Source organism: Ruegeria sp. CDSA020, assembly GCF_059612345.1.
The window spans coordinates 115,344-346,029 of sequence record NZ_JBXWQK010000004.1 but is presented as its reverse complement, the minus strand read 5'-3'; the positions used below and the strand labels follow the sequence as shown (position 1 = coordinate 346,029).

Here is a 230,686-nt window from a genome sequence, read left to right as displayed (position 1 = left end):
AACCGCTGATTCTTCAGCTCGGCTCAGAGCTTCATAAAGATCCAGAACAATATTTTTCTCGGCTTCGTAAGGCATATTCTTTTCTTTCAGTGCTTTACCAGGAATTGAGCACAGGTTTTCAGTATAGTGAAACGTAGATTTGCAAACGCATGCAAAAAAAGCTTGCCTGATGTTCCATCAGATGTCTATGCTCTTGCAAACGTATGCACGAAAAGTGCACATGGGAGGACAGAATGGCCGAAATTCAACTTCGCAGTGTTGGGAAACGTTGGGGATCGTTTGTGGGGGTGGATAATTTCGACCTGACTATTGCCGACAAAGAGTTCCTGGTTCTTCTTGGCCCATCAGGCTGTGGCAAGACGACGACCATGCGCATGATTGCGGGTTTGGAGGACGCCAGCGAGGGCGACATTCTGATAGATGGCGAGCGTGTCAATGACATGGAGCCCAAGGACCGCGATGTCGCCATGGTGTTTCAGTCCTACGCGCTCTATCCGAACATGAATGTTTATGAGAATATCCGGTTCCCGCTGAAAGTGCGCGGCATCGACCCTTCCACGCATGACGAAAAAGTGCGCCGCGCTTCTGCCATGGTCGAACTGGATGACTTTCTGCATCGCAAACCGGCAGAGCTGTCGGGCGGCCAGCGTCAGCGCGTCGCTTTGGCCCGCGCCATTGTTCGCGAGCCAAATGTCTTTCTGATGGACGAACCGCTGTCAAACCTTGACGCCAAGCTGCGTGTTTCGACGCGCGCGCAGATCAAGAACCTCAGCCACGAGCTTGCCGTGACCACGATCTACGTGACTCATGACCAGATCGAAGCGATGACCCTTGCCGATCGTGTGGTGATCATGAAGCAGGGTATCGTGCAGCAGGTTGGCTCTCCGACCGATATTTACGATGCACCCGCAAACACTTTTGTGGCCAGCTTTATTGGCAACCCTGCAATGAACCTTATCGATGGTCAGGTTCAGAATGGGGTGTTTAGGGCTCAGAACACTGAGGTGCATGGGCTGAATGCGTCGGACGGCCCGATTACGCTGGGCTTTCGTGCCGAGGACGCCAATGTCGTGGAAAGCGGCGGCGAGATTAACGGGCCCATCTACACGCAGGAGCTTTTGGGCGACAGCACGATGGTCTCGGTTCGGATCGGTGGCGCGCTGGTTTCGGTCAAAGCCGACAAAACCTATCGCGCTGAAATCGATGATCAGGTTTCAATCCATATCCACACCGATCACTGCCACTTGTTTGATGCGCAAACCGGAACGCGTTTGGAGCGCTGAACAGAAAATCCAAACCCGCATTGCCGGGTTTAATGCAGGTGCAGACTTCGAAGATGCACCCATCTACCTAGGGAGGAATACAAATGTTTCTGAAGAAAATAGCATTGGCTGGGTCCTTGGCCGCCTTTGCCGCCAGCGCAGGTTATGCCTGTGAAATTAGCGGGCGCGTGAATATCGTTGGTAACGAATTTGCGGCCATTCAGGCCGTCGCAACCGGCGCGAAAGAATGCACAGGCGCATCGGTCGATTCAAACCTGACCTCCGAGCACCAGACCATCAACGTGGCTGGTCTGTCCGGAAACCCGTCTGAATACACCAGTGCCATCATCGCCAACAGCTCGATCGTGGCGTTGATGAACGAAGATGTTATTCGGCCGCTCAACGATCTGGTGGAACAGCATGGTCAGGACCTGCAGCCAGGTCAGTTGATCAAGATTGGTGATGACATTATGGCCGTGGCGTTCATGGCGAATGCTCAGCACCTGATGTATCGCAAGGACGTGTTGGAACAGGCCGGTGTCGAAGTGCCGACAACCTATGAAGAATTGCTCGAAGCGGCCAAAGCCATTCGCGAGCAGGGCATCATGCAAAACCCGGTTGGCGGCGCCTATGCGTCGGGTTGGAATCTGGCACAGGAATTCAACAACATTTTTCTTGGCTATGGCGGCAGCCACTTCAAAGCCGGAACAGCCGAGCCCAACGTGAATTCTGAGGCTGGTGTCAATGCGCTGAACATGATGAAGGCTTTGTCGGAATACATGAACCCCGACTTCCTGACCCACGATTCCAATGCCACTAATGCCGAATACCGTGCTGGTAACGTTGCAATCATGAATATGTGGGGTTCACGCGCATCGCAGCAAACCACGACCGAAGGTGTGCTTCAGGAAGTGATCGACGGTCATGCGATCGGCGCACCACTGACAGTCGGCGGCGGGTCGACGCCGGCATCGACCCTGTGGTGGGACGGCTGGACCGTCGGCAAGAACATCTCGGATGAAGAAGCCGAAGCTACGTTCATCGCGATGAAACACGGTATCCGTCCTGACATGCTGAACGATGAAACCACGCCGCTGGCGGTATGGTTGATCGAAGGCTACGAGCCTGGTGCGGACGCCGAAGGCGTGTTTGAGGCTGCCAAAATGGGCACACCGCCTTATCCGATGTTGCCTTACATGGGCCTGATGCACAGCGCGCTAGGCAATGAACTTTCAGACTTCATGCAAGGCAAGGAAAGCGCTGAGCAGGCGCTGGCCGATGTCGAAGCCGCATATCGCGCCGCTGCCATCGAACAAGGTTTCCTCCAGTAGGGCCTGACTCGTGCGGGCGTCTGTAAGGGCCGCCCGCACAAACCAATTCACGTGGGGATTGCGACATGCGCCATAAGACCTTCCTGTGGTTCTTCCTGCCCACCGGGCTTGCGATGCTGCTGTTCATCGCGATGCCGATAGTCTCGGTGGTGACCCAATCCATTTTCGCGCCTCATCCGGCCGTTTTGTTAGAGGTCGAAAGCTGCACCCCCCTGATTGGCTGCACGACAGAGACCACGATTGATCAAGAGGCAACAGCCGCCCTTCGCGCCGAGAAACCACTGGGCCGATTTGTCGGATTGGATATTTACCTGGACCGTGGCCACCTGGCGATCCAGGAAATTGGCCAGATCTGGGCTGTGAATGAGACCTGGGGCGGTTTCTTCTCAAAGATCGGTAATTTGCCCTTTTACAGGGCAATGGCTTTTACGCTGACATTCACGTTTGTTGTGACGCCGCTCACAATCATTTTGGGGCTGGTGATTGCGCTGGCAATCAACTCCCTGCACCGAAATCTCAAAGGGCTGCTGATCTTCTTTTCGCTTCTGCCGATGATCGTCACTCCGTTGATTGGCTCGCTTATCCTGTTCTGGATGATTGACAGCCGCGGGGTCATCGGCAACGCCCTAGTATATCTGGCCGGGGATCCGGATTTTAGCCTGAAGGCCTCAACCGGGCTGATGTGGGTGGCGCTGATGGTTTATGGAGTTTGGCACGCCGCTCCATTTGCATTTGTCGTGTTCTATGCGGGGCTGCAAACATTGCCCCAGGATCAAATCGAGGCCGCCCAGATAGACGGGGCAACCCGCTGGCAACAGGTTAAGTTCGTGGTCGTTCCTCATCTCATGCCACTGGTCACATTTGTTGCGTTGATTCAGTTGATGGACAACTTCAAGGTGTTTGAACCGATAATCGGGTTCAGCGCAGGTGCGCACGCACAATCCCTTAGTACATTCATCTTCAACGACTTAGGCGGTGAAACCCGGCAGCTTTCTTCCGCGGCCGCGACCTCTGTGATCACGATAATCGGAGTCGCCATTCTGCTGTCACCCGTGCTTGTCCGCACCTGGCGCGACTTCAAAGGAGCAAGATAATATGGCCAGCCGCGCACAAAGAATGCCTAGAAGTCTCCGGATCGCCTCGTCCTTATTTGTGATCCTATGGTTCGTTCTGGCCGCTTTCCCGTTCCTCTGGACGGTCTGGGGTTCGTTCAAAGTAGAGTTGGATTTCTTTTCGATCGCCGACTGGACCAATGCCATCACCGGAGCACGGACCGAAGCCGTCTATGGCTCGCCCTTCACAACCACAGGGTACGAGGGTGCCTGGATACAGGAAGAATTTTGGCGGAATGTTCTCAACACGGGGATCATCTGTTTCTTTGTTGTCACCATCTCGCTCACAATCGGAACGCTGGGGGGCTATGCCCTGTCTCGGTCGACCTACAACTATACGTTCTGGCTATTGATTACGGCACTTATCTTCCGGGCTATGCCACCGATTACGTTGGTCTCGGGATATTTGCTGCCTTTCTTCGAATGGAACATCTGGGGGATCCTTCCAACCACGATCATCGTGCTTGTGGCGATCAACCAGCCGTTCACTCTGTGGATGCTGCATTCTTTCTTTAAGAATATCCCAAGCGAGCTGGATGAAAGTGCCAAGGTCGACGGATGCAACCAGTTCCAGGCATTTCGTCGCGTGATCATTCCGGTGATGTGGCCAGGGGTGATCACCACCGGGCTGTTCTCGTTCCTTCTGGCCTATAACGATTTTGCCGTCGGGGCGATGCTGCTGTCCGAAAGCAACCGCACGATGGTGCCTGCCATTGCCGCGTTTCTTGGTACAACGCAGACCGAAGGTAACGTGATGTTCGCGGTTGCGGCTGTGGTTTCAGCCACAGTTCCACTGTTCATTCTGGTCATGTTCTTCCAGCGACAGATTGTGGGCGGTCTGACGGCCGGGGCTGTGAAAGGCTAACTCTGATGGGACGCACTCATCCTCAGTCCGTATCTGCCCATGCGCATACAGCCAGACTGAATGTGGCTGCGCGCAGGACCCGGCGGCCGGGACGAATTCCATTTGCTTTGATGCGCGCGGGACCTTGCGGGGCGCTTCTCCGAACACGCCCCGAACAGACCCCATTGAGACAGAGAAGATGAAAAACCTCGACCGCAAACCCTTTCTGAGTTTCACCGAAGCACAACGCCATCCTGGCAACTTCCGGCCGGCATTTGACGCTTTCTTCGCCCCCAGTGCACATGTCAACGTGGTGCATCCCTTCAATGAGGTCGCGGGCGGCCTCGGGCTGCACGATCACGTCATCGCCCCGCTCGCCGCTGCCTTCGACGGGCTTTTTCGGCGCGATGACATTGTCATGGCCGGCGAATTTGACGGGCAGGACTGGATCAGCGCCACCGGCTATTTCGTTGGTCGGTTCTCGCGCGACTGGCTCGGCATCCGGGCCACAGGCGAGCTTGCCTATCTGCGCTTCGGCGAGTTCCACCGGATGAAGGACGGCAAGGCGGTGGAAAGCTATATCTTCCTCGATATTCCAGAGCTGATGCTGGCCGCTGGACAATGGCCGATCCCCGACAGCCCGGGCAAGACCCGCGGTTTCACCGGCATGATTCAGGGCCCTGCCAGCCATGATGGCATCTTGACCACTCCGCAGGATCCTGCCGAGGGTGCCAAGAGCTATCATATGGTCACAGAAATGCTGGCCGGGCTTGCTACCGAGAACGAGGCTTGGCGCCCCTACTGGCATGACAACATGGTCTGGTACGGCCCCGGCGCGTTCGGTTCTTTCGTCGGGGTCGAGAGTTTTGCCAGCTTCCAGGTGCCTTTCGAAGCCACCTTTGAAGGCTGGTCTGGCGGCACTGCGGGCAACGGTATGACGGCGCATTTCACCCGCTATGGCGAAGGTAACTACGTATGCTCGGGCGGTTGGCCCTCGTTAACTGGCGTCCAAGTGAAACCTTTCCTCGGCCAGTCCGCAAGTGGCAAACGCGTCTTCATGCGGGTCTGTGACTGGTGGCGCCGCGAGGACGATCTGCTGGTCGAAAACTGGGTTTTCGTCGATGTCCCGCATGTGCTGTTGCAACTGGGCTATGACCTCTTTGCTGAAATCGCCGAGCAGGCTGCATGAGCTGCTCTGCCAGACATAACGCCGTTGCGCGCCATCCGGCGCTCAACCGGATGCCAAGGGATTTTCTGACGGCGGATTAATCCTCGCCCTCCACACAGAAGATCCCTTGGTAACCATAAAAGGAAGAGAAACATGAAGGGCTCCCGCCCCGAACAAGCCGTGCTGACACGTGACACGGACATGAGCAAAACCGACGAGACCCGCGCCGTGATCGAGGGGATGGTCGATGGTTTGAACGACCACCGTATCGAAGACATCGGCGAATTCTTCGCCGAAGGGTTCCGCTGGCTTGGCAACCAGGGTTGCGGCACCAAGACGGGCCTGAAGGAATTCCAGGAAAACTGGCAACGCCCGTTCCAGGCTGCGTTTTCCGACAAGACCTGCATCGACGAGGCCCGGCTTTATATGGGCGAGTGGGCGGCAGCTTTTGGCCGCCAGGAAGCAACCCATTCTGGCGAATTTCTGGGGATTGCGCCCACCGGCAAGCGCGTCGAGATCCGTTACATGGATTTCTGGAAAGTTGTCGACGGCAAGATCGTCGACAACTGGGTGAATGTCGATTTTGCCCATGTCGCCTCGCAGCTTGGCGTCGATCTGTTCCAGGGCAAAGGGTGGGAAACATTTGACCGGGGAGAAGAAATTCCGCCCCGGCCCGAAAATTGAGGATTAGGACAATGGCTATCGAATATCTGAAAAGCGGCAAACCCGAGGCCGACCGAGCCGAAGATGACGCCAAAACCCGCGCTGTCGTTGAAGCGACGCTGAAAGACATCGAAACCCGCGGTGATGCGGCAGTGCGTGATCTGTCGGAAAAGTTTGACAATTACTCGCCGGAAAGCTTCCGCCTGAGCCAGGAACAGATCGACGAGCTGATCGCCTCATTGACCGAACGCGAGCTGGCCGACATCAAGTTCGCTCAGAAACAGGTGATAAACTTCGCCCAGGCGCAGCGTGACTCAATGCTGGATATCGAGGTTGAAACCTTGCCGGGGGTCATCCTCGGCCACAAGAACATCCCAGTGCAGTCTGTTGGCTGTTATGTTCCTGGCGGTAAATTCCCGATGGTTGCGTCGGCGCATATGTCGGTTGCGACCGCTAAAGTGGCCGGTGTGCCTCGCATCATCGCCTGTACGCCACCGTTTCAGGGCAAGCCCAATGCGGCCGTGATCGCTGCCATGTATCTGGGTGGGGCGCATGAGATCTATGTCATGGGTGGTATCCAAGCGATTGGTGCCATGGCGATCGGTACGGAAACCATTGATCCGGTCCACATGCTGGTCGGCCCCGGGAACGCCTTTGTGGCAGAAGCCAAACGGCAGCTCTTTGGTCGCGTTGGCATCGACCTTTTTGCGGGCCCGACCGAGACCATGGTCATTGCCGACGAAACCGCTGCCGATGCCGAACTTTGTGCGACCGACTTGTTGGGGCAGGCCGAGCATGGCTACAACAGCCCCTGTGTTCTGGTCACCAACTCGCGCAGGCTGGCCGAAGAAACGCTGAGCGAGATCGACCGTATCCTCGGCATCCTGCCTACCGCCGGAACCGCAAAAGTCAGCTGGGATGAGTATGGGGAAGTCATTGTCTGCGACACTTATGACGAAATGCTGCAAGTTGCCGATGATATCGCTTCTGAGCATGTGCAGGTGATGACCGACCGTGACGACTGGTTCCTGGAAAACATGACCAGCTATGGCGCGCTGTTTCTTGGGGCGCGGACCAATGTTGCAAACGGTGACAAGGTGATCGGCACGAACCACACGCTGCCGACCAAAAAGGCCGGACGTTATACCGGCGGTTTGTGGGTCGGCAAATTCATGAAAACTCATAGCTACCAGAAGGTTGTTACCGACGAGGCTGCGGCAATGATCGGCGAATTCGGCTCACGCCTGTGTATGCTGGAAGGCTTTGTCGGCCATGCCGAGCAATGCAATATTCGCGTCCGGCGTTATGGGGGTATCAACGTACCTTACGGCGAAGGTGCGGCTTATCGCGAGGCTGCAGACGCGTCCTCATAAGAGTGAGGTCATTGCTGCAGAACTTGCGCTTGGGGTTTGCCCGGGCACCACGGGTTTTGAAAGAAAAGCAGATAACACAATGCGAGATTTCGCAATGGACACACATTCTACCCATAAGGCCCTGATCGCGCCATTGCGCGAAGCCATGTATAACTTTGACGAAACCGGCGTCCGAGCTGCACTGCAGGCGGTGATTGCGCCCGATGCCGTCATCCACATGCCCCATCCATTCGGCGACCTGACCGGGCCGCAGGAACTCTATGATGCCTGCTACTCACCGCTTTTGAAATCCATGCCCGATCTGGAACGCCGGGATTGGATTGTGATGGGCGGGCCGACGCAACATGGTGATGATTGGGTCTGCTGTGGCGGCCACTACGTAGGCACCTTCGTCGCCCCTTGGTTGGACATCCCGCCGACCGGGCATCTGACCCATATGCGGTTCCACGAATTCTACCGCTTCGAAAATCGCAAAGTTGTCGAAATCCAGGCACTCTGGGACATTCCCGAAGTGATGATGCAGGCGAAGGCCTGGCCGATGGCCCCGTCTTTGGGGCAGGAGTTCTGTATTCCCGGCCCGGCGACGCTGGACGGTATCGTGCGGGGCCCCTGGGATGAGGCAAAATCGAAGGCCTCCTGCGACCATATCGTTTCCATGCTTGAACATCTGGAAAAGCATCCCAGTCAGGGTGGCCCCGAAGTGATGGAGATGGAAAGGTTCTGGCATCCGCGCATGAACTGGTACGGGCCCGCCGGGATCGGCACCGGGCGCGGCATTGCAGGGTTTCGCAACTGGCACCAGATCCCTTTCCTGAGTGGTATGCCGGACCGAGGCAAATACGCCGACGAGATCACCTTTCATTTCTTTGGTGACGGTGATTATGCAGCTGTTACCGGTTGGCCGGACATGATCCAGACCATCACCCATGACGGCTGGATGGGTATTGCCCCTTCTGGCCAGCGCATCACTATGAGATCGTTGGATTTCTGGCGATTGGAAGATGGCCTGATCCGGGAGAACTGGGTGTTGGTCGACCTTCTGGACGTGTACCGGCAACTGGGCGTAGATGTCTTTGCCCGCCTGCGCGAATTCAACAAAGCGCGTGTCGCAGGTGAAATTACATACCCAGTCGGCGAGGTCTGATATGCTCAATTTTCCCAGTACCCCCAGTTTCAGTCTAGGCGGCAAACGTGCGCTAGTCGCCGGGGCATCGTCGGGCTTAGGTCTGGCCTGCGCCGTAGCGCTGGCAGAGCATGGGGCCGAGGTCACATTGGCGGCGCGCCGCGCAAGTGCGTTACAAGAGATAGCCGATCAGATGACTGCCAAGGGATGGTCTGCCAAGGTGCTTGAGATGGATGTCACCGATGTAGCAGGAACTGCCGCGGCTGTCGCCGAAAACGGGCCGTTTGACATCCTTTTGAACTCGGCAGGGTTTGCACGTCATAGCAAGGCGGTCGAAACAGTGCCCGAAGATTTTGACTCGGTCATGAACGTCAATGTCCGGGGGGCCTATTTCCTAACCCAAGCCGTTGCCAAAGGGTTGCTTGAGGCCGGGCGTCCCGGATCGCTGATAAATATCTCAAGCCAGATGGGCCATGTCGGCGGGCAGGAACGCGCGGTCTATTGCGCCTCCAAGTTTGCGGTCGAGGGCTTTACCAAGGCGATGGCGCTGGAATTCGGGCCCGCAAAGATCCGTGTCAACACGATTTGCCCGACTTTCATCCTGACGGATTTGTCCCGGCCTACATTCGAAGACCCGACCAAACGGGCCTGGATTCTAGACAAGATCAAGCTGGGCCGCCCGGGAGAGATTGAGGATATTATGGGCGCGGTAGTGTACCTGGCATCAGAGGCGTCGGCTTTGGTTACAGGAACAGCAATGTTGGTGGACGGAGGCTGGACGGCAGACTGATGGTTACTCAGAAAGTTACATCGTTGGACGTTGCCCGGCTGGCCGGGGTCAGCCAATCCGCCGTTAGCCGGGTCTTTACGCCTGGTGCATCGGCCTCGCAAAAAACGGTCGCGAAAGTGCGCAAGGCAGCGGATGAACTGGGATATCGGCCAAATTTTCTGGCCCGTGCGGTGGTCTCGGGCAAAAGCCGGATCATTGGACTTGTGGTCGCCTATCTGAACAATCAGTTCTATCCTGAAGCGTTGGAAAAGCTGACAAACAAGTTGCAAGAGCGCGGCTACCACGTGCTGGTCTTCATGGCGTCGCATCAGGCCGGCAACATAGACAACGTGATCGAAGAAATACTGGATTTTCAGGTTGACGGGATTATCGCGGCTTCGGTGGCTTTGTCGTCGGATCTGTCGGATCGTTGTCTGGCTGCCGGTGTGCCGATGGTGCTGTTTAACCGGGTTCAGGACGACCCGGCCATGTCGGCGGTCACCTCGGACAATATCGCGGGTGGGCGCAAGGCTGCCGAATTCCTTTTGGCCGGGGGGCATAAAAAGATCGGGTACATCGCCGGGTGGGAAGGCGCGTCGACCCAGCGCGACCGCGAAGCAGGTTTCAGGGCCGCCTTGCATGATGCGGGGGCGGAACTGCATGCGCGCGGCGTTGGTAACTTCACCAGCGAACAGTCGCGGGCGGCAACGTTGGAGATGTTTGCCTCGGACCCGCCCGACGCCGTTTTTGTGGCCAATGACCACATGGCTATTGCAGTGATGGACACCCTCAGATTCGAGTTGGGCCTAAGGATTCCCGAAGATGTTTCGGTTGTCGGATACGACGACGTGGCTGTGGCCGCCTGGCCAACCTATAGCCTGACCACCGTACGACAGCCTGCTAACCGCATGGTTGCCGAAACCGTGGACATTTTGCTGAGCAAAATCGAAGGGCCCGATGTTGGTCCGCACCGATTGGAAATAGATGGACCGCTGATTGTTCGCGGTTCCGCACGTATACCTGAAGGATGGAAGACATGAAGGGATTTGACCCGAAATTCAAAGATTTTCCTGACTATATTATTGGGATCACAAAAGAAATCTGGGAAGATCGGGGCATTGCCACGCTGCACCATTACTATGCGCCCGATATCGTAGTTCGATCCCCGGGGTCAGTTGTCGTTGGCAATCAGGGCGTCATTGCCGCTACCATGGCAACGCTTGCCGAGTTCCCCGACCGCACATTGCTGGGTGAGGATGTGATTTGGTCCGGCACACCGGAAGATGGCATGCTGTCCTCGCACAGGCTTTTGTCGACTGCGACCCATCTGGGCAACGGTGCCTATGGGAAGGCTACCGGGAAAAAGCTGGTCTACCGTATCCTTGCTGACTGTCACGCCATCAACAACCAGATCAACGATGAATGGCTGATCCGCGACCAGGGTGCGATTGTCCAACAGATGGGTTGGGACCCAAAAGAATATGCCCGCGATCTGATCGCCCGCGAAGGCGGCCCAGAGGCTTGCGCCCAGCCTTACACGCCGGCGAATGATCAGCCTGGACCTTACAAAGGGCGTGGCAATGACAATGAATGGGGTCAGAAATACGCCGACATTCTGAACCGGGTCATGTCTGCAGACCTGAGCGTGATCAGCGCCGAGTATGACCGCGCCGTGCAATCGGAATATCCGCGCGGCACGACTGGTCACAGCTGGGCTCCGGTCGATCGCTTTTGGATGGGACTTCGCGCCTCTTTCCCGAATGCCGAGTTCAAAATTCAACATCAGATCGGTCGCGATGACCCAATGATGCCGCCCCGCGCCGCGATCCGCTGGTCGCTGCATGGCAAGCATGATGGATGGGGTGTGTTCGGCACGCCGACGGGGGCCGAGGTCTTTGTGCTGGGTATTAGCCACGCCGAATTCGGCCCCTGGGGCCTGCGCCGTGAGTACACTCTGTTTGATGAAACGTCGGTCTGGAAACAGATCCTTTTGAAAACCGGTGATCTGTAAATGTCGCATCGTCTCTCAAATCTGGAGGCTGGGCAGGCGCTGCGGCGTTTTCACGCCCACCGGGCCAGCCTGCGTGCCCGGCGACTGAACAACCGCCCGCCTGGTTTCGGAGTTTGACCGCAGCGAACTCCAACCAAAAGGAAGACAGAAATGAGTACCATCCAAAGCCGCATCGTCCGTTATGGCGAATTGAAACCCTGTAAAACCGCGTTCATCGACGCCCATACCCCGGGGTCAGATCAAAAGGAAAACTTCACCATCGTCGGCGGGGGCGTATCCGAAAGCCCCGATCAACACGTCCACATCACCGATAAGATCGGTTTCAACATCGGTGCTGCGGGCCAACCGCCGAGATGCCGGAACTCTCTGCATAGCCACACCACGGCCGAAGTGTTCTTTGTTGCCAAAGGCCGTTGGCGGTTCTTCTGGGGCAGATACGGATCGGCTGGCGAGTTCATTGCCGAAGAAGGAGACATCTTCAACATCCCGACCGGTATCTTCCGCGGGTTTGAAAATGTGGGGCAGGACTATGGGATGATCATGGCGGTCCTTGGTGGTGACGATGCCGGGGGCGGGGTCACCTGGGCGCCACAGGTTATTCAGGATGCGCAGGCCCATGGCTTGATGCTGGGAAACAATGGGGTTCTTTACGACAGCAAAAAAGGGGAAACGCTGCCGCATAACGTACAGCCCATGCCCTTGCTGACTGAAGAGCAGTTGAAAGCCTATCCCGAGGTCCCCGTCGAAAATGTGATTGGCAATTACGTGGCCCGCTATTGGGATTTGATGGCGCTGTCATCAAACAGGCCTGCCGTTGTGATCGGTGAAAACGGCCTGATCAAGGACAAGCCGGGTTTCGAGGTTGATTTCCTTGGTCGCGGCTCGTGCGTGTCTGATCCGGTTAAAGCCGAAAAGCCTGTGGTCTTGATGCCGGCCAGTGGCCACTGGCGGATTACGATTGAGGATGTTGAAACAACCCTGACAAATGGGGATACCGCACTGGTTCTGCCCGGCGAAAGCTATGGCGTCACGCCTTCGATGACCGGTGACGCGGGGCTCTATCGCGTTACCGCAACCGAAGATCCGGCCGGTACAACTTGGACAGGTGCATGAAACAAACTGCGCTGCCTTCCGGGCGGCGCAGATTAGACTTGCAGAGGGAGAAGAAGGAATGACCCGCATTTCAACCACACATGTAGGGAGCCTTCCGCGTAGTCAGGAGGTCGTGGATTTCATCTTTGCGCGCGAGCGTGCAGAGCCATTTGACGCGGCTGCGTTTGATGCCTGCATGACCTCGGCCGTGTCCGAGACAGTGCGCAAACAGGTCGAAGCCGGGGTCGATATCGTATCAGATGGCGAGACGTCGAAGATCTCATACGCCACCTATGTCAAAGACCGCTATACCGGCTTTGACGGGGACAGCCCGCGCAACGCGCCAGCGGATCTGAAGATGTTTCCCGGCTTCCTGAAACGCTTGGCTGATGATGGCGGTACGCCACAATATGCGCGCCCTATGTGTGTGGGTGAGGTGCGGTCAAAAGGGCAAGGTGAACTGCAAAAAGACATCGACAACCTCAAGGCCGCCATGGCCGCGCATGGTGTCGAGCGTGGTTTTATGAACGCGGCCAGCCCGGGTGTCATCTCGCTGTTTCTGCAAAATGATTTCTACCCCACACGTGAAGCCTATCTGGCTGCACTCGCCGATGCGATGAAGCAAGAGTACGAAACCATTGTGGGGGCCGGTCTGGACCTACAGCTGGATTGCCCCGACCTGGCCTTGTCTCGCCATATGCTGTTCTCTGACCTTTCGGACGAAGAATTTGTCAAAGTCGCCAATTTGCATGTTGAGGCCCTGAACCACGCATTGCAGGACGTTCCCGCTGACAAGGTGCGCGTCCATATTTGCTGGGGCAATTACGAAGGACCGCATTGTTGCGACATTGGAATGGACAAAGTGTTCGGCACGCTGATGTCGACCAAATCCCGCTATGTCCTGTTCGAAACCTCGAACCCCCGTCATGCGCATGAATGGACGGTGTTCCGTGACCGCAAAGCCGAAATACCTGAGGACAAAGTGCTTGTACCTGGCGTTGTCGACACCACGACAAATTTTGTCGAACATCCGGAACTGGTCGCCCAACGTATTGAACGGTTTTCGAATATTGTCGGCCGCGAAAGAGTGATCGCGGGCTCGGATTGCGGATTTGGCACTTTTGCCGGATTTGGTGCGGTTGATCCCGATATCGCCTTTGCCAAGCTTGGATCTCTGGCCGACGGGGCTGCATTGGTCGCATGAAACCACTTGTTATGTTGCCCGGCATGATGTGCGATGCCCGGCTTTTTGCCCCGCAGATCGCGACGCTTTCGAGCAGCAATCCTGTCCTCTACGCGCCGATTGGGGGGCATGACACGGTGCAGGCTTTGGCCGCCGAAGTGTTGTCTTATGCGCCCCCGCGCTTTGTCCTTGCGGGTCTGTCCATGGGTGGCATCGTTGCGATGGAAATAATCCGGCAGCAACCGCAGCGCGTCGTCAGCGTGGCGCTGATGGATACCAACCACTTGGCCGAACGGGATGACGTCAAAGCCAGGCGTGGTCCACAAATCGCTTCTGTGTCCAGTGGGGGCTTGGGCCGGGTCATGGCCGAGGAGATGAAACCAAACTACCTGACCGATGGCCCGAACCGCGAGGCAATTCTGAACCTGTGCATGGATATGGCCTTGGGTCTTGGACCGGATGTTTTTATCAACCAGTCCAAAGCATTGCGAGATCGCCCCGACCAAAGCGATACCTTGCGCGGTTATCCCGGACAGGCCCTGATCCTGTGCGGGAAAGATGATGCTCTGTGCCCGGTTTCGCGACACGCCTTGATGCATGAACTTCTCACGAATAGCCGTTTCGAGGTCATCGAGCAGGCGGGGCATTTGCCAACACTTGAACAACCCGAACTGACGACAGCGGCTCTGTGCCGTTGGCTGGAGGCACTATGAAAAAACCCTTGCTGGATCTTTTGAAATCCGTCGACACCCCCACCGTTTGCAATGCGATCGAAGTGGCGCAAGGCAAGCGTGGGTTCGACAATTTCACGCGGGGCACAATGCTGTGCTCGGATCCCAATGCGGGGGCAATGGTCGGTTATGCCAGAACGGCAAAGATCGCGGCGGTGAACCCTCCCGAAGACCCTCCCGAAGTGATCCGTCAGCGCCGGATGGATTACTACCGGCACATGGCAACGGGCACAGGCCCGGCTGTCACGGTTGTCGAAGATTTGGATTTCCCGGACTGCATCGGTGCTTACTGGGGTGAGATCAATACCACGGTCCACAAAGGGTTTGGCATCAGCGGTGCGTTGACCAACGGCGTGATGCGGGATCTGGGCGACTTGCCGGTTGGGTTTCCGGTTGTGGCGGGCTCGGTCGGTCCAAGCCACGGGTTCGTGCACGTCAAAGAGGTGGGCACCCCGGTGACCATCTTCAGCCTCTCGATCAAGGACGGGGACCTGGTGCATGCGGACCGGCACGGCGCTTTGGTGATTCCGCCCGAAGTGGTGGACAGCCTGGAACAGGCGATCCGCAAATTGCTTGAAACCGAAAAGCTTATTCTTGGCCCAGCACGCGCGCCTGAGTTTGATTTTGAGGCCTTTGAACAAGCATGGGCGGCGTTCGAAGCCTCGCGCACGTAAATGCGGCAACAACCGCGCGGCCCAGCCATAGACTAACCCGACAGCGAGCCGATGTGATCCTGAATAGACCCGTCACTAGCGATGGCGATCGTGTCAGAAATCGCGGCGGGGTCACACCCATCTCATGCCCAAATCCGACAGATGCCTTTGAACCCGTCCAGGATAGTCCGAGACGATGGCATCGACACCCAGATCAATCATCCTGCTGATATCCGCCGGTTCATTGACCGTCCATACGGCTACGCAAAGCCCAAGTTCTTTGGCAACCGCGACGTCCTCAGATATCACATCTGCGAAATACGGACACCAAAGCGCGCCGCCCGCTTGCTTGACCATTTGCGGGATTTTTTCGCTTTGGCTTCGAAAGTCCGGACAAACGGCCTTGGAGGAATCCTCGCCAACGTCATCGGCATTTTCGGGAAGCTGCGTCAGGTAAGATGACGGCATGTCAGGTGCCTGCCGCTGACAGACTTCCAACAGGGTCCAGTCAAAGCTGTGCAGCAACACGCGATCGGATAGGCCAGCGGCCCGAACCTGCTGTACCACGCGTTCGACAAAGCGGTCCAGATAGGCTGCGTCATGGGCCAGATCCGGATCAGATTTCAGTTCGAGCATCAGATTGGCTTCGCCGTATTCCGGCCGATTGATCAGATCCAGCAGATCCTGCAGCTTTGGTACGCGAACGCCGTCCAGTTGGGCCTGATCGGGGAACCGTCGACCATAATCCGAGTGTCCGTCCAAGCGCCCGATTTCGAACTGTTGAATCTGGTCGAAGGACAGGGACGAGACTTTGGGTTCTTTTCCGGTCAAAAACTGACCGCTGGCATCCCGAAAGGTCGGCGCATGTAGCCGATGGTTATGGGTTATGACGGGCACATCATCCACCGTCAGCACCACGTCAAACTCAAGAAGCGGAACCCCGATGGACAGCGTAAAATCGAAGCCGATCATGCTGTTTTCGGGCAGGACGCCGCGTGCCCCCCGGTGCCCTACTACACGGATCAGGTTTTTACCGCCGCGAAACGCCTCGACCTGAGGGAAAGGCATCAGCCCTCGAGCCTTATGCCAGAGGCCGGGTCAAACAGATGCATATGCTCTGGCGCAACAGAAAAACGCATATTGGGATGACGGCCTTCGATCGGATGAACACCCGGAAGGCTGATCGTGATTGCCGCGCCAGAGCCTGACACCTGACCGTGCAACAAAGTATTCGCCCCCAGCGGTTCGGCTATCTGAACTACGACATCAAAGGGCCCGTTTTCATCAAGGAACAGATGCTCTGGTCGTATGCCCAATTTGAACGGGCCATTGGGCCCGTCCGAGGGGCCAATCTCGGTATCGTTGATCCTGATCTTTCCGCCCTGGCGCTCTGCATCAAAGGTATTCATCGCCGGGCTGCCGATGAATTGCGCAGCGAACAGCGTCCGCGGCGTCTCATAGACCTCAAGCGGGGTGCCGATTTGCTCGGCAACACCACCGTTCATCACGATCATTCTGTCGGCCATGGTCATGGCCTCGACCTGATCATGGGTCACGTATAGCGAGGTGATCCCCAGCTTTTCTTGCAGTTCGCGGATTTCCAGGCGCATCTGGACACGTAGCTTTGCATCCAGGTTTGAGAGCGGTTCATCAAACAGGAACACGGCAGGTTCACGGACAATAGCGCGGCCCATGGCAACCCTTTGGCGTTGACCGCCTGAAAGCTGACGGGGCTTGCGGTCAAGCAGCGGCTCAAGCTGCAACAGCTTAGCGGCCTCGGTCACCTTCTGGTCAATCTGAGCCTTGGGCAATCCGGCGATTTTCAGACCATAGCCCATGTTCTGGCGTACCGACATATGGGGGTACAGAGCATAGTTCTGGAACACCATCGCAATGTCCCGGTCCATCGGCTCCTTGTCATTGGCGCGCTCTTCGCCAATCCGGATTTCGCCGGATGTCACAGTCTCAAGCCCGGCCACCATTCGCAGCAAAGTGGATTTGCCGCAGCCCGAGGGGCCCACGATCACGATAAACTCGCCATCCGCGATATCGACGTCGATGCCATGAATGACGTCCGTCGGGCCAAAGCTCTTTTTGACGTTCTCAAGAGATACTGTTGCCATTTCTTATTTCTCGCTATCGACAAGGCCGCGGACAAAAAGCTTTTGCATCGACACCACCACAAGGACCGGTGGGATCATTGCCAGGATCGAGGTTGCCATGATCGTCGGCCAATGGGCAAAATCATCGCCCGAGGGGAACATCTGTTTGATGCCCATCACGATGGTGTTCATCTCGGGGTCGGTCGTGATCAGCAGCGGCCAGAGATATTGATTCCACCCATAGATGAACAGGATCACGAACAGGGCCGCGATGTTGGTTCGGCTCATCGGGATCACGATATCAATAAAAAACCGCATGGGGCGGGCGCCATCCACCCGCGCGGCCTCGGCCAGTTCGTCCGGGATGGTCAGAAAGAACTGGCGGAACAGGAACGTGGCCGTGGCCGAGGCGATCAGCGGAAAGATCAGCCCTGAATAGCTGTTGAGCATACCAAACCCGGCCACCACCTCGAAGGTCGGGACAATCCGCACCTCAACCGGCAGCATCAGGGTCAGGAAGATCAGCCAGAAAAACGTGTTCCGCCCGGGAAAGCGGAAATAGACGATGGCAAAGGCTGACAGCAGCGAGATGACGATCTTGCCCACGGCAATGCCAATCGCCATCACCAGGCTGTTGAACAGCATCGTTGCGACCGGGACGTTCACGCCTGAGAACAGGGCCGCCTTGTAATTCAACCAGAACTGATCACCTGGCACAACCGGCATCGGGGGCGAAATGATATCGGCCTGCGTGACGGTCGAGGCCACAAAGGCCAGCCAGATCGGGAAGAAGATGACCAGAACGCCAAGGATCATAAACGCATGGGTCAGCCACAGGCCCGCACCACGTTTCTCGACCATTCCATGTTGTTGGGCCGCCATCAGTAATGCACCCTCTTCTCAACATATTTGAACTGGATCACTGTCAGCAGGCCGACAACCACCAGCAGGATGACCGACTGGGCCGAAGACGACCCCAGATCTTGGCCCACAAACCCATCGGAAAAGACTTTGTAGACCAGGATGGTTGTGGCTTGTTGCGGACCCCCTCCGGTGATCGTGTGGATCACGCCGAAAGTTTCAAAGAAGGCATAGACAATGTTCACGACCAGCAGGAAGAACGCGGTCGGCGACAAAAGCGGCAGTACGATGGTAAAGAACCGGCGCCAAAAATGGGCCCCATCAATCGCCGCCGCTTCGATGACCGAGCGGGGCACGGATTGCAGCGCCGCAAAGAAGAACAGAAAGTTATAGCTGATACGCCCCCAGGCCGAGGCGACAACGACCAGCCCCATGGCCTCGGCATCGTTCAGGACGTGGTTCCAGTCATAGCCGAGCTGGCCCAGATACCATGCGACCACACCAACGCGGGTGTTGAACATGAACAGCCACAGCACACCCGCCACCGCGGGGGCAACGGCGTAGGGCCAGATCAACAAGGTCCGATACACGCCCGAGCCCTTGATCAGTCGATCTGCGATGACTGCCAGGAACAAGGCCGGGATCATCGAGCACAGGGTCACAAGCGTAGAAAACACCGCCGTCGTCACGAATGAGGCGCGGTAGTATTTATCGCTCAGCAGGAATTCGAAATTGCCCAAGCCCACGAACTGAGAAGACAACCCGAACGGGTCGGGAATGAACAACGATTGCCAAACGGCCTGACCAGCAGGATAGAAAAAGAAGACGGCGGAAATGATGACCTGCGGGGCGATCAGCGCAAGCGGCAGCAGCCAGCCGCGAAAAATGACGCGTTTTTCCATTCTATTGGCCCACCAGAGTAGAATGCGGGCCCAACGAGGCCCGCATCAGATTACGACTTATTGATTGGCGGATTCGAACCGGCGCAGCAGCGCGTCGCCGCGTTCCTTCGCACTGTCCATCGCCTCTTGGGCGGTCTTTTCACCGGCCCAGATGGCCTCAAGCTCTTCGTCGATGATGCCACGGATCTGGTCGAAAGATCCCAGACGCAGACCTTTCGAGTTTGCCGTCGGCTCTTTCGCGGTCATCTGGATGACGGCGATGTCGGTGCCTGGGTTTTCGTCATAGAAACCAGACGCTCGGGTCGCTTCGCCCGCCTCGGTGGTGATGGGCAGATAGCCGGTGTTCTGGTGCCAGGCTGCCTGAACGTCAGACGAGGACAGGAAGCTGAGGAATTCGCCGACGCCTTTGTATTCATCGGCCTCATGACCTTCCATGACCCACAGTGAGGCACCACCGATGATGGTGTTCTGCGGCTCGGCCGTGACAGCTTCCCAATAGGGCAGCGGACGCACGTCGAAATCAAACTCGGCTTCGGCTTTGATCCCAGCGTATCCTGCCGAGCTTTCGGTGAACAGGGCGCATTCGCCGGACCGGAAGTTCGCGCCACCTTCGTTGCGGCGGCCCGTGTAGATGAATTTGCCGTCCTTGGCCCAGTCACCCATCGCGGTCAGGTGCGCAACCTGGGCCGGGCCGTTCAGCATCAGCTCGGTATCCAGACCGGCAAAGCCGTTATCCTGCGATGCGAAGGGGACGTCGTGATAGGCTGACAGGTTCTCAAGATGAATCCAGCTTTGCCATGCAGTGACCAACGGGCAATCTTCACCACCGGCCTTAAGCTGATCCAGCGTGTCCCCGACCTTTTCCCAGGTCGACAGATCGGTGTCGGGATCAACGCCCGCCGCTTCGAACGCGTTGCGGTTGACCCATAGAACCGGCGTGGACGAGTTGAAGGGCAGAGACAGCATGTCGCCATCCGTGGTCGTATAATACCCTTTGACAGAACCGATATAGGCGTCCGGATCAAATGACGCACCGCTTTCGGCCATTACCTCATAGACCGGTTTGATCGCGCCCTGGGCCGACATCATAGTTGCGGTGCCAACTTCGAATACCATCAGGATCTGCGGTTGTTCACCGGCGCGGAAGGCGGCGATGCCTGCATTCAGGGTTTCCGAATAGTTGCCCTTGTGGCTTTCAACCACGACATATTCATCCTGGCTGGCGTTGAATTCTTCAACCTGAGCTTTCACAAGCTCACCCAGGCGGCCGGTAAAGGCATGCCAGAACTGTACTTCGGTTTGCGCCATTGCCGCGATCGGGGACAAGGCTGTTGATACGGCAAGAGCGCCAAGCAATTTCGTTTTCATGATTCCTCCCATGCATCAAAGGCGATGCTTCGTTGAATACCGAGCGCTACGCGTAATCGGCACACATGACGATTTCACGACGTTAACGTTACAGAAATATAATTCAAGCCTGATTTTCTGGCAAAAAATATAATACGATGTTATGAACTGACCGAGGTTTGCAGCAAAAACAGGACGCTCCATGAGCCAAACCCTGAGAATTAGGCAGCTTGAGGCACTTATGGCGGTGACCGTCAATGGCTCGGTCACGGCTGCCGCATCCGATCTGGGGGTCAGCCAGCCTGCGGTCAGCAGGTTGCTTTCAGACTTGGAAAAATCGCTTGGGTTTCAACTGTTCGACCGCCGCGAAGGTCGATTGGTCCCAACGCAGGAAGTTCGCTATCTGCAACCCAGCGTAGAGCGCGTGCTGGAACTGATGCGGCAGATCTCGGATGTGAGTCAGGACATCACGCAACGCAAAGCCGGGCATATTCGCGTCGCCTGCCTTCCTGGCTTCGCCACCAGTCACTTACCAGATGTTGTTGCCGGATTTCTGAGCGACCGGCCTGGCGTCACCATGACGATAGAGCCGGATCGGCCCGAGCGCATCCTGGAGTGGATGATCGGCGAGCAATATGATTTCGGAATCACAGATGGGTTTAATGGCCACCCGGCTGTCGAAAGCACCCATATTGATATCCGCACAGTTTGCGTCTTTCCCGCAAGCCATGCGCTGGAAGACCTTTCGACCGTGACACCGGCAGATATTGCCGATCAGAAGATCATCCACACCCGGCGCGACAGCGACTTTTTCGCACGCCTGTCGCGTGCATTTCAAAACTCGAATGTCGAACTGAACTCGCATATCGAGGTTCGGCAATTCACGGCCGCTTGCGAATTGGTGGTGAAGGGCGTTGGGGTGTCTGTCGTTAGCGAACTGGACGCAGTACAATATCAGAACAGGGGGTTGAGCTATCGGTCTTTCAGGCCATTTCTGCCTCATACGCTGTCGCTGGTGCGACCGGTTTTGAAGCAACCATCGCTGGTCACGCTGGAATTCATAGAACAGTTCAGCGACAGCCTTGGACCTTTCATCGCCGATCCTTAGCTGGATACAGCCGAAAGCGTTGCCCGATTGATTGCCTGAACGCGGCTTTGGGCATTGGCAAAATTTTACAAAAATCGAATTGAGACCCCGGGATTGCTTTACGCGCCCTGAAACTTGTGGGCAAACTGACTTGGTTCATGCCCAGTTCGACGCGTGGCGGGACCTGCCAGCCAGTGTCACACCACTGTTTCGCAGGGCCTGCACAAGTCGCGTCGACAAACGAAAATGAAAGGTGTCACATGCCATTTTCCAACCCCAGCTTGATGTCCCGCCGTCAGTTCCTTGCGACCACCACCGCCAGCGCCGCGGCCATCACACTTCATCCTTTTTCTGCGGCGGCTGCCAATAATCAGGCGCATTTACGGATAATGGAGACGACGGACATTCATGTGCATGTCTTCCCTTATGATTATTACGCCGACAAGCCTCGCGACACGGTAGGCCTGTCCCGCACCGCTTCGATCATCAACGGCATCCGGTCCGAGGCGACGAATTCTCTGCTGGTTGATAACGGAGACTTTCTGCAGGGCAACCCAATGGGCGATTACATCGCCTATGAGCGCGGGATGAAAGAGGGCGACAGCCACCCGATTATCACCGCCTTCAACACAGTCGGTTATGACGCCGCCACATTGGGCAATCACGAATTCAATTACGGTTTGGACTTTTTGGAAAAGGCGCTTGCTGGCGCGGATTTCCCGGTTGTACTGGCCAACGTCGCAAAGGAACAGGGGGCAAACCCGCGTGAGGATAAAACGCTGGTCAAACCCTATGCGATTCTCGACCGCGAGATTGAAATGGGCGATGGCAGCAAACACCCGATCAAGGTCGGCGTCATTGGGTTTACACCGCCGCAGGTCATGAACTGGGACCGCAAGCATCTCGAAGGCAACGTGCAGGCCCGCGACATTGTCGAGACAGCGCAGGCCTATGTGCCCGAGATGCAAGAGCAGGGCTGCGACTTGATCATCGCGCTTTCGCATTCGGGGATTGGCGATGCCGACCATTCCGACGGTATGGAAAACGCCTCGGTCGTGCTGGCCGGTGTTGACGGGATTGACGCGCTGGTGACCGGTCACAACCACCTTGTTTTCCCGTCCGAGACATTTGCCGACCGTCCCGGTATTGACGTTGCAAAAGGGACGTTGATGGGCAAACCCGCCGTCATGGGCGGGTTCTGGGGATCACATCTTGGCCTTCTGGACCTGCTGCTGGAGCGCGATGGTAACGAGTGGCGTGTGGTGACCACAACGTCTGAGGCGCGCCCGATTTCGGTTCGCAACGAAGATCGCTCGATCACGGCGCTGGTCGAGGATGATCAGGCCGTGCTGGCCTCGGTCGCGAAAGATCACGACGAAACACTAGCCTATGTGCGCCGTGCGGTCGGCAAGACGTCGGCCCCGCTGCACAGCTATTTTGCGCTGGTAGCGGATGATCCATCTGTACAGATCGTGTCGATAGCGCAGAAATGGTACGTCGAAGAAATGATGAAGGGCACGGAACACGAAGGCCTGCCCATTCTGTCAGCCGCGGCACCATTCAAGGCCGGCGGTCGTGGTGGCCCGGAATATTACACCGATGTCCCGGTGGGTGACGTTGCCATCAAGAACGTGGCCGACCTTTACCTTTATCCCAACACCGTGCGCGCCGTACGGGTGAACGGAGCGCAGGTCCGAGGTTGGCTGGAGCGGTCTGCCGGAATGTTTAATCAGGTCGAACCGGGCGCAAGCGACGCGGTCCTGCTGAACCCAGAGTTTCCGTCTTATAATTTCGACGTGATGGACGGCGTCACCTATCAGATCGACCTGTCCCAGCCATCGCGGTTTGGACCCAAGGGTGAAGAGGTCAACCCTGGCGCGGCCCGGATCGTGGACCTTGCCTTCAATGGTTCTCCGGTCACGGATGACATGGAGTTCATTATCGCCACCAACAATTACCGAGCGTCCGGTGGCGGATCTTTCCCCGGCGCGATGGGCGACACGGTTGTGTTCGAGGCGCCGGACACCAACCGCGACGTGATTGTCCGCTATATTGTCGAACAGGGCACGATTGACCCCAAAGCAGATGCCAACTGGTCGTTTGCGCCGCTGGACGGCACCACGGTCCTGTTCGAAACAGGCCCGAAGGCGCGTGACTATATGAGTGACGTCAAAGGTGTTTTGATCGAGGATGCCGGTGAGGGCGCAGATGGCTTTGCGGCCTTCCGCATCCAGCTGTAACAGATCGAAAGCAGGCTTATCCCCCTATTTCTGACCCAATGGTATGGATCGGAATTGGGGGGTGAGCCAAAATTATTCTGTCAGGCAACTGTCCTGCGAAGCGGACCGTCTTGGGTCTAGAGTTTGCGTATTCCGTGAACGGTGAGCGTGCTGACCAGATCAGCGTAATCCTCACGTGCTTTGGTGCCTGCGCCGGTGTTCCACATGTAATACCAGTTCAGCATGCCAAAAACTGACATCGTCGCACCGCGCAGCTTGTCCTTGTCATCGCCAAACGAGTCCGGAGACAGGTCTTTCAGGATATCCCGGACGAAATTCACTAGATCCAGCTGATACCCTCGTAAGAGCTTTTGCTGATCGTCGCGCAGGGCGTTCATGCCGCTGATCTGCACTCGGTGTTCATCATCCGCACCCTGATAAGCGAACAGGATCTCACGAACGGTCTTTCGCAGCTTTTGCTCGGGTGTAAGACCCGTCAGATCAACCTCGCAGATGCGGTCGCGCAGCTCACGCAGATAGGTTTCGAGGATGTCATACAGGATGGCATCCTTACTGTCGTAATAGTGGTAGATGTTCGCCTTGGAGATTCCGCACTCATTGGCCAAAAGGGTCATCGAGGCGCGATCAAACCCCTGATCGGCAAACACTTTGGCTGCCGTTTTCAGGATTTGTTCCCGCTTTTGGTCGTGGTCTTTTGCGATTGTCCGGGCCAAGGCTTAATCCTTATCGCGGTTGTCGATGACGCGCTTCGCCTTGCCCTGAGAGCGTTCGACGTCGCCCGGCTCACCTACAACAATTTCAGTTGAAACTCCAACGATGTCCTTGATGCGTTTGGTCAGCATCCGGGCGGCCGCCGTCTTGGACATTTCATCGGTAGATCCCGGAGAGGCTTCGACAAAGACCCGCATGGCATCCATCCGGCCGGATTTATACAGTTCGACCTGGTAATAAGGCGCAAGGCCTCCGGTCGCCATGACCTGTTCCTCGATTTGGCTGGGAAAGACATTGACGCCGCGCAGGATCATCATGTCGTCGCTGCGGCCGGTGATCTTGGCCATGCGACGCATGGAACGGGCCGTTCCGGGCAGCAGGCAGGTAAGATCGCGCGTGCGATAGCGGATCATCGGCAGCCCTTCTTTGGTCAGGGTGGTAAAGACCAGCTCACCAGTTTCACCGTCGGGCAGTACTTCGCCGGTGGCGGGGTCGATGATTTCTGGCAGAAAGTGATCTTCCCAGATCACAGGGCCATCCTTGGTTTCGACGCATTCGCTGGCAACGCCGGGCCCCATGATCTCCGACAGGCCATAGATGTCGACCGCATGCATGTCGAATGCAGCCTCGATTTCCGAGCGCATCGCGTCGGTCCAGGGCTCCGCGCCGAAGATACCAACCTTCAGAGAGCTTTCGCGCGGATCAAGGCCCACCTTATGGAATTGTTCGAGGATGTTGAGCATGTAGGATGGGGTCACCATGATCCCATCGGGTTGAAAATCTGTGATCAAACCAACCTGTTTTTCGGTTTGCCCGCCACCCATCGGAACCACGGTCGCCTCTAGACGTTCGATGCCGTAATGCGCGCCCAGACCCCCGGTGAACAGGCCATAGCCATAAGCGTTATGCACGATATCGCCCTTGCGCAGACCTGCGGCCCGCAGCGACCGAGCACCCAGATCGGCCCAGTTGTCGATATCGCCTTTGGTATAGCCCACAACAGTTGGCTTGCCGGTTGTCCCGGATGAGGCATGCAGCCGAACCAGTTGGCTGCGCGGCACGGCGAACATGCCGAACGGGTAGTTGTCACGCAGGTCGTTCTTGTAGGTGAAGGGAAATTTCGAAAGGTCAGATAACTGTTGCAGGTCATCTGGATGCACGCCGGCATCGTCGAAGCGCTGGGTGTATATCGGCACGTTTTCGTAAGCGTGACGCAGGGACCATTTCAGACGCTCCAACTGGGTGGTGCGGATTTCGTCAACCGAGGCGATCTCGATCGGGTCCAGGTCAGCTTTGTTAGGGGACAGGTCCTCCATCGCGTTACTCCTTCGGTCGCGAAGCTATTCTTGAAAATTCGTGCCACCAATCGCGCGGGACATGCCGCGGAATTCGGCGACCACGTTGCTGTCTTGATTGGTGACGCGCACGTCATAGATGCCGCTGCGACCCGTAACCGAGACCTCGGTTGCGGTGGCCGTCAGGCGATCCCCCAGCTTGCCGGGGGCGAGATAGCTCATCATCGTGTGCTGGCCAACGGTCGCGTGATTACGGCTGTTGCAGGCAAAGGCGAATGCGCTGTCGGCCAGGGCATGGGTCACGCCGCCATGGCACATGCCGTGCCCATTACAGTGATGCGCAACGACAGTCAGCGCCAGAACTGCGCAGCCTTCGTCCACCTCGACAAGCTCCATGCCAAACCATTTGCTGGCTTCGTCACTCGCCCACATCGCAGCGGCTGATTTGCTGGCACGTTCCTTTGGTGTCATCGTCATTTACCCTGAAAATTGGGCGCGCGCTTTTCAAGAAAGCTGGACACGCCCTCGGCATAATCCGCGCTTTCGCCGCAGATTTTCATTGCATCAGCCTCGAGTTCCAGATGATCAGACAAAGAGGTCGTCGCCGCTGCTTGGATACAGTGTTTGGTCTTGCCCAACCCAAGGGTCGGGCCATTGGCCAGTTGATCAGCCAGCGTACGAGCCTCTGCCAATAGCTGATCGTCGGGTATGGCTTTCCAGATCAGGCCCCAGTCTTCGGCCTGTTTGGCGGGCAGCGGCTGTGCGGTAAAGGCCAGCCCTTTGGCGCGCGCCTCGCCCAAAAGGCGGGGCAGGTGCCAGCTGCCGCCAGTGTCTGGGATCAGGCCGACCTTGGAAAAGCTCTGGATGAATTTCGCGCTTTCCGCTGCCAGAACCATGTCGCAGGCCAGTGCCAGATTGGCCCCGGCGCCGGCAGCGACGCCATTCACGGCGCAGATGACAGGGCAGTCCAACGACCGGATCAGCCGCACGAGGGGGGCATAGAAACTGCGGACGGTTTTGCCCAGATCCGGCGGCCCGTCCATATTTGACGGATTGCGGTCGCCAAGGTCCTGGCCGGCACAAAAGCCACGCCCGGCGCCCGTCAGCAGCACTGCCCGCGCGCCTGTATCGCGCGCGGAATTCAAGGTAGCCTGAAGCGCATGATGCATGTCTTCGTTGAACGAATTCAGCTTGTCCGGACGGTTCAATGTAATCTCGACCCAGTTCCCGTGATTTTCTACAAGAATCGTATCGCTCATCACTGCCTCGGCCGGTATCGTTTCAACTTTATGATTGCATTAACCGAACGGTTGGTCAATATATAAACGCAAGCCGAATCTGAGCAAATCAAAGGGATGGGTTATGGCAAAATCGCCGGTGGTGAGCGTTGAGCGGAAGGGTGACGTTGCCTGGGTAACGATCAACAATCCGCCAGTGAACGCGACATCCGCTGCGGTGCGTCAGGGGTTGGCCGACGCGGTAGGTGCCATCAAAGGCGCGCGCGTGGCTGTCCTGCGATGTGCGGGCAAAACCTTTGTTGCCGGTGGCGATATGTCAGAGTTCGACGCCCCACCGGTTGAGCCACATCTGCCTGACGTAGTACAGATGATCGAAGACAGTGAAGTTCCCTTTATCGCCTGCATGCACGGTACTGTTCTGGGCGGCGGGTTCGAGATTGCCATGGCTTGCGCTTGGCGCATTGCCGCGCCGGGCACCAGATTTGGTCTGCCAGAGGTCAATGTGGGTCTTATCCCCGGGGCAGGGGGCACCCAGCGTATTCCCCGTCTTGTGGGGATGGAGGCAGCGATTGACATGGCCTGCCGGGGCAAAATCCTGACTGCAGAAACGTTACTAGGGCTGGGTGGCCTTGATCTTGTCACTGAACAGCCTGAGGCTGCCGTTCAGGCCTTTGTGGCCAACCTGCCGCAGCGACCAGTGCCAGTCAGTCAGCGTAGCCTCACCAGCTTTGCACCGGACCTGATAGAGGTTTCGCGCACGGAACTTTTGAAACGGTCAAAGGGTCAGCAGTCTCCGCTGGAAAATCTGACGGCATTGGGGTGGGCAACCGAACCCTTTGCCGAAGCCCTGTCAAAAGAGCGCGCCCGCCATTTGGCCCTGCGCCAAGGTGCCGAAAGCAGGGCCCTTCGCCATGCTTTCTTTGCCGAACGGAGCGTGTCCAAACCTTCTTTGATCAGAGGCGTAACCCCGCGCGACATCAGCCGTATCGCGGTGGTCGGCGGCGGTCTGATGGGGGCCGGGATTGCAACCGCCGCCCTGAATGGGGGGTTTTCTGTCACGTTGATTGAGCAGAACGCCGAAGCCGCTGCGGCGGCCTTGGGGCGTGTTAAGGGTCTGCTCGAAGGCGCTGCCAAACGGGGAAAGCTGACTGAGGCGCAGATGCAGAGCCGCCTGAGCGCCTTTCGCGCCGTTGACAGCTATGCCGACGCACGGGATGCGCAACTGGCCATTGAGGCGGTGTTCGAGGACATATCTGTCAAACAGCAGGTTTTCGCGGAACTCGCCCGGCATATGGACACAAACGCAATTCTTGCCACCAACACATCTTATCTGGATCCAAACCAGATTTTCGCCGGTATCGACAGTCCGGCCCGCTGTATAGGTCTACATTTCTTCAGCCCAGCCCATGTCATGAAACTGCTTGAAATCGTACATTCCGGGCATTCGGACCCAGAGGTCATCGCCACCGGATTTGCGTTTGGCAAAAAGCTGGGCAAAGTGGCGGTCCTATCGGGCATTTGCGATGGCTTTATCGGCAATCGCATGCTGGCCGCCTATCGGCGCGAGGCTGATTATCTTCTGGCAGATGGTGCGCTGCCTTATCAAGTGGATCAGGCCATGCGCGACTTTGGTATGCCCATGGGTCCGTACGAATTGCAGGATCTGACCGGTCTTCAGATTTCATGGGCCAATCGCAAGCGCAATGCTGCAACACGCCCACCGGATGAGCGCTATGTTTCTGTGGCCGACCAGCTTTGCGAGATGGAGCGTTTCGGGCAGCGGTCCAGAAAAGGCTGGTATCGTTATGATGACGGCGACCGTACGCCGATCCGTGATACACAGGTCGAGGCTTTGATCGAAGCCAACTCGGCTGAACATGGCATCACCCGGCGCGCGTTTACGAGCACCGAGATTTCGTCCCGTTTGATGGCGGTACTTGCGAATGAGGGCGCATTGATCATCGAAGAGGGTATCGCCGAAAACGCGATGGCCGTGGATATGGTCCAGATCCATGGCTACGGATTCCCGCGCTGGCGCGGGGGGCCGATGAACTATCGGGATGAAATTGGGGCGCAGCTGTCGCGGGGAATAATGGAGACCGTCGCCTCTGAAAGCCCCGGGTCTTGGAGGATTGCGGGGCAGACCACATCACCATGACTATTGATGGTTACAAAACGGACTATTAACGCAGATTCAATGTATGTTTCAGAGGGAGGAGACAAAACCATGAAATTCAACAGTTTGAGCACGCTATTGGCCTCAGCCGCCTTGGCCGTTTCGGGCACCGTGGCGCTGGCCGCAGATTATACGCTGACCATATCCAGCTGGGCGCCGCCGACCCACGGTATCAACGCGAAGATGTGGCCAAAATTCGTGGAAATGGTTGAAGAGGCCACAGACGGTCAGGTCACCGCCGAACTGAAGTTGGGGATCGCGCCACCACCAGCACAGATGGACCTGATCATGGATGGCGCGGCGGATGCCTCGATCATTTTCCACGGCTACCAGCCGGGGCGCTTTGTCACCACAAAGATGATAGAACTGCCCGGATATGAAGGCTCGGCAGAGGCCGCATCGGTTGCATATTGGCGCACCTATGACGCGCATCTCAAGGCCGCGGACGAGCATCGCGGCGTGAAAGTGATCGCCCTGCATACGCATGGTCCGGCGCAGCTGCATTCCAGCAGCGCGGTGACCACGCTGGATGAAGTGTCGGGCCTCAAGGTCCGTATCCCGGGTGGGGTCGGCGGTGACGTCGGCACAGCGCTTGGCGCGACCGGCATCCAGGTGCCTGCACCGAAAGTCTATGAGACCCTTGCTTCGAAAGCAGCCGATGGCGTTGTCATGCCGTTTGAGTCCCGCAAGGGTTTTAAGCTGACCGAGGTTGCCCAGAACGTTTACGAGGTTCCGGGCGGTCTGTATCGCGGGTCGTTCGCCTTTATCATGAACGAAGAAACGTTTGCCGACCTGCCCCCTGAGCTGCAGCAGGCGCTGGAGGAGAATGTGTTCGGTGAACCGCTGAGCCGCGAAATCGGCAAGATCTGGGACGAGATCGACGGGATCGGCCGCGAGGCGACCGAAGCCACTGAGGGCAACGCAATCAACGCGGCCTCGGCGGAAGATCTGGAAAAGTTCAACGCGATCGCCGTTGATGTCCGCGCCAAGGTGATTGACGAGGTTAACGGCACCGGTGTTGACGCACAGGCGGCCTATGACATGATCGTAAATGAAATGGCTGCCCAATAACGCAGTCTGGCTGGCGGGGTCTCTTCGCCAGCCAAATTCACCAGCCGGGACCCAATCATGCAATCTCTCGTGACTTTTGCGCGTCGCGTCAGCATCGCTCCGACGCTGCTGGCCTGTATCGCGCTGTTCATCCTGATGGTGATGACCTTTTTTGACGTCATCCTGCGGTCTGTCTTCAACGCCCCGATTGAGGCGGCGACTGAGCTGACACGTATTCTCATGGCGATCATGGTGTTTTCGGTTCTGCCGATGATCTCAGCCGGAAAGGGTCAGATCGCCGTCGACCTTACGGACGGAGTATTTTCCCGCTTGCGGCTGAGCCGAGCGCGTGACGCTGTTGTATATATTGTGTCGGGCGTGATGCTCATCTGGCCGATCAAACGCGTCTGGATTCTTGCCGAGCGCGCACGGGACTATGGCGATGTGACTGAATACCTGTCGATCCCGGTATTCTATGTCGGCTGGTTCATCGCCGGGTTCACTGCGATCACGGCCATGGCGATGATTGTCACGGGCCTAATTACTATCTTCTCCCCCCAATCCTTGTCGGAGACCTCTCAATGACCGCCGCACTTATCGGTTTTGCCCTTGTTCTGGTGCTTGTACTGGTGCGTCTGCCTATCGTCTTCGCGATGGGTCTGGTTGGTACGCTTGGGTTCGCCTACGAACGTGGCGGCAGCATCTTTTCGGAGCGCGGCTTGAAGGCGGCGATGTCGATGGTGGGTCGGCAGATCACCGATACGGCACAGGATTACGGATTGTCGGTGGTGCCTCTGTTCATCCTGATGGGCCTGTTCGTGAACAAAGGCGGGCTCGCGCGCGAGCTCTATGCGGTATCCAACGCATTTCTTGGCCATTTCCGGGGCGGCATCGCCATGGCGACTGTCGCAGCCTGCGGCGGGTTCTCGGCAATTTGCGGGTCGTCTCTGGCGACTGCGGCCACCATGTCCAAGGTCGCGATGCCGGAAATGCGCCGGTATGGCTATGCGGATGAGCTTTCGACTGCGTCGATTGCAGCGGGTGGCACGCTTGGCATCCTGATCCCGCCCTCGGTGATCCTGGTCATATATGGCCTGCTGACGGAAACCTCGATTGGCAAACTGTTTGTTGCGGGCATTATCCCCGGTGTTCTTGGCATTCTGTTTTATCTTTTCGCGGTGCGCTGGACCGTCTGGCGCAAACCAGAGGCGGGACCGGCAGGCGAACGCCACGGTTGGGTCGAGCGCCTGAGGGCCTTGCGCTCGGTCTGGGCCGTGTTGCTGCTGTTCTTTCTGGTCATTGGCGGGCTTTATGGTGCCTTCGATTTTCAACCGCTGAACCTGACCTTCAGCCCGACCGAGGCGGCAGGGATGGGGGCCATGGGCGCCTTTTTGATTGCTTTGTCGCGTGGCGGGCTTAGCCTGGGTTCAACATTCGAGGTTTTGAAGGAAACCACCGCGACCGCTGCGGCCCTGTTCTCGGTCCTGATCGGGGCGCAGATATTTTCGAACTTCATCAACCTCGCCGGTTTGCCCGAAGCGCTGATCGCCATGGTTACAGCGTATGACGTTGCGCCCTTTGTGGTGATCCTGATGATCCTTGGCATCTACATCATTTTGGGGTGTGTTTTTGAATCCCTGTCGATGCTACTGCTGACCGTGCCGATCTTTTTCCCTCTGGTCACATCGCTGGGATATGACCCGATCTGGTTCGGCATTGTTGTGGTCGTCGTCACCGAAATCAGCCTGATCACCCCGCCCGTGGGGCTGAACGTGTTCATTCTGAAGGGTGTGGTCGGGGATGTGTCGACTGGGACGATCTTCAGAGGCGTCACGCCGTTTTGGATCGCCGATATCTTCCGGCTGGCCCTGATCGTTCTGGTGCCCTGGCTTGTGCTGGTTCTGCCGGAACAGATGGGGGCGATGGGCCACTGATGTTTGCGCTGAACAAGCTGCCTGACGGGTTCCACGATGATCCCTATCCAACCTATAGGGCGCTGCGTGAAGATACGCCCGTCTGCCTGCAACCCGATGGGTCGGTGATCCTGTCACGACATCAGGATCTGGACATCATCTATCGGGACACAACGCGGTTCATTTCGGACAAGAAGGCCGTGTTTGGCCCCAAATACGGGGTGGATAGCCCATTGTTTGAACATCACACCACCAGTCTTGTGTTCAATGATCCGCCCCTGCACTCGCGTGTCCGCAAGGTGATGGTGGGCGCGATGAACCCGCGCGCTTTGGCGCAGATGGAGCCGGGTCTGATTGAACTTGTCGACGGGCTGTTGGATCAAATGCAGGCCAAGGGCACAGTTGAGTTGATCGAGGATTTTGCCGGGGCGATCCCGATCGAGATCATCGGCAACCTGCTGGGCATCCCTCGGTCCGAGCGTGAGCCGTTGCGTGAGTGGTCCTTGGCCATTCTCGGGGCGTTGGAACCGCAGCTGACGCCCGAGCAGGAAGATTGGGGCAACCGCGCAGTCCGCGAGTTCAAAGCCTTTTTGCGCGATATCATCGACGACCGCAGGGCCAACCCGGGCAACCCGGAGACCGATGTTTTGACCAGGTTGATACAGGATGACACCGAGGGCGGCCTGACCGAGGTTGAACTGTACCAGAACTGCATCTTCATTCTGAATGCCGGGCATGAGACCACGACAAACCTGATAGGCAACGCTTTGGATCTGTTGGACCGCCACAGGGATAAGCGGACCGAGCTGTTGGTTAATCCAGACCTGATTTCCACGGCAGTTGACGAGTTTCTGCGTCTGGAAAGCCCGAACCAGTTCGGCAATCGCCTGACCACTGAAGAGGTGGAATTTCACGGACATGTCATTCCAGCAGGAACCGATCTGCATCTTTGCATCGGCGCGGCCAACCGCGATCCGCGACAGTTTGATTACCCCGATGACATGATGTTGGATCGCCGTCCCAACAAGCACCACGCGTTTGCGGGCGGACCGCATACTTGCGTTGGTTTGACCTTGGCCCGGATGGAAGGTCGAGTTGCCGTTAGCCGGTTTTTGAACCAGTTCCCTGATTACCAGATCACGGAAAGTGCTCAGCGTGGGGGGCGTATCCGGTTTCGGGGGTTCGCCCACCTGCCCGCGCAGGTTTGAACTAGCCGCGCTGCTTGTTCTGAAAATTATTGACCGACCGTACGGTTAATAATAAGATATCGCAAACGCCCCCGCGCGCTAGCCCTGCCGCGAGTAAGGAGAGACTTATGACGATCCAACAGATTTCCAGTTTTGCTGCGGGCGAGTGGATTGCGCCGGGGGCAGGTGCCCGCAACATCGCAAGCGCGGTGACGGGAGAGGTGATCGCAACAGCCGGAAACAACGCCTTGGACGTTCAGGGAATGCTGCATCATGCGCGCAATGTTGGTGGTCCTGCGCTGCGCAAGATGACGTTTCACAAGCGGGCCAAGATGCTCAAGGCGCTGTCTGTTCATCTGGGCAAGCACAAGCAGGCGATGTACGATCTGTCCTTCAATACCGGCGCAACCCAGGCGGATCATCTGATCGACATTGACGGCGGTATTGGCACGATGTTCGTCTTTGCCTCAAAAGGGCGGCGCGAGATGCCGGACGGGCATGTCTATCTCGACGGCGAGGTCGAGCAGCTTTCGCGCAATGGCACCTTTCTGGGGCAGCATATCTGCACCCCGTTGAAAGGTGTTGCGATCCATATCAACGCTTTCAACTTTCCGGTCTGGGGCATGCTGGAAAAGCTGGCTCCGACTCTTCTGGCGGGGGTTCCGGCCATCGTCAAACCGGCCACAAATTCCTGCTATGTGACTGAGCTGTGCGTTCGGCTGATGCTCGAGTCGGGCATATTGCCCAACGGTGCATTGCAACTGGTGTCAGGCGGGCTGGGCGACATGCTCGATCGCCTGACCATGCAGGATGTGGTCAGCTTTACCGGCTCGGCGGATACGGCGCTGAAGCTGCGCGCGAACCCCGTAATCCTGGAAAATTCGGTCCGGTTCGTGGCGGAACAGGACAGCTTGAACTGCTCGGTCCTGGGCCCTGATGCCGCGCCGGGAACGCCCGAATTCGATCTGTTCGTCAAAGAGGTTCAGCGCGAGATGACCACCAAGGCGGGTCAGAAATGCACTGCCATCCGCAGGATCATCGCGCCCGAGCCGCATGTGCAGGCCGTGATTGAGGCGCTGTCCGCGCGTTTGGCAAAGACCACCATCGGGGATCCGAAACTGGAAACCACACGAATGGGTGCGCTGGTCTCAGCCAGTCAGAAGCGCGATGTTTTGGAGAAGGCCGCGATTATAGGGCACGAGGCCGAGTGCGTCTTTGGCAATCCGGACGACTTCGTGGTCGATGGGGCCGATGCAGATAAGGGCGCCTTTCTGCCACCGATGCTGTTCCATTGCAGCGATCCCGATGCCGCGCAACGTGTGCATGATACCGAAGCCTTTGGGCCCGTCAGTACAATCATGGGCTATCGCGATACCGACCACGCGATTGAGCTGGCGAACCGAGGGCAGGGGTCTCTGGTGGCCTCAGTCATCACACATGATGCTGATGTTGCCCGCAAATTTGTTATGGGGGCAGGGGCCTATCATGGGCGGCTCTATTTCAACAACCGAGACTCGATGAAAGAATCCACAGGCCATGGCTCTCCTTTGCCGCATATGGTCCATGGCGGTCCCGGCCGTGCTGGCGGCGGCGAGGAAATGGGCGGTGTGCGCGGTGTGATGCATTATATGCAACGTACGGCGATTCAAGGATCGCCGGACATATTGACAGCTATTGGCGAGAAATGGGTGCCGGGTGCCGCCGAGGAGGTCAATACGCCAGCCCATCCATTTACACGCCGCTATCACGATCTGGCCATTGGTGAGACGATCCACACCGCACCGCGGACCGTGACCATGGAAGACATTGAACATTTCGCCGAATTCACCGGCGACACCTTCTATGCCCACATGGATCAGGCCGCAGCTGAGCGTAACCCGTTCTTTCCGGGCCGGGTCGCGCATGGTTATCTTTTGCTGTCTTTCGCGGCGGGTCTTTTTGTGGAACCGAACGAGGGGCCGGTCCTGGCCAATACTGGGCTCGATAACCTGCGCTTTATGAAACCGGTAGAGGCAGGCGACAGCATCAAGGTGCGCCTGACAGTCAAAAAGAAAACCCGCCGCAATGATGAATATGGCGAGGTGCGCTGGCATGTCACCCTGACCCAACAAGATGATGAGCCTGTGGCCGAATATGAGCTGCTGACCATGGTGGCCTACTAAGATTCTTGGGCCGGATGGTAATTCGATCTGGCCCGATTATACTTGCCGTATGAAAGATTCAGCCCCCGATTGGTTTGAAACCTGCGTTAGCCATCTGACCTCTGAGGGTACGCAACGAGTGTGGTCCGTGCTGGTGACAATATTCGGTGATCTGGCGCAGGAAGAAACAGATCAGATAAGTGGTGCGGTGATCACCGCACTGACTAGCCTTGCCGGGATCAAGGCCGAAGCCACGCGTGTTGCCCTGCATCGGCTGCGCAAGGATGGCTGGATCGAAAGCACCCGCAAAGGGCGCAGCAGCTTTCACCGCCTGACCGCGTTTGGCCGTCATCAGAGTGTGACCGCCGCACCGCGTATATATGCCAGGGAAACGCCGGAACCCGGCCTCTGGCATGTACTTATCGCCAGCAATTCGGATTCATCGCGCAAGGAATTGGCTGACCTGATGCTGACTGGGGACTACATCTCTCTCAATCCCGCAACGTCGATGGCTCCGGGTCAGGTTCCGGCGGGTCTTGAAGAACTGATGGGCGTGGAAAGCAGCGCTATCTCTGTTCCTGGCTGGCTTCGGGATCTCTGCGGGCCAGAGGCGTTGAAAACCGCCTATGATCATTTCTTGAGATCGACACAGATCATCGACCAAGAGATGCCGCCCGAGGGGGCGGGCGACCCGATGAAGACGGCCATTCTGCGTGTCCTGATCGTGCATAATTGGCGTCGTATTGTTCTGCGCCATCCCGCCTTTCCTGCAGCGTTTCTGCCCGCTGACTGGAAAGGCCCTGCATGCCGGGCGGCTGTATCTCAGTTGTTGGAAAAACTGCCGCGCCCGGATTTAACATCCTTGGAAGCCGAGCTGGACAGCTAGGTTTTCTATAACGTCACCTATCTGATCTGCCCGATGCTGGTCATTCGGCGATCAATGCGGGCGTTTCTCTCTCGCTTAATGTTACAGAAAAACTAAAAAATAAAAAGAACTCGTAACATAAAGCTTGCCTCGAATCGATGGACGCCCTAAAAACCGACCATGCGGTCAATGATACGGATCAGCACCTACAGGAGAACTAAGTGATGGACGCATTCATTTGCGACGCGACGCGCACTCCGATTGGGCGATATGGGGGGGCTTTGTCGTCAGTCAGGACAGATGATCTGGCCGCGATTCCATTGGCCGCCTTGAAAGAGCGCAACCCGCAGGTTGATTGGGCCAGCGTTGATGATGTGATCTATGGCGATGCAAATCAGGCGGGTGAAAGCAACCGCAATGTGGCGCGGATGGCGGCCTTGTTGGCTGGATTGCCGGTTGATGTGCCCGGAACAACAGTGAACCGATTGTGCGCCAGTGGAATGGATGCGGTTGGAATGGCGGCGCGGGGCATCAAGGCGGGCGATTATGATCTGGCTGTGGCCGGCGGTGTCGAAAGCATGTCGCGGGCGCCCTTTGTGATGCCCAAGGCGACCTCTGCCTTTACCCGCAGCAATGCGGTCTATGATACGACGATCGGCTGGCGCTTTGTGAACCCGAAGATGAAACAGGCCTATGGCATCGACTCGATGCCGCAAACGGCCGACAATGTGGCCGAAGACTTTGGTATCAGCCGCGATGACCAAGATGCTTTTGCGGCGCGCAGTCAGGCCCGATGGGCCGCCGCGCACGAGGCAGGTCTGTTCCGGGATGAAATCACCCCGGTCACGATCCCGCAACGCAAGGGCGATCCGATCATTGTTGATACGGATGAACATCCGCGCCCGGATGTTACCGTGGACAAACTGTCTGGTCTCAAAGGTGTCAACGGGCCGGATAAGACGGTGACCGCTGGCAACGCCTCGGGCGTCAATGACGGCGCTGCGGCCATTTTGATGGCCAATGAGGCGGCAGCGTCAAAGAACGGCCTGACCCCGATGGCCCGGGTCGTGGGCATGTCTGTCGCCGGGGTTGAGCCGCGTGTCATGGGCATTGGCCCGGTTCCGGCTAGCCGCAAAGTTTTGGCTCGCGCCGGGCTGAGCATCGAGCAAATGGACGTGATAGAGTTGAATGAGGCCTTCGCGTCACAGGGTCTGGCGACACTGCGCGAACTGGGCCTGCCAGACGACGCGCCGCAGGTGAACCCGTATGGGGGCGCGATTGCCATTGGCCACCCGTTGGGCATGTCCGGCGCAAGGTTGGTTATGACTGCGGCCTATCAGTTGCGGCGCACGGGCGGGCGATACGCGCTGTGCACCATGTGTGTCGGCGTCGGTCAGGGCGCAGCGCTTATTCTTGAACGCGTATAGGGGAGATGACGGGACATGTATGCTCAGATGGTGAAGTCCGAGGCGACACAGGAAGATCCTGCAAAGCTTGCTGCCTTTCAGGCGCGCATCGACGCTGATGAAAAGATCGAACCCAAGGATTGGATGCCCGAGGGCTATCGCAAGACGCTGATCCGCCAGATCGGCCAGCACGCCCATTCCGAAATCGTTGGGCAGCTGCCCGAGGCGAACTGGATCACGCGGGCACCCACACTGGAACGCAAGGCGATCCTGTTGGCAAAAGTTCAGGACGAGGCCGGGCATGGTCTGTACCTTTACTGCGCCGCCGAAACACTGGGTGTCAGCCGGGATGAGATCACCGAAATGCTGCTGGACGGGCGCATGAAATACTCGTCCATCTTCAACTATCCCACCCTGAACTGGGCAGATGTTGGTGCCGTTGGCTGGCTGGTGGATGGCGCCGCGATCATGAATCAGGTGCCATTGCAGCGTACGTCCTACGGTCCGTATTCACGCGCCATGATCCGCATCTGCAAAGAAGAGAGCTTTCATCAGCGTCAGGGCTATGACGCCATTCGCAAGATGGCCGAAGGCACGCCGGACCAGAAACGAATGGCGCAGGACGCTTTGAACCGCTTTTGGTACCCATCGCTGATGATGTTTGGACCGTCCGACAAGGACTCGGTGCATTCGACGCAGTCGATGAAATGGAAGATCAAGATGAACACCAATGACGAGCTGCGTCAGAAATTCGTCGATCAGACTGTGCCACAGGCCGAGTATCTGGGCCTGACCATCCCTGACCCAAAGCTGAATTGGAACGACGATCGCGGCCATTATGATTTCTCAGAACCCGACTGGTCCGAGTTCTTCGATGTCATCAGTGGCAATGGCCCCTGCAACACCGACCGGCTGGCCGCCCGAAACCAAGCCTGGGACGACGGCAAATGGGTGCGCGACGGGCTGATGGCACATGCCGAAAAGAAACGCTCTGGCACAGTGGCTGCCGAATAAGTCGACCCTGAGGAGGAAACCCGATGAAAAACGAATGGCCCCTGTGGGAAGTCTTTATCCGCGGTCAGCATGGTATGAGCCACCGTCACGTCGGCTCGTTGCATGCCCCGGACGCGGAGATGGCCATCAAGAACGCGCGCGATGTCTATACCCGCCGCAACGAAGGTGTGTCGATCTGGGTGGTCGAGGCGAATAATATCTCGGCCTCCTCGCCCAGCGACAAGGGCCCATTATACGAGCCCAGCGAAAGCAAGGTCTATCGTCACCCGACCTTTTTCGACATCCCCGATGAAGTGGGGGCCATGTGATGGACCGGGACGCGGCATTTGTACAATTCCTTCTACGGATGGGTGATAATGACCTTGTCCTTGGCCATCGCGTCAGTGAATGGTGCGGCCATGCGCCGGTGCTGGAAGAGGATATCGCGCTGGCCAACACGGCCCTGGACCTGATCGGGCAAACCCAGATGTGGTTGGGTCTGGCGGGCGAGATCCAAGGCGGCAAAACTGCCGACGATCTGGCCTTTCTGCGCGACGCCTGGGATTTCCGCAATGTGCTGCTGGTCGAGGTTCCAAATGGGGATTTTGGCCGGACCCTGATGCGCCAGTTCCTGTTCGATGCGTGGCATTCCATCATGCTGGGACGCTTGCTCAACTCTACGGATGACCGTGTCGCGGCCATTGCCGCGAAAACCAGCAAAGAGGTGGCATATCACCTGGAACGCTCGGGCGACACGGTGATTGGTCTGGGGGACGGAACAGCGGAAAGCCACGCCCGGATGCAGTCGGCTCTGGACTACCTGTGGCCGTATGTCGGTGAGATGTTCACCAGCGACGAAGTTGACGCCGAGATGGTCGCGGCGGGCATTGCGCCGAACCCCGCGGATCTGCGCGCGGAGTTTGACACTTTGGTGCAGCGGATCCTGTCCGAGGCGACCTTGACGATCCCAGAAGGCGCGTTTGCCCATAAAGGTGGGCGTGACGGGCGGATGCATACGGAACATCTGGGTCATCTGTTGACACAGATGCAGTGGCTGCAACGCGCCTATCCCGAAGCAAGCTGGTAACGCCGATGGATCGGGCATCGACCAAACAAATCTGGGAATGGCTGGATGCTGTTCCTGACCCTGAAATTCCGGTGATTTCGGTAGTCGATCTTGGCATTGTGCGCGATGTGCAGTGGCAGGACGAGACGTTGAAGGTGACGGTCACTCCAACCTATTCCGGCTGTCCGGCAACATCCATTATCAGCCTGGATATCGAAACCGCCTTGCACGATCGCGGGATCAGTGACGTGCAGATCGAAACCAGCATCGCCCCGGCTTGGACCACCGACTGGCTCAGCGAAAAGGGCCGGGCACGGCTGGAAGACTTTGGCATTGCCCCACCACAACCGGCAGGCGGCCCGGATCGCTGCCCGCGCTGCGGCAGCAAAGCGGTCGAGAAGGTCAGCCAGTTCGGTTCGACCCCTTGCAAGGCGCATTGGCGATGCACCGACTGCCTGGAACCATTTGACTATTTCAAGTGCATCTGAGGAGGACCACCGGATGGCACGTTTCCACGACCTGAAAGTCACAGATATTCACAAAACCATTCGCGATGCGGTGGTGGTGACACTGGAACCTGTGAACGGCGCTGCAGATCAGTTCGATTTCACCGCCGGTCAATATCTGACATTTCGTCGCGAATTTGAGGGCGAAGAACTGCGCCGGTCCTACTCGATCTGCGCGGGCAAGGATGAAGGCGTGCTGCAGGTTGGCATCAAACGTGTTGAAGGCGGCGCCTTTTCCGGATGGGCGAATACTGAACTGAATGTCGGCGACATCGTCGAGGCCATGCCGCCGATGGGCAGCTTTCATACTCCGATAGATGCGGGTGCGGAAAAGCAATATCTGGGCTTTGCAGGGGGCTCGGGGATTACTCCGGTCCTGTCGATCCTCAAAACGACCCTCGCACAGGAACCGCAATCACGCTTTACCCTTATCTATGCCAATAAGGGCATCAACACGATCATGTTCCGCGAGGATCTCGAAGACCTCAAGAACCTTTATATGGGTCGCCTCAACGTGATCCACGTTCTTGAGACGGACTCTCAGGAGATCGAGCTGTTCACTGGTTTGGTGACCCAGGAAAAATGCGCAGAGTTGTTCAAACATTGGGTCGATATCGACCATGTCGACAGCGCATTTATCTGCGGCCCGGAACCGATGATGCTGGGCATTGCCGCCGCATTGCGCGAACACGGACTGGATGACAGCCAGATCAAGTTTGAATTGTTCGCCAGCGCCCAGCCCGGACGGGCCAGGGCTAAGCCGGTCTCGGCGGACGCAGCCACGCAGGGCAACCAAAGCAGCGCCTCGATCACGTTGGACGGATCCACCCAGACCGTGACCATACCCAAGGACCAGTCCATTCTTGAGGCGGCCCTGGCAAACGCCATGGATGCCCCGTTTGCCTGCAAGGCCGGTGTCTGTTCGACCTGCCGCTGCAGGGTGCTTGAGGGCGAGGTCGAGATGCTCGCCAATCACGCGCTGGAAGACTACGAAGTGGAAAAAGGTTATGTGCTAAGCTGCCAGGCCTATCCGGTAACAGACCGCGTGGTCGTCGATTACGACCGGTAGAAAGGGGGCAGTTATGTCCGATTCAATGACACTCGACAGCTATCTGGCCGCAGGCGGTGTTCTGACCAACCCATCGAATGTGCCGCCTCGCTATCGGGCCGAGCTGATGAAGCTGATGGCGACTTTTGTCGACAGCGAACTGGCCGGGGCCGCCGGGTTCGCCGACATCATCAATCAGGGGCCGGGGATCAAGGAACGGATCGCCGCCGCAAAGATCGTGCTGGAAAAGTCAGACCACGCAAATTGTGTTCTCAGCATCATGGGCGAATTTGGCGCAGATACCGAACGCTATGCCAATCACCATCCTTGGACCATGCGCTTGTCGCGGGATGCGGATATCGGGGCCACCCGGTCCGAGCATGACATGCGTCTGGCGGTGTTCAACTATCCGCTGTCCGGCTGGACAGACGCTGTGGTCATGAACCTGCTGATGAGCCGCGCGGTGGCCGAACAACTGGCCGAGTATTCCACCATCTCGTATCAGCCTCTGGCCGAAGCCTTCCGATCCATCGCCCCGGTCGAGGCGCATCATGGCGAGCTGGCATTGGAAGGGGCGGTCAAACTGATCGAGAACGGCGCGGCGGACGACATGCAGAACTCGGTCACTTACTGGTGGCCTCGGGTTGCGGTGTCCTTCGGCGGCGATGACCCGAAACGGTTCGAGCTGTTGAAATCAATGGGCCTGCGTCGCAATACAAACAGCGCATTGCAGGACCGTTGGGGCCAGACAATGGCTGCAACTCTGGCAACGCTTGGCCTCAAATCGCCTGCTTGAACGAAAGCGCCCTAGGCGGACACCCTTCTCGCTCTATCCAAAGAGCCGTCCGAACTGAGGGTTGAGGTCCTCAATGCCGGCCAATCGAAGCATATGCCAGGCAAGCGCCTGATTGCTGGAAATGACTGGAATCCCGATCTTTTCTTCTGCCTGAACAATGACGTCAAGGCATCGCAGGTTCGTGCAAGAGACAATGACAGCATCGCAGGGCGCTTGAGCCGCGACCTTTTCAATAGCGCCAAGGATCGACTCTTCTGTGATCCGCGCAACAACGCGGTCATTTCCTTCCTCGAACGACCCGAAACCTGCGATTTCGAAACCGGCCTGTTCCAGCTTTGTGCGCATCCCAGCGGAAACTTCGGGAATATAGGGGGTGACGAAGCCCAATCGCCTGACCCCAAGATGCTGACCGGCAGCGATGATTGCCGCCAACGGATCGGTCACACGTGCATCCGGGCAGACCGTCTTTATCACCTTGGCCACATTCTCGGACCCGATCACGGTTGAGGCCGAGGTGCAGCCAAATCCGATTGCATCAAAGCTGAGCGATGGTGGCAAAAGCCGTGCCGTCGCAGGCAGGTCCTGTTCCATCCGCGCCAGTGTGTCGGGTCGGATTTCGGGCACCATCGGAATCCGGCTGTGATAGAGCGCGACACCAGCTAGGCGCATGATCCGAGAGAATTCGTTTTCTAACGTCTCGTCAGTCTCAAGAACAATCACACCCAGATTGGCGCGGGTGCCAATGCCTTCGTCTGTTTTGAAATCAAGCTTCATGATTGGCCTCAGATGATTGGTAGTTCGGGCGCGGCGCGTTTGGTCATAAGCTCTGCCCCACTTGCACGTATGACGATGTTCTCTTCGTGCACCATGACCCGACCGTCTCCATAACCAAGCGATGGTTCAAGGGTCAGTACCATATTTTCGGTGATCTCAGTTGTATCCCAACTGGTGTGCGAGGGCCATTCGGTCAGCTGCATGCCAAGCCCATGACCCAGCCTGCCGACGTCACCACCCTGATCGTCGAGCTCAGCGATCACCTTCTGCATCGCTTGAAACAATTCTCGGCAAGTCGCTCCGGGGCGAGCTGCGGCGATCCCGGCCTCAGTCGCGCGCCAAAGAACATCATATGCACGGCGTGAGGCGTCATCGGCGCGGCCAATGGCCCAATTCCGATCGAAGTCGCAAAAATACCCGTCCCAGTTGGCCCCCGTGTCGAGCATCAGCACATCGCCGCGCGCCAGCGGGCGGCGCGACGGGGGCGAGATGACGTCGTGATAGCCACCCGTATCCGCACCGCCGACCAAATACGGGACGTCATCGGCCCCCTGCGCCAACCCCTCGCGCCGGAAAGCGCGGAACACATCTTCAAGCGGCTGTCCTTCGCGGGCGAAGTCAGGCACCTGCTCAAACGTCCGAGACCCGATGGAGCAGATGTAGGCGAGCTTTTCGATCTCGGCCTCGGATTTCACCATTCGCAAGCCCCGAACGATCTCGGTTGCGTCAGTGATCTTTAGCCCGTTCAGGCCCGCCAACAGCCGCTCATAATCGCCAAGCGGCATCCGCAAATGGGTTTCGTGCCCCTTCATCAATCCAACGGTTTCACCACGGCTGGCATGTGGCGCCAGTAGATCGGTCAACAGCCCGATACCGTCATCCTTTGGTGCAGGTGCGCCCCAGGTGCGGATATCTGTGACCCAGGTTCGCCGCATAAGGTCTGCGCCGATCTCAGGGATGATTGCGATGGGCTTGCCGGTTGCCGGGATGAACAGGAACCATGGGCGGGTCGGGCTTTGCCAAAACAGCGTGTGGAACCCGCTGAAATAGCGCACATCCGGTTCAGTTGTCAGCAATATGCCCGCCATACCGGTTTCGGCCATCTTTGTCTGCGCCGCTGCGGTACGCGTTGCGAATTCTTGTTGGTCAAAACCACGTCGTGGGGCGTTCATGACTTTTGATCCTTTCGCAGGGGCAACCGGTCCTGAACCAATCGGACCCAGAATTCAGCTCCGATCGGCAGCAGTTCATCATTGAAATCATAGTCAGAAGCATGAAGCGGTTGGCCATGTGGCCCGGTCTCGCCATTGCCCAGCAAAAGGAAACATCCTGGCACGGCGGCCGAAAACTGGGCGAAATCCTCTGAAAAACTCATCGGCTGCCGATCCTTGATCAGGTCACAACCGGCGGCTTCGGCTGCGCGATATACCGCAAGGGCCGGGGTGGGGGCGTTGATGGTCTCGACGAACTGCGTCTCAAAGCTGACCGATGCTTGAATGCCATGTGCTGCCGCAATCCCTTCGGTGATCTGGCGCATGAAACCTTCGATGGCGTTGCGGTCTTCGGGCGATCTGGCGCGAAAATCTCCTTTGAGAGTGGCGTTGCCCGGCAAGACGTTTCGCTGGCCGTCCGTCAGGAATTCGGTCACGGACACTACCGCGCCAGAGGCGGGCGCAAGCTTTCGTGCCACCACGGTCTGCAATGCCACCACAATCTCGGACCCTACGGTAATTGCATCAACGCCGGTTTGTGGCATCGAGGCATGACCGCCCTGGCCTTTAACCGTGATCTCGAACAGGGTTTCACTGTTACAGATAATACCGGCGCGGGTCGAAATCTGACCGGTTGGAGCGCCTGGCAAATTGTGGATTGCATAGATTTCTTCGGCCGGAAATTGCTCTAGCACACCGTCGTCGATCATCGCGCGCGCGCCCAGGCCGTGCTCTTCGTTTGGCTGGAATAGAAAAACAACCGTACCGTCAAAGGTAGGTTCTTTCGCCAGACGCTCTGCCGCCCCAAGCAGCATGGTTGTATGTCCATCGTGGCCACAAGCATGCATCACACCGGGTGAGGTAGAGACATAGTCATGGGACGAGGTTTCGGTGATTGGAAGCGCATCCATGTCAGCACGCAGGCCAATGGCTTTGTTGCCACCGCCGGATCGAAGCACACCGACAACGCCTGCGCCTTCGTGCACTTCGATCCCAAGGGCGCGCAGCCGTTCAGCGACAACCGACTTGGTTCGCGTCTCTTGAAAGCCCAGTTCCGGGTGCCTGTGCAAATCCCGCCGAAGCGCGATCATACGGTTTTCTAAATCGCTCATTTCTTCATCCGCGTGTGAGTTGCATCGGTTCTACAGGATAGGGCTGCGTGTTTCGCATCAAATTTCCGGCCCTAAAGCAGAAAAAATTGCACAAAAGCGCCAAGTTCAGATCGGAAGTTCCAGACCAATCTTTGTACGGTCCATCGCGACGGATGTGCGAAATCTGCGGACGTTCGAGTTATCGAAAAACAAGCGATGGGTCAGGTCCTCGAAATCCTCCATGTCCTGCGCGACGCAGATAAGAACAAAATCGGCATCACCGGTCACATAATAGCATTGCTGAACTTGCGGCTCGTTCCTGGCGCGTTTGCGGAACAGATCAAGTTGCTGAAGCGATTCCCGGTCAAGTTCGACCAGAACGATGAAGGTCATCTTATAGTCAAAGCGCGACGGGTTGAGCACCGCGACCTCTTTCAAGATCAGCCCGGAATCTCGCAACCGCTTGAGCCGCCGCTGCACCGAGGGAACTGAAAGACTGCATTCTTGCGCCAGCTGTTCCAGCCCGATTCGACAATCCCTTTGCAGGGTTCTGAGGATTATCGTGTCTGCATCATCAAGTTGTTGGTTCATGAAAAATCCTCGCGATGGAAGAGGCAGGTTTGAAACATATTATCGAGATTAGGGTCAAATACGATAAATAGAAATAGGTCGGTCATGCACAATCTCTGCACATGGAAAAAGCGGATGAAAAATACATGACAGCGACCGACGACCTAAGCTTCGCCCCGGATTTCGTCCGTGCGCAGGAGTTTTTTCAGGGGCAAGAGACCTATGCTGTATCGCCGCTGATTGAAATCACGGGGCCGGATGGTCAGAGAATTCTGGCCAAGAACGAGACAGAGCGTATGGGGCTTGGCGCCTTCAAAGCTTTGGGGGCACCCTATGCGGTTGCACGCCTTCTCGAGGATGCATGGCACGAGAATACCGGTGAAACGCTCTCCTTCACGCGGATGAAGGATGCCGATTTTCGAGAATTCGCATCTGGCCACACATTCGTCTGCGCAAGTGCAGGCAACCACGGAATGGGCGTTGCGGCTGGGGCGCGGGCGATGGGCGCAAAGGCGCGAATTTATCTGGCGCAGACCGTACCGCAAGGGTTCGGCGACCGTCTTAGAACCTTCGGTGCCGAGGTTGTCCGTTCGGGCGATGTTTATGACGAAAGCGTCGCCGCCGCTATTGCTGACGCCAAAACCACCGGTGCCACGCTTTTGGCCGACGGAACCTGGCCTGGTTACACCGAGATTCCGAAACTGGTGATGGAGGGCTATTGCGTCATCGCCGAAGAGTTGCGTCAGCAGTTTGAAGCCTCGGGGCAGTGGCCTACGCATGTCTATCTGCAGGCCGGTGTCGGTGGATTGGCCGCCGCAATGTCGCATATGATCCGTCTGAACTGGGCGGAACAGCCTGAACTGATTGTTGTCGAACCCGGCGCTGCGTCCTGTTTGCGGGCCAGTCACTTGGCCGGACGGGCCACCCGCAGCGATGGGCCGGATTCGAATATGGGTCGGCTTGACTGCAAGGCACCGTCGATCGTGGCCTGGGATGTGCTCGAGCGCTGCGGCGTGAGCTACGAAACCCTTTCCGAAGAAGAAGGCCAGGCAGCCGCAGAAGCTGTCACAGCACTTGGAATCGCGACCACGCCGTCAGGCGCGGCCGGTTACGGCGCCCTGTGCAAGAGAACCAACCAACAGGCGAGGACGCAGGAAATACGTCCTCTTGTCATCATCTCAGAAGGGCTCGCATGAGCGGGCAAGAAAGGACTAACAGAATGACATCCATCTTTAGCAAGCTGATAACCTCGGCGGTTTTCGCGGCAGGTCTGTCGACTGCTGCCTTTGCGGACACCTGGAAATTCGCCTCGGAAGAGGACAAAGGCGACGTACAGGATATCTTTGCACAGGCCTTCGCCGAAAGTGTCAAAGAGCAGTCCAATGGCGACATCAAAGTGCGCATCTACTACTATGGTCAGTTGGGTACCGAGAACGATATTGTCGAGCTGACATCTAAGGGTACGGTCCAGTTCGTATCTGTTGGCACCGGTCATCTTGGATCTTATGTGCCCGAGGCACAGGTTCTTGATCTGCCCTATGTTCTGGGCGGTGATATCGACGTGATCCGCGAAGTTCTGACCACCAGCCCGACCATCTATGAAGACCTCAGCGAGAAATTCGAGAAGGTGAACCTCAAGCTGCTCACTATGATCTCGGAAGGCGACATGGCCTGGGGTGCCAACAAGGCGATCCGCAGCCCCGCTGATTTCGAAGGTCAAAAGATCCGTACCTTCACCTCGACCATTCCGGTGGAAACCTTCAAGGCGTTTGGCGCCAACCCGACTCCTTTGTCCTGGGGCGAGGTCTATGGCGCGCTGCAGTTGAAGACCGTCGATGGCATGGTGAACCCGATCTATTTCATCTACAACGCCAAGTGGCATGAGGTTCAGGATTACCTGATCTTCCCGGGCCAGCTTCCTTACGTCGGCACCGTTTCCACCAACAGTGAATGGTTCAACGGTCTGCCCGCGGATCAGCAAGAGATGGTCAAGAACGCCATCGCCGAGGGCGAGCAGGCTGCGCATGATTATCAGATCAAGATCAATCTGGAAAACATGGACAAGATCAAGGCAGAGCGCCCCGATCTGCAGGTCATCGTCTTGACTGAGGACGAGCGCGCTGTCTTTGAAGCCCAAAGCGCCACATTGCATGAAACATTCTTCGATGTGGTCGAAAACGCCTATGACGACGCCGAGAAACCTGCGGCCCGCGCGCAAGCCCAGAAGATCCTCGACGGCCTGCTTAACGAGGTGAGCAATGCGTCGCAATAAAAGCTGACATCACTGAAAGGTGCGGCGTCTCATTCAGACGTCGCGTCTTTCATTTACGGAACGCTGACTGGCGGGCCGAGGGAGGGAAAATCATGAAAAGCGCATTGGTCGCCCTGAGTAGGGGCACCGAGTTCATCGAGAAATTCGTTATCATTCTGGCCATATTGTTGATGATGGTGAATTCGACCGCTAACGCCATTGGCCGCTACGCCTTTGGCAAAAGCCTGTTCTTCTCGGAAGAGCTGAACCAGTTTCTGATTGTCAGCGTGACCTTTTTTGGATTTGCCTATGCGGTTCGGAAAGGTCGGAACATTCGGATGACGGCGGTTTATGACACGCTGTCCCGCCGGTCCAAGAAAGTGATCCTGACGCTGATTTCGATCACGACCAGCATGCTGCTGGCCTTTTTGGCCTATAAGTCCGTGTTCTACGTGCTTGAGATCAAAGAGCTGAACCGTCTGAGCCCGGCGCTGCAGTTTCCGGTCTATATCATCTACTCGGTGATCCCGGTCGGCCTGTTTATGGCCAGCCTGCAATATCTGATCGCATTCATCATGAATGTCACTCATGTCGGCATCTGGCACTCGTACGAGGTCGAGGACAATGACGCAGTGGATGTAGGAGTCTGAGATGCCCGGATTCCTTGATTTCCTTGGCGATGTCATAGCTGGTGAGCTGGATATCTATGTCATCACCTTTGCTCTGGTCGTGGCGATGGTGGTTCTGCTGTTCCTCAGCTACCCGATGGTTGTTCCGCTAGCGGTTGCCACGCTGATTGGCCTTGTTCACTTCTCGCAAAGCGATACTGGCGTCATCATCCAGCAGATGGTCACTGGCATTTCGCCAAACGCGCTGATCGCTGTGCCGATGTTCATATTCGCCGCCGATATCATGGCGAGAGGTCATACGGCCAACAATCTGCTGGGGTTGATCGAAGCCTTTGTCGGTCACCGCCGGGCCGGATTGCCGATCACGGCCTGCATCAGTTGCACATTGTTCGGCTCGGTTTCGGGTTCGACTCAGGCGACCGTGGTTTCGATTGGTCAGATCATGCGGCCAAAGCTGCTGAAGGCCGGTTACAAGGACAGTTTTGTCATGGCGTTGATCATCAATGCCAGCGACATCGCCTTCCTTATCCCTCCAAGCATCGGGATGATCCTATATGGCACGCTGGCCAATACCAGCGTGGGCGAGCTGTTCATTGCAGGAATTGGTCCGGGCGTTGTTCTGGCGCTGATGTTTTCGGTCTATTGCTATTTCTACAGTGTCCTGCAGGGCGATCTGATCGCGCGGGTGCCAAAGAAATCCGGGGCCGAGCGGCGCGCAGCGTTTCGCAAGGCCATACTGCCGCTTGGTTTCCCGGTCCTGATCGTCGGCGGTATCTACACCGGCGCAGTGACCCCGACCGAAGCAGCCTCGTTTTCGGTGCTTTATGCGCTGATCGTCGAATGCGTGATTTATCGGGAACTGAAACTCAACGACGTTTTGGATTCTGCTCTCAGCACAGGATTGATTACGGCGGTTGTGTTCATCCTTGTCGGGATCGGTCAGGCGTTCTCCTGGTATATTTCCTTCGAACAGATCCCACAGGGCCTGTTAGAGCCGCTGAACCTGGAAGGCGCGTCGCAGGAATACATCCTGTTCATCATCGCGCTGTGCTTCTTCGTGGGATGTATGTTCGTCGACTCGCTGGTCGTGCTTGTCATCCTTACGCCAATCTTCGTTCCGATCGTGGATGCCTCGGGGATTGATCCGGTTCTTGTCGGGGTTATGGTGACGCTGCAGATGGCCATCGGATCAGCTACACCGCCGTTTGGCTGCGATATCTTCACCGCAATCGCGATTTTCAACAGACCTTATCTTGAGGTGATCCGGGGCACTTTGCCGTTCTTCGCGATCCTGGCGCTGATGACGGCTATGCTGATCTACTTCCCGGGTATCGCGCTGTTCCTCAGGGATCTGGCGGCGTTTTGACAAAATGAATGACGGATGGCCGGTTGTTTTGAATCGGCCATCCAAACTTGATCCGAAGATCAGCGCCCAATACCGACGTAACTATCGAAGCCGGATTTCTTGACGGCGGGTTCGGAATAGATATTGCGCAGATCGACCATTCGGGGGGATTTCATCGTGCCAGCTAGGTCGCTCAGATTGAGCGCACGGAACTCGTTCCATTCGGTCAACAGCACAACGACATCCGCATCTGCAGCAGCAGCATAGGGGTCTTCGCACCATTCGACGCCGGGCAGCAGGGCCTCACCTTCGGAACGCCCCTGAGGGTCGACAACCCGCACCGTTGCCCCACCACCGATCAGTGCAGGCACGATAGTTAACGAGGGCGCATCACGCATATCGTCGGTATTGGGTTTGAAGGTCACGCCCAGAACAGCGATCGTTTTTCCATTGAAACTGTCGTCGCAGACATCTCGGATTTTCTGGATCATCCGTTTCTTGACCTCGTCATTCACCCGGATGACGGTTTCGGTGATCTGCATCGGGTGGGCATGTTCCTGACCGATCCGGGCCAGAGCGGCGGTGTCTTTTGGAAAGCACGATCCGCCATATCCCGGACCTGCATGTAGGAATTTATTGCCAATGCGCCCATCCAGACCGATGCCTCGGGCGACCTCTTTCACGTCGCCGCCAACACGTTCGCACAGGCCTGCGATCTCATTTATAAAGGTGATCTTGGTCGCAAGAAACGCGTTAGCGGCGTATTTGATCATCTCTGCGCTTTCCAGATCGGTGGTCAGGATCGGGAAGTCCCGCAGGTAAAGCGGGCGGTATATTTCCGCCATGACATCGGCGGCGCGGTCTGATTCAACGCCGACAACCACACGATCCGGGCGCATGAAATCATCAATGGCGGCCCCTTCGCGCAGGAATTCAGGGTTCGAGGCGACGTCGAATTCGGCCTTCGGGTTGGCGGCAGAAATGACCTGATGCACCTTGCGATTGGTGCCAACTGGAACGGTCGATTTGGTTACCACCACAGTGTAGCCCGTAATCGCATGCGCAATTTCTTCTGCGGCGGCCATCACATAAGTCAGATCGGCGTGACCGTCCCCGCGACGTGTGGGCGTGCCCACGGCAATAAAAACAGCATCCGCTCCATCCACTGCTGCGGCCAGGTCCGTGGAAAAGCTGAGCCGACCAGCGGCTACGTTTTTGGCCATCAGGACGTCAAGCCCGGGCTCATATATCGGGACTTCGCCAGCCTGCAGCATCTCAATTTTCTGTTCGGCCTTGTCGACGCAAATGACATCATGGCCGAAATCGGAAAAACATACCCCGGACACCAAACCTACATAGCCGGTTCCGATCATCGCAATACGCATACTAAAATACCCTTCTTAACAAATACCGCCTTTGGCGCGCACACATTCGAAGAAAGTTCCGCCGGTTTCAATGCCTGTCAGCGTGCTTGGGTTGCATTCCGGGGATTCTTGCTGTTTTTGGGTCGGCAATCATACACATTTGTTTTCGTAGGGCGGAACTATGACAAAAACGGCATTAATCACCGGGATTACCGGACAAGACGGATCGTATCTGGCCGAGTTTTTGTTGGAAAAAGGTTATGAAGTTCACGGTATTAAGCGCCGCGCGTCCTCATTCAACACGCAACGCATCGACCACATCTATCAAGACCCACACGTTCCCAATCCCAAACTGCACCTGCACTATGGTGATCTGAGCGATACGTCTAACCTGACGCGAATCATTCGCGAAGTACAACCGGACGAGGTCTATAACCTTGGCGCACAGTCCCATGTGGCCGTCAGTTTTGAATCCCCGGAATACACTGCGGATGTGGATGCCATTGGTACTTTGCGTTTGCTGGAAGCGATACGTTTTCTCGGGCTCGAGAAAAAGACACGCTTCTATCAGGCCTCGACCTCGGAACTCTACGGTCTGGTGCAAGAGACCCCGCAACGCGAAACCACCCCGTTCCACCCACGGTCACCTTATGCGGTTGCCAAACTTTATTCTTACTGGATCACGGTCAATTACCGTGAGGCCTATGGCATGTATGCCTGTAACGGGATCCTGTTTAACCACGAAAGCCCGCGCCGGGGCGAAACTTTTGTTACCCGCAAGATCACACGCGGTTTGGCAAATATTGCGCAAGGGCTGGAAAGCTGCCTGTACATGGGCAATATCGACAGTCTGCGGGATTGGGGCCACGCGAAGGACTATGTGCGGATGCAATGGCTGATGCTGCAGCAGGACAATCCTGAGGATTTCGTGATTGCGACCGGGGTTCAGTATTCGGTACGTCAGTTCATTGAATGGTCGGCAGCCGAGCTTGGCGTATCACTGGAATTCACCGGGTCAGGCGTTGACGAAACCGCGACTGTCGTCTCGATCGAGGGGGACAAAGCCCCGGGATTGAAACCCGGTGACGTCGTGATGCGGATAGACCCGCAATATTTTCGCCCGGCCGAGGTCGAGACCCTTCTGGGCGATCCCTCAAACGCCAAGAACAAACTGGGTTGGGTACCAGAACTGACCGTGCAGGAAATGTGCGCTGAGATGGTGACCGAAGACCTGAAGACGGCCAAACGTCACGCGCTTTTGAAAGAGCACGGGTTTGAGCTGCCAATGAGCCTGGAAAACGGCTGAGGAGGCCCTCATGCGTAAGATCTATGTTGCCGGGCATCGTGGTATGGTTGGCGGCGCAATCCTGCGTCGTTTGCAAAACCGCAAGGACGCAGGCGAAGCGCTGGAGTTGATCACGCGCAGACATTCCGAACTGGATCTGACCGACCAATCCGCCGTGCGTGATTTTATGCAGACTGAGCGTCCGGATATGGTGATCCTAGCCGCGGCCAAGGTTGGTGGGATTCACGCAAATAACACGTACCCCGCAGATTTCATTTACGAAAACCTGATGATTGAATGCAACGTGATCCATCAGGCTTTTGCAGCGGGGGTAAAGCATTTGCTGCAGTTGGGCAGTTCGTGCATTTACCCACGGGCTGTCCCTCAGCCCATGCGTGAAGACGCTTTGCTGACCGGCGTGCTGGAACCCACCAACGAACCCTATGCCGTTGCAAAGATCGCCGGGATCAAGCTGTGCGAAAGCTATAATCGCCAACATGGTGTCGATTACCGGTCAGTCATGCCAACCAATCTTTACGGACCCGGAGACAATTTTCACCCCGAAAACAGCCATGTCCTGCCGGCCCTGATCCGCAGATTCCACGAGGCACAGCGCGATGGGCTGGAAGAGGTGGTGATCTGGGGCACAGGAAAACCGCGACGCGAGTTTTTGCATGTCGATGATATGGCCGAGGCGTCCTTGTTTGTGCTCGACTTACCGCGCGATATCTACGACGCGAATACCCAGCCGATGCTGAGCCATATCAATGTGGGATGCGGCGAAGATATCTCAATCGCTGAGCTGGCGGCCCTGGTGGCCGGAACAACCGGATTCAAGGGTAAGATCACTCAGGATGTCAGCAAGCCTGACGGGACACTGCGCAAGTTGATGGATGTGTCCCGACTGGCAGATATGGGGTGGCGCGCACGCGTTGGACTCGAAGATGGTATCCGCGAGACCTATGCGTGGTTCCTGGAGCAGGCAGACACCGATTTGCGCGCCAAATGACCGCCTGGGCATAGCTCCGGACGGTCTAAAGCTCAGAACCAGCGACCGGTTGCGATTACCGTTGGGGACAGGCTGCTTGTGTCCGAGGATGCCGATAGAACCTTAAAGGGCACTTGTGTTTCAGTGGCCGCGCCCAAACCTATAAACCGGCTTGTCGCGCCGCCACTGCCACCGACCGAGGGTGAGGTTCCGGACGCAAAGGCTGCGGGAAAGCTCCAGGTGGTCTCGGCGCTGGAATACAGCGATCCTTCGGCGTTCACGCAATCGGTGGCCGTCAGAACGCCCGTGCAGATTTGTGTACCATCCGCAAACCGAACATATTCGCCATTGGCGGTTGATCCGCGTTCGACGACCGCGCCGGTTGGCACCCCGGCGGTTTCTGACACAGAGCCCAGCAGGTTTCCGGGGCAGTAGCCATAGTCGGCCCGCATCAGACGACCTGCGGTGATGTCTTCGGCATCGTTTTGAATGGCAGAGCCTGAGGCTATTCCGGTGGCGGGGTCAAAGCTCAGCGCCTCGGTCCAGGATCCGCCATCAGCCGAGACTTTGATGGAAAAACCGGTATTGCCAGACAATCCCATTTCCGCATGGCCAACCCAGTTTGACTGGAACAAAAGCGAGGCGGTATCCCCGGCCGCTGCCTTGTTGATCTTCAACTGGTGACCCGCCCCGTCATGGCTGAGCAACGTCGCAGGCGACCGGATCGAAAGCCGATTGGTGCTGTCATACCCTGTTGCGATACCGACACCGTCCAGGTTCTGGGTTGCGACCTGAGGCTCGGACCAGTCTGCGCCATCCCAGATCTTCAACCGGTTGGCCTGTTCATCCCAGGCCCGCCAGCCGATTCCCGGGGTCACAAAATGCCAAGCGTCATCCAACCAGGCCGCAAGGGCGCCCGGCTGCGCGGCCCAATCCCCGGTAGGGTTGGCGCCAAGCGCGTGAATCTCGCCCTGTTCCGGCACCGCAGGCGGGACCGAGGCGTTTGTCGACGCTACGCTCAGCTGGACAATCAGGTCCAGAGCACGCAGCGCCTCGTTATGGGTGACGTGTTTCTGGGCCTGCGAAGGTTGCAGGAAAGGTAAATCCAATCTGGGTGAGTTTTGTGACACGGGCGGCGTCCTCCTGTAGCTGTCGGTCCGACTATTGCATTGCGCGCCACATTGCCGTGCCCAGGATGAATCCGGTCTGATCTGACCGAACGTTCGAATAATCATTTGCTAACGTTTGGAGGATTCCATGGGGCGTAGCCAAAGGTCAGGATTCAACGAAAAAGGGCAGCCGAAGCTGCCCTTAAGTTTACCAATCACCGTGAAGGGTTAGCTGCGGGCGTACACATCCTCGTACCGGATGATGTCGTCCTCACCCAGATAAGACCCGGTCTGGACCTCGATCAGAACCATCGGCACCTTGCCCGGATTCTCCATCCGATGAACGGCACCGAGCGGGATGTAGACAGACTGGTTTTCAGAGATCAGGCGCACATCTTCGTCGATCGTAACTTTTGCCGTGCCCTGTACAACGATCCAGTGTTCAGACCGGTGGTGATGGGATTGCAGGCTTAGTGAGGCGCCGGGGTGAACGTGTATGCGTTTGACCTGGAACCGATCCCCGATGACCAGGCTTTCGAACCAGCCCCAAGGGCGATGATCGACCGGCAGCGATTCCGCTTGTTTGGCGCCTTTGGCCTTCAGGGCCGCAACCGCCTGTTTGACGTCCTGAGCCTTGTCCATGCTGGCCACCAAAACCGCATCGGGCATGGCGACCGCAATCATGTTTTCCAGACCCATCGCAACAACTTCTTGCGTGGGGGTTTCTGAACGCACCAATACGTTCCGGCAGTCAATGGTGGTAACCTGGCCCGTGGTGGCAACCCCATCGGCGTCTGGATTGCTCAGCTCTTGAACTGCCGACCAGCTGCCGACATCCGACCAGCCCGACGCATAGGGCACGACGCTCAGATTGCGGGCTTTCTCCATGACCGCATAGTCGATCGAGATATCCTCGACAGCGCCCCAGGCTTGGGGGTCGAGGCGCAGAAACCCGAGGTCGGTCTTTGCCTCACGGACGGCCTTGCCGACCGGGTCCAGCAGTGCGGACGCATGTTCTTTGAATGCAGCGATTATGTCTTTGACCGCGAACAGAAATATCCCCGAATTCCAAAGATAGCTGCCATCGGCGATCATGGCTTGGGCATTCGGCAGATCAGGCTTTTCGACAAAACGGTCCAGCGCAATGGCGGTGTTGCCCGTATCTGGGGCATGGCTGAGCTTGAGATATCCATAGCCGGTTTCCGGCCGGTCCGGAGTGATCCCGAAAGTGACGAGATCCCCACGATCCGAAATCGCGCGCGCGCCTTCGGTAACTGCCTGATGAAACGCAGCTTTGTCCGGGATGACATGGTCCGATGGGGCGACAAGCATGATCGCATCCGGGTTGCTGGCGGCCAGATACAACGCGGCGGCCAGAACCGCCGGTGCTGTGTTGCGCCCTTCGGGTTCGATCAGAATGGGGCCAGGATCTATGCCAATCGCGCCCAGTTGTTCCGGAACCACAAAACGGAATGCATCATTGGTAAGGATCAGCGGCTTGGCATAAGGCGCGTCCTTGGGTCCCTGCATTCGTTCAGCACAATCCTGAAGCAGGCTTGAATCACCGATCAGAGGGACGAACTGCTTGGGGTAACTTTTGCGCGACAGGGGCCACAGTCGGGTGCCGGACCCTCCGCAGAGTATGATGGGATGGATGGTGGTCATTGCGGCTTGCCTCGAAGGTTCTTGGACTTTGTCACTTTAGAAACGACATGCTGAAGGTTGCGGGCGCTATTGAGCGGCCTTCCCGGCGGCGACTATCTCGTTCAGATATTGGCTCAGGTCATCACGCAGATCGCTACGGGCCAGCGCAAAGGCAACAGTTGCCTGGAGGAACCCGGCTTTCGAGCCGCAATCAAATCGCTGGCCGTCGAATTTATAGCCAAACACGGGCACACCGTTACAGATGTCTTCTGCGATTGCATCGGTCAGCTGAATCTCACCGCCACTGCCCGTTTTCTTTTGGTTGAGATTGTACAGCACTGACGGCCCCAGAATATACCGACCGATAACGGCCAGGTTCGAGGGGGCTTCTTCCGGCTTGGGCTTTTCAACCATTCCTCTGGCGCGAACCACTGAGCCGACGTTTTCGCCTACATCCAGAACGCCATAGGAACTGGTTTTTTCGTTTGGCACTTCCATCGTTGCGACCATGTTGCCACCGGTTTCCGCATAGGCTTCGACCATCTGCTGCAGACAGGGTTTATCAGCAGCAATGACGTCATCAGGCAGCATGACGGCAAATGGCTCGTCGCCGATCAGCCGGCGGGCGCACCAGACCGCATGGCCCAGCCCAAGCGCCTTGTGCTGACGGATATAGGCGATGGCGCCGCTTTCCATATTCGTTGCATTCAGCGCCTCAAGCAGGTCATCCTTGCCCTTGGCCTTGAGCTCTTGTTCCAGAACGAGGTTGTGATCAAAGTAATCTTCCAGCGCAGATTTGCCACGCGAAGTTACAAAGATGAATTCGGTAATACCTGCGGCACGGGCTTCGTCGATTGCGTATTGAACCAAAGGACGGTCAACCAGTGTCATGATCTCTTTGGGGACGGATTTTGTCGCTGGGAGAAAACGCGTGCCCAATCCCGCAACGGGGAAAATCGCCTTGGTGACCTTGCGTACCATGTTACCTCTCAAATTCAATTCTTGCCCGACCGCGTAGGGCAGGCCGGGGTTTCCTATTAGGCTGCGCAGTCAGAACAATCAATGACATCGCGGCCGCAGTCTAAAATCTGACAGGAAGGTGCCACCGGGGGTAGGGGAAGTCAAAACGAACCGCCGTTTGATGCCTTTGAAACCCGTCATTTACCGGTGTTTTGTTGTACAATCCGGCCCTTCGTCCATTCATTGGCAAGAATACGCCAAGAATCGTCATGAAGTCGTGCAAAGCCGAACCTGTCCCCGAGGCTGTTCATGCGGCCTCGGGGACAGGGGATTTATGTGTTCGCCAGTATTGTCTCAAGCGGGTCATGCTCGGCCACGAAATGGTTTGGTGCGACCTCGTTGAGCTGTGGAACATAATCGTTCTGACCGGCCGATAGCCGGCTGGGCAAGAACCTGAGCGCCGCTTTCGGGTCCATCGGCGAAGGCAGCTCGCCCGGCAATTTGAGGCGCTGGCGTTGCCGTTCCACATCCGGATCGGGGATCGGGACCGCCGAGATCAGCGATTTGGTATAGGGGTGTAGAGGCTGCGAACAGATCACCTCTCCATCTCCCAATTCGACGATGCGCCCCAGATACAGTACCATGATCCGGTTTGACACTGTCCGTACCACGGACAGGTCGTGGCTGATGAAAATCATCGACAGCCCGAATTCCTGCTGCAGCTCTTTCAAAAGCTCTACGATCTGGGCCTGGATCGACACGTCCAGAGCCGAGACCGCCTCGTCACAAATGATCAGCTTGGGCTTGTTGATCATCGCCCGCGCGATCCCGACCCGCTGGTTCTGCCCACCGGACAGCTCGTGCGGATAGCGGTTGATCATGTTGGCCTGCAGGCCGACCCGCTCCATCATTTCGCCGACCATTTTCTTGCGCTCACGCTCTGTCAGATCCGGGCGATAGGTTTTCAGCGGTTCGGCGATAGAGGCCGAGATGGTCATTCGCGGATCGAGGCTGGCCAGCGGATCCTGGAACACAATCTGCAGGTCCTTGCGGTACTTGTTCAGCTCGGCCCGCTTTAGCCCGACAATCGGATGGCCCAACCAGCTGACATTGCCACCGCTGGGTTCGATCAGCTGCAGAACCGCCCGCGCCAGTGTGGATTTGCCACAGCCGGATTCACCCACAACGCCCAGCGTCTCGCCCTTACGGATGTCAAAGCTGACGCCGTCCACAGCTTTCAGCGGTACCTTGCGCCCGAACAACCCGCCCGACACGTGGATCGGGAAATGCACTTTCACGTCATCGACCCTAAGCAAAGGTGCGTCGGTTTCTTCCAGTGCTTTTGGCGCGTCACCGGCATCAATGCGCGGCATCGCTTCAAGCAGGGTGCGGGTGTATTCATGCTGCGGCGCGCGGAAGATCTCGCGCGTGTCCCCGGCCTCAACAAACTGACCCAGACGCATGACCTGAATGCGGTCACACATCCGTGCCACCACGCCCATGTCATGCGTGATCAGCGCAATGGCAGTGCCTTCGTCTTTTTGCAGGTGCACCATCAAGTCCAGAATGTCGGCCTGGACCGTCACATCCAGCGCCGTGGTCGGTTCATCGGCGATCAGCAGCTTTGGGCTGCACAACATCGACATGGCGATCATGACACGCTGTCGCATGCCCCCCGACAATTCGTGCGGGTATTGATCCAGACGACGGTTTGCCTCTGGGATGCGGACCCGGTCCAACCACTCCAGACAGCGCGCCCGAGCGGCCGAACCCTGCAACCCTTCGTGAACCTGCAGAACCTCACGCATTTGCTGCCCGACCCGCAGATGCGGGGTCAGGGCGGTCAGCGGATCCTGAAAGATCATGCCGACGTCATCGCCCCGGATCTGGTTCAGCTTGTTGATCGGCAGATTCAGGATTTCCTTGCCATTCAGTGTGGCCGAACCGATTGCACGACCCGCTGAAGGCAACAGCCCCATCGCGGCCATGAAAGTCTGGCTTTTACCGGACCCGCTTTCGCCCACAATACCAAGGCATTCGCCCGGATTAATGTCAAAGCTGATGCCTTTGACGGCCTCGACCACACCATCGGGGGTGTCGAACTGGACGCTTAGGTCCTTAACAGAGAACAGGCTCATATCAGCGATCCTTTGGGTCCAGAGCGTCACGCAGCCCATCGCCGATGAAGAACATCGTGATGATAATGGCGACATAGAATGTCAGAGGGAACATCAGCTGCCAGAGGGTTCCGTACCCCATTGTGCCTGCCCCTTCAGCGATCAGACGGCCTAGCGAGGTATAGGGCTCCGAGATGCCAAGTCCGAGGAACGAGATAAAGCTTTCGGTCAGGATCATCTCGGGCACCAGAAGCGAAGCATAGACGATTACCACGCCCAGCAGGTTGGGCAGGATATGGCGATACATGATGGTGAATTCGCTGACACCGGCGGCACGCGCGGCCTCGATGAATTCGCGGTTTTTCAGGGCCAGAGTCTGCCCTCTGACGATCCGTGACATGGTTAGCCAGCCAACCGCGCCCAATGCGATGAACAGGGTAAAGAACGACCGACCGGCCACTACAAGCAACAGAATGATGATCAGAGTTGTCGGAATGGCCAGAAGGATATCGACGAACCGCATCATCGCGCCGTCAAGGCGCCCGCCAATATACCCGGCGGCGATGCCATAGCAGGTGCCAACAATCAACGCGGTGGCCGCCCCGACTAGCCCCACCAACAACGATGTTGTTGTGGCCTGAATGACCCGGCTGTAAAGGTCGCGCCCCAGATCGTCGACGCCAAAGAAGTGCCCGGTCTCGATCGACGGCATTCCCATGCCACGGATGTCACCCATCACGTTCCAGTCGATTTCCTCATTGCTCCAAACGGCGAAATATGGGCCGAAGATTGTGAACAGAACGATCATCAGCAAGATGAATACACTCGCCATTGCGGCTTTGTTGCGGACAAACCGCATCCGCGCATCCTGCCAGAGGGAACGCCCCTGAACGGCCGTGAAATCGGTGATATCCTCGGCCAGATGGGCGGCTTTTTGTGATTTTCCTAGCATTTTGTGCCCCTCAGTACCGGATTTTCGGATCGAACCAGGCATAAGCCAGATCGGTCAGCAGGTTCACGATGACAGTCAGCGTGCCGTAGAGGATGGTGACCCCCAGCAGCACTGCATAATCGCGCGACAGGGCCGAGCCGACATAGGCCTGCCCGAGACCGCCGGTCGAGAAATAGATGTCGACGAAAACTGATCCGGTCAGAACATAGACAAAGACCGGCCCCAGATAGGACACCACCGGCAGCAGCGTGGGCTTCAACGCATGGCGCCAGATTACGGTCCTGGTAGGCAAACCCTTGGCCCGGGCCGTGCGGATGAAGTTCGAGTTCAGAACTTCCAGCATCGACGAACGGGTAATCCGCGCGATCGACCCCATATAGGATGTGGCCAAAGCGATGACAGGCATGATCAGGTATTGCCACTGACCGCCGTTCCAGCCACCACCCGGCAACCATCCCAACCACAAAGTGAAAGTCAGGATCAGGATCGGCCCCATGATGAAGTTCGGCAGAGCCTGCGCAGCGATCCCCAGACCTACGGCAAAATAGTCGATCCAGCTATTGTGTCGGATGGCTGCGGCGATCCCAAGGCCAATACCTACGACACTTGCCAGCAGGAATGACAATGACCCATAAGTCAGCGAGATCGGGAAGCCTTGCGAAATGATATCATTGACGTCCCGGTCCTTGAACTTGAAGGACGGGCCGAAATCGAAATGCACGACAATGTTGTACAGATAGTCCCAAAGCTGTTTCCACAGCGGCTGGTCCAGACCATAGCGCGCCTCAATATTGGCCAGTACCTGCGGCGGCAATGGCCGTTCCGAGGTAAACGGCCCGCCGGGCGCGTAGTGCATCAGAAAAAAACAGGCAACGATCAGCAACAGGATCGTTGGAACGGCGATCAGCAATCGCCGGATGATATAGGCAAGCATTTCATGCCCCCATTATTGGCTTTGCCCCGGGGTGATCTTCGGGGCAAAGCTTGGTCTAAGGAAGGTTATTCGGCGATCTTGTAGAGGTTCTTGGAGTACCAGTTCTGCTCTACGTTCTTGACCGGCCAGTTGCCTACATCGCTGTCCATCATGTAGACGCCAGCATAGTGATAGATCGGGATAACCGGAGTCTCTTGTGCAATGATCCGCTCAACCTCGGTATACAGTGGTGCTGCGTCATCTGCTGTCTTGGCCTGGGTCAGCAATTCGTCAACTTTGGAGTTGTTGTACTTGCCGTCGTTATAGCCGGAATCCGATTGCAACAGGTCCAGGAAGGTCGAGGCTTCGTTATAGTCGCCACACCAGGCGCCACGGGCCAGATCGAAGTTCTGGTTGCCGCGCTCTTCCAGGAACACTTTCCATTCCATATTGGCCAACTCGACCTGTACGCCCAGTTTCTGTTTCCACATCTGGCTCAGTGCCACTGCGACTTTCTTATGGGCCTCTGATGTGTTGTAGACCATGTCAAAGCTCAGCGGGTTGTCGGGGCCAAATCCGGCCTCGGCCAGCAGCTCCTTGGCCAGCTCGTCACGCTCGGCTTGCGTCATCGAAGCCATTTCGACTTCAGGGACGGTGAACCCAGCGGTTGCTTCGGGTGCGAACGTATATGCGGGCGGCTCACCACCGGCTTTGACGTTCTTGGTGATGATGTCGCGGTCAACTGCAAGAGACAGGGCTTGACGTACATTTGGGTTCTTGAATTCTTCCGGTCCGCTGTCAGACAGGTTGAATGTATAGTAATAGTTGCACAGGCGTGGGAAGCTGATGGCCTCTTCGGGGTGCTCTTTCTGTAGGCGCGGGAACTGACCAGCAGGTACTTCAGTGCGGTCCAGCTCGCCTGCGAGGTAACGGGTCAGGGCTACGTTTTCGTCGTTGATGACAAGGGCCACGACTTTTTCGACAATCGTATTGTCGTTATCCCAATACATCTCGTTGCGCTCACGGACCGAGCGTTCCTGTGGCAGGTGTTCGGTCAGAACATAGGCGCCGTTCGAGACGATGTTTTCCGGCTTAGTCCAGGCGTCGCCAAACTCTTCGATCACCTTCTGCGGGGCAGGGAAGGTGGTGGAATGGGTGGTCATTTGCGCGAAATAAGGCAGTGCTGCGCTCAGCTTGACCTCAAGTGTGTGGTCGTCGATGGCGGTTACGCCCAGTTCGTCCACCGGCTTCTCACCAGCAATGATTTCGGCCGCATTTTCGATCGACATCAGCTCCATGAACCACGCATAAGGCGAGGACAGAGCGGGATCGACGGCACGTTTCCATGCAAAGACGAAATCGCCTGCCGTGACCGGATCACCATTGGACCATTTGGCGTTATCACGCAGTGTAAATGTGTAAACGTCCTTGGTATCGTTTGTGGTATAGCCGGTTGCGACACCGGGCACCAAATTGCCGTCTTCGTCTTGGTTCATCAGGCCTTCGAACAGGTCGCGGACAATTTCCGCACCGGTAACGTCTTCAACAACCTGCGGGTCAACCGAACTGTGCTCATCCAGAACGCGATAGGTGAAGGTTTGATCATCCGCCAGCGCCTCGCCGGTTTCGGGATGGGTGCCGGCGGCAAATGCAGCGCCGGTGATCATGGTCGAGGTCAGTAGCCCCGCCAGAGATGTCCGAATGTATTTGTTCATATCTTTCTACTCCCATTTGTGTGGTGGCAAGGTACGCACATCCGTTCAGGATGGTCGCTGACCACCATGATTGTCCGACTCAGATAGACCGGGACTTGTTCGAATTTTGCTTTTTCAGATCGCAATGAACACCGCGTCGCAGTCTTTCGGTTTGCTGTCGGAAACGTAGTTGCGAAAGTCGCCTTTCACTGATGCAGAACGTGGCACTATTTCAAAAAAGGTTAAAGCCTTTGCGTGCAAAATGGCCAGGTGCGGCCGAAATCTAAAAAATTCCACGGGAGAACGGAAATATTATAATGATACGCGATGGTTTCTTGACATTTTTGTGAAGCTCTTGAGTAAGCGGTTGAGCGTTGACGCAAGGTCCGCTTTTGCGGCTTTCCAAAAATTGGCGCGAATCGCTATTGGGTCAGTGCCCGGACCATATGGGTCTGAGGAAAGCATGTGGCGGACTGATTGGTGGCCTCTTGCCAGCGCCCGATAGAGCGGCGTGTTCGAAAGCCCGGAAGGCCGTCAGCGCCGCCGACGTCATGGCCCATCTGTTCCAATGCGCGCTGCATGGCTGCTATATCCGATCGGTAAAGACCGCCGACTTTGTCCCACCGGCCGCGGAAATCCTGGACGCCATATTCTATCCTATCCCCAACATGGCCGACGAACAGGGCGTAGAGATCGCTTTTGTTGTATTCCTTCAGGACATAAAAATTGGGGGTGACAATGAAGGCCGGGCCATTGCGCCCGGCGGGCATCATCAAAAACCCTTGCCCCTGCATTTCTTGTTTTGGAAACGGCTTGCCAGATACACGGGTGATCCCCAACCCGGCCCAGTCGCGAATAGGACGGCCTTGATCCGGCCCTTCAAGGGTGCAGGAAACCGAAGACGGGACAGTTACTTCGAACCCCCAATCACGACCCGAGACCCAGCCATGTTGGTCGAGGTAGTTTCCGATCGATGAAATTGTGTCTTCGGCCGAGGTCCAGATATCCGCGCGCCCGTCGCCATTTCCATCGGCCGCATAAGTCAGGTAGTTCGATGGCATGAACTGCGGTTGCCCAAGCGCACCGGCCCAACTGCTTTTCATTTGATCCGGCGGTATGTGGCCAGCATCGGCAATCTTGAGCGCGGCGATAAGCTCTGACGTGAAATATTCTGAGCGGGTGCTCATGAAACCTTTGGTGCCCAGAACCTGAAACGCATTATGCCGGATAGCCACTTGCCCATATCCGCTTTCGCGGCCCCAGATCGCCAGAATGACGCGCGCTGGTACACCGGTATCGGATTCTACCTGTTTCAGTGTCGTGTTATAGCGCCGGGCCATCTTGCGTCCGACAGAAGTGGCCCCCTGAACCGAACCAGCGTTGAAATAGCGTCCGGGTGATCCAAACTCGGCCTGCTTTTGTTCCTTGGGAACCGCTGTTGCCGTACCCGGAGGAACCAGGTCTGGGAGTTTCCAGTTCAGCGTTACGCCGTTGAAGGCCCTGTTCATCGTGCGTTTTGAAACACCCTCGGATTTCGCCCGCGCCCAGACCGTGTGTTTCAGCCATGACTGAAACTGAGCCTCGATCGCCGCACGATCCTGTGCTGTCGCACTTGTCGACAGGTAGCAAAGTCCAAGAGTAAGGATTAACCAACGCATTATCCTATGATCTCACCTGCGATCTGCTTTAAGTCAACCTACCAGAATGGCGTTTCTGCCGCTGTGATCGGGGTGGCAAGATCAAATCTCGGGAAACTGGCAGAGCTGCGTAAAAATCCTTGTGAAAATTCAGGACTCTGCCGATAGTTGTCCCAATCAATTTTGAAATGAGGATGAACAGGCGTGACATATTCCAGACCGTCTTTTGCATCCTTGGTTGTCCTGTCTGCCGCCATCGCAGGTCTCGGCTTTGTGCCGGTTGCCGAAGCCAGCAACAATTTCTTGGACCCTCAGGGACCCGTCGCCGCCCTTCAGAAAAGCCACCTTTTACGGGCAACTGTTCTGATACTGGTCGCAGTTGTTCCGGTTCTGATCCTGGTGCCTTTGATTGCCATACGGTATCGAAGGCGAAAGGAGGGGCAGGCAGACTATCGACCGGAATGGGATTTTTCCGCCCGGTTGGAGTTTCTCATGTGGGGTATCCCGGTTGTTATTGTGGCCATCCTTTCATTCTATTTGTGGAAAGCCACCCACCGGCTGGACCCTTACGAGACCTCATTCGGAGAAGAACCGGCGCTGAAAGTGCAGGTTGTTGGTCTCGACTGGAAGTGGCTGTTCATCTACCCCGATCTTGGCATCGCCAGCGTCGGTGAGATGGGGCTCCCGGTCAACCAACAGGTGGCTGTCACACTGACAACAGATACGGTGATGCAGTCCTTTATGATCCCGGCACTGGCCGGGCAAATCTATGCCATGCCGGGGATGACGACCAAATTGCACCTTGTCGCCGATAGGCCCGAAACAATGCAGGGCGAAAATACGCAGTATAACGGACGTGGCTTTACCAAACAGAAATTCAAAGCCATTGCCATGTCGTCTCAGGAGTTCAATGACTGGGCCGAGAATGTCCGGGCAAACGGGGTTCCGTTGAGCGCTGAAACATACCGAACGCTTGCCATGCGAACGGACCGGGACGAGGTGCAGGCCATGTTGGGCAATGATCAGATGCCGACTGATGCGCTGTATTTCACGCTAGCCGATGGTGATCTGTTTCAGTCGATCCTGCACCGCTATCACGGGGCCACACCCTTGCCTGCCGATCAGCAACCGGGCACTGCCGAATATGGTCAGGAGAAAACACAATGACCAATGTCGAGACTGGTTTTTTCGGCCGTCTAAACTGGGATGCTTTTCCGATCACCGGGTTGATCCAGTCGCCCAACGCAAATGAGATCGTGGCAAATGCTGCCGCTGGGATCGTGATTGTGGGCGTCATTGCCGTTGTGGGGCTGCTGACATGGTTTCGTCTGTGGGGGCCGCTGTGGCGTGACTGGCTGACCAGCGCCGACCACAAGAAGATCGGCATCATGTATATCGTCTTTGCCATCGTGATGCTGGCGCGGGGGGTTCTGGAAGGCGTTGTCATGCGCGCCCAGCAAGCCGCAGGGCCGGGCGAAGGCTTTCTGGAAGCCGAGCATTTCGCCGAGCTTTTCAGTACCCATGGCACGATCATGATCTTCTTCGTGGCCGTGCCGTTTGTGTTCGGTGCCGCCAATTTCCTGATCCCGCTGATGATAGGCGCCCGCGACGTGGCATTCCCGGTGATGAACCAGATCAGCCTAGGCCTGACCGTGTCCTCGGGCATGATGCTGATGGTTTCCCTGGTGGTCGGAGAGTTCTCGACCGGGGGCTGGACGGCCTACCCTCCCTTTACCGGTGCAGCCTTCAATCCCGGCGTAGGGCCGGATTATTGGATTTGGGCCATCGTTGTGTCGGGGATCGGAACGACGCTGACCGGAATCAACTTTGCCGTTACGATCTACAAGATGCGCGCGCCGGGGATGCAGTTCATGCGGTTGCCGATGTATTGCTGGACGATCATCTGCAGCTCGATCCTGATTGTCTTTGCCATGCCGCCGCTGGGTGTTGCGGCGCTGATGCTGGCCGCAGACCGGTACTTGGATTTCCACTTTTTCACCAATGACCTTGGCGGCAACATGATGAACTATGCCAACCTGTTCTGGCTGTTCGGACATCCCGAGGTCTATCTGTTGGTCCTGCCCGCCTATGGTATCTATTCCGAGGTTTTTGCGACCTTCTCGGCCAAGCGCCTGTACGGGTACAACTCCTTGGTGATTGCAACGATGTCGATTGCGGTGCTGTCCTTCACGGTCTGGCTGCACCACTTTTTCACTATGGGCCAAAGCGCGCTGATCAATGCGGTGTTTGGGATTGCCACGATGCTGATCGCCATACCGACTGGCGTGAAAGTTTATGATTGGATGGCCACGCTGTTTCGCGGGCGTATCCGGTTCTCGGTCCCGATGCTCTATGGGTTGTCTTTCCTGATGCTGTTCGTGATCGGAGGGTTGTCGGGCGTCATCCTGGCCAATCCGACCATCGACTATCAGGTGCATAACACCCTGTTCCTGGTCGCGCATTTTCACAATGTGCTGCTGCCTGGCGTCCTGTTTGGCCTGCTTGCGGGATACAACTATTGGTTCCCCAAAGCTTTTGGTTTCCGCCTGAATGAAGGCTGGGGACGGATATCTGTCGCGTTGTGGACCGTTGGATTTATGTTGACCTTCCTGCCGCTTTATTTTGTCGGCTTGATGGGGATGCCGCGTCGATCTTACAGTTGGGAAGATCCCAGCTTTCACCCCTATATGATCGCCGCTTTGATTGGGTCTATGGTCATTCTCGCAGCGCTTCTGTCGATCATTGTCCAGCTGTGGGTCAGCATTCGAGACCGGGAAAAAACCCGCGTGCCGGTTGGCGACCCTTGGGATGGGCGCACGCTGGAATGGTCAATTCCGGCACCGCCGCCTCCGTATAACTTTGCAATCATTCCGCATGTGACCGACCGGGATGATTTTGCCGCCGCAAAAGAGCGCGGCAACGCCTATCCGTCTCTTGATGCCTATGAAGATATCCTCATACCACGCAATACGGCGATCGGGTTCGGTCTGTGCGTGCTCAGCGGTATCTGGATGTTTGCGCTGGTCTGGTGGATCTGGTGGCTGGCTATTGCGACGACCGCAGCGATGTTGGCGGCCTTCATCGCCTGGACCTTCAGAACCGACACCGAAGAGGTTATTCCGGCCGAGCAGGTCCGCAAAGAGCATGAAGCCTGGCTTGATCTCGTGCGCGCATCGGTTCCGGTCAATCGCGATCATGAATACGCGCCCGAGAACCGCGGCCTGGCCCGTCCTGATCTGGAGGCCACTACATGAAACGCGCGCCGACACACAGCTATCCGGGCCTAAACTTGGGCCGACGGCATCCGGGTGCCGACAAGGCCAGCGAAGTGGTCACTTTTGGGTTCTGGGTCTTTCTGATGAGCGATCTGGTCTATTTCGGCCTGATGTTCGCGATCTATATCACCATGATCGACGCGCAGGCGGGTGGGCCCGGTCCGCATGAACTGTTCGACCTGACTAGCATTTTTGCCCAGACTCTGATCCTGTTGACCAGCAGCCTTTCAGTGGGCCTTGCGATGCTGGCGTTGAAATACAACCTGCCACGGCCCCGTATCGTGCTTTGGTTCGGGGTAACTCTGGTTCTGGGCCTCAGCTTTCTGGTACTTGAGATACGTGACTTTCTGGCTATGGCGGAAAAGGGTGGCATTCCACAGCGGAGCGGGTTTCTGTCAGCGTTTTACGGGCTTGTGCCGCTGCACGGGCTGCATGTCGCTGCGGGGTGTCTGTGGTTGATCGTTCTGGGTATTCAGCTGCGTGTGTTTGGTCTAACCGACGTTCTGATGTCACGGGTGGTTCGTCTGGCCTTGTTCTGGCATTTTCTCGACCTCATCTGGATCGGCATAATCACGATCGTCTATTTCGGAGGGCTGACCTATGGATAGGCGCAGCGAAATGCACCGACGTGAACGCCGCCGATATGTGATTGGCTATGGCGGATCGCTGCTGCTGACACTGGCGGTCTTTACCCTTGCCTATACGTTCGGGATCGAGACCAAGGGTGTTTATTTGTCGATCGGTTTGTTGGGGCTGGCGCAGCTGATTGTTCAACTGGTGTATTTCCTGCATATCGACCGTCGACGCAGCAGCCGCGAGGACCTGGACCTAGTCCTGTTTTCCACGATGGTTCTTTTGATCATTATTGTTGGGACGGTCTGGATAATGGGGAATCTGGCGGTGCGGATGCATACCTATCCGATGTAGGTCCGGCTGCACCGGATCAGCGCATCACCATCAGCCCAAGCCACAGCGCGCCCCAACACAGCAAAAGGCTCAGCGCGATATTGCCTGCCGCCGTAGCGATTGTGCGTTCGCGCCGCAGTTCCAGGGACTGGTATGCAAAGCTGGAGAAAGTGGTGAAGCCGCCACAAAAGCCGAACACCAGGCGCTGTTCCTCCAGGCTGACGCCCGTCGGTCCGCCCAGATACCCGACCCAAAGCCCAAGCAACAGACTGCCAAAGACGTTCACGATCAGCGTTGCCACGGGCAGGTCATGGCGAATTCGAATGGCGATCCAGTGCCGCAGAACCGCGCCCAAACCGCCGCCCAAACCAAACATTGCGTGCAGGTAGAGATCGCTCATTCTGACGACCTCGGTGTTGAAAAGCGACGCCCGACAGTTTCACCCAAAATTGCTGCAGCCAGACCCGCCACAATTTCCAAACCCGCCGCAGCGAGGGCAAATCCGAAACTGACCTCGGCCAGACGTTCCAATTCCGCGACAAATGAGGAAAACGTAGATAACCCGCCACAAAACCCAACCGCGCCCAGATGCAGGACGTGGGCATGCACCCGGTGCCGGATGGCGTATAACCAGCCAAGCACAAAGCATGCGGCTATATTGATGCCAAAGGTCTCGGTCAGGATCGGCAGGCCCGAGATCCCGAGCGACAATGCTTCTCTGACCAGTGACCCAGCCGCGCCACCCGCGAAAACGGCACAGAACATGAGAGCCGTGGCCCATGCTGTTTGCGATTTTTTCACAGCTGCTGATCCCACCCGCGTTAGTCTGTTATCGGGGATACCGATTGGTGCGACCGGGATCAACCGCACTTGGCGGATCACAAGTTCAACCATTTGCGTGATTTCGGGCGTAAAGGCTTGCGTATAATCGCGAATTTGTTTCACGTTGACACAGGGTACCGCCATATTGGGAGAGCACGAATGATTGTACGCAGACTCTATTACGTATTGAGCCTTGTGTGTCTGCCATTGACAGTTTTGGCTGGGTTTTTCTGGCCACCGGCTCATTGGTTTCTTATTGTTCTAATCCCATACGCGGTGACCGGTCTCTATGATCTACTGACCACCAGACATAACGTACTGAATAACTACCCGGTTCTGGGACATTTCCGGTATATGCTGGAATTCGTCAGCCCAGAGATACGGCAATATTTTGTTGAAACCAACGAAAACGGCCGTCCCTATAACCGCATCATTCGCAGTCTGGTTTATTCCCGTGCCAAAGGGCAGGTTGATACCCAGGCATTTGGAACCCAATACGACATCCAAACCGTTGGATACCACAGGGCCAATCACTCGCTTGCGCCCAAACATGTGCCGGAAAGCGAAGAACGGGTGATGTTGGGCGGGCCGCAATGTTCCCAACCCTATAGTGCCTCGCGCCTGAACGTTTCAGCGATGAGCTTTGGTGCCCTCAGCGCCAATGCAATCCGAGCATTGAATGGTGGGGCAAAGGATGGAGGTTTTGCGCATAATACGGGTGAGGGTGGTCTGTCGCCGCACCATCTGGCCGAAGGTGGCGATATCATCTGGCAGATTGGCACTGGGTATTTCGGATGCCGCGCACCGGATGGCGGGTTCGACAAAGACAAATTCACCGAAAGAGCCAGGAACGAGGTCGTCAAGGCGATTGAAATCAAGCTGTCGCAAGGGGCCAAGCCCTCGCACGGGGGGGTGTTGCCTGCGGCCAAGGTGGATGAAGAGATTGCGCAGATACGCGGTGTTCCCCTGCATCAGGACGTGATCTCTCCGCCAATTCATTCCGCATTTGACGGACCTACCGGCTTGATGAATTTCGTTCAGAATCTGCGCGAGATGTCGGGTGGCAAACCTATTGGGTTTAAGTTGTGCATTGGTCGTCCGTCCGAGTTCTTAGCGATATGCAAAGCCATGCTGGAAACAGGCATCCTGCCTGATTTCATCACCATTGATGGTGCCGAAGGCGGCACGGGCGCGGCCCCTGTAGAATTCACCAACCGGTTGGGCATGCCTTTGAACGAGGCGTTGATTTTCGTGAATAACTGTCTACGCGGTGTGGGTTTGCGCGATAAGATTCGCATAATTTGCTCGGGCAAAGTCGCCACAGGCTATGACATCATCGAGAAATGCGCGCTTGGGGCCGATATGTGTAATGCGGCAAGGGCAATGATGTTTGCAGTGGGATGCATTCAGGCGCTTCACTGCAACACAAACCGATGCCCGTCCGGCGTGGCCACACAGGATCCGGTCCGAGGCCGCGCTGTGAATGTTCCGCAAAAAAGACAACGGGTACATCGCTATCACGACGCGACTTTAGAGAGCTTTCGCGAGCTGCTGGGCGCCATGGGCAAGGAAAAGGTCTCCGAACTTCACCCTTCGGACATCCTTCGGCGTACTGCAGATGAAAGAGATCGCTCTTATGCTGAACTCTATTTGCATCTTGAAGAAGGCGCTTTGCTGAAGGCTCCGCTTCCGGATGAATATGCAGAGGACTGGAATCGCGCATCGGCGGATCATTTCTGATTTTTTTGTGTGCATTGCCAAGGATTGATGTTTTTGGTTCGTCTTACCCATTGTGATGCGCATGAAAACATCGGATGAGAATCTGGCAAAGGCCGCTGCTGCAGGGGACGCTGATGCGTTTGCCACGCTATTGGCACGCCACTACGACAGGGTCTTTCGGTTGGCTTTTCGACTGACAGGACGCGCGGATCAGGCCGAAGATCTGACGCAGGATATATGCGCCGCCTTGCCGTCAAAGATCGTAGGTTTTCGTGCCGAAGCCCGGTTTACGACATGGTTGTACCGTGTTGTTGTCAATGCAGCCGAGGATGCACGCCGTCGCGCGACCCGTCACACAAAGGCGGCCCACGGCTGGGGGGATGTAGAGCAGATGCGCCGGGCCGAGGTGCAGGAAACGGCCGAGGCTGTCGATTGGTTGCAACGGGCCATGCGGTCCCTGCCACAGGACTTGCAAGACACTCTGGCCCTGACCCTCGAGGATGAGATGACTCATGCAGAAGCTGCAGAGGTGCTGGGTGTTTCCGAAGGGACAGTGTCCTGGAGGATGTCAGATATCCGCAAACGGCTGCGCGCCTTGCGGCAAGAGGAACTGGCACAATGACCGATGAACTGGACAAGCTGAAGATGCTGATGGACGCCGCCACGCCGACCCCGGATGCGTCGCGACGGATTGAAAATCTGAGCCAGGCGCAAAAAAAATTCGATAATATCCAAGGATCGACCTCTGCGCGACGTCCCACTGTCAAGCGCGGCCTCATAGCCCGCCTGACAGAAGGAGCGAAAGCCATGTTGAATGCCCTCTCTTATCGCGGTGTCCTGACCGCTACCACCGCAGTTGCTGCTGTGGCTCTGATTGTGATCTTGCCGCAGACGCGCGACGAGGTTGTTGCGCCACTGCCCTGGTCCGAGGACCGCGCCGACGCACGGCAGGAGTCTGACCTATTGGTGGCGGATATGCCCGAGGCCAATCTCGAAGAACCAGTTGTTGAGGCGCCTGTTGTGATTGAAGAAACAATCGAACCTTCCGCCAAGAGGCAGGGGGCCGTTGCGCAGCTGGGGGCTGCGGACCTTTTACAGCGCGCGCCGGCATCGGCGGTCGGGAAATTTGACCTTCAACATGAGACTGTTCCCGCGCCGGAACAGAATACCGAAACTTTCGCCAACGCGGACAGCAACTCGCTGAAGATCACGACGGACGAACCGGTTTCGACTTTTTCGATTGATGTAGATACCGCCTCTTACGCCATTGTTCGGTCGTCTTTGATGAATGGCCATCTGCCGCCCAAGGATGCGGTGCGGGTTGAAGAGATGGTGAACTATTTCCCCTATTCCTACCCGGCGCCTGATGGGGCGGAACCGTTCCGTTCTACGATCACCGTGACACCGACGCCTTGGAATGAGGGGACGCAGCTTGTTCATGTTGGCATCCAAGGGGTCATGCCCCAGATCGAAGACCGTCCTCCATTGAACCTGGTTTTCCTGATCGACACATCGGGCTCAATGCAGGATGCTAACAAATTGCCGCTGCTGAAACAGTCTTTCAGGTTGATGCTGTCTGAACTCAGTCCGGAAGATCAGGTTTCGATCGTCACCTATGCGGGAAGTGCCGGGCAGGTTTTGCCACCGACCGCGGCAGCCGAAAAGACGACCATACTCTCAGCCCTCGACAGGCTCGAAGCCGGTGGCTCGACAGCAGGGCAGGCCGGGTTGCAGCAAGCCTATCAAGTGGCAGAAGGTATGGCTGCGGACGGTGAGGTGACCCGCGTAATTCTGGCCACCGACGGCGATTTCAATGTGGGTCTGTCAGACCCTGATGCCCTGAAGGATTTTATCGCCCGCAAGCGCGACAGTGGTACATTCCTAAGCGTTCTGGGTTTTGGCCGAGGCAATCTGGACGATGCCACCATGCAGGCTCTGGCCCAGAACGGAAACGGGCAGGCGGCATATATCGATACGCTGGTTGAGGCGCAAAAAATATTGGTCGATCAACTTACCGGGGCGCTTTTTCCCATCGCCAACGACGTCAAAATCCAGGTCGAGTTCAACCCGTCACAGATCGCTGAATACCGACTGATCGGTTATGAAACCCGATCCCTGCAGCGCGAGGACTTTTCAAATGACAAAGTGGATGCTGGTGATATTGGAGCAGGTCACACCGTAACGGCAATCTACGAGGTCACGCCAGTTGGTTCCGATGCGATCAGAAACGGCCCGTTGCGGTATGCTGAACAATCCATATCGGAAGATTCAGCGGAAATTGGCTTCTTCAAAATGCGTTACAAGCTTCCTGGTGAAGATCAAAGCAATCTGATGGAGCAGCCTATCTTACCCGGACAAGGGACAGTCACGGATGACATCCGCTTTTCCTATGCGATTGCAGGATTTGGTCAGTTGCTCCGGGGCGGAGAATATCTTGGCGGCTGGTCCTATGCGGATGCCATTGATCTGGCCACGCTGTCCCGAGGTGAGGATTTTTTCGGATATCGGGCTGAAGCTGTCACCTTGATGCGTCTGGCCCAGACGCTGGCTGAGTAAGGTCCGGGCTTGGGAGAAACTAGAATGACCTAGGGTTGTTGGCTGTATGGGTACTAATTCTACGAATGCTCCATTCGACAGCATCCCGCATGGTTTTCCCCAGAGCAACGTCAAAGGCAGTAACCAGATCTTCGGTCTGGTTACTTTTGGCAATTACGTTCTCTTGGAACGAATTCGAAGCGATGATCTTGTCGTCGAACTCGTCCACGATCTTGATATTCATGCGAACTTCGACGCGTACGGTCGAGCTTTCACCATCCTGGTTAACGACAATGCCCTGAAACTCGCGTAGATCGGGAACAATCACATAATCCGGACGAAGCCCTACGGTCGAACGACCCACGGCAGATACCCGTCCGCTGTTTTCATAGCTTTCGACCAAAAGCGCCTGGACGATCAGCGGCGCGCGATCCACCCATCTGGCACGCGGCAGATATTGAACCTGCAAAGGTGTCGGCTGAACTGCAATTTGATCGGTATTTACTGCGGCAGTCGCGGTTGGCTCTTGGACCACGATCTGTTTCTGGATGCGTGGCAGCGAAGAAGAAAACGTGCTTTTGGGTGTCAGCAGATAGAGATCATTGGGTTCTGAGGCCTGCCGCAGCGTTTCCAGTCCAGTACACGCCCCCAAAGACGCCAAAACTGCGGTCATTATCAAATGCCTGATCATTGACGATACTCCGATGCTTGGGTCCCAAGAAGGAAACGGGCGGGGTCGCGTTCAACTTTGTCCACCAGACGATCGAGGCTGATCACCAGTCGTTGGGATTCTTCTATGAAACGCGTGAATTGTGGCAGGCCAACCCGCATGAAATCGGACAGTTGACGGCGATTGTCCTGAACGATGCCGTCGATGGTTCCCAAAAGTTCCGAGGCCGATTTGGACGCGCTGAGGATATCGGCTGAAATATCATCAAGCCTGTCTGTCACTTTCGTCACCGTGGACGCCACTTGGTTGGCGGCATTGCGGACATCATCCATGACGACGCCGATATCTTTGTTGATCACCTCATTGGCCGAGTCAAATGCGCGTTCAGCTGAGGTCAAAGTGCCCTTTGCTGTTTCCATCGTACCAGTGACGGAGCCGAGCGTTTTGTTTGCGTTCACGAAAGTCTCGGAAACCGTGGCCAGCGCGACGCGCCCATCTTCGGTCAGGACCGTAAGGTGGTCTGCCAGGGTCGAGGCCCGTTCGATGAAGGGCTGCAGATCCTGCTGCATGATGCGATCTGCTGCGTCAAAAGTATCTTTTGCGCTGTCTAGGGCCGATACAGCTGTGTCGGATGCGGTTTTCAGGCTATTTAATGTATTTGTTCCGGCTTCCAGCGTTGTTTCTGCGGTGTCTGCCAATTTTTCGAGGCGTTTTGAGAAGGCTGAAATTTCTTTAGCTGCGCCACCCAAATCTGAGGACAAGTTTTCGAAATCTGCAAGGGTTTTGTCCAGCCTTCCGGTGGCCGAAGATACGTTCTCCAGAATCTGAGATACCTGCTGGCGGTTCTTGTCATCCACCACCTTGTCGATATCCTCGATCAGCGTAATCGCCTTTTCCAACAGTTTAGGGGCACCTTCGAACAAGGACTGGATGGTGCTGCGTTTGCTTTTGATCAGGCTGTCCTGTTCTAAACGCTTGGCCGAGGCCGAGCCTCCGGTCAGTTCCACATAGCTGACCCCGGTGACCCCAAGCGATTGTAACTGGGCGACGGTATCCTCGGTCACCGGGATACTTGCGTCTACTTCAATGCGGACGCGCACTTTGGATGGGTGCTCGTCATCCAAGTTAAGGGAGATTACCTGCCCGACTGGCAGTCCGTTGTAACTGACGCCACCTGCCGCAGACAGGCCGGAAACATTGTCGAACAGTACATTGTAATAGGCGTATTGCCGGGAAACCTCGAATTTGGCCAGCCATAGAAAAAAGCCAAACGCACCCAGTATTCCAGCCAGGGTGAATGCACCGATCAGGATATAATTTGCTCGGGTTTCCATGGGTGTTACCTGTCCTGACCCTTTTTTTGTGCTGCGCGCGCCCGGGGGCCGGTGAAATATTCTTGGACCCAAGGATGATCGACTTTGGTCATCTCTTCAATCGGACCATCAACCAGAACACGTTTTTCTGCAAGAACTGCGATCCTGTTGCAAATCGCATAAAGGCTATCCAGATCATGCGTGACCATAAACACAGTCAGACCCAGCGCTTGCTGAAGCTCGCCAATCAGGTCGTCATAAGCAGCGGCGCCGATGGGATCCAAACCGGCCGTTGGTTCATCAAGAAATACGATCTCAGGGTCCAGCGCCAGCGCGCGCGCTAAAGCGGCACGTTTGCGCATCCCGCCCGACAGTTCAGACGGGAATTTGCCACAGCTCAGCTGCGGCAGTCCGACCAAGCTGATTTTCAGACCGCCAAGCGCCGACATAAGGCTTTCACTTATTCCTGTATGCTCGCGCAGGGGGGCTACGACATTCTGCAACACGGTGAGCGACGAGAAAAGCGCGCCGTCCTGAAAGGCGACGCCCCAGCGGCGTTCGATGCGCCGCCTCTCTTGTTCGGGGCCGTTCAGGACGTCGACGCCCAGAACTTCGATGCTTCCCGCGGCCGGTTTGTTCAGGCCGACGATGGTGCGGAGCAAGACGGATTTGCCTGTGCCCGAGCCGCCGACAATGCCCAGTACTTCGCCCCGCCAGACATCCAGATTCAGATCCTGGTGCACGATCTGCGGTCCGAACCGGTTGGTCAGATTGCGGACCCGTATCACCGCCTCGCGCTGGGTGTCGCCAATCGGCATCTGTTCGCGGGTTACACCGTCCATTTCAGACCCCCAGTACCGAGAAAAAGATCGAGAACATGGCATCCAGCGCGATCACCAAGAAGATCGCCTGGACCACGGACGCGGTGGTTCTTTGCCCAACACTTTGTGCCGATCCTTTGACCTGTAAGGCCTGCCAACAGGCGATGATACCGATGACCAGCGCAAAGAACGGTGCCTTGATCATACCGATGGCAAATTGCCAGATGCCGGTGTTTTCCTTGAGGCGGGTCACGAACATTCCGGGGCTGACTCCAAGGTCGATCCAGCTCATAAGACCGCCGCCAATCAAGGCGGCGATATCGGCGATGAACCCTAGGATTGGCAGCATGATCAGCAACGCCACAACGCGTGGAATGACCAGAACCTCGATCGGATCCAGGCCCAGCGTCCGCATGGCATCTATTTCTTCTTGCACCTTCATCGAGCCGATGGAAGCTGTAAAGGCAGATCCCGAGCGACCCGCAACAATGATTGCCGTCAACAAAATGCCCAGCTCACGCAGCACAGAGATCGAGATCAATTCGACCACGAATATCTCGGCCCCGAACTGCTTGAGCTGCGTGGCCCCCTGAAATGCTAGTACAACGCCGATCAGAAAACCCATAAGGGCAACGATCGGAATCGCTTTCAAACCGGTTTCTTCCATCTGCGATACCAGCGCAGCCCGCCGCAGACGCCGCGGCATCAAGATTGTGCGGACCAGCCGGTGTAGCGTCAGGCCCAGAAACTCAAGCAACGACAAGCTGTCTTTCCAGCCACCGACTGTACGCTCGCCGACACGTGCCACCCAATCCAGAAAATCTGGCTTTCCGGGATCAGGGGCAGATTCGTCCGGCATGTTGCGGGAAACCGTTTCGATCAGCGCGGAATGCGCGGCGGTTGCACCGTGCAGCTCTACTTGCCCGCCGCTGGACTTCACCTTGCGGACAAGGCCGGCAATCAGCCAAGCCCCGCCAGTGTCGAGTGCCTTAACGCCTGTCAAATCAACTGTGACCGTTCCGCCGTTGGGATGGAAATTCGCGAATTCACGCTCAACCATATCCAGAGACTGGGTGTGAAGATCACCCGATATCTGCAGGTGAACCTGATCCGTATCCAGGTCAGTTGTGAATGTAGGCGGGGTCATGGGGGTATCTGATGTGAATCTGCATGGTGCTGCAACGGGTTTTTGTCACGCTTCAAGTATTTAGCCATCAAGCGATGCAAGATGGCATTCATCGCAAGAATGATGGTGTGAGCTTGCAAAAGGCTTGTTTCGGCAACCAGTAGTGTTATTCTTTGCGCAGGTTTTTTGTTTGGTTATTTTGGTTGTGTTCAATGTCTGATCATCACGCGAAGGTAGAAGTCGAAATCGGGTCCGAACGGGGCTTTGGTTACGTCTTCACCGCTGTCTTCATAATTATCGCTCTTTGGCCCTTGTGGGGCGGAGGGTCGGTGCGCCTGATCCCAATGGTTATCGCTGGGGTTATTCTGGCTTTGACAGTTTTTGCACCCGCTACTCTGAAGGTGCCGAACCGGCTTTGGTTCAAACTCGGCATGCTTTTGGGTGCGATTGTGGCCCCAATCGTCATGTTTTTGGTGTTTATCACTACGTTTGTCCCGTTTGGGCTGGTTACGCGCCTGTTGGGAAAAGACCTGCTGTCACAGAAACTGGACAGTTCATCAGATAGCTACTGGATTGTTCGTGAAGAGCAGCCCGGCAGCATGAAACAGCAATTTTAACAAGGGAGTACCAGGCGTGACATTCGTATCCGAGCTCTGGTCATTTATGAAAGTCAGAAAGAAATTCTGGCTGTTGCCCATTCTGATCGTTTTGGGTGTGTTTGGTGGATTGATCGTGTTGAGCCAAGGCTCGGCGATTGCACCTTTCGTCTACACGTTGTTCTGATCACATGGCATACATTTTAGGTATTTCGGCGCTGTATCACGACAGCGCAGCGGCGTTGCTTTGCGACGGCAAGATCGTTGCGGCCGCGCAGGAAGAGCGTTTTACACGGCGCAAACACGACCCCGGATTTCCGGTAGAAGCCATCAATTACGTGCTGGCCGAATCGGGGGTTGCGCTTGAAGACGTCGACAATGTGGTTTTCTACGACAAACCGTTTCTAAAATTCGAACGGTTGATCGAGACTTACATTGCGGTGGCGCCACGCGGGTTCAATTCCTTCCGCATGGCAATGCCGGTCTGGCTGCGAGAGAAGCTGTTTCTCAAGGATCTGCTTGCAAAGCAGCTTCGCAAAATCGACCCGGAATTCGATCTCGAAAAACTGCTGTTCGCCGAGCACCACATCAGTCACGCGGCCAGTGCGTTCTATCCTTCGCCCTTCGAAGACGCGGTCGTGCTGACTGTCGATGGAGTCGGAGAATGGGCAACCACCACCGTGGGTATTGGTCGCGGTAACGAGCTGACCATGGTGAAAGAGCTGCATTTCCCGCATTCGCTGGGTCTGCTGTATTCTGCATTCACCTATTACACCGGGTTCAAGGTGAATTCTGGTGAATACAAGGTCATGGGCTTGGCGCCCTATGGCGACCCCAAATACAAGGATCTGATCCTTGAGCATCTTGTCGACCTGAAAGAGGACGGTTCGTTCCGCCTGAACCAGAAGTATTTCAATTATACAGCTGGTCTGACCATGACGAGCAAAGCGATGGAAGAGCTGTTCGACCAACCGGTTCGAAAAGCCGAAACCGACCAGCTGACGCAGTTCCACATGGATATTGCCGCCTCGGTTCAGGCCGTGACCGAAGAGATCATGCTGCGGATCACTCGGGACCTGGCGAAAGAGCATGGTATACGCAACCTCTGCATGGCCGGAGGCGTTGCTCTGAACTGTGTCGCGAATGGCAAAATTCTTCGCGATGGCGCCTTCGACAATGTTTGGGTGCAGCCCGCAGCGGGTGATGCGGGCGGGGCGCTGGGTGCTGCCTATGCGGCCTGGCATCAAGAGCTAGCGCAGCCGCGGCAAGTGACCTCGGGTGATCAGATGCTGGGGGCCTATCTTGGTCCGCGTTATGAAGATGACGACATAGCGCAAGAACTGGCGGCGGCCGGTGCGAAGTTTTCCACCTATGAAAATGGTGAGTTGATTGACCAGACGGCGCAGGCGCTGGCTGACGGTAAGGCCGTTGGTTGGTTCCAGGGGCGGATGGAATTCGGGCCGCGCGCGTTGGGTGCCCGCTCCATTCTGGGCGATCCACGGTCAGCTTCGATGCAGAAAACGCTGAACCTGAAGGTCAAGTATCGCGAAAGCTTCCGCCCATTTGCCCCATCCGTTCTGCGCGAAGACGTAGCCGATTGGTTCGAACTGGATGGCGATAGCCCTTACATGTTGATCGTGGCGGATGTGCAGGAAAAAATCCGGCGCAAGATGACCGAGGAAGAAGACGCTCTGTTCGGGATTGAAAAACTGAACGTCAAACGATCTGACATCCCTGCTGTGACCCATGTTGATTATTCTGCCCGTATCCAGACAGTCCACCAAGAGACCAACCCAGCCTATCACGCGCTGATTTCAAAGTTCAAAGAACTGACCGGATGCTCTTTGGTGGTGAACACTTCATTCAATGTGCGCGGCGAACCGATTGTGTGCACGCCCACCGATGCGTTCCGCTGTTTCATGGGAACGGATATCGAGGTCCTGTCCATCGGGAACTGCCTGTTGCGTAAGGAAGATCAGGATCCCGCGCTTAGGGAGAATTACGAGACAAAATACGAGCTGGACTAATCTGTTGCGCAAGCGGCGGAACCGCGACACAGTCTGCCCCTGAGACCTATTTGGTGGAATCGGGGGCAGGGAATGCGGCAGCGCGGAAATGTCTTGTTTGTCGTGATTGACCAGCTTCGGGCAGATTGTCTGACCGGCGCGCTGGCCGAGCATGTCAATTTGCCTAATTTGCGCGCTTTTATGGACGAGGCCGTAACGTTTCAGCGCCATTTCTCGGTTACTAACCCTTGTGGCCCGTCGCGTGCGTCCATCCTGACCGGGCAATATGCGATGAATCATAGATCGGTTCGCAATGGAACGCCTTTGCGGCACGACACGCCAAACATCGCAACCGAGATGCGTAAGGCGGGATATCTGCCCTTGCTCTACGGGTATACCGACACCTCGGCTGACCCACGGGTTTACGATGCCAATGACCCGATCCTGAAATCTTACGAACGTCCCATGGAGGGGTTTGAAGAGGTCGTGGAAATGCGGCTTGAAGAATCTTATCCCTGGCGCGCCGACTTGCTGAAAAAAGGTTATAGGTTTGACACATACTGGGATCTGCACAAACCTGTTTCAACCTCAGGTGAGCCGTCCAAATTGAACGACCCGGCGGTGTACTGCGCCGAAGACAGCGACACCGCCTTTTTGACCAATGCTTTTCTGGACAGTATCGCGGCCTTCGGCGACCAAAGCTGGTTTGCGCATCTGACCTATATCCGGCCTCATCCTCCTTTGGTCGCACCCGCTCCCTATAACGATATGTACGATCCCGTCGCGTTGCCGGGGCCGGTTGGTCATGTCAGCCCAGAAGATGAACAGGCAATACACCCGTTTTTTGGACCAACGATGGCGCGGTATTCGGCTTCGGATTTCGTTTTGGGTTTTGATGAGGTGCAACCCTCCACGGCCAATATTCAGGCGCTGCGCTCTGTTTATCTGGGTCTTGCAACAGAGGTCGATTATCATATCGGCCGCGTTGTCCAGTTTCTCAAGGACAGCAATCAATATGATGAGACATTGATCGTAATCACAGCTGACCACGGTGAAATGCTGGGTGATCGACATAGCTGGGGTAAGATGACCGTCTATGACGCAGCTTATCACACGCCTTTACTGATCCGGATGCCAGGCAATCAGGCGCAGGCCGGAGCCGTGGTGACGGCACCGACCGAGTCGATTGACATCACGCCAACCATTTTGGATTGGGTGGGCCAGAGTATCCCGAATTCTATAGATGGGCGGTCTTTGATGCCGTTTCTGCAGGGGCAGGGACCAAAGGATTGGCGAAGCTTTTCTTTCAGCGAGCTTGACTTTTCCGAGCCGGAAAATCCAACCCTTTGGCAACAGGAATTGGGAACGGGCAATAGCGATTCATGCCTGTCCATCTTGCGTGACGAACGGTTTACGCTGGTCGAATTTGCGGCAAACCTGCCACCGCTTTTGTTTGACCACCTGCGTTGCGGCGAAATGGAAAACGTGGCGAGCAACCCGGAATACGCAACAGACCTGGCCAGGTTGGGGCGCGAGATGCTGCGGCACCGTATGCGAAATATGGACCATACGCTTTCCCTGCATTCCATCACCGAAGAGGGGCCAAAATCCAAGCTCAGGCATTAGTCGGGAATGTTGCCCTGTCTCTGCTACACCTGCGATCAATCTGATGTTACGCATAGCTTCAGAGAGGGGGCAGATTGAACATCACAGATAACCAGATAAAGGCAATGACGACAGCGGGGCTGAATCTGATCGGTCAGGCGTTGTCGATCTACGACAGTCAGTTGCGGCTGGTACTTTGCAACCGGCCTTTTCAGGTGATGTTCGACCTTCCGGATGATCTGGTCCGGCCGGGTGCGTTGTTCCGTGACACAATACATTTTCTGGCGAGCATCGGCGAGTATGGCCATGATGAGGTTGTCGAGGACATCGTCGCACATAGGGTCAGTCAGGCCCTCACTTTTGAACCGCACTATATTGAGCGCGTCAGGGCGAATGGGCAAGTGATCTCGGTCGAGGGTGCACCGCTGCCCAACGGCGGATGGGTAACGGTCTATACCGACATCACAGATACCAAACAGGCCGAAGCGCTATTGCGGGCGCGTTCCGAAGAATTGTCGGACGAATTGTTGACCCGGGCCGAGGAAATGGCGGCGACCAACCGAAAGCTAGCGTCGACCATTTCGGCTTTGGAAGAGGCAAAACGTCAGTTAACCGAAATCGAAGCCCGCACCCGGATGACAACCGAAATGATGCCAGCGCATATTGCGCATCTGGATGCCGATGGGCGGTACGATTATTCCAATCGCAAGCTCAGTTCGGTTTTGCCCGGCCGACCCTCTGAGATTCTTGGGATGCATATTTCTGACGCTTTGGGACCGGCCGCATTTGCGCGGATCGAACAGAACCTGAACCGGGCCTACGACGGGGAAGCCACGGTATTTGAATTCACAGAGGGTCAGGATTCACGTCGAATCCGTGTTTCGTTCACGCCCGACAGCGAAGGCGGTGTCTATGTGATGTCAGTCGACATCACTGAAGAAACGCAAGCCCGTGTGGCCCTGCAACAAACACGCCGCCGGGAAATGGCGGCGCAAATGACAAGCGGTCTTGCGCATGATTTCTCAAACTTGCTGACAATTATACTGGGGATGCAGGCCAAGCTTGATAAAATGGACCTGCCGGAAGGCGCACAAAAGCTGGTGGCCGCCACGCGCCAGACTGCTAAACGTGGCGGGCAGTTGCTGAACCGCATAGCAGGCATGACCGGTAACCGAACGCCGCAACCCAAAGCCACGGATATGCGTGCTCTGCTAGAGGATTTGCGTATTCTCGCCACGCCGTCACTGCCGCGTGGCATGGGGCTTTCGGTCGTGAATACATTGCCGGATGTGGCACTTATGCTGGATCAGGGGATGATGCAGGACGCAATCCTGAATCTGGTGCTAAATGCGCGAGATGCCTGCGGAGAAACAGGTCAGATCACGATCAGCGCGCATACGATTGGTGGAACCTGGGTCGAGATTTCCGTCTCGGACACAGGGCCGGGCTTTTCGGAAGAAGCGCTTGGCAAGGCACTCAATCCATTCTTCACCACAAAGGGTGACAAGGGATCGGGTTTGGGTTTGCCCATGGTTTACGATACGGTCAAACTGACCGGTGGAAATCTGAGCCTGCGCAATACACCAAGCGGCGCCATGGTGGTTCTTCGGTTACCATACCGCGCCGCGCCGCCTGCGCTGGAAGGACTGGTTCTGTTGGTTGAAGACAGCAGCCAACTTCGTCGGAATTTCCGTGATATGCTTGTGGAGATGGGGTTCACCGTGATTGAGGCGACCTCAACCGATGAGGCGCTTTCATTGGTGAACCAGATCGAAGACATCGCATTGATATTGTCCGACATTCGGCTGGAAGGACCAGAGACAGGGCTTGACCTTTTGCAGAAAGTGAACCCTTCCTTGCCGTGCATTCTAATGACATCGCTGCCTTATTCCGACCCGCTGCATCGTCAGGCACTGGCTTTGGCACCAGTTCTGCGCAAACCGTTCACACAAGCGCAGCTTACTGCCTTAATCCGAAATGAGGCCGCATGATGAACCAACCGCTGGTAACCATCTTAGATGATGAGCCTGAGATACGTCGTATCCTGACCGACACACTGGAAGAGGCGGGGTTCCGCACTCAAAGTTTTTCCCGTGCTCGTGAATTTGAAGCATCGTTGAAAAGAGTGGTGCCCGATGTGTGTCTGGTCGACCTGTCTTTGCCGGACACAGACGGCTTGGCACTTGTTCATCGCCTGGCTTTGGAACAAGGTGCCGCAGTCATCATTATTTCGGGGCGGGCACAGGTACAGGATCGTGTCACCGGATTGGAGCTTGGCGCGGATGACTACATCACCAAACCCTTTGATCCAGCCGAAGTGGTCGCTCGTATCCGGGCGCGGCTTCGATCGTCGCGGGCACCAGTGCCTCAGTCAGAGATCGCAGAATTCAACGGCTGGACCGCGTATTTCGACCGCTATGTTCTTGAAGACGGTTCCGGATCAGAAACGCCGTTCAGCCACGCCGAGGCCGAGGTGTTACGTCTGTTTCTAGATAGTCCTAAACGATTGATCAGCCGGTCGCAGATGCAAGAAGCGCTCGGGGGAGGCGCGGGCGACAGCTTTGACCGGGCCATGGACGTGCGAATATCCCGATTGCGAACAAAACTGGGCGAGGACCCCAAGAACCCGCGATTGATTAAAACCATCTATGGGGCAGGGTACATCTTTTTGGGCGACGTCGCCTGGCGATGATGATGACGAAGCTGGGTGCATCTGGCGTTCGGTTTGAAACGGGCTCATAAGCTGTCGGAACGTAGGGGCGTTAAAGTAGATATTGCGGTCGCCACCCCGTTATTGTCGGTCGCGTGTTGATAATCTGTCGGCAGGCACTGGATTCTCGGTACAGTCAGGCATAACTAACACAACCGCGCGGTTCTTTGGCTAAGGCTAACTTGGGTTGAAACGTGATCAGATATCGAATTCGAAAAGGTTTTGGAGCGTAAAATGATCAAAGAGACCTTAGCGAACTGGAGATCCAGCCATCTCGGTCGACTTTTGAGTGAAAGTCTCCGGAAGCAGGGTTGGTTGTACGGTGTTGCCATGGTGGCAATGATTTTCGTCGCAGCAACAACGGCCGGAACCGCATGGATGATGGAGAACATCGTCAATGCGATGACCACGCCTGAGATGAAATCGAAAGTCTACCTGATTGCCGCCGCGGTGGTGGGTTTGTTTTTGGGTAAGGCGGTCGCCTCTTATATCCAGTCGATCTTTCTGGCGCGTGCAGGCAATCGGATCATCGCTGTGCAACAGGAAAAGTTGTACAATAAACTGCTGAAACGCGGTGTTGGTTTCTTTGCGGAAACAGAATCGTCCAACCTTCTTATGCGTGTGACCCATGGGGCTCAGGCCGCGCGGCGGCTTATCGACGTTATGGTGACCAGTTTCGTGCGCGATGCCCTGACTCTGGTTGGGCTGGTTTTCGTGATGATTTACCAAGAGCCTATGCTGTCTATTCTGTTCTTCTTTGTGGGTCCCGTTGCGCTTTTGAGCGTGCGTTACATTCTCAAAGGTGTGCGGTCGATCATGCAGTCAGAAATGAAGGCGTTGTCCGAAATCATCAAGGTTCTTCAGGAAACATCCGCTGGCATACGGGTCATCAAGGTCTTTGCTTTGGAAGACAACATGACCGATCGTATGAACGCAGCGATCAGGTCGGTTGAAAAGCGGGCAAACTCGATTTCCAGATTGCAGTCGATTGCCAGCCCATTGATGGAGCTTCTGGCCGGTGTCGCGATTGCCGGTATTCTTATCATCAGCACCCTTGATGTTACCGGCAGCGAGCCGACTTCGGCGGGCCAGCTGATGTCATTTATCACAGCCCTTCTGATGGCTTATGAACCGGCCAAACGTTTGTCAAAAACGCGTGTCGTGATTGAAACTGCCCTGGTGCCTGTGGGGATGATGTTCGAACTGCTTGATCAAGAAGATCCGATGGTCGAAAGCTTGAACCCCGAGAAGCTGAAATCCGGCCCGGGTGAAATACGCCTGAACAACGTGACCTTTGGCTATCAAGGCGAGCAAAAAGTAATCAAGGATATGAACCTGACTTTCGAGGCGGGCAAGACCACAGCTTTGGTTGGTCAATCCGGGGGGGGCAAGTCCACGATATTCGGATTGATCATGCGGTTTTATGATCCCGACCAGGGCAAGGTGGAAATTGATGGCCAAAACCTTGTCGATGTGAGTTTTGCGTCTTTGCGTCGCAAGATTTCCTATGTGGGCCAGGACACATTCCTGTTCTCGACAACTGTGATGGAAAACCTTCGCTATGCACGACCTGGTGCCACCGATGAAGAGGTGATTGAGGCTGCAAAAGCTGCCCATGCCGATGTGTTTATCTCACAGTTGTCAAATGGGTACGATACGCAGGTAGGCGAAAACGGCGCGTTTCTTTCTGGAGGTCAAAAACAGCGTCTGGCGATCGCGCGGGCAATTCTGCGCAATGCCGAGATTTTGCTTTTGGATGAAGCCACCAGTGCTTTGGATGCGGAATCTGAGGCGCTTGTTAAGGCTGCGCTGGACAAGTTGACCGAGAATGTAACAACCATTGTTATCGCACACCGGCTTTCGACTGTGCTTCAGGCAGATTCCATTATGGTTGTTCAAGACGGTGAAGTTATCGAACAAGGCAACCTTGATGCGCTAATCGAACATAACGGGACGTTCCGCCAACTGTTTGACCAGCAATTCAAGCTTCCGGGATCCTAAGCTCAGTCCGAATGGGCGGGGCCCCACATAGATTCTGAACGGCATCGAGAAGTAATGGGCGTTGGCCCGGTCAATTACTACTCACGAAGGGCCTGATCTTTGACTTTGACAATCGGCTGCAGCAGGTAGTCCAAAACGGTTTTCTTGCCCGCAAGAATATCCACCTCGGCAATCATGCCGGGAATAATTTCAACCGCTACCCCGTTCCCATCCAACATCGAGTGGTTGGTCCGGATTTCCACGACGAAAACTTCTTCATCGTCCCGCTCAGATCGCGTCACGGTATCAGCCCCGATACGGATAATTTGCCCGTCCAAGGCCCCGTATCGAGCAAAATCATAGGCAGTAATCTTGATCCGAACCAACTGTTCAGGGTGCAAAAATGCGATGTCTTCAGGGCGGACATAGGCTTCGACCAACAAAGACTCATCCAGCGGTACAATTTCGATCAGTTCCTCACCGCTCCGTGCCATACCGCCTATGGTCGTGCGATGAATGCGATTTACGATGCCGCGTACCGGCGACCTGATCTGTGCCTGTTCCGCTCTGTTTCGTAAGGCTGGCAGTGATGGTTCCAGAGTAGCCAGTTCCGCAGTTGCCAATGCAAGTTCGGTCAAAGCCGCACTTCGAAACCTGCTTTGTGTCGCCCGAACCCGATCATCAATTTCCTCCAATCCTGTCTTCAGACGGTTGGTAGCGGCTTCAGCCCTGGTCCGGCGGCCTTGCCACTCAGCCTCGCTGCGTCGCAATGACAATAGTGTCGTCGCGGGTTCCATCTGCTGTTCTACTAGGGGGGTAATGATTGCCCGTTCCTCGGCCAGAACTTTCAAGGTCTCGGCCGCGGTCACCGTATCGACAAGCCCTTCTTCGTATTCTCTTAACCGCTGTTCCCGTTGGCTCATCAGAATTGAGATTTCTGCCTGCAACTCTGATCGCCGGCCTTGAAACAGAGCTGTCTCAGACTGAACAACAGTCGGCGCACCTTGGACCAGGATAGTATCAAATGTCAGCTCGGTCCCGTCTATCTCAGCTTGCAGGCGCTGGGATCGGGCTCTCAAACCATATGCACGCTGTTCCTCTTGGCTGAGCTTGCTGTCGATTTGGGTGGTATCGAACTCCATCAGCAACTTCCCCTTTTCAACAACCTCGCCTTCTCGGACATTCAATGACTGCAGAATGCCGGACTCCGTAGCTTCAATCATCTGAACATCCGCCGACGGCACGATGCGGCCTTCTACACGGGTGACATCATCAAGTTCAGTGAAATGGGCCCAAAGCGCTGCTGTCGCCAGGAAAGTCAGGATTACCAAGAGAAGCAATGAACTCCTGACCGGTGACCCGCCTCGCATTTCCCGGGCAAGCGAGGCTAGGTCATGATGCTGCGACATTCAGATGCCTCCGTTGCTTTCCGGAATGCTGTGACAGTATGCTTTTTGGTCCATCTACCCGTACTTTGCCGCCCTCTATGACGATAACCCTATCGACAAGTTCCAATAGGCTGGTTCGATGGGTTACGATCAGCATAGTTGTGTCGGGGGTCGCCTTTTTGAGCCGCTGTATGACCTCAGCTTCGGTTTTGACGTCCATGGCACTTGTTGGCTCGTCCAGAAGAAGAACCGGAGGTTTACCAATCAAGGCTCTGGCCAGGGCGATGGCCTGCCGTTGTCCCCCTGACAATCCCTCACCGCGCTCTGCCAGATTTTGGTCATAGCCTCCGGGATGGCGAGAGACAAAATCCTCGACCCCAGCGACTTGCCCCGCCCAAATCAGGTCCTCATCCCTTGGCCTGATTGCGCCGCTTTTGATATTGTCGCGGATTGACCCGGAAAACAGCCAAATATCTTGCAGAACAGAGCCGATATTGCGCCGCAAATCACCTGGATCAATTTGTCTGATATCGACCCCATCCAATTGAACAGACCCGGCGTCTGGATCGTACAAGCCAAGCATTAGCCGCGCGACCGTGCTTTTCCCCGAGCCGATCGGACCAAGGATTGCAACCTTCTCTCCGGGCGAGATGGTGAATGAAACACCGGACAAGACGTTGTCGTGTTTTTCGGGATAAGCAAACTGGATATTTTCGAAGGTTAATCTCCCTTCAAAGCGATCGCGACTGATCCAGCTCCGCCCTTCGGGGCGTTCACTGTCGGCCTGCATTAAGGCATTAAGGTTTTGATAGGCATTTCGGGCCTGATTAACCCGTGTCAGGGTCTGTGCCAGTTGCCCAAGTGGCGCAAGAGCCCGGCCGGTCAACATGACCGAAGCAACAAGCGCGCCCATGCTTGCCTGACCATCCATCACAAGAAAAACACCGTAGAAAACGATAAGGACCTGGGCGGCCTGTTGGGTAAATCCGGTCAGATTCAAGGCAAATTGAGTCACTGCCCTGCTGCGCGCGCCATGTGATGACTGAAGCTGTATGGCAGCCTCCCACCGCGACCTCATGGGCCGGGCCGCCGCTGTCGTTTTTATGGTCTCCAACCCGGATACAGTTTCGACCAGAACCGATTGCTTGGATTGACCATCGATGAAGCTTTTCTCGGCAAGGTGAGAAAGTATAGGTTGCACGATGATGCCTGCTAGCAAAACGACAGGCACAGCCAGAGCTGGAACAAGTGCAAGTGGGCCACCGACCAAGTAAATGACAAAGACAAACAATGCTATGAAGGGTAGATCCACGACTGCCACCAAGGTGGCGGATGTGAAAAACTCACGGAGTGTCTCAAATTCACGAATGGTGCTGGCCATGGCCCCTGTCGAACCTGTGCGCGCCTTCATGCGAATGTTGAGGACCTGGTCAAAGACTCTACGGCCCATCGAAATATCTGCTTTCTGGCCAGCCCGATCTATGAATCCTGCCCGCAGGAGTTTGAGCACGAAATCAAAAAGCAGCGCGATCCCAACACCTGCTGTCAAAGCAATCAGAGATTCTGTGGCTTCGTTTGGCAAAACACGGTCATAGACGACCATGATAAAGACCGAGGTAGATAGACCAAGCAGATTTGCCAACGCCGCCGCAAGCGCAACCTGAGTGTAAGACCAACGATTTGCCGCCATAGCGGACCAAAACCAGTGGCCCGAAGCAGAACTGGACCCCGTGGCTAAATCCTCACGGTGATTGCGCCGCAGCAGGATCGCAAACCCTGTATAGACTTCTGATAGATCGGTTTGCTGAATTTGACCTATTTCCGTGCCAACCTCCGGATCATAGATCAGAACCCGACCATTTGAGGTTCGGCCATGAAACACAACGGATTTTCCCCCTTCAAGAATCAACAACGCAGGAATCAAAGTGTTGTCAAAAGCTGACAAAGCCCTTCTTCCGTATCCCGCCTGGACCCCAACACGCCGTGCCAGTTCCAATGAATCGCGGATTGTAAGCTCTCCGTTCGAGCCTGTTTGAGCCGCGAGAATCCCGGCAAAAGTGATTGGACAGTCAAGATGGGCCGCAGCGTGCATCAGGCATTTTTCAAAGCACGATAACTCGGGCGTTGCGAAGGCAGGTGTCAATTGTTTCATTGAGAACCCTCAACGGAACTGATTGAAATACCAAGGAGATCCAGGATGTCACCAGTCAAACTAAGGATTGCGTAGTCTGTCAGGAAATAGTTCTGTTCGGCTAGGATAAGTCTTTCCTGTGCATTCACATAGTCGCGCTGTGCGTCAAGGATTTCGATCAGACTGCGTCGTCCGATTGTGAATTGCGCTCGCGCCGCTGCAACACTGTCAGCATTCGCTTGCGCAGCTATTCGCGCCTCTCTAAGCCGTTGTGCTCCAGCAATTTGGTCAGCGCGAATTGTGTCCAGCTCTCTTTGTATTTCTCGCGTTAGGGATTGATGAACGAATTCCGCTTCGCGAACTTTGGCTTCAGCCGCGGTGATGGCGGCACGGCGCTGTCCAGTAGAGTCCAGCTCATAATTGAAGGACAGGTCGACCCCGAAATTTGCGTCATTGCTATCATCGCGATCCGCAAATGCCGAAACATTCACGCCGGGTTGACGGCGTGCCAAAGCGGCAGAACGTTCTGCCTTGGCGGCAAGCAGGGCCGCTTCCGAACGTCGAATCTGCAGGCTTCCCGTTACGATACTATGATCCGATTGTGAGATCGTCGGCGCTTCGACTGGGGGTTGCAGATCACCTGACGGGCTGCCAAAAACTTCACGAAAACGGGCATCGGCGAGGTCCACTCTGGCTTTTGCATCCGCCAGTCGCGTCCGTGCATCGGCCATCCGCGACCGCGCTGTCAATACATCGGCGTTCGAACCAGCGCCTAATGCAGCCCTCTCGGAAATTTGTTGAACGAGCTGTTGGTGGACTTCCACATTTTTCACCGAAATATCCAGGATTTTCCGTAAATCCAAGACCACTATATAGGCCTCAATCGCAGCCAGAGCGGTTGCCGAGGCTGTTGATAACTGGCCGCCGCGACTTTCAAAAACCCGTGCTTCTGCAGCAGTCAAATCACCGGACGCGGCCCCCCCGTCATAAACGAGCTGTGAGATCCGCAGATAAGGGGTCACGTTGGCTGTGTCCGAGTCTACCCGCTCGGATCTGGCGTTGATTCCAAGTGAAACCTGCGGAAGAAAGGCCCCTTTTGCCGCGTCGTGGTTGGCTACTGCCACATCCAGCGCGGACATAGATCGCGCGAGGTTGGGGCTGGTCTCGACAGCGTGCCGTACACGCTTGCCAAAGGAACTGGTAATCAGTTTCTGAGATGGTTCATGTGTGCGGAAACCCACGGCCCCGGTCGAAAAAGAAGCCTCGACCCCGGCAATGTCAGGTGGCTGGGTACAGGCCGATACTATGCTGAAAGAGAGAGCAGAAATCAGAAAACTCAAAAAGCGACCGCATGTGGGCATTTGTCATTCACACTTCATTAGGGCCAGATTACGTCATCGGTTTGGGCTTGGGCGAATGCATTCATGAAACCGGTAAGTTCTGAATTTTCGGTGTATTTTACAGATGCACCGGCCTGGGAAATCTGCTTTTGCGCCTGAAAAAGCCATCTGAGATTGGATAATGAAGCCTGATGGCCATAGATCAGGCGTAAGCCTTTTGTTTCGACCAGTTCCAATTTGCGTTTTGCCGATAGCTGTTCCAGGCGTGCAGAGTTGATTTGCAACCAGTTATGTGCAGAGCCTAATTCCAAATTGTCGCTCAAGGGCTCAAACAGCCCAAAAGCGTCTATCATCTTGCAAATTTCGGTAGTTCTAATCTGAGAGGTTGCGCGCGCTTTCAGGAAGTCTTGAACTTCTTTCAATTCAGTGCCGAGCTTATCCGGAGCTGAAAAAAAGGGATTGTCAGAGCACTCTTCGGTCAACAGGCCCGAACCTTCATCTACCACCAGCTGAAAGGTGCTGCCGCTATCCAGCCGGCGGCACGTAAAAGGATGACTACGCAGTTCGGACGGAATATAGCTGGCCAGCCAACGCCCTTCTGTTGAAACAAATGGCGAGGGTTCACCAGCAAGAAGTGAATATACCGCAATTGGTTCAATTTCTGGGCCGGTCCTGCGAAACACGATCGGAAAAGTGGCTGCAATCTGGAGCACCTCTTCTTCCACGATCACGCTCTCGGTGCGTTCAGCTGCAAAGTCATAAGATGTGAAACGCTTCCAATACCGATGACTGTGACGGTTGAAATTGATCGGAACTAGGCCATTCTGTGCCATTTCTACCTCTTGAAAATCGAGAGTACTGCCACCCGCGTAGGGTGGCAGCGTAGTCGAGCGTCAGGCACTGGCCCCGGTTGGATCGGTATGCAGAATATTGTCAGCAGTAAGCCCGCTGAGGTCATCCAATCCGGTGAAATGGGCCACTGTTTCGACTGTCGCCGCATCGGATGCGGAATAGTCGACCTTGACCAGCACACTGTCAGTTCCATCCGTAGCCAGGACATAGATCTCGTCACCTGCTCCGGCGCCGGTAAGGCTTTCGACCGCTGTCTCGATGGTTTGAGCCGTCAGATCGCTCAGCTCTGTCGTCAAACCAACCACTCCGGTGTCCGCGCCTAGTGCATCCCCTACTGAAAGCGTTTCCACACCGGTTCCGTCGCCGCGCAGGCTGCCGACATCCAATCCACTGAACATGATCGCATCAGCGGTGTCAGTCGCGGGTCCAGTCGTGAAGCCAGTGATCGTATCAACGCCATTTGCTGTTGGGTCCGGCTCGAACACGACAATGTCCCGACCAGCACCTGAGACATCCACTGTGTCATCGCCGTCCTGGCCACGAATGACGTTGTCGATGTCGGTTGCAATCAAAGTGTCGTCGCCTGACGTCCCGATCTGCAGCACCGATGGACCACCATCCGGAGTCGTCAACGTCAGAACAATCGGTTCAGAGGCATCTAGAACTGTCATCGTGAATGTGACGATTGGTTGGGACAGGTCGGAATAGGTGGTCGCCGCGCCAGCAAAACTGACGGCTGATCCACTCACCGGGTTCGTCAGGAACAAATCGAATGCCCCATTCTCGACATCTGATCCGGTGTCAAACGTCACCACTGAGGGATCGAAACCCAGTTCGGCTGTGATCGCCAGACCGCTGGACAGATCCGTATCAGGATCTGCGTAGATTTCAAATGTGACCGTTGATCCACTTTGTCCGGCTTCAGTGATCACATAGGCTGCAGGTTCATGGGCCGTGTTTTCATCCGTAACTGGCAAAGGATCAGGGCCACCTGCCACAGATACCTCTGCGCCAAAGTCCAGATCATCTCCCGCCTCGACCGATGCAAAGGTGGCCGCACTTACCGACAGTGTCCAGGTTCCGTCGGCACCGACCGTAGCGGTTCCGACTGACACGGAATTCAACGTCACATTTACAGCCTCGCCTGCGGCAAGGCCTATTGACGTGCCAGAGACAACGACTCCTAAACTTTGGGCGTCATCCAATGAAACGGCACCAGTTGTTCCGGTGTCATTGATTGTCAGGACAGGCCGGAAATCCGTGGTTAACGGGGTGGCGGCGGCGGTAGAGATGTTGCCGGCGGAATCCGTAACCGTCGCTGAAACCTGGAAGGTTGTGCTGTCTGCCAACGCTCCCAAGTCACCGGACGGAACGGTTGCTGACCAGGTGCCACTTGAGGCGGTGCCTGTATAGGATTGCCCGTTCAGTGTGACTGTAACCGTTTCCCCATCGGCGGCATCTGTTGTGCCGGTGATCGTCAGGTCACTATCTTTTTCGGACACATCCAGCTCGGACCCGACCGAAAGAGGGTCGATGGTGACCGATGGCGCGGTAAAGTCTGTGTCAAAACTGGTTGATGTCGCTGTTGTGTTCCCAGCCGCATCCGAAGCAGATGCCTCGACATCGTAGGTTTCGCTATCCTGAAGCCCCGCCAAATCCCCGGCTGAGGCGGTATAGGTCCAGGACCCGCCCGTTACAGTCGCCGTGCCGGTGACGTCAACTGTGCCGTCCTGCCGAACGATTTCTACGGTCACAACCGTGCCATCTGCCGCATCGGAAGTTCCAGACACCGTAAGGTCGGTTCCTTGTTCTGCTGCGTTCATGACAGCACCATCCGACAACCCGGTGATGGAAACCGCCGGTGCTGTGAAATCCGTTGTGAAACTGCCGCTGGCCTGCAGGGCCGGATTGCCAGCCGCGTCAGAGACATCTGCGGTAACATTGACGGTTGCTGCATCGGACTGGGCAGCAAGATCTACCGCCGGGACGGTCGCCGACCAGGTACCGCCAGAGGCGGTTGCGGTGTAGTCCTGCCCATTCATGGAAACGGTTACGGTTTGACCATCCTCAGCGTTCGTCGTTCCAGAGATTGTCAGATCAGTGCCCTGTTCGGCTGCATTCATGACAGCGCCGTCGGAGAAGTTGTCGATGCTGACAGTTGGCGCAGTGGCGTCCTTGGACAGGGGCACACTTGCCTGCGGTGCAGATAGGCCGTCTGTGTCAAGCACATCCGCAGTGATTGTAAAACTAGCCCCGTCTGTCAGCGATGCAAGATCGCTTGCCGGGACTGTGACACTCCAACTGCCGCCGCTTACTGTGCCGCTGTAGCTTTGCCCATCCAGAGATACTGTCACCACCTGACCGTCCTGAACATTTCCTGTTGTGCCACTGATGGTCAGGTCGGAGGCGGTTTCGGCAGCGTTGATGACCGCGCCAACCGACAATGGCGCGATATTCACCGAGGGTCCCGTCAGATCGACCGGAACCGAGGCGGTGACCGGTACCGATGGGTTTCCTGCCACATCATCTACGACAACACTTACCGTGGCCGGAATTCCGGTGGAAAGCGAGCCGAGGTCGCCGCTGGGTATGGTGACACTCCAAGTACCGCCTGACACGGTGCCGATATATGCTTGGCCATCGAACGTCACAGTGACCGTCTGACCGTCTGTGGCGGACGTTGACCCGGACACAACCAGATCAGAGCTAATGTCCCCCAGGCCGATCGAGCCGCCAGAGACCGGATCAAGCGTGATCGTTGGAGCGCTAAAGTCTGTGTCAAAGCTTGCGCTTGTCTGTATCGCCGGATTTCCTGCGCGGTCGTCGACATCGGCAGTCACTGAAACGGTCACCCCGTCAGGCAGGGCGGCCAGGTCTGTGGCTGGCACGGTAACACTCCAGTGGCCGCCGCCATTCACTGTCCCAGTATAAGTCTGCCCGTTTACAGATACCGTTACTGTTTGACCTCTCTCGGCGTCAGAAGTGCCCGAGATTGTAAGATCAGTCGCTTGCTCGGCAGCATTCAGAATGGCCCCGTCCGAAAAGCCCGTAATGCTGACCGTCGGTGGAAGAGTGTCCACATCAAATCTTACCGTTTCGACCGATACTTCCTCACCCGTTCCATCCAGGTTGCGGACGGTGACTGTTGTCACACCTTGAGGAAGGCTAGCCGCCTCAACCGCCGTAAGGGAAATACTCCAACTGCCATCTGGATTGGGCGTTGCCGTCTTGGTCAGTGACCCGATTGTCACCTCGACCGTTGTGGTTCCGGTCGGCGCCATCAGGTTTGCGCTGGCGCTGTTCAATGCGTTCGCTTGCAGACCAGCAAGGTTCAGGCTCTGGAAATTTGGAGCGGGCGCCGGAGCTTCGTCATCTCCACCGCCACCGCCACCACCGCCTCCTGCTGCGGCTGCACCCGCCAGACCAAGGCCCCCCAAAACAGCACCGGCGCCGCTAACGCCGCCAGCGGCTGCTGCGGCTCCCCCGGCTTCGGCGGCCAGTGCGAATTGCGCGACTTCCGCCGCCGCATCTTCGGCAATCATGATGGAGCCGCCGTCCAGGATATGAACATTCTCTGCCGAGACCAAAATCGTGCGCCCATCTTCCAGTTTTAGAAGAACATCGCCATTTGCCAGTAGCTTTGCGCTGTTAACGCCGGGAATCGCATCAGCGAATTGGAAGGTGTCCAGTTCTTCGGTCGTGGCCTGTGCCAACGCAGGAAGGGCAAGCAAGGCCGAACTTAGGCTGCCTGCGATGCCGCGCCCGACCCAGCGGCGCATTTTGTTGTCGATCCACTTGCGTATCTGTTGCCGCTGACCCGCATCGGGCCGGGTACTTGCAGGATTGCGTGTCATATCAGGTGTTTTGGTCATCTTGCCCTCACATGCTGTTTCCGCGCTGAAATCATGGGCAGCGACGTTTTGTTCATGTGTGTTGCCCATCGGATGTTCATGCGGTCGGACCAGAAAAAATTGTGTTAAACTGAAACCGAACTCCTCGTTTTCACCACAATCCCGCTTTGGTATTGGACCGGGCATCAGATCATCCTGTTCAAGAGCCAGATTTTGGCGTGGGGTGATTTGGTATGATGCTTCAGTTCGGCGGAGTAGTTGCAACAGGGAGCGCAGCGCTCGATTCAGGTATCGGCGATACGGCTTTAGAAACGTTTAACGGGGAAACGTATCTGTACAGCCTGACCGGACAGGGAGGGGGCATTGTTGTATGGCACCTCGTCGAAGGCGCAGTTCCCCAGCAGCAAGACATAGAATATTTCAGTGGTACAATCTCGGGCACAGTTGGACGTTCCGGGGTAACGGTTTCTCTGTTGGGGGGCGATCACATCGTTCTGGATGTCAGGTCCGCAACCGGCCTTGTCAGCTACGAAATCCTTCCAGACGGATCTATCGGAGAATTACAGGAAACCGGGACCCTGAGCGGTGGGGGTGGCTATTCGGCCTTAGTGCAGGTTTCCTTTGGATCGGTCGACATTCTGGCCGTGGCGCAAGAGGGCAGCGGGTTGATTTCGACCTATACGGTTGGCTCAGACGGCTCACTGACCTTTGCGGGGGCCGTTGCAGGTCAGGCCGACTCGATCAAGACCGCTCAGTCCGGGTCGGATCAATTTGTCGTCGCAACCGACGCCACCAGCAATTCGATAACGACCTATTTGGTGGACAGCAGCGCAGGAACCTTGAGCCTCGCAGATTCCGGCGATGGGGTCGCGACCTTGGGCATTGGCGCCCCAACGGCCGTCGAAATTGCGCAGGCGCATGGCCATTCCTGGGTCATCGTTGCTGGCAGCGAAAGCAACACGATCAGCGTCATGGAGCTGTCTGGTGATGGCCGGTTGATACCCACCGATCATGTGCTGGATACACTGAATACCCGCTTTGAATCGGCTCAGGACCTGGCCGTGGTCGAAGTGAATGGTCAGGTGTTTGTCGCGGCCGGGGGAGGCGATGATGGGGTGACACTGTTTACCCTGACACCGGATGGTCAACTGGTCTATCTGGACAGTTTTGCCGATACGTTGAGCACCGGGCTGCAAAATGTCGAATCGCTCAGCGTGGCCCATGTCGGGGACGAAATTCAGATCTTTGCGGCCTCACAAGAAGAGGCCGGGTTGACGCAGCTTACTTTTTCGGTCGCTGACCTGGGTATCGTCGCGGACGGTTATGGGACAGTCACTGGCACCGCGCAGAACGATATGCTCAGTGGCAGCATCCTTGATGCCTCTCTACTTGGCGGCGGCGGCGATGACATCCTGATAGCGGGGATTGGGGCCACTACGATGACCGGCGGTTCCGGGTCTGATATCTTTGTGATGCAGACCGGAACCGCGATGACAACGATTACCGATTTTGAAGTCGGATCTGACAGGCTGGATCTGTTTGACTATCCATTTCTGCGCTCACCTGGACAGCTCACTTTTACGTCCACCGCGCAAGGTGCGCAGATCGAGTATCTGGATAATGTGGTTCAGGTGTTTTCGGCGTCAGGTGCTCCGCTGACCAGTTCAGATGTCTTTGGCGCCGGATTTGGCGGGCCAGACCATATTCCGGTGGATTTGAACGGTTTGGGCGGGCTCGACCCGGGCAGTTCTGCAGGCATTCAAGGGGATATTGCCATTGATTCACAAGCTGCAAATCCCGGTCTGTCAAACGCTGAAATACGTTTCACCCCGGACGGAGGCGGCACGGTTAATGTCCAAGCCGACGATGAAGGGAGGTTCGATCTGGATCTGCCTTCGGGCACATTTATCGGTGAACTGGATATCATAAAGTCCTATTCGGCTGGGACCGGCGAGATCACCGCTCTGGACGCATTGCAGGTCTTGCGACTTTCCGTGGGACTGGACCCGACATGGGGGCAGGCAGCACCGGAAAACCTGATTGCGGCCGATATAAATCAAGATGGCCTCATCAACGCTCTGGATGCGCTGGCTATCTTGCAGATCGCCGTCGGATTGCCCACAGCGCATGAGGCAGAGTGGGTGTTTCTGGACGCGGACGCCGATTTGTCGGGGATCACAAGTTCAAACGTGACCTACGAAACCGGTGTCGATGTCATCGCGCTAGACGGAGTGATCACGACTGACATGACCTCGATCCTGTTGGGCAATCTCGAAGCGGTTTAAAGACGACGGAATCTATTCCCGGAAGGCCCTGTTAAAGTAATCGGCCATCGGTTTTATCAGATATGAAAACGGGGATCGCTCGTCCGTCTTGATCATCGCTTCGACTGGCATGCCGGGTACAAGACGTTGCCCGTTCAGGCGCTCGATCTGGTTGGCATCAGGTAACATTTCAGCGCGATAAAATGTGTGTCCAGTGTTCTCATCAGTGAACGTATCGGCAGAAATCGTGACAACATGCCCTTCGATTTCGGGGGTTTCGCGTTGGTTGAAGGCGGGAAATCGCAGGAGGGCGGGCTGCCCAATATACACTTGGTCCACATGAATCGCATCTACGCGAGCGGCAATCAGCAGAGGAATTTCCTGTGGTACGACATACATCATCGGTTCTGCCGGTTGTACAACCGAATGCAGTGCAAACACCTGGCTTCCATAGACAGTACCGGAAACCGGCGCCCTAATATCCAGCCGCGATAGACGAACAGCAAGCGAGAGCCTGCGTTCAGACAGTTCGGCGATTTTCGATTGCGCATCGCGTAAGGCGGTGATTGCTTCTTCGCGGCGTGTCGCCTGCAGTTCTACAATCTTGATCTCGGTTGCCGCGATTTGGCCTTTGAGCCGCGCGGCAGCCGCTTCGAGCCTGCCTATTTCACCTGTCAGGCTGGCTTCTTCGCGTTGCAAGGCGGAGACCCGACTGGCTTGTGTCAGACCGCGTTGAAGCAGGCTTTGCTGGTCCTGCAGCTCCTCCTGTATCAGATCGACCTGACGGCGCAGCGAGACCAGTTGCGCCAAGGTGCCCTCGATCTCGCTTTCTATCTGAATGCGTTGCTTGCTCAACTGCTGAGTCTGCTGATTTAGGGTATTCAGACGTGCCTCGAACAGGCGTTGCTGGCCGGCGATCAGCTCAGGGTCAATGTCTTCTTGTTTCTGAACGTCGTTCAGCGCGGATGTCAAAACAGTCAGATCAGTGCCATCGCGTTCGGCCTGAAGCCGCGCCTTTCGGACGAGTAATTCAAACAGCTGCGCCTCAACGATGGTCTTTTCCGAGGTCAGAAACGTGTCATCCAGACGTAACAGAATGTCGCCGCCGGTGACGGAATCACCGTCGCGCACAAAAATCTCGCCGACCACGCCACCGTCTGGATGCTCGACTACCTGGCGGTTGCTTTGAACTTCGATGACGCCCTGCGATACAATGGCGCCTGCCAGCCTGGTCTGCACCGCCCAAAAGCCCAACCCGCCGATTAAAATAGCCAGTGCGAGAAACCCGACCAGAGCAGGAAATGTAATGCGCCAAACAGGGCGCGTGTCATTATAATTGGGCTTTTGCATTACTCACCCACCCGTGCCAGACCTTTTTTGATCGCATTTGCGTTCTGAACCATGGCGCTTAGCACCTCATCGCGGCTGCCGGATTTCACGACCTGGCCATTTTCAACAACAGCAAGATCGTCGCATTCCGAAATGGCCTGTGGTCGGTGCGTCATGATGATGGCTGATTTACCCGTGGCCTTCAGTTCTCGGATCGCGGTGTTCAATGCCTCGGTACCATCAGCATCCAGAGCCGAGTTCGGCTCGTCCAGGATCAGCAGGACCGGATCGCCATACAAAGCGCGCGCCAGAGCAATACGTTGCTTTTGGCCACCCGACAGTTGACTGTCATTGCCTTCCAGAAACGTGTCGTACCCCTTTTCCAACGTCAGGATCAGGTCATGTGCCTTGGCTTTTTTGGCTGCAGCGATGACCGCTTCCGAATCCGGGTTTTGGGACATCCGGGCGATGTTTTCGGTCACTGTTCCGTTGAACAAAGTGACTTCCTGCGGCAGATAGCCGATGTGTTGGCCCAAATCATCAGTGCCGTATTGATCCAGCGTAGCGCCTCCAAGCCTGATTTCGCCAACGGCCGGTTTCCACAATCCTAACAGGGCCTTGGCAAGCGTGGATTTTCCTGACCCGCTTTTGCCGATCACGCCCAAAGCTTTGCCCGGTTCTAGTTTCAGTGAAACGTTCCTGAGTGTCGGTAAATCGGCGCCGGGTGGTACAACGGTCAGTCCTTTGGCGATCAGGCGCGCATCTGGTACAGGCAATTTGGTCCGATCCGGCTCGGGCGGGGTGGTGTCCAGGAATCGGTTCAGTGAAATCCACGCAGATCGCGCACGCTCCACCAATGCCCATTGGCCAACCGCCTGCTCGACCGGGGCCAATGCGCGCCCAAGCAGGATGGACCCTGCGATCATTGCCCCAGGGGACAGTTCGTTTCTTAAAACCAGCAAAGCTCCCAATGCCAGCATGGCAGATTGCAAGAACAGCCGCATCGACTTGGTTAATGAGGTAAAGCTTCCGGTCCAGTCGCTTGCCGAGATGGTCTGTCTCAGCGCATCGGTCCTCTGGGTCAGCCAGCGTTGCGAGATGTCTTGCTGCATTCCTTGCGAGCGGACAACTTCTGCGGCTTGTCTGGCATGTTCCGAGAATGAGCCTGCCCGCGCCGAGGCCTGCTGCGCAGCGGCAACCTTTCTATGAGTGAGCGCCTGATTAAGCAGAGCGATGACAATCAGGATCGCGCCACCCGCAACGGCAAGCCATCCAAGCATCGGGTGGAATAGGAAGATTGCTGCCAGAAAAACCGGTGTCCAGGGGATATCCATTACGGCCAGCAAAACAGGTGAAGAACAAAGGTTCTGGATTGCCTCAAGGTCGCGCAAGGCAGTGGCTGGGGCTGCACGGGCCTGCGGTACAAGAGATTTTCGCAGCGTTGCCTCGAACACCCGCTCGTCCAGTTGCGACTGAAACCTCGCTCCGAACCGCGCAACGATACGTCCTCGCGCAAAATCCAGCATGGCCATAAGGCTATATAATAGAGCGACAATCAGAAACAGCGCCGTGAGGGTTTCAACCGCCCGAGAGGCAAGGACGCGGTCATAAACCTGCAGCATGAATAAAGGCCCGGTCAGCATCAGCAGGTTGACAAAGATGCTGAACAGGAAGGCCAGTGCCAGAAATGACAGCCCCTTGTTGCGCACCTTGCGCAACTCATGTCTGGCAGGCAGGGACCTGGGAATTTCAGAGCTCACGTTGTTAGCCTTGGGTTACTGTTCGATACGGGCATTTGCGCCTTAATTTCTTGCACATTAGCCTTTGGTAAGCCTAATGCAAATGTGCGACTTACCGGTTCAGGGAAATGGCCTGATATGTCAACATGATCACCACAGTCTCAAGCGGGTTTCTGCCAGACTGGGGCGATGGATCGCAAGGTGCTAACCGCTGCACTCAGGTGAGCAACTTACGATCTGTAGGAAAGCAAATACTGACCAACCTGAATCCGGCGTCAGCCTGAATTCTATTGATGCAGGTCAATGCGCGGCGCCAGCGAATGGCGTTCATGTAGAACCGTTCAGGTCGCCTCGGGGTCATTCATCCTTTGTAATCTCAAATTGAGACTGTATGAAGAGACCGGAAGTTTCGAAACCCAATCTCAGCTCTTTTAGGAGTTTGATGACATGAAGCTCAAGTTTCCAACTGCATATACAATTCTGTTTGCGTTGATAGCACTGGTCGCCATTGCAACCTGGTTTGTTCCCGCTGGCCAATATGACCGCGTCGCTAACGAAGCCCTGGGACGCGATGTTCCGGTACCGGGCAGCTATCAGGTTGTCGAGCCCAATCCGCAGGGGTTCTATGATGTCGTACTGGCCCCTATCGGGGGGTTCTATGACCCTGTCAGTTATGAAGCGCGGGCGATTGATGTTGCACTTTTTGTGCTGGTGATTGGCGGTTTTTTGGGAGTTGTAACGCGAACCGGGGCGATTGACGCCGGGATTGCGCGCGCAATGGTGCGTCTGAAGGGGCGCGAGAAATGGATGATCCCCATCTTGATGGCCTTCTTTGCTGCGGGGGGCACAATCTATGGCATGGCCGAAGAGTCACTGGCTTTTTACGCGCTGATCATCCCAGTGATGATTGCCGCGCGCTATGACGCGGTAGTGGGTGTGGCCATCATCATGCTGGGGGCGGGGGTTGGCACGCTGGGATCGACGATTAACCCGTTTGCCACAGTCATCGCCTCGGATGCGGCGGGGGTGCCCTTCACCAATGGCATAATGCTGCGCTTTGCGCTGTTGCTGGCGTGCTGGTTGGCCTGTGTGGTCTTTGTCATGCGATATGCAGCCAAGGTCAAAGCCGATCCGGATCTGTCCATCGTTGCCGACAAGCGCGAAAGCAATGAGGCGCATTTCCTCAAAGGTGGCCGCACGGGCGGTGAAGCTCCGACCTTTACGAGTATGCATGGGCTGATCCTTTTGATCTTTGCGGCCAGCTTTGGCGTGATGATCTGGGGTGTCGCGGCAGGAGGCTGGTGGATGGCCGAGATGTCCGGCCTGTTCATTGTGTCCTCGATAGTCGTGGGATTGATCGCACGGATCGGGGAAGAGGAATTCACCTCGACCTTCGTTGACGGTGCCCGGGATTTGCTGGGCGTTGCGCTGGTGATCGGGATCGCACGCGGGATCGTAGTGGTCATGGACGCAGGAAACATCACCGATACCATTTTGTATTGGGCAGAAGGTGCCGTGGATGGTTTGGGCAAAGTGGCCTTTATCAATGCGATGTTCGCCTTGCAGGGGCTGTTGTCCTTCCTCGTCCCGTCATCTTCGGGCTTGGCGGTTCTGACGATGCCGATCATGGCGCCGCTAGCAGACTTTTCCGGCGTAGAACGGTCTTTGGTCGTGACGGCCTATCAGTCAGCCAGCGGTTTGGTGAACCTGATTAACCCCACCTTTGCGGTGGTCATGGGCGGGCTTGCCCTGGGGCGTGTGCCCTATGAACGCTGGCTCAGTTTCATGTGGCCGCTTTTACTGATCCTGATCGTCATCATCATGGCCGGGCTCAGCCTTTCCGCGTTGGCATGAGGTCGCATTATGCCCACCGACACCCGATCTAAACCCAAAGGAACCCTTGGGTTCTGGATGTGCACCGCGCTGGTGGTGGGCAATATGATCGGGTCCGGTATTTTCCTGCTGCCGTCTTCTCTGGCCGCGTTCGGGCCAATCTCGATGGCGGGATGGGTTCTGACCGCAGGTGGCGCGATTGTTCTGGCGTTAATCTTCGGGCGACTGGCGCGATTGTCTTCAAATACCGGTGGGCCATACGCTTATGCGCGCGAGGGCTTTGGCGATTTTGCCGGTTTCCTGATCGCATGGGGCTATTGGATTGCGCTGTGGTCTGGGAATGCCGCCGTTGCCGTCGCTTTTGCTGGCTATCTCAGCTTTATGGTACCCGCCATCGGGGAAACTGCGCTCGCGGGATTGGCGGTCTCACTTGGTGCGATTTGGCTGCTCACCTGGGTCAATCTGCGCGGCGTTCGGCAGGCCGGGATTGTGCAAGTGGTGACCACGGTGATGAAGCTGGCCCCGCTGCTGGTGCTGATCCTGCTGGGACTGTCCCATGTCCAACCTGAAAACTTCCGGCCGGTTAACCTCAGCGGTATGTCGAACATATCGGCGATCTCGGCCTGCGCGGCGTTGACGCTTTGGGCCTTTGTGGGGCTCGAATCCGCAACGGTTCCGGCGGGCGATGTCAGGAACCCTACCAAAACGATCCCTCTTGCGACGATTGTCGGAACCTGTGTTGCCGCATTGGTCTATATCGCCACGACCTATGTGGCGCTTGGGGTGGTGCCATCCGGCACGCTGGCCGGAAGCAACGCACCGCTGGCGGATGTTGCGCATGTGATGTGGGGGTTTGGCGGTGCGGTATTCATCGCGGTCGGGGCCTGCGTTTCGACCTTCGGCACGCTCAACGGATTTGTGCTGCTGACCGGGCAAGTGCCACTGGGCGCGGCGCGTGACGGATTGTTCCCGGCCGGTTTTGCCCGGGTGTCACGGACTGGTACGCCGGCATTTGGCCTGATCTCGTCGAGCCTCCTAGCCAGCGCTTTGATCGCTATGAACTACACCCGATCCTTGGCTGAACAGTTTGAATTCATCATTCTGTTGGCCACCCTATCCACGCTGGTTCCCTACCTGCTGTGCGCAGGTGCCGAGATTATGATCCGCGCAAAACGCAAAGAACGCACCCGCCTGCCACCGCAGGCCTTTGTGCTGGCGGGTCTCGGTTTTGTCTATTCATTCTGGGCGATTTTCGGCGCTGGAAAAGACGTCGTTTTCTGGGGCGTCCTGTTGCTGTTGGCTGGGTTGCCCATCCATGTCTGGCTGCGTTGGCAGTCCGGCGCGATTACATCAAAGGAGATATCATGACTGGATTTGGCGCACATTCCGAGATTGGGAAACTTCGAAAGGTGATGGTCTGCGAACCGGGTCTGGCCCATTCCCGCCTGACCCCTGGCAATGCGGCAGAGTTGCTTTATGACGATGTCCTTTGGGTGCACAAAGCCCGCTCTGACCATGCCGATTTCCGCATGAAGATGGAGGATCGCGGGGTTCAGGTTTTAGAATTCCAGACGCTGCTTGCAGAAACGCTGAAGGACAAGGGAGCCCGTAATTGGGTTCTGGACCGCCGCATTACCGAAAATCAGGTGGGCGTCGGTATGCTGAATGAGCTGCGCGGCTGGTTGGATGAGATGGCGGCCAAGGATCTGGCCAGATATCTGATCGGCGGCATCGCGGTCGAAGATATGCCGTTCAAACCCTCAGGTATGTTCGGCAGCTATCTGGGGCCATTGGGCTTTGTGATTCCACCGATTCCAAATACGCAGTTCACTCGTGACAACAGTTGCTGGATCTATGGCGGCGTGACGGTCAACCCGATGTACTGGCCGGCGCGGCGCCCCGAAACCCTGTTGGTGACCGCGATCTATAAGTTCCACCCCGAGTTCCGCGACGCAGATTTCGAGATCTGGTGGGGTGACCCAGACAAGGATCACGGCGCGGCCACGGTCGAAGGCGGTGATGTCATGCCCTGGGGCAATGGCAGTGTGTTGATTGGCATGGGCGAACGCACCAGTCCGCAGGCGGTTGGTCAAGTCGCCCGCGCTCTGTTTGCCAAAGGCGCGGCGGAGAGGGTTGTTGCCTGTCAGATGCCCCGCAGCCGCGCGGCTATGCATCTGGATACAGTGTTCAGCCATTGCGACCGCGAGACCGCGACTGCCTATGTTGATGTCTGTAACGACATCCAGTGCATCAGCCTGCGCCCCGGAAACAAAGAGGACACGATCGACTTCCGGCGCGATGACAAACATCTGTTCGATGTGGCCGCCGAATGCCTGGGGATCAAATCTCTGAACATCGTTCAGACAGGCGGAGACGCATTCAATCAGGAACGCGAGCAGTGGGACGACGGCAACAACGTGGTGGCGTTAGAGCCCGGCGTGGTCGTTGCCTATGACCGCAACACCTATACCAACACGCTGCTGCGGAAGGCGGGGGTCGAGGTGATCACGATCTCGGGCTCGGAACTGGGGCGTGGACGCGGCGGCGGGCATTGCATGACCTGCCCGATCTGGCGTGACCCCGTGGACTATTGAACCCGATTACTGAAAAAGGAGATTGACCAATGGCATTTAACATCAAGGGCCGCAGCTTTCTGAAACTGCTCGATTTCAACCAGCGTGAGCTGCGTTATCTGCTGGACTTGTCGCGCGATCTGAAGCGCGCAAAATATGCGGGGTCTGAAATCCAACATCTAAAAGGCAAGAACATCTGCCTGATCTTCGAAAAATCCTCGACCCGGACCATGTGCGCCTTTGAAGTGGCCGCGATGGATCAGGGTGCCGGTGTCACCTATCTTGGGCCCTCGGGGTCACAGATCGGGCATAAGGAAAGCATGAAGGACACTGCCCGCGTGCTGGGCCGCATGTTCGACGGCATTGAATATCGCGGTTTTGGACAGGAACTGGCGGAAACTCTGGCCGCCAATGCGGGCGTGCCGGTCTATAACGGGCTGACCGATGAGTTCCACCCGACCCAGATGCTGGCCGATCTGCTGACCATGCAGGAATATGGAGAAAAGCCCCTGCATGACATCAAATACGCCTATGTGGGCGACGGGCGGTCCAATATGGGCCATTCGCTGATGATCGCGGGCTGCATGATGGGGATGGACGTCCGCATCGCCGCCCCACGTGATCTGTGGCCGTCCGACGAATTCCGCGGTCCGGCAGAAGAAGCCGCCGCGCGTTACGGCGCGACGCTGACCATCACCGATGATCCTGCGGCCGCCGTGGATGGCGTGGATTTCATCCACACCGATGTCTGGGTCTCGATGGGCGAAGCACCAGAGGTCTGGGACAGCCGGATCAAGCAGCTGACCCCCTATCAGGTCAACAGCGCGCTAATGGCGGCGGCAAACAATCCAAACGTCAAATTCATGCATTGCCTGCCCGCCTTCCACAATACCGAGACTAAAGTGGGCGAAGATATCCACGAGAAATTTGGCATCACCGAAATGGAGGTCACCGAAGAGGTATTCGAAAGCCCCGCCGGTATTCAGTTCGAACAGGCCGAAAACCGAATGCACACAATCAAGGCCGTTCTGGTCGCCACTCTGGGGGCCTGAGCTATGCGGATCGTCGTCGCCCTTGGGGGCAATGCGCTGCTGCGGCGCGGTCAGGCCCTGACCGCCGAGAACCAGCGTGAAAACACAGCCATCGCCGCGCAGGCGTTGGCCACCATTGCCGAGGGGAACGAGTTGATTGTGACCCACGGGAATGGCCCTCAGGTGGGATTGCTGGCCCTACAGGGCAACGCCTATAAACCGGATGAGGCCTATCCGCTGGACGTGCTTGGGGCGGAAACCGAGGGCATGATCGGGTACATGATCGAGCAAGAGCTGGGCAACCGTCTGCCGCCCGAGACGCCTCTGGCCACGCTGCTGACCATGATTGAGGTCGATGCCAAGGATCCCGCCTTTGACGACCCCACAAAATTCATCGGTCCGGTATATGACAAACCCGAGGCTGAACGATTGGCCACCGACAAGGGCTGGCAAATTCGTGCGGATGGTGACAAATGGCGACGGGTTGTTGCCTCTCCGCTGCCGAAACGGATTTTTCAAATCAGGCCGATTAAATGGCTGCTGGAACGGCAAACCGTGGTGATCTGTGCCGGTGGCGGTGGCATTCCCACGGCCTATACTTCTCCGGGTTATCTGGAGGGGATAGAAGCGGTGATCGACAAGGATCTGGCCTCAGAGCTGCTGGCCCGAGAGGTCGGCGCCGATCTGTTCATTTCGGCAACGGATGCTGATTGTGCCTATCTGGACTGGGGTACCGATACTCAGCGTGGCATAAAAGCCGCCTCACCAGATGCCATGGCCAAGTTCAATTTCGCCGCCGGTTCGATGGGCCCAAAGGTCGAGGCCGCCGCCCAGTTTGCGCGGCTTACCGGCAAATCCGCTGCCATCGGCGCACTGGCCGATCTGGCGGATATTGTTGCGGGCAGGAAGGGCACAACCATAAGCAAAGACGCAGCTGATACCCTATTTCACGACTAACTCAGATGATTGCTGGGGCTGACGGCACCTCTAACAGAACCGCCAGCATGTTCAGTTCCACCTAAGTGGTTCTGTTTGAATTCTGGCAACAAGGGCGAGGCGGCACCGGACGTGTATTCTCCAGAACCAATAACGGCTTGAACTTTCATTTTCTTTGCGCGACTTGAAAGCATGAAGACTTTGAACTGTCCAAACTGCGGTGCGCAAACCCCGATTGCGCTGAAAGGGATAAAGGTTGCCACCTGTGCGTCCTGCGGTACGACGTTGATGATCAATGATGTCCAGGTTCAATCGGCGGGCCAGCAGGGTGAGATGCACGATGCACCGCTTTTGTTCGGGATAGGCGATCAAGTGCAACTGGGTCGAACGTCGACATTGATTCTTGGTCATGCGCGCTATTCCTACGGGCGGGGGTTCTGGGATGAGTTCTGCGGTGTCGATGGTGATGGCCGCACCTGCTGGATATCGCTCGATGAGGGAGATGTCGTTCGGCAGAAACGCTTGACCGAAAAGGACAGGCCGAAATTCATGCCTCCGTTCAAGCTGGGCGAAACGCTGGATTTCGACGCGGCCACATTCACGGTTACCGAAGTTGAACATGCCGAATGTATCGCCCTGCGCGGACAGTTCGATGAGGTGCTAAAGGTCGGGGAAAGCCATGAATTCGTGAACGCTTCCGCCGGGGACGAGGCTTTGTTGTCCGGCGAATTCTGGCCCGGTCATGCGATCTGGTTTTACGGTCGGTGGTATGACGCATTTGATGTGAAGGTTCAGCGGCAGTCATGACCCGGGATCCAAGTCTTCTTTCGATCAACTGCACCTGCTGCGGCGCCGGTCTGGATGTGCTGGGCGGTGGCCGGGTGATTGTGCAGATCTGTTCCTATTGCGGGGCCGAACTGGATGCACAGAACAACTACCGGACATTGCGTCAGTTCAAGGATCAGAAACGCCCGGAAACCCCGCTTTCGATTGGGATGAGCGGGTCGTTGTATGGTGCCGAGTTCACCATAATTGGTCTGATCGAACATGCCGAGCGCTGGGGCGGACGGGTCTACCAATGGATAGACCATCAGCTCTATTCGCCAACTCACGGCTATGCCTGGCTGACGCTTGAGGCGGGGCATCTGGTGTTTTCCAGACGCTATCGCGGATCGGCCTGGATGTCGGAGCGGTGGGTTGAGACAGCGGAATCCCCTCCCTCTGTGACGACCGAGGATGGGCGCTTTGTGTATTACGAGACCACCACAAGCGCGGTCACCTATGTTGAGGGTGAATTCACCTGGCCGCCGTCACTGGGGGAAAAGACAACCACGATTTCGGCGATGTCTGATACGGCGATGCTGGGGTTTTCGACCACCGGGTCCGAGCGTGAGACCTATCGCTCGTTCTATGTTTCGAAACAGCAGGCCGAAGCAGCTTTTGGGGTTTCATTGAACCTGAACCCACATCGGGTGCATCCGCTGCAACCTTTCATCGAGGGCCCAAACTATAGATTTTTGCTGGTCGTATCATTCGTGTTTATGATCCTTTGTCTTGTGATGGCGGTTTCCTTCTCTCAACGATCAGGAGAGAGGGCGATAGAGCGTCAGGCGCTAAAACGTGGCGACTTCCCGGCCGAGATCACAATCCCGCTTGAAGCCGACAGCCAACTGACGCGCGTTTCCCTCTCGGGCAATGTCAAAAACAGTTGGATCTATCTGGACATTGAGCTGCTTGATCCCGAAGGAGAGCCAGTATTCGAGGCGGGTCGAACGATCGAAAATTACTCCGGGCGCGACTCGGAAGGATCGTGGAGCGAAGGCAGCAAATTTGCGAGCCTGACGTTTCGACCAGATCGCACAGGCGATTACACACTGGTATTAGACGTGCCTGAGCAGGGGCTTTGGACCGGGTCGGGCGTAGGCCATGTACCGGGGCAGCCGTTCAGCCAGTTGCAAGTCAGAGTTGTAACCGGACTGTCCAGTGGTCTTTGGTCATTCGCGCTGGCAGGGATGTTTGGGGCACTGTTCCTGTTCCAGTTTGGGCGCCAATGGTTACATCAACGCGCCCGGTGGTCAGGAACAGACTGGGTGGACGAGGACTAAGGTGACAGCTTTCAGGATCATTTTCATCGTCATTTCAACTCTGGCCGTGGCCGCCACGGGTTATGTCTCGTGGCATGGGTATTGGGCCGAAAGCCGTGACTTGGACACTTCGGTTCGGGTCGGCAGCGGTGGCGGCGGGTACTATCGGTCAAATCGGATAAAATAGTGAGGGATCAATGGATTATATAGCAGCAATTCAGATTGCAGAAATCATCAGCACAATCTTTTACACCCTTCTGGGTGTGACGCTGATGTGGGTCGTGTGGAAGGTGATCGACTGGATGACACCCTTCTCGGTCGTCCACGAAATCGAAAAGGATCAAAACATCGCGCTGGCGATCCTGATTGGGCTGCTGTTTGTAGCGGTGTCCATCATCATCGCGGCCGTCATCCTGTCATGACCCAGCCCCGCGCGGTTGAGGCGCGTGCCGCGTGGTTGTTGCTGGCCACCTTTCTGGTGGCCGTCGCCGGGCTGATCTACGAGCTGATTGCCGCCACCTTGTCCAGTTATTTGCTGGGGGATTCCGTCCGCCAGTTTTCACTGGTAATTGGCATCTTTCTGTCGGCGATGGGAGTAGGTGCTTGGCTGTCGCGTTTTGTCTCGGATGCGTTTTCCGGTTTTGTCTGGGCGCAGATCCTTCTGGGCATCGTTGGCGGTTTTTTGGCGCCGGTGCTGTTTCTGAATTATGCGTGGTTGGGGCAGGTGGCCTTGCCGCTTTACGGCGCTTTGATTGCCATTGGCATCTTGTCCGGGATGGAGATCCCATTAATTGCCCGTGTGCTTGAACAGATCGGGGCGCTGAAGTTCCGATTTGAGAACGTGCTGAGCGTCGACTACATCGGAGCGCTGGTCGCCTCATTGGCTTTTCCACTATTGGTGATCCCGTATCTGGGGCTGATGTCGGCGAGTCTGGCTTTTGGCGGTCTAAACCTTGCCGTGGCTGGCCTGTCTCTGCTGGTGTTTCGGGAATGGGCTACGCGGGTCCAGGTGGCAGTCTGGGCGGTGGCCTTTGTGGCAACGCTGGGCGCACTGTGGCAGTCCGAACGGCTGGTCTCGGTCGCCGAGGCCGAACTGTTCGAAGATGATGTAATCCTGTCCGAGGCCACGTCGTATCAGCAGATCACCGTCACCCGGTACCGCGACCGGGTGCGCCTGTTTCTGGATCATTCGATCCAGTTCGATTCCCTTGACGAACACCGCTATCACGAGCCACTGGTGCATCCGGCCATGGCCCTTGCGCCGCGCGCGCGTGACATTCTGATCCTGGGGGGTGGAGACGGCATGGCCGCGCGCGAGGTGCTGCGCTATCCAGATGTTCAAACTGTGACGCTGGTGGATCTTGATCCGCGTGTGACGCAGTTGTTTCGCGACCATCCAGATCTGTCCAAGCTGAACGACAATGCTCTCAGCGACCCGCGCGTGACGGTTGTCAACGAAGACGCCTGGAGATTTCTGGAGCGGAAAACCCAGATTTACGACGTGGTGATCATTGATCTGCCAGACCCCAAATCCATCGCCTTGTCCAGGCTATACACCAAGCAATTCTACGGCTTGCTGGCCGAACGGCTAAGCGGGCAGGGGATCTTTGTCACTCAGGCTGGATCACCGTTCTTTGCCCGACAGGCCTTTTGGTCGGTGGCCGAAACGATCGAGAGCAGCCGCAATCCGCAAAGGCCCGGGCGGGGACTGCAGGCGGTTCCCTATCACAGCTACGTGCCGAGCTTCGGCGAATGGGGGTTTGTTCTGGCTACATTTGAACCATTGACCGACCGCAGAATCGAACTGCCGGATGGGCTGAGCTATCTCGACGATGATGTTTGGCGCGCGGCACAGATTTTTGGCGGTGATACCGACCGGGTCGATGCCGAACCTAATACACTGCAATCGCACGCACTGATGGGATATTACTTAGACGGTTGGGACTACTGGTTCCGGTAAACCGCGGTTGACGCGCGTAATTTCAACTCGGGCAGGGCGCAGGTGCTTCTCAAGATATGCGACCGCTTTGCCCGGTTGCGTTGTGCCACACATGAAGATGTCGATGGCGGCATAATCATTTTCCGGCCAAGTGTGGATCGAAATATGGGATTCAGCCAGCAACAACACACCGGTCACACCGCCATGCCCGCCAAATTTGTGGAACTTGCCCGACAGTATCGTTGCGCCAGCTTCCCGCGCCGCGCCGGTCAGTGCCTCTTCGATGCGCGTTACGTCGGTTAGGTATAGGCTGCCGTAATGATCGACCAGAATATGCATTCCCGAGCCAGCCAGCGTGCCTGTGTCAGCGTTTTTGATTGCCGGTATGGTCATGATCCTGGTCCTTTCTGCGATTTGACTTTTCGCAGATTCTTAGGGGTTTGTGCGCGGCAAGTACCTAGTTGGCTTCGCCCTTCAGGGCAATGGAAATGAAATTGAGGGACGCAAAGAGGACTTTTCGAATTTAATAGTTAAGAAAGAAGAACGTACTCAGGTTAAATTTTCTCTTGATCAAATGGGACGCAGCTTTCCACGATTATGCTCGACATAAGGTCCAGACTTGCGTGTCATGGTTCTGGGGTGATGGGCCGAGACGATAGGTTTCACTGGATAGTAATTTGGAATTTTATCCTTGTAAATCTTCCACCAAATGGAATAAATGCAAGGTATGATCAAGCGCGGCGATAGAAAGTCAGTTGAAGACTCTCTCGAGAACCAGGCGGGCGTAGTCCTGCTTGGGCCGCGGCAAGTTGGGAAGACAACCCTCGCGCAGGATATCGCTGAAAGCCGTGACGCTGTCTATCTTGATATGGAGAGATCTGCTGATCGCCAGGTGCTCGAAGAGCCAGACCTCTATCTCGACGAGCAGGTTGGGCGCCTGGTGGTGATCGATGAAGTTCAGCTTATGCCAGGCCTGTTTAAGGCATTACGCGGTCAGATTGACCGACGACGAAGACAAGGGTATCGGACTGGGCAATTCCTGCTGCTGGGGTCGGCCTCGAACACGCTTCTGCACCAAAGCGCAGAATCCTTGGCTGGCCGGGTCAGCTATCACGAGCTGACGCCTTTCATTTTGTCGGAAACCGGAGTGGACTCGATCTCTGCGCTGTGGTTGCGGGGTGGGTTTCCAGATAGCTTCCTTGCCAAGAACGACAAAACCAGCCTGGCATGGCGCGAGGATTTCATCCGCACCTATCTGGAACGCGATGTTCCGGCTTTTGGGTTGCGCATCCCGGCGGAAACATTGCGCCGGTTCTGGACGATGCTTGCCCATGAGCAAGGCGGGTTACTCAATGCGGCGAAACTTGCGGGAAACCTGGGTGTCTCTGGCCAGAGCGTTGCGCGCTATCTTGATTTGCTGGTCGACCTGATGCTGGTGCGACGTTTGCAGCCCTGGCATTCCAATGCCGGAAAGCGTCTGGTCAAATCTCCCAAGGTTTATATTCGCGATTCCGGGCTGGCCCATGCGCTTCTTGGGATCGAAACACCGGAAGACCTGCTTGGGCATCCGGTTGTCGGCGGCAGTTGGGAAGGGTTCTGCATCGAAAACCTGATCGCCGCGGCACCGCGCGGAACAGAAGCAAGCTTCTATCGCTCTTCAGCAGGGGCTGAGGTAGATTTGTTATTGAAACTTCCCCGCGGCGGCCTCTGGGCCATAGAGATCAAGCGGACGACATCAGCGAAGGTCACGCGTGGGTTTCACATCGCGACAGAAGAATTGGACGCCTCAGAGCGCATCCTTGTCTATGCCAACGAAAAGGAAGTGCCGGGGCAGGGAGGTGTGCGAGCTATGCCTCTCATGAGCGCAATGAAACGGCTGGCGTCTGCATAGACGCAAGAGGGACCGCGCCATTGGCTCAACGTCATGCCCTAAATTCGAAGAAAACGTGGTCGTAGAAGCTATCGAATCCGACTGCTTGTAGTAGATTTCCCGAATGAGTAGTCACGTTGACCGCCAGCCCGACAGGGACAGCTGGTTTACAGACGGTTGAAAGCTCTACAGAAAAACGCCTGTTTTGATTATTCCAAGCCTGCGCTTCTGCCGCGTCTCAACAAAACGAACCGAAAGTGGCGAGGGTCTCAAGCCGCTACTGAAAGGGAGCAGTACGGACAGGATACGGGATTTTCAGCGCATCTGCCCCGGTTCGTGGCTATACAATAGTCAAGACACTCGTTAAGGGGCTGTCTTTACCTATGGATGATGCATTGATTGCAATACCGCACAATCCCATCTCCTGACCGATGAAAAGAACCACCGCTGTGAAACAAACCATTGCAAATGCGCTGGCTCGCAAGGGCTATGACACCTTAACCCAAGTTCAGCAGGCTGTAACCCGGCCCGAACTGGAGGGGAAGGATATGCTGGTTTCGGCCCAAACCGGATCGGGTAAAACCATCGGATTCGGTCTGGCGATTGCGCCGCGACTTCTGGGTGACGCTGAGACATTCGAAACCTCGGGCGCACCGCTGGCACTTGTTGTAGCACCAACAAGGGAACTGGCGCTTCAGGTAAAGCGTGAACTGAGCTGGTTGTTCGCCGATGCGGGCGCGTTTCTGGCGTCCTGCGTCGGAGGCATGGATATTCGGGATGAACGCCGTGCGTTGGCGCGTGGCGCACATATTGTTGTCGCCACTCCGGGACGGCTGCGGGATCATATCATGCGGGGCTCGATCGACCTGACGGCCATTCGCGCCGTGGTTCTTGATGAGGCCGACGAGATGTTGGATCTCGGGTTCCGAGAGGACCTGGAATTCATTCTGGATGAAACACCATCAGACCGTCAGACTTTGCTGTTTTCTGCCACTGTCCCACGTGCGATTGCCAATTTGGCGACACGGTATCAGCGCGATGCAGAACGTGTGAGCACCGTCAGCGAAAAGACGCAGCACGCCGATATCGATTATCGTGCTATGTTGGTCGGCCCGCGCGACGGCGAGAATGCAATTATCAATGTGTTGCGCTATTATGAGGCGCCGAACGCCATCGTGTTCTGCAATACCCGCGCGATGGTGTCACGTCTGACAGCGCGCCTGTCAAACCGGGGCTTTTCGGTCGTCGCCCTATCCGGGGAATTGACCCAGAGCGAACGCTCGAACGCCTTGCAGGCCATGCGCGATGGGCGTGCCAGGGTCTGTGTGGCAACGGATGTTGCTGCCCGCGGTATTGATTTGCCTAACCTTGATTTGGTGGTCCATGCGGAACTGCCAAACAGCCATGAAACACTGCTGCACCGCTCGGGTCGAACAGGCCGGGCCGGGCGCAAGGGCGTTAGCGCACTAGTGGTTGCACCCGCGTCGCGGAAAAAGGCGGAACGTATTCTGAAATTCGCCAAGCTGACCGCCGAATGGGGGACAGCCCCGTCAGCCGAAGAGGTGACCGAACGCGATCAGGTGAGGATGTTCGCATCGGATGACTGGCAAGCAGAGATCACGGAAAGTGAACGTGCAGCAGTTCAGAAAATGGTAGAAAGCTTTTCCCCTGAGCAGATTGCAGCAGCTTACCTGCGGCAGTACAAGCTGCGTCATTCCGCGCCAGAAGAGTTGGCGACGGTCGATCAGCAAAGCCAGAAACCGCGCGCGGCCTTTGGCCCCAGCGTCTGGTTTTCGCTGTCCGAGGGGCGCAATCAAAATGCGTCGCCGCGTTATATGCTGCCGATGATCTGCAAGTCAGGCAATCTGACGAAGGATGACATTGGGGCCATCCGGATTGCCGATGATGTGACCTATTTCGAGATACGTGAGCCCAGCGTCGAAGGGTTTCTGACAGCCGTTGGGCCCGAGATGAAGATCGAAAAGGTCAAGAATCTCGTGCGTCTGGACACGGCACCGGATTTGGCTGCAACTGGCCGGACCAAGCCCATCGGAAAGCAAAAAGGCAAACCGATTACGAGCAAACGAGATACGACTCCGACCGAACGGAGCGGCACTGCAACCTATGGACGTCGTAAGCCTGAACCCGAGGGCCGGGCACCTTCCAGCCCTGCAGAACGCCCCACAAGGGCCGTCAAATCAGCCAAAGTAGAACGCCAGCGTGCTTCGAAAGACGAGGCAGATGCCTTGTTCAAACCGGTTGGTGCAAAGCCAAAGGCACGTAAGGGCGGTAAATCTGAAGCCAAAGGCGGCGACATCAAATCTGCCCGAACAGCATCAAAGGGTCCACCTCCACCCAAAGGTAAGTCAAGCAGCAAGAAGAACCGAGCGCGAGTCGCAGCGGCCAAATCTACAAAAGGTGGCGATTCTGTCCCGAAACGGCGGAAGACTTAGCCTGCATTCCATTCCGAACCTGGTTTTTTGGCTCTGGGCATTACCTTTAAGGGACAATGGAAGGCATGGGCGAAAGAAACCGCTCCATCACGACCAGGATCGGACTATCCCCACAATGTACCTTTGGTTCACAGGTCGGGATTGTGTGAGAGGCTCACCATGGAGAGCCGGACAAGCCTATCCAGTTTCTGTACCACGCGGGTAGCAGAGATGCTGGTGGAAACCATTAGGCAGAGGTTCTTTCGTATTCGTTTGCTCCCAGAAAATTTGGCGAACTTCACATCAGAACGAGGAAAGCTTCGCGGACAGGTCGAAACCCATGTCTGTAATTGTCGAGAGGCAGATATAACTGCCTCTCGACAAATTGAACCACAATGGCTGCCTATCTGTTGAGGAACTCCATTTCGTACTTATCCTCAACATCGGGCACTGGATGCTCAGCGTGAAGCGACGAGACAATACCATAGATCATGAACAACAAGATCACGGCGATTGGTAGCCCTGCGACGATGGACGCTGTCTGTAGCGCGCTCAACCCACCGGCCAGCATTAGGACACCGGCAACAACGCCTGCGGTAATACCCCAAAACACACGGAACTTGATTGGCGGATGCTCGTCACCCATCGACAGCATTGTGCACATCACCAGTGTCCCCGAGTCAGAAGACGTGACAAACCACGAAATCAGCAGAACCGTAATCAACACTGTGATCGGGTACACCAACCATGTGTAGCCAAATCCTTTGACCGTTTGGAATACGCCAGCGGCGTAGTCATTGTTGACCGCCTCGACGACACCTGCGTCGTAGAACAGATCAACCCCGGCTGCTGCGCCACCAAAGACACCCATCCAGAGCATCACGACTGAGGTTGGAATAAGAAGAACGCAATAGCAGAATTGCTTGATCGTCCGCCCCTTTGATACCCGCGCAATGAACAGTCCAACAAACGGGCACCATGCGATCCACCAGCCCCAGTAAAAGATCGTCCACCAGCTCTGCCATTGGTTTTCGGGCTCACCGTTGATCCAGAAACCCATGGGTATCACCGTCCAGAGGTAATCTCCAAATCCGGATATGGTTATGCCCAACAGGAATGCCGTGGGTCCCAGAATGATGAACAGGAGCAGCAGGCCAACACTTGCCATAACGTTGGCTTCAGACAAGATACGCACGCCTTTGCCAACACCCGATGCAGCAGAAGCCGTGCCAAGACAGGTGATGATTGCGACGAGGATCAACTGATTTGTCTGGGTGTTTGCCATCCAGCCAAGATCCTCAAGACCGGCGGCGATTGGTGTGACGCCCAACCCCAATGAGGTTGCGAGGCCAAAGATTGTACCAAATACGCCAATCAGATCGACGAGATGACCCCAGGGACCATAGATCCGTTCCTTCAGGACAGGATAAAGAGCGGTGCGCAAAGTCAGAGGAAGCCCATGGCGGTACGAAAAATATGCAAGGCAGAGGCCAACCAGCACATAAAGGGCCCAACCGTGGAAACCCCAGTGGAAATTCGTGATCGTTACTGCAGAAACCGCGGCGTCAACCGAACCTGGTTCAATTCCCGCCCGTTCAAGGAATGGGCTGCCTTGGATATGGAACATCGGCTCCGCAACGCCCCAATAGATCAGACCAGATCCCAAGCCCGCACTAAACAGCATGCAAATCCATGAAAACGTTGAAAAATCAGGCTCGTCATCATCCTTGCCCAGCTTCACGTGTCCGAACCGGCTGATCATAAGCCATATTACAAAAAACAGCGCCGCGTTAACGACCAGTACATAGAACCAGTCCAGGCTACCGATGATGAAGTTTTTACCTGTCGCAAAGATCGCACTTGAAGCTTCAACATCACGGATCGTGAAAAACACAAACCCCAATATCATCACCATCGAAGCGATACCCATCGTCGGATTCATACCTTTGAACAAGCCGCTCTTTGCTACAAGATTGTCAGGTTTCTGTGTTGATTGATCACTCATTTTGCACCTCTTAGACCTGTTATTTCGGCTTACCGTGTTGAACCCGCAGCGCCCTGACGGGCGGAGGTTGCGAGCCAGGACTGGAACGCCTCTTCCAGGCGCCCGTGGTTGGTGGCCCACCACTCGGCGTCCGACAGAATGTAAAGATTGTCTTCATACGCCGGACCGTTCGGGATGCGCTCCAAAACGTCATCTGACAGGAGTGTCATCGAAGATTTTCGGGTTGGACCATTTGGCAGGTGCCCGACCATATCGGCCAGCGAATTTGAGCTGCTAGCAAAGCGAATAAAATCAATGGCCTCTTCTTTATTCTGGCTTCCTTTTGGAATGCCGAACAGATCCAGCTCAATCACACGGCCGTCCATGTTGACCGTAAAATCGGAACCGTCTTCCTGGGCGGCCGTTGCACCGGTAGTGGCCCAGATCGATGACATCGCAATGTCACCAGAGTTCAGCAGACGTACGGGTTCACGCCCGGTTTCCCAGATTTGCAGGCCGGTTTTTATGTCGTCCATCTTTTTCAGCGCGCGCTCAACACCTTCTTCGGTTTCGAGCGTTGGATACACATCATCGCGGGCTACGCCGTCGGCCATAAGGGCCCATTCCATGATCACTGTCGGATCATTTCGGATGGCACGTGGCCCAGGATAGGTTTCTGTGTCGAAGAAATCCGAAATGGTTGATGGAGGCGTTTCTGCGAATTGAGAATTGTTATACGCATATGCGGTGCCCCATACGATGACTCCTACGCCACAATCATTCAGGGCACCTTCGACAAAATCCTCGCGAAATGGTGTACCATCGACGCCATCAGGCAGTTCTATGTCAGATATGTTCTCCAGCAAGCCCTCTTCGCAGGCGCGCAGTGAATCTGCTTGCGTTAGGTCGACCACATCCCAAATCACATTTGCGCTTTCGACCTGATCGCGGATTTCCGAGATGCCACCATTGTAATGTGCAACATGCACATCGGCGTTTTTGGCTTGCTCATAAGGGCGCACAAACCCAAGCATCTGACTTCGCATGTAAGGGCCGGTCCAGGATGTGAAGGTGATGGACGGCCCGGGCTCTGGGATTGTGGTTTCGCTCTCAGAGTTACTTTGCGCCATCGCATTACTCAAAGAGAGAGTAGAAAACAGCGCAGCTATCATTATCCGACAGCCCCTGACCGCCTTTAGCCTATAGTACATCATCAAATTCCTCCCTAGTCGCTTCTAATTTTGTATAAGCGCTTTGTTTGGGTCGTCCTCCTGGTCAATTCCCAGCACATTCAGCAAGAATACATCAAATTCACCCTGATGATCAGCAATAATCAAAAATTGCGAAAGCTAAATACGACTATTCCGCCAGACAGAGCGACAGATTTGGCAGAGCCACCAAGAAACAAGGCTTGCGGTTACAGGCTGTTTTCCAGAAGCCAGCGATACAGAGAAACCGGTTCCTGTTCATCGACCACAGTTAATTACGGATCTGATCTTGGGGCCTATCTCACCTTCGGCGAAAGAGTCTCAGGCGCGTGCGCAGGCGCTGGAATGACGACGCCCACGGGCGTAAAGTTGATGTTTTTCTCAAAGCCTTGATGTGTCATCGCAATAAATCTGACCGACAGATCGCCAAATTGAATGCACACACAGCGTTTCAAACACGCTCAACCGAAAGGAACCAAGAAATGAAAAAGGCACTGATTTCCTTCGTCACCGCGTTCGCCATTGTTCTGAGTGCTGGAATGTCCATGGCGCACCCGTTGGATGGCTACGACCACCAAACTTCCAAAGCGGCTGGCCCTGGCTTCCATTTGAACTCAGAACTATCGAGTTCCGACCCTTGTGATTCATGTACAGATGCATGGGGATGAACTTTAACAGCGGATGCTTTGGACTGCGTTTGAGACGATGAGCATCCGCTTTCTTGCCCCAGCCTGCAATGTTAACCGATTTGCACATCCTGAGGTCGACCTAAGCGGTTCGAGCACTGCCCGGAGATTGGCCCGTCCAAGTCTTGTAGGCATTGCTAAACGCCGCTTGATCAGAATAACCAAGCGCAAAAGCAATCTCAGACAGATTTAGCTTGGGGTCATCAAGATACTGCTCTGCCAGCCTTGCACGGATGTCCTTTAGCAGTTGTTTGTAAGTTGTGCCTTCCTTGGCAAGTTTGCGCCCAAGTGTGCTGATGCTCATCCCCAGTGTCTTCGCGATATCATCTTGTGTTGGAGCGCTAAAAGACAGTCGCGACGTTATCTCGCTCTGCACCAAAGAACTTGTTTCACCTATTACTGGCGGTAAATCGTTCATCAACGTTTGCACATGTTTTTCAAGGTGCAGAAGCAATGCGGGGTCCGTATCTTTGATCGGGATATCCATCACTGCTTTATCGAACAAGATACCGGGAACTCTTTGTTTCTGCTTGATATTGACTGACAATGCACTGGAGATTTGGGTCCGCTTTTCTTCGGTCAATTCATGCGGAAAGCGTAGTTCAAGGACTGGCAAGGGCGTCTCAGCCGCAATTTGAAGGCTGGTCAAAAAAGCAGACATTCGAAACTCATTGTGAGCTCCATCAGAACGCATCAGTTCAGCGATGGAGTCTATCTCCAGAAACATGCCACGTTCTTCTTCATAGAAGGACAGTTTGGCAAAGCCCCGAGCCAAGCGAGCATAGTTCACTGCCTTCTCGATTGCCTCGCCAACGGTCGGAGAGTTCAAAACGACATAGCTGAGGAGTGTAGTCTTTCTGGGGTTGAAGGTTTTTCCCGCAGTGATCGCAAACAGGGGGTCTCGGGTCTCTTGCACTGCAAGCTCCAAGAGGCGGAGCTCATTGCGAACATCAATAAAATCCGGCGGGGTTTCGTGGAGATCAACGGGTAAGTTGGTCGATCTCAGAAGCGCAACAATATCTGAACCACGGTTTTCCAGAAGCCTGGCTATGTGATGCACACCAAAACCTGGAACATTCCAAGATTGGCCGTCAGAACTCACCTTGTCCTCTTTCATGCTCATATGCCGCCCGAGTCTGAAGTACCCTGCAAATCAGGGCGTTTTGTGGTTTAGGTAACAATAAGCAGGGTCCAAAAGCCATGCCAAGAAATCGTTTAAGTGCTGCCACAAGGCAGGCAGTAGCGACCCAACACAGGGCAACCAAAGCCCACTCTTCCTTAGCTTAATCTCCTGCCGGGTGGTCCGACGAATAGGCGTGGCTCTATGCAGCTACGTTGGTCGACCTATCCGCGGCTTGGCAACTTGAAAGAAAATGCCAAAAAACTGAGCTCTTCTCACAATATCCAAAGCTGTCGCGTTCCTAGGTTTGAAATGTATCGGCAACTTAAGGAGATCAAGAATGGAACGTATTAACATCATCAAAAAGCTCATTGTTGCACCAACCCTGGTGATTGCCCTGTCCACCGGAATGGCCATGGCAGAGCCGGGCCACCACTCGGGTACTGGCGCCCATATCACTCAGACTGGGATGTCTCGGAACGCCAGGCCTGAAACAACGGAATTCCCAACCGTTACCGGAAAAATTGTTAACCGAATAACAAACCTTTCCCCGTTGGAGGCGGCGCAAAATGTTGGAACATCCCACTGGATCGGAAGCAGCGACGGCGTTGCCGCCAACAATACAATAAACATCAATTCGGATGCCCATTTTATCGACCATGTGCCCACAGAAAACCAAGGCGGCATGGATTCCCCAGCTCCATAGTGTCACCGCGGGGCGTTTAGACAAGTTGAGGACCAACCTTCGCCCCGCATTACAGCCATTTGTTAGCCAGCAAAACCTAGGCATACTTTTTTGCTATTTGGGGCTCACTGCACGAGGGACGACACATAGACCGGCGAAACTTCTGTAAAGGTTCGAAGAGAACTTCATGGATCAGCTTGGGCGTTGCTTATGTCCGCTCAAAAGTCCCAACTGCAAAAGGGCTCTGACCGGCCTTGCTGCACAAACTGGCTAAGGTTTAGGATTTCGCCTCCTCTAGGCAAATATATCCTGCGCGCTTTGTGATTAGTATGTCGATCGCTGTGTAGCCGTTCAGGATGTCGGTAAGTACCAGTAACTCTGTGACTTGCTGGTTGAAGTCGCAAGCCATCAAGCACCGGTCGAGCAATTTGATACAATCTATCTTGCCCTCGACGCGCCTCCGGCGATGATCGTTGTCTCAACCTTACCTGATGGCTCGAAAGAGTTTTTAGAGGCGCGCAGGGCCTCATTCCTTGCGCCGAGCCGTTTCAACGCTTCATTGTAGGCCAACCAGTTCGTCGTTTTGACTTCGTGGGGGTAAAGCTGTTCATACCACACAGCTATCACCTTGGATTCATGCAGTGAATTCTCAGACCAATTTGTGCGGAAAAGAAGGTTAATTGGTCAAACAGCAAAAAATCTCTGCAGTTGAAACCTTGCTTTATTGGTCGGAGTGAGAGGATTCGAACCTCCGACCCCTGCCTCCCGAAGACAGTGCTCTACCAGGCTGAGCTACACTCCGACCGTGGCGGGTGATTTATACCTGAGGGTTTGGATGTGCAAGAGGGATTCTGGGTCTGGTTTGTGATTAGTAACAGGCTTTGGACAGGCTCAAAATCCCTGTGGTTAGCCCCATGTCAGATCAGGTGATCAGTGCGATAAAGTCGGATTTTTGTGCCGCCGTGATCCACTACCGGCCCTGCCGGAAGCAAAGGAAGGCGCGTGGCATGGGCCAGGGATGGGGTGCTTGTAACGATGCCAACGCGCCAGCCTTTGAAGCGTGACATCAGAACCTTGCCGAAACTCCCATACAAGGATCGCAGACGTTTTTCATCGCCTATCCTGGCGCCATAAGGGGGGTTTACGATCACTAACCCCTCAGCACCTTGCGGGGGCTTCAGATCGCTGACGGAGTGGCAATGAAATGTTGTATTGGTCGAAACACCGGCTTGTTCCGCATTGGCTTTTGCGGCCTCGATCGCGCCTGCATTCCTGTCGGAGCCGAAGAACTGAACCTCGGGGGCAGGGGGTTTTGACCCGGCGCGCATGTCGGACCAGATGTCGGGATCAAAACTCTTTAGGCTTTCGAATGCAAAATTACGCGTGCGACCGGGAAGCAGGCCCAACGAGATCTCGGCAGCCTCGATGACGAAAGTGCCCGACCCGCACATGGGATCCAGCACCGGTTCGGTCCCGTGATAGCCACATTCGCGCAGGAACATGGCCGCCATTGTCTCGCGCATGGGGGCCTTGGCGACGGAAGTCTTGTGACCTCGCTTGTGCAGGGGCTCTCCGGAGGTGTCGATCGAGAATGTGCAGATGTCTTTCTCAATCCGCAAAAGCACGCGCAGGGCTGCATCTGTCGAGATTGGAGTCCCCAGTGTCTCGGCCAACGCTCGTTCGATCCTTTGGCGCGCGGCACCCGCATGATAGATGCGCGATTTGCGGCTTGTCGCCTCGACTTTTACCGGCACTTCCGGGCGCAGGAAATCTGACCACGGGAATTTTCGGGCACGTTTGTCCAGTTGTGCCAGATGGACAGCGGGAAAGCTGCCAATCCGAACCAGAACTTTATTTGCGCCCCGAAGGCAAAGGTTGGCACGCCATACTTCGGGCCACCCGCCCCGACAAACCACGCCACCAGCAATGACCTTGGCATCGGCGAATCCCTGTTCGGTGGCCTCGGCATGCAGCGGCACCTCTAGTCCGGGCGTTGCTACCAGAAAAATTTCCAGATCGTTCGTTTGTTCCATCAAGGGTGCTTACACCGGACATGATCGGGGCGCGACAGGCAATTTCAGCGAAAGTGATACAAGAAAGTGAATACCGTGAGGGAATTTTGGCGGTTACAGGTTTGCTTTTGGTATCATCCCCGCGTAAAGGGGCCACAATCAGAGGGACGGCCGCGGATTTCAGTCGCAATTCGACGCTTTTGCGACGACTGCTTGGAATTCTCGCGTTATTGTCTGACACTAGATAGGTGTTGGCTCAGCCGGCACAGGTAAAGAGGCTTGGAAGACCGTAGCGACATGCAAACTTTCAAACTGAAAAAAGGGTTGGAGCTGCCGGTGCAAGGCGCACCGGAGCAAACCATCCATCCGGGTCCAGAATTCAAGACTGTTGGGGTATTGGGGGGCGATTACCTTGGCTTGAAACCGCGAATGCTGGTTCAGGAGGGGGATGACGTTCAACGTGGCACTCCGCTATTCTGTCACAAGGACGCACCCGAGGCGATGATGGTCGCCCCGCTAAGTGGTAAGATCGTTGCCATCAACCGTGGTGCGCGCCGGGTTTTGCAGAGCGTTGTGATCGAGATTGCGGATGCCAACGACACGGGTATCGATTTCTCGGGAATTGGTGATGCGGACAGCGCCGAGGGTGTCACCGCCAAGCTATGCGCCGCGGGGCTGTGGACCGCTTTCCGTACGCGTCCCTATTCCAAGATGCCAGTTCCGGGCATCAAGCCAGCAGCGATTTTCGTCACAGCCATGGATAGCGAGCCACTGGCCGGAGATGCAGAACTCATCATCAATGACGCGGGCAAAGCATTTGCGGATGGTCTAGTAGCCGTATCCAAGCTGACCGAGGGCAAAACCTATTTGTGCCAGCAGGACGGTGCTTCGGTTCCGGGTAGCGATCTGCCAGGCGTAGAGGCGGCGGCATTCTCTGGTCCGCATCCTGCGGGTTTGGCCGGAACCCACATCCATTTCCTCGAACCGCTTGCGGGCGAAAAGCAGGTCTGGACCATCGGGTATCAGGATGTCATCGCCATTGGCCGCCTGATGCAGACGGGCCATCTGGACCCTAATCTGGTGATCGCCCTGACTGGCCCGGGTGCCCGTCAGCCGCGCCTGATCCGTACGGTGATGGGAGCGTCGACCGAAGACCTGACCAGGAATGAGATTGATGTGGAGGGCACGGCACGGATCATTTCGGGCTCGATCCTTTCTGGTCAGCATGCGGATGGCCCAACGGCTTATCTGGGGCGTTTTGCAAGGCAGATGACCATCATCCGTGAGGACCACGACCAGATTCCGATGGGTTGGATCCGCCCGATGCCTTCGAAATTTGCGGTTCAGCCGGTGCTGGGTTCTGCTTTCGCCAAAAAGCTGTACGCGCTCAGCTCGAATCTGAATGGGGGGCGCCGCGCCATGGTGCCCACGGGTACGTTCGAAGAGCTGATGCCGCAGGACTATCTGCCGACGCAACTGCTGCGGGCACTACTGGTGATGGACACCGATACTGCGCAAGCTCTGGGCGCGCTAGAGCTGGACGAAGAGGATCTGGGCCTTGTCGGCTTTGCCTGTCCGGCAAAATATGAATACGGGCTGGCGCTGCGCGACTGCCTGAACAAGATTGAAAAGGAGGGCTGATCCAAATGGGTTTGCGCAGCTTCTTCGATCGGATCGAGCCGAACTTTACCAAGGGCGGCAAGTACGAAAAGTATTTCCCCATCTACGAGATGGTCGAAAGCTTTATCTACACTCCGAAAACCGTGACCTCTGTGGCCCCGCATGCGCGGTCCTACGTGGATATGAAGCGGATCATGACCTATGTCGTGATCGCGACCATTCCCTGTATCCTTTGGGGGATGTGGAACACCGGCTATCAGGCCAACTCGGCCATCGCCAGCCTCGGGCCGGACTCTGCCACCGGTTGGCGCATCGCTCTGCTGCAGATGTTTGGTATCTCGCTGGACCCCAGTAGTGTCTTTGCAAATGTGATGCACGGGTTGATGTATTTTCTGCCTATCTACATCGTCACACTGGTCGCAGGCGGTATATTCGAGGTCATCTTTGCCACCGTGCGCCGCCATGAGGTGAACGAAGGTTTCCTTGTAACATCAATGCTTTATACGCTGATTATGCCGGCCACTACACCCTTGTGGCAGGTGGCTTTGGGCATCATCTTCGGTGTGGTGATCGGCAAAGAGGTATTTGGCGGCACTGGCAAGAACTTCCTTAACCCCGCGCTGGTTGGTCGTGCGTTCCTGTACTTCGCTTATCCTGCGCAGATGTCGGGTGACTCGGTCTGGACCCCGGTTGACGGGTTCTCGGGTGCAACCGCGCTGGCGGTGTCAGCGGCCGAGGGCGTACAGGCTCTTGCTGCCGAAGGGATCACATGGTCCAGCGCTTTTTACGGCACCATTCAGGGCAGCTTTGGCGAGACCTCGACCTTGGCCTGCTTGATCGGTATGGCCTTCCTGCTGATGACCAAGATTGCCAATTACCGCCTGATCGTTGGCTGTCTGGCCGGGACCATCGGATTTACTCTGCTGCTGAACCTGATCGGGTCGGATACCAACCCGATGTTCGCGATGCCGTGGTATTGGCATGTGGTTCTGGGTGGGTATGCATTTGGCCTGGCCTTCATGGTGACCGAACCGGTTTCCGCCAGCCACACCAACCTGGGCCGCTATATCTATGGCGCTTTGATCGGTGTGATGGTTGTGATGATACGCGTGATCAATCCGGCCTTCCCCGAAGGCATGATGCTGGCCATCCTGTTCGGCAATGTCTTTGCACCGCTGATCGACTATTTCGTCGTGCAGGCCAATATCAAACGGAGGGCGCGTCGCCATGTCTGATCCGCAACCTCAAGAACCCAAGGGCGCATTGGCTCGCTTTCTGGCCGCCTCGCCGGATTCGGTTGGCAAGACGATCTTCGTCGCCGTTGCCGTCTGTCTTGTTGCCTCGATGGTGGTCTCCGCTGCTGCGGTCAGCCTGCGCCCGGTGCAAGAAGCCAACGCGCTGAAGGACAAACAGGTTAACGTTTTGCAGGTGGCTGGTGTCTTCGAGCCGGGCATAGACGTGACCGAAGCCTTCGCTGCGTTCGAGCCGCATGTGCTCGAGCTTGCCACCGGCGAATTTGTCGACGTTCAGTTCGATCCGGCAACCTTTGATGACCAGGCCGCAGCAAGTGATCCTGAACTCAGCGTAGCATTGGACACTGACCCGGCGGGTATTGGTCGTCAGGCCAAGTACCGAGTGATCTATCTGTTGCGCGATGATGCGGGCGATTTAGACAAAGTGATCCTGCCGCTGCATGGTTATGGCCTGTGGTCGACGCTCTATGGTTTTATCGCTCTAGAAAATAACGGCAACGACATCTACGGCCTGCAGTTCTATCAGCATGGTGAGACCCCCGGCCTTGGCGCCGAGGTGGACAACCCGCGATGGAAAGGTCTGTGGAATGGCAAGAAATTGCGCGACGATGCAGGCGAGCTGCAGATTACCGTCGCCAAGTCGCAACCCGCCGCCGGTCCCGATTTCTATGTCGACGCGCTTGCTGGGGCCACTCTGACCTCGGTTGGTGTCGATAACCTGGTGAAATTCTGGATGGGTGACGCGGGCTACGCCCGGTTCCTGGCCAAACTGCAAGCAGGAGAGTTTTGATGTCTCAGACCAAGAAAGAGATGCTGGTCGACCCGCTTGTCGACAATAACCCGATCACGCTGCAGGTCCTGGGCATCTGTTCCGCGCTGGCCGTGACTTCTTCGTTGCAGGTGGCCTTTGTAATGGCGCTGGCTGTGACCTTCGTGACCGCCTTCTCGTCGATGTTCATTTCGATGCTGCGCAACCAGATACCCGGCTCAATCCGGATCATCGTTCAGATGGTGATCATCGCGTCGCTGGTGATCCTGGTGGATCAGGTTCTCAAGGCCTATGCCTTCCAGATTTCGAAAACCCTGTCGGTTTTCGTCGGGCTGATCATCACAAACTGTATCGTGATGGGCCGTGCCGAGGCATTTGCGATGAAGAACCCCCCGATCGCATCTTTTATCGACGGTGTTGGCAACGGCATGGGCTATGGGCTGATCCTGTTGCTAGTCGGCTTTATCCGCGAGCTGTTGGGGGCCGGGTCGCTGTTCGGTGTCACCATCTTGCAGACCGTAAACAATGGCGGCTGGTACGTACCTAACGGTATGCTGCTGTTGCCGCCTTCGGCGTTCTTCATCATCGGCCTGATCATCTGGGCCTTCCGTACATGGAAGCCGAACCAGGTCGAAGAACGTGAATACAAAATCCAGCAGGTAGAGGCACACTGATGGAAGGGCTTATCTCACTGGCCGTAAAGGCCATCTTTGTCGAAAACCTTGCGCTCAGCTTTTTTCTTGGCATGTGTACCTTCATCGCCGTGTCCAAGAAAATCTCGACCGCGCTGGGTCTGGGGATCTCGGTCATGGTCGTGCAGGCGATCACCGTTCCCGCCAACAACCTGCTGCTGACCTATCTGTTGAAGCCCGGCGCATTGGCCTGGGCTGGGTTCCCAGATGTGGACCTGACCTTCCTTGGCCTGATCTCGTATATCGGTGTGATCGCGGCCATGGTTCAGATCCTTGAGATGGTCTTGGACAAGTATTTCCCACCGCTCTACAACGCGCTGGGGATTTTCCTGCCTTTGATCACGGTGAACTGTGCCATCCTGGGTGGATCGCTGTTCATGGTCGAGCGGGATTATAACTTTGCAGAGGCGACGACCTATGGTCTGTCTTCGGGCTTTGGCTGGGCGCTGGCGATAACTGCAATGGCGGGCGTGCGCGAAAAGCTGAAATACTCGGACATTCCCGACGGCCTTCAAGGTCTGGGGATCACCTTTATCACCGCGGGACTGATGGCGATGGCCTTCATGTCCTTCTCGGGCGTGAAACTGTAAGGGGGCGGCAATGGAAACCTTTAGCCTTGGCGTCATTCTCTTCACGCTGATCGTATTGGCGCTTGTCGCCCTTATCATGGCTGCACGGTCCCGGCTGGTGTCGACAGGCAATGTCAACATCACCATCAATGGTGAGAAAACTGTGTCCGTGCCCGCCGGCGGCAAATTGCTGCAAACTTTGGCGGCCGAGAAACTGTTCGTGCCATCGGCCTGTGGCGGCGGCGGGACCTGCGCACAATGCCGCGTACGCGTCCATTCCGGCGGTGGCTCGATCCTGCCGACCGAAGAAAGCCATATCACCAAGCGCGAGGCCGCTTGTGGCGACCGTCTGTCTTGTCAGGTTGCAGTTAAACAAGACATGGATATCGAGGTCCCCGAAGAGGTCTTTGGCGTCAAGAAATGGGAATGCACGGTTCGGTCGAACGAAAACGTTGCCACCTTTATCAAAGCGCTGACGCTGGACCTGCCCGAAGGCGAGGATGTGAATTTCCGCGCTGGTGGCTATATCCAGATCGAAGCGCCCGCCCATGCGCTGAAATACACTGATTTCGATGTCGAGGAAGAATATCGCGAAGATTGGGATCGCTTCAATCTGTGGCAGTACGACTCGGTCGTTGCCGAACCCATCGAACGCGCCTATTCCATGGCCAACTATCCGGACGAAAAGGGCATGATCATGCTGAACGTTCGGGTTGCCTCACCGCCTCCGGGTTCCGAAGGGATACCGGCGGGCCAGATGTCGTCGTATATCTTTAACCTGAAACCGGGTGACAAGGTCACGATCTCGGGTCCATTCGGTGAATTCTTCGCCCGCGAGACCGGAAGAGAGATGGTCTTCATCGGTGGTGGTGCTGGTATGGCGCCCATGCGCAGCCATATCTTCGATCAGCTCAAACGGCTTGAGAATCGCGACCGTAAGATCACCTTCTGGTACGGTGCTCGGTCCAAGAAAGAGATGTTCTTTGTCGAGGATTTTGACAGCCTCGCGGAAGAGTTCGACAATTTCGAATGGCATGTCGCCCTGTCGGATGCCCAGCCCGAGGATGACTGGAAAGGCTATACCGGCTTTATCCATAACGTGCTGTTCGACGAATACCTCAAGAACCACCCGGCACCCGAGGATTGCGAGTTCTACATGTGCGGACCGCCGATCATGAACCAGTCGGTCATCAACATGCTGCTGGATCTGGGTGTGGACCGCGAAGATATCATGCTCGACGATTTCGGCGGGTAATCAGTTATCCGGCGCCCTGTGGCGCCGGTTTCATTTTAGGTCCTTTGGTTCGATTACAGGCGCAGGTCGCTTGCCTCGCGTGGCAGGCAGGATTTGATGTCGAAGACTACGCTGTTTTCTTTGCCATAGGCTCGAAACTGCAAAGGATCGAGTGCCCGATATTCCGCATGCGCGACGGCCAGGACGACCCCGTCATAGAGCCCTGGCTCAGGTTGGTCGATCAGGTCCAGGTCGTATTCTTCTTGCGCAGCTTTGGGGTCGGCATGAGGGTCGTGGACATCGACGCTGATGCCATAGCTTTGCAATTCTTCGATAATGTCGACGACACGGGTGTTGCGCAGGTCGGGGCAGTTTTCCTTGAACGTCAGGCCCATCACCAGAACACGGGCGGCGCCAACATTGATACCGCAACGGGTCATACGTTTGACCAGTTGCGACACTACATAGCTGCCCATCCTGTCATTCAGGCGCCGCCCTGCAAGGATGATCTGCGGGTGATGGCCCACGGCCTCGGCCTTGTGCGTCAGGTAGTAAGGATCCACGCCGATGCAATGCCCGCCGACCAGACCGGGGCGGAAGGGCAGGAAGTTCCACTTGGTTCCGGCTGCGCGCAGCACAGCCTCGGTATCGATGCCCATGCGACCGAAGATCATCGCCAACTCGTTCACCAGAGCGATATTCAGGTCGCGCTGGGTGTTTTCGATCACCTTCGCGGCCTCAGCCACGCGGATGCTTTCAGCCTTGTAGGTTCCAGCGGTGATGATCCGGGCATAGAGCGCGTCAACCAGATCAGCGACCTGCGGGGTTGAACCAGCGGTGACTTTGCAGATGTCCGCGATACGGTGGGTCTTGTCACCGGGGTTGATCCGCTCGGGGCTGTAGCCTGCAAAGAAATCCGTGTTGAAAGTCAGGCCCGAGGCGCATTCCAGCACCGGAACGCAATCTTCTTCGGTTGCGCCGGGATAGACGGTGGATTCGTAGATCACCAAATCACCGGGTTTCAATATGTGGCCAACTGTTTCTGACGCGGCCAGAAGGGGGGCTAAATCAGGCTGCTTACCTGCCGTGATCGGCGTGGGGACGGTTACGACATAGGTATCGCAATCGGCAATCTCCGAGGGGTTGGTTGTGAATTTTAGGCCGCCCGCCGCGCTCAGGTCATGTGGCTCAACCTCATGCGTTGCATCTACACCAGCGCGTAGTGCCTCGACCCGCGCCGCATTGATGTCAAATCCGATCACCTTGCCAATTTTGCCGAAGGCCACGGCCAGGGGCAGGCCGACATAACCCAGCCCGATCACAGCAATCTTTCGGGAATTGGGGTCGGTTTCAAGCATATGCGTCACTTACCATGATAGTCGCGGAACCATTCGACAAACTGGGCGATTCCATCTTTGAAATTTGTCTGCGGACGATAGCCGGTCAGCTTTTGCAGCAGATCACTATTCGCCCAAGTGGCAGGAACATCACCCATCTGCATAGGCATGTAATTGCGGATGGCTTTCTTGCCGATAGCTTCCTCAATGGCTTCGACAAAATCCATCAGGCGCACTTTGTCGCCATTGCCAATATTCACCACGCGCCAGGGCGCCGCCGGCGACAGGCTATCACCTTCTTCAATCTCATCTGCGCTGTCCGGCCGCACCGGAGGGACGTCGATCAGCAGTCGGATACCGCGGACAAGATCTTCGACATTGGTGAAATCCCGATACATGTCGCCGTGGTTATAGATATCGATCGGGCGGTCATCCAGGATGGCGTCCACAAATTTATAGAGCGCAAGATCGGGTCGACCCCATGTGCCGTAAACGGTGAAAAACCGGAACATGGTCGTGGGCAGGTTCCACAAATGGGCATAGGAATGGCCCATCGCCTCGTTTGCCTTTTTGGTTGCGGCGTAGATCGTCAGCGGTGTGTCGGCCTTTTCGACCTCAGTAAAGGGCATGACCTCGTTGGCGCCGTAAACCGAGGATGTCGAAGCCATCAGAAGGTGGTCTACCTTATGCTCGCGCGCGATTTCCATGACGTTGAACGTGCCGACCACGTTGGAATTGATATAGCTGCGCGGGTCCTCAAGGCTATAGCGGACACCAGCCTGCGCCGCGAGATGCACGATCACTTCGGGCTGGAACTCCTCAGCGACCTTTGCAAGCTGGTCGTAGTTTTCCAAAAGATCCTCGGTTGCGGAAAACCCAGGGGATTGCAAGAGCATCTGATGGCGGCGCTGCTTGAGCGAGACGTCGTAATAATCCGTCATCCCATCGTAGCCGTGAACCTGAAACCCCTCGGCCAGTAGTAGTTTTGCCAGGTGAAAACCGATGAACCCTGCTGTGCCTGTGACTAATACGCGCTTCATTTAACCCTCAACCCAAACCAAAACCGTTTGAAACATCAGGGATACTTTCAGCCCCTCAAGGTCAAGGGGATTTTCCCACAAACCGCGCCATTGGGGCAATCCGGAACCCGAATTCACTTGCGGATTGTTGTTGCCCGCCAGTCAGGGTAGGAAATTGCGATGGTGTGGGATTGGATCAAAACCAGGTGGAAAAAACCTCAGGCGGCACAGAATTCAGTTTCTGACATCGCGCCTGACCAGAGGTTTTATGCCGTTGGGGATATCCACGGGCGATTGGATCTGTTGCAGACTTTGCTGGCAAGGCTGGATCCAGATTGCCCCACAATCTTTGTCGGGGACTACATTGATCGTGGCAATTACAGCGCCCAGGTGCTGCACCAGTTACGGCACCTTAGCCGGGTCCGAGGCAATGATTTCATTTGCCTGCTGGGTAATCACGAGGAGATGCTGTTGCGGTTCACCGATGACCCAAAACGGGTCGGCAGGCTTTGGCTGCAAAACGGTGGCCTACAAACGCTCGCCTCATTTGGAATTACCGGTGTGGATGAAGACACGGTTGGTGCGGATGCTGTCTCGGTGGCTGACAGATTGCGACGCGCAATGGGCGATGATTTGCTGTCTTGGCTGCACGACCGTCCCCTGACCTGGACCAGCGGAAACGTTACCGTGGTGCACGCAGGTCTGGACCCGGGCAAGGCTTTGGACGACCAAACACGCCAGGTTTGCCTGTGGGGCCACCCAAATTTTTCACGGCAGATGCGCGAAGATGGTCAGTGGGTTGTCCATGGTCATACGATCACGTCAGAGCCCCGCGCTGAGAATGGTGTTGTTTCGATCGACACCGGCGCCTTCTTCAGTGGCAGGCTGACCGCCACTAATGTTCGCGCCGGCGAGGTCCGGTTCATCGCAACCGACGAGCAGCCGGAATAGCTGTCAACCGACGATCATCTGCTTCATGCGAAGGGCTTCATACTCCAGCTCTTTGAGGCGGAAATGCACGACATCACCGATCGTGATCACGCCACGAAGATGGCCATCGCTGAGGACGGGCATGTGGCGAAAGCGCCCCTCCGTCATGGTTTTCAGCACATCGTTCAACAGATCCTCGGGCGCGCAGGTCTGTACGCTGCGGGTCATCAGATCTTCGACAGATTGGGGCAGGGTCTGGCCCGGAGTATCGGCCATACGGCGCACAATATCACGCTCGGACAGGATACCCTGAAGCGTACCGTTCTGATCTGTCACCACCACAGCGCCAATCCGCTTTTCCTTGAGGATATTCACCACCGAATGAATTGTGTCTTTCGGGCGCACGGTAAAAACCGCGTCCCCTTTGCCAACAAGCAGCTTTTCGACTGTTGTCTGTGTATGAGAAAGGTTCGATTCAACCGACTGGCTATGCGAGGCAGCCGCGGCCTTGTCGCCGCGTGTCGGTGGCTGGTAAGAGCTTGGGGCCATGGGCAATCTCCTCTTGCTTTGCTTTTCACCTTACCGCAGCCATATGACCTGTATAGGGTACAAATGCCCTAACCGGGGAAAACTGCCAAAAACCAAGGAAATCCGGCCCGTTGTCCAACTTTTATCTGACCCCCCCTGTTGCCGCGCTGATATTTTTTGCGGTTGTCGTTTGTGGCCATAATTTTCGCATGACCTGGAAACAGCAGGCTCCGGGATGGCAGAAGAAAGCATGGCTGTTCGGGGTGCCCGCCGGAATCGGTTTGTTGGCGCTAGGCTTCCTGCCGCTGAAAGCCTGATGCAGGTTTGACTCTGATTGGGGCCGCTGTCATATGCCGGGCACGCTTTTCCTCAGGAGGGACCCATATGCGTTTCTTGCCAGTCCTGGCTGTCGCCACACTTATTTCCGGCTGCTTGTTCGACAAAGAGCCCGAGGTGGTACGCCTGTCAGGCGAAACGATGGGGACGACCTTCAACATCACGGCCATCGGTGTCGATGTTGATGAAGAAGCGCTGGCGGGTGCGGTCGAACAGACACTGGCCGAAGTTAATGCAAAGATGTCGAACTGGGACCCGAATTCCGAGGTTTCGACCTTCTCGGACTCGGGCAGCACTGAACCTGTAGCCGTTTCGGATGAATTTGCGCTGGTGCTTGATGCCGCGAATGATGTGCACGAGAAATCCGGGGGTACATTCGACGTGACTCTCGGCCCGCTGATCGAGCTGTGGGGCTTTGGTCCGCGCAAACCGGAAGATCCGGTGCCCGCAGATGCTGACATCCAGGCGGCTTTGGGCAGGGTCGGACAGGCCAGATTGCTGCAACTGGATCGCGATGCCGGAACTTTGGCGAAGGCCGATGCCGGAGTCGGCATTAACCTGTCCGCCATTGCCAAGGGGTATGGCATCGACGCCGTGGCCGAAACGCTGCGCACGGCTGGGATTGAGGACTATATGGTCGAGATCGGCGGCGATCTGGTCACAAGAGGCGATAACGATAAGGGTGAGACTTGGCGGATCGGGATCGAAAAACCCCAGGCCGATGCGCAGAATCTGCAGTTGATCGTACAACTTGATGATCTGGGTATGGCGACATCCGGCGATTACAAGAATTTCTTTGAACAAGATGGTGTGCGGTATTCGCATATCATTGACCCAACTACTGGCCGCCCGATCACGCATCGGACCACTTCGGTCACGGTACTGGCCGAAAATGCTATGATGGCAGATGCTTGGGCGACAGCGATGTTGGCCTTGGGTCAGGAAAAGGGTTTGAAACTTGCCGAGACGCATAAACTTGCCGTGTATTTCATCTCGCGGGATGTGACAGGCGGTGAGGATGCCTATATCACGGTACACAGCACAGCGTTCAAAGAGGCGTTGGGCACCAACTGACGGGTTGAGCTGAGATGAGCACTTTTATTCTGGCCTTCATTCTGCTGCTGATCATCATGGTTGGCATGTCGCTGGGTGTAATGTTGATGGGTAAGACCATCAAGGGCAGCTGCGGTGGCCTGAATGCGATCTCGGGTGCGGATAAATGTGTGGTCTGCCAAAAGGACGTGGACCCTAACAGCCCCTTGCGCGACAAGCTTCAGTGCAAACGCGCCCAAAAGATGCTTGAGCAGATGGAACGGCAGGCCTAATAACTTAGCGCTTCGTTTGGCGGTTGGAATTGGCTAAGCAGGTCCCTGAATAACGGGGGCGCAGATTTGGCCAAAGCAAGAAACATCCTGTTCATCATGTTCGACCAGCTGCGCTGGGACTATCTGAGCTGTTACGGACATCCGCATCTGCACACCCCCAACATAGACCGCCTGGCAGCGCGTGGTGTGCGGTTCGACAGGGCCTATATCCAGTCTCCTATTTGCGGTTCCTCCCGTATGTCGACCTATACCGGGCGCTATGTGCATTCGCATGGGGCTTCTTGGAATGGAATCCCGCTGAAAGTGGGTGAGATGACCATGGGTGATCATCTGCGCAAGGCTGGGATGGACTGTTGGCTGGTGGGCAAGACCCATATGCGCGCGGATGCCGAAGGCATGGCGCGGTTGGGGCTGGAACCGGACAGTCTGATCGGTGCCCGCGTGGCCGAATGCGGGTTCGATGTGTTCGAGCGTGATGACGGAATGCTGCCCGAAGGGCCGGATGGGTATTATGACCCGGACGGGGCCAAGGAATACAACAAATACCTATCGGCCAAAGGATATGACAGTGACAACCCCTGGCATGACTTCGCCAATTCAGGTCTCGACGCTGAGGGCAATGTTCTGTCGGGCTGGTTTCTCAAGAACTCGTCCCAACCGGCGAATATTGCCGAGGAAGACAGCGAAACGCCCTATCTGACTGGGCGGGGGATCGAATTCGTGGAAACCCATGACGGCCCCTGGTGTTGCCACCTGAGCTTTATCAAACCGCACTGGCCCTATGTCGTGCCGGAACCCTATGCCTCAATGTACGGACCGAAACATATCCTGCCCGTGGTCCGGTCTGAGGCGGAACGCCAGAAAGCGCATCCGGTGCTCCGGGCATTCATGGACACCAAGGTTGGCGAGGCGTTTTCGCGGCAGGATGTGCGCGACGCCGTGATCCCCGCTTATATGGGTCTGATCAAGCAGGCCGACGACCAGATGGGCCGGCTGTTCGCATGGCTGGAAAAGACGGGCCGGATGGAGGACACGATGATCGTGTTAACCTCGGACCACGGGGATTTTCTGGGCGATCACTGGATGGGTGAGAAGACCTTTTTTCAGGACGCATCGGTCAAGGTGCCGTTGATCATCTATGACCCATCCCCCGAGGCTGAGGCGACCCGTGGCACTGTCAGCGACGCGCTGGTCGAGTCCATCGACCTCGCCCCAACATTCTTGGAAATAGCCGGAGGCGAAGCGTCGGGTCACATTCTGGAAGGTCACTCCTTGTTGCCGATCTTGCGTGGCCATCAGGTCGAGACACCTCGGGATGTGGTAGTCAGTGAGTATGACTATTCCGCCTCGCCCATGGCGGAAAAGCTGAATGCCTCGGTTCGGGATGCAGTGATGTTCATGGTGGCCAACAAGAATTGGAAGCTGATCCATTGCGAAGGCGGGCATAGGCCACTGCTGTTCGATCTTGAAAACGACCCGAATGAACTAACCGACCTTGGCAACAGTGCTGAACACGCGGATATCATCGCCAAGATGTATGACCATCTGTTCACTTGGGCGCGTCGCCCGTCGCAGCGCACAACACGTTCCGAACAGCAACTGATCGAAATGCGCACCAATAGTCGGGGCAGAGGGGTGGTTATTGGAATCTATGACGAAAACGACGCGCCACTGGATTTGACCGTGAAATACAGAGGCCGCAAAGCGCGCCCCTATCTGGACCATACCGGCAAGGAATAGCCTTTGTAACATGAATTCTGACCTGATCAGGGCAAAAGGCGGTTCACCCTGCGCGGGGCAGGCGATACAAGACCAACCAAGAGCAGCAAACCCGGAGAGCCGAAATGACCGCCCCGAAACCCGTCGTCCTGTGTATTCTTGATGGCTGGGGCCTGTCCGAGGACACCGGAGCCAATGCGCCTTACCTTGCCGATACGCCGACATTCGATGCGATCATGGCAAACGGTCCGCATGCCAAGCTGATCACGCATGGTCCGGATGTTGGTCTGCCAAGTGGTCAGATGGGCAATTCCGAAGTCGGTCACACAAATATTGGGGCTGGCCGCGTTGTTGCGATGGATTTGGGACAGATTGATCTGGCGATTGAGGACGGTTCTTTCTTTGCCAACTCCGCGCTGCAGGACTTTATCGGTAAGGTAAAGGCTGCAGGTGGCACCGCACATCTGTTGGGGGTGGTCTCGGACGGGGGAGTGCATGGCCACCTGAGCCATATCATTGCTGCGGCAAAGGCGATAACGGATGCTGGTGTGCCCGTTGTCTTGCACGCGGTTACGGATGGCCGGGATGTGGCCCCGAAATCAGCGCTGACCTATATCACAGAGCTTGAGGAGCGCTTGCCCGACGGCGCCCGTGTTGCCTCGGTCTGCGGGCGCTATTTTGCCATGGACCGCGACAACCGATGGGAACGTGTTAGCGAAGCCTATGGTGCAATGATCAGGGGGCAAGGGCGCAGCGCTGTTTCGGCGCGCAATGCCGTGGATCAGGCCTATCAGCAGTCGGAAACGGACGAATTTATCGTCCCGACCCTCCTCGACGGCTATCACGGCATCAAAGACGGAGATGGGTTCTTCTGCCTCAACTTCCGCGCCGACCGGGCCCGCGAGATTCTGCGGGCGATTGGCGAACCCGGCTTTGATGATTTCGACACCGGCCCGCGTCCACAGCTTTCAGCCCTGCTGGGCATGGTCGAATATTCCGACGGGCACAGCGCCTATATGTCCACTGTTTTCCCCAAGCGTGACATCGTGAATACGCTGGGTGAGTGGGTGGCGAAACATGGGCTCAGCCAGTTCCGACTGGCTGAGACCGAGAAATACCCGCATGTGACCTTCTTCCTCAATGGCGGCAAGGAAACCCCCGAGGCGAACGAAGACCGCTTTATGCCGAAATCACCAAAAGTGGCGACCTACGACCTGCAACCCGAGATGTCATCGGCCGAAGTGACCGCAAAATTCGTCGAAGCTATCGGGGCGGGCTATGATCTGATCATAACCAATTATGCCAATCCGGATATGGTTGGGCATACCGGCGACCTGCAAGCGGCAATCCGCGCCTGTGAGGCTGTGGATCAAGGGCTGGCGCAAGTCGTCGCCGCGTTGGAAAAAGTGGGGGGCGCAATGATTGTAACAGCCGATCATGGAAATTGCGAGATGATGGTCGATCCCGAAACCGGTGGGCCGCATACAGCCCATACGCTGAACCCCGTGCCCGTGGCGTTGGTCGGGGGACCAGCAGGGGTATCCTTGCGAGATGGTCGCCTGTCCGATCTGGCGCCCACGCTGCTGGAACTGATGGCGTTGGATCAGCCCCCTGAAATGACTGGAAAGAGCCTGCTTTCATGACGCTTCGTGCGCTGCTTCTGGCGATTTTCTTTGCATCCAGGGCGGTTGCCCAGACCGACCCCGCGACCGCCGCATTGAATGCAGCGCAGATGCTTGAGCAGGCATCAGTATCGTTGACCGAGGCCGAAAGCGCCCGCGACCGGGTCCGTGCCCTGACCGAAACCATACAGGCGTATGAGGCGGGTCTGTCGGCCATGCGCGATGGCCTACGACGGGCGGCAACACGCGAAGCCCAGCTAACAGCCGAATTGCGCAGTCGGGAAAAGGATGTGGCACAGCTGTTGGGCGTATTGCAAACGATCGAAACCACGGCGCCTCCGGTTCTGATGCTACACCCGTCAGGGCCGTTGGGCTCGGCCCGGGCCGGTATGATGCTGTCCGAGGTTACGCCGGGCCTGAACGCAAAAGCGCAGTCTCTTGCGCGTGATCTTCAGGAAGTGCGCACGCTTCGATTGCTGCAGCAAAGCGCCTCGGAAACCTTGGTCGAGGGCTTGACGGGCGTTCAGAATGCCCGCACCCAGCTCAGCACCGCCATCGCAGACCGAACGGATTTGCCGCGGCGCTTTGTCGAGGACCCGATCCGCACTGCTATCCTGATCTCATCGACTGAAACGCTGGACGGTTTTGCCAGCGGGCTTTCCCAGATCTCCGAAGGGCAAATCGCCGAAACGGATGCGGATATATCAAGTATCAAGGGTCAGATTGCGCTGCCGACGCAGGGCATCATCCTGCACCGGGCAAATGAAACCGATGCGGCCGGTGTCAAACGCCCTGGTATCGTATTGGGCACCCGACCGCGCGCAATAGTCACCTCGCCAACGGCGGCCACGATACGGTATCGCGGGCCGCTACTGGAGTTGGGGAATCTGGTGATCCTCGAGCCGCAACCGGGGCTTCTATTTGTCTTTTCCGGGCTACAAGAGGTCTACGGAGAAGCCGGTCAGGTGATTCCCCGGGGGACGCCAGTCGGATTGATGCCTGCAGAATCGAAGGAAATCGGCGCAATTTTGTCAACAAGCGGTGATGGCACTGGAACTGACCGATCAGAAACGCTCTATATAGAGGTAAGACAGGATAACAGCCCCGTGGACCCGGAATCGTGGTTTCGGACCGACAAGGATGGATAAACGAGTATGAAGAAATTTGTGATGGCCGGTTTGGCTGGAACTATAGCAGGCCTGATTGTAACGACGCAGATCGCCGGTCCGTTGCTTGCCCAAGAAGCCGAAAACAAGGCCAGTGTCTATGAACAGCTGGATCTGTTTGGCGATATTTTCGAACGCATCCGCGCGCAATATGTCGAAGAGGTTGAGCCCGAAGACCTGATTGAGGCGGCCATTGACGGTATGCTGACCTCGCTGGACCCGCATTCCAGCTATCTGTCGCCGGATGATGCCGAACAAATGCGGGTCCAGACCCGCGGCGAGTTTGGCGGTCTGGGTATCGAAGTCACGCAGGAAGAGGGCTTTGTCAAAGTTGTCTCGCCGATCGACGATACGCCTGCGGATGAGGCCGGGATCGAAGCCGGAGATTTCATCACCCATGTCGATGGCGAAAGCATACTGGGCCTGACCCTGGACAAAGCGGTCGATCTGATGCGCGGGCCGGTGGGCTCGGAAATCGTGATCACCGTTGTCCGCGAGGGTGAACAGGAACCTTTTGACGTGCCTATAATCCGCGACACAATCAAACTGACGGCAGTACGCGCGCGCACCGAAGGGACCAGTGTGGTTCTGCGTGTGACCACCTTTAACGACCAAACCTATCCCAACTTGCAGGAAGGGCTGGCCGAGCAGATCGAAGAGGCCGGAGGGATCGACAAGGTGAATGGTGTCGTTCTGGACCTGCGCAACAATCCCGGTGGTCTGCTGACACAGGCAATCAAGGTTTCGGACGCATTCCTAAACGAGGGTGAGATCGTATCAACCCGTGGCCGCGATCCAAGCGATGGTGAGCGTTTCAACGCAACTGCGGGTGATCTGGCAGAAGGAAAGCCGATTGTCGTGCTGATCAATGGCGGGTCCGCCTCGGCATCCGAGATTGTAGCCGGCGCGCTGCAGGATCATCGCCGCGCAATCGTTGTGGGAACCAAAAGTTTCGGCAAAGGCTCGGTCCAGACTGTCATGCCACTGCGGAGCGATGGCGCAATGCGTTTGACCACGTCGCGCTACTACACGCCGTCGGGCCGGTCTATTCAGGCGCTTGGTGTCAGCCCCGACATCATCGTTGAACAGCCCCGCCCAGCCCCGGAGACCGAGGAAGAAGAGGCCAATGGGAACACCCGTTCCGAGGCTGATCTGCGTGGCAGTCTGAACAATGACAGCCTGAGCGAGGATGAAATCCGCCAGATCGAAGAAGATAGGGCCAAGGCCGAAGCCACCGCCGAATTGCGGGAAGAGGATTACCAGCTGGCCTATGCCATCGACATCCTCAAGGGGCTGTCAGCCTTCAACCCGGACGGGCCATCGCAATAAATAAACCGGGCCGCCTGACAGGCGGCCCTATTCCTGATGGGGCCGCTGCCGATCGAGGTAGGGTGGCTGATTAGAGCCCGATGCCACCTATGTTGTCTCCCAACCAACGTCCGCTCTGTGAAAAGCTAGTCAGAAAAACACATCTTGTTTCCATCCAGGTCTCGAACATATGCAGAGAACTTTGGCCCGCGTTGGTTGGGGGCCCCCTCACAATCACCCCCGAGATCTGTGGCTAAAGCGTGCAGCCTTCTGACTTCTGCTTCGCCACCAACGCAAAATCCAACCATCGTTCCATTACCGTAAGTGGCCGGCAACGTGTCGAAGGGTTTGGCCACGGCGAAGGCAAAATCCTTTCCAAGCCAGTAAGTCATTCTTTCTGAAGGCGACATGCTTTGGAGACCCGATTGCGAAAACAGTGTGTCGTAGAAGGTTCTTGCAGCTGCCATGTCATTCGTTCCGACAACAAAGTAATTCATTTTCATCGATTTAGCTCCTGCAAGTGAGTGGCCTGCGTCAGGCAATGGTTTCAGTGACCAAAGCTATATCGACTAATGTGCCATTTTATGTCTTATTTGATTCATGGCACGAGCTAATACACACAACAGACTGAGGCGATTGGAATTGCTTGCGGTTCAACTCAAGCAAGATGCCCATTGTACGGTTAGAGACTTGGCGCAACAGCATGGTGTCAGTATGCGCACCATAGCCCGCGACCTTGTGCTTATGCGGGACCAAGGCATGCAGATAGACGCTGATCGCGGTCGTGGAGGAGGTGTGCGCCTCGACCGCAACTGGGGCGTTGGTCGTATGAACCTGACATACGCTGAGGCGGTCGATCTGCTAATCAGCATTGCTGTCGCAGAGCAGATGAAATCACCAATGTTGCTTGCGAACTTGGCATCGGTAAGGCGGCAGCTTGTGGCCTCGTTTTCACCCGAGAAACGCAACAAGGTGAACCAGCTCAAGTCCCGTATTCTTATAGGCGTCACGGCTTCGACTTATGTTCAAGCCAGCGCGAGCGCCCCACCAAAAAGGATTGTGCAAGCGGTTCATCAGGCTTTCGTCGATCAAAAGGTCTTGGAGCTGCGATATCAAAGAGAAGACGGTGTCATTTCCAACCGGCAAATTGAGCCTCAGTATCTCTTGTTGAAGTATCCCATTTGGTACGTCGTTGCGATCGACCGTCTGAGAAACGAACCAAGGACATTTCGGTGCGACCGGATGCTTGGGGCCTCAATGGGCGAAACGCGCTTCAAGCTCCTGCCGAAAGATAAATTTCAACCCTCATTGGTAATTGATGATTCTTCGATGTGATCGGGTCATGGCCAACAGTAAGCGGACAATGACGCCTGAATTATAGGCACGCACTTCGTCCGCACTTCTACCGCCTACTGAGACCGGCGAAAGACTCGTTTTAGCATATCAAGCTCTGCTCGCATCAGGTCCAGTTCGGCGCGCAGGTCATCGGCGGCGGCGTTTCCTGCAATGATCGAGAACCCGCCCAGTTTAAGCCCTGAAACAGAATCTGAGATTACAAAACTGTGGACCCCGTCAGACAGGGCCACATCAGGCACCTGTACACGAAGCTCCCACCCGGTGTCGGCTGGTGACAGGTAAACCTCATCCAGCGCGTCACCACGGTAGGACACGCTGATCTCGGGCTGCGAATCGGCCTGCAGGTGGCCCATCCAGGTGCCATTTTCCAGGCCCAGTGATGTGAGTATCAGATCGGTCATGGCAGGGTTCTCATAAATCGGCGCGATGGTGACGACAGACGGTCAGGTCCTGCAACACTATCCGGTTCATCCGAGGATTATCCAGAATGATATCCAGCCAGACTTTGTCCATGCGGCGTTCATTCAGTGGTAAATGTGCAAGATCAAAATCCACGCTGTTTGAAGGACCAGTGGGATCAAGTTTGCGCAGAACCTGTTCGGCGTTTGGGCCGTGTCGAATATTGAGCCGCGCGAACAATTCCTGTGGGCGTTCGGCCTCAATATGGCAATCGACTCGGATCAGATGCTGCCGCGTCAGCCCTTGCACAGCCTCTTGTGGAAGCTCAATAGAGAGAGAAAGAAATGATCCCTCGAACCCAAACACCTCGACCGCCAAGCTGAACGGTGACAGATCATGCTTGCGCGTGTTCCTGATCTGGCGCGTGCTGATTTCCTGGCGCGGACAGTCGTGAAACAGCGTTGCCTCATCGTTGATACGTGCCTTACGCGGGGCCGAGGCGACACCGGGGCGGGGCTGAGGATAGCGCCACAGCTCGGGCCTCCAGCTCCAGTCGGTGCCCAACGGTTTCGGGAAATGGGTTGATCCCGCCACAGGCCGTGTAAGGCGGCTGTTGGCCTGAAGGATCAGCGCATCCAGCTCGGATCGCAAGCGACGTGCATCATCACGCTGCAGCCGCAATTCAGAAAGCACAGCCTCGGGCGCTGCCCGGGCGTCCCGCTGCCAGCGCGTCAGTGCTTTGCGGTGAATATAGCGATCCAGTAGCTTGCCCATGATCCCAATCTATTGCTCCACACATCTTTTGTCGGATATCCACCCGAGGATAAAGCCGATTTGCATCATAGCGCCGGTAAATTACCGAAAATGTGAACACGCTTTTGGCTAGGCAGCAAAGTTGTGACCTGTTACGAAGGGCGCCGTTCTTGCAATCAACCCGGTCAGTGCGTACCGTCTGACACCTGATTGCAGTGGACCATCCGTTACAACCCTATAGCAATATTTCCGAGGCAAAGACGGGGCATGGAACCCACTCTATTCGCATTCATCTGGAAGCATTCCAAGAAACAGCAACTGGTTTTGTTGCTGCTGACATTGTTTTCTTTTCCCTTCCTCTATGCATCACTGGAGCTGCCCAAGCAGATCATTAACGATGCGATTGGTGCACCAGGCAGCTCGGTAACTTTCTTAGGAGTTACGGTGACGCAGGTGCAGTATTTGTTGATTCTGTGTCTGGCCTTTCTGGCGACGGTCATCGCCAGCGGTCTGATGAAAATGCGGATCAACACGATGAAAGGTGTGTTGGCCGAACGCATGTTACGCCGACTGAGGTACACGCTGATCCACCGAACTCTGCGGTTCCCGAAATCCTATTTTGCCACCACCAGTCAGGGCGAGTTGGTGTCGATGATCACGTCCGAGGCTGAACCGATGGGCGGCCTGATGGGGGATGCGATCGCACAACCTGTATTTCAGTTTGGTCAGATGATGACCATTGTGACGTTTCTGTTCATGCAAAGCGTGTGGTTTGGTCTTGCAAGTATTGCGCTGATCCCGCTGCAGGCTTGGTTGATTCCAAAATTGCAGCGCCAGATCAACCTGTTGAACAAAGACCGAATCCAGGAAGTTAGGCGCTTGAGCTCAGAAATCGGCGAAAGCGCAGCCGGGATCAGTGATCTGCGCACCAACGGAGGCTGGCGGCACAGATTGGCCCAGTTCAGCCATCGTTTGGGAACTTTGTTCGAGATCCGATTCAAGATCTATAACAAAAAGTTCTTCATGAAGTTTCTCAACAATCTGATCACTCAGATGACCCCGTTCCTGTTTTATTCGGTGGGCGGATACCTGGCGATCACGGGCGAGGTAACAGTGGGCGCGCTGGTGGCGGCACTGGGAGCATATAAGGATCTTAGCGGACCTTGGAAGGATCTGCTGACCTATTACAATCAGGTTCAGGACATGTCGTTGCGGTGGGAAATCGTGACCGAACGCTTCGCGCCCGACAACATGGTGCCCGAAGAGCTGTTCGAGGGCGAGCCTGATTCCATTCCGCATCTGACTGGCGAGATCAAGCTGCAGAATATTACCGTTCGGGATAACGATGGGAAAACTGTTCTCGAGGATATAGACCTCGTCATACCCAAAGGGGCCCGCGTGGCCATCAAATCCTCGAATGCGGCCGAAAGAGGGGCATTGGCTCAGCTGCTGACCCGCGAATTGCTGCCGGTTCAGGGCGACGTCACGATTGCCGGACATGACATCCAATCTTTGCACCAATCCGTCATCGCGGCGCGGATCGGATATGCCTATTCTCGACCATATCTGTTTGATGGGTCGATTGGGGACAACTTGATGATGCCCCTGAAAACACGCCCTCAGCATGAAGCCGACGCCGCCAGGGCCCCTAGCCGCCGCCAGATCGAGGCCGCGCGAGCGGGGAACTCGGTGGATTCGCTGTCAGATGAATGGATTGATCCCGGTCTGGCCGGGCTCAACAACACTGACGACATCCAGGATTGGTGGTTCAAGCTGGTCGAGGCGATGGGAACGGATGAATTCATGTTCCGCCGCACCCTGCGCAGCCAGTTGAATCCGGATCAGCATCCCGAGTTTGTGCAAAATATCATCGACCTCCGAGGCCCCATCCATGACAAGTTGGTGGAAAAAGATCTGGACCGCTTTGTCTACCGGTTCGATCCGGACAGGTTCAACCCAACTGTGCCTTTGGGCGGCAACCTTCTTTATGCAGCACCGTCGCAGGAAATCTCGCCGGACATTCTGGCCGGCGATAATCGGTTCATGCAAATGCTGCGTACACATGAGCTTGATGACGACGCGCTGAGTATCTCAAGCGCTGTTCTGGAAACGCTGAGCCATGCTTTTGGGCGGGACGGAACCGACCATCCGCTGTTCCTGCGCCTGGGCTTGAGCAAGGAAATGTTCCACCGGCTGCTGGCAATCGAAGACAAGCGCAAGGCAAAAGGAGTGGACGAGCTGTCGCAGCGCGAACACGCCTTACTTCTGACCGTTCCGTTCCTGCTGACCGCCGAACAGATTGGCCCTGATTTCCCGGATGAATACAAACAGAAGATTCTGAAAATCCGCACTGAACAGGGCGAGAGGCTACGTGGAAGCCTGCAAGAGATATTTGTACCGGTCACACCGGACACATACATCGCGCGTATGACAGTTATGGAAAATGCGCTTTTCGGGCGGGTGTCTGTGACGGCGGGTGCTCATGCTGACGAGATAGAGGATGTGGTTGCCGAAGTGATCAATGCCGCAGGTCTGCGCAGACAGGCAGCGGCCATCGTCTATGATCTGTCCGCAGGGCTGGGTGGGAACAATCTGACAACCGTCTTTCAGGAACGAATTGCCTTCTCGCGCGCCGGGATTAAACGGCCGGATTTGCTAATCCTGGATAAAGCGTTGGCCAGCCATGACTCTGAGAGCCGTTTACGCACCCGGTTGAAACTGCGCGAACTGCTGCCCGATTCCATCATGATTTTCATGGAGGACAGTTTCGCTCATCCCGAGGCCTATGATCTGTTTGTTGAAATCAAGGATGGCCGCATTGACGGTGTCTCGAAAACGCAGCTCGAACAAGAATCCGGCACCACCGCTGACCTCAGCCGCAAACTGAAGATTATCTCGTCAACTCCGCTTTTTGCCAATATCGACGGTCGCAACCAGAGATTGCTGGCGTTTTCGGCGCAGTGGTATGATGCTGCCGCTGGTCAGGTCATTTTCTCTCGTGGGCAGGCGCCGGATGCGGCCTATCTGTGCATTTCGGGTCATGCGAAGCTGATGTGGCACGAAGAGGACGGTTCGACCCGGTCCATATCTGTCATTGAACCTGGGCGCCTGATCGGTGACCTGTCTGTTATCACCGGTGAGACCAGGCAGTTGGATCTTGTGGCAGGCGAAAACTGTTCATTCCTGCGGATTGGTGCAGTGGAACTGCGCGCGGTGATCGAAAGCGATGCAAGCGTTGCGGTTCAGTTGCTTGAAACAGTTGCCGGATACCTGACAACCATTTCGGAAAAGATCAACGCCACCAAAGCATCGACCTTGTTCTTCGATGATGAGGACCAGACCGAAAGTTCCCACCAGAATGTCTGAAATCCGCGCGCCCTCTTACGCCCCGCATGAGCAACTGGTCGCCGACGCACGCGACAAACCACAGCTGTGGCGCCTGCTGGCCGGCCTGGCAACAATCGTAGTCGTTGCAACCGTCTTCAATCTGATCCTGTTTGCAGTCGTAACCGTGGCCGGACCGCAGGAATGGGCCAGCGGGTTGATGAACGGCTCGACCCCGATCTCGATGGTGATCCTGCTGTCAAGCTTTGGGTTTGTCACATTTGGTGTGTGGACCGCAGCGCGACAGTTTCAGAAGCGGTCCCTGGGTTCTATTTTAGGGACTAGGGGCAAAGCGGCCAGACAGTTCTGGCTTGTGCTGCGCGCCCTGATGGTGCTTGGCGTGGTTATCGTAACCGTGCCGCACGTCATTATGGACGCGCCGCTTGTTCAAAACCTGTCCTTTTCGGTTTGGCTGGTATTCCTGCCTCTGTCGCTATTGGCTGTGTTTGTCCAAATCAGTGCGGAGGAGCTGCTTTTCCGCGGATATATGCAGCAAAGCCTGGCGGCGCGATTCCGTTCTCCGATCATCTGGATGGGGGTACCGTCGCTTCTATTCGCGGTGGGGCACTATTCGCCCGATGCGGCGGGCGGCAATGCAGAGTTGCTGGTGCTGTGGACTGGTCTGTTTGGACTTTTGGCTGCGGATTTGACCGCGCGGGCGGGAACCCTGGGCCCGGCCATAGCGCTGCATTTTTTCAACAATGTCATAGCGCTCTTGTTTGTCTCGCTACCTGACACCCTCAGCGGTCTTGCCTTATTTGTACTGCCCTTTGATATGACCGATACTCTGACATTGCGGCAATGGTTATATGTGGATTTTGCCGTGATGATTGTCAGCTGGTTTATCGCGCGCCTTGCGCTCAGGCGCTGATTGCAATTCTTTCCGTAGCGTCTTATGTGACGTCAACGCCGTACTAGCAAGGTTCCGACATGAACTGGATCACAAACTACGTCCGTCCCCGGATTAATTCGATCTTCTCACGCCGGGAAGTCCCCGAAAACCTTTGGCACAAGTGTGACGAATGCGGCACGATGCTGTTCCACCGCGAATTGGCGGAAAACCAGAATGTCTGCACCCAATGTGATCATCATATGGCGATCACACCGCGCGACCGGTTCGGGCACCTGTTTGACGGTGGTATATTTACCGAGGTCGATGTTCCCGCTCCCAAAGATGATCCGCTACAGTTCCGGGACCAGAAGAGATACCCCGACCGGATGAAAGCAGCGCAGAAGAAAACTGGCGAGCAAGAGGCGATGCTGGTCGCCAAAGGTGATATCGGACGTACGCCGGTCGTGGCAGCGGCCCAGGATTTCTCGTTCATGGGCGGCTCGATGGGTATGTATGTCGGCAATGCCATCATTGCGGCCGCGCAAGAGGCAGTGAAATTGAAACGCCCGCTGATCCTGTTCTCGGCAGCGGGTGGCGCGCGAATGCAGGAAGGCATCCTGAGCTTGATGCAGATGCCGCGAACCACCGTGGCGGTTGAGATGCTGAAAGAGGCAAAACTGCCCTATATCGTTGTACTCACCCATCCTACCACCGGAGGCGTGACCGCTTCTTATGCGATGCTGGGCGACGTCCATATCTCGGAACCCAATGCGCTAATCTGCTTTGCAGGCCCGCGCGTGATCGAACAGACCATTCGGGAAAAGCTGCCCGAAGGATTTCAGCGCGCAGAATACCTGCTGGACCACGGAATGCTGGACCGGGTAACGAAGCGAACCGAAATGCGTGACGAATTGATCACCATTACCCGCATGCTGATGAACCAGCCTCCTGCGGTCAAAGGTGATTTGCCCGCGCCCACCCCCGAAGCCCCAGAGAAAGACGCGGATCAGGAATGACTTCGCCATCGTCAGACGTCGTCCTTGATCGGATGATGGCGCTGCATCCCAAGATCATTGACCTGACGCTGGATCGGGTGTGGCGTTTGCTTGCCGCACTGGAAAGCCCTCAGACCAAATTGCCTCCGGTCGTGCATATCGCAGGGACAAACGGCAAGGGGTCTACGCAGGCCATGATCCGCGCCGGTATGGAAGGGGCGGGGAAAACGATTCACGCCTATACCTCTCCGCATCTTGCCCGGTTTCACGAGCGTATTCGGCTGGCAGGTGAGTTGATTTCGGAAGCCGAACTGACAAACGTCCTTGATGAGTGCTATGCCGCCAATGGTGGTGAGAACATCACGTATTTCGAGATTACGACCTGTGCGGCCCTGCTGGCCTTTGCCCGCAAACAGGCTGATTATACCTTGCTTGAGGTCGGCCTTGGCGGGCGCCTGGATGCAACAAACGTGGTGCACGAACCCGCCGTGACGGTTATCACGCCGGTTTCCATCGACCATGAACAGTTTCTAGGCGACACGTTGGGCAAGATTGCTGCCGAAAAAGCCGGGATCATCAAGCCGGGCGTCCCTTGTATCGTCGGCCCACAGCAGGACGAAGCGCTTGAGGTCATCGAATATACAGCGGCCCGTCTGGGCGCCCCATTGCTGGTACACGGTCAGCACTGGCATGTGACCGAGGAAAACGGACGTCTTGTGTATCAGGACGAAATCGGGCTGCGGGATCTGCCGCTGCCCAACCTGCTTGGCGCACATCAAATTCAGAATGCGGGTGCGGCAATAGCGGTATTGCGCCATCTCGAACTTGGTGATCAGGCCTATGAGGCCGCCGTTACCAAGGCCGAGTGGCCAGCACGGATGCAGCGTCTGAAATCCGGCCCGCTTGTTGAACAGGCCGCACAGGCCGAGCTGTGGCTGGATGGTGGGCACAATGCCGCCGCGGGAATTGCGCTTGCTGAAGTGCTGAGAAAATTACCGCAATCTCCGACACATTTGATCTGCGGAATGCTCAACACCAAAGATGTCGCTGGCTATCTTGCACCGCTTGCCACGCAGGCTCAAAGCCTGACCGCAGTGTCGATACCGGGTGAGGCCGCGACGCTTAGCGCTGAAGATACGGCGCAGGCTGCTGACCAGGTTGGCATGAAAGCCGACACAGCAGAGAGTGTATCCGCGGCCCTGCAGAAAATCACAGACCAAGACCCTCAGGCCCGTATCCTGATTTGCGGATCACTCTATTTGGCGGGCAACATCCTACGGGAAAACGGATAGGTCTTCACCTGGCGGAGGTACCTTGGGGAAGGCGCGCAAAACGTGACGGGGCAGCGCCCCTATGCCCCCCAATCTTCGGCTTGCATCTCGCGCAGTCGCGAGGCAGTGCGTTCGAACTCGAACGTCCCTTCACCCTCGACATACAACATCTCGGGCTCTGCGGCCGCCGAACAGATCAGGCGTACCCGCGCCTCATACAAGGCGTCAATCAACGTCACAAAACGCTTGGCCTCATTGAAATTATTCCGGGACAGGCGCGGGATGTCCTCCAGAACCAGAACTTTGACCGCCTCGGCAACGGCCAGATAATCTGCAGGGCCCAGCATCCGTCCGCACAGATCATAGAAGCTTGCTCGGGCTATCCCGTTCCGAAAGGCCGGCAATTCGACAGCACGGCCATTTACCTGCAACACCAGCGGTTCCGCCGCACCGCCCGCGAGATCGTTCCAGACGGATCGGATATTCTGTCGAGCCTCGGGGCCGATCGGCGTGAAATAGACTGGCGCACCTTCAAGACGGTTCTGTCGGTAATCAGTGGGCGAGACCAGTTCCCATATCTGAAGCTGCTCCTTGATATGCGCGATGAATGGCAAAAAGAGCTGGCGGTTCAAGCCGTTCTTGTACAATTCGTCCGGGTGCCGGTTGGATGTGGTGATGACCACGACCCCGCCAGCATGCAAAAGATCAAACAGCCGCCCGACGATCATCGCATCGGTGATATCGGTGATCTGCATCTCGTCAAATGCCAGCAGTTTTACGGATTTGACAACCGAGTCCGCGACCGGTGCAAGCGCATCCTCAACTCCGTCCTTACGAGCTTTATGCATTCCCGCGTGGATTTCCTGCATGAAAGCATGAAAATGGACGCGACGGGCGGGGATGTCGCCAAGCGCGTCGACAAACATATCCATCAACATCGACTTGCCACGACCAACTCCGCCCCACAGATAAAGTCCCTGGGGCGGCGGGGGTGTCTTGCGAAAGAAACCACGCTTGACCGGGGTAGCCAAGGCCGCGCGAATGCGTTCGAAATGCGGAAGGACAGCCTCTTGCGCATCGTCCCGCGTCAAAGTGCCATCGGCGATGCGTGTCTCGTAAAGCGATATCAAATCTGACATATCCCGAGGGATACCTTCACCTCTGGGCGTTGAAAAGCAGGCATTTGGAAGATGCATCAATTTTGCTTATCCGCGGCGTCAAAACTCCTGAATTGACCACGGTACAAATTTGGGTACCGTCGCGGCTCGGCCATTCCGAGGATTCAATGCCCCAACACGCGCGCCTGCTAAATCCGATCTTGATCGTCGGCTGCATCATTATCGCAGTCAGTTTTGCAGTGCGGGCATCCTTTGGCGTATTCCAGATCCCCATTGCGACTGAATTCGGCTGGCTGCGCTCCGATTTTTCGATGGCGATTGCGATCCAGAACCTCGCTTGGGGAATTGGACAACCCATTTTTGCCGCCATCGCCGAGAAGGTGGGGGATCGCCGTGCGATTGTGCTCGGGGCATTGACCTATGCATCGGGCATGGTGTTGTCGGCGTGGTCCGTTACCCCTTTCGAGCATCAGATGTACGCCTGGCTTGTGGGCTTTGGGATTGCCGGCACGGGGTTTGGTGTCGTGCTTGCCGTAGTTGGACGGGCGTCCTCTGATCATAACCGCTCTATGTCTCTGGCCGTCGTGACAGCGGCAGGAAGCTTTGGCCAGGTTTTGGGTGCTCCAACGGCGGAATGGCTTTTGTCTTTTATGCCCTGGCAACAGGTTTTCATCGTGTTTGCCGTTGCCATCCTGGCACTGGTCATGACTCTGCCCTTCATGCGCGCCCCCCAAGCCGCAACCAAAGCCGAAATCGAAGAAAGCATGGGGCAAATTCTGGGCAAGGCCTTCCGGGACCCGTCTTATACCCTGATTTTCCTGGGATTTTTCAGCTGTGGTTATCAGCTTGGCTTTATCACAGCGCATTTTCCCGCTTTCGTTACCGAAATGTGCGGCCCGATTCAGCCGGGTGGAGTACTGGATTCCATTGGTATAACGACAACTTCCGCATTAGGGGCTGTGTCGATTTCATTGATCGGGTTGGCCAATATCGGAGGGACATTGCTGGCGGGGTGGGCCGGAATGCACTTTCCCAAGAAATACCTTCTGGCCTCTATTTATGCCGCCCGCACGCTTACAGCGGCGGCTTTCATAATCCTGCCAATCACGCCAATCACGGTCGTTGTATTCTCATTGGTCATGGGTTCGCTCTGGCTGGCAACGGTTCCACTGACCTCGGGGCTTGTCGCACATTTGTACGGGTTGCGCTACATGGGTACGCTTTACGGCATCATCTTCTTCAGCCATCAGGTCGGCAGTTTTCTTGGCGTCTGGCTTGGCGGCCGCATGTATGACCAGTACGGAGATTACACCTTTGTCTGGTGGATCGGCGTGGCCATCGGCGCCTTCAGCGCCATCGTTCACCTTCCCGTCCGCGAGAACCGCGCACAACCCGTCGCGGCCTGATCTATCGCGCTTCTTCGCGGGTCAAAAGCCCCTCTGCCACCAACCGGTCTGCCCATCCTTGCGGGCCCTCAAAGTGATGCGTCTGCCAGCCCCGCGCCTGCGCCGTTTCGATATTGTCGATCCGGTCGTCAGTGAACAACAACGCCTCAGGCGCCAGACCACAATCGGCTTCGACCATCTCGTAAATCGGGACATGCGGTTTCACGGTCTGCATGCGACCTGAAACATACAGCCGGTCAAACTCGTTGAGGAATGGATAGACCGTGGTTGCATACTCAAAATTCTGCACCCCGAAATTTGTGAGCGCAAAGACCGAGATGCCTTTAGCGCGCAACGCACGTTGCAGCCGTACCGAGTGGGGAATTTCTGGCGTGGCCAATTCGATCCATTTGTCGTGCCACATCCGGATTTCATCCCGCCATTGGGGATATTTATCGGCCCAGCCATAGATGGTGTCAGTGAAATGTTGCCCCTGATCAACCAGATCATTCATTCCATGCAGGTCAACCTCGGCAAACATAGCCCGGCGACGGTCTTCACCAATAACCGCATCGTAGTACCGTTCTGGCTGCCATTCTATCAGGACATTCCCGATGTCGAAAACCACCGCTTCTATTGGCATGAATAATCCTTCTTAGAATCTCTACTGGGGCTGACTGAATCAATCCTTGCTGCGCTTTTCAAGACAGGAACTGCAGCGCGCAGCGCTGCCCGGCCCAACCGGAGGGGACGCATCTCAGATGCGTCTGAGACGGGCGGGAGGGTCACGCCCTTAGTGCCGCCCGCAATTCCCGTTCCAACGCATCCAAAAACCGGGACCTATCGGCCTTGCCAAAAGGCTTGCCACCGCCCCCGGCGCCCAGAGGGTTTGCCGAACGCAGGTCTGCCATAAGGTCGCGCATCGCCAGTTGCTGACCAATATTGGCGGCGGTAAAGGCCTCGCCGTTGTGACGTAATACACGCGCACCTGCTTCAACACATTTCGCGGCTAAAGGAATGTCTGAGGTCACAACCACGTCCCCTGTACCACAACGCTCTGCGATCCATTTATCGGCCTCATCCGCACCTGCGGACACGATCACAACCTGTACCAGAGGATTGGCCGAAGGCCTCAGGCCACCGTTCGATACCAGAGCCATCGGAATCTTATGTCGGGTCGCTACACGCTCGGCTTCGGCCTTCACTGGACAGGCATCTGCGTCTATGTACAGGGTTGTCACGCTTTCTTTGCCTGTTTCTCGGCAGGCTTCTTCTTGACCTTGAATTCCTCGGGGATGGGCATCCGGTTAAACGCATCCAGACCTGCGATCTTATAGGCCTCGGCCAAGGTCGGGTAGTTGAATGTGTTTTGAACGAAATAATCCACTGTGCCTTTCAGGTTCAATACAGCCTGTGCGATATGGATCAGCTCAGTCGCGCCTTCGCCTACGATCTGCACACCAAGAACCCGGCGGGTTTTCAGCGAAAACAGCATCTTCAACATGCCATGTTCCAACCCCATGATATGCCCGCGAGAAGTTTCGCGGAATCGCGCGACGCCAACCTCGTAAGGGATATCGCGCTCCTGTAACTCCTCTTCGGACATGCCGCAGGTGGATATCTCGGGCACCGAATAGATGCCGTAAGGGTACCAGGGGCTTTCCGGCAGGGTCGGGGTCTCCAACGCGTGACATGCCGCCACGCGCCCCTGCTGCAGCGAGGTTGATGCCAGCGAGGGATGTCCGATTACATCTCCGGTCGCATAGATATGCGGTACCGCTGTCTGATAGGTCTTGCGATCGACCTCAATCCGGTTGCGGTGATCGGTTGTCAGCCCGACCGCATCCAGATTCAAGGCCGAGGTCGCGCCCATCCGCCCGGCGGCAAACAGCAACATCTCGGCCCGGACATGTCGTCCATTCTCGAGCGTCACTTCTACGTGGCCACCTCCATCTTCGATCTTTTCAACGGCAGAGCCCAGCCGCAAATCCACGCCGTTTTCGCGGATTTGGTGGGTAAAGTCGTGGATCAGCCGGCTGTCGATGAAATCCAGAAACGTCTCGCGGGGTTCAATCAGGGTGACACGTACATCAAGCGCGGAAAACATCGTGGCATATTCAACACCGATTACACCGGCCCCGATCACGCATAGCGAGCGCGGTATCTCGGCCATCTCCAGAAAATCATCGCCATCGACGATGGTCTTCCCGTTGAAGGGCACATAATCGGGACGATAGGTCTTGGTTCCGGTGGCAATCAGGAACTTTGCGGCGGACAGACGTGTGGTTTCGCCTGCGTCGGTTGCAACCTCAATCTCGTGGGGACCGACAAATCTTGCCAGACCATTTAAGGTTTCCACGTGGTTCCGGTTGAACTGATGTTCCAGCACATCGACCTCATGGTCCAGCGTCATGTGCAGCCGAGCCTTGAGGTCTTCGGCCCGGATCTGATCCTTTACCCGGTACGAGCGCCCGTAAAAGCTGCGCTCGCGCCAGCCAGACAGGTTCAGCACTGTCTCGCGGAGGGTTTTTGACGGGATGGTCCCGGTATGGACCGAGACCCCACCCAACCGATCCTTGCGGTCGATAACCAGCACCCGGCGTTTCAACTTGCCTGCCTGAATCGCCGCCGAACGACCGGAAGGGCCGGACCCGACAATGATCAGGTCATAGTCGTATTTGCTCATGCCTCAGTCTCCATACAGTGCTTCGGCGTGGAAAGTGATGTGGTCTTCCATGAAGGTCGACACAAAGAAGTAAGAATGGTCATAGCCGGGCTGCAGACGGAAAACTGCCTGTTGGCGACGTTCGGCAATCGCCTGGGCCAGCGCCTCGGGGCGCAACAGGTCGATGAACTGGTCATTGTCGCCGGTGTCGATCAGGACAGGGCCGTCGAAACCGGTGTTCTTCATCATCAGCGATGCGTCGTGCTTGGCCCATTGGGCCGCGTCGTCGCCCAGATATGCCTTCAGTTGCTTGCGGCCCCAATCGGCGCTTGTTGGGTTTGAAATCGGTGCAAATGCCGAAACCGATCGGAACCGACCCGGTAGGTTCATTGCCAATGTCAGGGCGCCATGGCCGCCCATGGAATGGCCGGTAATGGCCTGGCGGTCTGCGTCGATTGCAAAGGTTTCAACCAGCAGAGCGGGCAATTCCTCGGCCACATAGTCCCACATGTTGAAGTGCGGTGCCCAGGGTGATTGCGTGGCATTCACATAAAACCCCGCGCCCTGGCCCAGATCGTAGTCCTCGTGATCGGCAACGCCTTCGCCGCGCGGGGATGTGTCAGGGAAAACAAGGGCGATACCCTGTTCCGCGGCCCAGGCCTGCGCCCCGGCCTTGGTCATGGCGTTTTCATGGGTACAGGTCAGACCAGACAGATACCATAGAACCGGAACCGGGCCGTCCTTTGCCTCGGCGGGCAGGAACAGTCCAAAAGTCATGTCGCATTGGCAGGCAGCCGAGGCGTGGCGATAGACGCCCTGGACGCCTCCGAAACAAGCGTTTTCCGAAAGGGTTTCCATTTGGTTCCGTCCTTACGTTAGGTTCGCGCCATGGCTATCGTTACTCGGTCCGTGCGTAAAGTCTGTGTTCCTGCGGCCAGCGAGTATTTTCCCTATCTGTGGCTTAGAATGTTCCGGCTATGGCAATCACCAGCGGCAGTGTCAGGATGCTGACCACGGTAGACAAGAGAATTGCGGCCGAAGCCCGATGGGGTGCGACCCCGTAAAAGGCCGCCAGCATATAGACATTCCCAGCGACCGGCAGTGCTGCCGCTGCAATGGCAACCGAAGCCGAGAAGCTTTCCGCCGGGATCAGCCAGATTACGAAGACAGCAACGCAGAGCGGATGAATGATCAGCTTGCAAAAACTCAGCCAGGCAGCAATCTGAACACGCTCGGCGGATTTGCTGGCGAGCGATGCCCCTATCGCAAACAAGGCTCCCGGAGTGGCTGCCCCGCCCAGGATTGTCAGAAAATCGTTCAGTGGAACGGGCACGGGAATTTGGAAGGCTGACCACAAAAGCCCCGCTGAAATAGATACGATCATCGGGTTTTTGATCAAACCGAGGCCAATCAACCGAAATGTTGCCGGTGTCAGCCGCCCATCGCGTCCGGCATTGATCAAAATCACGATCAGCGAGGAAAACACCACAAGGTCGACAGTCAATACCAGCATGACCGGGCCGATTGCTGCTTCGGTGAACAAAAGCGCAAGCATCGGCAGCCCCAGAAAGCCCACATTGCCGATCGCAGCGCATTGGGCTTCGACGGCAGAGGTTGGTATGTCAAGGCCGCGCATCCACGCGATCAGACTGGCCAGAGCATAAACCGTAAGCGTTCCCAGCAGATAGCCCGCGACCAATCTGCCGTCGAATATCTCGGCAAAGGGCAGGGTGGCGGCAAAGCGGAACAACATTGCCGAAAGTGCGAAATAGAACACGAATTTCGTCAGATAGGCCGTGGCTTCTTCCGAGAAGAACCGACTGCGCCCAGCCCAATACCCCAGGCCGATAATCGCAAAGAACGGCAGCGTACGCAGAAAAATATCAGCCATGGCCAGAGTGTTAGCACGGTTTTCTCTGGCGGCAACCCCTGGCCAATCAGGCCCCGCCGAACGACCTTCGCGGACTGACCTAACGGAAAAATTACCATAATCCCGCCTGCCCATGGCCGAAATCCTATGCGAATCGTTGTATCTGAACTGATCAGTTTATAGATTCGACGAATCCACCCCTGAAGGAGAGCGCATGTCCGAAGCAACTGCCATTTTGCGAACAGGCCGAAAATTTGATCAGGTCCTGCAAGGAGCCCGATCAGTGTTCATGGCAGATGGTTTCGAAGGAGCTAGTGTAGATGACATTGCGCGCGCAGCGGGTGTTTCCAAGGCGACTTTGTACAGCTATTTCCCGGATAAGCGTCTTCTTTTCATGGAGGTTGCTCAGAACGAATGCTGCCGTATGGCTGAGAATGTCGTTTCGATGGTTGACGATACAAAACCCGCACGCGAGGTGCTGACCATCGCTGCGACCCAGCTGGCCGCATTTCTGGTGTCGGATTTTGCGCAGCAGGTGTTCCGAATCTGCGTGGCCGAGCAAGATCGGTTCCCCGAACTTGGCCGCGCCTTCTATGAGGCGGGGCCGCAAAATGGCACCCGGCAACTTGCAGAATATCTGCAAAAAGCGGTGAATAAAGGCGAATTGGTTATCGAGGACCTTCAATTTGCCGCTGAACAGTTTTCGGAGTTGTGCAAGGTCCGCCTTTGGCCCCGATCCACATTCGGCATTCAAAGCAGCTTTTCAGAGGCTGAGATTGAAGAGGTCGCGCTGCAGGCTGTCGACATGTTCATGGCCCGTTACGGCGCCTGACATTTGGGTCGGATCGACTCGATTCAAGATATGGATGTGGAGGTCGATCCCTGAAGCCCGCGGCATTTAGGATTGATGGCATTCAAGAGTTCGGACGCTCCTGCCCGGTGGCTTCGCCACTGCTTGGCTCTAATCGCCAAAGAACCGAAATCAGTTAGAAAACAGGCCCGACCAGGCAAATCATAACGCTGTACCTGCCCTCTTTTTTACTTCCTGATCGCTGGGCGGTGAACTCAGTTGACAATGGATTTTGTATTTTGGATACATTGGGCAGGGATTTCGCGGCGGTGACAGTCATCAAAGATTGTTCTGACTAGAAATTAGAACAACGCGAAAATCTGAAGAAAAAACATTTCTGGGAGAAACTCATGAAACTTAGATTGATGGCCGCAACTGCAGCGATTGCGTTGTCCAGTGCTGCGGCCCAAGCAAATACTTTGGTATATTGCTCGGAAGGATCACCCGAAGGCTTTGACCCGGCGCTATTTACCGCAGGGACAACCTTTGATGCCTCGTCACACCCGATTTACAACCGTCTGCTCGAGTTTGAGACCGGTACTACCAATGTTATCCCCGGTCTGGCGGAAAGCGTTGAGGCCAGCGATGATGGTCTGGAATATACCTTCAAATTGCGTCAGGGCGTCAAATTCCATTCGAATGACGAATTCACGCCGACGCGTGATTTCAATGCTGATGACGTGATCTTCTCGTTCATGCGCCAGAAGGATGAGGGCCATGCCTATAATCAGGTATCTGGTGGTACCTGGGAATATTTCCAGGGCATGGGTATGCCGGACCTGGTCGAGTCGATTGAAAAAGTCGACGACTACACAGTGAAGTTCACCCTGTCCAAGCCTGAAGCGCCTTTTGTGGCCAACATGGCGATGGACTTCGCCTCGATCCTGTCTGCGGAATATGCGGATGCGATGATGGCCGCGGGTACGCCTGAGAAGCTGAACACAGCACCGATCGGGACTGGTCCGTTCTCGTTTGTAGCCTACCAGAAAGACGCGGTGATCCGCTATGCGCAGAATGCCGACTACTGGAAGGCCCCTGCGGATGTGGAGAACCTGATCTTCGCTATCACGCCGGATGCATCGGTTCGCTATCAAAAGCTGAAAGCGGGCGAATGTCATATCATGCCTTATCCGAACCCGGCCGACATTCAGGCGATGCAGGACGATGCAGATATCAACATGTTGGAGCAGGAAGGCCTGAACGTCGGCTACCTCGCCTACAACACCACCATGGCACCGTTCGACAATCCGAAGGTCCGCAAGGCGCTGAACATGGCGATCGACAAGAATGCGATCATCGACGTCGTGTTCCAGGGCTCGGGCCAAGTTGCCAAGAACCCGATCCCGCCAACCATGTGGGGCTATAACGACGCCATCACCGATGACGCGTATGATCCCGAAGCGGCCAAGGCGATGCTGGAAGCCGAAGGCGTATCCGACCTGTCGATGAAGGTTTGGGCTATGCCGGTACAGCGTCCCTATAACCCGAATGCACGCCGTATGGCCGAGCTGATCCAAGCGGATTTTGCCAAGGTTGGTGTCGACGTCGAAATCGTGTCCTATGAATGGGGTGAATACCTGTCGCGTTCGAAAGATCTGGACCGTGACGGAGCCGTTCTGCTGGGTTGGACCGGTGACAATGGCGATCCAGACAACTTCCTGGCGGTTCTGTTGGGTTGTGACGGACGCGAAGCCTCGAACCGGGCGCAGTGGTGCCACGAACCCTTCGAAGAGCTGATCCTCAAGGCTAAGCAGTCCACCGATCAGGCTGAACGCACCAAGCTGTACGAAGACGCTCAGGTGGTCTTCAAAGAGCAGGCGCCTTGGGCAACGATCGCACACTCGGTGGTCTTTATGCCGATGCGCAACGAAGTGCAGGGCTATAAAGTGCACCCGCTGGGCGGCCACATCTTCTACGGTGTGAGCGTCGAATAATTCATCACTTACCGACCGGAGCCGCCCGCGTGGCGGCTCCGGTTTCTTATTGGAGGTCGGCCCTGATGCCGAATTTGTCCGAGTACCGTCAACTGGCAAAGGACATGTCAGTTGATGCCGTGGCCCTAGTGCCCGGCCCGAATTTTACCCGCGCATTGGGAAAACCTTTCATGAGCCACGAACGGCCCTTTGTGGTCGTGGTCCCCGGCGAAGGTTCTCCTGCGGCCATCGTTCCCAACCTTGAGCTCGGCAGTTGGAACCTGGTTGGATTTGAAGGCGCCGTTTTCGACTGGTTCGACCAGACCGGGTATGATGACGCCTTTGCAGCCCTCGCCAAGCATATGCCGCTTACATCGCTGGCTGTGGAAGGGCAGGTGATGCGAGTCTTTGTGTCGAAGGCGTTTACCAACGCGTTACCGGACCTGCGGATTGTCGATGCCGAGCGTGAAATTTCTGGCTTGCGCACTATCAAGACAGAAGACGATATCGCAGCGCTTCAAGCCGCGATCGACATCTCTGAACGCGCGTTAGAGCGCGTGATTGCGGATGTGCGCGTCGGTCAGACCGAATTGCAGATTGAACAGGCCTTGATTCAGGCGCTGTTTGCGGAAGGCGCCGCCTCGCTGGCATTTTCGCCGATTGTTGCCGCCGGGGATAACTCGGCGCAGCCCCATGGTAAGGCGCGGGCGGATTACCAGATCAAACCGGGCGATGCGCTTTTGTTTGATTTCGGAGCCCGCAAACATGGGTTTGCCGCCGACATCACCCGCACGTTCTTTGTCGAAGAGGTCTCGGACGAGGGCAGGGCGGTCTATGACACCGTTCTGCGCGCCAATCTGGCAGGATTCAAAGCCTGCCGTCCCGGTGTCACGGCGCATGATATCGACGATGCCGTGATCGGCGTGCTCGAAGCGTCACCCTATGCCGATCGGATCCGCACCAAAACGGGCCACGGTCTGGGCCGCGACGTTCACGAAGCGCCGTATATAATGCGTGGAAACGACCAGGAAATCCTGCCGGGCATGGTTTGGACAAACGAGCCGGGCCTTTACGCGCTGGACAATTTCGGCGTGCGCATAGAAGATGACGTGCTTGTTACAGGGGATGGCTGTCGGTCGCTGACCCACTTTCCCAAAGATCTCACAATCATAGGTCGCTGATGTTTGGCTACTTTCTTTCTCGTCTCGGTATGTTCATTCCGACATTCCTGGGTGTAACGCTTATCTCCTTCATGTTCATTCGGGTTTTGCCCGGTGATCCGATCATCGTCATGGCCGGTGAACGCGGAATGTCCGAGGAACGCTATCAGGAAATGGTGGTCAAACTGGGCTTCGACAAGCCGGTCCTCCAACAATATTGGGACTATCTGACCGGCGTTATGCAGGGCGATCTGGGCGAAAGCTTTGTCACCAAGAAACCGGTCTGGGACGAGTTTTTTGCCCTGTTCCCAGCGACGCTGGAGTTGTCAATCTGCGCGATGATCTTCGCGGTGGCCCTTGGGTTGCCCGCCGGTGTCATTGCCGCAGTCAACCGGGGCAAATTCTTTGATCGGGCACTGATGTCATCTGCGCTGGTGGGATATTCGATGCCTATCTTCTGGTGGGCGCTGCTGCTGATCATCGTGTTCTCGGGCAATCTGGGCTGGACACCTGTTTCGGGTCGGATCGACCTTCTGTATTACTTCCCCAGCGTGACCGGCTTTATGCTGATCGACAGTCTTTTGTCGGGGCAACCCGGGGCATTCACGTCGGCTGTTCGGCATTTGATTCTGCCAACGATTGTTCTGGGGACGATCCCGCTGGCTGTCATTGCGCGTCAGACGCGCTCGGCGATGCTTGAGGTTCTGAGCGAGGACTACATTCGTACCGCGCGGGCAAAAGGCCTGTCACCCACTCGGATCAACGGGCTGCATGCTCTGCGTAATGCGTTGATCCCCGTGATTACGGTGATCGGCCTGTCGGTTGGAACTTTGCTGGCTGGTGCAATTCTGACCGAGACGATCTTTAGCTGGCCGGGCATCGGCAAGTGGATGGTCGACAGCATCTTCCGGCGCGATTACCCGGTGGTGCAGGGCGGTCTTCTGATGATCGCCGTGATCGTGATGCTGGTGAACCTACTGGTCGATGTCCTTTATGGCATCATCAATCCAAAAATCCGGAGGCGGTGATGGCTGAACTATCCGCAAACGCACCCAAAACCGAAGACCGCCCAAGCGCCTTGCGCGAATTCTGGTTTTATTTCAGTGAAAACCGCGGCGCGGTGATTGGCCTGTGGGTATTCGCGGCCTTTGTCTTTTGCGCTGCCTTCGCACCTTTGCTGGCCCCCTACGATCCAACCGAACAGTTCCGCGAGCATATCCTGCAGCCTCCGGCGTGGCAGGAAGGCGGCAGTTGGGCCTTCCCGCTGGGAACTGATCCGCTGGGCCGGGATATGCTGTCGCGGCTGATTATGGGATCTCGCTATTCCTTCTTTGTCGGGATCGTCGTGGTTTGTGTGGCCGTGTCAGGCGGAGTGGTTCTTGGCCTGCTTTCCGGGTTTGCACCCAAATGGGTCGATACGATGATCATGCGCGTGATGGATATTATCCTGTCCTTTCCGTCGCTGCTGCTGGCACTGGTTCTGGTCGCCATTCTGGGCCCGTCTCTGACCAATGCAATGATCGCCATCGCCATTGTGTTTCAACCACATTACGTGCGCCTCACCCGCGCCTCGGTTCTGGCCGAACGGCAAAAGGATTATGTGACCTCGGCCCGTGTGGCCGGTGCAAGCAAGGCACGCCTGATGTTCAAAACCGTGCTGCCGAACTGTCTGGCACCGATCATTGTCCAGGCGGCGCTGTCCTTCTCGACCGCGATTCTGGATGCTGCGGCACTTGGCTTTCTGGGCATGGGGGCGCAGCCGCCCACGCCGGAATGGGGCACAATGCTGGCCGAAGCGCGCGAATTCATTCTGCGCGCCTGGTGGGTGGTAACTTTCCCTGGCCTGGCCATTCTGGTCACGGTGCTGGCAATCAACCTGATGGGCGACGGTCTGCGCGACGCGCTGGACCCCAAGCTGAAACGGAGCTGAAGACATGAGCCTGTTGGAAATCCGAAATCTTTCGGTCGAGTTTGCTACTGCGTCGGGTGAGTTCCGCGCTGTGGATGGCGTTGATCTGTCTGTCAACAAGGGCGAGTTGATGGCCATTGTCGGGGAAAGCGGCTCGGGGAAATCCGTTTCAATGCTGGCGCTGATGGGGTTGCTGCCATGGACGGCGACGATCACGGCAGATGAAATGAGCTTTGAGGGTCGCGACCTGACCAAAATCTCGGCACGGGATCGGCGCAAGATCATCGGCAAAGATATTGCCATGATCTTTCAAGAGCCGATGTCTTCGCTAAACCCCTGTTTCACGGTCGGTTTCCAGATCAAGGAAGCACTGCGTATCCATTTGGGACTAAACCGCAAAGACCGTCATCAGCGCGCGATTGAGCTGTTTGACCTGGTGGGTATCCCGGCACCCGAGAGCCGCCTGAATACGTTTCCTCACCAGATGTCGGGCGGCATGAATCAGCGGGTCATGATCGCGATGGCGATTGCCTGCACCCCGAAACTTCTGATCGCGGACGAACCCACTACCGCGCTTGATGTAACGATTCAGGCGCAGATTCTGGATCTGTTGGTCCGATTACGCGATGAGCAGGGGATGGGCCTTGTTCTGATTACACATGACATGGGTGTTGTGGCAGAAACCGCCGAGCGGGTTCAGGTCCAATATGCCGGTCAAAAGGTCGAGGAACAGCCGGTACGCGATCTGTTCCGCACACCCCGCCATCCTTATACCTCAGCTTTGCTGAACGCTTTGCCTGAACGGGCAACTTCGAAATTGCTGCCGACGATTCCAGGTGTTGTTCCTGGTCAATTTGACCGTCCCAAAGGTTGCTTATTCAGCCCACGATGCCAATTCGCCGATGACTTGTGCCGGAACACACCACCCGCTCCGCATGGAGCAGATTTCGGCAAGGCCCGCTGTCACCACGTCAAGGAAATCACCGCTGGAGAATTGGCATGACCGCCCCGATCGTTCAGGCAAACGCGTTGGCCCGGCACTATGAGGTCAAAGGGGGATTGCTGTCGAAATCGGCAACGGTCAAAGCCCTTTCCGGTGTGGATTTTGCCCTAGAGCCTGGCAAGACGCTGGCCATTGTAGGAGAGTCCGGGTGCGGTAAATCCACCCTCGCTCGCGTCGTAACGATGATTGAAGAGCCCACTTCGGGAACACTGACCATCGACGGCGTCGATATCACCCCGTCAAAATGGGCTGAGATGCGCAAAAACGTGCAGATCGTGTTTCAGGATCCCTATGGTTCGCTTAATCCGCGACAACGGATCGGTCAGATCCTGCAGGAACCTCTGATCATCAACCGGCCCGATATGACCGCTGCGGAACGGGAAACTCGCGCACGCGAAATGATTGATCTTGTCGGTCTGCGCCCCGAGCATTATGATCGCTACCCCCACATGTTTTCGGGTGGCCAACGGCAGCGGATTGCGATTGCCCGAGCCCTGATGCTGAACCCCAAGGTTCTGGTTTTGGATGAGCCGGTATCGGCGCTGGATGTTTCGATCCAGTCACAAATCCTGAACCTGCTGGTTGAACTGCAAGAGCGTCTGAACCTGGCCTACCTGTTCATCTCGCATGACCTGTCGGTGGTGAAGCATTTCGCTGATGACGTAATCGTCATGTATCTGGGGCGCGCAGTCGAGAAAGCTCCGAAAGAACAGTTGTTCGCGGCGCCCCGGCATCCTTATTCCAAAGCGTTGTTGTCGACGACGCCGCGTGCCGACCCCGAGGCGCGTAAGGAACGGATCAAGCTGGAAGGTGAGTTGCCCTCACCGATGAATATCCCCAAAGGATGTGCCTTTGCTCAGCGATGCTGGCTGGCAACTGACGAATGTCGTGCAGCACCACCCGATCTGCAAGGAACAACCCATCAGGCTGCATGCCTGCATCCACTGGGTTAGGTTAGCTCTCGGAACTGCGCGTTGCGGTGACCATCGCAAGCAAATGGTCTTTTGTGCGCCCAATATGTTGGGTCAACAGCGCGCAGGCTTCCTCAACTTGCCCATTCTCGGCCAGCGTCAGAAGTTGGCGATGGTCCTTTTTTGCGGGCTCGCGTTGTTCCATAACGCTCAGGTGCATACGGACATAGCGATCGGACTGTAGATTGATCCGTTGTAGTATATCATTGGTGATCCCACGGTCTGCAGCAGCGTAAAGCGCATTATGGTACTCGTAGTTCAAACCACCCCACCGCCCGACATCATAGGCTTCGTAGGACGTTTCCATTTCGTCCAGAAACCTTTCGCATTCGGCAAAATTTGCCTCGGTCATCTGTGGAATTGCACGCCTGAACAGATCGACCTCCAACGTTATCCGCAGGTCAAATATCTCACCGATTTCTGACAGCGAATGTCTTGTCACCGCAGCGCCGCGATTGTTGGTCAGCTGCACAAGACCCTCTGCATCAAGCCGTTTTAACGCTTCTCGTATGGGCATGCGTGACACGTCATAGTCTTCTGCCAGGGCTTCTTGACGGATGGCTTCACCTTCTGCCATCTCTCCGCTTAGAATCCGCTCGCGCAGGTCATTTGTGATGACATCGGGCAAACTTTGCCTGGGAATTGCGCGGGTTCTTGGCATTGTTACAGTCTCTGCTGGTGTAATTTTGTATCCAAAATACAAAATAGACACCGGTTTTCCAAGAGCCTTGCATTCACTAATGAATATAAAGTGTTGATTGATTTCAAGCCGCCTCGGCTGCCACAGTAAAAATGGTCACGTTCTATAAGGATTAAACATGAAAGAGGATCGTATGGATAATCCGCGCTTTTTGCCAAAAGGCGCAATTTCCGTGGACGTTTCCTATGACGGGCCGCCCAAGGCCTTCTATTTTCTGCTTTTACCCAACACGACGATGCTGGCTTTCAGTGCCGCGATTGAGCCTCTGCGCATATCAAATCAACTTTCCAGAAAGCAGCTGTTCGAGTGGTACGTGCTCTCCACCGACGGAGAACCCGTGACCTGTTCCAACGGCATACGTGTTCAGGCGGATCACTCGGTTCATGACCTGGAGAAGGGAGCGTTTGTCTTTGTGTGTTCCGGAACGCAACCGATGAGGTCTTTCAACACAAATGTCCTGAACTGGATTCGGCGACAAAAGGCGCATGGATGTGAGTTCGGTGGGATTTGTACCGGTGCATTTGCTTTAGCAAAGGCGGGCGTGATCGGAACCAGAAACTTTACCGTCCATTGGGAAAACCGGCCTGGCTTTTGTGAGAACTTCCCAACAATGGAGCCGACCCAGAACCTCTATGAAATTGACGGGAAACTTAGAACATGCGGGGGCGGGCACGCCAGCACTGACATGATGCTTGAAGTTATCGAGGAATTGTTTGGAAACGCCTTGGCGAACAACGTTTCGGAAATGTGCCTGCACAGAAGGCTGGGAGAAGGCGGTAGCAAACAGGTATCGCCGGTTTCGGCGCTTTTGGGCACGCGAAATGCCAAATTGATCGAAGCGGTGCAAATCATGCGCGAGAATATTGAAACGCAGCTCAGCCTCGAGGCAATAGCGGATCAGGCGTCCCTGTCCCGGCGGCATATGGAGCGGCTGTTCAGGCAGCACACTAACATGTCGCCGGGACGGTTCTACAATGAACTCAGGCTGGACCGTGCTTTTGCCCTGTTGAATGAAACAAACCTGAGCGTTTCTGAGATAGCCTTTGCATCCGGGTTTTCCAGTACGGATAGGCTTTCTGTGCATTTCCGGAACCGATTCAGAATATCACCGCATAATTTCCGGCGATCCTGGTCCGAGGAAACCCACCCAGAATAACCGAATGAGCACCACTTGATAGGTCCCAGGGACTATCCCTGTATGACGTTCTGACGTTGAACCCCCAGACCTTCGATCCCCAGTTCCATCTTGTCTCCAGGTTTGAGGTAAACCTGCGGATTTTGCCCCAGACCCACACCGGGGGGTGTCCCGGTCGAGATCACGTCGCCGGGTTGTAGTGACATGAATTGCGACAGGTGCGAGATCACCGCTGTGACACTGAAATGCATCGTTCTGGTCGAGCCATCCTGATACCGATGCCCGTTCACCTCAAGATACATTGGCAGGTCTTGGGGATCAGGGATTTCGTCCCGTGTCACCAGCCAGGGACCGATTGGGCCGAACGTATCTGCGGATTTACCTTTGACCCACTGACCTGAACGGTGCAGTTGAAAATCCCGTTCTGACAGGTCATTGATCACACAATATCCTGCCACATGGGCCAGTGCTTCATCCTCCGAGATGTATTTTGCTTCTTTTCCGATGACGACGCCCAGTTCCACCTCCCAGTCGGTCTTGACTGACCCGCGGGGGATTTCAACCGTGTCATCGGGGCCTATGATGGCGGATGTCGCTTTGAAAAAGACCACCGGCTCAGCAGGTAGGTCCATGCCGCTTTCGGCCGCGTGATCGGCAAAGTTTAAACCGATGCAGATGAACTTTCCGACACGTCCAACACAGGCGCCGATACGGCTGTCGGCATCGACGGGTGGCAGCGTTTCAAGATCCAGCGCGCGCAGCCGTGCAAGGGTTTCATCGCTAAGCGCTTCCCCAGCAATGTCGGCGACGATCCCCGACAGGTCCCGGATAGTGCCGTCTTTATCAACTATGCCCGGCTTTTCCGCGCCTGCTGGGCCGTATCGTAGCAATTTCATTTCACATTCCTCATTTGCTTCAAATCGTCCAGCCGCCATCAATGGCAAAGGGCTGTCCGGTTGTGTATTTGCTGGCATCGCTGGCCAGATAGAGCGCAAGTTCCGCGATCTCATCTGCGGTTCCGATGCGGCCCATGGGTTGCCGCGCGATAAAATCAGTCATTGCTTTCTCGTAATCCCCAGTTGCGCGCAACCGGTCGTGCAAGCTGGGGCTGTCGACAGTGCCGGGGCAGATCGCATTGCACCGGATGCCTTGTGTGACGAAATCGGCTGCGATCGATTTCGTCAGTCCGATTACGGCGGCTTTCGAGGCGCAGTATGCAAACCTGTTTGGAACGCCCTTCAACGAAGAGGCGACCGAAGACATGTTGATGATAGACCCGCCACCATGCTCCAGCATAGTTGGCAGGGCACATTGGATCAGCCGGTACATCGATTTGACGTTCAGCTCAAAACTGAAATCCCAGTCACGTTCATCACATTCCAGAATGGACCCGCCAGCCACATATCCTGCGCAGTTGAACAAAACATCCAACGGGGGCGTGTCCGCGACGAAGGCCTGCACTGCCGCCGCATCGGTTACGTCAAGTTTTACCGACGTAACGCCTTGGATATTTTGCAACTCTGCCAGAGAGGTATCATTGATGTCGCTGGCAAAAACCTGTGCACCTTCGGCGGCGAACAATTCGGCTGTTGCACGCCCTATGCCCTGTCCCGCAGCGGTGATCAGAGCAGTTTTTCCAGCCAGACGGCCAAGGTTTTCGGATGATGTCATATCTATTTCACTCTCCTTCTAAAATCCAAGCTTCGGGGAACCACGACGGCAAAATCCCATCGGCATACAGCCTCGGAAAGATCAATCTAGTCCCTGAGGTCATAGGCCTGGGCAGCATTACCGCCCCGTATCGCCTGATGCTCGTGTGGTGACAGACCGGTTAACAGCGTATCGGTCGCCTCGAGCCATCGTTCATAACTGCTGTTTAATGTGCAAACCGGCCAGTCGCTGCCCCAGATCAGGCGATAGGGCCCGAAAGTGTTCAGCAGGTGATCCACATAGGGCTTCAAATCTTCTACCGTCCAATTCGCCCCGGCCTCGGTCACCAACCCGGAAAGTTTGCACCAGGCATTTGTATTTCGGGCCAATGTCGACATGTCTTCTAGCCAGCCCTCCATGACTCCCTCCCGGATCAGGGGCTTGGCACCGTGATCAATCACCGTGCGCATATGTGGGTGCCGATCCAGCAGCTGTTGAAGTGGCCCCAGATGTCGCGGCAGGGTCAGCGCATCAAAGGTAAGGTTTGACTGTTGCAGAGAGTCAAAAGACGGTGTCAGCCCATCCTTGAGCATCCATAATGGGTCGGGAATGTCCTGAACCATGGGGCGCAAACCGACAAAAACCGGGTGGGCAGCCAGTCGTGCGATTTGTTCCGGTGCGTCGGCGGCCTCAAAATCAACCCATCCGACAACGCCTTTTATGAACGGGGCCTGCTCGGCGAGTGACAGCAGATATTCGGTCTCAGCAGCTGTCGGCGCAGCCTGTACTAAGACCGTACCGTCAATTCCCGCTCCTTTCAGCAATGGGGCCAGATCCGCGGGCGCGAAATCCGCGTAAATCGGCCCCAGATCCGGTGTCAGCCAGCCATAGTCTTCGCGCGCCAATGTCCAAAAATGCTGATGGGCGTCGATCTTCATCCAAGAACACCCTTTTTCAGGATGATGTTGCCATACAGCCGACGTTCGCCGGTTTGCACGATCGCAAAAGCTGTGGCCGCCCGGTCGTAAAAGGCGAAACGTTCAAGGCCCTGTATCGTGGCCGGGTGGTCCGCTATTTCGCTGATAATGGTCTGAAAATCGGCGATGGCCTCAGGTATAGCATCCGGATCGCCAACAACCTGCATGGTCAGGGCCGGGTCAGGCACAAATGTGTCCAACGGCATGACAGACAAAATAGCTCTTAGGATTTCGCTGGCGCTTGACCCGTCGGCACGTATGCAGCCCGGCCCAGAGCTGGAGCCGGGGAAATTCGCATCCGCAATCACGATTTCATCGCCATGCCCCATAGCGCGCAGGGTGTACAACAGGTCAGGCGACAGGATGGGATCAATATTACGCAGCATAGGCAGCCTCTCCGGGAAGGGGGGCGTCGGAACGGATCAATCCTTCCGAACACAGATCAGACCAAAGCGCAGCGGGGATTTGACGTTCGAGCAGGGCCGCATTGGCCTGCACCTCGGCAGCATTCACCGCGCCGGGGACAACGGTTTTGACGCAGGGATGGCCAAGGACAAATTGTAAGGCAGCAGCGATCAGTGGTGTATCATGGGCTGAGCAGACAGCCTCGATCTGGCGAACTCGGGCAAGGATGTCTTCGGGTGCATCAGCATAATTGTATTTCGCACCGGGAACAGCGCCGGTTGCGAGGATACCCGAGTTGTACGGCCCGCCAAGAATTATGCCCACGTCCCGCTTTTCGCAAAGGGGTAGAAAGCTGTCTAAAGCGTCTTGTTCCAAGAGGGTATAACGGCCTGCCAGAAGAAACCCGTCAAAGTCGCCCAAGCCCAATAATCTTTCGCAGACCTGCCATTCATTTACACCGGCTCCAATGGCGGAGATTTCACCGGCTTCACGAAGTTCAACCAGAGCTTTGTATCCGCCGCCATCGAACAGTTCCCGGATCTTGGCATCAGATGCCTCCTGACTGCCCTGACTGAACGCACAGACGTCATGCACAAGCAGGATATCGGCGCATGAGACACCCAACCGGTCGCGGCTGGCGTCGTAGGATCGCATGACCCCGTCATAGGTATAGTCGAAAACGATACGTTTCTGCGGCACATCAACAAAGGCTTCGGGTGTGACATGATGCGGTGCGCAATCCAGCAGCAGACGCCCGATCTTGGTCGAAAGTTGAATCTCTTCGCGTCCGAACCGGGCAATAGCCTGGCCAAATCGTTGCTCGGAGCGGCCCAACCCATATTGCGGTGCAGTGTCAAAAAATCGGATACCCAAATCAAAGGCTGCCTGCAGCGCAGCCTGCGCATCCTCGTCTGACACTTTGCGATAGAGATTCCCCAAAGGCGCGCCACCAAATCCCATCCGAGTCAGCGGAACGGGTCGCGCCGTGCGGCCATTTAGAAGCTCTGTTGCGGTAACTGTCATCCTGCCTCGCGTATTGGATGAGGGGAGTCCGTGAAAAGGTGGGACTGTTCCTGCTGCAAGCGTTGAATCCGAGGCATCAACTGCCCCAGATGACGTTGCATGGCGTCCTGTGCAGCTTTTTCATCTCTCTCAAGAACCGCGTTGAAAATGGCGCGGTGTTCGGCCAGCGTTTCCACCACCCGGCCCGGGGTAGGCAGCAGCAGCATTCGCGCTCTGGTCACTTGCAGTGAAACGGTTTGCGCGACGTCGCTTAACCTGTTGAATCCTGTGAATTTCATCAGCAGGCCGTGGAATTCTTCATCCGCCTCGTAAAAGCCGGGGACATCTTCATCTTCGATCAGCAGCTCTTGCAGACGCATGTTGCGGCCCAGTATCTTGCGCTGATCCTCGGTCAAATCGCGCGCGACTTTGGCGACCGTCGCAAGTTCAAGTGCTTCACGCAGGAACATGCCCTCGCGAATTTCGGACATCGAGAAATAGGATACGCGCGTGCCGGATTGGGGCACGACATCCACCAGACCCTCGGAAGCAAGTCGGGCAATCGCCTCGGTCACGGGCGCACGCGAAACGCCAAGGCGTTCGCATATCGGTGCCTTCCTGAGGTTGTCGCCCGGCGCGAAGTCCAGCGACAGGATTGCATGCTTGATTGAGAGGTAAACGCGCTGAGACAAAGAGCCCTCAGACGTAGAAATATCGCGCAGGTGCAGAGCGTTTATGTCCTGTGGTTTATTCATATTTGGTGACCTAGCATACTAACATGTTAGTTGACAAGTGCGTGCCCGACGATTAGCAGTCGGGATCAGCAAACAGGAAAATGATGCAACCAGATCAGAAAATAAAGGCTTCTCAGCCCGCAGCGCGCGATGCAGTCAGGTTGAACCCGGACGACAATATCGTCATTGCACTCCGAGATCTGAAGATCGGCACGCAGCCTTCCGGGCTGAATGTCCCGCTTCGGGATCAGGTTCTGCGTGGGCATAAGATTGCTATTGCCCCAATTTCTGCCGGAGAAAACGTCATTCGCTATGGTCAGATCATTGGTCAGGCAAAGGCAGATATCGCAGCCGGAGATCACGTCCATGTCCACAATCTTGGTATGGGGGCCCATCAGCAGGACTATGCCCATGCGACCGCAAATACCCCTTTGCCGCATATCGACGAAGAGCGGAGTTTTCTTGGGTATCACCGGTCCGATGGGAAGGTTGGCACGCGCAACTATATCGGAATTCTGACGACAGTGAATTGTTCGGGTTCAGTAGCCCGGTTCATCGCCGAAGCGGCCTCAAAAAGCGGGTTGCTTGATCCATATCCCAACGTGGACGGGGTGGTGCCCATCGTGCATGGCACGGGCTGCGGTATGTCGGCCAAGGATGACGGCTATGCTACGTTGATGCGCACCCTGGCCGGGTACGCCCAGCACCCGAACTTTGCCGGCATTCTGCTGATCGGGCTGGGATGTGAGGTCATGCAAGTGGCCAGTCTGGTTGATGGCCGCCCCATCCGCGAGGACGGTGCCTTGCGCTATATGACCATCCAAAACGAAGGCGGTACGCGCCGCACGATCGAGCGCGGGCTTGCCGAGCTGGAGGGGATCGCGCGGCTGGCCAATCAGGCGGTGCGCAAGCCCGCTCGGATCAGTGCGATTACGGTCGGGATGCAATGCGGAGGTTCGGATGGTTATTCCGGCATCACTGCCAATCCGGCGCTTGGATATGCCTCTGATCTGCTTGTGCGCCATGGCGGAACAACAATCCTATCGGAAACCTCTGAAATTTATGGCGCCGAGCATCTTTTGACCCGGCGCGCAGAAACACCGGAAATCGGCGAAAAACTGATCGACCGTATTCATTGGTGGGAAGATTACACCAAGCGCAATGGTGGCGAGATGGACAACAATCCAAGCCCCGGAAACAAGCGCGGTGGACTGACGACCATTCTTGAAAAGTCTCTGGGTGCGGTGGCCAAGGGGGGCACGGCCCCAATGCGCGACGTCTACAGATTTGGTGAAATTATCGACAAAAAGGGCTTTGTCTTCATGGACAGCCCCGGGTTCGATCCTTGCTCAGTCACGGGTCAGGTCGCAGCGGGTGCCAATTTGATCGTGTTCACCACGGGCAGGGGGTCGGTCTCCGGATATCAACCCACGCCCTGCATTAAGCTGGCAACAAATTCGGAAATGTACGCCCGCATGTCCGAAGACATGGATCTGAATTGCGGCGACATCGTCACTGACGGGGTCAGTATCGAGGCCAAGGGCGAAGAGTTGTTCGAAATGTTGATCCGTGTCGCATCGGGCGAACAAACAAAAAGCGAAGAGCTTGGTTTTGGGGGCGTTGAATTTGTCCCCTGGCAAATCGGCGCTGTTATGTAGCCGCAGGTTCGTCAGGGGTAGGGGCAAAATGGGAGGAGAGATGGAAAAACTGGTCGAAATGAAGGGGATCGAAAAGTATTTCCCCGGTGTGCACGCGCTGAAATCCGTGCAGTTCGATCTGTTTTCGGGCGAAATCCACGCGCTTATGGGGGAAAACGGGGCGGGTAAGAGTACGTTGATGAAAATCCTGTCCGGGATCTATCAGCGCGATGGCGGCGACTTGGCCATTCAAGGCAAATCAGCCAGTCCCACATCCCCGCGTGAGGCTCAGAACCTCGGGATCGGGATCATCCATCAGGAACTGAGTCTGATGAATGATCTGACCGTAGCGCAGAACATCTTTATCGGACGCGAGCCCCGGAAACGTTTTGGTCGCCTGGACGAGGCCGCGCTGAACGCTCAAACCGCTGAAATCTTCGGGGCGATGAACCTGAACCTTGATCCCAAAGCGCTGGTCGGCGGGTTGACCATTGCCAAGCAGCAGATGGTCGAAATTGCCAAGGCGCTGTCCTATCGCTCCAAGGTTCTGGTCATGGACGAACCGACCGCGGCCCTGAACGACGCCGAGATTGCCGAGCTGTTCGTCATCATCCGCCGCCTGAGGGCCGAGGGGGTGGGGATTGTCTATATCAGCCACAAAATGGACGAGCTGAAACAAATCGCCGACCGTGTGACTGTCATGCGCGACGGTGAATATGTTGGCACTGTCGGTGCCAGTGACACGCCGATCAGCAAGATCATTGCGATGATGGTTGGGCGCGAAGTATCCGAAGACCCTCTGGATGTGCCGGACCTGAGCGATGCCGAGGTTTCTCTGGAAGTCGCAGGACTGTCGCGAGGCACGGATCTGAAAGATGTCAGCTTTTCGGTCCGGAAGGGTGAAATCTTGGGGTTTGCCGGGCTGATGGGGGCAGGGCGGACCGAGGTGGCCCGAGCAATCTTTGGCGCTGATCCCTTAGATGGCGGCGAAATCCGCGTGCATGGGCACCGCGTTCCCATCCGCTCACCCCAGGACGCGGTGCGCGCCGGGATCGGGTACCTGTCCGAGGATCGCAAGCATTTCGGCCTCGCCACCGGGATGAATGTCCGCGACAATATCGCTCTCGCTTCGATGGATATGTTCACCAGTGCTGCCGGGGTACTAAACGACGGCGAAATCAGCTCGACCGCCAAGGGCTATATTGCCCAGCTTGGCATTCGCACACCCTCGGATGTGCAAGAGGTGCGCCTGTTGTCCGGCGGCAATCAGCAAAAGGTAGTCATCGCAAAATGGCTTTTGCGAGATTGCGACATCCTGATCTTTGACGAACCCACGCGCGGTATTGATGTCGGTGCAAAATCGGAAATCTACAAACTGCTCGAAGAACTGGCCGCGCAGGGAAAGACGATCATCGTGATCTCATCCGAATTGCCGGAAATCATGCGCCTCAGCCACCGCATCGCCGTCATGTGCGAAGGCCGGCTGACCGGAATTCTGCCCGGCGGAAACAACACCACTCAGGAAGACATCATGCATCTGGCCACCCAACGCACGGCGGCGATGCAGGTCACAGGGACAGCAACATGACCACAGCAACGGAAATAGACAAGAAAAAGCCCCTGGCGGGCCTGTCGGAAAGCGGCGCGTATCAAAAGCTGCTGGCCTTTGCCAGTCTCATCGCCCTGTTGATCGGCTTTTCGATCGCATCGCCGAACTTCATGCAAACCTCGAACATGATTGCCATTCTGCAGGCAACTTCGGTCAACGGCGTACTGGCCGTTGCCGCAACTCTGGTGATCATCACGGGCGGAATCGACCTGTCGGTTGGCACTTTGATGACCTTCTGCGCCGTGATTGCGGGCGTAGCCCTGACTTATCTCGGCATGCCCCTTCTTTTGGGTGTTGCTGCAGCCATTGCAGCGGGTGCGTTTTGTGGTCTGTGTTCGGGCACATTTGTGGCCAAAATGAAAATCCCGCCCTTCATCGCGACGCTGGGCATGATGCTGATCCTCAAGGGTCTATCGCTGGTTATCTCGGGCACACGACCGATCTATTTCAATGACACGCCTGGTTTCGATCAGATCTCGCGCGGGTCTCTGATTGGAGAAATCGTCCCCTCGGTACCTATCCCGAACGGCGTGCTGATCTTGTTTTTGGTCGCGATTGCAGCATCCTATATCCTCAGCCGCACTGTTTTGGGCCGCTATACGTTCGCTTTGGGATCAAACGAAGAGGCGGTCCGCTTGTCGGGTGTCAACACCGACGCCTGGAAGATGCGAATCTACGCGCTGGCCGGGGGAATTTGCGGCATCGGCGGCATCCTGATCGCCTCGCGCCTGAACTCGGCACAACCCGCTTTGGGGCTGGGATACGAACTTGAGGCCATCGCGGCTGTGGTCATTGGCGGAACCTCTCTGTCCGGCGGGCGCGGCACGATCCTGGGAACGCTCATCGGCGCGCTTATCATGGCTGTCCTGACCAATGGGCTGCGCGTTCTGTCTGTCGCGCAGGAATGGCAGACCGTTGTCACCGGCGCGATCATCATTCTGGCCGTCTATGCCGACATGGCGCGGCGCAAAAAGACCGGGTGAACAATTTTTAGGACCAAAGAAGATAACGACCAACTGGAGGAGAATATCATGTTAACACGTCGTTTCGTTCTGGGGGTGCTCAGCGCAGCCACCCTCGCAGCTCCGGCCTCGATGGCCATGGCGGAAGAAATCTATATTCCGCTGGTATCCAAAGGGTTCCAGCACCAATTCTGGCAGGCGGTAAAGCAGGGCGCCGAACAGGCAGCCGAAGAGTTTGACGTCACAATCACATTCGAAGGACCGGACAACGAAACGATGGTCGACCGTCAGATCGACATGCTGGCCGCAGCACTGGCAAACAATCCAAAAGCCATCGGCTTTGCCGCACTCGACAGTCAGGCCGCCATTCCGTTGCTGAAGCAGGCAAATGACAAGGGTATCCCGATCATCGCTTTTGACAGCGGTGTCGACAGTGATATTCCTGTTTCTACTGCCACAACCGACAACCTAGCTGCAGCGGGGCTTGCCGCTGACAAAATGGCCGAAAAGATTGGTGGAAAAGGCAAAGTTGCAGTGGTAGCCCACGACCAGACCAGCCGCACTGGCATTGACCGCCGCGATGGATTTGTGAACCGCATTGCGGAAAAATACCCTGATATCGAGGTTGTCACCGTTCAGTACGGGCAGGGAGACCATCTGAAATCAACCGAGGTGACAAAAGCGATCCTCACGGCAAACCCCGATCTGGATGGTATTTTTGGCACCAATGAAGGTTCTGCCATTGGTGTCGTGAACGGGGTACAGGAATTGGGCACCGAAGGCCTTGTCATCATTGGCTATGACAGCGGCAAAGCCCAAAAAGACGCGATCAAAAGCGGTCTGATGACCGGGGCAATCACCCAGAACCCGGTTGGTATCGGCTATGAAACGGTCAAGGCGGCCGTCGCGGCGATGAAAGGCGAAGAAGTCCCGGCCCTAATCGACACCGGCTTTTACTATTACGATGCTTCCAATATTGACGATCCGAAGATCGCGGCAGTTCTTTACGACTAAGAGCCTGACAGCTTAATACGGACCGGTTCGCCCGATCGGCGGACCGGTTTTTTTGTTTTACTGGGTTGCAACAATCATCTTTTCTGTTTGTGGCGTTTTCATGCTATCCTCTACGGGTTATTTTTTTGATGTTTATTGAAGGTTGAAATTCCGGTGAAAAAAAAGCCCAGCAACAAGACCTATGTCCTGCGTCCCCTGGAAAAATCCGATCTTGAGACAATTCTGCCCTGGTTTCAAAATGTAGAGGATTTAGCCAAATTCGAACGCGTGTCCCGCATCCCTCTTAATCTTGCACAGACAGAGGAAAGCTGGAGCGACATGTTCACCGGCTCAGCCATCGGCCGCAGGTGTTGGTTCGTTGTTGAGAATTCGGCGGGAAAACTGGTCGGCATGAGCGGCCTCGAGGGGATATCGCCGATCAATCGCGATGCTGTCGTTGCGATGTTCGTCGATCATTCGGTGCGCCGCCATGGGGTTGGTATCAGAGCGACGGCTTTGGTCGCCGATTTCGCCTTTCGACAACTGGGGCTGAACCGGCTGACGTCGTATTATAGGGCGGATAATGTCAGCAGCAGAGACTTGGTTGCCAGACTGGGGTGCCAGATCGAGGGGTCGATGCGTCAGGCCTGGTTTGCAGATGGTCAATTTCACGATATGGTTGTGGTCGGGTTGCTGAGCAGCGATTGGTTCGAAAACCGAAATTCACTGGCGAAAGAATTGGGCGGTGAAACCATCGTTAAGCTTGGCAATAATGCCTCGGATTGCTGGTGTTGGCCCCCGCAAGAGACTGGGTCGGACTAAGAGACGTTATTACCAATCATTTCAAATCTTTTTTTGTTATACAAAAGTTAGGGTTCGTTCAGAACTCAGGAATCGAGTACCGCCAGTGAATACAGTTAACCCGAATTCATCAATCACTCAGAAGCTGGGTGCAGTCTTATTTGCAGATGTCGTCGGCTATTCTCGCCTGATGAGTGAGAACGAACTCGACACCTACAACGCTTTGAAGACACTTCTATCGCAGATCGAAGCCGCATGCGCCCGTTATCAGGGGCGTGTGGTCGAAGTGCGTGGTGACGGCATCCTGGCCCTGTTTGAAACAGCGACCAGCGCGGTCGAATTTGGTGTTGAGCTGCACCAAATTTCTGCCCAGCACAACGATTCAGGATCAGATCAACAGCAAATCAAGTTTCGCGTTGGCATCCATCTTGGAGAGATCCTGATAGATGAGCGTGGAATTCATGGCGACAACGTCAACATTGCAGCGCGATTGCAAGAAATTGCGGAACCCGAGCGCGTCTATGTCAGCTCTGCGGTGTATGATCAGGTTTGTAACCGGTTGCGGTATGGGTACGAATTTCTTGGTCCGCAGCATCTGAAGAACATTCTTTCGCCGGTTTCAACCTACTGTGTCCGCAGCGAAGTTGCCGGTGCTACTTTGGCGGGCACCATGCGTCCCGACGCTATTGTCGATCTGTTGGAACGCCCGGACACTCCGTCGGTCGCTGTGCTACCGTTCAGCATCAGCGGCGGGGATGAGTCTGACGGCTGGATTGCCGATGGTCTGACCGACGACATCATTCTGAACCTTTCCAAATTCAGAAACCTGTTCGTCATCGCCCGAAACTCATCATTCTTCTTCAGGGCGCAGTCCATGCCACCGAAGGAAGCCGCAAGAAAGCTGAATGTCCGGTATATCGCCCGTGGCAGTGTGCGTCGCTCTTCCAGTCGAATCCGCATTACTGCGGAACTGGTCGATGCAAACACTGAACGCACGATTTGGGGTGAGCGGTTTGATCGAAACATTGACGATATATTTGATATTCTGGACGAGGTGACTGAATGTATCGTCGCGGCCACGGCCGTAATGATCGAATCCCATGAGCGCCAAGTTATGGTTCAGGCCGTTCCTTCAGATCTGGAGGCATATGGCTCTGTCCTGCAGGGGCAGCAGCACATCTTCAAATACACGCGCAACGACAACCGCAAGGCACAGAATTTCTATCAATCTGCGCTGGAACGGGACGGCAACTATGCCCGTGCCGCCGCCGCCTTGTCCCGAACGTTGAATCTGGATTGGCGATACTCGTGGACCGAAGATCCAGGCAGTGCTTTCGAGCAGGCGCTGTCTTTGGCACAGCGGTCGATCGAATTGGACCCAACAGACGCACGGGGATTTGGCGAGCTGGGATTTGTCCATCTGTATCGCAAGGAACATAGTGCGGCGCTTCAGTCTTACCAACGTGCTTTGGCTCTCAACCCCAATGATGCGGATATGCATTCGGATTTCGCCGATGCGCTTGCACATTCGGGGGAAAATGAGACCGCCATCACGCATCTGCAACAGGCCATGCGTCTGAACCCGTACTTTCCGGATCAGTATCTCTGGCACCTCGGCGGCGCCTATTACAATCTCAGGCGCTATGAAGATGTTATCGAAACCGTCAACAAGATGAACAATCCGACCGAGGGTCAACGGATGCTGGCCGCCAGCCATGCGCAGCTGGGCAACATGGATATGGCACGTATGATTGCTGAAAAGCACCGCGCCGCACACCCGAACTTTTCTTTGTCACGCTGGGCCAAGGTGCTGCCCGACCGTCTGGAGGACGACACGCAGCACTTTGTCGAAGGGCTGAAAAAAGCGGGATTTTAAAACGGAAAAAGGCGCGAGATCCCGCGCCTCCTTTGCTGACTTTGTCCGAAGATCAGTCGCCGCCGCGTACTTTGGCTCCGCTAACCTTGGCGCCACTGACCTTGGCACCGCTGACTTTCGCGCCACTGACCTTGGCACCACTTACTTTGGCACCGCTGACCTTTGCACCGCTGATAGCAGGGCTGTCAAAGCCGAAATAGAGGTCTAAAAGAACCTGTTCGAACTGACCTGTCGTGACATCCATGCGCATGGTCTGATCGGACTTATCATAGCTCCAGAACTTGATACCGTCAGCGACTTGGTAGTCCGCCGCCGCAACACCGCCGATCGAAGGATCCGTGGGCGCGCGCGAGGCCTGGTTTGGTGGCTCGCCCTTCTTGGCGACGTCTTGACCATTGCCGTGAACCAGGAAAATCACCGGCTCGGGCAGGTCGTAATAGGTGCCTTCATAGGCAAACCCGTAAATCTTGGCAAATTTTGCTTCGTCATTTCCTGAACTCGCGAGTTGCTCATCAAGATGTTTGTTGTTGCCTTTGCCTCTGCTTTTCTTTTTCGCAGGGTCGTAATCCAAATCGTCGATAACTCTGCCGTAAATCAACACTTCCGAAAAACTGAGCAAGGATTCCGCCATAAACTCATCTCCCAAATATGGGTTCATCACCCGAACCCCCTTCGATTAAATCCCGAGGATGACCGCATCGGTGTCTCCTCAAAAATCACCCCGCCTCTAAATGCCATAAATCTGCCGAAAAAAAAAGAATTTTGCTGTCATCAGTCTGGAACCTGCGTGCGGACGGAGTGTGCGTGACTGTCTTCATCGGGGTCCGGCAGCCGCGGACCGGCAGTTGCCACCCCTATATCACGCATCCGAAAGTTTCCTTCGATGATCCGACGGAAGGCACCCGCGGTAATTTCCTGATCCACCGCCAGCATGGCCTTTTCGACACCGAAATAGCTGAGCATATCGGCGTCCAACATGCTCCAGGCGTCGGCCAGATAGGTGCCCAGGAAATCGCGCGCCTCAAGAAGTGCTACGCGAAATCCATCAGGGTTTTCGGCATATCGCTTGTCAAAAATACCCTGCATGACCGCGCTGTAATTGGGTGAATCCTCTAGCTGATCGGACAGGTCTTCCTCGGCCTGTGTGATAAGGTCATGAACCAACAGGCGCTCATGATAGATGTCCACCAAAATGTCGAACATTGCACCTGTCAGTGGCTCGGAAAGTGCATGTTCACTGGACCATCCGGCAGCGAATTCCGATAGTGACCGGTTGTTTGCGGCCGTCCTGATCTGTGCATTTTCCGAAAGTTCGGCAAAGCGATTCAGTCGGTTGAAGCTGTAGAGATTGCCTTTGGTGTTCTCCAACAGCGCCTCTACCACTGAGCCAAAATGCAAAGAAGCCAGAAGCGCCACCATATCGGCGGCGGATTCATGGAACCCGTAATACTCGCCCGAAACATCTCCGTCGGTGGGCATGCCCACGACGCTGTAAATGATTGAGTGGCCGATTTCATGTGCGACCACGTCGAAATTCAGGCTGTAGGGGCGATATTCGTCCCCGTGTTCGTGGGTGCCCCCGGTTTCAAGGAAACCCCAACCGATATGCGCATTGTCCAGGCTTGGCAGCAGCGACAGTTCCAGCCGGTCAAAATCGCGGGCGAAATGCCATGGGATTGGTCGGTCAAAATAGCCCTGCCAGACGTCCATCGTGAAATGCGCCGAGCCAAACAGATGCGCTGCCTCAAAAGCCGGGTCCGACGGGCAAATATGGATAAAGTTACCGAACTCATCAGGCATTGCAGGGGGATGGATATATCCGTTCCAGGGCGGCAGATACATTCCCGGACCATCCGGTCCGGGCACGATGGCCCCATAGGGTGTAGTCTTTCCGACAGGGTTAACCGTGTACATGCGCGGACCCGATGGACCTGGGCCGATACTGCCCTGCGGGGCCGATATTTCGACTAGCTCAAGCTGTGGGTCCTCTTCCAGAAAAGGGGATTGCGGATACAGCAGAAATCGCGTTCCTGGCTCTTCTTCATCAAGGTGATCTGGTAAGTTCACAATACCCCCCTTTCAGGCCACGCCTCGGATCCGCCTTGGGCGGCTAGTCAACGGTACTATTTAATCCGGCATCCGCGTGACAAAACAAATACTCTGCTTCTATCAAATCAAAAAATGCTTCCCGCCCGGCCAATCCAAGTGAAACTGCATATGATTCAAGATCATCCGGCACTGGTTGGTCAAGCTGTGTTTCAAAATACCACATAACCATAGGTAGGCGCCTGCTTGCGGGACCGCCTCGGGCAGTCAATGATTCAGCTCCCATTTGTGCCTTGCGATGGGCACGATCCCGCAATTCGGCATAGCTCCCGTCACGGCGCAACTCGCGCAAAAGCGATGACTCAAGGACCGAAGCCCGAGAGGTAATGTGGCCGTGCACCCGAGCGGCATCGGCCAGCATCGCCTCGTATTCCTCGACACTCAGATCATTCTCGTCCAGCCATGCCATCAAAGCGGCGCGGCGCGACAGGCCGGCTTTTTGCCGGTGCGCATCCATTTGTTCCATCAGGGCAGGGCGGTCAGGCTCTTCATCCCGCCGATCAGCCTCTTCCCGCGCCAGCAGAGTCAGCGCGGCCCGTTCACGCAGCCGCGTATACATGTCCGGGTTCAGCCTGACTTCGTCGATAACCGCCTGATCGGCCTTCTGATCGGCATCCACGCGGGCACGCAGCCCTTTCCACATCAGCGTTTCTTCGGTCGGTTGCTGCGTCGCCGGGAAGGGAAGGTCGTTTGCCAGATCTTCGGCCATACGCCCAAGCATCTCAACGGCATCACGCGCTTTTGCATCGACCTTGCCGTTTGGCAGCCAGTCCACAAAACTCTGGATACCAGAAAGCCCGTTCAACGCGTCAATTATGTTGGGCCAACTGCGCTGACGATAGTTCATGCCTTTGGCAATCCGCAGAACCTCTGCGGCACGTTCAGCGACCAACATGCCTAGATTTTGCGCCTCCTCAACCGTTGCTCGGACCGAGACCATGGGCTCGCTCAATGGCAAATAGCCCAATTCTGCTGGGCTGTGCAGGACCGCAACTTCGTCGTCATCCTGCAGGGTTTGGCTGTAGAAATCCTCAAAGATTCGACCCACGCCGATCATACCAAAATCAGCCAACTCTGCCGCGCGCAAAGCACCCATGCTGGCACTGCCATAAACGGGGATTCCCTGATCCATGGCCCAAAGAATCTCTTTGTGCCAGACCGACGGGACGCCCTCAAAAAAGCCGTCTATTATCCCGATCGCACGCGGACGATCACGTGCCACGCGATATACGTCCCCCTGCCGGACCGGGGGCAAGATCACAGGGTCCAAGCATTGGGCCACAACATCGGCAGTCAACGTCGGGCCCACAAAAATAACGACACTCATCCGTATGTTTCCATTACACGCTGCGCGCGTTCCCCGGCGATATAATCGGGGTCGTCATGAGGCGCTTCAAGCCCCGGTATGACAGCTCGGACAACGGCGATCTCATATTCCGGGCGCGATAGATCGACCATGATCACCTGCGAAATACCTACAGTTTCGAGGCGGGTAGTCAGCAAGTTCAAATCCTCTTGGAATGAACCGGTGGCATATGTCGGAGTATTCGAAAAATCCTGCGTCGCGTCCGAGCTGTCAATCTGATTGCGAATATAGGCACATCTTTCGGTCTGCGCCTGGTCAGTAAACTCTTCTGGGTCCAGATCATCACGCGCGCCAGAGATATAGGTGAGGCGGGTTTGTGCCGCTTCGGTCAGGGCCCGCAACAAAGCAATGGCGCGATCTGGATGGCAGCCATCACCGATACCGATGTGGCCGTTCTGCCCGTCCGGCTCGCTGATCGTACAGCGGAAACAGGCGATTCCGATGTCCGAGGTGGTGTCCCAGATGCCCAGGTTCAGGCCCGCCGCCTCAATCATGCTTATTGCGTCCTTGCACCTGTCATCATCGATAGTGTCTGGGTGGATCCGTGCTGGCGCGGACTGAAATTGCCACAGTGTGGTGGCATCGCGTTCGATGAGTTCAAAGATCGCATGGCAACTGGCTTCAAACAGGTTGTTGCCGGATGCCAAACCGTTTGTCGTTCTGGGAAAAGCAACCTGCCCACCCATCGGCAAAGATGTATAATCGGTATCGACCATCTCCATTGGAACCCAACGGGCGCAAGCGGAATTCAAATCCCGACCCTCTACCCACAATCTGTTCGCATCAGGATCAAATCGGCCACCAGTCACCCGAGGCAGCTTATCAACATCCACCACCGGCGCATCGCGCGCTATATCGGTAAATCGTGCCAGACGTTGAGGCGCCGTTACCCGTTCCGCGTGCCAGCTTTCGATCGCTTCCATAACCCCCGACGCTTGCGCGGCCGGGACTGACAATCCCTTGCCGAGCGACACCGAAACCGATCGGGAATTCGGGCGCGCAACCATGACCGTGGGCAATCCGATACGATCCAGGCCGGTTAAGTTCGCAATTCGAGTAATGCCCATTTCACGCAAATAGGGCGTTACGATTTCCAATGTTTGGCTGGGGCTTCGCAGGCGATGAGTATCAAGCACATATTGCTTTTCCGATACGTCAGACATGATGCAACCTTGCCAAAAACAAAAGAAATTGGCCAGCAGGCGAAAATACATGCCGGTGACCGGATCAGCTCAGGATGGGGGATGATTTCATAGGGGTCAACTCTGCCGCCCATAATTGTCTCAACACGACAATCTACTTGCTGGACAATGATAAGCGCGGGCTGAACCAACTGTGTCCAGCAGCCAGCGCCTAAAATCGAATTGCAGCAACGATATTCAAAGGATGTCGCATTATTTTAACATAATCTTCATTCTGCGATATTTATTGCGCGACCGGAAACCCAAAATGTCTCGAAAAGCTGTCAGAAGCGCGCCTTCTTTCGTGCGAAGGTCTCAGGGCAATCGGGAAAGTTGCTCTATTGAGTCTAATTTATAAAATATAATCAATGCAATACACTGAACTATGGTGCGGGTGGAGGGACTTGAACCCCCACGCCTTGCGGCGCCAGAACCTAAATCTGGTGCGTCTACCAATTTCGCCACACCCGCACGACCAGCAGCAGCTGCCGGAATGCCGCTCAATAGCAAAGCTTTTGAACGAGTGCGAGAGGGAAATTGTAGTTTACACGAAGAATATTGATGCCCGTTTCAGAACAAACCCAACCTCTGCTCAGAGGCACCACACAACCCGAAAACATATGAAAGACCGCACGACCACACCGACCGGAAAGGCCAATGGGCTTGCAGCTGACCAAGCTTTGCCTGACGCCGCCTAAAACAGAAATCTCGTAGACCAGGCAGACCCAAAAAAGACTTTGTGAAACATAGCGTCCTGTTAAAATTCACCATTGATGAACCTGCCAAATTTAAACACCCTCACGTTGTGCCGTGTTGTTGTTGCCTTTCCCGAAAGCGCACTTTGTTTGGGCGATGGATTCTGTCTCATGACAAGATTTTGCCAAATATGGAGCTGACCACATGTATGTAAAACTATAATTTAATAAATAGTTACACCCCATTTGGAGACCAGCTATCAAATTTGGCAGGCTGTGAACATCAGCCGATATGCTCATATTTTTATACGCTTTTTAGTTTAGTAGTGGGCCCGGGCAAGTCCGCAGCCATACTTGCGCCACAATTCAAACGCCAAAAAATCTTATTCGCGTCAAAATAAGACCGCCTTGCCAGTAGTTGATGGGTGGAAAGGAGTTAATGAGTCTTTTGCCTTCGGGCGTCTTACCAGTTCGTTCGCTCAACTCCAGTACAAGGGTCTTTACCGTGACCAACATGATGAACTCTGCATCTGCCGAGCAAGACGCGATTGGTCTTGCACGCGAAAGTTTTCTTGGTGAACTCAAAACCCTGAATCGCGAACACCCGAATACCGGGTTTGGCATCTCGCTGCGTACGCATTCTGGCGGGCATTATTTGCTTGCCAATTCCCGAATGCCCCTGCCCGAGGTCAAATCCCAGGGTTTCCCAACAGGGCGCAGTGTTGCGTGCCTGGAAAATAGCGACTGCTTCAGCTCGATCGAAGTGCTGGCCGATGCCCGCGCATATGAATCGATCACACCAAGCGCCGAAGCCGCAATTTTGGGCAACGCCCTGAACCTGATCGCCCGGATTGATACGCTGACCAGCGCACCACACGGGCAGATCGAACCTCATATCGCCGCTACAGGAACCGGAGGCTAACCATGGCGCGTAACGATCATCTTTTGTCTGTTGGAAACGAAGCGCTGACCCCAATGACTTCGGCCATGTCGGCATTGACGACACAGATTGACCAACTGACAGAGGTGGCGGACGCGCGCTCCTCGGCACGTCTTGCGACGCTCAAGACACGCATGGAGAATTTTACTGCCAGCGTCACGCTGGTCGGTCAGGTCAAGGCGGGAAAATCTTCGCTTGTGAACATTCTGTCCGCACGCCCTGCCCTGCTGCCTTCGGATGTGAACCCCTGGACCTCTGTGGTTACCACGCTGAACATCAACACCAGAACCCAGGGTGATACAAAATCCCGGTTCACTTTCTTCGAACAAGAGGAATGGGACAATCTGATGGTTGGCGGCGGCCGGCTGGGAGAGCTGGCCAATCGGGCCGGCGCCGACGATGAAATGGACGATATCCGCCGTCAGATCGGCGAAATGAAAGCTAAGTCCGAGGAACGACTGGGTAAGCATTTCGACCTGATTCTGGGGCAAAGCCATCAATACGACTATTTCGATGAGGAACTGATCCAAAGGTATGTGTGTCTGGGTGATGAAGACGACCCGGACATCAACCCCAAGACCGGTCGTTTTGCGGATGTGACAAAGTCGGCTGAGCTGTACATGGACATCCCCCAGTACCCGATTTCCCTCAAGCTGTGCGACACACCGGGTGTAAACGATACATTTATGGTGCGTGAACAGATCACCCTGCGCAGCCTGCGCGGGTCCGAAGTCTGCATTGTGGTTCTGGCAGCCAGTCAGGCTCTGACCACAATGGACATGGCGCTGATGCGGATCATCGCTCAGTTCGAAAATCGTCAGATCATCCTGTTTGTTAACCGAATTGACGAACTTGCAGATCCGGTCACCCAGGTTCCTGAGATTCGGGATCGGATTCTGGACACACTGAAACAGAACAATATCGACACCAAGGCAAGTGTCGTGTTCGGCAGCGCCCTGTGGGCCGAGGCCGCGATAACTGGCAATCCCGATATTCTGTCCGAGGAATCCCGGAAAGCCCTTAACACGTTCTATCTGGCGGCCGGGTTTGGCGATCAGGCCCCGTCACTGGACAAGATTTGGGCGTTGTCCGGTTTGCCCGACCTATTGCTGGCGATGAATGAACGCATTGCCGAAGGCGCAGGAACTCGACTTCTGGACCGTGTACGCCACCGGGCGCGCAACATCGCCAGTCAGATCCGGGCGACCGCCGTGGCCAAAAAACTATCCGACAGCGAAGGGATCGTGCGAGAGCTGAACGGGGTAGCACCTGAAGAGGCCGTGGCCGAGGTCAACGCAGAATATGAAAAGAAGGCCGCTGAGCTTACTGCTTCCTTGCGCGCGAAAGTGCTTGAGCGTCTGAACTCGGCCGAAGCCAACTTTGTTAAACGTGCCACCGATTCTCTGATCGCGCATCTTGAGCAAAATGGCGAGCAAGGAACGTGGCAATACGATCCTGCCGGGCTGCGGACCTTGCAAAAAGCGGCCTATTTTAGCTTTGCCCGGTCGATGCGCAAAGAAGTTGGTGCGTTGTATTCAGCGGCAGCCGCTGACATCGAAGCGTTGTATCAAAGCTTGCTGGGCAACCATCTGGGAGAGTTCAGCATCGAGGCACCAATCGTCCCGCGGGTACCACCTCCACTGGGTATCGGACGCACGATTGCCCTGGACTTGCAAAGCACATGGTGGCGCCGCTGGTGGCAACGCCGCAATGGTTTCGAGGCCTATGCGGCGGATTATACGCGCCTGATCACATCAGAGGCGAATTCGATCACCAAGGATATCGAAGAAAACCAGATTGCAGCAGTTCTTGAAAATGTCCGCGCCGCCCTTTCCGACTTTATGCGCGAGCAAAAGGAGACTCTGTTGAACATTTCGGCCTCGGCCGAAAAGGACCCCGGTCGCAGTGCAGCGCTGATGGAGGGGCTGGCCCCTCAGAAATCCCGCGACGATATCCTCGGCGATATCCTGAAAGATCTTAGTAACGAGGCAGCATAAGTAGCGATATGGCAAAAGATTCACAAACCCGCTTCGTCTCTTCAAAAGCATGGGACCGCATTGAGAAATGGTCCCGCAGGAAACCTGTTTTCGCACTTATGGGGGAATTCAGCGCCGGCAAATCAACCTTGATGAACTTTCTGCTGCGCTCGGAGGCACTGCCTACACAGGTTACAGCCACACAGCTGCCACCAGTTTGGTTCAGTTGGGGTAGAAGGTCGGCCTATGTACAACGCCCTGACGGAACTCGCGAAAACATTGACCTGGACCAGCTGGAACAAGTCGGGGTGAATGATGCCCAGTTTATTCGCATATTTCTGGAATCCGACATTCTTGAAGCCGTCGACCTGATCGACACTCCGGGTATTTCCGACCCCAAGATTTCTACTGATGTCTGGCGACGGGCTGTCGGTCAGGCAAATGGCGTTATTTGGTGTACGCACGCCACGCAGGCATGGCGCGAAACGGAACGGGCAACCTGGGTTTCCCTGCCCGAACGGTTGCAACACAATTCATTGCTGCTGGTCACACGTGCAGACGTTTTGGATGTCAAGGATCGCCAAAAGGTCCTTCGTCGTGTGAACCGCGAAGCAGGTCACCTGTTCAACCGTTCGATCCTGTTTTCAGCCCGTGATGCCATCATGGCCCGCGACAAAAGCGGGGACGCCGAATTGTGGACCCGCAGTGGCGGTGGCAAGATGGTCGACAGCTTCCTGGAAATCACAGAACTGATCATGGACAGCCGCGCTCATCAGCTGGCGCGTTATCAAATTGACACCAGCTTGTCCGATGCTCCTCAGGTACACCCGCTGCGCCCGCGGCGCAATTTCTCGAATGTACAGGGAACCGCTCCGCTGAAGCTGGTAAATCCGCTGCATGAGGGAACAGAGCCCGAGGTGGTGACACAATTCCCCGTGCGCCCTGCCCGGGTCGAACTGCGCCCCGATGAGGTTGAACGTGCCCCGCGCATTGACCCACAAGAGGCCGAACGTCTGCGCGCCGACATGACCTCGGGCGCCGAGATCGTAAAAGAAGAAAAAGAAGACGAATTGCGGGCGTTCTTCCGGGAGACCACTCCCGAGGACTCGGACGTTGCCGATCTGTCCGTTGCTCCTACCGAGGATGATGAAACAGACCCACAGGCCGTATCCGTCATTGATGAAACTGATATTGTTGAAGTTCAGTCACTTTCTGCGGAAGTCGAAGTTGCTGAAGAAGAAAACCTGTTCAGTGACGAAGACGAAGCTGACACATTCATGGCCTCTTTGGAGGACCAGCTTACAGATGTTCCGGAGCCCGAAGAGACCACTCAGGCAGAGCCGGAAGAAACCCCGGTCGAACTTTCCGTATCCTCGATCACAGCGTTGATGGCTGAACAATCGGATGATGCCGAGGATGAGTTCGAACCAGAGCCGGAAACCAATGGCCTGGTGAACACTCAGGTTGTCGCCCTGCCAGAGAGCAGACCGGAAATCGCGGGCTCGTTTGAAGACATTGTGAACGTGTCCGTCGACACCCCGCTTAGCGCGGCGGCGATGTGGCGCGAGGTCACGGATGGCGAAGACATGCCCACCAACCCAGAAGCGTTGAAGAAGGTATTTCAAGCATTTCTTGAGGAGTTTGACCAAATCACGGCCGAACACAATGCGCGAAAATCAGATAACGCGGTAAGGCCCATGGCCAATACCTCTGAAGACACGGGTGTTGAACGACATGTACTTTAGCGGAGAGAAACCTAGGAGACAGGGCAACTGATGTCTATCGAAACAGCATTAAACGATGCGATGGCGACCATACCCGACTGCATAGCAGCCGGGTATGTCGACATGAAGACAGGTATGTTGCTAGGCACCCATGTCACAGACTCGGAAAGTGCCGAAGCCTTGGATACTCTGGCCATTGCGGTGGCCAACCTTTTTCAGGGGCACGGTGTGATCGCGTTTGAGAATCTGCTGCGTTCGACCGACGCCGACGATACGGAAAATCCTGGGTTTGGCGAAATCGCAGTGTTTTCAAAGGATCGGCTGAATATTTTCCTGCGGACCCCGGACTACCCGGACCATGTGGTCTGCTACATCTGTCGCGACAGTGCCAATGTGGGGCTGGCGCTTACTAAATCGCACATAAGCCTGGGGCCAGTTACGGCCGCTGTATAACGGGACCAGAGGGGGTCACGGCATGATGGATACTGACATACTGGACATGCTCGAAGACATCGGGCGGTTGTCGGTCGCCCGATTGAATCCGACGGTTACATTAGCTGCTGAGACGACTGAGATTCGTCGTGAAAAGATCCTGCGTACAATTCGCGGAACCATTTTGCCGCGTCGGCTGGAATTTACCGCGGCCAATGGTGATTGTCTGGCAATGGAGGTCAACAGCTCGCGGGTAACTGATGTTTTCCGGGTCCGCTCGGGCATGATACCGGATTTTGAAACTACTCCGCGTGAAGAGCTTGCGACCCGCTTGGCCGAATTGGTGTCCGATATTGCAGCAGCCCCTGCCCCGTTGGAGCTGCTTTCTCTGCAACCGGACACGGCGCTTGAGGTCGATGATGTCGGTGTGACTTTCAGCGAGATTGCAAAGGCTTGCGGCACTATCGAACTGCCGCCCGAGACGGTCGTTTCTTTGGTTCCCGACACGCCTGCTCCGCAAGAAACAGATATTCCAGCGCCCGCCGCCGGGGCGACAGCCGGAACCATTGCCAGCGCGTTTTTTGACGGCGCTGAACGGTTCGCATTGGGACGCGCCGAAGTCACCTTAGACGGTGCAGCCATATTGCGGCTCGAAGGAGTATGCGACGTCGGGCAACCCATGCACGCCGATCAGGATCTGCTTCGTCAGTTTACACAGGATCTTGTTGGGTGGGACGGTGACGCCGCCACCGCGCTGGATCATCCTCAGCTGATTGTAATGCGGCCTTCAGGGGGCAAAGGGGATGCGCTTGCCGTTCTGCATGACGGGTCACATTTTGCGCTGGCCATTCATGAAGCGCGCAAACTGGGAGCCGTCGTAAACCTTTGGAAATCAGTTACGGGATCGGAAAAATGATCCGGTGCCAACAGTTCAATTTTTCAACGAATTCGATCCGTGAAATTAAGTAGTCAGGGTATGTGTTATGAGTGAGAATAATCGTCGCGAGTTACTTCGAATAGCCAACGAGATGAAAGGCGTCAGCAATGACGAAACCGGGCAGTTTATCTCTCGGATCATTGGTGATCTTTCGAACCTGAAGCCCTCGATTGCTTTTGTTGGTCAGATCAAGGCCGGCAAATCCCGACTGATCAATGGTTTTACCGGACAGGCCGAATATCTGCCGTCGGATGTGAACCCTTGGACAACCGTAATCACTGATATGCATTTCGGCCACCCGTCGGGCCGGACGCAAGGTGCCGAGTTCCATTTCTTCGACAACCGTCAGTGGCAGTCCCTGATTGCCGAAGGCGAAGAGCTGCGCAACATGTTCCCCGATGACGAGGACAGTTATAAGCGCGAGATGATCGAAGAACAGGTCGACGCAATGAAGACCCGCGCCAAGCTTCGGCTGGGCGATAGCTATGAACAGCTGCTGGGCCAACATCATGATCTGGAAGACCTGAATTCGGATGATTTGGCACGTTATGTTTGCGCAGGCGATGACCCGACCGAGGGTGGGACACATGATCCGGCATCGGACCGGGGCCTTTACAGCGACATCACCCGAAAGGCCGAGGTCTATTTTGACATCGGACATTTCCCATTTCCGCTTACGGTCACCGATACGCCCGGCGTAAATGACCCCCTGTTGATCCGCGAAGAGATCTCTCGCCAATACCTCAAAGAGTCCGACTTCTTTGTGGTTGTCCTGTCGGCGCATCAGGCGCTTTCTCGGGCGGACTTGAAACTGTTCCGCCTAATGCAAGCGCTGGAGTTGGGCCAGATCGTGGTTTTTATCAACCGCGTGGACGAATTGGGAAATGGTGCCGAAGATGCCTTCAAGGTGCGGGCCGATGTTCTGGACGGGCTTGAGAAGGCGCTTGGAAACTCGAACATTGACGTGCTGACCGGCAGTGCCCAATGGGCGCATTACGCCCTGACCGGTGACGAAGCCGGTATCAATCACGACGATGTCCTGGCCTGGCTGCGCGCGCATCCCGATCAGATGAAGCAATATCTGGACGGTGTCGAAGAGATCAAACAAGGCCCCGGCCCGATCAGCCGCGAAGGTGTTTTGCGCTTTGCCGCTATGATCGCCTCCGGGTTGCCCGATCTGCGCCGGCATGTGACCCGAGCGCTGACAGAAGGCCCGCGCGATGAACAACTGCGTATGGCCTGGCAGCATCTCAACAGCTTTGCCCAAGGTGAATTGGACCGGTCCAAAGCGCATCTGCGCGCGATCGAGAACGACACCACAACCTCGGCAGAAGACGCTGGTGAAAACAACAGGATATTGGCCGATCTGCGAAACTCGGTCAGCGACAAGACCACCAAGATCATTGACGAAATGGATGACGTCCTGGCCAACCTGAGAGGCGTAATGGATGACACCGTGGCCGAGGCGGTGTCGGGCGTTGTTCGCGGCCCGAACGGAGATTCTCCGCTGTTGTCGAAAACCGGAGAAACCGAGCTGAATTTCACTCCGCTGCGTGACCGCATGCGCGAACTTGTTCAGGGGGCCACCCAAGTTGTCCGCCAAAGAATGCTGAGCGAGCTCTACGCAATCGACATGCAAAGCAATGCCACGCTGCGGGCTCTGCCCGGCTGGCAGGACGCAACCGACAACCGGATGAACACCAGCGCAGTTCGCTGGTTCCGTCCGGACACGTCCGCTTTGACCCGTGGCATCACTGTCGAACTTCGGGTAAACTGGTTGTCCCGGCTGATTTCGCGTAAAAGTGTCGTGTCCCGTGCCGAACGCATGATCGTTCAGGAGTTTGAGATGATCGGAGATGATCTGGTGGATACCGCCCGCGGTGATTTGACCGAGCGGCTTAATACCGTGCTGGACCATTATCTGGCCCTGCTCGCCACACATCTTGAACATCGTGCCGGAACCGGCGAAACAAATGCCCGGGCCGAGGCGCAAGCCGCCTTCAACCACGCACAACATATTTCTGACGAGCTGGGCACCCTATTCAGCCAGCATCAAACAAATGAAATACTAGCAGAGGCAGCGGAATGATCGAATTTCCCGGAACCGACAAGGAAGTGAGGCAGCTCGAGCGCTTTCTGACCGCGACCGAAAGCCTGCCGAGCGACGTGGCGCTCGAAGATATGCGCGCCCGCGCCTTGGCGCATGCTGAACGCTTGTCAAACGCGGTCAATATTGGATTCGCCGGAGAATTTGGGGCGGGAAAATCCAGCCTGGCCAACATGTTGGCCGGGGCAGATATTCTGCCTACCGGGCCGCAGCATCTGAAACTGCCGCTCGTTATTGTGGCATATTCCGAAACCCCCGAAACAACTGTCGGGTGGTGGGACCGTGAACCTAAGGTCTATTCTGGAATTGCACTTGAAAAAGCCGCCAAAGACGAACCCGACTTTATCTCTGTTGGATTGAACACCCCTGCCCTGCAAGAGATATCGCTCTACGATCTGCCTGGGTCAGGCGCTTTGGATGATACCTATAAACCGACGCTCGATCTGCTTAAATTTGTTGATTGCGCGATCTGGTGCACCAACGGCACAAATGCATGGCGGGAAACGGAACGCCATCTTTGGGCTAAGGTTCCGGAAGAGTTGCGAGCAAACAGCATATTGGCTGTGACACATACAGATTTGCCTCCGGTACGCGACGCGCTTGACCGGGTGTTGGCTCGCTTGAACAAAGAAAAGCGCAATATGTTCCGCTCGGTTGTGCCGATCGGCACCCCAGTGGCTGTCCGTGCCATGGCGCAAGAGCCAGAACCGGATTTCGCCCTTTGGGAAACCTGCGGTGGACAGGGGCTGGCCGAGCAGGTGCTTGATATTGCTTCGAACCGGCGACAGGCAGACCTGAGTTCGGCGCGCGAAGATCTGGAACAGCACTTTCTGCCCTATCTGAAATCGATTGACGTTCAGGTGCCGGACATAGCCGCCCTCGACGCGCCCTCTATGCAGACCACGCTGGAAAACGTGCTACCCCCTATCGACAATCCGATCCTGGAAGACTGGCTTGCCGCGATTGCAAGTATCTATGAAGACCTGCGGGAAACCTCAAATATGGAGCCAGCGGCTTTCCTGCAAAGCTGTCAGGAAATCGTTGAGGACTTTGCCGAGCGCCTGGAAAACGATGGCGAGATTGACCCGACGGCGGATTGGATTCCGGGTGAGTTCGAAAAGGCCACGGACTTGTTGCTTTTGCTTCAGTTCGAAAGCGGCGTTGCGCCACTGAAGGATGCGATTAGCATTCTGGCACAGCTGAGTGACAACCTTGCTTGGGCCGGCAGCCGGGTTGAATCGGCACAACCAAAGACCGGAACCTGAAATTTCCGCTCAAGGCTGAGCGGCAATTCCGCGAATCGTAGAAGCGATTCCTACGAATCTATTGTTTCGAATTTGTAGACCAATCCTTAAGAATTTGTTTTTAGCTTTCGATTTTTTCACAATATATTTCTATATGTAGTATAAACTGTCGATTAAACACAACATATAGATCAATCGCAAAAACGATCCTTAGTGAAGCCATCAGGCGGCCCCAATAAAGTCAAATTTGAATCGTCTAACCGACTTGAGTGTCCTGCGGTTGTTTTTGGTTGTGTGTTTGCGGGCTATTTGCCCAGGTTTTTTGCCGCAAAACGATTAGAACGGGCGGAATGAAATGAGCCATAACCAGGCTGTCGGTGCAACGCACGACGAACCTAAGATTGAGGGACTTGAACCTGGCGCAAAGCTGTTGCGCGGGCAGTATGAGATCCTTCGTTTCCTCAGCAATGGCGGGTTTGGGATTACCTACCTGGCCCGCGACAGCCTAGAACGCGATGTCGTGATCAAAGAGTGCTATCCAGGCGCTCTGTGCCGTCGGAATGGTGACGCGGTTGAACCCATCAATCCCGACCACAAAGAAGATCTGCGCGCGATCATCGACCTGTTCATTCAGGAAGCGCGCAATCACGCCCGACTGGTTCATCCCAATATCGTTGACGTACATCAGGTCTTTGAAGACAACGATACGGCGTATATCGCAATGGACCTGATCCGGGGTTGCGATCTTCTGGATTATTCCGAGAACCCCGAAAACGACGCGGGCCCGGATTTCATTGTCCAAGTTACCGAGAAAATGCTGTCGGCCGTTTCGTTCATCCACCAAAGCGGAATGCTGCATCGCGATATCTCACCGGACAATATTCTGATTGACCAAAACGGAGACCCGGTCCTCATCGACTTTGGTGCCGCGCGGGAACAGGCAGCCAATCAATCTGCTGCCCTTTTGACTTTGCGGGTTATCAAAGACGGCTACTCCCCGCACGAATTCTATGTACGCGGCGCAGATCAGGGACCTAGCAGCGACCTGTATGTTCTTGCGGCGACGCTTTATCACGCCATCAGTGGCGAACGTCCGATCGACGGGCAAACCCGACTGAATGCCTTCAACAATGGCCAGGATGATCCCTATACGCCCCTCGCAGGTCAGTACAGCGGCTATCCCGATGGGTTCCTTGAAGCGGTCGACAAAGCGATGGAAGTTCACGCAACAGATCGTCTGCAAACGGCCCTGGATTGGCTGCGGATGTTCCGTGGTCCCGGCGTCATGTTTGACTCCTTCGCCTATCGTCCGGTCTCGGTCATCGTGGCGATGGACCGTAAGGACGAAGTCGAAGAGCAAGCCCGGATCAAAGCCGAAAGTGAAAATGCCGAGGCGGTGGTGACTGCCTTGTTGGCTGGGAACCCTGACATTGCCCTGGGTAATGAGGATAAGTCAGAGGGCGATCTGGCCAAGTTTGCACAAAAAGAAGAGGCCGCGGTTGCGGTCGACACGATCGTCAAGAACGGATCAGGCGGCAGCGGTAAAGTCATCGCAGGCGCTGCTGCGGTGGTGGTTGCCTTGGCTGCAGGCGGATTCGTTTTGTTCAGTGGCAGCGAAGAAACCCCCGAACCGACAGCAGCGCCGGTCCAGGTGACCGAGACAGAGGCACCAGCCTCGGAACAGCCGGAAGAAGTCGTGGAAACGGCGGCACCGGCCGCTGCGGAAGAGGCCGTGGAAACGGCAGGACCGGCCGCTGCGGAAGCTGAAGCACCAGAACAAGAAGTCGCAAGCACAGAACCTGTTGAGCAGACGGATACCCTCACGGCGCAAAACGCCGAAGCGCAACCTGTCGAGGCAGCCCCTGTTGCTGCCGACCCGGTAGAAATCAGCGCTGCTGCTGGCCAACCGGCAGAAACGCAGATTGCGTATTCTCATTGGGATGTGGAAATACCGTTCCAGACTTCGAAACGCCGCGCCTCGACTGGCAGCGTCGTTGTCGTGACCGGCATTGACCCCACGCTGGATACTTCCGTGATCGGAGAATGGGTGCAGCATGGGGCGTCAATTTATACTGTGAACGGAGTGCCGGTCCAGGCAGATGCAAGTTTTGCCGCCCAGATTTTGGATGACCTGAAGGTCGATCCGGATGGGTATATCCGCATCACTGCCCGTTATCGGGAACTCGGAAAAACCCGTGCGCAGAACGGATTGCTGGCCCTGCCCGCCATTCGCATGTTGGGTCTCGAGAATGGTTATGTGTTCACTATCAGGAACAGCAATGGAAACGGCTGGGCAACTGTTGTTGACACTGCACCAGACGCACCCGCAGCAGGCAGCCTGCGCAAAGGCGATGTACTGATCTCGGAAAATCATACCGGTCAGAACATTACCAACCCTGAAGGGCTGGACGCGCTTTTGCAGCTCCTTGTTTCTGAAAACCAGTCCGAAGCCCGCTTTACAGTTCTGCGCAACGGTACTGAAACGGGTGCGGTTATGCCCCTGGTACAGGAGTAATGATCCGGTCTGATTGTGATCTGCCTGTGTGTGTTTGCTGAGAGTGAAGCGAAAGCCATCACTCTGACGGGGACCGGCCCGTCGCAGAAGGTAAATGAGTTTTTTGTTCCCAATCATCAGTGCCTGTGTGCCGAACGTGCAGAGGTGAGTAGCAGCCCCATGGGACGTAGTTCCTGTGCCAAGAAACAAAGGTGTCGACACCATGTTTAAATATAAAAGCCCCCTTAGCCGGCTTCTCGAAGGTGCCGGCAAACCTCAAGAGACCGAAACCGAGGAGGTCGCGTCACCTGAGTCTGATAACGCTGAACCGATTGCGGATTTCAACGCACTTCGTAATGCACTGGCAGGCGGCAACATTGCTGCTGATAGCTACGATGAAAGCGAAGAACTATTACCCGAAGGCAAGATGCCGGTGTTCTCCGAAGCTGAACAAGCCACTGCCGATGAGATTATCGTCGAGGAAGTGGTCGCCGAAGTGCAAAGCGCCACCGAGGTTACAGTTGATGCCGACCCAAAGGACGACGAACCGGTTGTGACACTGCATGTGTCAACCGAAGAACTGACAGCCACGATTGAAGATCCCGCGCCTGAAATGGCGATGGAAGAACCGGTCGTAGACGTAGTCGTCGAGACAGTTGATCCGGAACCAGAAGCGCCTTCTGCCCCAGAGGTCGAGGCACAACCTCAGCCTGCTCCTGCGGCAAAAGAAGACAGACGCAGCCGTGTGAAAACCACCTTCCTGGGCTTCGAGCGCGCGGATACGCATGTTCAGGACCTGATGGAAACAGCCGAGCCGGTGGCTATGGCCAAGACCGAGACCGCGCAGGCGACATTCCCGGTAGGATGGCTTGTTGTAACTTCCGGCCCCGGCCGCGGTTCCAGCGTTACGCTGACAGAAGGCCTGATGCAGATTGGGCGTAATGATGACCAGGCGATCCAGCTGGACTTTGGCGACACTGGGATTTCCCGCAGCAACCATGCGGTAATTGCCTATGACCCGGAAGACCGCAAATGCTATCTGGGCCACGGCGGCAAGGCCAATCTGGTGCGCCTGAACGGCAAACCCGTTCTCAGCACGGTTCCACTCTCCACAGGCGATCTTATCCGGATCAGTGAAACCTCAATCCGTTTTGCAGCCTTCTGCGATGACGGCTTTGATTGGCGGGATGTTTAATTGATGCTGGCGACCCCGGCATATGATCTTGCGCTGATCCTGGATCAGGGTCAGCGCGACACGCAGGAAGACGCGGTCGCGTCGCGTATGTTCGACGCGGCGGATGCGGGCTATGTCATCGTCGCGGACGGAATGGGTGGGCATGCGGCAGGAGAAGTGGCATCTGAACTGGTAGTCAAAGCCTGGCGCGATGCACTGGATACCGAACTTGAAGCAGACGCTCCGGCTGAGACTGCGCTGATCGACGCCTTACCCTTGGCAGCCATGCAGGCAAATGCCGCGATTTCGACTTACTGCGAGGAGCAGGGTGAAGATTTCAACATGGGATCAACCATGTTGGGAGTTTTGCTGCTGGAAAAGCGCGTCTTCTGGATTTCGATTGGCGACAGCCCCCTTTATCTCTATCGCGACCGTACCCTCAGCCAAATCAACGAAGACCATTCGATGGCTCCGATGATTGATGCTCAGGTTGCTGCAGGTACCCTTACGCCAGACCAGGCGTCGTCTCACCCCGACCGAAACCAACTGACTTCGGTGATAATGGGCGCCGCAATTCCCAAGGTCGATTGCCCGGAAGAACCATTGGGTCTTAGCACCGCGGATGTGCTGATCGTGGGAAGTGATGGGCTGCAATATCTGAGCAACACAGAAATTCAGGCAATTCTTGAGGAAAACGAGGATGCGCTGGCTCAAGATATTGCGGATGCGCTGTTGCGGGCACTGAGAACCAGGAACGACCCGGATCAAGACAATACGTCGATTGGCGTCATCAAACTCAGAAGAAACGACTAGAGGCAAAGCAACCGGACCAATGAAACTCCATCTGATCATATCCAGCCTGGCACTAGCTGCCGCGACGGGCGCTGCTTCGGCACAAGAAGCATGCTCAACCTATGAAATCCAGCGAGGCGACAGCCTGCGGGAACTGACCATCGCAGTCTATTCAACCGAAGATTTTCGGATCATCTTCGAGGCAAACCGCGATGTAATCGGAAATAATCCCAATGTCATCCGCGTCGGCGACGTTTTGACCCTGCCCTGTTTGGAAGATATCGGGCGCGCGGCTACCGTGCCGCAGACAGAGGCCGAAGCAATGGCCGCCGAAATGGCCGCCGAACTTGTCAAGGCTGCGGAAGATCGCGCTGCCAAAGCTATCGCCGAAGCCGAGTCCCGCGTGGCCGAAGCCAAAGCAGAGGCGGTCATCGCCGCCAAGGCTGCGGCCAAGGATGAGATCGAGGCCGCGCGTGCTGAAGGTGCTGCCCTAATCCGCAATGCAGGTACCGGTGAACGTCCTGAAATCCGGGACCGTCAGTTGATTTTGATCACTGGCGGCAACTATTCCCCGTTCACGGATGAAGCTCTGCCGCATCGTGGTCTATATACAAATCTTGTTGAAACCGCGATGTTGCGCGCAGCGCCGGAACAGTCCTACAAGATCCAGTTCGTCAATGACTGGTCTTCACATCTGGATCTGTTGATGCCGACGCTGGCATTTGACGCAACCTTCCCGTGGTCGCGTCCAGATTGTGACGACGCAGATGCACTGTCTGAAAATGACCGTTCACGTTGTGAAACCTACAATTTCTCGAACCCGTTCTATGAAGTTGTGGACACGTTCTTTGCTCGCGAAGGTTCGGGCTATGAAGAGACCCTGACATATGCGGACTTTGCCGGTGCAACCATCTGCCGACCCGAGGGCTGGTCCCTTTCGCATATGGACGCGGTGGGGCTGTACGAGCCCGCGATCACGATGCTGCGCCCGGTTTCACCGGATGAATGTTTCCATGCATTGATGGATGGAACCGCCGACATCGCCGCCATTGAGGCCCATCTGGCCGTCGAGGCAATCGGTCGGCTGGGTTACGAGCATCGCATTGTAGAAAACCCCAACCTGGCAGCGATCAAGTCTCTTAACATCATGACTCACAAGGATAATCCTGATGGAGAAGCGATCCTTGAAACGCTTAATCAGGGTCTGGCGATCATGCAGCAATCAGGCGAGTGGCGCGACATCGTCTCAACCGCTCTGCGTTATCAAATGGAAAATGGCTAAGGCCCTTATCGGCCTAAACTCAAAAAAGTCTGGAGGAAGTGGACATGTATAAATTTAACCTGAAGAAAGTCGTGATTTCGGCCACCGCCGTCACCGCACTGAGCGCCGGAGCTGCCGCAGCACAGGAAGCCTGTAGCAACTATACCGTCGCGGATGGTGACACGATGGCGACCATCGCCATCGCGGCTTATGGCACCTCGAACTATCAGCCGATCTTCAACGCCAACCGCAACATCATCACCAACCCAAACGCGCTGGCGCCTGGATTGGTTCTGTCCTTGCCCTGTGAAGACGGTAGTCTGCCGAATGGCCAGTCAGCACAGGAACTGATCGCAGCAGAAGAAAAGCGTGCGGCCAGTGTGAAACGTTCGAACGTCTACGCCCCGCCAATCAAGCTGGTAGCGGGTAACGGATGGGAGCCATTCACAACCGAAAGTCTGAATGGTGGTGGGATCATGACCCGCCTGGCGACCACAAGTCTTCAGCGTGCCGGCAACAGCCGTGATTTCTCGGTCAGCTTTGTCGACGACTGGACTTCGCATTTGGAAACTCTCTTGCCGCTCGGCGCATTCGACATCTCGATCGCCTGGACAGTTCCAGATTGTACAAACCACACCTATGAGTGGTCTGCAGCGACTGAATCCCGGTGTAACGAGTTTGTTGCTTCGGTTCCGGTCTATGACATCGTCGGCGGCTTCTTCACTCTGCCGGAAAGCGAATACTCACAAGCGACGGCCTTCGAAGACCTCAAAGGTGCAACCTTGTGTCGTATGGACGGCTGGAGCATGGTTGTACTTGAAGAAGTCGGCTTGAATTCCGAGAACCTGACGTTGGTTCACCCCAGCTCGGCCCGCGAGTGTCTGGATGCCGTTTTGACCGGCTCAGCCGATGTGGCCGCGTTCGAGGTCGATCTTTTCGCCGCAACCATGAAGGACATGGGCCTGACCTCGGAAGATATCGTAGAAAACCCTTATGTTTCAACGCTGTCCTCGATGAGCTTCCTTGCGCACCGCACCAACCCGTTTGCACGCGAATACATCGCTATGGTCAACAAGGGCCTGAACGAAATGCGTGAATCCGGCGAATGGTACGCGATCATCTCGGACACGCTGCGTGAACAGAACGAGAAGCTGAACGCCGCGTCGAACTAATACCGATACATATGAACAGTCACAGGGCCGGTCTTTGGACCGGCCCTGTCTTTTTTCAAGATCCAAAGATTTTTACGACAGGAATGAGAGTCCGAATAATGGCTGCCGCAGCTTGATGCCTAAAAGGGTCGACCTTCCCTTCGAAGCCGAAACAACTTGGCCCCGGTGGCACTATCTGCCGGCGTTTGATCCAAAAGACTCGACTCTGTAAAAGCGGAAGCATAAAAAGAACAAATCAAGAACATATTGGTATCTGGCATGTTCGATGGAATGCAGCGTCGCGTCGTTTCATTGTGGTTTCCTCGGTTGGCAAGCGACCGGGTTCTGCGTCGACGCCTGGTGAATGGGCCCTTTGTCCTGACGCTCAAACAACAGAATGCCAATCGTATTTATTGTCTGAACGCTCAGGCTGCAGAACAGGGGCTGCATCAGGGCATGTCCTATGCGGATGCGCGCGCCTTTTGCCCCGCTTTGCAAAGCTGCACAGCCGATCCTCAGGCCGATATGCGTTTCCTGCACATCCTGCGTCGCTGGGCAACGCGCTATTGCCCCTGGGTGGGGATGGAAGGCGAGGATGGGCTGGTGCTTGACGTCACCGGGTCAGCCCATCTCTTTGGCGGCGAAGAGGCGATGTTGGCTGATATGCGCGGACGGTTTGCGCGCGCAGGGCTCTGGGTGCAGATCGGGTTGGGGGATACGCGCGGTGCGGCTTGGGCGCTTGCCCGTTATAACGAGGGGGTCGCAGCCTCTGGCAATATGCTGACGGCCCTAAAGTCGCTGCCGGTGGCGGCCTTGCGTCTGGATGAGAAGACCTCGGTCGCCTTACAGCGCATGGGCCTGCGCAAAATTGGTACATTGGCGGCAGCACCGCGCGCACCGCTGACACGGCGTTTTGGTCCCGGTCTGCTGCTCAGGCTGGATCAGGCTCTGGGCGCGCAACCCGAAGCAATCACGCCGCTGTCCGATCCCCCCCATTACGCGGTGCGCATGACCCTGCCGGACCCCATCGGATTACTGTCGGACGTGATGGCTGGTACCGAACGGCTGTTGGCCCAGCTCTGCGCCAAGCTGAAGGCGCAAGAGATGGGCGCCCGGAAACTTTGCATGACATTGCGTCGGGTGGACCAGGACTGCCAGCTGGTTGAACTGCGTCTGGCCCGACCTCTGCGCGATCCTCAGCGTATCCTGTCTTTGTTCGAACGCGGTTTGGGGGAAATAGATGCTGGCTTTGGCATTGATCAAATGCGGTTGGAGGCCACCGGGGTTGAAGCGCTGCCAGTACAACAAATCAGCCATGTGTCGGACCACAGCAAGAGCCGGCTGGATGACCTGATCACCCGGCTGGGCACCCGGGTCGGGCTTGAAAACATTCAGCGTTTCCTACCTGCGGACAGCCATATTCCCGAACACAGTTTCATCATCGCGGCCGCCGCCTATTCCAACCCCTCCAGCGGCTGGAGCATCCTGAACCCACGCCCGCTCTACCTGTTTCCACCCGAACCAATTGCGGCAACCGGCCCGCATCCGCCCGCGCGGTTCCGCTGGAGACGTATGTCCCTGACAACCGGCCATGCCACGGGCCCCGAACGCATCGCGCCCGAGTGGTGGCATCAGGATGAAAGCTGGCGCTCTGGCCTGCGGGATTACTGGCGAGTGGAAACCACGCAGGGGCGCAGGCTCTGGCTGTTTTACACGCCGCAGAATCCGGGCTGGTTTGTACAGGGAGAGTTCGCATGATCACAGCAAACCGCCCGATAGACGCCCTGCACCGCCATATGCCAAAGCCCCATGCACAGGGGCTGGGTTATGCCGAACTCTGTGTCACCACGAATTTCACCTTTCTGACCGGGGCCTCCCACCCCGAAGAGCTTGTCCTGCGCGCCGCCGAGCTGGGATTGTCGGCAATAGCTATCACGGATCACAATTCGTTGGCAGGGGTTGTGCGCGCATGGTCGGCACTGCGAGAGCTTAAACGACAGACCAAACAGCCCCTTCAAATCAGATCCGAACATCGTGTTGATGCCTCTTCCCGGCAGGAGGTTGGCCACAGGCAGGCGCTTCCGAAACCGGACTGTACTGTTCTGCCTAAACTGATTACTGGCTGCCGGCTGCTGCTGCGCGACAGTGCGGTAGATTGGGTGGCGTTGCCCTGTGATCTGGCAGCCTACAAACGCTTGGCCCGCCTGCTGACTCTGGGCAAACGGCGTACAGATAAGGGCGATTGCGAGCTCTATACGCAAGACATGCTGACGGCCTGCAAGGGCATGATCCTGATCGCCCTGCCCCAGACCACCCTGTCAGAGGTCGCATCGGATATTCAAACCGTGCGGCGACGATTTCCCAATCATGTTTTTCTGGGCGCAGTGCCACGCTATGACGGCAGCGATCAGGCCTATCTGGCCGAATGCGCCCAACTGGCGCAGAAAAGCTGCGCCCCCATGGTGGCGGTCGGGGATGTTCTGATGCACCGCGCCCACCGCAAGCAACTGGCCGATATCCTGACCTGCATGCGTGAAAACATCACGATTGATCAGATCGGCACCCGCGCATTCCCCAATGCCGAACGCCGCCTCAAATCCGGCCAGGATCTGGTCCGGCTGTTCCGCCATCACCCCAGCGCCTTGCGGCGCACGATGGAGATTGCCGACAGGTGCAGCTTTGATCTGGCGGAGCTTTCGTATGAATACCCCGATGAGATTGCAAGCGGGGAACATCCGCAAACGCGTCTGGAACGTCTGGCACACGAAGGGTTGCAGCGCCGGTACCCCGAAGGGCCGCCCGACACGGTGGTCGGGCTGATGCGCAAGGAACTGGCGGTGGTCGCGGATCTGCAGTTTCCCGCTTATTTCCTGACTGTACATGACATCGTACAATATGCCCGGTCGCAGGGCATTCTGTGTCAGGGGCGCGGGTCCGCGGCCAATTCGGTGCTCTGTTACCTCTTGGGCATCACGGATGTCAGCCCCGACCAGATCGCCATGGTCTTTGAGCGATTCGTGTCCAGATACCGGGGCGAGCCGCCGGATATTGATGTCGATTTCGAGCATGAGCGGCGTGAGGAGGTGATCCAGTGGATTTACGAGAAATATGGCCGCGAACGTGCTGGTCTTTGCGCAACTGTCATCCATTTCCGCACCCGTGCAGCCATTCGCGAGGTGGGCAAGGTCATGGGGCTGTCGCAGGATGTGACCGCTGGGCTGTCGAGCCAGATCTGGGGCATGAGCAATGGCGGCGTTGATCTAGACCGTATTCGCGAGCTGGGGCTGGACCTCAGCGACCGGCGCCTCATGCAAACCATTCATCTGATTGGCGAAATCATCGGATTTCCCCGCCATCTGTCCCAGCATGTTGGTGGTTTTGTGATCACCAAAGGACGCCTGGACGAGCTTTGCCCGATTGAAAATGCCGCAATGGAAAACCGCACCGTCATCTGCTGGGACAAAGATGATATTGATGCTCTGAACATCCTGAAAGTCGATGTGCTGGGGCTTGGTATGCTCAGTTGTCTGCGCAAATCCTTTGGCCTGCTGCAACAGCATGAAGGCCAGACCCTGAGCATCGCCAAGGTGCCTCAGGACGACACCGCCACATATGACATGCTCTGCCGGGCGGATGCGATCGGCGTCTTTCAGGTCGAAAGTCGGGCGCAGATGAATTTCCTGCCCCGGATGCGCCCCCGCGAGCTTTATGACCTGATAATCGAAGTTGCCATTGTGCGCCCTGGCCCCATTCAAGGGGATATGGTGAAGCCCTATATCCGGCGACGCAATGGGCTGGAAAACCCCGAACCCTTTGGCCCGAAACTGGAACAGGTGACAGCGCGCACATTGGGCGTCCCCCTGTTTCAGGAACAGGCCATGCAGATTGCCGTGGTCGGGGCCGGATTCACGGCGGAAGAGGCCGACCATCTGCGCCGCTCATTGGCCACGTTCCGGCGAATGGGCACAATCGGCACATTCCGGGATAAATTCATCAATGGGATGCTGGGCAACGGCTATGACATCAAAGTAGCTGAGCAGTGTTTTTCCCAGATCGAAGGCTTTGCCGATTACGGGTTCCCGGAAAGCCATGCGGCGGCCTTTGCCATGCTTGCCTATGTCTCGGCCTGGCTGAAACGCCATCACCCGGCGATCTTTGCCTGCGCGCTTTTGAACTCTCAACCCATGGGGTTTTACGCGCCCGCTCAGATCGTGCGCGACGCCCGCGAGCATGGGGTCGAAATCCGCCCTATCTGCGTCAATCATTCCGAGTGGGACAATATACTGGAACGCCGCCCCGATGGCGCGCTGGCGCTGCGGCTGGGATTCCGCCAGATCAAGGGGTTCAGGGAAGAAGACGCCGGCTGGATTGAGGCCGCCCGCGGCAATGGATATCAGGATCCAGAGGCGCTGTGGCTGCGTGCGGGGCTGCGGCCTGATGTACTGACGCGCTTGGCCGAGGCAGACGCTTTTTCCGATATGGGGCTGACCCGGCGCGATGCACTCTGGCAGGTCAAAGCCATTCAAAGCCCCAAACCTCTGCCCTTGTTCAATGATCCGATTGACGGGGAAACGGTTCACGAACCCCCGGTCAACCTGCCCGCCATGCAGCTGGGCGAAGAGGTGGTCGAGGATTATGTTGCCACCCGCCTGACCCTGCGGGCCCACCCGATGGAACTGCTGCGCCCCTCTCTGCCAGGGCTGACCACACATGTCGCCTTGCTAGAGGTGCCCCTGGGGCGGCACAGCGTTTGTGGTCTGGTTATCACCCGTCAGCGGCCGGGCACGGCGTCGGGCATAATTTTCCTGACGCTAGAGGATGAAACCGGGGTCAGCAATGTGGTGGTCTGGCCCAAGGTTTATGAGCGTTTCCGCCGGGCCGTGATGGGCGGGCGCCTGCTGCGGATCACAGGGTATCTGCAACGTGAAGGGATTATCGTGCACCTGATCGCCCAGGACGTTCAGGACATGTCACATAAGCTTTCCGAATTGGGGCACCCGCAACCAGAGGTCCTAAGCACCGAAGGGTCCCGCACTGATGATACACCGAAGAAATCCCGCTATCCTGCCAGGGCAATGCACCCACGGGATCAGGCAAAGCGGCTGTTTCCAAGCCGGGATTTTCATTGAACCGCACTGCTGCATATCTCTGGCAGGGTCCGCACTGTCGGATTGCCGCAACTCAAAACAATATTGAGGCAAACTCACCCCTACCCCGTTCACAGGGCAAGACACCCTGTGCTAGGTTAAGCACGTATAATTGTTTATGAATTGGTGAGTTTCCGATGGCGCGAAAATGTCTGGCAATCCTGATTACGTCGGCGGGTCGCCGTGTTGGCCTGCTGCAATGCTTCAGGGCGGCTGCGGATCGTCTGGATATAGATCTGACCATCATCGCCTGCGACCTGAACCCAGATGAAAGCGCGGCTTGCGCGCTTGCCGATCACGCCGCCGCCGTGCCGCGATGTGACAGCCCCGACTATGCAACCTCGATCCTCGAGATTGTGCGTCAACACGGAGTCAGCTTGGTGATCCCCACAATCGACCCGGAACTGATGCCCCTGGCACAGGCCGCGCCCGCCTTTGCCAATCTGGGCGCGCGAGTCCATGTCTCGCCAGTGAACGTGATCGAGGTTGTCCGGGACAAGCGCCTGACAATCCAGAAACTGTCCGAAGCCGGGGTTCCAGTTCCGCGCACATTGGATCATCAGGAATTGCTAGAGCGGCCACAAGACATCAGTTGGCCCATCTTTGCAAAGCCAAGTGGCGGCAGTGCAAGCCGGGGGCTGGATGTATTCGAAACCCTCGCTGATGTCCCCTCTGAATTCCCCGAACCGATGATCTTTCAGGACAAGCTGAACGGACCGGAATACACAATCAACATGTTTGTAGATGCCTCGGGTCAGCTCTGCACGGTGATCCCGCATCTGCGCATTCAAATTCGCGCCGGTGAGGTTGAAAAGGGTGAAACCAGGCGACGCAATGATCTGCAAACCATCGCCGAAGGCATTGCACAGGCCCTGCCCGATCTGCGCGGTGTCGCCTGTTTTCAGATCATCGATGACCCAGAACATGGCCCCGCAGTGCTTGAGATCAATGCGCGTTTCGGGGGTGGCTACCCTCTGGCCGATCATGCGGGCGCACAGTTCGCACAATGGCTTTTGGAAGAGGTCGCCGAATTACCGTCAACCGCTCATAACAACTGGCGCGATGGTGTGAAAATGATGCGATATGACAGTGCGGTGTATCAGGGCTGATGCTGGTATTTGATCTGGACGACACCCTGTATCTGGAGCGAGGTTTTGCCTTTAGCGGCTATAACTGGCTGAACGGTTGGGTCCACGAAAAAACCGGCGTTGAAGGGTTCGGACAACAGTGTCAGGCCGCGTACAATGCGGGGGAAAGACGACGCATATTCAATGTGGCTTGCGCGCAGACCGGCCTTGATGCGACCGATGCTTTCATACAGGACCTGATCACCAAATACCGGTCACACCCGCCCCTCATTTCGCTGTGCGAAGACGCCGAGCGGTTTTTGACAAACGCAGATCAGCCAATGGGGTTGATCACCGACGGGCCCGAAAAGATGCAGCGCAACAAGATCGCCGCGCTGGATCTGGACCGCTTTATTGCGCATATACGCCCGACCGGCGCCTGGCCGGATGGCTACGGGAAACCGCATCCCCGCGCCTATGAAGAGATGGAATTGGCCGCGCAAAACCCGCGCAGAATGGTCTATGTAGCAGACAATCCGGCCAAGGACTTTATCACCCCGAATGCCCGAGGCTGGCGGACGGTTCAAATCCTCCGACCCGGAGCTGTGCATGATCCGATTCCACCCAGTTCTAAGCATGCCGCATATGCCACGGTCACCAGCTTAGGCCAGCTTACAGAAGTTCTGTCAGACCTTTAGCCGTGCCGGCTTTGGCAGCAACTCCGATTTGCACATTGGCAATCAAAGAATCCCAGTCCGACAGGACGTGCTGCGGTTCCAGCCATTCCCTGTTATGGCGTGCATTCTGACGCATTTTATGCAGTAAGGCATCATCCTTTGACAGGCTGACAATCGCCTTAGTCAGACCGGCAACATCCTCGGCCGGAACAAGCAATCCGTTTTCCCTGTCGCGGATCAATTCCCGTGGTCCATAGGCGCAATCGAACGATATGACCGGCAGACCTGTGACCGTGGCCTCGGCAACTACATTCGGGAACCCTTCAAAGCGAGACGGGAATACAAGAATATCCGCGTCTTGCATCCAGTCTCCAGGTTTTAGGCTGGCGCCAGGCAATGATACGACATCCGATAAATTCGCAGCAGAGATCTGCTGTTCCAACGCGTCGCGCTCTGGGCCCTCGCCAAAGATCGTCAACCGGATGTCTGGGTTGTCGCGCAGCACTTCGGGCATTGCCCGCAGCAGCATATCGAACCCCTTTTGACGATCCAAACGCCCGACAGCCACAAGCCGGGTCTGTCCGGACCCGATGTGAATCCCCCCCAGCGGAGCACATGGATTGGGGATTACACTGGCCTTTGGGATCAGGTCCGCAGGCAAATCCAAACGCGCACGTTCGGTCTGCATGACAATTCCGGACGCCCCCCGCGCAAGCCTGTTCACCGCTTTCAGCCACATGGGATTTCCGCTTTGAACCAGTGGATTGTTCCGCTCAGAGATCACGACAGGCACCCCGGTTCCACGCGCGGCCAACATGGTCAGCACATTCACCTTGGTCAGAAACGAGATGATCAGATCAGGACGCACAGCCCGGATGACCTTGCGAATATGCAAGTAGCGCCGTGCCTGCGTCAGTCGCCGCGAAATCTTTAGCGGCTGAATCATGTGCAATTGCGCGCACTCAGGATAGGCGAAGTAGGAACCAGAATCCTCTGTCGCCATCCCGGCGACGTGAACCTCATCCCCGGCCGAGATCCGATGCGCGGCGATCATTGCGGCGATCTTTTCCGCACCGCCCGCTCCGAACCCAGCTTGCACCAATAACAGTTTCATTTTTCACTCAGCGGCGCTTTTTACACGATCAGCTTGCTGTACCAGATCCAGAGTTTCCGGACGGTTCAACTCTTGTTCGACAATGGGCCGGTTCAGGTCTTTGGACTGAAGGAAAATCCGCCCAATATATTCGCCCATTATTCCCAGGAACATCGCATTCAAGGTCATCGACAGCAGCAACAGGATGGTGGTCGTGGCAAAACCGCCCGGCCAGTTCTGGCCAAAGAACAGCTTGCCAATCACATATCCGATCATCAGCAAAAACGTCCCTGTGCCAACCGTCAGACTGATCATCGAGGCAAGGCGCAAGGGCAGAAGCGAGTGGTTGATCAACCCGTCGACAGCAAGCGACAGCATGGCCCGAAACGGAAATTTCGACTCGCCAGCGGTGCGCGCATTGCGATCATATTCAAAGCCGATCTGGCAGAAACCCATCCCACTGATTAACCCGCGAACATAAGGAGAGCGATCATCGACCCGGCGCAGCTCGTCCAGAATACGCCGGTCAGTCAGCCGAAACTCGCCCGCATTTCTCGGCAAATCATCATTGCTGATCATGTCGATCAACGCATAAAAGCCGCGCCGCGCGGCAGCGACGATGGGGCCGTCCGGCAGGCTACGGCGAATGCCGTAAACCACGTGATATCCCTGCCGCCAGGTATCCAGCATCTGCGGGATCAGCTCGGGCGGGTCTTGCATGTCGCAATCCAGTTGGATCGAACAGGCCCCGTTTGCGGATCGATAGGCCGTCAGAACTGATGACTGATATCCCATATTGCGGGCAAACCGGATAACCCGGACACGGGGATCAGCAGCAGCAATATCCGACAGGATTTCAAATGTACGATCCGTGGAATGGTTGTCAGTGAAAATGATCTCGGGCTCATAAGAGGGCAGATCGTCAAACACCTTGGTCACACGTTCATAGGCCGTGCGAACGTTATCTTCTTCGTTCAAAGCGGGGATCAGGATTGAAACCAAAGTCACGCGTTCATCTCCGCTTGTTGTGACTGTTTTGTCCATTGAACCGTCCTTTCAAGGCCTTCACGCAAAGCGATTTTTGCCGACCAGCCATAACGTTCCGCCATCTGTGAAGGATCCGAAACCAACAATATCGGGTCATCCTTCGGCGGCGCAGAGGAAACCAAATCCAGAGCTGCTCCGGTCAACACCTGCAACTCTCCTGCGACCGCGGCCATATCCGGAGCATCGCCAGTGACAACATTAATGACCGACCCCGCCTTGTCCGGCGCGTCAGCAACCAAAAGCAGCGCTTCGACTATGTCGTCAATATGTATCAGATCACGCCGATCATGTGGACGATGAAGGAAAACCGGGGCTTTCCGCAACAGGCGGCCAATGGCATGGGGTATGAAGAAATCTTCTGACTGTCCGGGACCATAGGTCAGCGCCAACCGAGCCGTAACAGCCTTGAACGGCAGCCGGGGCTGAGCCATTTCAATATATTGCGTTCCGGCCACCAGAGACGCACCATAGGAACTTCGCGGGTTCTCTCGCGAAGTTTCGACATAGGGCAGCTCGATATCGCCATATTCCGCAATGGATCCGGTGCGCACAAACGCATTGGGTGGCTGATCACAGATGGCCAAAGCCGACAGGATCGCAACCAGCGTCGAGAGATTTTGCAAAATACTGGCATTCAGATCTGCCAGGTCATCAGTCTCGGCAAATTTTGTCTGCGCAGCGGTATGCAGAACTACCTCGGGTCGGAACGCATTCGCGACGCGTTTGATCGCGGCAACATCCGAATACCCATCGGTGAAAAAGCGGATTCCCGAAGCACCTTGCAAACGGTCCAGAGAGGAACCCGGCCGCGTAAGCACAGCGACCTCATCGCCCCGGGCCAAACAGGCCCGAGCCAGATGAGAGCCGATGAATCCGCTGGCTCCGGTGATCAGTACGCGCGTCATTGTTTTCCCTTCAGGGAATAACTACTGGCATTGGCAAAGGCACGATGAACTTGCCGCCAGCGGCTTCGAAATCAGCCATCTGCTCGCGGATTTCGTCAAAGAAATTCCAGGCCAAAACCAGCAGGTAATCAGGTCTGCGTTCCATGACCGCTTCGGGGGCCAATACAGGAATAAGCTTGCCCGGCGAATACAGGCCCTGTTTCAACGTGTTCCGATCAACCAGAAAATCCAGCGTTTCCGTGCCGATATCAAAATAGTTCAGCAACGTGTTGCCCTTGGCGGGCGCGCCGTAGCCAGCGATCGTTTTACCCGATGCCTTGAGGTCGGCCAGCATGGAAACAAGGCTGTCCTGCATCACGTGAACACGCTCGGCAAAAGCTTCGTAAGCCTCTTTGCTGGTCATGCCCGCGGCGTCTTCGTCGGCCAGCATTTCGGCGACGATCGGCGCTGGGGCTTTGTTCAACGCGGCAGGCTGCATGAACACGCGCATCGATCCACCATGAACCGGCAGCTTGGTGACATCCACCACATCCAGCCCGACGGACTGGCCCAGTTTGACGACGGACAGAAGGCTCAGTTCAGAAACATGTTCGTGATAGACATTGTCGAACTCGTTGGTCTCGAGGATCATCTTGCCCCAAGGCACTTCGATGATGAAGACGCCGTCGTCGGTCAACAGGTCCAGAACACCTTCGGTAAAGCCGTGCAGATCGTCTATATGGTTGAAGGTATTGGTCGTCGTGATGACGCTGGCCGGCCCTTCGGTTTCACGAATCTGCTGCGCGGTGGCGCGGTTGAAAAAGTCCACATGGACCCGAACGCCCCGTTCGCCGGCAATCTTGGCAAGGTTGGCCGCCGGGTCGATGCCCAATGTGCGCCCGCCCTGATCGTTGGCATGGGACAGCATCAGCCCGTCATTACAACCGATATCAATGATCAGCCCACCTTGCGCACGCTCTACCGCGACCGAGGCGAGTTCGGCGAAATGCGTGTGCATAGTTGCTGCACCGGACGGAACATAAAGATAGTCCGTAAAGAAATCAGCAGGCACCTGATCTGCAACCTGGATCAAGCCACAATCCAGACAGGCCTGAGTATTCAGCGGGAAAGCCGGTTGCGGAACATCCTTTTGCTCGGGCCGTGCGAACATATTGGCGGGCGGGTGATCGCCCATCGGCAGCACAAGCATAAGGTTGGTAGACCGGCAGGTCCGGCAGGTCGTGCGAACAGACGTATTGATGCTTTGATCGTTCATCAGACCAGTGCTCCTTGGAATTTCAATGCAAATTCTTCAAATTTTGCATGCATATAATCGATTTGCGCTTGTATCAGACCATGGTGACAAGCCAGCAGGATACCCCCGCGCATAACCGCATCGGAATTGGGATAGCCCGCGGGATCTGCACGGTATTCTACTTGCTTCATGGCAGGCTGACGCAGAATGTTTCCGGTAAAGACGGGCCGAGTTTGAATGTCTGAAGTCTCAAGGAATATCTGCATCTCGCGCCGCGTGAATGGGGCACCTTCGCGCAATGTCAGCGGGAAGGCCAGCCACCCGGTGCGCGAATTCGGCAGTTGTTCAGGCAGGATGAACCAGTCTTCATAGCGGGCAAAAAAGGCGCGATGAGCAGCGAAGGCTTCTTCGCGCACGCGGATGTTGTTGTCCAGTTTGCTCAGCTGCACCAACCCGAATGCCGCGCTGATTTCCGAAGGTTCAACGTTATAGCCAAGATCCTCGAACAGAAATTTGGCATCATACTCGATCCCGTCCAGTTTGACGTTGAACCGGTTCTCGATGGCCTCGGATTCCACAAACAGCGAGGACGACCGCCCCCAGGACCTCAGCAAAAGCGCCTTGCGGCCAAGCTCTTCGTCATTCACGCACAACATGCCGCCATTCCCGGCGCCATTGATGACGTGGCTGCCGTAAAAGCTGGTGGTAGAGACGTCGGAATAGACGCCCGTGCTTGTACCGTCGATGGTTGCGCCCAGCGTGTCAGCGCTGTCTTCAATTACCTTCAGACCATGCGCATCGGCCAGCTCGCGGATACGGCGCCAATCTGGCAGGTTTCCGATCAGTGACGGGATCATGACGGCAGATGTATTTGGCGTAATCATGCGTTCGATCGCGTCTACGTCGATATTATAGGTCCCGACCGCGGCATCCACAAAGGTCGGGATCAGGCCCTGACGGACAAGCGGAGCAACCGTCGTGGCAAAAGTCAGGGCCGGAGTGATAACTTCGCTGCCCTTTGGCAAGTCCAGAATCTCGACCGCGAGATAGTTCGCCGATGACCCCGAGTTCACCATGATGCCGTGGCGTTTGGAAAACAAAGCAGCCACTTTTTCCTGCATCTCGCGCACTTTGGGGCCCATCTGGGTGGACGTTTTCAGAACTTCGACAACCGCGTCGATCTCTTCCTGGCCATGCACGGTTTGACCGTAATTCACTCGCATTATTCTTTTCTCCTCAATAACCCGCTATTGCGCGGCGACCGGAGCCCGGTCGAAATCCCGTGAAGACATCAGGTCACTGTAGAACCCGATCTGATTGTTTGTGATCCCACCCATCTCCGCACCGGCGGCATGGGCCTTGTACCAGTCTACTGTCAGGCGAACGGCTTCGGGCAATGTCAGTTGCGGACGCCAACCCAATCCCGTTTGCGCCTTAGTGCTGTCCAGTCGAAGAATACCTGCCTCATGCGGCGCGGCAGATGTCTGTTCAGCAGACGCCATCGAAAACTGTGGAACTCCGTCGCCCCAGGCATCCTGCATCAAGGTTGCCAACTGCCGGACATCCACCGTCCCCGACACATCAGGGCCAAAATTCCAGGCGCCAGCAAAGCTTTGCCCATCCCGATACATTCGCGCGGCCAAGGCCAGATAGCCCGACAGCGGTTCAAGAACATGCTGCCAGGGGCGCACGCTGAGCGGGTTGCGGATAACCACCGGTTCGCCCGCCTCGGATGAGCGGATCACGTCGGGGATAAGCCGATCTTCGCCCCAGTCGCCCCCTCCGAACACATTCCCGGCCCGGACTGTTGCCAGTTGCGGCCCATCCGCTGATGAAAAGAAGGAATGACCATAAGATTGCGCCACAAGCTCGGTACAGCCTTTCGAGGCGCTATACGGGTCCCTGCCGCCCATCGGATCGTTTTCGCGATAACCCCAGGTCCATTCCTTGTTGTCGTAACATTTGTCACTGGTGACAACGACCACCGCCTTCAACGAGCGCATCCCCAAAGCGGCATCCAGAACATGGGCGGTTCCAGATACATTGGTCGCAAAGGTTTCGGCAGGATCCCTATAGGACCGGCGCACCAAAGGCTGTGCAGCCATGTGGAACACGATTTCAGCGTCCACCCCTGACAGTGTATCCAGCACCGACTGACGATTGCGGATATCCGCGATCCGGCTGTCGGTCAGCCCGTCAACACCGCAGGCGTCAAAGAAGCTGTGCCCCTTTTCGGCCGGCAGTGACAGGCCTGTCACCTCTGCCCCCAGACGCCTCAGCCATGCACAAATCCACCCGCCCTTGAATCCGGTATGCCCGGTCACAAGAACACGGCGGCCGGCAAAAACGCCATCAAACTGAGAATTGACCTGCCCGCTCACGGTTCACCTCATATCGCCAGAGCTGGGTAGCTCTTGCCCGAACCTTCGTTGAAATTAAGCCAGGGCGGCGTTTCACCTTCGCACAGACCGTCCAGGGTATTCCTGTCGCGCAGGGTATCCATCGGGTGCCAAAACCCATCATGGCGATAGGCCATCAACTCTCCGTCGCGGGCCATCTGGGTCAGCGGGGTCTGTTCCAGCGGCTCATTGTCATCAACCATATAGTCCAAGACGCCCGGCTCGAAGACGAAGAAGCCGCCATTGATCCAGGTTTCGCGATTGCGGACCTTTTCTGTGAAGGCGTCAACCCTGTCGCCCTTGAGCTCGATGTTACCAAACCGCGCCGGGGGCTGAACCGCAGTTACGGTCGCCAGCTTGCCGTGTGATTTGTGGAAATCAATCAGTGCATTGATGTCGATATTTCCCACGCCGTCCGAATAGGTGCACATGAACGGCTCATCAGGAGTCAGCCAATCCTTGAGCCGACGGATACGACCACTGGTCATGGTATGCGCACCGGTGTCGACCACTGACACATTCCACCCGCCCGGAGCAGAAGGGACCAGTTGCAATTCCCCAGTGTCCAACGATACCGATATATTGTTGGCGATCAGGTGATAATTGGCAAAGAACTGCTTCAGCAGCAATGCTTTGTACCCGGCAGCCACAACAAAATCACGATGCCCGAAATGGCTGTAGATATCCATCACGCGTGCGATGATCGGACGCCCGCCCACTTCAACCATGGGCTTGGGAATGGAAACCGTTTCTTCGGCCAGACGCGAGCCTAGTCCACCAGCCAGAAGTACCGTTTTCATTGTCTATCCTTCCTTTATTCGATCAATAGAATTGATGGTCATGTGAATGGGCCCGCCCAGGAAAAATATAGGCAGGTTGAGTCGCGCAGGCACTGGTCATTGTTCAGCCCCTGCAGCTTTCAAGTATACCACACCTTGGCCGTAGCGGTTGTTCAGACCTGATAATTCGACTGGGCGGTAGTTGTTTGCCCGCGCATAGCTCAACAATGGGGCTTCCAGAACGGAATCGTATCCAAGCAGGAAAGCCGAAGGCGGGTTATCTGCAAACAGAGCCGGTAAGTCTTCGGCGCCTGCCATCACGTATTTGCCGGCAAGTTCCGGATCCGTGAAGGGTGCAATTCGGTAAGCGAATGGCCCCGTTGCAAATTCTGGATAAACGCTCAAGCCCGCCTCAAGCGGATAGATCGGCAGCAAAGTCGCGACCGGACCATCAGGCAGTGCACTGCCTGCCACCGCATCCCGCAGGACAGCGCCGGAACCAGCAAGACGGGCCGAGGTGAACTTCGAAGGCTCTGTCAGCGAGACCAGGCCCATCCCGATACGCGGGAGTCCCAGGATGACCATCAAGACAATACCTGCCGCAAGCACAGGCACTGCCTCGTGCCGCCGTGGCGGGTCAAGCCGACGGAACAGAACCGCGAGCAGCAGAGGCAGACAGACCAGAGGCTGGATATAATATTGCGGAAAACCGGGCGTTGGGACAAAAGCCATCGAGGCAGTCAAGATAATGATCGCCAGAACAACACCACCATGCCGCAGTTGCGAGGGCTGCATTTCGTCGACACGCGCACCACCACGCAGGATAATCCAAAGCACGGACAGAATGGCCATAACCATCACCAGGCCCACTCCGGCCACCCATGCCGAATGGGCCAGCATCAACTTGCCCGACAATCCCAGGGCCAGCCCCGGTTCTGTTGCGGCGTTGGCCTCCCAATAGGCGACATGTGGTCCGGTGTGAAACCCCAAGACATGCGCCAGAAAGACGCCCGGATCAGCGAGCAGGAAGGCAAACAGGGGCAAGGCCCCGATCAACCCTCCGATCAGCAGCGGCAGAACCACGGCTTTCAGTCGTCGTGCCATCGAAACATCCGCAGGCAACAAGAATGCGGCAAGAGCAATCGGCGGAATAAACAGTACCGCACTGACCTTCATCCCCGCCGCAATAGACAATGCGACGCCCGATAGGACCAGCGTCAAAAATCGTGGCGCGGGCTTTGACGTCTCGATCAAAAACAGGCCAAGCCCGATGACCGCAAATGGCAATGGCAACAGATTGTTGGTTGCGGCCATACCGGCGCCGGTCAGAAACAGCTCGCATGTCACGATGCCGATAACTGAAAAGACGGCGAGAACCGGCGATCCCGACAAGCGCAGCGTTACCCAGCCAGTCGCAGCGATCAATCCAAGCCAGGCCAGAAATAGGCCGATCCGAGCGGACCCCAACAGGCCGAACTCATCGAACAGAATGCCGGACCCAAGATAATACCACGCCGAATAAGGGACGTGATTGTAGAAGAAGTCCGAATAGAGCTCCCACTCTCCGAGCAAACGCGCCGGAGGGACGAACATCAGCTCATCCCGGCGCAGATCATAGGTCATCAGGCGGCCGAACAAACCGGCAATCAGCAACACAAGCCCCAGACCAGCGGTCACGATCCCAAGCATAGCACCCATGCGCGTACTTGACGGGGTGGTGCCCTTAAAGCTTGATATTCTCGCATCGCTCATCTCAGCCCCTCCGATCCAACGCCTGACCCCGGCCAAGCGCACGCGAAATCATGAGGTAAGACAATATGACAACCGGCCCCAATGCGACCGCCTGTGCCAGATAGGGATCAAGCCCAACCTGCATCAAACCGCGCAAAAGCAGCGCATTCACAAAATACAGCACGACATAAGACATCGCATATAGCGGGAAACGGCGGTATCCCTGCACGCCAAAGACAAACCGGGCGTGGATACAAAAATTCCAGATCACACCCAAAATAAACTGAAGCAGAAGCGCAAGCTGTGGATGCATGCCCGCAAAAATCAAAAGGGCAAACACGCTGTAGCCAAACGCCGTGTTGATCAGGCCGGCCCAGATAAACCGTACCACCTGCGCACGTTCCTCTGACGGCGCGAAAGCCGAGCGTATATTAAGCCTCGCCATCAAATGTTGGCCCTTTCGGCGGAAATATTAAACACAGAAACCAAATTCGGCAAAATAACCGACACTAGAAAACAATTCTTAATCAGCTGCCAGCGGGCAACAGTTCCGGGTTTTCTCCTTCAGACTGACTGACTGCATTTGCTGCGTTTGTGCCAGCGCTTTTGAAAATGGGCTTAGACGAGAATTCCGAGATCGGAACCGGACGCAGGCCATTTGCACCATACCCTGGCACCAACTCTTTCAGCAGGCGTTTGGCAGCCAGTTCGTCACCTTCTGCCGCAGCCTGTTCCAGTTTCCGGATCATGGCGCGCAGGCGGGCGACGGGAATGCCCTCGGGCCGTGCGGACCCGACGCCCGGAATGCCACATTCGTGGCGCTTCTCAGACGCATCAAACAATTCCTCGAACAGCTTTTCGCCTGGACGAATACCAATGAATTCGATGTCGATATCCTCATAAGGCTTTAGCCCGGCGAGGCGGATCATCCGTTCGGCCAAATCCACGATCTTGACCGGCCGACCCATATCCAGAACGAAAATCTCTCCGTGGCTGCTTTCCATTTTCAACCCGCTGGCGGCCGCAACCAGAGTCAATTGCACGGCCTCACGGATGGTCATGAAGTACCGTTCCATCCGGGGATCGGTCACGGTCAGCGGACCACCGTTCGAGATTTGACGTTGAAACAGCGGGATCAGTGAGCCCGACGACCCCAGAACATTGCCAAACCGTACCGAGAAGAACCGGGTTTCTTCCTCGGTTCCGTTGGTTACACGGTCCTGCGCCTGAACGTAGAACTCAGCAACGCGCTTGGTTGCACCCATCACATTGGTGGTGTTTACAGCCTTGTCCGTGGAAACCTGTACCATCGCGATGGCACCATAGTTCCGGGCCGCATCCGCGACGTTACGGGTTCCGATCACATTGGTCAAAACGCCCTCGCAGGGATTCATCTCAACCATCGGAACATGCTTCAGGGCGGCGGCATTGAACACCAACTCGGGGCGATGACGTTCAAAGATGTCATTCACACGCGACGCATTGCGAATGCTTGCGATATACATCCGCCGGGGAACATCTGGAAAGTTCTGCGACAAATCCATGTCGATGGAATAGGCGTTGAACTCGCAATGGTCGATCATCACCAGTTCCGCCGGATCGAAAGAGGCTATCTGACGTGCAAGTTCGCTACCGATCGAACCACCGGCACCGGTCACTAATACGCGGCGCCCACGGAACATCTCGCGCAACATCGAGCGTTCGACAGCTTTTTGTGGCCGCTCGAGAATTTCTTCCGGGTTGATAATACAACCGTTGGCCGCATCCTGGCCTTCTTCCCCAAGACCCGGCACGCGTGAGACAGCGATACCGTTGGATTCACACCAGCTGGTCAGCTTGCGGATGCCGTCACTTTCAAAATGCGTGATCGGTTCGGTCAGGAACAAGCGTCTGGGCAAATGATCCCAGGCTTTAAGCCGCTCGACCACGCGATCGGCATCCAGAAGAGATCCGATAATCTGAACATCGTGGAAATACAGCCCCATGGTATTGCGCGCATCGTCAATAATGCCCACCGGCTGATACTTGGAATGCGTATTCCGCAAAGACCTGACAAACAGATCACAACTTGCACCCGTGCCAACCAAAAGCACCGGAACCTTGTCCTGATGTTCGGCCATCAACCGCGCATTCTGGCGATTCAGCTCACGGCTACGGGCAACTACACGCAGGGCACTGAGCAGAAGGATCATCAAGCCAAGCTGAATAATGAAGGCCGCGAAGGGTACAGCCTTGGTCACTTCGAAAACTGCACTGGCAGCCATGAGGCACAGGACCAACATTGTCGATCCCCGCAGGATCAGACGAATGTCTCGCAATGACGTCGAGCGTGTGTGGCGCCGGTACATGCCCGCAAGCGGGAAAACCGCTAGTCCAATCAGGCTGGACAAGAGCATCAGCGGGAACATGGCTGGCGCCATCTGTTGCGCTACCGTTCCACCATTCGCAAGATTGATTGCCACTACGGCTGAGAAAGACGAAGCAACAATGTCTCCAAAGACTAATCGATGATTGGCACGCAACTCACTAACAATCTGCGTTTGCCAGCAATGAAAACCCGAAACCATTTACCTCACCCCTTTATCTCATCACCGGCTCAATTCCGGTCGAGAATTACTCGTACATCGTTACCCAACAGGATCCTGCAGCATCAAAACATTGCCACAGCTCCCAACTGATCACTCACAGACCGCTTGCAGCTGTCCTATATAAACCAAAGGCTCGCGATCAGATGATCAACCGAAAGCCTTGTACCCGTATCTTTGTTTTGCCCCCTTCACTTGAGCTTGTCTCAATCGCCCAAGTTGAACACACTCACTTCACTCGTTAATAATAATAATTCGCGCAAGTAACAAAATTGTTCCTCTGGTTCGCCGGTTAGCGCAATTTCTTCAATCTCCTTCAACGCTAACATACGTTTCCGCGCCCTCAAAAGTAATTTCTTCACACTTCATTAACGAATTGCAGCGTTTTCTGAAGTACTCTTTGACTGATATTTTGCTGAGGGTTGCAGAATTTCCTCCCTGTTTCGGCTGACTTGAGCGCCGATTGACCTAGCGTAAACAAGAGAAATGCTAATCTCACGGGGAAAATTACAGTCATTTTCTCAATCCGATGAAATCTTCGGGGGCCGCTGTCCGGGTCTCAATATTGCCCAATCGATGCACAATAAGCCCCTATCGGGGCATTGTGAACCAAGACGCAACAAAGATGACAACTCCTTTCGGCCAATCCTCTAATGAGTCGCAGGCCGGTTTTCCTGACAAAGGCTTTGTGAACTTGGCGCATGCTTGGAAAAATTTCCGCATAGTCAGGGTGCCGGTCAGCTCTGCCGCTTGAATCGAGAATCGATTTGGGATCAACTCAGCCCAGACTTCGTATCAGTGCGCCGGAACTTGGATCCGGCCAGCAGGATGATCCGGAGAGATGTTGGTTCTTGGTTTGATATTCGTAGTTTTCAGCTACAGTTCTTGGGTTTGAATATGAACAGATTTCTCGAAATACTGTGTTGCCTGATCGCGGGCACGATCGCGCTGCCCTTTTTTCTGGCGGGTTGTGTGATTGTGCTGTTTTCGGTCGGGCGACCTTTGTTTTTTGGCCAACGGCGGGCAGGCTGCAACGGGCGCGTCTTTCGCATCTGGAAGCTGAGAACAATGTCCAACACACGCGATCAAAGCGGGGCTTTGCTGCCAGATTCGGAACGTCAGACAAAAACCACCAAGCTTCTGCGCCGCGTAAGGCTGGATGAGATGCCCCAGCTTGTGATCATCTTGCGAGGAGATATGGCCCTTGTTGGCCCCCGTCCCCTGCTTCCCGAAACCATCGAAGAGTTTGGAGACAATGGGCGGGTGCGCTGCACGGTTCGGCCCGGCCTGACAGGGTGGGCTCAGGTCAGCGGCAATACCGCGCTTTCAAATGACGAGAAGCTAAAGCTGGATCTATGGTATGTCGCGCACCGGTCACTGTCGCTTGATCTGAAGATATTGTTCGAAACCATTATGGTAGCCTTGGCCGGAGAGCATAAACGCCCTGACCGAATTCAGGCCGCAGACAACTGGCTGGACAGCCGAAAGGAGACACCTGCATGAAGACGGTATTTGTGGGGGCGGTCGAAGGATCGCATGTCGCCTTATCCGCCATATGTGCCCGAGGGTTTGTACCGGATTTGGTGGTGACACTACCGCCGGACTTGTCCCACCGGCACTCTGATTTTGCAGATCTCAAACCCACTGCAGATCGGTATGATATTCCTGTCCACTATACGGCCAAAAGTGACTCGGCCGGAACAATCAAAACCATTCAAGCCGTAAAACCTGATCTGATACTGGTCATCGGGTGGTCTCAGATTTGCGGGCCGGAATTTCGGGCCCAGGCAAAGATCGGATGCGTCGGGTTTCACCCATCCGCCCTGCCCCGTCTGCGCGGACGCGGTGTGATACCTTGGACTGTCATATTGGGCGAAACCGATGTGGGCGCGTCATTGTTCTGGCTGGGCGAAGGGGCCGATGACGGCCCGATTGCGGCGCAAGCTCGATATGCGGTCGATCCCGACACGGTAACAGCGCGCGAGCTGTATGACCGGGCGCTTCAGGCCCTGACGCAGCTGCTGCCTCAGCTTCTGACGCAAATCTCTGAAGGCGATATCCCGGCGGCTCCGCAGCCAGAAACCGGGATCAGCCTTTGTGCGCGGCGGCGGCCCGAGGACGGGCTGATCGACTGGACCAGACCCGCGGCAGAGATTAACCGGTTGATACGCGCAGCCGGACCGCCCTATCCCGGCGCTTTCACCTACACTTCCTCCGGTGAGAAGTTGGTCCTGCTGGGTGTACAGAACACCGCCCTGCAGGGCTACTATATCGGCCTGCCTGGTCAGATACAGGCCATCGAAGGAAACCGGTTTACGGTCGCCTGTGGGGATGGGAAATGTCTGGACATCATAAACTGGACCGGCGCCGATGCGCCGCCCGAACTGCACTCAAAGCTCAGGAATTCCGAATGACAGCGCTGACACCTTTTGACGGACAGGACGGACCGGTACTTGTGGTTGCTCCGCACCCGGATGATGAAGTCCTTGGGGCTGGCGGCACCATCGCACGACTGGCAGATGCAGGTCGCACAGTCCATATCGCGATTGTCACAACGGGTCGGTCGCCCCGGTTCAGCACGGAACAGATCGCCAATGTACAGGCCGAAGCCAGGGCCGCACATGAGCATCTTGGTGTGACGCATACGCATTGGTTGGATTTCCCTGCCGCTGAACTGGCTGAGCACCCCCATGGTGACCTGAACGCAGGTCTGGGAACACTGATCCGCGATCTCGACCCAAGTGTCATCCTGGCGCCGCATCCCGGCGACATCCATCTGGACCACCAGTTGAGTTTCCTTTCGACTTTGGTGGCAAGCCGACCTTATCAGGACAAATACCCGACGACGATCGCGGCCTATGAGACGCTTTCCGAGACAAATTGGAACGCGCCATATCTGACGCCGCCGTTCGTGCCGAACATGTTTGTGGACATTTCGGATACATTGGAGCGTAAACTGGAAGCCTTCCAGTTATTTGCAAGCCAGGTCAAACAGCCCCCGCACGAGCGTTCGGTTCAGAGCTTGAAAGCGTTGGCAACTTTGCGTGGCGCGACAGTTCACCGGGCCGCGGCTGAGGGCTTTGTCTTGGTCAGGTCGGTTATCTGACTGACTGATCGCTAAATCGCCAAGCTGCGATCAGCGCATCCACGCTTCGGACCATAGTTGGAACATAAAGACCGTCCACAGCTGAGCACCCCAGTTGCGTTTGCCTGATTGGTGCTCGGACCAGCATTTTTCCAACGCTGCCTTGTCCACGAAACCCTCAAGCCCGTTCCCATCCAGAAGAATGCTGGAAACACGGGACTTTAGGGGCCCGCGCAGCCAAGCGTTGAGTGGGATACCGAACCCGCGCTTTGGCCGGTCGTACAGCGATTGCGGAACCCGCTTTTTCAGAAGCTCCCGCAACGCCACCTTGCCAACCTTCCCGTCGCACCGAAGCGATGCCGAAGAGCGCCAGGCGGCGGTGACAACGCGGTAGTCCAACAACGGCGCGCGCATCTCAAGGCCCACCGACATCGAAGTGCGGTCGGCCTTCACCAGAATATCATCCGGCAAATAATAGAGCGAATCCAACAACATCATGCTGTCCAACTGGCTCAACCCTGCGGGCAAATCATGCGTTCCGATCTCATTGCCCAGCGGGATGCCGGACTTTCCAAGCATACCGGAGGACCAGATCGAAAACTGGGCCTGATAGCGGCACTGGAACTCTCGCCCCTGCAGAACCGGCGCCAGCTTGGCCAGACGATCCGCGCTCAGATCGTCACGCATGCTGCTTGGGGCGAATGGCTTGAGGACAGGCACCAGAGCGCTCAGCACCGATTGCGGCGTCTGCGACAGCGCCTGAATCGCCAGGTCAGGCATCTTGCCCTTCAGGCGTTCAAAAGCCTGCATCCGAACATAGCGAGCATAGCCACCAAACGACTCGTCACCGCCGTCGCCGGACATGACGACCTTAAGCTGCTGGCGCGCCAGTTGCGAAACCAGCAGGGTTGGTAGTTGCGACGGGTCGGCGAAGGGTTCGTCAAACACTTGCGGCAAGCCTTCGATGGCTTGAAACGCCATTTCCGGCGTCGCCGTCACCTCGTGGTAATCCGTCCCAAGATATTCGGCGATGGCCTTTGCATGGTCGGCTTCGTTGGTGTCTTCGTCATCGAAACGCACCGTAAAGCTGGGCACTTTTCTGTTCGACTGCTCTTGCATCATCGCGGTGATCAGCGACGAGTCGACACCTCCGGACAGAAATGTCCCAACCGGCACATCCGCAACCATCCGTTCGCCCACCGCGCGCAGCAGTTCGGATTCGATTTCAGCTATTGCTGTTTCATCGTCGGGATATGGGTTTGCGCGCGCCTCGGTGACTACCGCCTCGATATCCCAAAACCGCTCGATCCCTTGCAGAAGCGCATCCAACGAGGCCGGTGGGGTGTCAAGTTTGATCTCGACCATAGAGCCCGCAGGTAGTTTCAGGACATTTGGGTAAATCGTGCGCGGGGCAGGAATATATCCCAACCGAAGAAACGATCCTAAGGCTGCGCGGTCCACCTCTGCCGGTCCAAATTCCGGATGCGCGCGCAGTGACTTCAATTCGGACCCAAACAGAACGGTTTTCCCGGCCAGGCCCAGATAGAGAGGTTTTTTGCCAATCCGGTCGCGCGCCAGTGTCACGCTCTGGGTTTTCCGGTCAAACACGGCAATGGCAAACATCCCGTGGACGCGGTCCAGTGTCTTGCGGATACCCCAAAGCTGCATCGCCGCCAGCAAAACTTCGGTATCGGATGTGCCCCTGAAGCTTATGCCCAGATCCTGCAATTCCTGACGCAATTCCAGATAGCCATAGATCTCACCATTGAACACAATGGTGAACCGGCCATCGGCGGAATCCATCGGCTGTACCCCAGTTTCCGACAGATCAATAATGGCCAGACGCAGATGCCCCAGGGCCACACCCTGATCTGGGTCCACAAACAACCCGGTTCCATCCGGGCCACGGTGTTCAATCGATTGACACATCCTGCCAAGGACGGATGAGGCCTGAGACCGATCAACGGTGCCAAAGTTGATAAATCCGGTGATGCCACACATCGCTCAGATCCCCTTCTGTTCTGGCTGAGAGGCAATCTTTTCGGGATCAAGACTGCCGCTCTCCAAAATGTTCCGATACTGCGCGGCAACGCGGTCAAGCTGGTAGGTATTGGCCACAATCGCCCGGGCTTTTTCTCTTTTTTCCAGATACTCCGGGGCCGACCAATTTGCGGCATGGACCAAAGCGTCTGCCAGCAATTCCGCGTTGCGGGGCGGTACGATCAATCCGCAGTCGCGAATGATCACCGCCGCATCACCCACATCCGTCGACACAACGGGGTGGCCATAGCTCATCGCTTCGACAATGACATTCGGAAACCCTTCGGTTCGGGATGAAAGCACCAACGCATCAATCCGTTTGTAGAATGCAGCCATATCATGCAGGTCGCCGCACAGCTCTACATTGTCCGCAGTCAGGTTATTGCGCGCCAGCAATGATTGTACTTCGGAGTTTTCAGGCGACATATTCTCTCCGGCCGCGATGATGCGCAGATCGGGGACTGACCGCAGCGCCAGGGACAGAGCCTGGAAAAGGGTTTCGTGATCCTTCTGTGGATGAAACCGCGCCGCAATCCCGAAAACCCTGGGCGGGTCGCTCCGCACCACAGAGGCTTGAGGCATGATCAGACCGTTCGGAATGACGCAAGACCGCGCAGCAGCAAACCCGTTCTTCGCGTGCTGATCCAATGCGCGTTGCGAATTATAGATGATCCCCGCGCACCTGCCCGACAAACGCCGACACAGGTCCACCGCAATCCGTGTGCTGCGCGTGAATGAGCTGGTATCGTCCAAAGCCTGCCGCACCGTCCAGTAAATTGGCACCTTTCGACCTGATATCCAGCTGGCAATCAGCCCGATGACCATCGCATGGTACATCCAGCACAGAACTGCCTGCGGTTTATACTGACGGATAAGACGCGATATCTGCAATATCGCGCGGGGCATGGACGACAGTGATCTGGCATTCAATCCGATCAGAACGGCGTTTGGATTTGCACATTGGCTTTTGATCCTGTCCGAAACCTCCGTCAGCGACACCACCAATACCCGATCCCCGGATTTGGCAACCAGCCGCGCCAGCATCGCCTGGGCCCCGCCCTGACCGGAAAAATCGGTGATGACATGCATGATCATCGGTTCAACACCCGAAACTGACAAACCGGGCCGGAACCTTTAGACACACGACCTGGATGCGGCGGTGTGAACTGGCTATGCACGCGCCCGATCTCCGATTTCGCGCACAAGTTCGGCCAGGCCGGCGACGTCTTGATGCGACCAGGTCGGATCGACCAGAAATGCCAGGCTGGTTTCTCCAAGCTCTTTCGCCACCGCCAAGGGATCACCCGGGCCGATGCCAAGGCGGGCGAACATCTCTTCTCTGTATATCTCGGAACAACTGCCCGAGAACGCAGGGAAACCCGCCTCTGAAATCTCGGCGATGATGCGATCGCGGCTCCAATCCGAGGCCAGAGCCTCGGGCCTCACAAACGCATAGAACCGGTAATAGGCATGTGTCAGTTCGGCAGGCGGCACGGGAACCCGAAACGCAGCGCAACCGGAAAGAGCCTGCGCCAGAATCTCGGCGTTTTTGGCTCTATGGGCGCGCCAACCGTCCAGTTTCGCCAGCTGAATGCGCCCGATGGCGGCGGACAGCCCGGTCATCCGCAGATTGGTGCCCGGCTGACCACTATGCAGCCATCGAAACCCCGGAGGGTGGCTTTTGTTGAACACCTGATCATAGCTTTTGCCGTGATCCTTATAGCTCCAGACCCTGGACCACAGTTCATCATCATCGGTGATCAGCATGCCGCCTTCACCGCCGGTTGTGATGATTTTATCCTGACAGAAAGAATACGAGCCGCAGGTACCAAAGGTTCCCACGTGCTGGTCACCGATCATGGCACCATGCGCCTGCGCACAGTCCTCGATCACCCAGAGGTCCCGACTGCGCGCCAGATCCATGAGACCCGCCATATCCGATGGCCACCCGGCCAGATGGACTGCGATAATCCCCACGGTTCTGTCGGTCAGAACCGGTGCAATCGTTTCTGCGGTGATATTCTGGCTCTCGCGATCCACATCTGCAAATACCGGCTTGCCACCGGCCAGAAGGATCGAACTGGCAGACGCGATAAAGCTACGCGGTGTGACGATAACCTCGTCTCCGGGTCGGATGTTCAACGCCAGCAGCGCGGCGTCCAGAGTGACCGTGCCATTTGCCATGGCGATCGCATGCTGCGCGCCGGTATAGGCGCTGTATTCACGTTCGAACTCTTTGACATCGGGGCCGGTCCAGGCATTCACGCAACCGGATCTTAGCACTGCGCTGACAGCATCAATTTCATCTTCTTCGAAGAATGGCCATTTGGGCATCAGCTGTTTCCCTTCAGATAAGCGGCCAGAGGATAGCCGAGGGAAGATGGGCCAAGCCTATTATTGCTCAAATTTAGACAGCAGGATTTCCGGATCATTTCTTTACCTCACGCCAAACCATCCGAGGAGGTCAGGCAAACTCAACAATTAACAAATTTTTGGCGGCCAGCGCCTGAATTGGAAACAAACTCCGCAGTTTCGGAAATATCTTTTTGTGCCGCGGCAGGCGAAACCTGACCTGAATCGATTGCTTATGCAAGGTTCCAGGTCACTTAACAGCGTGATTTTTCAACAATCAGGCCGCAGACAGTCAGAGGTGAAAAATAGGCAACAATCGGCTTTGGTGACAGCCCCGTTGACAGCTTCGGCGACATGGATCAGCATCGTCTCAACCTTGGTTTTTAAAGTTTGAAATGTTTCTTTGATGAGTGATTTTCCCAACACCGCTTCCGGTGCCCAGGCCGTACCTGCCGAACGTGGTTCGACAACTGGCGGACGCCCAAAAGTTCTGTTTGTCGGCAATCTTACGACCTCTTTGACCAATTTTCGTTATGACCTGCTGAAAGAGCTTGCGGAACGCGCAGACGTACTTGCTTGCGCACCGGAAAACGATGCGGCCACCGAAGCAGCCCTAGCCGAGATCGGCGTGACATTTCGGCAAATCCCTATGGCGCGCGCGGGGTTAAATCCATTTCAGGATCTGTCCACCCTGTTCACACTGATCGGGATCTGCCGGGAAATACGGCCCGATATCGTCTTTGCCTATACGATGAAGCCGATCATCTTCAGCGGCCTTGCGGCGCGGTTGACCGGCGTTCGGCGGCGGTTCGCGATGTGTACCGGGTTAGGTTATGTATTTGCGGATGCCGAACTGACCCTGCGCCGAAAAGTGCTGAGAGCGGTGGCGACAGGCCTTTACCGGTTCGGATTGAAAGGTGCCGACGAAGTTCTGGTTTACAACTCGGTCGACGCCGAGGAGTTTCGCAGCAGACGTTTGCTGGCACCTCAGGCCGCGCTGTCGATTGTGCCCGGTTCCGGTGTCAATCTCGCCAGATACGCAAAATCCCATCAGCCTACGGATCCACCCGTGTTCCTGATGATCGCACGTTTGCTGCGTGACAAGGGCGTGTTCGAATATGCCGAGGCCGCCCGGCAGCTTAGGGAACAATTCCCCGATGTTCGCTGTCAGCTTTTGGGCCCGCTGGACGACAATCCAGACTCGGTCAACGCACAGCAGCTCGAAGAATGGGGCCGGCAGGGGCATATCGAGTATCTGGGCGAGACCAAGGATGTTCGGCCTTTTCTCAAGGAATGTTCGGTTTTCGTATTGCCCACCGTCTATCGCGAGGGCATCCCCCGCGCCATTCTTGAGGCGATGTCGACCGGGCGCGCCGTCATTACGACCGATGCCCCGGGATGTGCCGATGCGGTCGGCGACGGGGAAAACGGTTTCATCGTCCCCAAACGCAACCCCGAAGGGCTGGCGGATGCGATGAGAAAATTCGTTGAAGACCGGAGCCTAATCGAATCCATGGGTCAGGCCGCGCGGGCGCGTGCCGAGCAAGAGTTTGACGTCGCGCGGATCAACACGATCCTGCTGCGGAAAATGGGGCTGATCGACAGTGATACCACCCTGCCCTCCACTGCCACGGACTGATCCGCGCCCGCCCTAAGCTGACGTTTGATCAGAGAAACTGCGCCAGCCGCGGCTGAGACCCGGATCAATCGCATCAAGCTCGGCGACATCCGGTCTATAGAAATCGGCCATTTTCTGCGCCAATACATCCGGCAATTCAGGATACTCCACCTGCCGCGCCACCGCTTTGCGAATGGCCTTTAACGGCCCCGTATGCCGGATCGGGTCAAGCAACGGTCGAAGCGGCGCCAGAACCCGCCTCAGAGGCAAGGGCACGATTGGCGTATTTTTGTTTTTGACCCGCTCTTCTAGTGGCGGCTCCACGACGCCGGAATAACCGATGTGTTCGGCGACACGGCGTAAGGTTTCAACCGGTTGTGAGATCGTGTTTTCGTAGGCCAGCAACAGAATCTGATCGGTCGGAAACAGATCGTAGAAACGGCGCAGGTGATAGGCATATCTACCATTGTGCAGGAACCTTTCATCACCAGCCTTGTCAGGGTCCAGATACCGATGAATGTCGTCCCCAACAGTGCCTCTGCGAAACAGCATGCAGTAGTCGGAATAGGCCCTTCGAACCGGATCGCGCATCTGCAGGATCAACCTGACATCAGGATAGTCACGGGCAATCCTTTTGGCCGCCTCTGGATGTGTCAGATAGGTATTGCATTTTTCGCCTACGATACTCTGGTCTGAATAACCCTCGTATTGATCGCGATACCAGACCGCCCCCCGGTCATAATGATCCGAGAAATAGTGCAGCTCGGGATCCGGCATGAAAATTTGCGGTGTAGCCGTCAATGAATTCTGCAACCAAGTGGTCGCACATTTCGCAGCACCGAAAATCAGGAAATCTATTTTTCGTTCGTTCGGCAAACCCATTTTACCCCCAAAACCTTACATTTCGCATCCGGATTACGAAACCAATTCTCGGTACACGTCGGACACTTCGGCCACGTGTTTATCCAACCCAAAATTATCCTGCACATATTGGTATGCAGCCTGTGTTACCTGCTGCCTCAGGCTCGGGTCCTCAATCAGAGAGACGACCGGCTCAACAAAGGCCTCGGGGTCCTGCGGATCTACCAGAAAACCGGTTTTGCCATGATCAATTGCCTCAATATTGCCGCCGTGCCGTGTGGCCACAACGGGCAGCCCAAGGTGCATGGCCTCGATCAAGGTGCGTCCAAATGGCTCGTTCAGGGCCGGCACAAGGGTGGCATCCATGGCGACCATGCACTTTTCAACATCCTGCCGAAAACCCATCATATGAATCTGCGCGCCCATCCCCTGTTCTCGGGCCACGTCCATGGAGCCTGAGTCCAACCCGTCATCGGGATTGAGTACTTTGCCAAACAGCAGGCCATGTACCGGCCTGTCCCCAAACTGTTTCTGAATGGCCACAAGGCTTTGGACAAAATGTACCGGGCGTTTTCGCGGTTCCAGATGGCCAAA

At 56.1% G+C, this 230,686-nt stretch carries 198 protein-coding genes and 2 tRNA genes (2 of these 200 only partly in view); 118 read left to right on the top strand and 82 right to left on the bottom strand.

Features of this window, described 5'->3' with window-relative positions; translation table 11 throughout:
- Nucleotides 1-75: the 5' end (the start) of a nuclear transport factor 2 family protein gene (locus AC2FJW_RS09100; protein ID WP_496749892.1), read on the bottom strand. 927 nt of this gene lie to the left of the window's left edge; 75 of the gene's 1,002 nt are visible here — the first part of the coding sequence; its start codon is at nucleotides 73-75; the stop codon falls past the left edge of the window.
- A 158-nt stretch (nucleotides 76-233) separates the two neighbouring features.
- Here AC2FJW_RS09100 and AC2FJW_RS09095 point away from each other — a divergent pair, with 158 nt between their 5' ends.
- From AC2FJW_RS09095 to AC2FJW_RS09025, 15 genes are all read left to right on the top strand, one after another.
- Nucleotides 234-1,283: an ABC transporter ATP-binding protein gene (locus tag AC2FJW_RS09095; RefSeq protein WP_496691509.1), complete on the top strand. Its 1,050-nt coding sequence runs from the start codon at nucleotides 234-236 to the stop codon at nucleotides 1,281-1,283.
- Between the two features lie 83 nt (nucleotides 1,284-1,366).
- Complete coding sequence (locus tag AC2FJW_RS09090) at nucleotides 1,367-2,593, top strand: ABC transporter substrate-binding protein (protein WP_271949112.1); 1,227 nt, start codon at nucleotides 1,367-1,369, stop codon at nucleotides 2,591-2,593.
- Nucleotides 2,594-2,658: 65 nt separating this feature from the next.
- Nucleotides 2,659-3,687 carry a carbohydrate ABC transporter permease gene (locus AC2FJW_RS09085; RefSeq protein ID WP_281972840.1) on the top strand — a complete coding sequence of 343 codons (1,029 nt, stop codon included), beginning with the start codon at nucleotides 2,659-2,661 and terminating at the stop codon, nucleotides 3,685-3,687.
- A 1-nt stretch (nucleotide 3,688) separates the two neighbouring features.
- Nucleotides 3,689-4,570, top strand: coding sequence for a carbohydrate ABC transporter permease (locus AC2FJW_RS09080; RefSeq protein ID WP_496749891.1), 882 nt, complete (start codon nucleotides 3,689-3,691; stop codon nucleotides 4,568-4,570).
- Nucleotides 4,571-4,748: 178 nt separating this feature from the next.
- On the top strand, nucleotides 4,749-5,738 hold the full coding sequence (locus AC2FJW_RS09075) for a nuclear transport factor 2 family protein (protein WP_496749890.1): 990 nt from the start codon (nucleotides 4,749-4,751) through the stop codon (nucleotides 5,736-5,738).
- A gap of 132 nt (nucleotides 5,739-5,870) precedes the next feature.
- Nucleotides 5,871-6,401 (top strand): ester cyclase, encoded by a 531-nt coding sequence (locus AC2FJW_RS09070; RefSeq protein ID WP_142639920.1) that lies wholly within the window; start codon nucleotides 5,871-5,873, stop codon nucleotides 6,399-6,401.
- An 11-nt stretch (nucleotides 6,402-6,412) separates the two neighbouring features.
- Nucleotides 6,413-7,753, top strand: coding sequence for a histidinol dehydrogenase (gene hisD, locus AC2FJW_RS09065; protein ID WP_496749889.1), 1,341 nt, complete (start codon nucleotides 6,413-6,415; stop codon nucleotides 7,751-7,753).
- Nucleotides 7,754-7,847: 94 nt separating this feature from the next.
- Entirely contained in the window at nucleotides 7,848-8,897 is a 1,050-nt protein-coding gene (locus AC2FJW_RS09060) for an ester cyclase (RefSeq protein ID WP_496749888.1), read from the top strand.
- A gap of 1 nt (nucleotide 8,898) precedes the next feature.
- The gene (locus AC2FJW_RS09055; RefSeq protein WP_496749887.1) at nucleotides 8,899-9,666 is read left to right on the top strand and encodes an SDR family NAD(P)-dependent oxidoreductase; all 768 of its coding nucleotides are present in this window, start codon (nucleotides 8,899-8,901) and stop codon (nucleotides 9,664-9,666) included.
- Complete coding sequence (locus AC2FJW_RS09050) at nucleotides 9,666-10,685, top strand: LacI family DNA-binding transcriptional regulator (protein WP_142639914.1); 1,020 nt, start codon at nucleotides 9,666-9,668, stop codon at nucleotides 10,683-10,685. The genes AC2FJW_RS09055 and AC2FJW_RS09050 overlap by 1 nt, the downstream gene beginning before the upstream one ends.
- Nucleotides 10,682-11,656 carry a nuclear transport factor 2 family protein gene (locus tag AC2FJW_RS09045; protein WP_496749886.1) on the top strand — a complete coding sequence of 325 codons (975 nt, stop codon included), beginning with the start codon at nucleotides 10,682-10,684 and terminating at the stop codon, nucleotides 11,654-11,656. The genes AC2FJW_RS09050 and AC2FJW_RS09045 overlap by 4 nt, the downstream gene beginning before the upstream one ends.
- A gap of 150 nt (nucleotides 11,657-11,806) precedes the next feature.
- Nucleotides 11,807-12,769 (top strand): cupin domain-containing protein, encoded by a 963-nt coding sequence (locus AC2FJW_RS09040; RefSeq protein ID WP_496749885.1) that lies wholly within the window; start codon nucleotides 11,807-11,809, stop codon nucleotides 12,767-12,769.
- Between the two features lie 58 nt (nucleotides 12,770-12,827).
- The gene (locus tag AC2FJW_RS09035; protein WP_496702203.1) at nucleotides 12,828-13,952 is read left to right on the top strand and encodes a cobalamin-independent methionine synthase II family protein; all 1,125 of its coding nucleotides are present in this window, start codon (nucleotides 12,828-12,830) and stop codon (nucleotides 13,950-13,952) included.
- Entirely contained in the window at nucleotides 13,949-14,644 is a 696-nt protein-coding gene (locus tag AC2FJW_RS09030; protein ID WP_496749884.1) for an alpha/beta fold hydrolase, read from the top strand. The genes AC2FJW_RS09035 and AC2FJW_RS09030 overlap by 4 nt, the downstream gene beginning before the upstream one ends.
- Nucleotides 14,641-15,336 carry an RraA family protein gene (locus AC2FJW_RS09025; RefSeq protein WP_496749883.1) on the top strand — a complete coding sequence of 232 codons (696 nt, stop codon included), beginning with the start codon at nucleotides 14,641-14,643 and terminating at the stop codon, nucleotides 15,334-15,336. The genes AC2FJW_RS09030 and AC2FJW_RS09025 overlap by 4 nt, the downstream gene beginning before the upstream one ends.
- A 111-nt stretch (nucleotides 15,337-15,447) precedes the next feature.
- Here the strand turns inward: AC2FJW_RS09025 and AC2FJW_RS09020 are convergent, their stop codons facing one another.
- The 5 genes from AC2FJW_RS09020 to ugpB are packed head-to-tail and all read right to left on the bottom strand — an operon-like array spanning nucleotide 15,448 to nucleotide 20,548.
- Nucleotides 15,448-16,383 carry a glycerophosphodiester phosphodiesterase family protein gene (locus tag AC2FJW_RS09020; protein WP_496749882.1) on the bottom strand — a complete coding sequence of 312 codons (936 nt, stop codon included), beginning with the start codon at nucleotides 16,381-16,383 and terminating at the stop codon, nucleotides 15,448-15,450.
- Nucleotides 16,383-17,438, bottom strand: coding sequence for a sn-glycerol-3-phosphate import ATP-binding protein UgpC (locus tag AC2FJW_RS09015; protein ID WP_496749881.1), 1,056 nt, complete (start codon nucleotides 17,436-17,438; stop codon nucleotides 16,383-16,385). Before AC2FJW_RS09015 ends, AC2FJW_RS09020 begins: the two co-directional genes overlap by 1 nt.
- A gap of 3 nt (nucleotides 17,439-17,441) precedes the next feature.
- Nucleotides 17,442-18,278 carry a sn-glycerol-3-phosphate ABC transporter permease UgpE gene (gene ugpE / locus AC2FJW_RS09010; RefSeq protein WP_496749952.1) on the bottom strand — a complete coding sequence of 279 codons (837 nt, stop codon included), beginning with the start codon at nucleotides 18,276-18,278 and terminating at the stop codon, nucleotides 17,442-17,444.
- A 20-nt stretch (nucleotides 18,279-18,298) separates the two neighbouring features.
- Nucleotides 18,299-19,180 (bottom strand): sn-glycerol-3-phosphate ABC transporter permease UgpA, encoded by an 882-nt coding sequence (gene ugpA, locus AC2FJW_RS09005; protein ID WP_142639899.1) that lies wholly within the window; start codon nucleotides 19,178-19,180, stop codon nucleotides 18,299-18,301.
- Nucleotides 19,181-19,237: 57 nt separating this feature from the next.
- Nucleotides 19,238-20,548, bottom strand: coding sequence for a sn-glycerol-3-phosphate ABC transporter substrate-binding protein UgpB (ugpB, locus tag AC2FJW_RS09000; RefSeq protein ID WP_281972851.1), 1,311 nt, complete (start codon nucleotides 20,546-20,548; stop codon nucleotides 19,238-19,240).
- 181 nt (nucleotides 20,549-20,729) lie between these two features.
- Between ugpB and AC2FJW_RS08995 the strand changes: the two genes are divergently transcribed.
- Both AC2FJW_RS08995 and AC2FJW_RS08990 read left to right on the top strand, forming a co-directional pair.
- Nucleotides 20,730-21,635, top strand: a complete 906-nt coding sequence (locus AC2FJW_RS08995; RefSeq protein WP_496749880.1) for a LysR substrate-binding domain-containing protein — start codon at nucleotides 20,730-20,732, stop codon at nucleotides 21,633-21,635.
- A 239-nt stretch (nucleotides 21,636-21,874) separates the two neighbouring features.
- A complete protein-coding gene (locus tag AC2FJW_RS08990; RefSeq protein ID WP_496749879.1) occupies nucleotides 21,875-23,854 on the top strand; it encodes a bifunctional 2',3'-cyclic-nucleotide 2'-phosphodiesterase/3'-nucleotidase in 1,980 nt (659 codons plus the stop codon).
- Between the two features lie 116 nt (nucleotides 23,855-23,970).
- Here the strand turns inward: AC2FJW_RS08990 and AC2FJW_RS08985 are convergent, their stop codons facing one another.
- The 4 genes from AC2FJW_RS08985 to paaG are packed head-to-tail and all read right to left on the bottom strand — an operon-like array spanning nucleotide 23,971 to nucleotide 27,119.
- On the bottom strand, nucleotides 23,971-24,567 hold the full coding sequence (locus tag AC2FJW_RS08985) for a TetR/AcrR family transcriptional regulator (RefSeq protein ID WP_496698294.1): 597 nt from the start codon (nucleotides 24,565-24,567) through the stop codon (nucleotides 23,971-23,973).
- A 3-nt stretch (nucleotides 24,568-24,570) separates the two neighbouring features.
- The gene (paaK, locus tag AC2FJW_RS08980; RefSeq protein WP_496749878.1) at nucleotides 24,571-25,881 is read right to left on the bottom strand and encodes a phenylacetate--CoA ligase PaaK; all 1,311 of its coding nucleotides are present in this window, start codon (nucleotides 25,879-25,881) and stop codon (nucleotides 24,571-24,573) included.
- Nucleotides 25,882-25,905: 24 nt separating this feature from the next.
- The gene (gene paaI, locus AC2FJW_RS08975; RefSeq protein WP_142639944.1) at nucleotides 25,906-26,331 is read right to left on the bottom strand and encodes a hydroxyphenylacetyl-CoA thioesterase PaaI; all 426 of its coding nucleotides are present in this window, start codon (nucleotides 26,329-26,331) and stop codon (nucleotides 25,906-25,908) included.
- A 2-nt stretch (nucleotides 26,332-26,333) separates the two neighbouring features.
- On the bottom strand, nucleotides 26,334-27,119 hold the full coding sequence (gene paaG / locus AC2FJW_RS08970) for a 2-(1,2-epoxy-1,2-dihydrophenyl)acetyl-CoA isomerase PaaG (RefSeq protein ID WP_496698298.1): 786 nt from the start codon (nucleotides 27,117-27,119) through the stop codon (nucleotides 26,334-26,336).
- Between the two features lie 103 nt (nucleotides 27,120-27,222).
- Here paaG and AC2FJW_RS08965 point away from each other — a divergent pair, with 103 nt between their 5' ends.
- From AC2FJW_RS08965 to AC2FJW_RS08900, 14 genes are all read left to right on the top strand, one after another.
- Nucleotides 27,223-29,256, top strand: coding sequence for an FAD-dependent oxidoreductase (locus AC2FJW_RS08965; RefSeq protein ID WP_496698300.1), 2,034 nt, complete (start codon nucleotides 27,223-27,225; stop codon nucleotides 29,254-29,256).
- 69 nt (nucleotides 29,257-29,325) lie between these two features.
- Nucleotides 29,326-30,345: a TRAP transporter substrate-binding protein gene (locus AC2FJW_RS08960; RefSeq protein WP_271949076.1), complete on the top strand. Its 1,020-nt coding sequence runs from the start codon at nucleotides 29,326-29,328 to the stop codon at nucleotides 30,343-30,345.
- Nucleotides 30,346-30,402: 57 nt separating this feature from the next.
- The gene (locus AC2FJW_RS08955) at nucleotides 30,403-30,909 is read left to right on the top strand and encodes a TRAP transporter small permease (RefSeq protein ID WP_496691527.1); all 507 of its coding nucleotides are present in this window, start codon (nucleotides 30,403-30,405) and stop codon (nucleotides 30,907-30,909) included.
- A complete protein-coding gene (locus AC2FJW_RS08950; protein ID WP_496693796.1) occupies nucleotides 30,906-32,258 on the top strand; it encodes a TRAP transporter large permease in 1,353 nt (450 codons plus the stop codon). Before AC2FJW_RS08955 ends, AC2FJW_RS08950 begins: the two co-directional genes overlap by 4 nt.
- Complete coding sequence (locus AC2FJW_RS08945; RefSeq protein WP_496749877.1) at nucleotides 32,258-33,445, top strand: cytochrome P450; 1,188 nt, start codon at nucleotides 32,258-32,260, stop codon at nucleotides 33,443-33,445. The genes AC2FJW_RS08950 and AC2FJW_RS08945 overlap by 1 nt, the downstream gene beginning before the upstream one ends.
- Nucleotides 33,446-33,552: 107 nt before the next feature.
- Nucleotides 33,553-35,586 carry a phenylacetic acid degradation bifunctional protein PaaZ gene (gene paaZ, locus AC2FJW_RS08940; protein WP_496749876.1) on the top strand — a complete coding sequence of 678 codons (2,034 nt, stop codon included), beginning with the start codon at nucleotides 33,553-33,555 and terminating at the stop codon, nucleotides 35,584-35,586.
- A gap of 49 nt (nucleotides 35,587-35,635) precedes the next feature.
- Entirely contained in the window at nucleotides 35,636-36,451 is an 816-nt protein-coding gene (locus AC2FJW_RS08935) for a PaaX family transcriptional regulator C-terminal domain-containing protein (protein ID WP_496749875.1), read from the top strand.
- A gap of 203 nt (nucleotides 36,452-36,654) precedes the next feature.
- Nucleotides 36,655-37,857, top strand: coding sequence for a 3-oxoadipyl-CoA thiolase (gene pcaF / locus AC2FJW_RS08930; protein ID WP_496749874.1), 1,203 nt, complete (start codon nucleotides 36,655-36,657; stop codon nucleotides 37,855-37,857).
- Between the two features lie 15 nt (nucleotides 37,858-37,872).
- Nucleotides 37,873-38,850, top strand: a complete 978-nt coding sequence (paaA, locus tag AC2FJW_RS08925) for a 1,2-phenylacetyl-CoA epoxidase subunit PaaA (RefSeq protein ID WP_496698310.1) — start codon at nucleotides 37,873-37,875, stop codon at nucleotides 38,848-38,850.
- Nucleotides 38,851-38,873: 23 nt separating this feature from the next.
- Nucleotides 38,874-39,158, top strand: a complete 285-nt coding sequence (gene paaB / locus AC2FJW_RS08920; protein WP_142639870.1) for a 1,2-phenylacetyl-CoA epoxidase subunit PaaB — start codon at nucleotides 38,874-38,876, stop codon at nucleotides 39,156-39,158.
- The gene (gene paaC, locus AC2FJW_RS08915) at nucleotides 39,158-39,916 is read left to right on the top strand and encodes a 1,2-phenylacetyl-CoA epoxidase subunit PaaC (protein WP_496749873.1); all 759 of its coding nucleotides are present in this window, start codon (nucleotides 39,158-39,160) and stop codon (nucleotides 39,914-39,916) included. Before paaB ends, paaC begins: the two co-directional genes overlap by 1 nt.
- A gap of 5 nt (nucleotides 39,917-39,921) precedes the next feature.
- Nucleotides 39,922-40,383: a 1,2-phenylacetyl-CoA epoxidase subunit PaaD gene (gene paaD, locus AC2FJW_RS08910; protein WP_496689219.1), complete on the top strand. Its 462-nt coding sequence runs from the start codon at nucleotides 39,922-39,924 to the stop codon at nucleotides 40,381-40,383.
- 13 nt (nucleotides 40,384-40,396) lie between these two features.
- Nucleotides 40,397-41,470, top strand: a complete 1,074-nt coding sequence (locus AC2FJW_RS08905) for a 2Fe-2S iron-sulfur cluster-binding protein (RefSeq protein ID WP_496749872.1) — start codon at nucleotides 40,397-40,399, stop codon at nucleotides 41,468-41,470.
- Nucleotides 41,471-41,483: 13 nt separating this feature from the next.
- A complete protein-coding gene (locus AC2FJW_RS08900; protein WP_271949049.1) occupies nucleotides 41,484-42,245 on the top strand; it encodes a Phenylacetic acid catabolic protein in 762 nt (253 codons plus the stop codon).
- Nucleotides 42,246-42,278: 33 nt separating this feature from the next.
- Here AC2FJW_RS08900 and AC2FJW_RS08895 read toward each other — a convergent pair whose 3' ends face one another.
- The 4 genes from AC2FJW_RS08895 to AC2FJW_RS08880 form a co-directional block, all read right to left on the bottom strand.
- Nucleotides 42,279-43,019: a maleate cis-trans isomerase family protein gene (locus AC2FJW_RS08895; protein WP_496749871.1), complete on the bottom strand. Its 741-nt coding sequence runs from the start codon at nucleotides 43,017-43,019 to the stop codon at nucleotides 42,279-42,281.
- Between the two features lie 8 nt (nucleotides 43,020-43,027).
- On the bottom strand, nucleotides 43,028-44,191 hold the full coding sequence (locus tag AC2FJW_RS08890; protein WP_496749870.1) for a M24 family metallopeptidase: 1,164 nt from the start codon (nucleotides 44,189-44,191) through the stop codon (nucleotides 43,028-43,030).
- Nucleotides 44,188-45,342, bottom strand: a complete 1,155-nt coding sequence (locus AC2FJW_RS08885) for an amidohydrolase (protein ID WP_496749869.1) — start codon at nucleotides 45,340-45,342, stop codon at nucleotides 44,188-44,190. The genes AC2FJW_RS08890 and AC2FJW_RS08885 overlap by 4 nt, the downstream gene beginning before the upstream one ends.
- Before the next feature lie 105 nt (nucleotides 45,343-45,447).
- Entirely contained in the window at nucleotides 45,448-45,912 is a 465-nt protein-coding gene (locus AC2FJW_RS08880; RefSeq protein ID WP_271949042.1) for an Lrp/AsnC family transcriptional regulator, read from the bottom strand.
- 125 nt (nucleotides 45,913-46,037) lie between these two features.
- Between AC2FJW_RS08880 and AC2FJW_RS08875 the strand changes: the two genes are divergently transcribed.
- The 4 genes from AC2FJW_RS08875 to AC2FJW_RS08860 all read left to right on the top strand — a co-directional run bounded on the left by AC2FJW_RS08875 (nucleotide 46,038) and on the right by AC2FJW_RS08860 (nucleotide 50,137).
- Complete coding sequence (locus AC2FJW_RS08875; RefSeq protein WP_496749868.1) at nucleotides 46,038-47,087, top strand: pyridoxal-phosphate dependent enzyme; 1,050 nt, start codon at nucleotides 46,038-46,040, stop codon at nucleotides 47,085-47,087.
- Nucleotides 47,088-47,110: 23 nt separating this feature from the next.
- The gene (locus AC2FJW_RS08870) at nucleotides 47,111-48,163 is read left to right on the top strand and encodes a TRAP transporter substrate-binding protein (RefSeq protein WP_496698322.1); all 1,053 of its coding nucleotides are present in this window, start codon (nucleotides 47,111-47,113) and stop codon (nucleotides 48,161-48,163) included.
- Nucleotides 48,164-48,255: 92 nt separating this feature from the next.
- A complete protein-coding gene (locus AC2FJW_RS08865) occupies nucleotides 48,256-48,792 on the top strand; it encodes a TRAP transporter small permease (RefSeq protein WP_271949035.1) in 537 nt (178 codons plus the stop codon).
- A 61-nt stretch (nucleotides 48,793-48,853) separates the two neighbouring features.
- Nucleotides 48,854-50,137, top strand: a complete 1,284-nt coding sequence (locus tag AC2FJW_RS08860) for a TRAP transporter large permease (protein ID WP_416383921.1) — start codon at nucleotides 48,854-48,856, stop codon at nucleotides 50,135-50,137.
- A 59-nt stretch (nucleotides 50,138-50,196) separates the two neighbouring features.
- On the opposite strand, the gene AC2FJW_RS08855 is transcribed toward AC2FJW_RS08860, so the two are convergent.
- Nucleotides 50,197-51,501 (bottom strand): UDP-glucose dehydrogenase family protein, encoded by a 1,305-nt coding sequence (locus tag AC2FJW_RS08855; protein WP_496749867.1) that lies wholly within the window; start codon nucleotides 51,499-51,501, stop codon nucleotides 50,197-50,199.
- 160 nt (nucleotides 51,502-51,661) lie between these two features.
- Between AC2FJW_RS08855 and gmd the strand changes: the two genes are divergently transcribed.
- Together gmd and fcl are read left to right on the top strand one after the other, a co-directional pair.
- Entirely contained in the window at nucleotides 51,662-52,786 is a 1,125-nt protein-coding gene (gmd, locus tag AC2FJW_RS08850) for a GDP-mannose 4,6-dehydratase (protein ID WP_142639846.1), read from the top strand.
- Nucleotides 52,787-52,796: 10 nt separating this feature from the next.
- Nucleotides 52,797-53,774 carry a GDP-L-fucose synthase gene (gene fcl / locus AC2FJW_RS08845; protein ID WP_496749866.1) on the top strand — a complete coding sequence of 326 codons (978 nt, stop codon included), beginning with the start codon at nucleotides 52,797-52,799 and terminating at the stop codon, nucleotides 53,772-53,774.
- A gap of 32 nt (nucleotides 53,775-53,806) precedes the next feature.
- Here fcl and AC2FJW_RS08840 read toward each other — a convergent pair whose 3' ends face one another.
- The 8 genes from AC2FJW_RS08840 to AC2FJW_RS08805 all read right to left on the bottom strand — a co-directional run bounded on the left by AC2FJW_RS08840 (nucleotide 53,807) and on the right by AC2FJW_RS08805 (nucleotide 64,800).
- Nucleotides 53,807-54,883, bottom strand: a complete 1,077-nt coding sequence (locus AC2FJW_RS08840) for a DUF2793 domain-containing protein (protein ID WP_496698329.1) — start codon at nucleotides 54,881-54,883, stop codon at nucleotides 53,807-53,809.
- Between the two features lie 207 nt (nucleotides 54,884-55,090).
- Complete coding sequence (locus AC2FJW_RS08835) at nucleotides 55,091-56,527, bottom strand: mannose-1-phosphate guanylyltransferase/mannose-6-phosphate isomerase (protein WP_496749865.1); 1,437 nt, start codon at nucleotides 56,525-56,527, stop codon at nucleotides 55,091-55,093.
- 66 nt (nucleotides 56,528-56,593) lie between these two features.
- On the bottom strand, nucleotides 56,594-57,487 hold the full coding sequence (galU, locus tag AC2FJW_RS08830; RefSeq protein ID WP_496749864.1) for a UTP--glucose-1-phosphate uridylyltransferase GalU: 894 nt from the start codon (nucleotides 57,485-57,487) through the stop codon (nucleotides 56,594-56,596).
- A gap of 311 nt (nucleotides 57,488-57,798) precedes the next feature.
- A complete protein-coding gene (locus tag AC2FJW_RS08825; RefSeq protein WP_281995134.1) occupies nucleotides 57,799-59,604 on the bottom strand; it encodes an ABC transporter ATP-binding protein in 1,806 nt (601 codons plus the stop codon).
- Nucleotide 59,605: 1 nt separating this feature from the next.
- Nucleotides 59,606-60,535, bottom strand: a complete 930-nt coding sequence (locus tag AC2FJW_RS08820; RefSeq protein WP_142639834.1) for an ABC transporter permease subunit — start codon at nucleotides 60,533-60,535, stop codon at nucleotides 59,606-59,608.
- 10 nt (nucleotides 60,536-60,545) lie between these two features.
- Entirely contained in the window at nucleotides 60,546-61,469 is a 924-nt protein-coding gene (gene oppB / locus AC2FJW_RS08815; RefSeq protein ID WP_142639832.1) for an oligopeptide ABC transporter permease OppB, read from the bottom strand.
- Nucleotides 61,470-61,534: 65 nt separating this feature from the next.
- Nucleotides 61,535-63,163, bottom strand: coding sequence for a peptide ABC transporter substrate-binding protein (locus tag AC2FJW_RS08810; protein ID WP_142639830.1), 1,629 nt, complete (start codon nucleotides 63,161-63,163; stop codon nucleotides 61,535-61,537).
- A 401-nt stretch (nucleotides 63,164-63,564) separates the two neighbouring features.
- A complete protein-coding gene (locus AC2FJW_RS08805; RefSeq protein ID WP_496749863.1) occupies nucleotides 63,565-64,800 on the bottom strand; it encodes a lytic murein transglycosylase in 1,236 nt (411 codons plus the stop codon).
- Between the two features lie 183 nt (nucleotides 64,801-64,983).
- Between AC2FJW_RS08805 and AC2FJW_RS08800 the strand changes: the two genes are divergently transcribed.
- Genes AC2FJW_RS08800 through AC2FJW_RS08785 form a run of 4 tightly spaced genes read left to right on the top strand, consistent with a single transcriptional unit; the run spans nucleotide 64,984 to nucleotide 68,981 of the window.
- Nucleotides 64,984-65,946, top strand: a complete 963-nt coding sequence (locus tag AC2FJW_RS08800) for a cytochrome ubiquinol oxidase subunit II family protein (RefSeq protein ID WP_496749862.1) — start codon at nucleotides 64,984-64,986, stop codon at nucleotides 65,944-65,946.
- Nucleotides 65,943-68,033, top strand: coding sequence for a cbb3-type cytochrome c oxidase subunit I (locus AC2FJW_RS08795; protein ID WP_496749861.1), 2,091 nt, complete (start codon nucleotides 65,943-65,945; stop codon nucleotides 68,031-68,033). The genes AC2FJW_RS08800 and AC2FJW_RS08795 overlap by 4 nt, the downstream gene beginning before the upstream one ends.
- On the top strand, nucleotides 68,030-68,662 hold the full coding sequence (locus AC2FJW_RS08790) for a cytochrome c oxidase subunit 3 (protein WP_496749860.1): 633 nt from the start codon (nucleotides 68,030-68,032) through the stop codon (nucleotides 68,660-68,662). The genes AC2FJW_RS08795 and AC2FJW_RS08790 overlap by 4 nt, the downstream gene beginning before the upstream one ends.
- Entirely contained in the window at nucleotides 68,655-68,981 is a 327-nt protein-coding gene (locus tag AC2FJW_RS08785) for a cytochrome o ubiquinol oxidase subunit IV (protein ID WP_496749859.1), read from the top strand. The genes AC2FJW_RS08790 and AC2FJW_RS08785 overlap by 8 nt, the downstream gene beginning before the upstream one ends.
- A 16-nt stretch (nucleotides 68,982-68,997) precedes the next feature.
- Here AC2FJW_RS08785 and AC2FJW_RS08780 read toward each other — a convergent pair whose 3' ends face one another.
- Nucleotides 68,998-69,360, bottom strand: coding sequence for a fluoride efflux transporter FluC (locus tag AC2FJW_RS08780; RefSeq protein ID WP_496749858.1), 363 nt, complete (start codon nucleotides 69,358-69,360; stop codon nucleotides 68,998-69,000).
- Nucleotides 69,357-69,905, bottom strand: a complete 549-nt coding sequence (locus AC2FJW_RS08775; protein ID WP_496749857.1) for a fluoride efflux transporter FluC — start codon at nucleotides 69,903-69,905, stop codon at nucleotides 69,357-69,359. The genes AC2FJW_RS08780 and AC2FJW_RS08775 overlap by 4 nt, the downstream gene beginning before the upstream one ends.
- A gap of 36 nt (nucleotides 69,906-69,941) precedes the next feature.
- Here AC2FJW_RS08775 and AC2FJW_RS08770 point away from each other — a divergent pair, with 36 nt between their 5' ends.
- The 3 genes from AC2FJW_RS08770 (at nucleotide 69,942) to AC2FJW_RS08760 (ending at nucleotide 74,057) form a co-directional block, all read left to right on the top strand.
- Nucleotides 69,942-71,522, top strand: coding sequence for an FMN-binding glutamate synthase family protein (locus AC2FJW_RS08770; RefSeq protein WP_496698347.1), 1,581 nt, complete (start codon nucleotides 69,942-69,944; stop codon nucleotides 71,520-71,522).
- A 61-nt stretch (nucleotides 71,523-71,583) separates the two neighbouring features.
- Nucleotides 71,584-72,123: an RNA polymerase sigma factor gene (locus tag AC2FJW_RS08765; RefSeq protein ID WP_496691551.1), complete on the top strand. Its 540-nt coding sequence runs from the start codon at nucleotides 71,584-71,586 to the stop codon at nucleotides 72,121-72,123.
- Nucleotides 72,120-74,057, top strand: coding sequence for a vWA domain-containing protein (locus AC2FJW_RS08760; protein WP_496749856.1), 1,938 nt, complete (start codon nucleotides 72,120-72,122; stop codon nucleotides 74,055-74,057). Before AC2FJW_RS08765 ends, AC2FJW_RS08760 begins: the two co-directional genes overlap by 4 nt.
- 19 nt (nucleotides 74,058-74,076) lie before the next feature.
- Here AC2FJW_RS08760 and AC2FJW_RS08755 read toward each other — a convergent pair whose 3' ends face one another.
- The 4 genes from AC2FJW_RS08755 to AC2FJW_RS08740 are packed head-to-tail and all read right to left on the bottom strand — an operon-like array spanning nucleotide 74,077 to nucleotide 77,987.
- Nucleotides 74,077-74,709 (bottom strand): ABC-type transport auxiliary lipoprotein family protein, encoded by a 633-nt coding sequence (locus tag AC2FJW_RS08755; protein WP_246097221.1) that lies wholly within the window; start codon nucleotides 74,707-74,709, stop codon nucleotides 74,077-74,079.
- A 14-nt stretch (nucleotides 74,710-74,723) separates the two neighbouring features.
- Complete coding sequence (locus tag AC2FJW_RS08750) at nucleotides 74,724-76,040, bottom strand: MlaD family protein (RefSeq protein ID WP_142636429.1); 1,317 nt, start codon at nucleotides 76,038-76,040, stop codon at nucleotides 74,724-74,726.
- A 5-nt stretch (nucleotides 76,041-76,045) separates the two neighbouring features.
- Complete coding sequence (locus AC2FJW_RS08745; RefSeq protein ID WP_271949003.1) at nucleotides 76,046-76,861, bottom strand: ABC transporter ATP-binding protein; 816 nt, start codon at nucleotides 76,859-76,861, stop codon at nucleotides 76,046-76,048.
- 1 nt (nucleotide 76,862) lies between these two features.
- A complete protein-coding gene (locus tag AC2FJW_RS08740; RefSeq protein WP_496693778.1) occupies nucleotides 76,863-77,987 on the bottom strand; it encodes an ABC transporter permease in 1,125 nt (374 codons plus the stop codon).
- Nucleotides 77,988-78,178: 191 nt separating this feature from the next.
- Between AC2FJW_RS08740 and AC2FJW_RS08735 the strand changes: the two genes are divergently transcribed.
- The 7 genes from AC2FJW_RS08735 (at nucleotide 78,179) to AC2FJW_RS08705 (ending at nucleotide 86,884) form a co-directional block, all read left to right on the top strand.
- Complete coding sequence (locus AC2FJW_RS08735; protein WP_142636423.1) at nucleotides 78,179-78,583, top strand: SxtJ family membrane protein; 405 nt, start codon at nucleotides 78,179-78,181, stop codon at nucleotides 78,581-78,583.
- 16 nt (nucleotides 78,584-78,599) lie between these two features.
- On the top strand, nucleotides 78,600-78,749 hold the full coding sequence (locus AC2FJW_RS08730; protein WP_142636421.1) for a DUF5989 family protein: 150 nt from the start codon (nucleotides 78,600-78,602) through the stop codon (nucleotides 78,747-78,749).
- A gap of 4 nt (nucleotides 78,750-78,753) precedes the next feature.
- Nucleotides 78,754-80,589, top strand: coding sequence for a carbamoyltransferase family protein (locus tag AC2FJW_RS08725; protein ID WP_142636420.1), 1,836 nt, complete (start codon nucleotides 78,754-78,756; stop codon nucleotides 80,587-80,589).
- A gap of 72 nt (nucleotides 80,590-80,661) precedes the next feature.
- On the top strand, nucleotides 80,662-82,194 hold the full coding sequence (locus tag AC2FJW_RS08720; protein ID WP_496749855.1) for a sulfatase-like hydrolase/transferase: 1,533 nt from the start codon (nucleotides 80,662-80,664) through the stop codon (nucleotides 82,192-82,194).
- Nucleotides 82,195-82,298: 104 nt separating this feature from the next.
- A complete protein-coding gene (locus AC2FJW_RS08715) occupies nucleotides 82,299-84,164 on the top strand; it encodes a PAS-domain containing protein (protein ID WP_496698397.1) in 1,866 nt (621 codons plus the stop codon).
- Nucleotides 84,164-84,865: a response regulator transcription factor gene (locus tag AC2FJW_RS08710; protein WP_496698399.1), complete on the top strand. Its 702-nt coding sequence runs from the start codon at nucleotides 84,164-84,166 to the stop codon at nucleotides 84,863-84,865. The genes AC2FJW_RS08715 and AC2FJW_RS08710 overlap by 1 nt, the downstream gene beginning before the upstream one ends.
- A gap of 252 nt (nucleotides 84,866-85,117) precedes the next feature.
- Nucleotides 85,118-86,884: an ABC transporter ATP-binding protein gene (locus AC2FJW_RS08705; RefSeq protein WP_496749854.1), complete on the top strand. Its 1,767-nt coding sequence runs from the start codon at nucleotides 85,118-85,120 to the stop codon at nucleotides 86,882-86,884.
- Between the two features lie 77 nt (nucleotides 86,885-86,961).
- Here AC2FJW_RS08705 and AC2FJW_RS08700 read toward each other — a convergent pair whose 3' ends face one another.
- The 5 genes from AC2FJW_RS08700 to AC2FJW_RS08680 are packed head-to-tail and all read right to left on the bottom strand — an operon-like array spanning nucleotide 86,962 to nucleotide 96,446.
- A complete protein-coding gene (locus tag AC2FJW_RS08700; protein WP_496749853.1) occupies nucleotides 86,962-88,272 on the bottom strand; it encodes an HlyD family type I secretion periplasmic adaptor subunit in 1,311 nt (436 codons plus the stop codon).
- A complete protein-coding gene (locus AC2FJW_RS08695) occupies nucleotides 88,256-90,403 on the bottom strand; it encodes a type I secretion system permease/ATPase (protein WP_496749852.1) in 2,148 nt (715 codons plus the stop codon). The genes AC2FJW_RS08700 and AC2FJW_RS08695 overlap by 17 nt, the downstream gene beginning before the upstream one ends.
- The gene (locus AC2FJW_RS08690; protein ID WP_496749851.1) at nucleotides 90,400-91,722 is read right to left on the bottom strand and encodes a TolC family protein; all 1,323 of its coding nucleotides are present in this window, start codon (nucleotides 91,720-91,722) and stop codon (nucleotides 90,400-90,402) included. Before AC2FJW_RS08690 ends, AC2FJW_RS08695 begins: the two co-directional genes overlap by 4 nt.
- 38 nt (nucleotides 91,723-91,760) lie before the next feature.
- Nucleotides 91,761-92,555: a SapC family protein gene (locus AC2FJW_RS08685; protein WP_496698364.1), complete on the bottom strand. Its 795-nt coding sequence runs from the start codon at nucleotides 92,553-92,555 to the stop codon at nucleotides 91,761-91,763.
- 60 nt (nucleotides 92,556-92,615) lie between these two features.
- Entirely contained in the window at nucleotides 92,616-96,446 is a 3,831-nt protein-coding gene (locus AC2FJW_RS08680) for a beta strand repeat-containing protein (RefSeq protein WP_496749850.1), read from the bottom strand.
- Nucleotides 96,447-96,658: 212 nt separating this feature from the next.
- On the opposite strand from AC2FJW_RS08680, the gene AC2FJW_RS08675 reads away from it, so the two are divergent.
- Nucleotides 96,659-98,710 carry a beta-propeller fold lactonase family protein gene (locus AC2FJW_RS08675; protein WP_496749849.1) on the top strand — a complete coding sequence of 684 codons (2,052 nt, stop codon included), beginning with the start codon at nucleotides 96,659-96,661 and terminating at the stop codon, nucleotides 98,708-98,710.
- 12 nt (nucleotides 98,711-98,722) lie between these two features.
- Here AC2FJW_RS08675 and AC2FJW_RS08670 read toward each other — a convergent pair whose 3' ends face one another.
- Both AC2FJW_RS08670 and AC2FJW_RS08665 read right to left on the bottom strand, forming a co-directional pair.
- Nucleotides 98,723-100,039: an HlyD family type I secretion periplasmic adaptor subunit gene (locus AC2FJW_RS08670; RefSeq protein WP_496749848.1), complete on the bottom strand. Its 1,317-nt coding sequence runs from the start codon at nucleotides 100,037-100,039 to the stop codon at nucleotides 98,723-98,725.
- Complete coding sequence (locus AC2FJW_RS08665; RefSeq protein ID WP_496749847.1) at nucleotides 100,039-101,778, bottom strand: type I secretion system permease/ATPase; 1,740 nt, start codon at nucleotides 101,776-101,778, stop codon at nucleotides 100,039-100,041. The genes AC2FJW_RS08670 and AC2FJW_RS08665 overlap by 1 nt, the downstream gene beginning before the upstream one ends.
- A gap of 426 nt (nucleotides 101,779-102,204) precedes the next feature.
- Between AC2FJW_RS08665 and AC2FJW_RS08660 the strand changes: the two genes are divergently transcribed.
- From AC2FJW_RS08660 to arcC, 5 genes are read left to right on the top strand one after another with little or no spacing between them, the layout of a single operon-like run.
- Nucleotides 102,205-103,611 (top strand): YfcC family protein, encoded by a 1,407-nt coding sequence (locus AC2FJW_RS08660; RefSeq protein ID WP_496702704.1) that lies wholly within the window; start codon nucleotides 102,205-102,207, stop codon nucleotides 103,609-103,611.
- A gap of 9 nt (nucleotides 103,612-103,620) precedes the next feature.
- On the top strand, nucleotides 103,621-104,958 hold the full coding sequence (locus tag AC2FJW_RS08655) for an amino acid permease (protein ID WP_496749846.1): 1,338 nt from the start codon (nucleotides 103,621-103,623) through the stop codon (nucleotides 104,956-104,958).
- Nucleotides 104,955-106,184, top strand: coding sequence for an arginine deiminase (locus tag AC2FJW_RS08650; protein ID WP_142636397.1), 1,230 nt, complete (start codon nucleotides 104,955-104,957; stop codon nucleotides 106,182-106,184). Before AC2FJW_RS08655 ends, AC2FJW_RS08650 begins: the two co-directional genes overlap by 4 nt.
- Before the next feature lie 29 nt (nucleotides 106,185-106,213).
- Nucleotides 106,214-107,215 carry an ornithine carbamoyltransferase gene (gene argF, locus AC2FJW_RS08645; protein WP_496749845.1) on the top strand — a complete coding sequence of 334 codons (1,002 nt, stop codon included), beginning with the start codon at nucleotides 106,214-106,216 and terminating at the stop codon, nucleotides 107,213-107,215.
- Nucleotides 107,216-107,218: 3 nt separating this feature from the next.
- Nucleotides 107,219-108,151, top strand: coding sequence for a carbamate kinase (gene arcC, locus AC2FJW_RS08640; protein ID WP_496749844.1), 933 nt, complete (start codon nucleotides 107,219-107,221; stop codon nucleotides 108,149-108,151).
- Here the strand turns inward: arcC and AC2FJW_RS08635 are convergent.
- The gene (locus tag AC2FJW_RS08635) at nucleotides 108,148-108,393 is read right to left on the bottom strand and encodes a hypothetical protein (RefSeq protein WP_271948950.1); all 246 of its coding nucleotides are present in this window, start codon (nucleotides 108,391-108,393) and stop codon (nucleotides 108,148-108,150) included. The two genes, arcC and AC2FJW_RS08635, sit on opposite strands and share 4 nt — an antisense overlap.
- A gap of 25 nt (nucleotides 108,394-108,418) precedes the next feature.
- Here AC2FJW_RS08635 and AC2FJW_RS08630 point away from each other — a divergent pair, with 25 nt between their 5' ends.
- Genes AC2FJW_RS08630 through AC2FJW_RS08610 form a run of 5 tightly spaced genes read left to right on the top strand, consistent with a single transcriptional unit; the run spans nucleotide 108,419 to nucleotide 112,174 of the window.
- Nucleotides 108,419-108,937: a DUF4178 domain-containing protein gene (locus AC2FJW_RS08630; protein WP_496749843.1), complete on the top strand. Its 519-nt coding sequence runs from the start codon at nucleotides 108,419-108,421 to the stop codon at nucleotides 108,935-108,937.
- Nucleotides 108,934-110,235 (top strand): DUF4178 domain-containing protein, encoded by a 1,302-nt coding sequence (locus AC2FJW_RS08625; RefSeq protein WP_496749842.1) that lies wholly within the window; start codon nucleotides 108,934-108,936, stop codon nucleotides 110,233-110,235. The genes AC2FJW_RS08630 and AC2FJW_RS08625 overlap by 4 nt, the downstream gene beginning before the upstream one ends.
- Before the next feature lies 1 nt (nucleotide 110,236).
- A complete protein-coding gene (locus tag AC2FJW_RS08620; protein WP_496689284.1) occupies nucleotides 110,237-110,401 on the top strand; it encodes a hypothetical protein in 165 nt (54 codons plus the stop codon).
- A gap of 10 nt (nucleotides 110,402-110,411) precedes the next feature.
- Nucleotides 110,412-110,636 carry a DUF350 domain-containing protein gene (locus tag AC2FJW_RS08615; protein WP_142636390.1) on the top strand — a complete coding sequence of 75 codons (225 nt, stop codon included), beginning with the start codon at nucleotides 110,412-110,414 and terminating at the stop codon, nucleotides 110,634-110,636.
- Entirely contained in the window at nucleotides 110,633-112,174 is a 1,542-nt protein-coding gene (locus AC2FJW_RS08610; protein WP_496749841.1) for a polyamine aminopropyltransferase, read from the top strand. Before AC2FJW_RS08615 ends, AC2FJW_RS08610 begins: the two co-directional genes overlap by 4 nt.
- Here AC2FJW_RS08610 and speD read toward each other — a convergent pair.
- Entirely contained in the window at nucleotides 112,145-112,546 is a 402-nt protein-coding gene (speD, locus tag AC2FJW_RS08605; RefSeq protein ID WP_496749840.1) for an adenosylmethionine decarboxylase, read from the bottom strand. The two genes, AC2FJW_RS08610 and speD, sit on opposite strands and share 30 nt — an antisense overlap.
- A 334-nt stretch (nucleotides 112,547-112,880) precedes the next feature.
- On the opposite strand from speD, the gene AC2FJW_RS08600 reads away from it, so the two are divergent.
- On the top strand, nucleotides 112,881-114,044 hold the full coding sequence (locus AC2FJW_RS08600; RefSeq protein WP_496749839.1) for an ATP-binding protein: 1,164 nt from the start codon (nucleotides 112,881-112,883) through the stop codon (nucleotides 114,042-114,044).
- Nucleotides 114,045-114,454: 410 nt separating this feature from the next.
- Complete coding sequence (locus tag AC2FJW_RS08595; RefSeq protein ID WP_496749838.1) at nucleotides 114,455-116,476, top strand: DEAD/DEAH box helicase; 2,022 nt, start codon at nucleotides 114,455-114,457, stop codon at nucleotides 116,474-116,476.
- Between the two features lie 382 nt (nucleotides 116,477-116,858).
- Here AC2FJW_RS08595 and AC2FJW_RS08590 read toward each other — a convergent pair whose 3' ends face one another.
- From AC2FJW_RS08590 to AC2FJW_RS08580, 3 genes are all read right to left on the bottom strand, one after another.
- Nucleotides 116,859-118,460, bottom strand: a complete 1,602-nt coding sequence (locus AC2FJW_RS08590) for a BCCT family transporter (RefSeq protein WP_496698393.1) — start codon at nucleotides 118,458-118,460, stop codon at nucleotides 116,859-116,861.
- Nucleotides 118,461-118,489: 29 nt separating this feature from the next.
- Nucleotides 118,490-119,569 carry an extracellular solute-binding protein gene (locus AC2FJW_RS08585; protein ID WP_185956670.1) on the bottom strand — a complete coding sequence of 360 codons (1,080 nt, stop codon included), beginning with the start codon at nucleotides 119,567-119,569 and terminating at the stop codon, nucleotides 118,490-118,492.
- An 846-nt stretch (nucleotides 119,570-120,415) separates the two neighbouring features.
- Nucleotides 120,416-121,450: an AraC family transcriptional regulator ligand-binding domain-containing protein gene (locus tag AC2FJW_RS08580; protein WP_496749837.1), complete on the bottom strand. Its 1,035-nt coding sequence runs from the start codon at nucleotides 121,448-121,450 to the stop codon at nucleotides 120,416-120,418.
- A gap of 343 nt (nucleotides 121,451-121,793) precedes the next feature.
- On the opposite strand from AC2FJW_RS08580, the gene AC2FJW_RS08575 reads away from it, so the two are divergent.
- Nucleotides 121,794-122,159, top strand: a complete 366-nt coding sequence (locus AC2FJW_RS08575) for a hypothetical protein (RefSeq protein ID WP_496749836.1) — start codon at nucleotides 121,794-121,796, stop codon at nucleotides 122,157-122,159.
- Nucleotides 122,160-122,863: 704 nt separating this feature from the next.
- On the opposite strand, the gene AC2FJW_RS08570 is transcribed toward AC2FJW_RS08575, so the two are convergent.
- Together AC2FJW_RS08570 and AC2FJW_RS08565 are read right to left on the bottom strand one after the other, a co-directional pair.
- Nucleotides 122,864-122,940, bottom strand: a tRNA-Pro gene (locus tag AC2FJW_RS08570).
- Nucleotides 122,941-123,055: 115 nt separating this feature from the next.
- Nucleotides 123,056-124,171, bottom strand: coding sequence for a THUMP domain-containing class I SAM-dependent RNA methyltransferase (locus AC2FJW_RS08565; protein ID WP_496749835.1), 1,116 nt, complete (start codon nucleotides 124,169-124,171; stop codon nucleotides 123,056-123,058).
- Between the two features lie 276 nt (nucleotides 124,172-124,447).
- Between AC2FJW_RS08565 and AC2FJW_RS08560 the strand changes: the two genes are divergently transcribed.
- Genes AC2FJW_RS08560 through nqrF form a run of 6 tightly spaced genes read left to right on the top strand, consistent with a single transcriptional unit; the run spans nucleotide 124,448 to nucleotide 130,308 of the window.
- The gene (locus AC2FJW_RS08560; protein WP_496749834.1) at nucleotides 124,448-125,791 is read left to right on the top strand and encodes a Na(+)-translocating NADH-quinone reductase subunit A; all 1,344 of its coding nucleotides are present in this window, start codon (nucleotides 124,448-124,450) and stop codon (nucleotides 125,789-125,791) included.
- 5 nt (nucleotides 125,792-125,796) lie between these two features.
- Nucleotides 125,797-127,005 (top strand): NADH:ubiquinone reductase (Na(+)-transporting) subunit B, encoded by a 1,209-nt coding sequence (locus AC2FJW_RS08555; RefSeq protein ID WP_496749833.1) that lies wholly within the window; start codon nucleotides 125,797-125,799, stop codon nucleotides 127,003-127,005.
- Nucleotides 126,998-127,813: a Na(+)-translocating NADH-quinone reductase subunit C gene (locus tag AC2FJW_RS08550; protein WP_496749832.1), complete on the top strand. Its 816-nt coding sequence runs from the start codon at nucleotides 126,998-127,000 to the stop codon at nucleotides 127,811-127,813. The genes AC2FJW_RS08555 and AC2FJW_RS08550 overlap by 8 nt, the downstream gene beginning before the upstream one ends.
- The gene (locus AC2FJW_RS08545; RefSeq protein ID WP_142636378.1) at nucleotides 127,813-128,466 is read left to right on the top strand and encodes an NADH:ubiquinone reductase (Na(+)-transporting) subunit D; all 654 of its coding nucleotides are present in this window, start codon (nucleotides 127,813-127,815) and stop codon (nucleotides 128,464-128,466) included. Before AC2FJW_RS08550 ends, AC2FJW_RS08545 begins: the two co-directional genes overlap by 1 nt.
- Entirely contained in the window at nucleotides 128,466-129,074 is a 609-nt protein-coding gene (nqrE, locus tag AC2FJW_RS08540) for an NADH:ubiquinone reductase (Na(+)-transporting) subunit E (protein ID WP_142636377.1), read from the top strand. The genes AC2FJW_RS08545 and nqrE overlap by 1 nt, the downstream gene beginning before the upstream one ends.
- Before the next feature lie 10 nt (nucleotides 129,075-129,084).
- Complete coding sequence (gene nqrF, locus AC2FJW_RS08535; protein ID WP_282021772.1) at nucleotides 129,085-130,308, top strand: NADH:ubiquinone reductase (Na(+)-transporting) subunit F; 1,224 nt, start codon at nucleotides 129,085-129,087, stop codon at nucleotides 130,306-130,308.
- A gap of 53 nt (nucleotides 130,309-130,361) precedes the next feature.
- Here the strand turns inward: nqrF and tviB are convergent, their stop codons facing one another.
- Together tviB and AC2FJW_RS08525 are read right to left on the bottom strand one after the other, a co-directional pair.
- Complete coding sequence (gene tviB, locus AC2FJW_RS08530; RefSeq protein WP_496749831.1) at nucleotides 130,362-131,645, bottom strand: Vi polysaccharide biosynthesis UDP-N-acetylglucosamine C-6 dehydrogenase TviB; 1,284 nt, start codon at nucleotides 131,643-131,645, stop codon at nucleotides 130,362-130,364.
- A 5-nt stretch (nucleotides 131,646-131,650) separates the two neighbouring features.
- Nucleotides 131,651-132,664, bottom strand: coding sequence for a GDP-mannose 4,6-dehydratase (locus AC2FJW_RS08525; protein ID WP_496749830.1), 1,014 nt, complete (start codon nucleotides 132,662-132,664; stop codon nucleotides 131,651-131,653).
- Nucleotides 132,665-132,823: 159 nt separating this feature from the next.
- Here AC2FJW_RS08525 and AC2FJW_RS08520 point away from each other — a divergent pair, with 159 nt between their 5' ends.
- The gene (locus AC2FJW_RS08520) at nucleotides 132,824-133,594 is read left to right on the top strand and encodes a metallophosphoesterase family protein (protein ID WP_281972906.1); all 771 of its coding nucleotides are present in this window, start codon (nucleotides 132,824-132,826) and stop codon (nucleotides 133,592-133,594) included.
- Between the two features lie 3 nt (nucleotides 133,595-133,597).
- Here the strand turns inward: AC2FJW_RS08520 and AC2FJW_RS08515 are convergent, their stop codons facing one another.
- On the bottom strand, nucleotides 133,598-134,122 hold the full coding sequence (locus tag AC2FJW_RS08515) for a CBS domain-containing protein (RefSeq protein WP_271948907.1): 525 nt from the start codon (nucleotides 134,120-134,122) through the stop codon (nucleotides 133,598-133,600).
- A 363-nt stretch (nucleotides 134,123-134,485) separates the two neighbouring features.
- Between AC2FJW_RS08515 and AC2FJW_RS08510 the strand changes: the two genes are divergently transcribed.
- From AC2FJW_RS08510 to AC2FJW_RS08485, 6 genes are all read left to right on the top strand, one after another.
- Entirely contained in the window at nucleotides 134,486-135,511 is a 1,026-nt protein-coding gene (locus AC2FJW_RS08510) for an FAD:protein FMN transferase (RefSeq protein WP_496749829.1), read from the top strand.
- 14 nt (nucleotides 135,512-135,525) lie between these two features.
- Nucleotides 135,526-135,762, top strand: coding sequence for a (Na+)-NQR maturation NqrM (gene nqrM, locus AC2FJW_RS08505; protein WP_271948901.1), 237 nt, complete (start codon nucleotides 135,526-135,528; stop codon nucleotides 135,760-135,762).
- Between the two features lie 66 nt (nucleotides 135,763-135,828).
- Entirely contained in the window at nucleotides 135,829-137,502 is a 1,674-nt protein-coding gene (locus AC2FJW_RS08500; RefSeq protein WP_496749828.1) for a sulfatase-like hydrolase/transferase, read from the top strand.
- A gap of 104 nt (nucleotides 137,503-137,606) precedes the next feature.
- Nucleotides 137,607-139,124 carry a 2,3-bisphosphoglycerate-independent phosphoglycerate mutase gene (gene gpmI / locus AC2FJW_RS08495; RefSeq protein WP_496749827.1) on the top strand — a complete coding sequence of 506 codons (1,518 nt, stop codon included), beginning with the start codon at nucleotides 137,607-137,609 and terminating at the stop codon, nucleotides 139,122-139,124.
- A complete protein-coding gene (locus tag AC2FJW_RS08490; RefSeq protein ID WP_281995101.1) occupies nucleotides 139,121-140,251 on the top strand; it encodes a murein hydrolase activator EnvC family protein in 1,131 nt (376 codons plus the stop codon). Before gpmI ends, AC2FJW_RS08490 begins: the two co-directional genes overlap by 4 nt.
- A 6-nt stretch (nucleotides 140,252-140,257) precedes the next feature.
- Nucleotides 140,258-141,598, top strand: a complete 1,341-nt coding sequence (locus AC2FJW_RS08485; protein WP_496749826.1) for a S41 family peptidase — start codon at nucleotides 140,258-140,260, stop codon at nucleotides 141,596-141,598.
- 125 nt (nucleotides 141,599-141,723) lie between these two features.
- Here the strand turns inward: AC2FJW_RS08485 and AC2FJW_RS08480 are convergent, their stop codons facing one another.
- Complete coding sequence (locus AC2FJW_RS08480) at nucleotides 141,724-142,080, bottom strand: VOC family protein (protein WP_496749825.1); 357 nt, start codon at nucleotides 142,078-142,080, stop codon at nucleotides 141,724-141,726.
- A 133-nt stretch (nucleotides 142,081-142,213) separates the two neighbouring features.
- Between AC2FJW_RS08480 and AC2FJW_RS08475 the strand changes: the two genes are divergently transcribed.
- Nucleotides 142,214-142,912, top strand: coding sequence for a helix-turn-helix transcriptional regulator (locus tag AC2FJW_RS08475; protein WP_496749824.1), 699 nt, complete (start codon nucleotides 142,214-142,216; stop codon nucleotides 142,910-142,912).
- A gap of 74 nt (nucleotides 142,913-142,986) precedes the next feature.
- Here the strand turns inward: AC2FJW_RS08475 and AC2FJW_RS08470 are convergent, their stop codons facing one another.
- Nucleotides 142,987-143,334: a hypothetical protein gene (locus AC2FJW_RS08470; RefSeq protein WP_496749823.1), complete on the bottom strand. Its 348-nt coding sequence runs from the start codon at nucleotides 143,332-143,334 to the stop codon at nucleotides 142,987-142,989.
- A 10-nt stretch (nucleotides 143,335-143,344) separates the two neighbouring features.
- Complete coding sequence (locus tag AC2FJW_RS08465; protein WP_142636349.1) at nucleotides 143,345-144,106, bottom strand: DUF6478 family protein; 762 nt, start codon at nucleotides 144,104-144,106, stop codon at nucleotides 143,345-143,347.
- 246 nt (nucleotides 144,107-144,352) lie between these two features.
- Between AC2FJW_RS08465 and AC2FJW_RS08460 the strand changes: the two genes are divergently transcribed.
- From AC2FJW_RS08460 to AC2FJW_RS08445, 4 genes are read left to right on the top strand one after another with little or no spacing between them, the layout of a single operon-like run.
- Nucleotides 144,353-147,451, top strand: a complete 3,099-nt coding sequence (locus AC2FJW_RS08460; RefSeq protein ID WP_496749822.1) for an ABC transporter transmembrane domain-containing protein — start codon at nucleotides 144,353-144,355, stop codon at nucleotides 147,449-147,451.
- Nucleotides 147,444-148,340: a CPBP family intramembrane glutamic endopeptidase gene (locus AC2FJW_RS08455; RefSeq protein WP_142636342.1), complete on the top strand. Its 897-nt coding sequence runs from the start codon at nucleotides 147,444-147,446 to the stop codon at nucleotides 148,338-148,340. Before AC2FJW_RS08460 ends, AC2FJW_RS08455 begins: the two co-directional genes overlap by 8 nt.
- Before the next feature lie 59 nt (nucleotides 148,341-148,399).
- On the top strand, nucleotides 148,400-149,317 hold the full coding sequence (gene accD / locus AC2FJW_RS08450; RefSeq protein ID WP_496689318.1) for an acetyl-CoA carboxylase, carboxyltransferase subunit beta: 918 nt from the start codon (nucleotides 148,400-148,402) through the stop codon (nucleotides 149,315-149,317).
- Nucleotides 149,314-150,588 (top strand): bifunctional folylpolyglutamate synthase/dihydrofolate synthase, encoded by a 1,275-nt coding sequence (locus AC2FJW_RS08445; RefSeq protein ID WP_496749820.1) that lies wholly within the window; start codon nucleotides 149,314-149,316, stop codon nucleotides 150,586-150,588. Before accD ends, AC2FJW_RS08445 begins: the two co-directional genes overlap by 4 nt.
- 59 nt (nucleotides 150,589-150,647) lie before the next feature.
- On the opposite strand, the gene zapE is transcribed toward AC2FJW_RS08445, so the two are convergent.
- Complete coding sequence (zapE, locus tag AC2FJW_RS08440; RefSeq protein ID WP_496693759.1) at nucleotides 150,648-151,706, bottom strand: cell division protein ZapE; 1,059 nt, start codon at nucleotides 151,704-151,706, stop codon at nucleotides 150,648-150,650.
- 146 nt (nucleotides 151,707-151,852) lie between these two features.
- Here zapE and AC2FJW_RS08435 point away from each other — a divergent pair, with 146 nt between their 5' ends.
- Nucleotides 151,853-153,091, top strand: a complete 1,239-nt coding sequence (locus AC2FJW_RS08435) for an MFS transporter (RefSeq protein WP_496749819.1) — start codon at nucleotides 151,853-151,855, stop codon at nucleotides 153,089-153,091.
- 1 nt (nucleotide 153,092) lies between these two features.
- On the opposite strand, the gene AC2FJW_RS08430 is transcribed toward AC2FJW_RS08435, so the two are convergent.
- The 5 genes from AC2FJW_RS08430 to AC2FJW_RS08410 all read right to left on the bottom strand — a co-directional run bounded on the left by AC2FJW_RS08430 (nucleotide 153,093) and on the right by AC2FJW_RS08410 (nucleotide 157,626).
- Complete coding sequence (locus AC2FJW_RS08430) at nucleotides 153,093-153,713, bottom strand: HAD family hydrolase (protein ID WP_496749818.1); 621 nt, start codon at nucleotides 153,711-153,713, stop codon at nucleotides 153,093-153,095.
- Between the two features lie 142 nt (nucleotides 153,714-153,855).
- Entirely contained in the window at nucleotides 153,856-154,311 is a 456-nt protein-coding gene (locus tag AC2FJW_RS08425; RefSeq protein ID WP_281972917.1) for a YaiI/YqxD family protein, read from the bottom strand.
- The gene (sthA, locus tag AC2FJW_RS08420) at nucleotides 154,308-155,756 is read right to left on the bottom strand and encodes a Si-specific NAD(P)(+) transhydrogenase (RefSeq protein WP_496677079.1); all 1,449 of its coding nucleotides are present in this window, start codon (nucleotides 155,754-155,756) and stop codon (nucleotides 154,308-154,310) included. The genes AC2FJW_RS08425 and sthA overlap by 4 nt, the downstream gene beginning before the upstream one ends.
- 3 nt (nucleotides 155,757-155,759) lie before the next feature.
- Nucleotides 155,760-156,593, bottom strand: coding sequence for an S-formylglutathione hydrolase (gene fghA, locus AC2FJW_RS08415; RefSeq protein WP_142636325.1), 834 nt, complete (start codon nucleotides 156,591-156,593; stop codon nucleotides 155,760-155,762).
- Nucleotides 156,594-156,696: 103 nt separating this feature from the next.
- Nucleotides 156,697-157,626, bottom strand: coding sequence for an AEC family transporter (locus AC2FJW_RS08410; protein WP_496749817.1), 930 nt, complete (start codon nucleotides 157,624-157,626; stop codon nucleotides 156,697-156,699).
- Between the two features lie 193 nt (nucleotides 157,627-157,819).
- Here AC2FJW_RS08410 and AC2FJW_RS08405 point away from each other — a divergent pair, with 193 nt between their 5' ends.
- From AC2FJW_RS08405 to AC2FJW_RS08375, 7 genes are all read left to right on the top strand, one after another.
- Nucleotides 157,820-158,437 (top strand): TetR/AcrR family transcriptional regulator, encoded by a 618-nt coding sequence (locus tag AC2FJW_RS08405; protein ID WP_142636321.1) that lies wholly within the window; start codon nucleotides 157,820-157,822, stop codon nucleotides 158,435-158,437.
- 368 nt (nucleotides 158,438-158,805) lie between these two features.
- On the top strand, nucleotides 158,806-160,389 hold the full coding sequence (locus AC2FJW_RS08400) for an ABC transporter substrate-binding protein (protein ID WP_142636319.1): 1,584 nt from the start codon (nucleotides 158,806-158,808) through the stop codon (nucleotides 160,387-160,389).
- Nucleotides 160,390-160,454: 65 nt separating this feature from the next.
- Nucleotides 160,455-161,549, top strand: a complete 1,095-nt coding sequence (locus tag AC2FJW_RS08395; RefSeq protein ID WP_496749816.1) for a M24 family metallopeptidase — start codon at nucleotides 160,455-160,457, stop codon at nucleotides 161,547-161,549.
- Nucleotides 161,549-162,556 (top strand): ABC transporter permease subunit, encoded by a 1,008-nt coding sequence (locus AC2FJW_RS08390; protein WP_496749814.1) that lies wholly within the window; start codon nucleotides 161,549-161,551, stop codon nucleotides 162,554-162,556. Before AC2FJW_RS08395 ends, AC2FJW_RS08390 begins: the two co-directional genes overlap by 1 nt.
- Complete coding sequence (locus AC2FJW_RS08385) at nucleotides 162,556-163,458, top strand: ABC transporter permease subunit (RefSeq protein ID WP_185956667.1); 903 nt, start codon at nucleotides 162,556-162,558, stop codon at nucleotides 163,456-163,458. The genes AC2FJW_RS08390 and AC2FJW_RS08385 overlap by 1 nt, the downstream gene beginning before the upstream one ends.
- Nucleotides 163,459-163,462: 4 nt before the next feature.
- Nucleotides 163,463-164,440, top strand: a complete 978-nt coding sequence (locus tag AC2FJW_RS08380; RefSeq protein WP_142636312.1) for an ABC transporter ATP-binding protein — start codon at nucleotides 163,463-163,465, stop codon at nucleotides 164,438-164,440.
- Nucleotides 164,437-165,393 carry an ABC transporter ATP-binding protein gene (locus AC2FJW_RS08375; RefSeq protein WP_496749813.1) on the top strand — a complete coding sequence of 319 codons (957 nt, stop codon included), beginning with the start codon at nucleotides 164,437-164,439 and terminating at the stop codon, nucleotides 165,391-165,393. Before AC2FJW_RS08380 ends, AC2FJW_RS08375 begins: the two co-directional genes overlap by 4 nt.
- Before the next feature lies 1 nt (nucleotide 165,394).
- Here the strand turns inward: AC2FJW_RS08375 and AC2FJW_RS08370 are convergent, their stop codons facing one another.
- Nucleotides 165,395-166,072, bottom strand: a complete 678-nt coding sequence (locus AC2FJW_RS08370; RefSeq protein ID WP_496749812.1) for a GntR family transcriptional regulator — start codon at nucleotides 166,070-166,072, stop codon at nucleotides 165,395-165,397.
- A 157-nt stretch (nucleotides 166,073-166,229) separates the two neighbouring features.
- Between AC2FJW_RS08370 and AC2FJW_RS08365 the strand changes: the two genes are divergently transcribed.
- Complete coding sequence (locus AC2FJW_RS08365) at nucleotides 166,230-167,267, top strand: GlxA family transcriptional regulator (RefSeq protein WP_246097212.1); 1,038 nt, start codon at nucleotides 166,230-166,232, stop codon at nucleotides 167,265-167,267.
- Between the two features lie 32 nt (nucleotides 167,268-167,299).
- On the opposite strand, the gene AC2FJW_RS08360 is transcribed toward AC2FJW_RS08365, so the two are convergent.
- The 6 genes from AC2FJW_RS08360 to AC2FJW_RS08335 all read right to left on the bottom strand — a co-directional run bounded on the left by AC2FJW_RS08360 (nucleotide 167,300) and on the right by AC2FJW_RS08335 (nucleotide 172,035).
- Complete coding sequence (locus AC2FJW_RS08360; RefSeq protein ID WP_496693755.1) at nucleotides 167,300-168,142, bottom strand: fumarylacetoacetate hydrolase family protein; 843 nt, start codon at nucleotides 168,140-168,142, stop codon at nucleotides 167,300-167,302.
- A 19-nt stretch (nucleotides 168,143-168,161) separates the two neighbouring features.
- Nucleotides 168,162-168,917, bottom strand: a complete 756-nt coding sequence (locus AC2FJW_RS08355) for an SDR family oxidoreductase (RefSeq protein WP_496749811.1) — start codon at nucleotides 168,915-168,917, stop codon at nucleotides 168,162-168,164.
- Between the two features lie 86 nt (nucleotides 168,918-169,003).
- Entirely contained in the window at nucleotides 169,004-169,834 is an 831-nt protein-coding gene (locus tag AC2FJW_RS08350) for an amidohydrolase family protein (RefSeq protein ID WP_496749809.1), read from the bottom strand.
- Complete coding sequence (locus AC2FJW_RS08345) at nucleotides 169,831-170,259, bottom strand: RbsD/FucU family protein (RefSeq protein WP_142636301.1); 429 nt, start codon at nucleotides 170,257-170,259, stop codon at nucleotides 169,831-169,833. Before AC2FJW_RS08345 ends, AC2FJW_RS08350 begins: the two co-directional genes overlap by 4 nt.
- Entirely contained in the window at nucleotides 170,249-171,301 is a 1,053-nt protein-coding gene (locus tag AC2FJW_RS08340) for an aldo/keto reductase (protein ID WP_496703195.1), read from the bottom strand. Before AC2FJW_RS08340 ends, AC2FJW_RS08345 begins: the two co-directional genes overlap by 11 nt.
- Complete coding sequence (locus AC2FJW_RS08335) at nucleotides 171,298-172,035, bottom strand: GntR family transcriptional regulator (RefSeq protein ID WP_281995093.1); 738 nt, start codon at nucleotides 172,033-172,035, stop codon at nucleotides 171,298-171,300. Before AC2FJW_RS08335 ends, AC2FJW_RS08340 begins: the two co-directional genes overlap by 4 nt.
- Nucleotides 172,036-172,118: 83 nt before the next feature.
- Between AC2FJW_RS08335 and AC2FJW_RS08330 the strand changes: the two genes are divergently transcribed.
- From AC2FJW_RS08330 to AC2FJW_RS08305, 6 genes are all read left to right on the top strand, one after another.
- Nucleotides 172,119-173,672, top strand: a complete 1,554-nt coding sequence (locus AC2FJW_RS08330; protein ID WP_496749951.1) for a UxaA family hydrolase — start codon at nucleotides 172,119-172,121, stop codon at nucleotides 173,670-173,672.
- 40 nt (nucleotides 173,673-173,712) lie between these two features.
- Nucleotides 173,713-175,239 carry a sugar ABC transporter ATP-binding protein gene (locus tag AC2FJW_RS08325; protein WP_496749808.1) on the top strand — a complete coding sequence of 509 codons (1,527 nt, stop codon included), beginning with the start codon at nucleotides 173,713-173,715 and terminating at the stop codon, nucleotides 175,237-175,239.
- Complete coding sequence (locus AC2FJW_RS08320; protein ID WP_496697017.1) at nucleotides 175,236-176,243, top strand: ABC transporter permease; 1,008 nt, start codon at nucleotides 175,236-175,238, stop codon at nucleotides 176,241-176,243. Before AC2FJW_RS08325 ends, AC2FJW_RS08320 begins: the two co-directional genes overlap by 4 nt.
- A 48-nt stretch (nucleotides 176,244-176,291) precedes the next feature.
- A complete protein-coding gene (locus tag AC2FJW_RS08315) occupies nucleotides 176,292-177,236 on the top strand; it encodes an ABC transporter substrate-binding protein (RefSeq protein WP_271948847.1) in 945 nt (314 codons plus the stop codon).
- Nucleotides 177,237-177,389: 153 nt separating this feature from the next.
- Nucleotides 177,390-178,037: a GNAT family N-acetyltransferase gene (locus AC2FJW_RS08310; RefSeq protein WP_246097210.1), complete on the top strand. Its 648-nt coding sequence runs from the start codon at nucleotides 177,390-177,392 to the stop codon at nucleotides 178,035-178,037.
- Between the two features lie 85 nt (nucleotides 178,038-178,122).
- Nucleotides 178,123-179,892: an adenylate/guanylate cyclase domain-containing protein gene (locus AC2FJW_RS08305; protein ID WP_281286267.1), complete on the top strand. Its 1,770-nt coding sequence runs from the start codon at nucleotides 178,123-178,125 to the stop codon at nucleotides 179,890-179,892.
- 52 nt (nucleotides 179,893-179,944) lie between these two features.
- Here AC2FJW_RS08305 and AC2FJW_RS08300 read toward each other — a convergent pair whose 3' ends face one another.
- The 5 genes from AC2FJW_RS08300 to AC2FJW_RS08280 form a co-directional block, all read right to left on the bottom strand.
- Nucleotides 179,945-180,550, bottom strand: coding sequence for a hypothetical protein (locus tag AC2FJW_RS08300; RefSeq protein ID WP_496691609.1), 606 nt, complete (start codon nucleotides 180,548-180,550; stop codon nucleotides 179,945-179,947).
- Nucleotides 180,551-180,663: 113 nt separating this feature from the next.
- Nucleotides 180,664-181,959, bottom strand: coding sequence for a gluzincin family metallopeptidase (locus AC2FJW_RS08295; protein ID WP_496749807.1), 1,296 nt, complete (start codon nucleotides 181,957-181,959; stop codon nucleotides 180,664-180,666).
- A 43-nt stretch (nucleotides 181,960-182,002) separates the two neighbouring features.
- Nucleotides 182,003-183,325, bottom strand: a complete 1,323-nt coding sequence (locus tag AC2FJW_RS08290) for a TfuA-like protein (RefSeq protein WP_496749806.1) — start codon at nucleotides 183,323-183,325, stop codon at nucleotides 182,003-182,005.
- The gene (locus AC2FJW_RS08285; protein ID WP_496749805.1) at nucleotides 183,322-184,527 is read right to left on the bottom strand and encodes a YcaO-like family protein; all 1,206 of its coding nucleotides are present in this window, start codon (nucleotides 184,525-184,527) and stop codon (nucleotides 183,322-183,324) included. Before AC2FJW_RS08285 ends, AC2FJW_RS08290 begins: the two co-directional genes overlap by 4 nt.
- A gap of 404 nt (nucleotides 184,528-184,931) precedes the next feature.
- Nucleotides 184,932-185,016, bottom strand: a tRNA-Leu gene (locus AC2FJW_RS08280).
- A 741-nt stretch (nucleotides 185,017-185,757) separates the two neighbouring features.
- Here AC2FJW_RS08280 and AC2FJW_RS08275 point away from each other — a divergent pair.
- The 16 genes from AC2FJW_RS08275 (at nucleotide 185,758) to AC2FJW_RS08200 (ending at nucleotide 208,384) form a co-directional block, all read left to right on the top strand.
- Nucleotides 185,758-186,162, top strand: a complete 405-nt coding sequence (locus AC2FJW_RS08275; protein WP_496677113.1) for a hypothetical protein — start codon at nucleotides 185,758-185,760, stop codon at nucleotides 186,160-186,162.
- A 2-nt stretch (nucleotides 186,163-186,164) separates the two neighbouring features.
- Nucleotides 186,165-188,177, top strand: coding sequence for a dynamin family protein (locus tag AC2FJW_RS08270; protein WP_496749804.1), 2,013 nt, complete (start codon nucleotides 186,165-186,167; stop codon nucleotides 188,175-188,177).
- Between the two features lie 8 nt (nucleotides 188,178-188,185).
- The gene (locus AC2FJW_RS08265; protein WP_496749802.1) at nucleotides 188,186-189,901 is read left to right on the top strand and encodes a dynamin family protein; all 1,716 of its coding nucleotides are present in this window, start codon (nucleotides 188,186-188,188) and stop codon (nucleotides 189,899-189,901) included.
- A 30-nt stretch (nucleotides 189,902-189,931) separates the two neighbouring features.
- Complete coding sequence (locus AC2FJW_RS08260) at nucleotides 189,932-190,333, top strand: hypothetical protein (protein ID WP_496691615.1); 402 nt, start codon at nucleotides 189,932-189,934, stop codon at nucleotides 190,331-190,333.
- Nucleotides 190,334-190,355: 22 nt separating this feature from the next.
- Nucleotides 190,356-191,228 carry a hypothetical protein gene (locus tag AC2FJW_RS08255; RefSeq protein ID WP_496749800.1) on the top strand — a complete coding sequence of 291 codons (873 nt, stop codon included), beginning with the start codon at nucleotides 190,356-190,358 and terminating at the stop codon, nucleotides 191,226-191,228.
- Nucleotides 191,229-191,295: 67 nt separating this feature from the next.
- Complete coding sequence (locus tag AC2FJW_RS08250; protein WP_496749799.1) at nucleotides 191,296-193,338, top strand: dynamin family protein; 2,043 nt, start codon at nucleotides 191,296-191,298, stop codon at nucleotides 193,336-193,338.
- The gene (locus tag AC2FJW_RS08245) at nucleotides 193,335-194,621 is read left to right on the top strand and encodes a dynamin family protein (RefSeq protein ID WP_496691618.1); all 1,287 of its coding nucleotides are present in this window, start codon (nucleotides 193,335-193,337) and stop codon (nucleotides 194,619-194,621) included. The genes AC2FJW_RS08250 and AC2FJW_RS08245 overlap by 4 nt, the downstream gene beginning before the upstream one ends.
- Before the next feature lie 334 nt (nucleotides 194,622-194,955).
- The gene (locus AC2FJW_RS08240; protein ID WP_496749797.1) at nucleotides 194,956-197,115 is read left to right on the top strand and encodes a serine/threonine protein kinase; all 2,160 of its coding nucleotides are present in this window, start codon (nucleotides 194,956-194,958) and stop codon (nucleotides 197,113-197,115) included.
- 202 nt (nucleotides 197,116-197,317) lie between these two features.
- Complete coding sequence (locus tag AC2FJW_RS08235; RefSeq protein ID WP_496705128.1) at nucleotides 197,318-198,289, top strand: FHA domain-containing protein; 972 nt, start codon at nucleotides 197,318-197,320, stop codon at nucleotides 198,287-198,289.
- Between the two features lie 3 nt (nucleotides 198,290-198,292).
- Entirely contained in the window at nucleotides 198,293-199,081 is a 789-nt protein-coding gene (locus AC2FJW_RS08230; RefSeq protein WP_281995081.1) for a PP2C family protein-serine/threonine phosphatase, read from the top strand.
- 19 nt (nucleotides 199,082-199,100) lie between these two features.
- Complete coding sequence (locus AC2FJW_RS08225; protein WP_282021755.1) at nucleotides 199,101-200,342, top strand: transporter substrate-binding domain-containing protein; 1,242 nt, start codon at nucleotides 199,101-199,103, stop codon at nucleotides 200,340-200,342.
- Between the two features lie 44 nt (nucleotides 200,343-200,386).
- On the top strand, nucleotides 200,387-201,493 hold the full coding sequence (locus tag AC2FJW_RS08220) for a peptidoglycan-binding protein LysM (protein WP_496697039.1): 1,107 nt from the start codon (nucleotides 200,387-200,389) through the stop codon (nucleotides 201,491-201,493).
- A 258-nt stretch (nucleotides 201,494-201,751) separates the two neighbouring features.
- A complete protein-coding gene (locus AC2FJW_RS08215; RefSeq protein WP_496697041.1) occupies nucleotides 201,752-203,230 on the top strand; it encodes a Y-family DNA polymerase in 1,479 nt (492 codons plus the stop codon).
- Nucleotides 203,227-206,601 (top strand): error-prone DNA polymerase, encoded by a 3,375-nt coding sequence (locus AC2FJW_RS08210; RefSeq protein WP_496749794.1) that lies wholly within the window; start codon nucleotides 203,227-203,229, stop codon nucleotides 206,599-206,601. Before AC2FJW_RS08215 ends, AC2FJW_RS08210 begins: the two co-directional genes overlap by 4 nt.
- A 155-nt stretch (nucleotides 206,602-206,756) precedes the next feature.
- Nucleotides 206,757-207,728, top strand: coding sequence for an ATP-grasp domain-containing protein (locus AC2FJW_RS08205; protein WP_496705131.1), 972 nt, complete (start codon nucleotides 206,757-206,759; stop codon nucleotides 207,726-207,728).
- Nucleotides 207,728-208,384, top strand: coding sequence for an HAD family hydrolase (locus tag AC2FJW_RS08200; RefSeq protein WP_496749792.1), 657 nt, complete (start codon nucleotides 207,728-207,730; stop codon nucleotides 208,382-208,384). The genes AC2FJW_RS08205 and AC2FJW_RS08200 overlap by 1 nt, the downstream gene beginning before the upstream one ends.
- On the opposite strand, the gene AC2FJW_RS08195 is transcribed toward AC2FJW_RS08200, so the two are convergent.
- From AC2FJW_RS08195 to AC2FJW_RS08150, 10 genes are all read right to left on the bottom strand, one after another.
- Entirely contained in the window at nucleotides 208,359-209,477 is a 1,119-nt protein-coding gene (locus tag AC2FJW_RS08195) for a glycosyltransferase family 4 protein (protein WP_496749790.1), read from the bottom strand. The two genes, AC2FJW_RS08200 and AC2FJW_RS08195, sit on opposite strands and share 26 nt — an antisense overlap.
- Nucleotides 209,478-209,480: 3 nt before the next feature.
- Complete coding sequence (locus tag AC2FJW_RS08190; RefSeq protein WP_496749789.1) at nucleotides 209,481-210,500, bottom strand: glycosyltransferase family 2 protein; 1,020 nt, start codon at nucleotides 210,498-210,500, stop codon at nucleotides 209,481-209,483.
- Nucleotides 210,461-211,408: an NAD-dependent epimerase/dehydratase family protein gene (locus AC2FJW_RS08185; RefSeq protein WP_496749788.1), complete on the bottom strand. Its 948-nt coding sequence runs from the start codon at nucleotides 211,406-211,408 to the stop codon at nucleotides 210,461-210,463. The genes AC2FJW_RS08190 and AC2FJW_RS08185 overlap by 40 nt, the downstream gene beginning before the upstream one ends.
- Before the next feature lie 10 nt (nucleotides 211,409-211,418).
- Nucleotides 211,419-212,663, bottom strand: coding sequence for a class I SAM-dependent methyltransferase (locus AC2FJW_RS08180; RefSeq protein WP_496749787.1), 1,245 nt, complete (start codon nucleotides 212,661-212,663; stop codon nucleotides 211,419-211,421).
- Nucleotides 212,663-213,865 carry a DegT/DnrJ/EryC1/StrS family aminotransferase gene (locus AC2FJW_RS08175; protein WP_142636227.1) on the bottom strand — a complete coding sequence of 401 codons (1,203 nt, stop codon included), beginning with the start codon at nucleotides 213,863-213,865 and terminating at the stop codon, nucleotides 212,663-212,665. The genes AC2FJW_RS08180 and AC2FJW_RS08175 overlap by 1 nt, the downstream gene beginning before the upstream one ends.
- Nucleotides 213,866-213,889: 24 nt before the next feature.
- Nucleotides 213,890-215,023: a CDP-glucose 4,6-dehydratase gene (rfbG, locus tag AC2FJW_RS08170; RefSeq protein ID WP_496749786.1), complete on the bottom strand. Its 1,134-nt coding sequence runs from the start codon at nucleotides 215,021-215,023 to the stop codon at nucleotides 213,890-213,892.
- An 8-nt stretch (nucleotides 215,024-215,031) separates the two neighbouring features.
- On the bottom strand, nucleotides 215,032-215,841 hold the full coding sequence (gene rfbF, locus AC2FJW_RS08165) for a glucose-1-phosphate cytidylyltransferase (protein ID WP_142636222.1): 810 nt from the start codon (nucleotides 215,839-215,841) through the stop codon (nucleotides 215,032-215,034).
- Nucleotides 215,842-215,937: 96 nt separating this feature from the next.
- The gene (locus tag AC2FJW_RS08160; protein ID WP_496749785.1) at nucleotides 215,938-217,572 is read right to left on the bottom strand and encodes a glycosyltransferase family protein; all 1,635 of its coding nucleotides are present in this window, start codon (nucleotides 217,570-217,572) and stop codon (nucleotides 215,938-215,940) included.
- A 1-nt stretch (nucleotide 217,573) separates the two neighbouring features.
- Nucleotides 217,574-217,996 (bottom strand): GtrA family protein, encoded by a 423-nt coding sequence (locus AC2FJW_RS08155; protein ID WP_496691638.1) that lies wholly within the window; start codon nucleotides 217,994-217,996, stop codon nucleotides 217,574-217,576.
- Nucleotides 217,997-218,078: 82 nt separating this feature from the next.
- The gene (locus tag AC2FJW_RS08150; protein WP_185956665.1) at nucleotides 218,079-220,013 is read right to left on the bottom strand and encodes a polysaccharide biosynthesis protein; all 1,935 of its coding nucleotides are present in this window, start codon (nucleotides 220,011-220,013) and stop codon (nucleotides 218,079-218,081) included.
- Between the two features lie 1,020 nt (nucleotides 220,014-221,033).
- Between AC2FJW_RS08150 and AC2FJW_RS08145 the strand changes: the two genes are divergently transcribed.
- The 3 genes from AC2FJW_RS08145 to AC2FJW_RS08135 are packed head-to-tail and all read left to right on the top strand — an operon-like array spanning nucleotide 221,034 to nucleotide 223,242.
- Nucleotides 221,034-221,639: a sugar transferase gene (locus AC2FJW_RS08145; RefSeq protein WP_496697059.1), complete on the top strand. Its 606-nt coding sequence runs from the start codon at nucleotides 221,034-221,036 to the stop codon at nucleotides 221,637-221,639.
- Nucleotides 221,636-222,550, top strand: a complete 915-nt coding sequence (locus AC2FJW_RS08140) for a methionyl-tRNA formyltransferase (RefSeq protein WP_496749783.1) — start codon at nucleotides 221,636-221,638, stop codon at nucleotides 222,548-222,550. Before AC2FJW_RS08145 ends, AC2FJW_RS08140 begins: the two co-directional genes overlap by 4 nt.
- Nucleotides 222,547-223,242, top strand: a complete 696-nt coding sequence (locus AC2FJW_RS08135; RefSeq protein ID WP_496749782.1) for a PIG-L deacetylase family protein — start codon at nucleotides 222,547-222,549, stop codon at nucleotides 223,240-223,242. The genes AC2FJW_RS08140 and AC2FJW_RS08135 overlap by 4 nt, the downstream gene beginning before the upstream one ends.
- A gap of 30 nt (nucleotides 223,243-223,272) precedes the next feature.
- Here the strand turns inward: AC2FJW_RS08135 and asnB are convergent, their stop codons facing one another.
- The 3 genes from asnB to AC2FJW_RS08120 all read right to left on the bottom strand — a co-directional run bounded on the left by asnB (nucleotide 223,273) and on the right by AC2FJW_RS08120 (nucleotide 227,595).
- On the bottom strand, nucleotides 223,273-225,222 hold the full coding sequence (gene asnB, locus AC2FJW_RS08130) for an asparagine synthase (glutamine-hydrolyzing) (protein ID WP_496749781.1): 1,950 nt from the start codon (nucleotides 225,220-225,222) through the stop codon (nucleotides 223,273-223,275).
- A 3-nt stretch (nucleotides 225,223-225,225) separates the two neighbouring features.
- Nucleotides 225,226-226,350 (bottom strand): glycosyltransferase, encoded by a 1,125-nt coding sequence (locus AC2FJW_RS08125; protein WP_496749780.1) that lies wholly within the window; start codon nucleotides 226,348-226,350, stop codon nucleotides 225,226-225,228.
- Between the two features lie 81 nt (nucleotides 226,351-226,431).
- Nucleotides 226,432-227,595 (bottom strand): DegT/DnrJ/EryC1/StrS family aminotransferase, encoded by a 1,164-nt coding sequence (locus tag AC2FJW_RS08120; RefSeq protein ID WP_496749779.1) that lies wholly within the window; start codon nucleotides 227,593-227,595, stop codon nucleotides 226,432-226,434.
- Nucleotides 227,596-228,019: 424 nt separating this feature from the next.
- On the opposite strand from AC2FJW_RS08120, the gene AC2FJW_RS08115 reads away from it, so the two are divergent.
- Nucleotides 228,020-229,252, top strand: coding sequence for a glycosyltransferase family 4 protein (locus AC2FJW_RS08115; RefSeq protein WP_496749778.1), 1,233 nt, complete (start codon nucleotides 228,020-228,022; stop codon nucleotides 229,250-229,252).
- Between the two features lie 12 nt (nucleotides 229,253-229,264).
- Here the strand turns inward: AC2FJW_RS08115 and AC2FJW_RS08110 are convergent, their stop codons facing one another.
- Entirely contained in the window at nucleotides 229,265-230,113 is an 849-nt protein-coding gene (locus AC2FJW_RS08110) for a sulfotransferase family protein (RefSeq protein ID WP_496749777.1), read from the bottom strand.
- Nucleotides 230,114-230,146: 33 nt separating this feature from the next.
- Nucleotides 230,147-230,686, bottom strand: the 3' portion of a protein-coding gene (locus tag AC2FJW_RS08105) for a glycosyltransferase family 4 protein (RefSeq protein WP_496749775.1). It continues 624 nt past the right edge of the window; the window shows 540 of its 1,164 coding nt (coding positions 625-1,164); its start codon lies beyond the right edge, outside the window; it ends in the stop codon at nucleotides 230,147-230,149.

Coding starts and splice junctions, on each gene's coding strand:
- AC2FJW_RS09095 (WP_496691509.1), top strand. CDS start 234: ATGGCCGAAATTCAACTTCGCAGTGTTGGGAAACGTTGGGGATCGTTT.
- AC2FJW_RS09090 (WP_271949112.1), top strand. CDS start 1,367: ATGTTTCTGAAGAAAATAGCATTGGCTGGGTCCTTGGCCGCCTTTGCC.
- AC2FJW_RS09085 (WP_281972840.1), top strand. CDS start 2,659: ATGCGCCATAAGACCTTCCTGTGGTTCTTCCTGCCCACCGGGCTTGCG.
- AC2FJW_RS09080 (WP_496749891.1), top strand. CDS start 3,689: ATGGCCAGCCGCGCACAAAGAATGCCTAGAAGTCTCCGGATCGCCTCG.
- AC2FJW_RS09075 (WP_496749890.1), top strand. CDS start 4,749: ATGAAAAACCTCGACCGCAAACCCTTTCTGAGTTTCACCGAAGCACAA.
- AC2FJW_RS09070 (WP_142639920.1), top strand. CDS start 5,871: ATGAAGGGCTCCCGCCCCGAACAAGCCGTGCTGACACGTGACACGGAC.
- hisD (WP_496749889.1), top strand. CDS start 6,413: ATGGCTATCGAATATCTGAAAAGCGGCAAACCCGAGGCCGACCGAGCC.
- AC2FJW_RS09060 (WP_496749888.1), top strand. CDS start 7,848: ATGGACACACATTCTACCCATAAGGCCCTGATCGCGCCATTGCGCGAA.
- AC2FJW_RS09055 (WP_496749887.1), top strand. CDS start 8,899: ATGCTCAATTTTCCCAGTACCCCCAGTTTCAGTCTAGGCGGCAAACGT.
- AC2FJW_RS09050 (WP_142639914.1), top strand. CDS start 9,666: ATGGTTACTCAGAAAGTTACATCGTTGGACGTTGCCCGGCTGGCCGGG.
- AC2FJW_RS09045 (WP_496749886.1), top strand. CDS start 10,682: ATGAAGGGATTTGACCCGAAATTCAAAGATTTTCCTGACTATATTATT.
- AC2FJW_RS09040 (WP_496749885.1), top strand. CDS start 11,807: ATGAGTACCATCCAAAGCCGCATCGTCCGTTATGGCGAATTGAAACCC.
- AC2FJW_RS09035 (WP_496702203.1), top strand. CDS start 12,828: ATGACCCGCATTTCAACCACACATGTAGGGAGCCTTCCGCGTAGTCAG.
- AC2FJW_RS09030 (WP_496749884.1), top strand. CDS start 13,949: ATGAAACCACTTGTTATGTTGCCCGGCATGATGTGCGATGCCCGGCTT.
- AC2FJW_RS09025 (WP_496749883.1), top strand. CDS start 14,641: ATGAAAAAACCCTTGCTGGATCTTTTGAAATCCGTCGACACCCCCACC.
- AC2FJW_RS09020 (WP_496749882.1), bottom strand. CDS start 16,383: ATGCCTTTCCCTCAGGTCGAGGCGTTTCGCGGCGGTAAAAACCTGATC.
- AC2FJW_RS09015 (WP_496749881.1), bottom strand. CDS start 17,438: ATGGCAACAGTATCTCTTGAGAACGTCAAAAAGAGCTTTGGCCCGACG.
- ugpE (WP_496749952.1), bottom strand. CDS start 18,278: ATGGTCGAGAAACGTGGTGCGGGCCTGTGGCTGACCCATGCGTTTATG.
- ugpA (WP_142639899.1), bottom strand. CDS start 19,180: ATGGAAAAACGCGTCATTTTTCGCGGCTGGCTGCTGCCGCTTGCGCTG.
- ugpB (WP_281972851.1), bottom strand. CDS start 20,548: ATGAAAACGAAATTGCTTGGCGCTCTTGCCGTATCAACAGCCTTGTCC.
- AC2FJW_RS08995 (WP_496749880.1), top strand. CDS start 20,730: ATGAGCCAAACCCTGAGAATTAGGCAGCTTGAGGCACTTATGGCGGTG.
- AC2FJW_RS08990 (WP_496749879.1), top strand. CDS start 21,875: ATGCCATTTTCCAACCCCAGCTTGATGTCCCGCCGTCAGTTCCTTGCG.
- paaK (WP_496749878.1), bottom strand. CDS start 25,881: ATGGAGGACCTGTCCCCTAACAAAGCTGACCTGGACCCGATCGAGATC.
- paaI (WP_142639944.1), bottom strand. CDS start 26,331: ATGACACCAAAGGAACGTGCCAGCAAATCAGCCGCTGCGATGTGGGCG.
- paaG (WP_496698298.1), bottom strand. CDS start 27,119: ATGAGCGATACGATTCTTGTAGAAAATCACGGGAACTGGGTCGAGATT.
- AC2FJW_RS08965 (WP_496698300.1), top strand. CDS start 27,223: ATGGCAAAATCGCCGGTGGTGAGCGTTGAGCGGAAGGGTGACGTTGCC.
- AC2FJW_RS08960 (WP_271949076.1), top strand. CDS start 29,326: ATGAAATTCAACAGTTTGAGCACGCTATTGGCCTCAGCCGCCTTGGCC.
- AC2FJW_RS08955 (WP_496691527.1), top strand. CDS start 30,403: ATGCAATCTCTCGTGACTTTTGCGCGTCGCGTCAGCATCGCTCCGACG.
- AC2FJW_RS08950 (WP_496693796.1), top strand. CDS start 30,906: ATGACCGCCGCACTTATCGGTTTTGCCCTTGTTCTGGTGCTTGTACTG.
- AC2FJW_RS08945 (WP_496749877.1), top strand. CDS start 32,258: ATGTTTGCGCTGAACAAGCTGCCTGACGGGTTCCACGATGATCCCTAT.
- paaZ (WP_496749876.1), top strand. CDS start 33,553: ATGACGATCCAACAGATTTCCAGTTTTGCTGCGGGCGAGTGGATTGCG.
- AC2FJW_RS08935 (WP_496749875.1), top strand. CDS start 35,636: ATGAAAGATTCAGCCCCCGATTGGTTTGAAACCTGCGTTAGCCATCTG.
- pcaF (WP_496749874.1), top strand. CDS start 36,655: ATGGACGCATTCATTTGCGACGCGACGCGCACTCCGATTGGGCGATAT.
- paaA (WP_496698310.1), top strand. CDS start 37,873: ATGTATGCTCAGATGGTGAAGTCCGAGGCGACACAGGAAGATCCTGCA.
- paaB (WP_142639870.1), top strand. CDS start 38,874: ATGAAAAACGAATGGCCCCTGTGGGAAGTCTTTATCCGCGGTCAGCAT.
- paaC (WP_496749873.1), top strand. CDS start 39,158: ATGGACCGGGACGCGGCATTTGTACAATTCCTTCTACGGATGGGTGAT.
- paaD (WP_496689219.1), top strand. CDS start 39,922: ATGGATCGGGCATCGACCAAACAAATCTGGGAATGGCTGGATGCTGTT.
- AC2FJW_RS08905 (WP_496749872.1), top strand. CDS start 40,397: ATGGCACGTTTCCACGACCTGAAAGTCACAGATATTCACAAAACCATT.
- AC2FJW_RS08900 (WP_271949049.1), top strand. CDS start 41,484: ATGTCCGATTCAATGACACTCGACAGCTATCTGGCCGCAGGCGGTGTT.
- AC2FJW_RS08895 (WP_496749871.1), bottom strand. CDS start 43,019: ATGAAGCTTGATTTCAAAACAGACGAAGGCATTGGCACCCGCGCCAAT.
- AC2FJW_RS08890 (WP_496749870.1), bottom strand. CDS start 44,191: ATGAACGCCCCACGACGTGGTTTTGACCAACAAGAATTCGCAACGCGT.
- AC2FJW_RS08885 (WP_496749869.1), bottom strand. CDS start 45,342: ATGAGCGATTTAGAAAACCGTATGATCGCGCTTCGGCGGGATTTGCAC.
- AC2FJW_RS08880 (WP_271949042.1), bottom strand. CDS start 45,912: ATGAACCAACAACTTGATGATGCAGACACGATAATCCTCAGAACCCTG.
- AC2FJW_RS08875 (WP_496749868.1), top strand. CDS start 46,038: ATGACAGCGACCGACGACCTAAGCTTCGCCCCGGATTTCGTCCGTGCG.
- AC2FJW_RS08870 (WP_496698322.1), top strand. CDS start 47,111: ATGACATCCATCTTTAGCAAGCTGATAACCTCGGCGGTTTTCGCGGCA.
- AC2FJW_RS08865 (WP_271949035.1), top strand. CDS start 48,256: ATGAAAAGCGCATTGGTCGCCCTGAGTAGGGGCACCGAGTTCATCGAG.
- AC2FJW_RS08855 (WP_496749867.1), bottom strand. CDS start 51,501: ATGCGTATTGCGATGATCGGAACCGGCTATGTAGGTTTGGTGTCCGGG.
- gmd (WP_142639846.1), top strand. CDS start 51,662: ATGACAAAAACGGCATTAATCACCGGGATTACCGGACAAGACGGATCG.
- fcl (WP_496749866.1), top strand. CDS start 52,797: ATGCGTAAGATCTATGTTGCCGGGCATCGTGGTATGGTTGGCGGCGCA.
- AC2FJW_RS08835 (WP_496749865.1), bottom strand. CDS start 56,527: ATGACCACCATCCATCCCATCATACTCTGCGGAGGGTCCGGCACCCGA.
- galU (WP_496749864.1), bottom strand. CDS start 57,487: ATGGTACGCAAGGTCACCAAGGCGATTTTCCCCGTTGCGGGATTGGGC.
- AC2FJW_RS08825 (WP_281995134.1), bottom strand. CDS start 59,604: ATGAGCCTGTTCTCTGTTAAGGACCTAAGCGTCCAGTTCGACACCCCC.
- AC2FJW_RS08820 (WP_142639834.1), bottom strand. CDS start 60,535: ATGCTAGGAAAATCACAAAAAGCCGCCCATCTGGCCGAGGATATCACC.
- oppB (WP_142639832.1), bottom strand. CDS start 61,469: ATGCTTGCCTATATCATCCGGCGATTGCTGATCGCCGTTCCAACGATC.
- AC2FJW_RS08810 (WP_142639830.1), bottom strand. CDS start 63,163: ATGAACAAATACATTCGGACATCTCTGGCGGGGCTACTGACCTCGACC.
- AC2FJW_RS08805 (WP_496749863.1), bottom strand. CDS start 64,800: ATGCGTTGGTTAATCCTTACTCTTGGACTTTGCTACCTGTCGACAAGT.
- AC2FJW_RS08795 (WP_496749861.1), top strand. CDS start 65,943: ATGACCAATGTCGAGACTGGTTTTTTCGGCCGTCTAAACTGGGATGCT.
- AC2FJW_RS08790 (WP_496749860.1), top strand. CDS start 68,030: ATGAAACGCGCGCCGACACACAGCTATCCGGGCCTAAACTTGGGCCGA.
- AC2FJW_RS08785 (WP_496749859.1), top strand. CDS start 68,655: ATGGATAGGCGCAGCGAAATGCACCGACGTGAACGCCGCCGATATGTG.
- AC2FJW_RS08780 (WP_496749858.1), bottom strand. CDS start 69,360: ATGAGCGATCTCTACCTGCACGCAATGTTTGGTTTGGGCGGCGGTTTG.
- AC2FJW_RS08770 (WP_496698347.1), top strand. CDS start 69,942: ATGATTGTACGCAGACTCTATTACGTATTGAGCCTTGTGTGTCTGCCA.
- AC2FJW_RS08765 (WP_496691551.1), top strand. CDS start 71,584: ATGAAAACATCGGATGAGAATCTGGCAAAGGCCGCTGCTGCAGGGGAC.
- AC2FJW_RS08760 (WP_496749856.1), top strand. CDS start 72,120: ATGACCGATGAACTGGACAAGCTGAAGATGCTGATGGACGCCGCCACG.
- AC2FJW_RS08755 (WP_246097221.1), bottom strand. CDS start 74,709: ATGACCGCAGTTTTGGCGTCTTTGGGGGCGTGTACTGGACTGGAAACG.
- AC2FJW_RS08750 (WP_142636429.1), bottom strand. CDS start 76,040: ATGGAAACCCGAGCAAATTATATCCTGATCGGTGCATTCACCCTGGCT.
- AC2FJW_RS08745 (WP_271949003.1), bottom strand. CDS start 76,861: ATGGACGGTGTAACCCGCGAACAGATGCCGATTGGCGACACCCAGCGC.
- AC2FJW_RS08740 (WP_496693778.1), bottom strand. CDS start 77,987: ATGACCCCGCCTACATTCACAACTGACCTGGATACGGATCAGGTTCAC.
- AC2FJW_RS08735 (WP_142636423.1), top strand. CDS start 78,179: ATGTCTGATCATCACGCGAAGGTAGAAGTCGAAATCGGGTCCGAACGG.
- AC2FJW_RS08725 (WP_142636420.1), top strand. CDS start 78,754: ATGGCATACATTTTAGGTATTTCGGCGCTGTATCACGACAGCGCAGCG.
- AC2FJW_RS08720 (WP_496749855.1), top strand. CDS start 80,662: ATGCGGCAGCGCGGAAATGTCTTGTTTGTCGTGATTGACCAGCTTCGG.
- AC2FJW_RS08715 (WP_496698397.1), top strand. CDS start 82,299: ATGACGACAGCGGGGCTGAATCTGATCGGTCAGGCGTTGTCGATCTAC.
- AC2FJW_RS08710 (WP_496698399.1), top strand. CDS start 84,164: ATGAACCAACCGCTGGTAACCATCTTAGATGATGAGCCTGAGATACGT.
- AC2FJW_RS08705 (WP_496749854.1), top strand. CDS start 85,118: ATGATCAAAGAGACCTTAGCGAACTGGAGATCCAGCCATCTCGGTCGA.
- AC2FJW_RS08700 (WP_496749853.1), bottom strand. CDS start 88,272: ATGTCGCAGCATCATGACCTAGCCTCGCTTGCCCGGGAAATGCGAGGC.
- AC2FJW_RS08695 (WP_496749852.1), bottom strand. CDS start 90,403: ATGAAACAATTGACACCTGCCTTCGCAACGCCCGAGTTATCGTGCTTT.
- AC2FJW_RS08685 (WP_496698364.1), bottom strand. CDS start 92,555: ATGGCACAGAATGGCCTAGTTCCGATCAATTTCAACCGTCACAGTCAT.
- AC2FJW_RS08680 (WP_496749850.1), bottom strand. CDS start 96,446: ATGACCAAAACACCTGATATGACACGCAATCCTGCAAGTACCCGGCCC.
- AC2FJW_RS08675 (WP_496749849.1), top strand. CDS start 96,659: ATGATGCTTCAGTTCGGCGGAGTAGTTGCAACAGGGAGCGCAGCGCTC.
- AC2FJW_RS08670 (WP_496749848.1), bottom strand. CDS start 100,039: ATGCAAAAGCCCAATTATAATGACACGCGCCCTGTTTGGCGCATTACA.
- AC2FJW_RS08660 (WP_496702704.1), top strand. CDS start 102,205: ATGAAGCTCAAGTTTCCAACTGCATATACAATTCTGTTTGCGTTGATA.
- AC2FJW_RS08655 (WP_496749846.1), top strand. CDS start 103,621: ATGCCCACCGACACCCGATCTAAACCCAAAGGAACCCTTGGGTTCTGG.
- AC2FJW_RS08650 (WP_142636397.1), top strand. CDS start 104,955: ATGACTGGATTTGGCGCACATTCCGAGATTGGGAAACTTCGAAAGGTG.
- argF (WP_496749845.1), top strand. CDS start 106,214: ATGGCATTTAACATCAAGGGCCGCAGCTTTCTGAAACTGCTCGATTTC.
- arcC (WP_496749844.1), top strand. CDS start 107,219: ATGCGGATCGTCGTCGCCCTTGGGGGCAATGCGCTGCTGCGGCGCGGT.
- AC2FJW_RS08630 (WP_496749843.1), top strand. CDS start 108,419: ATGATCAATGATGTCCAGGTTCAATCGGCGGGCCAGCAGGGTGAGATG.
- AC2FJW_RS08625 (WP_496749842.1), top strand. CDS start 108,934: ATGACCCGGGATCCAAGTCTTCTTTCGATCAACTGCACCTGCTGCGGC.
- AC2FJW_RS08615 (WP_142636390.1), top strand. CDS start 110,412: ATGGATTATATAGCAGCAATTCAGATTGCAGAAATCATCAGCACAATC.
- AC2FJW_RS08610 (WP_496749841.1), top strand. CDS start 110,633: ATGACCCAGCCCCGCGCGGTTGAGGCGCGTGCCGCGTGGTTGTTGCTG.
- speD (WP_496749840.1), bottom strand. CDS start 112,546: ATGACCATACCGGCAATCAAAAACGCTGACACAGGCACGCTGGCTGGC.
- AC2FJW_RS08600 (WP_496749839.1), top strand. CDS start 112,881: ATGATCAAGCGCGGCGATAGAAAGTCAGTTGAAGACTCTCTCGAGAAC.
- AC2FJW_RS08595 (WP_496749838.1), top strand. CDS start 114,455: ATGAAAAGAACCACCGCTGTGAAACAAACCATTGCAAATGCGCTGGCT.
- AC2FJW_RS08590 (WP_496698393.1), bottom strand. CDS start 118,460: ATGAGTGATCAATCAACACAGAAACCTGACAATCTTGTAGCAAAGAGC.
- AC2FJW_RS08585 (WP_185956670.1), bottom strand. CDS start 119,569: ATGGCGCAAAGTAACTCTGAGAGCGAAACCACAATCCCAGAGCCCGGG.
- AC2FJW_RS08580 (WP_496749837.1), bottom strand. CDS start 121,450: ATGAAAGAGGACAAGGTGAGTTCTGACGGCCAATCTTGGAATGTTCCA.
- AC2FJW_RS08575 (WP_496749836.1), top strand. CDS start 121,794: ATGGAACGTATTAACATCATCAAAAAGCTCATTGTTGCACCAACCCTG.
- AC2FJW_RS08565 (WP_496749835.1), bottom strand. CDS start 124,171: ATGGAACAAACGAACGATCTGGAAATTTTTCTGGTAGCAACGCCCGGA.
- AC2FJW_RS08560 (WP_496749834.1), top strand. CDS start 124,448: ATGCAAACTTTCAAACTGAAAAAAGGGTTGGAGCTGCCGGTGCAAGGC.
- AC2FJW_RS08555 (WP_496749833.1), top strand. CDS start 125,797: ATGGGTTTGCGCAGCTTCTTCGATCGGATCGAGCCGAACTTTACCAAG.
- AC2FJW_RS08550 (WP_496749832.1), top strand. CDS start 126,998: ATGTCTGATCCGCAACCTCAAGAACCCAAGGGCGCATTGGCTCGCTTT.
- AC2FJW_RS08545 (WP_142636378.1), top strand. CDS start 127,813: ATGTCTCAGACCAAGAAAGAGATGCTGGTCGACCCGCTTGTCGACAAT.
- nqrE (WP_142636377.1), top strand. CDS start 128,466: ATGGAAGGGCTTATCTCACTGGCCGTAAAGGCCATCTTTGTCGAAAAC.
- nqrF (WP_282021772.1), top strand. CDS start 129,085: ATGGAAACCTTTAGCCTTGGCGTCATTCTCTTCACGCTGATCGTATTG.
- tviB (WP_496749831.1), bottom strand. CDS start 131,645: ATGCTTGAAACCGACCCCAATTCCCGAAAGATTGCTGTGATCGGGCTG.
- AC2FJW_RS08525 (WP_496749830.1), bottom strand. CDS start 132,664: ATGAAGCGCGTATTAGTCACAGGCACAGCAGGGTTCATCGGTTTTCAC.
- AC2FJW_RS08520 (WP_281972906.1), top strand. CDS start 132,824: ATGGTGTGGGATTGGATCAAAACCAGGTGGAAAAAACCTCAGGCGGCA.
- AC2FJW_RS08515 (WP_271948907.1), bottom strand. CDS start 134,122: ATGGCCCCAAGCTCTTACCAGCCACCGACACGCGGCGACAAGGCCGCG.
- AC2FJW_RS08510 (WP_496749829.1), top strand. CDS start 134,486: ATGCGTTTCTTGCCAGTCCTGGCTGTCGCCACACTTATTTCCGGCTGC.
- nqrM (WP_271948901.1), top strand. CDS start 135,526: ATGAGCACTTTTATTCTGGCCTTCATTCTGCTGCTGATCATCATGGTT.
- gpmI (WP_496749827.1), top strand. CDS start 137,607: ATGACCGCCCCGAAACCCGTCGTCCTGTGTATTCTTGATGGCTGGGGC.
- AC2FJW_RS08490 (WP_281995101.1), top strand. CDS start 139,121: ATGACGCTTCGTGCGCTGCTTCTGGCGATTTTCTTTGCATCCAGGGCG.
- AC2FJW_RS08485 (WP_496749826.1), top strand. CDS start 140,258: ATGAAGAAATTTGTGATGGCCGGTTTGGCTGGAACTATAGCAGGCCTG.
- AC2FJW_RS08480 (WP_496749825.1), bottom strand. CDS start 142,080: ATGAAAATGAATTACTTTGTTGTCGGAACGAATGACATGGCAGCTGCA.
- AC2FJW_RS08470 (WP_496749823.1), bottom strand. CDS start 143,334: ATGACCGATCTGATACTCACATCACTGGGCCTGGAAAATGGCACCTGG.
- AC2FJW_RS08465 (WP_142636349.1), bottom strand. CDS start 144,106: ATGGGCAAGCTACTGGATCGCTATATTCACCGCAAAGCACTGACGCGC.
- AC2FJW_RS08460 (WP_496749822.1), top strand. CDS start 144,353: ATGGAACCCACTCTATTCGCATTCATCTGGAAGCATTCCAAGAAACAG.
- AC2FJW_RS08455 (WP_142636342.1), top strand. CDS start 147,444: ATGTCTGAAATCCGCGCGCCCTCTTACGCCCCGCATGAGCAACTGGTC.
- accD (WP_496689318.1), top strand. CDS start 148,400: ATGAACTGGATCACAAACTACGTCCGTCCCCGGATTAATTCGATCTTC.
- AC2FJW_RS08445 (WP_496749820.1), top strand. CDS start 149,314: ATGACTTCGCCATCGTCAGACGTCGTCCTTGATCGGATGATGGCGCTG.
- zapE (WP_496693759.1), bottom strand. CDS start 151,706: ATGTCAGATTTGATATCGCTTTACGAGACACGCATCGCCGATGGCACT.
- AC2FJW_RS08435 (WP_496749819.1), top strand. CDS start 151,853: ATGCCCCAACACGCGCGCCTGCTAAATCCGATCTTGATCGTCGGCTGC.
- AC2FJW_RS08430 (WP_496749818.1), bottom strand. CDS start 153,713: ATGCCAATAGAAGCGGTGGTTTTCGACATCGGGAATGTCCTGATAGAA.
- sthA (WP_496677079.1), bottom strand. CDS start 155,756: ATGAGCAAATACGACTATGACCTGATCATTGTCGGGTCCGGCCCTTCC.
- fghA (WP_142636325.1), bottom strand. CDS start 156,593: ATGGAAACCCTTTCGGAAAACGCTTGTTTCGGAGGCGTCCAGGGCGTC.
- AC2FJW_RS08410 (WP_496749817.1), bottom strand. CDS start 157,626: ATGGCTGATATTTTTCTGCGTACGCTGCCGTTCTTTGCGATTATCGGC.
- AC2FJW_RS08405 (WP_142636321.1), top strand. CDS start 157,820: ATGTCCGAAGCAACTGCCATTTTGCGAACAGGCCGAAAATTTGATCAG.
- AC2FJW_RS08400 (WP_142636319.1), top strand. CDS start 158,806: ATGAAACTTAGATTGATGGCCGCAACTGCAGCGATTGCGTTGTCCAGT.
- AC2FJW_RS08395 (WP_496749816.1), top strand. CDS start 160,455: ATGCCGAATTTGTCCGAGTACCGTCAACTGGCAAAGGACATGTCAGTT.
- AC2FJW_RS08390 (WP_496749814.1), top strand. CDS start 161,549: ATGTTTGGCTACTTTCTTTCTCGTCTCGGTATGTTCATTCCGACATTC.
- AC2FJW_RS08385 (WP_185956667.1), top strand. CDS start 162,556: ATGGCTGAACTATCCGCAAACGCACCCAAAACCGAAGACCGCCCAAGC.
- AC2FJW_RS08380 (WP_142636312.1), top strand. CDS start 163,463: ATGAGCCTGTTGGAAATCCGAAATCTTTCGGTCGAGTTTGCTACTGCG.
- AC2FJW_RS08375 (WP_496749813.1), top strand. CDS start 164,437: ATGACCGCCCCGATCGTTCAGGCAAACGCGTTGGCCCGGCACTATGAG.
- AC2FJW_RS08370 (WP_496749812.1), bottom strand. CDS start 166,072: ATGCCAAGAACCCGCGCAATTCCCAGGCAAAGTTTGCCCGATGTCATC.
- AC2FJW_RS08365 (WP_246097212.1), top strand. CDS start 166,230: ATGAAAGAGGATCGTATGGATAATCCGCGCTTTTTGCCAAAAGGCGCA.
- AC2FJW_RS08360 (WP_496693755.1), bottom strand. CDS start 168,142: ATGAAATTGCTACGATACGGCCCAGCAGGCGCGGAAAAGCCGGGCATA.
- AC2FJW_RS08355 (WP_496749811.1), bottom strand. CDS start 168,917: ATGACATCATCCGAAAACCTTGGCCGTCTGGCTGGAAAAACTGCTCTG.
- AC2FJW_RS08350 (WP_496749809.1), bottom strand. CDS start 169,834: ATGAAGATCGACGCCCATCAGCATTTTTGGACATTGGCGCGCGAAGAC.
- AC2FJW_RS08345 (WP_142636301.1), bottom strand. CDS start 170,259: ATGCTGCGTAATATTGATCCCATCCTGTCGCCTGACCTGTTGTACACC.
- AC2FJW_RS08340 (WP_496703195.1), bottom strand. CDS start 171,301: ATGACAGTTACCGCAACAGAGCTTCTAAATGGCCGCACGGCGCGACCC.
- AC2FJW_RS08335 (WP_281995093.1), bottom strand. CDS start 172,035: ATGAATAAACCACAGGACATAAACGCTCTGCACCTGCGCGATATTTCT.
- AC2FJW_RS08330 (WP_496749951.1), top strand. CDS start 172,119: ATGCAACCAGATCAGAAAATAAAGGCTTCTCAGCCCGCAGCGCGCGAT.
- AC2FJW_RS08325 (WP_496749808.1), top strand. CDS start 173,713: ATGGAAAAACTGGTCGAAATGAAGGGGATCGAAAAGTATTTCCCCGGT.
- AC2FJW_RS08320 (WP_496697017.1), top strand. CDS start 175,236: ATGACCACAGCAACGGAAATAGACAAGAAAAAGCCCCTGGCGGGCCTG.
- AC2FJW_RS08315 (WP_271948847.1), top strand. CDS start 176,292: ATGTTAACACGTCGTTTCGTTCTGGGGGTGCTCAGCGCAGCCACCCTC.
- AC2FJW_RS08300 (WP_496691609.1), bottom strand. CDS start 180,550: ATGAACCCATATTTGGGAGATGAGTTTATGGCGGAATCCTTGCTCAGT.
- AC2FJW_RS08290 (WP_496749806.1), bottom strand. CDS start 183,325: ATGAGTGTCGTTATTTTTGTGGGCCCGACGTTGACTGCCGATGTTGTG.
- AC2FJW_RS08285 (WP_496749805.1), bottom strand. CDS start 184,527: ATGTCTGACGTATCGGAAAAGCAATATGTGCTTGATACTCATCGCCTG.
- AC2FJW_RS08275 (WP_496677113.1), top strand. CDS start 185,758: ATGAACTCTGCATCTGCCGAGCAAGACGCGATTGGTCTTGCACGCGAA.
- AC2FJW_RS08270 (WP_496749804.1), top strand. CDS start 186,165: ATGGCGCGTAACGATCATCTTTTGTCTGTTGGAAACGAAGCGCTGACC.
- AC2FJW_RS08265 (WP_496749802.1), top strand. CDS start 188,186: ATGGCAAAAGATTCACAAACCCGCTTCGTCTCTTCAAAAGCATGGGAC.
- AC2FJW_RS08260 (WP_496691615.1), top strand. CDS start 189,932: ATGTCTATCGAAACAGCATTAAACGATGCGATGGCGACCATACCCGAC.
- AC2FJW_RS08255 (WP_496749800.1), top strand. CDS start 190,356: ATGATGGATACTGACATACTGGACATGCTCGAAGACATCGGGCGGTTG.
- AC2FJW_RS08250 (WP_496749799.1), top strand. CDS start 191,296: ATGAGTGAGAATAATCGTCGCGAGTTACTTCGAATAGCCAACGAGATG.
- AC2FJW_RS08245 (WP_496691618.1), top strand. CDS start 193,335: ATGATCGAATTTCCCGGAACCGACAAGGAAGTGAGGCAGCTCGAGCGC.
- AC2FJW_RS08240 (WP_496749797.1), top strand. CDS start 194,956: ATGAGCCATAACCAGGCTGTCGGTGCAACGCACGACGAACCTAAGATT.
- AC2FJW_RS08235 (WP_496705128.1), top strand. CDS start 197,318: ATGTTTAAATATAAAAGCCCCCTTAGCCGGCTTCTCGAAGGTGCCGGC.
- AC2FJW_RS08230 (WP_281995081.1), top strand. CDS start 198,293: ATGCTGGCGACCCCGGCATATGATCTTGCGCTGATCCTGGATCAGGGT.
- AC2FJW_RS08225 (WP_282021755.1), top strand. CDS start 199,101: ATGAAACTCCATCTGATCATATCCAGCCTGGCACTAGCTGCCGCGACG.
- AC2FJW_RS08220 (WP_496697039.1), top strand. CDS start 200,387: ATGTATAAATTTAACCTGAAGAAAGTCGTGATTTCGGCCACCGCCGTC.
- AC2FJW_RS08215 (WP_496697041.1), top strand. CDS start 201,752: ATGTTCGATGGAATGCAGCGTCGCGTCGTTTCATTGTGGTTTCCTCGG.
- AC2FJW_RS08210 (WP_496749794.1), top strand. CDS start 203,227: ATGATCACAGCAAACCGCCCGATAGACGCCCTGCACCGCCATATGCCA.
- AC2FJW_RS08205 (WP_496705131.1), top strand. CDS start 206,757: ATGGCGCGAAAATGTCTGGCAATCCTGATTACGTCGGCGGGTCGCCGT.
- AC2FJW_RS08200 (WP_496749792.1), top strand. CDS start 207,728: ATGCTGGTATTTGATCTGGACGACACCCTGTATCTGGAGCGAGGTTTT.
- AC2FJW_RS08195 (WP_496749790.1), bottom strand. CDS start 209,477: ATGAAACTGTTATTGGTGCAAGCTGGGTTCGGAGCGGGCGGTGCGGAA.
- AC2FJW_RS08190 (WP_496749789.1), bottom strand. CDS start 210,500: ATGGACAAAACAGTCACAACAAGCGGAGATGAACGCGTGACTTTGGTT.
- AC2FJW_RS08185 (WP_496749788.1), bottom strand. CDS start 211,408: ATGACGCGCGTACTGATCACCGGAGCCAGCGGATTCATCGGCTCTCAT.
- AC2FJW_RS08180 (WP_496749787.1), bottom strand. CDS start 212,663: ATGAACGATCAAAGCATCAATACGTCTGTTCGCACGACCTGCCGGACC.
- AC2FJW_RS08175 (WP_142636227.1), bottom strand. CDS start 213,865: ATGCGAGTGAATTACGGTCAAACCGTGCATGGCCAGGAAGAGATCGAC.
- rfbF (WP_142636222.1), bottom strand. CDS start 215,841: ATGAAAACGGTACTTCTGGCTGGTGGACTAGGCTCGCGTCTGGCCGAA.
- AC2FJW_RS08160 (WP_496749785.1), bottom strand. CDS start 217,572: ATGAGCGATGCGAGAATATCAAGCTTTAAGGGCACCACCCCGTCAAGT.
- AC2FJW_RS08155 (WP_496691638.1), bottom strand. CDS start 217,996: ATGGCGAGGCTTAATATACGCTCGGCTTTCGCGCCGTCAGAGGAACGT.
- AC2FJW_RS08145 (WP_496697059.1), top strand. CDS start 221,034: ATGAACAGATTTCTCGAAATACTGTGTTGCCTGATCGCGGGCACGATC.
- AC2FJW_RS08140 (WP_496749783.1), top strand. CDS start 221,636: ATGAAGACGGTATTTGTGGGGGCGGTCGAAGGATCGCATGTCGCCTTA.
- AC2FJW_RS08135 (WP_496749782.1), top strand. CDS start 222,547: ATGACAGCGCTGACACCTTTTGACGGACAGGACGGACCGGTACTTGTG.
- asnB (WP_496749781.1), bottom strand. CDS start 225,222: ATGTGTGGCATCACCGGATTTATCAACTTTGGCACCGTTGATCGGTCT.
- AC2FJW_RS08125 (WP_496749780.1), bottom strand. CDS start 226,350: ATGCATGTCATCACCGATTTTTCCGGTCAGGGCGGGGCCCAGGCGATG.
- AC2FJW_RS08120 (WP_496749779.1), bottom strand. CDS start 227,595: ATGCCCAAATGGCCATTCTTCGAAGAAGATGAAATTGATGCTGTCAGC.
- AC2FJW_RS08115 (WP_496749778.1), top strand. CDS start 228,020: ATGAGTGATTTTCCCAACACCGCTTCCGGTGCCCAGGCCGTACCTGCC.
- AC2FJW_RS08110 (WP_496749777.1), bottom strand. CDS start 230,113: ATGGGTTTGCCGAACGAACGAAAAATAGATTTCCTGATTTTCGGTGCT.